Below are 230686 nucleotides of genomic sequence, written 5' to 3' on the forward strand. Positions count from 1 at the left end.
TGCAGGCAACTGAAGCGGTATCCAGTCTCCGCTTAGCAGGATGAGTCTGAGATGATGATTGAGCTCGTTGGCCGGGTATACATCGGCCGTCATTCCCATAATCGCCGGAACAGAATTCCAAATTGTAATCCGTTCTTTTTCGACTGTCTCTTTCAGACTGAATACATCCCTTTGGTCATCAATGATGACAAGTGACGCCCCGCTGCTTAAAGCGCCAAACACGTCATATACAGATAAATCAAAGCACAATGAGGAAATGCCCATTATGTTATCTTGTTCTGTGACGTTGAATTTTTCATTGATATCGAGAATGGTATTCGCTGCGGCACCATGCGTAATCTGAACGCCTTTTGGCTTGCCTGTGCTTCCTGACGTAAAGATGACATATGCCATGTCATCCAAATCGACTTTTCGGTCAACCGGCGCTTTTGAGAAGCGCTCGATATGTTCTTTGTCATACACGTCATGGCTGATGAAGAATTTGCAGTTGCTTTTTGATTGGATATACGCCTTTCTTTCTTCTGGATAATCCGGATCGAGAGGGATATAAGCTGCTCCAGTCTTCAATACAGCCAATAAATTGACAATCGTCCCCAGGCTTCTTTTGCCGATGACACCGATATAGTCGCCCCTTTCAACCCCTTTTCCAATGAGAAATCTTGCGACCTGGTTGGATTTTTCGTCAAGCTCCTGATAGGTCATCACCTCATCATGATGCTTGAGTGCCACTCTGTCAGGTCCATGTTTAACCTGGCCGGTAAACAATTCGTGCAAGGGCTCGGTATCGAAAGATTGATCTGTGTCATTATAGGCGCTGATCATCTGGCGGCTTTTTTCATTTATTTGGATGGTTGAAACGTCCTCGCCGGATACGGCTTTCTGGATGACTGCGATATACTGGTCAAACATCGATTCAATTACTTCATGTTCAAAAATTTGCTCCACATAGTCCCATGTAATATAAAGGCCGCCGTTTATTTCATATACTTGGTTGTCAATGTATACTTGCGACGTTCTTGTGCTAAAGAAATGAATGTTGTCAAAATCGACAAGACTGTCAAATGAGTCGTCGGGATTTTCACTCAGCACGCTTGTGAATACGATCGGCATGACCGCTTTTTTATTCATGCCATTCTTTTTGGCGATGTTTCTGATCACATCAACTCCGTCATAATGTCTGTGTTCCAGTGCTTCTAAAAGCGTGTCCTGAACATTTAAAGCAAATCTCCAGAAAGAGCTCGTGTTTTCTTCGGCATGGATGTCCAGCAGCATTAAAGAGGTAAAATCTCCGATCATGTTTTTGACATCCGGATGAAACGGGATTCTGTTAAATACGGTTAAATTGATAGCAAAGTGGTTTTGCCGGCTCCAATAAGCTAAAATATAGGCATATGCAGCACAAAGGACTGAGGTCGGCGTGAGATGATAATGCCGGGCTTTCTTTTTTAATTCATTCCATGTATGTCTATCCAAAAACGTTGAAAACTTCTTGAACGAAGGTTTCGCTACATGGGCTGGATCTGATTTAAGAGGCAGCTCAGGCGCACTTGGAAAATGATCCAGTTTATCCAGCCAATATTTTTGGTCTTTTTGATATCTGCTTGTTTGCTTAAAATCGATCGAGGCCAAAACATAATCTCTGAAGCTGTATGCTAGTGAAGGCAGTTTGAGGCCGGGGTTTTCATATAGTTGTTTAAACTCCCTGATTAATCGTTTCATACTGCTGTCATCGCAAATGAGCGGGTCCACATTGAGGAAAAAATATTTTTTCTCTCCCGGCAGCATAAACGTTTTGAGTTCAAACAAAGGCCATACACTTGGATCAATGATCTTTGATGTCATCTTCTCCCGCTGTTCTAAAATTCTGGCGTTGATTTCTTCTTCTGTGAAACCTCTTAAATCCTGAGTTTCGATTGTATAACGTTGTGTTGCTTCGAGAATTTTTTGCGTTCCGTTTTCAAATACGATCGTGCGGAGAATCGGATGCCTGTCAATCAATTTTTGCAGTGTCAGCTGAAATCGATTCAAATCGACATCAGCTTCAAATTCGACAGTTAAATTCGTAGCGACTCCGCCGATTTCGAACGACTCATCTCTTCCAACTAAATAAGCCAGCTGAATGCCTGTAAGCGGGAATGTTTCATGGATATTTTCCGGATCGGCAGCCCTTGTCACGAAGCCGTCTCCCTTGTCTTCTTGTTGATTAGCTTCGATAAAAGCGCTCAATTCCTTTATGGTCGCAAGCTTAAATAGCTGATGCAGCGGAATTTCAACATTCATTTTTTCCTTTATTTTGGCGATGAGCTCCATCGCATGCAATGAATGTCCGCCCATTTGTGCAAAATGATCATGAATGCCCGCTTTTTCAACGTGCAAAACATCCTGCCAAACAGCTGCCAGCTTTTCTTCCGTTTCATTTCGCGGCGCTTCATATTCGTTTTCCGCCCCCGCCGTTCTGTCCGGCTCAGGCAGGGCTTTTCTGTCCACTTTTCCGTTTTTGGTGAGGGGCAGCTTGTCCAATTTGACAAAATATGCGGGGATCATGTAGTCTGGAAGCTTTTCACCTAAAAATCCTTTCAGCTCATCAAGGGAAATCTCATGATTTGCCGTGATATAGGCGCAAATGTACGGGCGGCTTTCTTCGTCTTCCCGGACGATGACGATCGTCTCATTGATGTCTTCATGCATCTCCAGCCGGCTTTCGATTTCGCCGAGTTCGATCCTGAAACCGCGGATTTTCACCTGGTGGTCGATTCGGCCGATGAATTCGATGTTGCCGTCAGGCAGCCATTTCGCTAAATCACCTGTTTTGTACAGCCTTTCTCCCGGAATGAACGGATGCGGGATGAATTTTTCCGCCGTCAGTTCCTCGCGGTTTAAATATCCTTTGCTTAAACCATCGCCTGCGATGCACAGCTCTCCGGGAACCCCGATCGGCAAGAGCTTGCCGGCTTCATCCATGATCAAGACTGACGTATTCGCCAGCGGGCTGCCGATCGGGATTGTATCGGCTTTTTCATCTATTTCATTGATGAAATAATATGTCGCATATACCGTGCTTTCCGTCGGGCCGTAAACATGAATCAATTTATCCCGGCCGACATGATTCAGCACTTTTCTCACATGCGGAATCGACGCTCTCTCCCCGCCGAAGAGGATTTTTCGTAAATTCGACAGACAGTCGACATGAATATCTGCAATCATGTTGAACAGTGCCGTCGTAATGAACATCACGCTGACCTTCTCCTCATTGATAGCGCTTCCAAGTCTATTGATGTTCAATAACGCTTCCTTCTCAATCATGACCAGCGACGCTCCGTTTAATAAAGCGCCGAAGATGTCGAACACTGATCCGTCAAACGAATAATTGGACAGCTGGAGGATCACGTCGTCTTCTGTGATATCGATATAATTGGTATTTTGAACGACCCTTATGACACTGTAGTGCGGGGTGACGACGCCTTTTGGCGTTCCCGTGGAACCTGATGTGTAGATAATATAGGCAGTATCGCCGGAATCATTGACAGAACTGAGCGGTTCTTTACTGAATCCGTCTGAAGCCTCTTTGTCCAGCTGAACGATGTCAGCCTCACAATCGATTCCGTCTGCCGCTTTTCCTTGCGTTAGCAGCACCGCGGCTTTCGTGTCGCTGAGCATGAAGGCCATTCTGTCTTTCGGCGTTTCAGGGTCGATCGGCAGATACGCACCTCCCGCTTTTAAAATGCCAATGATGCCGATGATCATTTCAAAGGAGCGCTCCGCGATAATCGCGGCAATCGAGCCTCTGCCGATCCCTTTTTCCCTGAGAAGTCTCGCGGTTTGGTTTGCTTTTTCATTCAGCTCTCTGTAGGTCATGCGCTGAGCACCGAACACAAGAGCCGTATGGTCAGGCGTCTTCATGGCCTGTTCCTCAAAAAGCTCATGAAGCGTCTTGTTTTTTGGATAATCGGTCTTTGTGTTGTTAAAATGTAGGATCAGTTCTTTTTCATTCTCTGTCATTTTGTGAAATACCCCATTTTCTAATGAATGTTTAGCAACCATATAAAAATTCTCCTTTTTGATAAAATATTCACCATAATATTGGTCTGTAGTTGCTCTTTTACCGATTTTTTATTGAACCTCCGTCTTGTGAAAACAGATTATCAAAAATAATCATTATTTTCCATGGGAATATTGTTTAATAATGGTTAATTTTTTATGAATTGGATATTTTATATTTTACATTGTCGAAACACGTATTTATGAGACAAGATAAACAGCAACCAGATCAAAAGACCTAAAAAACACTGTTCCGATTATAATAAAAGTAATTTTCGAAGCGGCGGAGGAAGGAAAAATAGATTAGACCCGGGCTTGAATCTCGCCGAAATCGTAGGTTAAAACGTCCGGCTGGCTGTCAGTGAATAATTGATGATGCCGGTGATCTTTTCAACGTGATGGTGCAAAAAGAAATGATTCCCCTCAAAGTAGTAGGCTGTAAAGTGTCCTGAAGTATGATGTTTCCAATCGGATACATCTTCCTTGCTCATAGCGTCTTCTTTTCCGTTGAGAACGGTAATGTCGCAATCTATTTTGCTGTTTCTTTCTTGATAGATATAGTTTTCTACCATTTTAAAGTCGCTTTTGAGAATGGGGATAAACAATTCAAATAGCTCTTCATGATTGATGAGCTCCTCAGGTGTTCCCCCGAGCTCGACAATTTTTTTCTTAAAAATAGGATTGGGCAAGGTATGCAGTTTTTCTTTCTTTCTGATCCTCTTTGGCGCTTTATAGCCCGAGAAAAAAATGTGAACCGGTTTTTCAGCCCCCGCCCCGCTCATTTGATAGTAAAGTTCATATGCCAAAAGGCTTCCCATGCTGTGCCCAAAAAGAGCGTAGTCGTCACCTTTTCGTTCAGCTTGAACCTGCTCAAAAATGTCTTGAACTGCTTCTTCAAGGCTTTCGTAACAAGGCTCGTTGAAACGCCGGCCCCTTCCCTTCAGCTGAATCGGACAAATCTCAATGTCGGGCTGCATATGGCCTTTCCAGGAATAAAATGCAGATTCGGATCCGCCGGCGTAAGGCAGGCAAAATAATTTCATTTCTATCATTCCCTTTCGTTGTAGATATTTTTTGGTGAATAAGCCGTTAATCGACAGATACGTCAGCCGTCCGATTCAGCGCTAAAAACTTCGGAAGGATAATCATGTAGAAAACGCCAACAGCAATCAGGCTTCCCCCGACTAGCCAATACAGGCTTTCAAGCGCGATCCATGCCGGGTAAAGCCACGCAATAAACAGAAGGGTCAGCGACTGTGAGAGCATCATAAGCGGATGAATCCATCCCTGCACCCTACCCATCATTTTCGGATTGACGATGTTTGGTATCCACCCTCCGATGGCAACGTTGATGCTTGGAAGCGAAACCGCGATAAAGCAGGAGCAGACCATATACAGCCACAAACTTTTAACCAGGGAGCCGGAAATCGTGGCACATCCGCAAACAATCAGCGCTAGGATCAAAAGTTGATAAAGCTTCAATTTTTGAGAAAGCAAGGATGCGGCGATGCTCCCCGCCAAAAACCCCGCACCGAAAACAATGCCGAGTACAATCGACATCTCTTCATAGTTTACAGGTGCAAGCTTGTATTTTAATATAAACACCTGCATGACCGAGAGCCCCCCATTGACAACTCCGAAAAGGACGAATCCGGACACGAGGGCAAGCAGCAATTTATGGTTGAGAATATAAGTAAAACCAAGTGTGAAATCTTTCCATATACCAGCGATATTCAGCTGTCTAATGGAATGTTTTCCATTTGGCATGCGGACGGCATCGGAAATCCGGCAGGCTTGAATTAAAAGCCCGCTCAGTGCGAAGCTGGCTGCATCAACCATAACGGCTCCTTCAACTCCAAGCGTCCAATAACAAAATACGCCAAGCCCGTTTCCGAACAGCATAAATAAACTGGCTACCATTTGATTCAATCCGACGGCCAGCGAATATTCGTTTTCAGATAATATTCCTTGAATAAGAGAAGTTTGGGCAGGGGTGAAAAAACTTTTAACGGCATTTCTTAAAAAAAGAACGGCAAATGTAAACGGCATCCATTCAAGATAGAGAGACAGCAGTAATACAATCGATAGTCCCATACAGATCCAATCGCAGTTTTTGGCGATTTTCTGCCGGTCAAACTTATCCGCGAAAACACCGACGAGGAAAAATACAGCCAATGTAGGCAATGACAGCATCAGCTCGGTCATTGTGGCATATGCAGGCTGATTGGAAAAACGGTCTAGCAGGTAAAACAAGAGGGCAGTGAGTCCGATGATCCCTCCCATTTGTGAGGTAAAGGATGCGAAGAACAGCAGCGCATAATTTTTATTTTGAAAAATAGAAAACATTTTTTTCATAGGCGCCTCCTAATTTGTATTGAGACAGACGGCTCCATTTGTTATTCTAAAAAAAGAACATCATTCTAATTTTCCGCCTCTTATCACGCTGATTTTCATTTTCAAAACTACACTTCTATCATTTAAAGTGTCACAGATTGAATTTCCCAATATAAAATCGCTGCTTCTCATAACGATTGCAGCCGTCTTTTTAACCCCCCGTTTCTTCTTTCAGATAGTATTCTCTAGCAAAGTGGAAGGGAAATCCTTGATCTCTACCCTTCAAATTTACAAAGAAGTAAATTTATGAAAAGTAATTCTAAGGTTATAGATTCGTCCTATTTCAACAATATCCTCTATCTTATATTCAATTTTTTAGAAAATGTCCTTTTTAAAAAACAATTACTATATTTAAAAAATAAAAAAACGCTTCCAATATGGAAGCCGAAAGACTCATCATACTGGAAGCTGTTTAGATGTTCATTTTTTTATGAAATTGTTATCCAGCACTTCGATCACCGAAGAAGTCGTTTTTGAACGGTCTTTTGTTTGCTGCACCAGTTTGATGATGTCTTTGTATGCCTGCTGCGCTCCGAGCACCAGCAAAGGAACCCCGATCGGATCGATTTTCAGCCTTCTTGAAAATAAACCGCCGAATGTCATCGCAATGGGCACAGTCGGAGACGTGTTTGAAAAAACGACTTTTTCCTGCAGTTTTCCGTTTTTTTCAAACAGCTCAAAAACGCCCAGCATGGCTGGAATGACCGCTTTTGATGATCCTCTGCCGATCGTGTACACCTGGTGGCCTTCTTCATCAAGACCGTGAAAGATTAATTTCCCCATTTCCTTCGGACTTAATTGATTAAAACAGTCGGTACTTAAAATTTCGTTTTTCGACGGTTTTCTGCTGAATGGGAGCTTTTTCAGATGATAAGCGGCGGCAAGTGCAGAAGAATGAGTGCCGCCGTAACAGTTGTATATATAGATCAACATACTCACCCTCTTAAATGTCTTTAGTTTTAATGTGACCCAAATATACAATCTTATTTATACCGCGTTTCCAAAACTTCTTTAACAGCTGAGACATACGTTTGGAACGTCTCATTTTTAGAACTTGCCCGCGTCCACAGGCCGAACTCCGAAAAAAAAGCCTCTCGTTGAGGCGTGCTGATTTCCAATTGAATGCTTTGACCTGTTTTGCATTGATTATTGATATTTTCGGGATTTCCCCCTGCAAGCCGGTGGCTTGGGCTGACCAGCTCCGCTGAAAAACCTTGGTTGTGCAGCGCTCTGACAATCGCTTTCGCCCCTCCGGTATCCGTTCCTCCCACAAGCGTATGTTCAACGATGTCATGATATCCATGAAAAGCCAGCGTATAGTTGTGCTCTTTGACCGCTTTGACGGCCTGCGGTTCATCAAAATGATTGCTTGTGATGTGAAGATCCCAGTTTTGCGAGGGTTTGATTCCTTCGAATAAGTAAGTGGAATAATCGGCGCTGAAGGCGCGGACAAGTTCACTGACACCTCCTTCGATTCCTCCGCCGTGCGGCGAAAGAATCAGCAGTTCGGTGCCCATGTCTGTATATTCGATTTGATAATCTTCTCCTTCTGTTTCATGTTCGGCAAGCTCGGCAAAATTGGCGTATTTGTCTGCAGATGAAGCGACGCTCTGCAGCGGAAATTGAAAGATGACCGTTAAGCAAATCCCCGTGACTAACCAGATGATGCAACGATTTTTCATCAATGGGTTCCATTCTTCCTGCACCGTTAAGAAACTCCTTTTATCGTGTATTTTGTTGCGAGTATCACGTGATATCATGTTTCGGCCGGGATGAGAGAATTTCAATAAATGGTAAAATATTACTCCTTTTCGTCACCCAGTTGCCATTTTATATAAGAAGAACAGCATAACGAAAGCGACCTTTACCTTATTTTTCATCAGCGGCCGGCACGTGTTCCCGGAAGCACGGAATCTTTCGGCATACAGTATTTTTATATCGATTGCCTCAGACGGGACAGGTGCCTTCAGATCAAGCAAAGCCTATAGAAGGAAGCACAGGTTCGGTGCAGCGGTTTGAAGAGGGACAAAGTCTCCCTGTCTTTATATGATATTTTGAGCCTCTCTGACAGGAGATCATCTAAAAAAATGCAAATAAAAAAGAAACGGACGATTCCGTTCCGAAGGAATTAAAAAAATAGAGGGCTATTCAAGAGACTAAACTGTTTGGGATCTTTATACATACCCCTTTACAAGATCTGGAGTCACGAAAATTCAACAAGATAGGAATAAAGAGGAGATCCGTGCACTCTTGATCGGGCCAACATAGACTATGCTGCAAGCAGCAAATGCGACTATGTTGTTTCTAATAAAAATGCTGTATGTGAAATCCTAAGAATTATATTAGCTGACATTATGTTAAAAGAAAGAGATCAGATCTTAACAATTGATCTCTTTCTTTGTAAACTTAACCTAAATCTATGCAAACTTTCCTGAAAGAACTTTTGATCTATAAGATCTAACAATGGGCTATTGTTTAGATGGCTAATCCCAGAGTTTAAATACTCATGATATATTGAAGGAGTATATTGGTTTTAATTCCTAATTGTGTTAAAACGCCTTGAGTTTTAATGGAAAGGGAAGTAAAATAAAAAATGGAAAAAGAGGAAGGAAAAAGGGAGGGGAATATGGAGAGATTCAAAGGGCTTATTGGGATTGGGTTAATAATTCTCGGTTTAATATTTGGAGTCAACACCTACCAATACCAAGCTGTGTTACCGCGGCCAATCTTACAACTTGGCCAGATGACTGAATTGTTGCATTGGCTTTTTGGATAATATCCTCTTTCACAATTTTCGGAATTAAGGATACAGAAGCTGGATCATATAAAGCTCCTGTTGCAGAATGTATAAGCATTAGAAATATAATAAACCACAAAGGAGAAAAGCCATTAAAATAACATATTGGAATGATTAGCATTATTGATGCTCTGGTCAAATCTGAGAAGAACATCCAGAACTTTAATGTAGCTGTTTTCATCAGTGGCGTGATGATCGGCCCCAAAATCGCTTGAGGAAGAAAGCTTACAGATATCAAAAAAGCAGTACCGATAGCCCCCTTGCCATCTAAAATTAAAAACCACAGAATAGTGCTAAACGCAAAACTGTCTGCGGTTATCTTCACCATTTTGGAGCCGAATAAAAAGGTGAAGTTTTTTTGCCACAAGCTGTTGCTTTTCTGCATATTTTTGTCCCCCTTACATCAATACCTCAATTTTACAGTTATTCATTTTAATACAATATCCATATATTTGTCATTAGTCAATCATGGTTTTGATTTGAAATAATTTCATATATGTCAAGATTGCTAGACATTTACCACATTCACTGAAATCGGATCAAGACTTTAATACTGACATATTTTCAAAATATTGATATTTAATTACCTATTTTAATCAAAAACTGTTTATTTTTGGAGTATTGTTTGTTAACCTTTAGGTAAAGGGGGTGGATATAGGGGCAAATTAATCAGAAGTATAGGTGATACGGTGTAGGTCATAATCCTTGGAAAAAAGCTTGAGAGGGAGAGGAAAAATGAGGAAATTGATCCTGTTTTTTGTTGCTGTTTTTGCTACAATTGGATTGACGATGCCAAGTCAAATATCGGCCGCAGAGGTCCACGCCAACGATACAGCGTTTAAATACACTATAGAGGACTATATCAATTACCTGGCCAACTATAGTGAAGAAGATGCCATAAATGGTGGAGTTTCACCAGAATATGTTTCTTCCGCAGTGTTTGATGCACAAAATGTATTAAACCAATTTAAGGCGATGCCGAAAGAAGGTCAACAGAAGTTTGTTGACAATCTTACCAAGTTTGACACAAATGCTTTAACTGTAAATACAGAAGTAAATGAAGAAGAGGATATTATTGCGAAACCTCAAGCAAATAAGTCAGTTTCTTACACAGATTCAGTTAAATTTTTTGGAGCACCTGTAACTACATATAGGGTCTCAGTAAACTATAGTGTTACTAAAGGTAAAGTGAAAAAAATTAACTCTAGTAGCGCTTATGTCGTTCGAAACTGGAATCCTGTCGTCAGAACAGAATTAAACCCAGGTGGCAAAAATGCTTGGGTAACAGGTGACAATAAGGCAGCTGTCACAGGAAGCTTCTTTTATCGGATTGGGCCACTTAAAGATTTTGCGGTGCAATTAGGGAATGTGCATCTTAAAGCTGTTGGCGACAAAAATGGAAAGAGGACTTACAAAAAAACCAGGCTTGATTAATCGGCGACTGTGAGGTGAAACCAATGTCCAAAAAAGCAAAAACCATCTTGTGGTCTATTCTGGCAGTAATGATTGTATTATTAGCGGTAGGGATAATCGCTTATTATCAAACTGCTGCTGCATAAAATGAATGGCAGAGGTGTTTCCACATCTCTGCTTTTTTGGCTACCTAAAACATGAGATACTCGCATCTCAAAGATGATTTAGTTTCCTTATCATCTGCAATTTTAAGGCAGCTTTCCAATACATCGCCTCCCCTTCTTTTATGCCCCCTTCCTTGCTCCTAATATAATATGGATATTTTACAAACATGCCATCACATAACAACCTCTTGTATTTTGACATTTTCTTTTCTCAAATAATCGTTTATTTTCTTTGGGAAAACAGTTCTTTTAATTTGAGCTGATAATGTTCCTCTATTTTCTTGTTGCCACTTGCTTCAGCTTTATAAATTCTTGTTCTATCGCATGGACACAGAGGCAATTATAATTTTTTCATGAATGGCATTTTCAAGTTCGAAATTACAGGCTCTCAAAATTATTCACCTCATTCCGAATGTAAGTTCTATTATGACTATCCAAAATGTAATCAAAAAAATTACACATAAAAAAAGCCCTTTTAAAAGGACTTCTCTTCGACCTTATGAGTCTTCAAAACATATCGACCACAATATGGATTTTTAACTTCTGGGTGATGCTTCATCAATCCCTGAAAAAAGTAGTCATGTTGTTAATGACAAGGCTAGTTGGTGGACAGCAATTTGGACAAGTAGATTTTTAATATCTTTAAAATTTCTTACAAATTTATCCTTCTTCAATACCCCTATTGATGTGCCCCATGATTCCACTTTGTTTTTGTTTTTTCTATTTATAGTGTATAAATAATAATTCTGCTGCTATTCTGTCAGATTCTCAATTCCAATCTCTTTTGCAATTTCAACAAATTCATCAGGACCACTGACACTTTCTAGCTTTCTCTTTAGTCTAGAAACCGTTCCTTTCAGAGACGATCATTTTTTATAGAAAGCGCTCCGGCCTGCTCGTTCAACCAGGGCTGGGAAGAGCTGATAGAGTTTGCTGACGCCGTTCATCCAGCCTGGAAGATTAATTTCTCGCTTGTTCGTCATCATTGCCGAGACGACTTTCTTAGCAACCTGATCCGGATCAAGCATCCATCTCTCGACGCTTTTGACATAATCCCCTCTTTTATCGGCCGTCTTAAAAAAGTCGGTTTGAATCGGTCCAGGATTGACCGTTGTCACGTTGACCCTCGTTTCGGCAAGCTCCATTCTCAAGCTGTTTGAATACCCGAGCACAGCATGCTTTGTTGCCGCATAAAGGCTTGACTTGGGCGTCGCTAATTTGCCCGCTTGCGAGGCGATGTTGATAATATGGCCTTTGTCTTGCCTGATCATATGCGGGAGTGCCATTTTCGTGCAGGCGATCAGACCGAATACGTTGACCTCAAACATCGCTTTCATATCTTCAAGGGAAGCGTCAAGCGCGTTTTCGAAAATACCGAATCCCGCGTTGTTCACAAGAATATCAACCGGACCGGCCTCTTGGAACGCCGCTTTTATGTCATCCGTCCGGCTGACGTCCAATGCGATTATGCGGCATTTTGCACCGGTTTCATCGGCGATGTTTTGCTTCAAAGCCATGAGGCGGTCTTTTCTGCGCGCAGCCAGAATGACCTCGGCTCCTTCCTTGGCGGCATGGTATGCGATCCGTTCCCCAAGTCCTCCTGAAGCCCCTGTAATCATCACGTTTTGCTCTTTCAACTTTTGCTGCATGTTCGTCACCTACTTTGCGTAATAGTACTCGATTCCATCGGCCGTTTCTGCACCGATCCTCCCTTGGGATTCCAAATCGTCAAGCTGCCCAATCGTTTCTGACATCGTTAAGAACAGCTCTTTTTCATAGACTGCAGGGAACAGTTTTTGACATATCTGATAAGGTGAATGCGGTTTTTCAGTAAGGATGCGGTACACCTCTTCGGCTCTGTTTCGCTGCTTTTCCAGCCTTTTGGCGACAAGCTCATTCACTTTTGTGATGTCCTCCCCGTGGCCGGGATAAATAATGTTGAGCGGAAGCTCCCGCAGCCTGCCGAGCGATTTCAAATAGTCCAGCAGCGGAGTCGGGCGCCTTTCTCCTTTTTGCGGCACTTCAAGAAGCGGATTTGAAGAAGACGGCTTTAACAGCAAGTCTCCTCCGAGCATGCTTCCAAGCTCCTCATGATAAAGGACAATATGTGAAGCGGCGTGTCCGGGCGTCTCAAGAACCCTCCACCCTTCAAGCCCGTCAATTTGCGCGCCTTCTGAAACGGTCTCTGTCAAAGTCCGATTACAGGAAAACCGGTACGACGCTTTTACCGTAAGCCCCGGCGGCTTCATATCGCCGGGAACGCCGAATCGCTGATACAGGTATGTAAAAAAGGCCTTTTGTTTTTCAATAAAATCGGGATTTTGGCTGATATACGGTTCATTGAACGGATGGCCGATGATGTTGACCCCTGCGGGGAATTCGTCCAGCAGTCCGGCGTGATCAGCGTGATGATGGGTCAGAACGACCTGGTCAATATCGTTTAATGACAGTCCCTGGCCGGCCAGCTCTTTCTTCAAAACGGCGGCCGCCTCCTTTGTGTTGGGCCCGGCATCGACCAGAGTCAGCGCCTCGCCTCTGACCAAATAAATGTTGACGTCTCCGACTGCAAACGGAGTCGGCAGTGAAATAGGAATGATTCTTGCGTCTTTCATCGTTTGATTCTCCTCATCCTGCGAATTGATGTTGATCATATTTTACCTTTTTCTCCCGCGCATGTCATTTTTGCTTCAAATGCCTGTTGACATTTCATCATTCCTCATAGCATAATGAACAACAAATATATGCAGGTAAATGATTGAAGACGCAATGAAGAGGAATAGTAAACAAGCAATGGTGAAAGAGAGTGAAATCCACGGCTGAAAGATTTCACAGCCCGCTTGCATGTTGAACCTGCCCTCAGAGCGCTTAGGCAAACCTAAACGTATCCCGCGTTACGGGGCAAGAGCTGAGCATTTATATGCTAATGAAGGTGGTACCGCGAAACCTTTTCGTCCTTTGTGAAGACGGAAAGGTTTTTTTGTTTTTTAGAAGGAGGAATTCATAATGAAACGAATGGGATTTATCGGAGCCGGTTCGATGGCTGAAGCGATGATTAAGGGGCTTGTCAAAAGCGGTGCGATGGAGCCGGAAGCGATATTCGTTACGAATCAGTCGAATACGGCCAGACTTCGTGAGTTAAGCGAGACATACGGGGTGTGCGGAGAAGCCGATACGGCAAAAGTCGCCGCCCGTTCGGATACACTCGTTTTGGCGATGAAGCCGAAGGACGCGGCGGCCGGAATGGCCGCACTCCGCCCCTATTTGCGAAAAGATCAGCTGCTGATTTCAGTCCTTGCAGGCATTCCGATTCGCACGATCCAGCACTACGCCGGGCTTGATCTGCCAGTTGTAAGGGCCATGCCGAATACATCGGCCTCCATTCAAAAATCAGCCACAGCCTTTGCGGCAAGCCCGCTCGTGACGAAAGAGCAGATGCGGGAAGCAGCTGACCTCTTTGCGACAATCGGAAGCGTTGCAATCGTTGAGGAATCTGCCCTTGATGCGGTGACAGCAGTAGCCGGAAGCGGCCCCGCTTTTGTTTATCGATTTGTCGAAGCCCTGCTGGCGTCAGCTGCGGAATTGGGACTTCCTGAAGAAACGGCGAAACAGCTGATTATCGATATGATGTCAGGTGCAGCTCAAATGCTTGAAACCGGCAGGAACCCTTCTGTCATGAGAAAAGAGATTACAAGCGCCGGAGGGACAACAGAAGCAGGCCTTCGGGTGCTTGACGACCAACAATTTGAACAGATCGTCATATCCTGCGTCAAAGAAGCGGCGAATCGTTCTGCGGAAATCAGGGATATGTTTGCGGCCAAAATTTAAAAAAATCGGGAGACAGCGTTTCGCTTGTTCCCGATTTTTCCCCAAGCGGCCCCGTCCGTATACTTAGAGAAGCTTGTGTATCGCCAGCCGAAGGATATCGGGCAGCTTTCCGAATGAAAACGGCACATGGAGGCGTTCCGTCCATTTATGAGGGTCTTTGCCGGCCGGCCCGATATTGATGACCGGCACAAACAGTGCGTTTTCTCGTCCTTTAGGCAATGAATAGCCGTGTTGAAACAGCGGCATATTGGATGTGAACGCATCGACAGACTGCTTTTGCAGCTGAAGGTAGCTTAAATCGGACAGGCCGGGAAAATATTGGACTTCTGTAAATTCAATACCGTACCTGTCGGCCGCATACTGTTTCACATCTTTCATCACCTTTCGGATCAAAGGATCGTCCTTTGAAGAAACAGCCGGATAAAACGGCGGACTGTAAAACAGAACGATCATCGGAGCATCTTCTTTGCAGAGCGAAGCCAATTCAGACACGATTTTCGTTGAAAAATCGCGGTCTCCAAGCTTCCCCCTGTTGGCAAATGCAAAGTTGAGTATGCGCTCCGCCTCGGACTTCCCGGCCTTTTCCTTTGCTTTGTTCCACAGCTCCTCAAACGTCAGCACGGAAACGGTCGGATTCATTGGCGTGAATGCTTCAAATCGCTGATATTCGGCCGTTTTACGCTCAATATTTGTTTGAATATTGGCGGCCGCTTCCTTGGCTGTGTCAAGCAGCATGTGATGGAGCTCGGCGGCGGAACGCTCCATCATCAGCACATTAAAGAGCGACACCGCTGCGTGAGGAGTCTGAACCGAGTACGCTTCCTTCAAATCTTTTTGCATCAGATTGGCCGGGGGAGGCGTCACTTCTCCATCCGCTTCTTCGCAATAGTCAACGTTTAATTCGAGCAGCCTGTTGATTTCGGACACCATTAAATTCGCATTCACCCCTGCAAACGGCTCGCCGACATGCGTCTCAATCCCTTTGCAGAAAAATCCGGCAAGCGCTTTGCCGATGCTGCCTGAATAGACGTATTGCTTCTGATCTCCCGGATGTTTTTCAAACATCGGCTCACAATTTAAGCATGATGTATAATGAAGGCCAAATTCCTCTTCTAAAGCTTTCAGTGCGGGTACGGCTTCAAGCATCCCCTGTGAGTTGACTTCTTCGTCCGGAACCGTAATTAATAGAAGGTTTCCGTCAAATTCTCCGTTCATCGCCCGTTCCAGCATCGAAAATTGAACAGCAAGACCCGCTTTCATGTCCATGCTTCCCCTTCCAAACAGCCACTCGCCGCTTTCCAAGTCTCTTCTGACCCGTTCAGGCAAAAGTTCTTTTTTATCATTTAATACATCCATGAGTTCTGGGACTTTGCATGCCGTATGTTTGAATTCGCCGTAGTCTGCCGTATCGACCACGTCAAAATGGCTCAAGAGGAGCACCGTATTTGATTTCTCTTCCTTTTTGACGAGGGCGGTTAGAAAATAACGCCCGTCTTCCATCGGGTGAAGCTTTAAATATTCAGGATTCTTTTGAAAGTACGAACGGTCTTTTAATAAATCATGCATATACTTCGCAAGCGCCACTTCTCCGGCCGTGCCTGAGATGCTTTCGTATTGAACTAGAGAAATGAGCAGCTGTTTCAGTTCTTCCACTGTCTGCCACTTCACAAAGCAAACCCCCTCTTTCGCTGTTTTCCGCAGGTGTATGCAAATATCGTATTTAGTAAAAAATAGAATGTGAACAACTTTATTGTACTGAACATTCTTACATATGGAAATGACTTGAGCAGTTTATATGACGTGAATGGGCAGAATTGGTATAATCGAGGCGAAAACTTACGGGAGGCGAAAAAATTTGAGTAATCGAAAACTGTTCACACCATGGAGTTTAAAAGGAGTTACACTAAAAAACCGGATTGTCATGTCGCCGATGTGCATGTATTCCTCCCATGAAAAGGATGGAAAAGTGCAGCCGTTCCACATGACCCACTACATCTCCCGCGCCGTCGGACAAGTCGGACTGATCATGGTAGAAGCTACCGCCGTCACCCCAGAGGGCAGAATCTCCGATCAGGATCTTGGTATATGGGATGACGCGCATATTGACGGACTTGCCGCATTAACGTCACAAATCAAGCCGTACGGCAGCAAAACGGCGATTCAGCTGGCACACGCCGGAAGAAAAGCCGAGGTCGAAGGTACAATCTACGGGCCTTCAGCTCTTCCTTTCGACGAAAATTCGCGAACACCTATTGAAATGACAAAAGAAGACATAAAAGAAACCGTTCAGGCTTTCAAAAAAGGAGCTGAACGCGCGAAAGCCGCCGGCTTTGACATCATTGAGATTCATGGGGCCCACGGATATTTGATCAACGAATTTTTATCACCGCTTTCCAACAAACGCGAGGATGAATATGGAGGATCACCGGAAAACCGCTACAGGCTGCTTCGCGAAGTCATCGACGCTGTAAAAGAAGTCTGGGACGGGCCATTGTTCGTACGCGTTTCAGCTTCAGACTACAAAACAAAAGGCCTTGATGTCGCCGATTATGTCGGTTTCGCCAAATGGATGAAAGAACAGGGCGTTGATTTGATCGATGTCAGCTCCGGTGCAGTAGTGCCTGCCGACATCAACGTCTTCCCGGGCTATCAAGTCGGCTTCGCCGATACAATTCGCGCCCAAGCCGAAATCCAGACAGGTGCAGTCGGGTTGATCACAAGCGGCCTTCAAGCTGAGGAAATCCTCCAAAATGGACGCGCAGATCTCATTTTCGTTGCGCGAGAGCTGCTGAGAGATCCATACTGGCCGAAAACCGCTGCCAAACAGCTGAACACAAAAATTGAAGGACCTGTTCAGTACGACAGAGCCTGGTAAGTTGCTGATATCCCGCCTCAAGGCGGGATATTTCTTTTTTTCAAACTCGTGAGAAACGAACATCCTTGTTCGTGCGTCTTTCCTAATAGAACACCATATACAGAGAGAGGATGACCTCTATGACCATAACGGAAAGAATATATACAGTTGAAGGATGCATGTTTTACACAAAGCAGAGAAAAGGAAAAAAGAACGCAACCATTATTTTTGAAGCGGGCTACGGTTCTTCTTCAAAGACTTGGCAGCCCATTTTACCCGATATAGACGAAGATCTCGGCTTGTTTGCATACGACCGTGCAGGCCTTGGCAACAGCGGGCCGAGCAGCAGCAAAAGAACAGCGGATCAGATGGTGAAGGAACTAAAAGCGCTGCTTGCAGCAGCAGGCGTCAAACCGCCATACCTGTTTGTTGCCCATTCGTTCGGCGCCGTCATTGCAAGGTTGTTTGCAAGCCGGTACAGCGATGAAGTCATCGGCATGGTGCTGCTTGATCCCGCTTGTGAAGATCAGGAGGAAACAGTGCTGCCTCTTCTTCCGGAAACATTAAAAGAAGACTACAGCAAACAGTTTTCGATCGAAGGGTCCCATAAGGACTTTCAACAAAGCCTGGACATTCTGAAGCAGGAAAAGAAACACCTCGGTTCGGTTCCTTTGCTCGTCCTTTCGGCTGGAAAAAGAACGGAGGCGGCGAAACAGGCTCATCACGAGTGGCTGAAGCTTCACAGCAGACTGCTGTCTCTTTCGCATCAAAGCGGCTGGATTCAAGCGAAAAACAGTTCGCATTTGATCCATCATGATGAGCCCCACATCGTCCAGCTTGCGATCTATGATGTGTGGTATGCCGCACAGCAGCAAACATACGCTTATCAAGCCGCCAATTAAACAAAAAAACCAGCAGACATTCTGCTGGTTTTTTGTTATTTTGTTTCTCGGTGTATCGTGTGCCTTTTCAGACGCGGAGAATATTTTTTCAATTCCAGGCGATCCGGATTTGTACGTTTGTTTTTTGTCGTAATATAATTGCGGTCCCCTGTTTCAGTACACGCCAATGTAATTTTGACTCTCATGTTGTCCTCCTTATCAAAACGTAATGATTACGCTTTATTATACACCATTTTAAAACCGTGTCAACAAAAAAAGCTTCCCGTCCCGCATTGCCGGAACAAAGAAGCTTCGAATGCCAATTAAGTTCTTTTGATCTCATGCTCATAAAAGTCAAAAGCTGCCACGGTATCAGGAAAGATCGCTTTCGCTTCATTGACCAGTTCAAGCACGTTTTCCCCCTGGTATCTTGCACTGATATGGGTTAAAATCAGTTCTTTTGCGCAGGACTCCCGCGCTGTTTCCGCCGCTTGTTCTGAAGTGCTGTGATAATAGTCTCCGGCAAGCTCCCTGTCGCCTTTCGCAAATGTTGCTTCATGGATGAGGACATCGGCTTTTTCGGCAAGCTTCTTCACATTCTCGCATGGCCTCGTATCTCCGGAAAAAGCGACAATCCGCCCTTTTTTCGGCGGTCCGATAAAGTCTGCACCGCGAATCTTCCGGCCATCTTCCAATGTGACCGTCTCCCCGTTTTTCAGCTTTTGATAAACAGGGCCAGGCGAGACTCCGGTCTGTTTCAGCGCTTCGGCGTCAAGTGCGCCTGGAACATCTTTTTCCTGCACGCGGTATCCAAAAGCGGGGATGCCGTGAGATACGCTTCTCGCCGTCACGATAAACTGGTCATCTTCAAAGACTGTCCCTTCTTCAATCTCCTTAATCACAAGCGGATATGTGACATGCGTCCCCGATACGTCAAGCGCCGTTTCAAGAAACGTTTTGATTCCTTGCGGTCCGTACACGGTCAGCGGACCTTCTCCTCCCTGGAAAGAGCGGCTGCTGACAAGACCCGGAAGCCCGTATACATGATCGCCGTGAAGATGGGTAATAAAAATCTTTTCAATTTTTCTGGGCTTGATCGATGTATGTAAAATTTGATGCTGTGTGGCCTCCCCGCAGTCAAACAGCCAAACAGACCGCCTTTCTTCTAAAAGCTTCAATGCAACGGATGTGACATTCCTCGTTTTTGCGGGGATGCCTGCTCCCGTTCCTAAAAATAATAACTCCAATATCCTTTCCTCCTGCTAAAAACTTCATCTATCACAAGCATACAGGAAGTCTGAGAAAAAAGAAACGCCGGCTTCACGCCATGCTATGCAACTAAATACCCTGCCCGTTTTCAGTAAACTTTTCATACGATTCGATCTCAAATGTTTGCTTTAAGGGATTATTAGCTTTAAAATGAAGAAAATAAACTTAGCTTCGAATAAAGTGAGGTACGTTTAATTGAAAAAAGATCAAATGGAACCAAAAGCAGTTATCGTAATATTTGGCGCAACAGGGGATTTGGCAAAACGAAAACTATATCCTTCTATCCACAGGCTCTACGAAAACGGACAAATCGGGAATGAATTCGCGGTTGTCGGAGTCGGCAGACGCCCTTGGACAAATGAAGACTTTCGCAGTACTGTACAGCAATCGGTTTCGAAGTTTCCGTTAAACGAAAAGGATGTAGACGAGTTTACATCTCACTTCTACTATCATCCTTTTGATGTTACAAATTCCGGCTCATACCGGGAATTGAACGAACTTTTAGAGAAGCTGGAAAGTACATATGATATTCCGAATAACCGGATGTTTTACTTAGCGATGGCTCCTGAATTTTTCGGAACGATTGCAAAGTTCCTAAAATCAGAGGGTGTCACTTCAACAACAGGCTGGTCAAGGCTCGTGATCGAGAAGCCTTTCGGACATGATCTGCCGAGCGCAAAATCCTTGAATCAGGAAATTCGTGAAGCCTTTACAGAAGATCAAATCTATCGGATTGACCATTATCTAGGAAAGCAAATGGTGCAGAACATCGAAGTCATCCGCTTTGCCAACGCGATTTTTGAGCCGCTTTGGACAAACAGATACATCTCGAATATTCAAATCACGTCAAGTGAAGATTTGGGTGTGGAAGACAGAGCGAGATATTATGAAAAATCCGGTGCGCTTCGAGACATGGTTCAAAACCACATTCTTCAAATGGTGGCGCTGCTTGCGATGGAACCGCCGATCAAGCTGAACACGGAAGAGATCCGCAGCGAAAAAGTGAAGGTGCTCAGAGCCCTTCGTCCGATTCGAAAAGACGAAGTCGATCAGTTTTTTGTGCGCGGCCAGTATGACGCGGGTGTCGTTGACGAAAAACAGGTTCCGGCTTATCGCGATGAGCAAAATGTAGCAAAAGAGTCGAATACGGAAACGTTCGTTGCCGGCAAACTGCTGATCGACAACTTCAGATGGGCCGGTGTGCCGTTCTACATCCGGACAGGGAAACGGATGCAGAAAAAATCAACGCAGATTGTCGTCCAATTTAAAGACATTCCGATGAATCTTTATTACGGAAACGGCAACACGATGCATCCTAACCTGCTGGTGATCCATATTCAACCTGATGAAGGCATCACCCTTCATTTAAACGCAAGGAAGCTTGGAGGCGGCACTTTTGCCCAGCCGATCAAGCTCGACTACTGCCATAACTGCGGGGACGGCATCAACACGCCTGAAGCTTATGAAAAGCTGATTTTGGACTGTTTGCACGGAGACGCGACAAACTTTGCCCACTGGGATGAAGTTGCGCTTTCCTGGAGTTTTGTTGATGCGATTTCTCAAAACTGGGAGGAAAACAAAACCCTTTCCCCTAACTATGAGGCGGGCTCTATGGGACCGAAAGCTTCTGATGACCTGCTCGCAAAAGACGGCTTTCATTGGTGGCCGCTTTAATAAAAAACAGCCTTCACATTGAAGGCTGTTTTTTTATTTATGCTTTTAAGGCCTGCATTTCTTCTGGATGGCTTTTGTCCCGCTTCCACATCAGCTGAAGAACGAACAACAGAAGGAATATGCCGAGACCGATTATGTCGGAATAGCCCTCCGGATAAATCAGCAGAAGACCGCTGGCAGCCGCCATTATTCTTTCAAACCAGAACACTTTTCTCATCCAGAATCCAATCATGCCCGCACCGATGGCGATCATTCCGGACAATGCGGTAAAGATCACCCAGAGAATTTCATACCAATGCGCGTCAATCATGAGAAGCTCCGGAGACAGGACGAATACATACGGGATGATAAAAGCGGCAATCGCAAGCTTTGCTGAATTGATCCCCGTTCTGATCGGCTCTCCTCCCGCAACACCGGCGGCGGCAAATGCAGCCAAAGCAACGGGCGGTGTAATGTCAGCTACGATGCCGAAATAAAACACGAACAAGTGGGCCGACAGATCAGGAACATTCAGCAAAATCAAGGCTGGTGCAGCAATCGTCGACGTAATCACATAGTTCGCCGTCGTCGGCGATCCCATTCCGAGAACAAGAGCGGCGATCATTGTCAAAAAGAGCGAAGGCAGCAATGCACCTCCTGCCAAATCGAGCAGACCGTTTGCAAGTTTAAGGCCGAGGCCCGTCTTTGTGACGACTCCGACGATGATGCCGGCGGCAGCCGTTGCCGCCGCAACGGAAAGTGCCATTCTCGCTCCTTCCGCGAGAGCCAGCACAATCCCTTTAAGGCCCATTCGCGTTTCCCTGTTGAACAAACCGACCAGGATCGCCAGAACGATCGAATACAAAGCGGCATGCATGACTGTAATGCCCGACATTAACAAAACGACGACCGAAACGATCGGAAGCAGCAAATAAATCTTTTTGAATACTTCCTTGCGGTTCGGCATTTCTTCTTTCGTTAAACCGCGCAAGCCGAGGCGCTTCGCTTCAAAGTGGGTCATAATCCAGATGCCCGTAAAGTACAAAACAGCCGGGATCATCGCGGCTTTCGCGATATCCCAGTACGTAATGCCTCCGCCGATGAACTCAACCATTAAAAAGGCGGCGGCTCCCATGATGGGAGGCATCAGCTGTCCGCCGGTAGATGCGGAAGCTTCGACTGCACCGGCAAATTCTTTTTTATAGCCCAGTTTTTTCATCATCGGAATCGTAAACGATCCGGAAGTGACGACATTGGCGACAGAGCTTCCGCTGATCGTTCCCTGAAGCGCGCTTGAAAAAATCGCGACTTTTGCCGGTCCGCCAGTGCTTCGTCCGGCGATCGCCACAGCAAGGTCATTAAAATACTGCCCCACACCGGTTCTGACAAGAAATGAACCGAACAGGATGAACAGGAAGATGAATGTCGAAGACACAGCGAGCGGCGTGCCCAAAATTCCTTCCGTCGTAAAATACATCGTCTGAACGAGCCTTTCCAGCGTCAGGCCGTTGTGAGACAAAAAGCCCGGCAGATACGAGCCGTAAAGGCCGTACAAAAGAAACAGGCCGGCGATGATCGTAATCGGCAGCCCGACAGCACGTCTTGTCGCTTCCAATACGAGCAGGACGGCCAACAGTCCGACATAAAAGTCCGTTTCCGTGATCAATCCGATCCCGCCTACAATCGTTTCATAATTGGCAACCCAATAAGCGCCGACGCCCGCTCCTAATACGGCTAAGATTGCGTCATACCAGGCGACTTTGAATTTGCCGGTCTTCCGTAAACCTTTTGTCGCCGGAAACAATAAAAAAATCAGACCGAGCGCAAATCCTAAATGAACCGACCTTTGAATTTGAGCCGGAAAAACGCCAAAAATGGCTGTGTATAATTGAAACAAAGAAAAAGCGAGCAGGCCGACAAATGCAATGACCCCCGTCAACCCTTTGAGCTTTCTCGTCCCCGCTTCAGGATCGTATTTCTCCAGCAGTTCCTGCTGATCTTTTTCCGAAAGCTGCTCAGTCATTGATCTTCACTCCCCTCAGTTGTTGCAAGACATTTAGTTTTCGGACACTCATCCTTGTCCATGTGCCGGGGCGGATGTACCGCTTTAACTCATGTTCAGCGCCTGAATACTTGATCCTGTGATTCGCCCTCACCCTTCCGATCCGCATGTCAATGTACGGAAAGGTCCTCTTCATATCCGAAATGGTATAGACACCGTTATTGATGACGAGCCTTTCACCTTGCTCCGCGTTTGCCGGCATCCCGACGGCCGGATCATGATAGGTCAGAGCGGTCTGCCGAATCATTCTTTTTTCCCACACATACGATTCGATCACTTCTGTCCGATGGATGGAATGCGTATAGATCACATCAAAGCTTTTCTCCTTTTGGAGGGGAAGAAAAGCAATGATCTCGCCGCTGTCCTCTTTCTCGAACACGACAGCGGTCTGATAAGGAATCAGGCATGCCGCTGCAAAAGCGGCAATGATCAGCGCCGGCACAAGCCGTTTTACAATTTTAAATTTCCCCATTTTTCCAAATCCCCTGCCGAATAGAAAAACGATAGACCGATGTTTCATTGCAACGGTCTATCGATTGTCCGGGCTTGTTCATCGCTTATCTGCCTGCGGCTTTACGATTTTTCTATCCCTTTTTCTTTGAAATATTTAGCCGCTCCAGGATGAATTTCAATATCGCCCAATCCTTCAAGCGCGGTTTCAGGCTTGATAAATTCGCCTTTGGCATGATTGATTTTATCGGCTTCAAACAGCGCTTTCGTCATTTTATAGACGGTGTCCTCATCCATCTTGTCGGATGCGACGAGCATCGCTTTGACAGCGACCGTGTTCACATCGCTCCCGATGCCGTAGGTGCCTTTTTTGATCGTATCCTCAGCATAGAACGGATACTTTTCAATCAGCTTTTCCTGCTTATCTTTTTCAATATTTAAAATTTTTATTTTATTTTGCGCAGAAAGCCCTTCGACAGCCCCGGTAGGCGTTCCAGCCGTGATGAAGGCGGCATCGATCGCGCCTGACTGAATGCCGTCGGTCGACTCTTCAAAAGACAGGTTTTGCGGTTTGATGTCGTCAAAAGACATCCCGTGAACCTCCAAAATCTGCTTGGCATTAATGTTGACCCCTGCACCCGCAGCACCCACGGAAACCGTTTTGCCTTTTAAATCTTCAATCGAATTGATTCCGCTTTTTTCCGTTGTTACAATCTGTACAGTTTCAGGATACAGGGCGGCAATCGCCTTGATTCCTTCAATTTTTTCTTTAAACATTTCTTTGCCTTCTATGGCATAAGTGGCAATGTCCGTCTGAGAAAAAGCGACCTCAGCTTCCCTTTTTTGCAGAGTTGCCATGTTTTCAGCAGAAGCACCTGTAGTCTGCGTCGTAAATTTGTCTCCTGTTGCATCCTCCCAAAGGTTTGCAAATTGACCGCCGAGCGGATAATATGTACCGCCGGTTCCCCCTGTCAGCAGACTGTAGCTTTCTGATCCTTTTGACGCAGATCCGCCGTCCTTATTTCCTGATGCATTGCCGCTTCCGCACGCTGCCAATCCCATGACAAGCGTCAGCAGCAATACAATCCATGATAAGCTTTTCCACTTTTTCATTCATTCTCCCCCTTTGCTTGTTGGACAAATAACAATCCTATCGTACCACGAAAAATGTATTAGTTGTCAATATATTGTTTTATTTCTAATTATTTAGTTAATTTTATGAGCAGCTGGTTCTGAATATGCGCACGGCCTCGGAAATTCCCGTCCGCTAAAGCGATGGTAGCCCACGATCCCCTCGGAGGACAAGCGTGCTGGAAGATTGCATGACAAAACAAAAAACCCGCGGTTATGCAGGTTTTTCATTTCCGAACATGGACGCTGGAAAACACAAACTTGTCGTAGCGATGCCTTGCAAAAGAATATTCAAACGGTTCTCCCGTATTTAAAAAAGCGACCTGTTCAACTTCAAGAACCGGATCGTCAGGGGCGCATTCCAAGTACTCTCGGTCGAGCGCATTCGACTTATCCGCCCTGATCTTCCGGTGCGAGCCGGCGATTGTCAGTTTCAGCGTCTCGGTGATGTGCCGGTAAACGGAGCCGTGAAGAACGTCTTCATTTAATTCAGAGATGACATTCGAAGGCATATACGTTTCTTCAATGACATACGGTTCGCCTTCAACCTTTCTGAGCCTGATGATATGATACACCGGAACGGTCTTTTCGATTGACAATTGCTTAGCCACTTCATCTGAAGGGAATTCGACATCAAATTGAATGATGCGGCTTTCGATTTGTTTATTGGCGAGAAGCTTGGTCAGCCCGAGGTTTTCGCGGTCTGTCACACTGACGGGAAGCTGCTGAATCGATGATTTTACTATGAAGGTGCCGTGTCCGCGCTTGCGGTACAGCATGCCTTCTGACACGAGAATATCGAGGGCTCTTTTCATCGTCATTCTGCTGCAGGAAAATTCTTTGGCGAGAGAAAGCTCATCAGGTATGGGCTGATCAATCGGATAGTATTCTTCCTGAATCCGCCTCCTCATTTCGTTTGAAATATATTCGTATTTTCTCATGTTTTAACCACCATTACTAAGGATTCTGTATGCTTGTAACACCTTCCTTATCATTATATCGGTTTTGAAGCGGAAATAAAAAGATGGCCCAACAGACCATCTTTTAGCCCGAGTCCTTTTTAAAAACCGTTGTTCTCGGCAAGTTTCTTAAACCAGTATCCGCTTTTTTTAATCGTTCGTTCGCCGTTTTTGTCAAGGTTGACAGATACAAATCCGTAGCGGTTTTTATAGGCGTTCGTCCATGACCAGTTGTCCATGAATGTCCAAAGGTGATAACCTTTGACATTCGCTCCTTCCTGAATCGCTCTGTGCACCCATTTTAAGTGTTCTTCGATAAACGCAATTCGGTAGTCATCGCGGATTATGCCGTCTTCGCCACGGAAACGCTCTTCTCCTTCAACACCCATTCCGTTCTCAGAAATAAAGCATTCAATATTTCCATAGTTTTCTTTGACATTCATTAAAATATCATAGATTCCTTTTTCGTATATTTCCCAGCCGCGGTGGCGGTTCATTTTTCGTCCGGGCATTTCATAATGGTCAAAAAAACGCTCCGGCATAAAAGGCGCGTCCGGATGAGGCATGTGCTCCTTCGCTTTCACCCGTCTCGGCTGATAATAATTGATGCCGAGCAGATCGACAGTGTGATTTTTGATCAGCTCCAAGTCTCCTTCTTCCATGACAGGCAAATAGCCTTTTTCTTTTAAAATATCTGTTAAAAGCTGCGGAAACTCACCCTTAACGGCAGGATCAAGAAACGACCGGTTAAAGAAAGCGTCAGCTATTTCAGAAGCTCTCACATCTGCCGGGTGCTGGCTTCGCGGATAGGATGGCGTTAAATTTAAAATGATGCCGATTTTGCCGTCGCCTCCGAGTCTGCGGTAGGCTTCGACCGCTTTGGCGTTTGAAAGAATTTCATGGTATGCGACCTGGACGGCCTTTTGAAAGTCGATGATGTTCGGATAATGAAAATCGTATAAATAGCCGCCTTCAGCAGGAACGATCGGTTCATTGTGGGTAAACCATTTTTTCACACGATCCCCGTACAGCCGGAAGCACGTTTCCGCGTATGAAACAAAGTGATCGACGACTTGCCTGTTTTCCCATCCGCCGATATACTGGAGCGCAAGCGGCATATCAAAATGATAAAGGTTGACAAAAGGCTCGATCCCAGCCGCCAGCAGCTCATCGATGACTTGGTTATAAAAGGCAGCTCCTTCCTCGTTCAACCGCCCTTTTCCTTCAGGAAACAGACGGGCCCACGAAATGGAGAAACGAAAAGAGTTGTGGCCGAGCTCCTTCATCAGCTGAATATCTTCTCTGTAAGTCTCGTAAAAACGCGAAGTCTTCTCAGGGCCTACTCCGTCAAAAAATCGGTTCGGCTCTTTTTCGTACCAGTGATCCCAAATGTTCTTTCCTTTGCCTCCTTCAGCCGCCGCTCCTTCAGTCTGAGTCGCGGATGCCGCAGACCCCCACCAGAAGCCTTTTGGAAAACGGTATTGAATTTGTTCTAGCTGCAGTTCTGTTTTTGACATGTCATCAATCTCCTTTTAAAGTCCTAGCGTTGTCTGATCTTGTTCCGCTGCATTGATTTCCTGCTCTTTTTTCATATTCATCCGGTCGATGAATTTCAAAAACGGGAACCAGATCATAAAGACAACGGCTAAATTCACAATCTGTAGAATGCCGCCGGCAAGCGAATTGGTCGCCATCATTCCGCTGATAAAAATCGGCACAGTCCAAGGAATCGTGACCCCGGTCGGCGGCGGCACAAGCCCGGACGCCATTGCGAAATACGTAATTAAAGTGACGATCATCGGCGAGATCACCCACGGAATAAAAATGAGCGGGTTCATGACGATCGGCAGGCCGAAAATGATCGGTTCATTTACGTTGAAAATCCCCGGCGCTGCTCCGAGTTTTGCGACCTGCTTCATTTGCTTGCTCTTCATAAACAGCAGGATGGCAATAATCACGGCCAGTGTCATCCCGGTTCCGCCCATTCCGACGGTGTACACTTCCATAAACTGCTTATTGATAATATGCGGAACTTCCCCTGTTGCGGTATAGCTATTCAAATTTTCGATCGAAAGCGTATTCCAGATCGGATCCATAACAGAGTTGATAATAATTTGCCCGTGGAGTCCGAAGAACCAGAGAAGCTGAGTAAAAAATATAGCAATCAAGGTCGGAATGATACCGCTTCCAAGGCCGACAAGCGGAGCCTGTACCAGATTGTAAATTAAATCGTGCATATTCGTATTAAACGCTTGGGTCACAAGGATATTGATGACCAAGTAGACGGACAAGGTCATCACCGCCGGAATCAGCGCGGCAAAAGATTTAGCTACAGCAGGCGGAACGCCGGCGGGCATTTTGATCGTATAGTTTTTCTGGACAAAAAATCTGAAAATCTCCGCGGATGTAAAGGCGGTAATCATTCCGAGGAACATCCCTTTCGCACCGAGCCTGTCAATCGGGATGACGTTCGGAATCATTTCCCCTCCTTCGCCGTTTAATACAAACGGAGTCAGCAGAAGGAACGATGCCAAAGCGACGACTCCTCCAAAAACCGCATCGACTTCATAAGTTTTGGATAAATAATACCCGATCCCGAACACGACGAAAACGGACATAATGCTGATCGTTGCGCTCGGCGCTATGCTTAAAGCCGACTGGAACGTTTCAAGCGCCGATTTGCTCATCATTTTATTGAGAAACGGCAAATTGGTTAAAACGACAATGATCGATCCGAAAATGGTGAGCGGAAAAGCCAGCATAAACGCATCCCTCAGCACGCCTAAATACCGGTTGTTATTCAGCTTCCCGGCAATCGGCACCAAGAGGTTGCTCAATTTTTCAAACATGGTCTCTTATCCCCCTTCGATTTTGCCATACAGTGCGAATCATAGATTTTTCTCTTTGAATAATTCCAATAATTCGGACACAAGTTCCTTCATCGTGAGCGTCGACATCAAATGGTCCTCCGCGTGCAAGAGCAGCAAAGAGAACTCACTTTTTTCCCCGCCCGCTTCTTTTTGAATCATTTGAAAGTGAATATCATGGGCCTGCTGCAAATCGGCTTCAGCCTGGTGCAGCAGCTCCTCTGCTTTCTGAACGCTGCCGGCGCGGTATGCCCTGATGGACTGAATGACTTTGCTGCGGGCGTTTCCGCTATGAAGAATGAGCTGAAAGCAAATTTGTTCGCCTGTTAATTCATCGAGTTTTAATTTTCCCATCATCATCAATCTCCGATCAAGCTGAGCGCCTGTTCATAAGCTTTCTTTCCGTCTGCCATTCCGTAAGCCATCATATCAATCACATCAACCTTAGTACCGTACTGTTCTGCTTCTTTCTGCAGCTCGCCTTTTAAAAAGCTCATTTGCGGGCCGATGAGAACGACGTTTGCCTCTGCCATCTCTTTTTTTGCCTGGTCCTGTCCGACCGCCCAAATTTTTGCCTCGTCACCGATTGAATGCGCGTATTCCTCCATCTTGGTGACAAGGAGACTTGTCGACATACCCGAACTGCATGCAAGTAAAATCTTTTTCATCGTCATATCCTCCTTTATTAAAAGCGCTTTCACACAACTATTATTATATCTTTTTATTTTTATATGTCTAGACATTTAAAAATAAATGTATGTATTTATTTTGAATAATAAAAACCCCTCTTCTTTCAAGAGAGGGGGGCCAAACAAATTATCGGGCGTATTTTTTGAACAGCTGAACTGCTTCCTTCGGCACGTAGAAGGATCCATTGCTTTCAACAATCACGCTGTCTAATTCATATTCCTTTCCGTTGATTCTGATGAGGTTTTTGTTCACCGGCATTTCGGCTTTCCCTTTTTTGCGCGATGCGACAAGAACTGGATTAGCCGGATCTTTCTGATCGATCGTTACGCTGGCTCCGGCTTTTTTAAATGCCTGTTTTGCTTCGATAAATAATTCGTTTGTTAATTTGTCTAAGTTGAAGCCCATTGCTTTTGCCATCGTTTTAGCGATGCCGGTGTTATCGACGAGCCCCTGCGGCTTTTCGGGACCGTACGAATACAGGAAGACATCTTCACCTGTATGACCGCCTGTTGTGAATCCGATGTTGGCTCGGTTGCTGAGCAGCTTGGTGAATAATGAAGCCGCTTCTTTTTTGTTTTTCACGCTTTTCAGCTGTTCCTTCTCTGCCGGCGTTAAATCATCAAGTCCGTAAAGCTTTGCCGCTTCTTCGATATTCGATAAATCGTCTTTTAATTTGCCGGTTGCGCCTTCCACCGTCATTTTAGCCTTTTTCAGCGGATCGATATAGGCTGATACCGGCGTTGTGTCATAGCCTTTCGTCGTGTTGCTGTTGCCGATGGAGATGCCGCTGTTGCCGTGGTCTGAGACGGCAATAACCATTGTATGTTTGTCTTTTTTAGCGAATTCAAGCGCTTCTTTCACCGCGTTATCAAATGCCAATACATCGCTGATCATGCCGATCGGATCGTTTTGATGCGCTGCCCAGTCAGGCTTGCTTCCTTCCACGAATAAAAAGAAACCGTCCTTGTCTTTAGAAAGCGTCTGAATCGATTTTTTCGTCATCTCCGCAATCGTCGGCTGCTCTGGATGCGTTGCACGGCGGTCCATGTCATACGCGAGATCGCGCTGTGAGAATGCGCCCCAAATTTTTTTCGATTTTGACTTGAGGAGCTGATCTTTCGTTTCAACAAAATCGTACTTTTTATCTTTGAGCACTTTGACAAGGTCTTCACCGTCTTTGCGGCTTTTATCCTTTGTCCCCGGCTGAAGCGATTCTTTTCCTCCGCCAAGGACAACGTCCATGTTTTGATAAACCTGCTGTTCACCGAGCACTTCAAAGTTATTGCGGTCCTTATGATGGCCGGAATAGCCGGCAGGCGTGGCATGCTGAATTTCAGAGGTTGCAATAATGCCAGTTGCTTTTCCCTTCTGTTTGGCGCCTTCCAGCACGTTTGCCACAGGCCGGTATTGATCTTTTTTACCGACCTTCTCGACACCTGGTGTATTCACCTTTGAAGGCAGCACTCCAATATAGGAAGAATTTGATTTTCGTCCCGTTGCCATCGCAGTTGCTGCAGGTGCAGAATCAGTGATCGCCGATTCTGCCGAATGCGTCCGGACACCACCGCTGACAATCTGGTCCATCGCGAGCGGTTCGCCTTTATACCAGCGTGCCAATGTTGTTGCAGAAGAGCTTGTTCCATCCATGACCATCATGATCACGTTTTTGACCTTTGGTTGTTCCTTCTTTTTCGCTGTTTCCATTGCTGCACTGCCTGTTCCCGCTGATCCTAAAGCGACTGCGCCTGCCAATGTAATGCCGACGATTCTGTTGCGTAAGAAACCCATTCTTATGTACTCCCTCCATAACCGCTTTTTGTTGACAAACCTACACTATCATTGCTATGTAAACAGCACTTTTGCTTTCTATTAATCTTATGTAAATTTTTTTGGGCTTATGATGAAAAGAAGGCACCCCGCCTTCTTTTCATCCTTTTCCAGCTTGGAATCCCGGGTATTTCGTCATTCCGCCGTCCACATACAGCGTCAGGCCCGTCACATAGCTCGCTTCTTCGGATGCAAGCCAGGCCGCGCAAGCCGCGACTTCCTCCGGCTTTCCGATATACCCGATCGGAATCAATTCAACAACGCCTTTTTTCAATTCGGGATCAGCGAATTTTTCGGCGTTAATCGGCGTATCGATCGCACCGGGTCCGATCGCATTTACCCGAATTCCTTTCGGGGCATATTCAAGGGCAAGGGTTTCCGTCAGCAGTTTTGCCCCGCCCTTGCTTGCCGCATAATGGACAAAATGCGGCCACGGGATTTGCTGATGGACGCTCGACATATTAATGACCGAGCCTTTAATATTATGATCGAGCATATAGCCGATCGCTTCCCGGCATCCTAAGAACATCCCTGTCAAATTAGTTGATATGACGCGGTTCCAGTCTTCCAGAGACAAATCCTCAGAAGGTACTTCATTTTCCACCCCAGCGTTGTTCACCATCACATCAACGGAACCGAATGAATCAACGGCCTGTCTGATCAGCGCTTTTACATCGTCTTCTTTTGAGACATCTCCTTGAACGGCAATCGCGCGCGCTCCACTGTTTTCTATTTTCTTCACCGTCTCTTCAGGATTTTCTTCTTCCTTGAAGTAATTGATCACTACATTGGCTTTTTCAGAACCGAAGCGAAGTGCCATCGCTTTTCCAAGACCTGTACCCGCCCCTGTAATAACCACCGTTTTTCCCTCTAAACTAGGATACATGGGTTGATTCCTCCTTATTGAAACTCTCTTTTGAGTAGGTTTCCACAGAAGCGCTTAAACATGCATCCTTCCGAAATCAAAAAACCGCAAGCTTTTCAGCTTGCGGTTTTACATCTTATTTCATCCACTCAGTGTGGAAAATGCCTTCTTTATCTGTACGCTCATACGTATGTGCGCCAAAGTAGTCGCGCTGCGCCTGAATCAGGTTGGCCGGCAATGTCGCAGTGCGATAGCTGTCAAAATAAGCGAGAGCGCTTGAGAAGCAAGGTACAGGAATTCCTTGTTCAACCGCAAGAGAAATCGTTTTGCGGAGAGCGCCCTGATAGCCTTCAACGATATTTTTGAAGTAAGGATCAAGAAGCAGGTTGTCAAGCCCCGGATCGCGGTCATACGCTTCTTTGATTTTTTGCAGGAACGCCGCGCGGATGATGCATCCTCCGCGGAAGATCATCGCGATATCGCCGTATTTCAAATCCCAGCCGTATTCTTCTGATGCGGCTTTCATTTGAGCGAAGCCCTGTGCGTAAGAACAGATTTTGCTCATGAAGAGTGCTTTTCTGACCGCTTCGATCAGCTCTTCTTTGTTCTCGGCGGCTGGTTTCGCTTCAGGACCTGTCAGAAGCTTGCTTGCTTTGACGCGCTCTTCTTTCATGGAAGAAATGAAGCGAGCGAAAACGGATTCCGTAATGATCGGAAGCGGCACGCCCAGGTCAAGAGCGCTTTGGCTCGTCCATTTTCCTGTGCCTTTTTGACCTGCTTTATCGAGGATGACATCAACGAGCGGCTTGCCAGTTTCCTCGTCTTTTTTCGTGAAAATATCAGCCGTGATTTCGATCAGATAGCTGTCAAGCTCTCCTTTATTCCACTCGGAGAAGACTTCGTGAAGCTCATCTGAAGACAGACCGACAATGTGTTTCAAAATAAAGTATGATTCTGAGATCAGCTGCATGTCTCCGTATTCGATGCCGTTATGAACCATTTTTACATAATGGCCGGCGCCGTCTGGACCGATGTATGTCGTACACGGTTCGCCGTCTACTTTTGCAGAAATCGCTTCAAGAATCGGCTTGACAAGCTCATGGGCTTCTTTTTGTCCGCCTGGCATGATAGAAGGACCTTTCAGAGCGCCTTCCTCACCGCCGGAAACACCGGTGCCGATGAAGTGAATGCCGCTTTCGGCCAGCTCTCTGTTTCTTCTCTGCGTATCTTTATAATATGTATTTCCGCCGTCAATCAAAATGTCGCCTTTTTCAAGATGAGGCAGGAGCGATTGAATCGTTGCGTCTGTCGGTGTTCCAGCTTTGACCATCAACAGAATTTTGCGCGGTTTTTCAAGAGATTGAACGAACTCTTCAATGCTGTATGTACCGACAACGTTTTTGCCTTCGGCTTCTTTCAGAAACTCTTCCGTTTTCTCGCTTGATCTGTTGTAAACAGAAACCGTAAACCCGCGGCTTTCAATGTTTAGAGCCAAGTTTTTTCCCATTACTGCTAAACCAACTACACCTATTTGTTGTTTTGCCATGTCTAACGTCCCTTCTAAAGCGTTTAGCATTTTAGTTTAATTTTTATTTAAATTGAAATTACCACACTTTGACCTACATTTTCAAGCTATTGATCTTGTCTCTCGTCCTGGAAAAAATCTTTGTTAAAGCTTGTTCCGCTCGTCTTGCTTTCTTTTTTCACGATCCTGATCCCTTTTTTGATGAGGTCTGTTCCATATTTTTCATTCAATTCGGCCATCACTTTTTGGATCGGCTCATCTTTGGCATCCTCATGAAACGAAAATAAATCAAGCTGTTTGACGGCTTCCTTCCGATTGACGAGGTCTGTTCCCGTCACGCCTAAAAGTCTGACAGGGCTTCCGTGCCAATGCTGCCTGAAAAGGGCTTTCGCTTCCTTCGCAATATCTTCTCTTGAATCGGTCGGATTCAGAAGGGTCTTGCTTCTGGTTATGTTTGTCCAATCCGCAAAGCGGATCATGATGAAAACTTTTGCTGCCATGACCTCTTTTCGCTTCAGCCTGTCGCTTACTGAGACGGAAAGCTTGTCAATCAGGCCGCACAATTCCTTCTCATCTGTGCTGTCATACGGGAGAGTCGAGGAATTGCCGACGCTTTTGAATTCGTATATCCTGTCGGGATTCACCTCTCCGGTGTCGATGCCGTTTGCCCTCCTTTTTAAACGGGGGCCGTTGATACCTAGGAGGCGCTTTAAAGCATACTCATCTGCGGCAGCCAAATCGCCGATCTTGCCGATATCAAGCGTCTTGAGCTTTTCAGCGGTTTTCCGGCCGACTCCGTACATCTCGCTGATGTCCATGGGCCAAAGAATCCGGGGCACTTCGCGCTTTCTCAATATCGTAATGCCGAGCGGTTTTTTCATATCCGAAGCCATTTTGGCCAGGAATTTATTCGGAGCGATCCCGATGCTTGACGGAAGAAGCAGTTCTTCTTGAAGGCGCTCTTGAATTTCCTTCGCCGTTTCATATGCCCGATTTCTGTATGGCGTGTCCGTTAAATCCATGTACCCTTCATCAATAGAAACAGGCTCGACAAGGTCCGTATACTCCCTGAGCACTTGAAACATTTCTCTTGAAGAGCTTCTGTAGCGGTCGAAATTCGGCGGCTTGACGATCAGCTCGGGGCAGAGCCGCTTCGCTTCCCAAAGCGGCATAGGCGGTTTTACGCCGCGTGCTCTCGCCTCGTAGCTGCACGTGACGACGATGCCTTTCCGCTCCTTTGCATTTCCCGCGATGGCGAGCGGCCTGCCTTTCAGCGAAGGGTCATACGCCATTTCAACAGACGCGTAAAAGCTGTTCATATCGATATGAAAGATGACTCTTCCCTTTTGTTTATCAGCAGACAAAACGGCTCCCTCCTGGTACTCAAATTAGACATCCCGGCATTCATATAGTAAGATGTTAAATGAAACGGAAGTGATAATAGATGATTCTTGAATCTTTCAACGATGCTTTTTTACTGTTTGAGTTTTTCACAATCGTCCTTCCCGCACTGACGGCGATCGGTATCGCCCTCATCCTAAAGGACTGCAGTACGGGCGACAGCTGGAAAACGAAACGGTTTGAAGAATATCATGCAATACAGTTTGTTTCTGCAATCGATTTTCTTATCATCCTATATCATCGCATTACGGTATGGATAAGTAAAGTCATTCGCATGAAAGCTTCATCGAACGACGATGAAGACCACCGTTCCCTTCTTCTTTCAATTTAAACGGGAAAAGGTGTCCGGCAGACGGGCCCTTTTATTCAGAAGGAGGAGAACGTGTTGAACACGAAATTAAAACAATTATTTGCGACTGCAATGTTTTTGATCATGACCATGTTTATAGGTGAACAAGCTTCGGCAGCCACCGGCAGTACCGGAGGAAGCGACAACTTCTTCCAACACTATGTCGTGGGGCCTTTTTCAGAGCTGATTAAAGGAATCGCCGGATTTTTCCACGGAAACTACGGACTGTCGATTATTTTTGTGACCATCATCGTCCGGGTTCTCGTCTTTCCGCTGTTTGCCAACCAGTATAAAAAACAGCGGGCCATGCAGGAAAAAATGGCGCTTGTCAAACCTGAGCTGGATGCGATTCAAAGCAAGCTAAAAAAGACGAAAGATCCTGTGAAGCAGAGGGAAATTCAGCAGGAGATGATGCAGCTTTACCAAAAGCATAACATCAATCCGCTGGCGATGGGCTGCCTGCCGATGCTGATTCAGTTTCCGATCCTGATCGGTTTTTATTATGCGATCCGCTCGACGCCCGAAATTGCTTCACACTCTTTTCTCTGGTTTAACCTCGGGCATTCGGATATTATCGTATCTTTATGCGCCGGGTTCATGTATTTTATCCAGTTCTATGTGTCTCAAAAGCTGAACGCACAGAACGCCCAAACAAATCCGGCGGCTCAGCAGTCCGCCAAAATCATGGGCTTCTTTTTCCCTGTGATGATGACGATCTTTTCGATCAACGTCCCTGCAGCCCTGCCGCTGTACTGGCTGACAAGCGGACTGCTTCTGACGATTCAATCCGTCGTTCTTCATCAAGTTTACCAAAAAAACAAAAAAGCCATTCAGCCTGCTGAATCGGCTACAAAATAAAAAAGCTTGCGCCTTTAAAGGCGCAAGCTTTTTTGCGTTTCCCTTCCATCTTCTCGATCGCGACTTCAGGTAGTGTGACCGTTTCCGCTGAAACCATCGGCTCGAGCTGAAACGGTCCCTGTAAAAACCCGCCTTTATGACGGGTTTGCTACTTCCTCAATAATGGCAACAACCATTTCTGCAGTTTTGACAAGTTCCTCAATCGGCATTTTTTCGTTTTTCGTATGGATTTGTTCATATCCGACTGCAAGGTTGACAGTCGGAATGCCGTGTCCTGCGATGACGTTCGCATCGCTTCCTCCGCCGCTCGTCAATAGCTCGTACGGACGGCCGATTTTCCCGGCGGCTTTTTTGGCGATTTCAACGACGAGATCCCCGTCTTTGTATTTAAAGCCCGGGTACATGACTTCGATTTCCACCTCGGCTCTGCCACCCATTTCAGCGGCGGCTGCTTCAAACGCCTGCTTCATTTTTTCGGTCTGCTTTTCCATTTTTTCCGGAACAAGCGAACGGGCTTCAGCGAGAATGTCGACCTGATCGCAGACGATATTGGTTTGCGTTCCGCCCTCAAAGCGGCCGATATTAGCCGTCGTCTCCTCGTCGATGCGGCCAAGCGGCATTTTGGCAATCGCTTTTGAAGCGATCGTGATCGCGGAGACTCCTTTTTCCGGCTCTACTCCGGCATGAGCCGTTTTTCCGTAGACAGTTGCTCTAATTTTCGCCTGTGTCGGCGCTGCTACGATAATATTGCCGACCTTCCCGTCGGAATCAAGCGCATATCCGTAATCGGCTTTGATCAGCGATCGGTCTAAAGCTTTCGCTCCGACAAGCCCCGATTCTTCGCCGACCGTAATGATAAACTGGATCGTTCCGTGCGGAATGTTTTTTTCTTTCAGCACTTTTACGGCTTCGAGCATCGCTGCAAGGCCTGTTTTGTCGTCAGCTCCCAAAATCGTTGTGCCGTCTGTTTTGACATATCCGTCTTCAATGACCGGCTTCACACCTTTTCCGGGCACGACGGTATCCATGTGGGATGTAAAGTAAATCGTGTCCGCCTCTTTCGTTCCAGGAAGCGTGCACACGAGGTTTCCCGCTCCGTGCCCCGTTTTTGGCGCGGTGTCATCCTCCACGACATCCATTCCAAGAGCAGCAAATTTTTCTTTCAGCACCTTGCAAATATCAGCTTCGTGTTTTGTCTCGGAATCAATTTGCACAAGTTCTAAAAACTCTTCTAACAGGCGTTTTTCATTCATGCTAGTTTCCCCTCCATTTTTAAAGCGGTATATTTCCATGCTTTTTGTCCGGCCGGATTTCTCTTTTGCTCTTCAGCATGTCAAACGTTTGGATCAGCTTCTTCCGCGTCTCTTTCGGATCGATGATATCGTCTACAATGCCGTATCTTGCAGCGGCAAAAGGGCTTGAAGCGTGCATGCATTTCCGGATTTTTTCCTCGCGGGCGGCCCGCGGGTCTTCCGACCGTTCGATTTCCTTCGCGAACAGCACATCCGCAGCTTCCGAGGCGCCCATCACTGCAATTTCTGCATTCGGCCAAGCAAACACGGCATCAGCTCCAAGCGCCTTGCTGTTTAAAGCGACATATGCTCCGCCGTATGCTTTTCTTAAAATGACCGTCACCTTGCAGACGGCGGCTTCCGCATACGCGTAAAGGATTTTAGCGCCGTGTCTGATCACCCCGCCGTGCTCTTCGCGTATTCCCGGAAGAAAGCCGGGACAATCCACCAAAGTCAAAATCGGGATCTGAAAGGAATCGCAAAAACGGATAAACCGGGCGATTTTGTCAGCCGCATCCATGCTGAGGCTTCCGGCTAAATACTTCGGCTGGTTGGCCACGATCGCCGCCGTTTCCCCCGCTATCCTTGCAAAACCGATCACCGCGTTTTTGGCAAAGTGGCGCTGCACTTCAAAAAATGTTCCGCTGTCTGCGATTTCCGCGATGATCTGTTTGATGTCATACGGCCGCTGACCGTCTTTAGGCAGAATCGTCATTAAATCAGGCCTTATCTCATCATCTTTCGCCTTTCTCGCCTTAGCCGGGGGCTTTTCTTCGTGATTCTGGGGGATGTAGGACAAGAGCTTGCGCACCTCACTGAGGACGGCCTCATCGGAATCCCCGGAAAAATGGGCATTCCCGCTGATTGAATTATGTATATAGGCGCCCCCCAATTCTCCGGAGCTGACAGCTTCGCCTGTCGCCGTTTTGATGACTTTCGGACCGGTAATGAACATCTGTCCGGTTTTTTCGTTCATGAAAACGAAGTCGGTCAAAGCTGGAGAATAAACCGCGCCGCCCGCACAAGGGCCGAGAATGACAGAGATTTGCGGAATGATGCCTGAGCAAAGGACATTTCGGTAAAAAATATGACCGTATCCATCTAATGATAGCACACCCTCTTGAATTCTCGCACCACCTGAGTCGTTCAGACCGATGAAAGGGGCCTTATTTTTGAGGGCAAGATCCATGACGGCCGCTATTTTTTTGGCGTGCATTTCTCCGAGCGCTCCGCCGGTGACGGTAAAATCCTGGGAAAACAGATAAACGGGCCGCCCGTCGATTTTTCCGAATCCCGTGACAACCCCGTCGCCTAACGGGCCGCCGGACTGCCGGCTTCTGGCAAAAGCATTCAGCTCAGTGAACGTTCCCTCATCAAGCAGAAGATCGATTCTCTCTCTGGCGGTGAGCTTGCCTTTTTGCTTCTGCCTGTCGATCCGTTCCTGCCCGCCCCCTAGCAAAGCTTGTTGACGGCTGTTGTTTAAATCGTCGACTCTTTCAAACATATTCATCGTGTTCTGCCCCTTCTCTATTTGATTCTTACACGAAACTTGTCCGATGAAAAAAAGCAGTATAAAATAATGGGAGATTAAAAAACAGAGGTGAAAAGCTTGTCTCGAAAATTCATCAAATTCATGGTTATTTTAATGATCAGCGTCATGGTGCTGACGACTCTGCTTACCGGACTCAGCATGATTTTTTAATACAAATCATGAAAGCAGGCGGCTCTTTTTGCGGAGAAACGCCTGCTTTTTTTCAAGCCCGGACTTCCGCAGGAATAGAAAAAACCGCACGGGTTTCCCCCTGTTTCATTAGATTGACCAATGAAGGAGAAACTCATGCGGTTATGCAGGAGATTTAATTCCTTTAAAGTAGCTCTTAATCACAAGATACTGTTCCATTTCGCCGAGAAAATTGAAAAGAGCAGCGCGCGCTTCAAATTCTTCGCGTGTCGTCGGTAGCTCCATCTCATCAATTTCCTCTCTCATTTTCACGAGCCGCTTCAAAAACTTATGAGCCGTATTGCCGGGATGGATGGCTCCTCTTAAATCATGAAGAAACGCTGCGATCATATGCCCCTGTTCAACCGTCATCGAAATCGACGTGATTTTCGGCAGGACCCTTTCGATAATTTCAAACTGCTTTTCTCTCATTTTAAAGTAGTGATAATAGAGATTTTCGTGCCTGAGAAAGTGATTTTCCACATCACGGTATGCCAGGGTCTTCGCTTCATTGATCAAACGGTGCGTCTCAGGAATCTCTTTTCCCGTCCAGTCCTGTTCCCCGGTCAGCAAATAGCGTTCGATTTCTTCAAAAATCTTGGCAAAGTTATCTTCGATTTTCTGCTGATACTGTTTGAGCTCTTTATCGAGGCTCGGCATGTACAAATTCATCAGCAGGGCAACGCCGATTCCCGTAATGATGATGAGGCATTCATTCCAAATGAGAGAAAGGGTGATCCCTTCTGACATATAAAGATGAAGAATGATGACCGAACTTGTGACGATTCCTTCTTTTATTTTCAGAAGAACGGTTGTCGGAATAAAGAACAGCAGCATCAGACCGATGACAGCCGGATGATAGCCGATCAGTTCAAAAAACGCGTATGAAAAAACGATCGCAAGAATGCATGCCGCAAACCGGGCCCATGATGCCTGAAGGGACCGCTTTTTCGTCACTTGAATACAGAGGATCGTGATGATCCCTGTCGACACAAAATTATGAAGGCCGAGCAGCTGTGCGATATAGATGGCCAATGCTGTGCCAAGCGCTGTTTTTAATGTGCGATAACCTATTTTAAACATCGTTAACCCCAATCTTTTCTGCTAGTCTTAGTGAATAAAAAAGAAGAAGATCAGCATCTTCTTCAGCTTATTTTATAGTATTTTCTCTAAAAAGTCTTGAGCTCTTTTCGATTTTGGAGAAGAAAAAAACGCTTTAGGATCATCGTCTTCGACAATGGTTCCTTCATCCATGAAAAGCACCCTGTCGGCGACTTCTTTGGCAAAGCCCATTTCGTGCGTCACGATCACCATCGTCATCCCGGTTTTCGCCAAATCCTGCATCACCTGAAGCACTTCTTTGACCATCTCAGGATCAAGGGCCGATGTCGGCTCGTCAAACAGCATGATGTCCGGATTCATCGCCAGCGCCCTCGCAATCGCAACGCGCTGCTTTTGCCCCCCTGATAAACGGTTCGGATAATCATCTTTTTTATCGATAAGCCCCACTTTCTCAAGCAGTTCTTCCGCTTTTTTCGCTGCCGCCTGTTTGCTTTCTTTTTTGACATGGACAGGTGCATACGTAATATTTTCAAGAACCGTTTTATGCGGAAACAAATGAAAATGCTGAAAGACCATGCCGATGTTCTCTCTGATTTTCAGCACATTTGTTTTCGGGCTTGTAATCTCTTGATCCTGAATGAAAATGCTGCCCTCCGTCGGCTTTTCGAGCATGTTTAAGCAACGCAGAAACGTGGACTTGCCTGAGCCTGACGGACCGATGACAGCGGCTACTTCGCCTTTTTCAAAGGAAACGGAAATATGTTTAAGCACCTCGTGCTTTCCGAAAGATTTTGAGAGATTGCGAACATTAATCATTGACATTCAGCTTCCTTTCAATCGCTTTGCCGACAAACGTCAGGATCAAAACGAGCACATAGTAGATGAGACCCGCAAACAGCATCGGCTCAAGCGGGCTGTAGATCGCCGCTCCCGCCTGATAGCTTCGTCTCATAATATCGCCGAGTCCGATGACGGTGACAACAGCCGATTCCTTTGTCAGTGTAATCGATTCGTTGATCAGCGCTGGCATGATATTTTTAAAGGCCTGCGGCAGCAAGAGATCCTTCATCATCTTTGCATACGGGACGCCCAGCGCCATCGCCGCTTCTTTTTGCCCTTTGTCGATCGCATTGATTCCGGCTCTGATGATTTCTGACACATAAGCGGCGGAATTTAAGCCGAATGCGATGACTGCCGCCCAGTAAGCATCAATATCGAAGCCCAGCACCTGAGGCAGCCCGTAATAGACGATCATCAGCTGCAGAACAAGCGGTGTCCCCCGGAATATGGAAGTGTAAAAATCGGCAATCCATGCGAGGGGCTTGATCGAACTGATTTTTAAAAGCGTAATCAAAACCCCCAGCAAAAATCCAAGCACGGCCGCAGCCGCGACCACTTTTAAGGTGACGCCCAAGCCTTCCAAAATGAAAGGCATCTCGGGTATTGTACTAGAAAAATCAAGAAAATTCATGTGACTCTCCCTCTCCCGCCTCATCATCAAAGAGGCGCACATCGCTTTAGAAAAAAAGTTCAACAAAAAGTTGAACTTTTCACGCTTACTTTTTCGTTTCTCCGCCGAACCATTTTTCTTTCAGCTTTTCAAGTTCTCCGCTTTTCTCCATTTCTTCAAGCGCTTTGTTGAACTTCTCGGTCAAATCGCTTCCCTTTTTGAAGGCGATCGCGGAGCCGGCTTTTTCATCCGGTTCTTTCGGCAGATTGTAGCCAACCAGTTCTTCATTTTTATTAATATATTTTTCGGCAACGATATCCTCTATGATTGCTGCGTCAAAGCGGCCCGCTTTGATTTCTTCGGTTAAATCCGAAATGCGGTTGCGGTTTTCAACTTTTAAATTATAATCCGGCGTAAGCTCCTTCGCTTTTTCTTCCTGAATGGAGCCAAGCTGCACGCCGACCGTTTTTCCTTTCAAATCGTCAAGCGATTTGATGCCGCTTGATTTTTTTGTAACGATCATGTTGTGAGCCGTATAATAGACGTTTGAAAAATCGACCTGCTTTTTGCGTTTAGGCGTCGGCGTCATTCCTGAAAGCACGATGTCGACTTTGTTTGTTTTAAGAGCGGTCACCAGGCCGTTGAAGTCCATGTCTTTCACTTCGATTTCATGGCCCGTTTTTTTAGCCAGTGCATTGGCCAGATCAACATCAAAACCGACAATCTTATCTCCGTCTTTCGATTCAAAAGGCGGGTAATCGGCTGAAGTTCCCATCACCAATGTTTTTTTATCAGCAGAACTGCTGCTCGTCCCGCATGCAGTCAATGCAAATGTGACACATGCTGCCACTACCAGTAACATCCATTTTTTCATGTTGTGTATCCCCCTGAACCTTTTTTGAATATTTATTCGTTGATATGTATTTTAAACATTTTCTAGGCCAGATGCAATACCATTTTGAAAAATAACTGAAAAACCTTCAAACAAGCATTTAAATACCAATTGAAAGCCTGTGTTTTTATCTTTCTGATTGCATATAAAAAGAATTTTTATACACAAAAAAAGCCTGCCACTGTTTTGGCAGGCGGTATTTCCTTTACCTTATACTTCTTCACAGTATTCTTCAAACAATCCTTGTAGCTTAGTGATGACAGCCATCGGCTCATAGCCTTCAATTTCATGGCGTTCGACCATTTTTAAAATCTTGCCGTCTTTTAAAAGAGCGAATGACGGAGAAGAGGGCGGATATCCTTCAAAATATTCCCTTGCTCGAGCCGTCGCTTCTTTGTCTTGTCCGGCAAAAACGGTGACGAGATGATCCGGGCGCTTATCGTAATGAACCGCATGATGTGCGGCTGGCCTTGCAATTCCCCCTGCACAGCCGCAGACGGAGTTGACCATCACAAGCGTAGTCCCTTTTTTCGTGAGCGCTTCATCGACCTCTTCAGGCGTTTTCAATTCGGTGTAGCCGGCAGCCGTTATTTCCTGTCTGGCTTGGCGCACGACATCATTCATAAACAGATTAAAATCCATGTTCACTTTAAGATCTCTCCTTTTTAGCCGCCTTTAGCATGATGCTAAAGGCGCTGTTTGCTCATCTGTTCTAATGATACTTTGAAACCGTCCGAACCGCAAATCAGGCGATTCGTGTTCCTTCAGGTTTATGGCACGGGCAGCCCGGGGAAAAATAAGTAAAGACTCTATCAAATAAAGGAGCACCTTTATGAACCGAAAGAAAGCAATGCTGATTTACAACGGAAATGCAGGACAAAAAAATGTTGAAAAAACACTGGGTGCTGCCGTGCCTGTTCTTTCACAGGCTATAGACGAACTCATCGTAAAACCGACGAGAAAGAAACGTGATGCATTCGAATTTTGCCGAAAGATCGGGGAGGATATCGGGCAATTGTTTATATTAGGCGGTGACGGAACGGTGCACGAATGCATTAACGGCATCAGCCAGCTTCAAACGAAGCCAGATATCGGCATTCTCCCGGGCGGCACATGCAACGACTTTTCGAGGGCGCTCCGCATTCCCCAGAACATTGAAAAAGCGGCGGAAGCGCTCGTCAATGGAAAACCTGTCCCGGTCGATGTGTTAAAAGCAAATGATCATTATTGTCTCAACTTCTGGGGCATCGGATTGATTACGGAAGCTTCCACCCATATCAATCAAACGGAAAAAGCGCTGCTCGGGAGAATCAGTTATTTTACAAGCGCACTGCGGACCATCTCCAATCTTGAGCCTTTCTCTTTCCGCCTGTCGATCGACGGAGAAGAGTTTACTGACGAAGCGGTCATGGTGGTCGTGCTGAACGGACCATTTATCGGAACAAACAAGATCCCCCTTCCGCAGCTGAGCATTAACGACGGAAAAGCGGACATCCTCGTCTGCCGGAATACGAATCTGGCTGCATTGAAAGAACTTTTTGCAATGGATGATCCCGAATGGGATTCCTTTGCAGGCGAGCTCTCCTATTATCAGGGGCAAACCGTTGAAGTTGAAACCGCCCTCCCAATGAAAGCCGATACAGACGGCGAAATCTGCACAAAAACGCCGGCTTCAATCGAGGTGCTAAACGGACATCTCCGCATGCTCGCCCCCTTAGAAAAAGAAAAGAGCTGACCCTTAACGGGCCAGCTCTTCTTTTTTAATAAATGGAAGTATGATCATCGATTTGTTCCAAAATCTCTTTCACACGGGCAAGGAATCTGCCGCAAACGAGGCCGTCAAGCACTCTGTGGTCGAGGGATAAGCACAGGTTCACCATATCTCTGACCGCGATCATGCCATGCTCCATGACGACGGGACGCTTGACGATCGATTCAACCTGCAGGATGGCCGCCTGTGGATGGTTGATGATCCCCATTGACTGAACTGACCCGAACGAACCGGTATTGTTGACCGTGAACGTACCTCCGCTCATATCCCCGCTCGTCAGCTTGCCGCTTCTGACCTTATGAGCCAGTTCGTAGATTTCTCTCGCGATGCCTTTAATTGTTTTTTCATCGGCATGCTTGATGACAGGAACGTACAGCGCATCGTCAGTCGCTACTGCAATTGAGATGTTGATGTCTTTTTTCTGAATGATTTTATCTCCGGCCCACATGCTGTTCATTTGCGGGAATTCCTTCAGCGCCTGTGCGACCGCTTTGACAAAGAACGCGAAAAAGGTCAGGCTGAAGCCCTCTTTCTTCTTAAATTCGTCCTTTATTTTGTTGCGGTAGCTCACAAGACTTGTGACATCCACTTCCATCATCGTCCAGGCATGAGGGATTTCATGCTTGCTTCTGACCATATTGGTCGCAATCGCATGACGGATTCCGGTCACAGGAATCTCGACGTCTCCAGCCGCACTTTGAGGCGGTGCAGCTTGAGGGGCGGCTTGCGCAGGCTTTTGGACGGGCTCACTCGCTCCCGCGGCATTTGTATCCGGCTGTTTTTCCGGCGCCGCATCAGCTTGAGGAGCAGCTCCGGAAGCAATGATGCGCTGGATGTCTTTTCTGGTGATCCGTCCGCCGGCACCGGTACCTTCCACCTGCTCCAAATCAATGTTGTGCTCTCCGGCAAGTCTCAGCACCGCCGGGGAATAACGTTTTTTCTGAGATGTATCTTTCGCCTCCGGTTTGGCCGGCTCCGCTTCCGCTTGATCCAGATTGGAAACAGCCTCAGCCTCCGGTTTCGCTTCTTCGTTTGTTTCGACTTTGCAGATGACGTCTCCGACTTGCAGAGTTTCGCCTTCTTTCCCGACAAGCTCGGTAATCGTTCCCGTGAACGATGAAGGGACTTCAGCATTGACCTTATCCGTCATCACTTCAGCAATCGGATCGTATTTGTTGACGTGATCTCCGACGCTGACAAGCCATTTGCTGATGGTTCCCTCCGTCACGCTCTCTCCGAGCTGCGGCATTGTCATTTGTTCCACTGCCATACGATATGTCCTCCTTCGCTATATTAAAACTCGGCCAATTCTCTCATCGCTGCTTCCGCTTTATCCGGATTGACCATAAAGAACTTTTCCATTGTAGGAGCATACGGCATTGCCGGGACGTCAGGGCCCGCCAACCGCTTAATCGGCGCATCCAAATCGAACAGGCAATGCTCTGAAATGATCGCGGCTACTTCACTCATAATGCTGCCTTCCTTCGTATCCTCGGTCATCAGAAGCACTTTGCCCGTTTTGGAAGCCGCTTCAATAATCGCTTCCTGATCGAGCGGATATACTGTTCTTAAATCAAGGATATGTGCGGAAATCCCGTCTTTGGCAAGCCGCTCGGCAGCCTGAAGGGCGAAATGGACGCACAATCCGTATGTGATGACGGTAATGTCTTCGCCTTCCCGCTTCACATCCGCCTTTCCGATCGGCAGCACATAGTCGTCACTCGGCACTTCGCCCTTGATCAGCCGGTACGCACGTTTATGCTCGAAGAACAGGACAGGGTCGTCATCGCGGATGGCCGCTTTCAAAAGCCCTTTGACATCATAAGGTGTCGAAGGCATGACGATTTTCAACCCGGGCTGGTTGGCAAATACGGCTTCAACTGACTGAGAATGGTACAGCGCGCCGTGCACGCCTCCGCCGTAAGGTGCGCGGATGACGATCGGACAATTCCAGTCATTGTTGGAGCGGTAGCGGATTTTTGCCGCTTCTGAAATAATCTGGTTGACAGCCGGCATGATAAAATCTGCAAACTGCATTTCGGCGACCGGTCTCATCCCGTACATGGCAGCCCCGATTCCGACGCCGGCAATTGCGGATTCCGCCAAAGGCGTGTCCATCACCCGCTCTTCACCGAACTGGTCGTAAAGACCGGCTGTTGCCTTGAACACACCGCCTTTTTTGCCGACATCCTCCCCTAAAACAAAGACGCGGGAATCCTTTTCCATTTCTTCTTTCAAAGCCAAAGTGACAGCATCTATATATGACATAACTGGCATTGTTCTTCCCCCTTACTCCGCATAAACATGCCGCAGCGCATCTTCCGGATCTGCATAAGGTGCATGTTCAGCATAATCTGTTGCTTCATTGACGATGGTTGTGATCTCATCCGACATTTGCTTCTCAGACTGGTCGTCCAGAAGCCCTGTTTCTTTTAAGTAATGCGCGAATTTGTTAAGCGGATCATTTTTCTTCGCCTCCGCCACCTCTTCGCGCTCTCTGTAGCTTCGATCATCATCATCGCTGGAGTGCGGGGTCAGCCGGTATGATATCGTTTCGATTAATGTCGGACCTTCGCCTCTTCCGGCACGTTCCCTTGCTTCTTTAACCGCTTTGTAGACTTCAAGCGGATCATTTCCGTCAACGGTCACGCCGGGCATGCCGTAACCGACGGCGCGGTCGGAAATGTTTTCACAAGCCACCTGCTTTTCGTAAGGAACCGAAATGGCGTATTTATTGTTTTCACACATGAAAATGACGGGAAGCTTATGAACGGCGGCAAAGTTCGCCCCTTCATGGAAGTCCCCCTGGTTTGAAGAGCCTTCGCCGAACGTCACAAAAGTCGCGATGTCTTTCTTTTCAAGCCTTCCGGCAAGCGCTACACCCACCGCGTGCGGAACTTGCGTTGTCACTGGCGAAGAGCCTGTGACGATCCGGTTTTTCTTTTGACCGAAGTGGCTCGGCATCTGCTTTCCTCCCGAATTCGGATCCTCGGCTTTTGCAAACGCCGACAGCATTAAATCTTTTGCCGTCATGCCAAAAGCAAGGACAACGCCCATATCTCTGTAATATGGAAGCACATAATCGTTCTCACGGTCTAATGCAAATGCCGCTCCGACCTGGGCGGCTTCCTGTCCTTGACAAGAGATGACAAAAGGAATTTTGCCTGAACGGTTTAAGAGCCACATCCGCTCATCAAGTTTTCTGGCTAAAAGCATGGTTTTGTACATGTCGATTGCTTGTTCATCTGTTAATCCAACTGCTTCATGACGGTTATTGCCCATTTTTTTCACTCCTTCATGCTTTCTAAAAATGAATCGCCTTTCCATCTACGGCAAGGGCGGCTTCTCCGATCGCCTCCGACAGCGTCGGATGCGGATGGATCGTTTGTCCGACTTCCCACGGGGTGGCGTCAAGCACCTTTGCCAGACCGGCTTCAGATATCATGTCTGTCACATGCGGGCCGATCATGTGAACGCCCAAAATATCATCTGATTCGCGATCGGCGACGATTTTGACAAAGCCGTCCGTCTCACCGTACACGAGCGCTTTGCCAATCGCCTGAAACGGAAATTTGCCTACTTTGACGCTTTTGCCCTGTGCCTTCGCCTCATCCTCTGTCAAGCCGACCGATGCGGCTTCAGGACTTGAATAGATGCATTTTGAGACAAGCGAATAGTCGATGGCGTGCGGATTCTCGCCAGCAATATGCTCAACAGCCGTAATCCCTTCATGGGAAGCAGCATGTGCAAGCTGAAGGCCGCCGATCACATCTCCGATCGCATAGATGTGGGATTCTTTTGTCTGGTACATGCTGTTTGTCGCGATAAAGCCGTTTTCCACTTGGATATCTGTGTTTTCCAGACCGATCCCTTCAACATTTGCCTGCCTTCCGACAGATACGAGCATTTTCTCAGCGGAATAGGTCTGTTTTTCACCGTCTTTTTCCGCTTGAATGCTGACCGTATCGCCTTTCGCCAATGTGTCGGGCAGCACTTTCGCTCCCGTGATGATGGTGATGCCTTTTTTCGCCAGCTGCGTCTGCATTTCTTTAGAAATATCGGCATCTTCAGTCGGCAAAATCCGGTCTGCATACTCAATGACGGTCACGTCAACACCGAAATCGCACAGCATGGAAGCCCACTCGATTCCGATGACACCTCCTCCGACAATCAGCATGGAAGCCGGAAGCTGCTCAAGTTCAAGCGCTTCGTCGGATGACAGCACGTTTTCCCCGTCAAGCTCAAGCCCTGGCAGCGACCTGGGCCTTGAGCCTGTGGCGATGATGACGTTTTTCGGTATGAGCATCTCATTCTCATCCCCGTTTGCCATCTCAACGGAAACCGTCCCCGGCATCGGGGAAAAAATCGACGGCCCGAGAATCCGTCCGATTCCTTCGTAAACATCAATCTTTCCTTTTTTCATCAAGTGTTTGACACCGTTGTGCAGCTGGTCAATTATTTTTTGTTTTCTGCTTTGAACTTGAGAAAACCGCAGGCCGACTTCAGAAATGACCACTCCGAATTCGTCCGCCTTTTTTGCTGTCCTGTAAACTTCCGCGCTTCTTAGGAGCGCTTTCGACGGGATGCAGCCTTTATGAAGGCACGTGCCGCCGAGTTTCCGCTTTTCAACGACGGCTGTTTTCAGCCCCAGCTGCGAAGCTCTGATGGCAGCCACATAGCCGCCTGTGCCCCCTCCAAGAATCACGAGATCGTATTCAGTTGCCATGACTTTCCCTCCTCTGGTTCGGATACTGTTTCGCCTCTTCTTCGCCGTTTAATACGCGAAATGCACCTTCAGCCAATGCTTGAAGCTCATTTTCTCCCGGAAAGACGACGACATCCGAAATCCAGTCTATGTATTGTCTGATCGAGGTAACAAACGATTTTCCGTACGCCAGTCCGCCTGTCAAAATAATGACATCGACTTCGCCTTTTAAGACGGCGCTGGCCGCCCCGATTTCTTTGGCGATTTGATAAGCCATCGCTTCATAGATGAGCGCAGCCTTTTGATCGCCTTCCTTGATCATTTTCTCAACTTTAACCGCATCCGTCGTGCCGAGATAGCCGGCGAGGCCTCCGCCGCCGACTAGCATTTTCATCAGCTCGCCTTTCGTATACTTGCCGGAGAAGGCCATTTCGATCAGATCACCCGCAGGAATGGTTCCGGCCCGCTCCGGACTGAGCGGACCTTCTCCGTGGAGGCCGTTGTTGACATCGATCACCCGACCGTGGCAATGAACGCCGGTCGTAATGCCGCCTCCCATGTGGGTGATGATCATTTTCATATCTTCATACCGCTTTCCAAACTGCCAGGCCGCTTTCCTCGCGACAGCTTTTTGGTTGAGCGCGTGAAAAATACTGCGCCTTTCAATGGCCGGCGTACCGGAAATTTTTGCGATAGGGGCCATTTCATCCACAACAACGGGGTCGACGATAAAAGCGGGAATATTTAATCCGTCGGCAATCTCCCTGGCGATGATACCCCCGAGATTTGATGCATGCTGCCCCGCATATCCGTTCTTCAAATCGGTGATCATCGCATCGTTGACTTCGTAAGTGCCGCCTTCAATCGGTCTGAGCAGCCCTCCCCGGGCGCAAACGGCATCCAATTTAGAAATATTGATTCCCTGTTCATGCAGGGTTTCGAGTATCGCCTGTTTTCTGAACGAATATTGATCAATAATGGTTTGGTATTGCTGTAACTCAGCCTCGTCATGACGGATTGATTTTTCGAAAATCGAACGGTCATCATGAAAAACGCCGATCTTTGTAGATGTTGATCCCGGATTGATGACGAGAATACGTTTTTCCTGTACCTGCATTGATATAAAACCTCCAATAGCGAATAGGGGTTATGATCTTAACGCCTGCTTAAAATGTGATGGCCGTTTTGCAAAAATTGACTTCTCGATTGGCGCATGCGCTCAATACGCTCTTCCGCCAGGCGGTCTGCGGCCAAGTATGTCGGAATGCGGTCGCGTTTTGAAATTTCAAGGACGCGTTCAATATTTCCGTAGATGCCTTCGACTTTTTTCAGCGCGCGCTCTGAATTATAGCCGTAAAGCTCGTCAGCGACATTGATGACGCCGCCGGCATTGATGACATAGTCAGGGGCATAAACGATATCCATGTCGTGGATTTGATCCCCGTGGCGCGTTTCTTTCAGCTGATTGTTGGCTGCCCCGGCAATCACTTTGGCTTTCAGCTGCGGAATCGTATCATCGTTGATTGTCGCTCCCAGAGCACACGGTGCATATATATCGCACTCCTGTGAATAAATATCATCCGGATCGACGGCACGGGCGCCGAATTCGGCGACTGCGCGTTCGACCGCTTCTTTATTGATGTCGGTCACGATCAGTTTCGCGCCTTCTTCGTGGAGATGACGGCACAGATTGTATGCCACGTTTCCGACCCCTTGGACAGCAACGGTTTTTCCTTCAAGCGAATCTGTCCCGAAGGCCTCTTTTGCCGCAGCCTTCATCCCTTTATATACCCCGTAAGCCGTTACCGGGGAAGGATTGCCAGATGAACCGAAAGCAGGCGAAATGCCTGTAACAAAATCAGTTTCGTCATGAATGATGTCCATATCTTCAACGGTTGTACCGACGTCTTCCGCGGTGATGTATCTGCCGTTCAGCCCTTGAATGTAACGGCCGAAAGCGCGGAACATTTCTTCGTTTTTATCTTTGCGCGGATCGCCGATAATAACGGTTTTGCCTCCTCCGAGGTTCAGTCCGGCCGCCGCGTTTTTATAGGTCATTCCCCGCGCAAGGCGCAGCGCATCTTCAATTGCGGCTTCTTCACTTTCATATGTCCACATTCTCGTGCCGCCGAGAGCCGGCCCGAGCGTCGTATCATGAATCGCGATGATCGCTTTTAATCCGGACTGTTTATCTTGGCAAAATACCAATTGCTCATAGTCATACTGTTCCATATATCGAAATAGTTCCATTTTTTATTCCTCCTCTTGTCGTGCTTCAGACGTACACAGCGCCAAAGCAATCGAATACAGCTTGTTTTCTGCGGAATCGGCCCTGCTTGTCAAGGCGATGGGCGCTTTTGCCCCTGCCAAAATGGCTCCCACTTTCGCACCCGCAAAATGAATCAATGATTTGTAAAGGACATTGCCTGTTTCAATTGAAGGAACAAGCAGGATGTCAGCCTCGCCCGCAACGATTCCAGAAATGTTTTTATGCCGGGCGGCAAGCGGTGAGATCGCGTTATCCAACGCAAGAGGCCCGTCAACGATGCAATTTTTGATTTGGCCCCGATGATTCATCTGCGTCAAGGCAGCTGCATTTAATGTCGCTTCCATTGCGGGATTCACCGTTTCCACCGCGGCGAGGCAAGCGGCTTTCGGCATTTGCACGCCGACCGCTCTCGCCACGCCGACTGCGTTTTCTAAAATTTGTTTCAGCTCATCAAGCTTGGGGCTGATATTCATTGCCGCATCTGTTACATAAATCAGCCTCTCAAACCCGCTGACTTCGAAAGCTGCTACATGTGACAGTACATGCGAGGAACGGAGCCCGTACTCTTTATTCAAAACGGCTTTTAATAGCACGGCTGTCGGGACATTCCCCTTCATGAGAACATCAGCATTTCCGCTTTTGACAGCTTGAACGGCAATTCTCGCCGAATCCGCCGGCGATTCCGAATGAATGATATCCACGTGCCGTTTTGAAATGTTCTGTTCTGTCATCATATGCCTGATCTTTTCTCTGTGCCCAATCAGCAAGAACCGGGCAAATTGTTTGTCGACCGCAAGTTTGACTGCTTGCAGCACTTCGTCATCTTCTGCATGTGCGACGGCGACCGTTTTATTGTCAAGCTCCGCCGCTTTTTGCAATAATTGTTTCAGCTTCATAGTACCCACCTTTCTTAGCAAACATCCGCCCACTATATCATGCAAGTTTCGTGCCAGTATAAAAAAGCGGTTCGGTACTGTGATCCTGTTTTACAGTTTGCATGATTTTGCACTCGTTTTGCAATTTATTGCATGCTATCTTTTGCAAGATTGTATTTATCCATTTTGTAATAGAGATTGCGGATACTGATTCCAAGCGCTTTCGCCGTTTTCGTTCTGTTGTATTGATGCTTTTCAAGCGTTTCTTTTATGACATGAGCTTCAAACCGTTCAACCGCATCAGACAGCTTTTCCTCTTCAATCTCAGGGAAAGCTGCTCCGGCTTCCACCTTTTTTTTCGGACGGTCTGCTTCAGGCAGGTGTTCGAGATCAATCCATTCCATTTGCGGTTTTAAAAAGATCATCGCCCGCTCAAGGACATTTTCAAGCTCTCTGACATTCCCCGGCCACTTCCGTGCTTTTAACGATTTGAGTGCGTTTTTCGTGAGCCCCTTTACATTGCGTCCGTATTCTTGATTGATCTTCCCAATCAAATGCCTGCTCAAGGCTTCGATATCCTCTTTCCGCTGCCTGAGCGGCGGAATTGATATCGGATAGCGATTGATCCGGTAGTACAAGTCTTCGCGAAACCTGCCCTCAGCGAGCGCTTTTTCAATATTGACGTTTGTCGCTGCGATGACCCGGACGTTCACAGAAATCGGTTTGGTCCCGCCGACTCTGACAATTTCTTTTTCCTGAAGAACGCGGAGGAGCTTCGCTTGTGTGTTTTGCGTGAGCTCTCCGATTTCATCCAAGAAAATGCTGCCGTTGTTCGCCTCTTCAAAAAATCCTTTTTTGCCGCCGCGGCGCGCGCCTGAAAAAGCGCCTTCTTCATAGCCGAACAGCTCTGATTCAAGCAGTGATTCCGAAATGGCCGCACAATTGACGCGAACAAACTTATTATACTTTCGGTCACTTTCGTTATGTATGGCATGGGCAAAAAGCTCTTTCCCCGTTCCCGATTCGCCTCTCAGCAAAATCGTCGCAGGCGTCTTCGCCCCCAATTTCGCCTGTTCCAGCGCGACGAGCATCTGCTCGCTTGAACCGATGATATCGGCAAATGTATATTTCGCCTCGAGTGTACGGATAATCTGGCGCGCTCTGTTCAGCTCGTTTGTGAGCGATTGAATTTCAGATACATCGTGAATAACACCGACGCTCCCTTTTAAAATACCGTCAACGATAATCGGCGCGACATTGACGATCACTTCTTTTTTATTGGGGCCGACTTTCATTCTGACCCCTCTGACAGGGCGCCTCGTTTCAAGCACTTTCAAATGCATGCTTTCACCTTCGGATATGTCGGTATTGGCCGGCTTCCCGATCACCTGGTCTTTTGTCAGGCCCGTCATCTTTGTATACGCCCTGTTGATCATCATCCCGTTTCCGTTTTCATCAACGACCGATATCGCTTCATCCGAAGATTGAATGATCGCTTCAAGCATCGTTCTGACTTCCTTCAGGTTGGTCACCTCTTCAGCCAGCTCGACCGCATCGGTAATGTCCTTAAATATGCTAAGCGCCCCGAGCAGCGTCCCTCCGTCATCGATAATCGGAATTCTGGTCGTAACGATCTGCCTGTTCGGATGGAGAAATTGTTTTTGATGATACTCAGGCTCTCTCGTATTGAGAATGCGCGGCAGCTTCGTCGTCGGGATCACGCTTTGAATATGCTGGCCGATCGCTTCAGTGCGCTTTGTCCCGGTCATCACTTCCGCCATTTTGTTAAACAAAATGATCTCTTCGTTAATGTCGATAAAAATCATGCCGTCATTCATAGAGTTGAAAATACGGTCGTGTTTATACGTCTGCTCTTTTAACATTTGGATGAGCTGCTGCTTTTCGTTCATCAGCTGAGAGATGATATAAGCGAGCGATCCCGGCACCACGATCGTACTGTCGTGCTTTTTTCGCATCAGTTGCTTTAATACGCCGGCGTCTCCGGTCGTTTCAATGATGATATCGATCTGTTCTGTGATGTACGGCGCCCAATCGAGCGCCGTTTCGATATCGTTTTTTTGCGCGATGAAAAGCCCGGGAGCTTCCGGATTTTTATCGATGACCGCCTCGATATGCATCGTCTTTGTTTTCAGCAGCACATCCAAGAGAGCGGTCCCCCCTTTTCCAGCACCAACGATCAGTACTTTTTGCATCATCCCTTTACCCCTTTGTATGAAAAATTTTGCACACTATCACGTTCACTTGCAACAATTTGCACAACATCTATGTTATCATGTTTTCCTTTCTTGACAAACTTTTTTTTCAAATAGACAATAAAGGTAAATCTTTGGTAAGGGGATTCGTGTATGGGGAGAATGATCGCACTGCTCGTTTTGCTGATACCGGGAGGCCTGGCTGCTCTCGGAATTAAATTGATGCGCGACACTGTTTTCGGCGTTTTGATCAGCCCGTTTCAGATCCTTTGGCTTCAGGGGCTGGCGGGGTTCATATGCTTCGCAGGCGGCCTTTATTTATTAGGCGGATTTATTCTATACAGAGACAGAAAACGCAACCAAGTAAGCCCCCGCTTCAGAAAAAAGCAGAGCGGCCGCGAGGTGTGATCTCTGCGAACGGAAAGCAAAAAGCCGCAGATATTGTCTGCGGCTTTCAGATTGTTGACAAAATCCCAAAACGACTTTTAGTTTTGGGATTTTGTAATCCTTTCAGTGTGTCACATCTCGGCTTTTATTTTTAACGCTTTTTCGGGAAAATCAGTGAAGAAACCGTCAATTCCTTCAGCAATCAGCTTTTTCATCTCCTCTTCACGGTTGATGGTGAACGGCCGGACCGCTTTTTGTTTCAAATGGGCGTTTTTGATCATGTCAACCGACATTGAACGGCGATACGGATGAAATCCTGTAGCCGGAATCATTTCAATGTACTCCTCCGGCTTGTAGATGACATCCATGTAAAGCGCGGCCAACTCGATACTTGGATTCAGTCTGCTGCATAACGCAAGGCTTTCATGATTAAATGATGAAAGAATGATCCGGTCTTGAAGGCCGTACGCTTCAATCATCGACATCACCTTTTCTTCCATTCCTTCATAACGGATAATGCTGTTTTTCAATTCCACATTGAGAAGAAATTCAGCATCTGCCGCCCACTCAAACACTTCTTCAAGGGTCGGTACCGGGACAGAGCCGGTTTTTTCTGAAAAACGGTGGCTTGCGTCTCCGCGCTTGATCTCCTTATATGTAAGATCCTTCACATATCCTTTCAGCGAAGTCGTCCTGTCAAGCTTTTCATCATGTATTACAACAAGACGTCCGTCTTTTGCCATTTGTACATCCAATTCGATGCCGTCTGCACCGATGGCCGCCGCCTGCTTAAACGCCGCCATTGTATTTTCGGGGAAAGTGCCTGAAGCTCCTCGGTGTGCAAATATTTTCGTCATTTCTGGTTCACCTCTACAAGAATTGCAAGTTTATATCCCATTATGAAGGTCTTACTGTTTTCTTTCCACACATAAGGCCTTTTTTAACATAAACATAACACAAGAACCCCGGTCTTATACCGGGGCCCCTATTGTTATTCGTAATAAGCTGTGACAGCGTCAGCAATCGCGTCTGCCGCTTTTTCCTGATATTCCGGACTTTCGAGTTTAGCTGCATCAGTTTTGTTCGTGATAAAGCCGAGTTCGACTAAAACACTCGGCATTTGAGAATTTTTGATGACATAAAACCCTGATTCTTTTACACCTCTGTCCCGAGTGCCAAGCGCATCCGGAAGGCGTTCTTGAATGTTAGACGCCAGGCGTTCGCTGTCAGCGGCTTGATAGGCAGAATCGAAGTATGTTTCTGTACCTGACGCTTCAGGGACGGCCGAGTTTGCATGAATGCTGATCAGCAAGTCCGAAGCGTGCTTGCTCGCTTTGGCCACCCGGTCTTCCAGCGTCAAAAACGTATCATCCGTTCTTGAGGCGACTGTGGCAGCTCCCTCTTCTTTCAGTTTTTCATCAACCAGCTTTGCCACTTCAAGATTGACATCTTTCTCAAGCAGCCCGCTTCCGACCGCGCCGCTGTCTTCGCCCCCGTGACCTGCGTCAACATATACCGTCTTACCGGAAAGCGGCTCAGCTGCAAAAGCAGCTGGAAAAACCGCAATAAACGAAAACAGCAGCAAAACTAAACTCCTCATTAACAGTTTCACGATTAGTTCCTCCTACAATCCCTTTTTTGCAAACGATCATTCTTTCTCTTTCATATCTTCAAGCTGTAATGTTCCGTCCTCTGTTTTCGTGTACTTCACTTCCACCTTTGTATCATCCTTGATCCCCTTATATTTATCCCGTTTTTCGGGAGGGACCTGAAACGTCGTTTCTTTACCGTCAATATTGACGGCGACGGTATGCTGATCCGCCAAACCGACAAAGGTGCCTTCTTTCACAAACGTTTCCCCGCCTGTTCCTTTTCGGCTCTCATTATGTTGCGTTGTCCCGCAGCCTGCCAATAGCAGCATAGCGAACAAAACAAGGATGACTCCTTTTTTCATGTCGACCACCTCGCCCGCTGAATTTTTTACACCCCGTACCTTATCTTTAATACCCGGCGGCTGTAAAGCAGGCCACTCCAGCAGATATTCGCCCGATTTACCCGTCCAACGCCCCAGGGATTTCCGAATTGTTAGAAGCCATCCGCTCAAAAACGTCTGTGAAAAACGGTCTACCCAAGGCGAAAAATGGTTGTCATCTGGAAGAAATCAGATCTATTTCATCATTTTTATTTTTTTGTATAAAAAAACGTCTTTTTTCATAAGAAAAAAGACGTTTCATGCGGCTTTCGCTTTATATGATTCATTCTATGACGCCAATGCACCGGGCGTGAGACAAACTTTGAAAAATAGACGGATACACCGAAAGCTGGCTGCGTGCTATGTGGCTTTTATCAGAACTTGCAGGAATGCATTTTTTAAAGCCCGGCTGCTTCATGACAACATTTAGTCCTTCATAGCGGATGATTTAGCAGCGCTGCTCCTTCCGCAGTTCTCATGCTTATATTTGCTGCTGCAGAGCCTGCTTCCGGTCCATTGTTGACGGCGCCTCTTTAATCTTTTTGGCAGGCACACCGGCTATTGTAATGTTTTCCTCAGTGAAAGATTTGTTGACTACGGCGTTTGCGCCAATCGAAATGCCGTCGGCAATGTGAATGCTGCCAAAGAGCTTTGCTCCAGGCCCGATCCAGACATTGTCTCCGATTGTTGGAACATCGTGGTGAGCGTGATTTTGCCCGATGTTAACTCCTTGATGAATGTCACAGTTTGCACCTATTTTTGCATTGCTGTTTACGATGAGCAATCCGTAATGGTTGATCCTCAACCCCGGACCGAAAACATTCACCGGGATGTCAAATCCGAGCTTCAATCCTCTCTTTTTATGCAGATACCGGTAAACATGCTTGAACACCTTGGAGTTGGCATTTGAGTAATATTCATGTTTGCGCAAGGCTATCTGATACTTCCAAATATCATCGCCAAACCATTTAGGCCTTTTTCGACTTGAGATTCCTAACGCTTTCTTGTCTTGTTCGAGATAATAGCGAAGATCTGTTTTCGTAAAGATCATCATACCACCTGCTTATTTCATACTTTTAACTCGAGATTGGCTTTTTCGAAAGGTTTTACATTCTCCGCCATCTATTTCCATGAAATTACTAAAAGGAAAACAAAAAAAGGGGGAGCCCCCCTTTTTTGTTCATCCTTCGTAAAAACCAACCCAAGTGTTAAAAACATTACTGTAAAATTTCCCTTTGAAATACCATGTTCCATCGCTATCAGAAAATTTGTTACTGAAAACTCCTGAAGAAGATTTTACACATTTTGATGATTTGCTGCTTTTGAATGAGCTTGGCAAGTCACTTGGACAATTGATGTATTGAGCAGTCGGATGTGCAATCACCTCAGATGAATGCGGTGCAGCAAATACCGGCGCTGTAGAAATAAGTAAACCAACAGCCAGAGTCGTACCAGTTAATAATTTATTGACTTTCATTTTAAAACAACTCCTTTTCCATTTATTTCATTTCGATTTCATCATATAACAAACAGGCATGTCTAAAAAGTGCACAAATTACAATATTTTGGTATTTTTTGATAAGCTGTTAGGCTGACTTTACACAATACACACCGTGCTGAAACACAAACAGTACATTTAAGAGCAAAAAAACAGCCTCGTTTATAAAAACGAGACCTTCAAATACTGTATGAAACCCTTCGGATCGCAATTCATCGCAATAAGGACGAAAAATTCATCGGAATTACGATAAACTATTCGTTAGAAACAGGTCGGCAATTCAACGGTAAATCTTCGTCAAAACCGCGCCATGTCAACGTTTAAGAAGCCTTATGCTCCAGTCTCAGCTTGTCTGCGACCATCGCGATGAATTCTGAATTCGTCGGCTTGGCTTTTGACATGCTGACTGTGTAGCCGAAAAGTGACGAAATCGAGTCGATATTGCCTCTGCTCCATGCGACTTCGATGGCGTGGCGAATCGCCCGTTCGACTCGGCTTGCAGTCGTGTTGAATTTTTTGGCGATATCCGGATAAAGCACTTTTGTAATGCTTCCGAGCAGTTCGATGTCGTTATACACCATGGAGATGGCTTCCCTTAAGTATAAATAGCCTTTTATATGAGCGGGCACGCCGATTTCGTGGATGATGGTCGTAATGCTTGCGTCCAGGTTTTTCTTCGGCGATTCCGGCTGCGGCCGAAGCACACTGCTTTGAGAAGACGGGGCACGGTGTGTCAATTGAGATCCGTTTCCGCTGACCTGGCGGATATGGCCGACTAAGTTCTCCATGTCAAAAGGCTTCAAAATAAAATACGACGCGCCCAAATCTACAGCTTTTTTCGTCACGTCTTCCTGACCGAACGCCGTCAGCATGATGACATTCGGCTGCTTTTTAAGCTGCGATTCCCTCAGCCTTTCAAGAACGGCCAATCCGTCGAGGTGAGGCATGATAATATCCAGCACAAGCACATCGGGCTCCTTGTCTTTAAACAACGAAAGGCATTCCTGTCCGTTGTATGCGACACCAAGTACTTCCATGTCGCTTTGTCCCTCGATATATTCGCTTAATAGGCCGACAAGCTCCCTGTTATCATCAGCAACACATACTTTAATTTTCTCCACGTTTCTTCCTCCCCAATGTGTATGTTGATAAATTTCATCATTCTTTTCTAATATGTTTAATTCGACAGCACCACTTTATTCCCTTTTTTTAAAAAGGATTTTTCCAATAATAGTGGTATCTCTCGCTTTTTCTCTGTTTTTTTCTGATTTTCTCGATTTTTCGACTCGAAATGCGACTTGACAAACCGGGGAACGTGAATTTGTCGAAAAATCTTTTCTTCTTTCATTTTAACGCACAACGCGCAAGAAAAAAAGACGAAATCAAAAACTGCCGGAGGAATCCGGCAGTCAGCTTGCTTTTTCTTTTTTATAAATATCGATTCCCGCTTCAGACAGCATCCATTCAATATGCACGCCGTATCCGCTCGTCGGATCATTGACGAAAACGTGAGTTACGGCGCCAATGATCTTTCCGTTTTGGATGATCGGGCTTCCGCTCATCCCTTGAACGATGCCTCCTGTTTTGCTCAACAGCCTCGGGTCGGTAATTTTCAGCACCATCCCTTTTGTAGCCGGAAACTTCTGAGGTGTCGTACTGACGACCTGAATATCGAATTTCTCGACTTTGTCGTTTTCGATAACCGTTAAAATTTGGGCAGGGCCTTCTTTTACTTCATCTGAAAATGCAATCGGAATGGCTTTGTCAGCGATGCGGTTTTTGATTGACTCGTGAAGCGTCCCGAAGATCCCGAATGGACTGTTTCTGTTGATATCACCGATCACTTTTCGTTCTGATGCGAAACGGGCCAGTTTCTCTCCGGGATTTCCGCCTGTTCCTTTTTCAATCGAAGTGACGGTCGATTTCACGATTTGCCCTTTTTCAACAACGATCGGTTTTTTCGTATCCATGTCTGAAATGACGTGACCAAGCGCTCCGTATTTTTTCGATTTCGGCTCGAAAAAAGTCATTGTGCCGATTCCTGCGGCAGAGTCCCTGATATATAAGCCGATTCTGTATTTATCTTCAGCCTGGTCTTTTTTCGGAATGAGCTTCGTTTTGATTTCTTGTTTATCTCTTTTAATCGACAGATGTAAGGTTTCTCCTGTTTTCCCGGCCTTTTGAATAAAAGGGGTAATGTCATTCATTTTTTCGATTTTCGTGCCGTTGATTTCGGTGATAATGTCGCCTACCGCGATTCCGGCTGCTTCACCGGGCGATTTTTTGCCTTCAGAGGTATTGATTTGATGAAAACCTACGACCAATACGCCAACGGAGTGAAGCTTTACACCAATAGACTGCCCGCCGGGGACCACTTTCAAATCAGGCAGGACATTTACTTTCGTTTTTTTAACTGGGAATCCGGCAAAATCATAGACGAGTTCTGCCTTTCCATTCTTTTCACCTTTTATTTCCACTTCGCTTTGATTTTCTTTCAGTGTGAATGCTTCCGATGATCCATCTTTCGAAGCACTGACGGATAAGCTCGTTTCAACCGCACGGGTACCCGTCTCAAAAATGTTCAAGTTTTTTGGGATTACAATGTATTCTTTCACCGGTTTGTAAAACCCTACACTTATTAAAGAAACAAGGAGAATCATACCCACAACTTTTCTGATTTTTTCAACATCCACCTTTTCACTCTCCTCGCACCTAACCCACACCATATAAAATTTCTTTCGCTACATTCATTACTTTTGCCTTTCGGACAGCGATTTATAACTGCGGACGGAAGAAAATCATTGGATAAAATGATAAGAATGAGTTTGTATAAGAAAATGCCGACAAAAAAATAAGCTGTTCAGGATGAACAGCTTATCCGGTAGTTTTAACAAGCTTAGCTTGGTTCAAAAGTTCTTTCGCATGGCGCTTCGTCAGATCCGTTACTTCGACTCCGGCGATCATCCGGCCGATTTCCGCTATTTTTTCCTGTTTTGTCAACGGTGTGACGCTTGTCGTCGTTCTCCCGTCTTTCGACTGTTTCGTAATCAAAAGATGGGTGTCAGCCATCGCGGCCACCTGCGGCAAGTGGGTAATGCATAAAACTTGAGAGCCGATCGAGACGCGGTGTATTTTTTCGGCGATCGCCTGCGCGACTCTGCCGCTTACACCCGTATCCACTTCATCGAAAATGATCGATGTAACATCCTGCTGAGCAGAGAAAATGCTTTTCATGGCCAGCATGATTCTTGACAGCTCTCCTCCAGATGCAACCTTTGACAAAGATTTGAGCGGTTCACCCGTGTTTGTTGAGATTAGGAAATGGACGGTATCAATGCCGTGCTTTGTGAGCTGAACCGGCATACCGTTGACGACGGGTGCATCATCATCCCGTTCCGCTTTTTTCACCTGGAATTCCGTATCGAATGTCGATTTTTCCATATACAGATCTTTCAGTTCCTGCTGAATCTGTTTGGCCAGTTTTTTCGCCCATTTTTTTCTGATTTCGGACACATTGGCGGCTTCAATCGCCACATCCTTGCCGATTGATTCAAGGCGGGATTTTAAAGCCTGCAAGTGGCTGTCCCGGTTTTCGATCCGGTCGATCTCTTCCTCTATCTTAGCCGAATAAGCTTGGATATCTTCGACAGTAGCGCCGTATTTGCGTTTCAGCTGTTTGATTTCGTTTAATCGCGATTCGATATAATCGAGGCGCTCGGGGTCGTATTCGAGTTCATCCAGCATATTTCTGATCTGAAAAGTTGAATCTTCGAGAATGTAGTATGCGTTGGCTACGGATTCAGATACTTTATTGAGCCCTTCATTGATGCCTGAGACGTTTTCAAGCTCGCTTGAAGCCATGCCGACCCAGTCAAGCCCGGCCTGCTCGTTGCGAAGCGCATTATAGGCATTTTGCAGAGCTTCGTATATTTTTTCGAAATTAGCGATTTGACGGCGCTCTTCCTGAAGAAGTTCGTCCTCTTTCGGCTCAAGGTTTGCAGATTCGATTTCATCAAGCTGAAACTGTATTAAATCGAGTCTGTGAGCCATTTCCTGCTCGCTTTCAGAAAGCTCTTTCACCTTTCTCATGACGTCCATGTAGCGGCTGTAAACTTCCTGATACGCTTTTAAAGCATGCTCGATTTCTTCTCCTGCAAACCTGTCCAGAAGCTGAAGATGGTGCTCATCCTCCATCAGCAGCTGATTGTCGTGCTGCCCGTGTATGTCAAGCAGCAGTCTGCCGACTTCCCGCAAAGCGGCAATGGTGACAAGTTTTCCATTGACGCGGCAGATGCTCTTGCCGTTTGCGTTAATATCTCTCCTCATGACGATCATGTCATCCGAGGCTTCAATCCCGAGTTCTGTGCACAAATCAAAAACCGGATGGCCGCTGTCAAGGAGGAAAAGCCCTTCCAATTCGGCTCTTTTTTCGCCATACCTGACATATTCGGACGAGCCGCGGCCTCCGACAAGCAAAGAGACGGCGTCGATGATGATCGATTTTCCGGCCCCCGTTTCACCGGTCAGAACCGTCAGCCCTTTTTCAAAAGAAACGGTTAATTCTTCGATAATGGCAAAGTTTTTGATCGATAATTCAGCTAACAAGCTTTCATGACACCTCTTTTCAGGCCTTCGTTTATAAAAGCTCCAATATTTTCTTCTGTACGATTTTGGTATCATCATGCGTCCGGCAGATGATCAAAATGGTATCATCTCCGCAGATCGTTCCCATGATTTCTTCCCAATCCAAATTGTCCATCAGCGCCCCGATCGCCTGCGCGTTGCCCGGCATTGTTTTTAAAACGATCAGATGGCTGGCTGAGTCGATTTTGACAAATGCGTCCATCAATGATCTTTTTAATTTGGAAAGGGGATTAAAGCGCTGATCAGCAGGCAGGCTGTATTTGTAGGAACCGTTGTTTGTCGGCACCTTGACCAAATGAAGCTCTTTAATGTCCCGCGAGACGGTGGCCTGCGTCACATTATAGCCGTCTTTCTTTAAAATATCGACAAGCTCATCCTGCGTTTCAATTTCATTAGCGGTGATAATCTCCCTGATTTTAATATGCCTTTGACCTTTGTTCATTTCACACCTCGTTTTATACACAAATTGTGTATGTTTATACATTTATGTTAAATGATTTTGTCGGAAAAGTACATGTTTGCAGTAAAAAAGGAATAATAGCCCACTATTATTCCTTTTTGCGTGCCGGCCACCCTCTCATTCGCCGTACGGCTCTCAAGGGTTTTTAATCACGCGGATCCGTTTTTTTCGCTTTTAATGTCTTGTGAGCTTCTTCGACAATTTGATTGATCGTTTCTTCTGCTATCGGCGTGCCAGGTTGCTCTTCTCCGTCCCAATGCAAATGGAGAAGGAATTCGATGTTGCCGTCGCCGCCGGTAATCGGCGAAAACGAGACGTTTCTGCAGTCATATCCTTCCCGAGCCGCAAACCGGCTGATGTCATCAAGCACAGCTTGATGGACGAGGGGATCGCGGACGATCCCTTTTTTCCCAACGGATTCCCGCCCTGCTTCAAACTGCGGTTTGACGAGAGCGATGCAGTCGCTTCCCGGAACTAAAATGCTCTTAAGCACAGGCAGGATGATTTTCAGTGAGATAAAAGAGACATCGATCGTCGCGAACTCCGGCAGTCCTTCCGTAAAATCGGCAGGTGTACAATACCGGAAATTCGTGCGTTCCATCACTACAACCCGCTCATCCTGTCTCAGCTTCCAGGCGAGCTGATTATACCCGACATCAACGGCATATGAGCGGAGAGCGCCGTTTTGCAGCGCGCAGTCAGTGAAGCCGCCAGTGGAAGAGCCGATGTCAATCATCAGCTTGCCTTGAACGGAAAGCTGAAACTCTTTTAATGCTTTTTCAAGTTTTAATCCGCCTCTTGAGACGTATTTTAACGGGTTTCCTTTAACGGTCAGCGGAATCGTGCGGTCGACCTTTTCGCCCGGCTTGTCCAGTCTGTTTTCATTCGTATAGACGATGCCGGCCATGATGGCTCTTTTCGCTTTTTCCCGCGTTTCCATTAACCCTCTTTCTACTAATAAAACGTCGAGCCGTTCTTTTTTTCCTGTCATGATCCAATTCCTTTATGAGTCTTTACGGGCGTCAATAGTCTTATTCGTCTGATGACGTCTTCTTTTGTCATTCCGATCTCTTCCAGAAGCTTGGCGACACTGCCGTGTTCAATAAATTGATCAGGTATCCCCATTCTATCAATGATCGGGCTGTAAGACTGATGTTCATGGGCATACTCAAGGATCGAGCTGCCGAATCCGCCTTGGAGCACAGCCTCTTCGATCGTTAAAATCGGAAGCCCTTCGTTCAGGATTTCCATCAGCATGTTTTCGTCAAGCGGCTTGATAAAACGGGCGTTAACCACTCTGACCGAACGTCCTTCTTTCTGCAGCTCCTCCGCGGCAGCAAGCGCCATCGGAATGGTGGTGCCGAATGTTAAAATGACCGCGTCTGTCCCGGGTCTCAGCACTTCCCACGTTCCGATCGGGATCGTTTTCAATTCTTTATCCATTTTGACGCCGAGTCCGTTTCCGCGCGGAAAGCGCATGGCAATCGGGCCGTCATCGTATTTGACAGCCGTGTTGACCATGTGCTGGCCTTCGTTTTCGTCTTTCGGCATCATGAGAACCAAATTCGGAATATGCCGTAAAAAAGCAATGTCAAACACGCCCTGGTGTGTTTCCCCATCAGCGCCGACTAGGCCCGCTCTGTCAATGCCGATAAATACATTTAGGTTTTGCCGGCAAATATCATGGACAACCTGGTCATAAGCGCGCTGAAGAAATGTCGAATAGATCGCCAGAAACGGCTTCATATTCTGAGTCGCGAGACCAGCCGCCATCGTTGCCGCATGCTGTTCCGCAATGCCGACATCAAACATGCGCTCCGGAAACTCGCTCGCAAACCCTTCAAGTTTTGAACCGACAGGCATGGCCGGAGTAATGGCTACAATCCTTTCATCCTCGCGGGCAAGCTTCCTGACCGTTTCGCTTACGAGCGCGCTCCATGATGGCGCAGCGGCTTTCGGCTTAACAAAATCACCGGTATCGATTTTATATGGGCCGGTTCCGTGCCATGTGCCGGTTTTATCGGTTTCCGCAGGCTTATAGCCTTTTCCTTTTTTCGTAATAACGTGGAGGAGTACCGGGCCTTTCGTCTTTTTCGCATACTGCATGTTTTCAAACAGTTCATCATAGGAATGACCGTCTACAGGCCCTAAATACGTAAATCCGAGCTCTTCAAAGAACATCCCGGATACCAGCAGGTATTTCAGGCTGTCTTTGATCCGCTCGGCTGTAGCGGCAAGCTTCCCGCCAACAGCAGGAATCCGCTTGAACAAATACTCAAGCTCATCTTTGACCCATTGATATTTTCCGGCTGTGCGCAGCCTTCCGAGCATGGAATGAATCGCTCCGACGTTTGGAGCGATGCTCATTTCGTTGTCATTCAAAATGACAATCATATCTTTTTGCTCATGGCCGATATGGTTAAGCGCTTCAAGAGCCATGCCGCCGGTCAGTGCACCGTCTCCGATGATCGGGATAATATATTCGTTTGTCCCTTTCAAGTCTCTCGCAACTGCCATCCCCATCGCACCGGAGAGAGAAGTCGAACTGTGGCCCGTTTCCCAGACATCATGTTCGCTTTCATTCCGCTTTGGAAAACCGCACAGTCCTTTATGCTGACGCAGGGTGGCGAAGTCCTTTCCGCGGCCGGTCAGCAGTTTATGGACATACGATTGATGCCCCACATCCCACAAAAACTTATCTTTCGGGCTGTTAAATTCTTTATGCAATGCAATGGTAAGCTCGACAACGCCGAGATTCGGACCAATGTGCCCTCCGGATTCAGAAAGCGTTTCAATTAAAAAACGGCGAATTTCAGCGCTCAAGCTTTCCAGTTCTTGATTTGAAAGGTTCTTCAAAAATGCAGGGTCCTTTATCGATAACAGATCCAATCGGATCAACTCACTTTCAGCATGATTTCTGCAAGTATGCGCCTTGCTTCATTTTAAGTTTCAGCTTGAATTATTATATGACGAATTCATCCCCATGCGCAAACTTGCATATGCGGACGCTTCGTTTGAAAAAACAGCCGCTAACACAACGTGATAACGGCGCGGCGTTTTAGAGTTCAACTCTTTATATTTTAGCATAATAAGCCTTTGATGCTCAAATGGAAGCCCTGTATCAATGATCCCTTGCGGCAATCATATCGCAAAACTCGTACATAAGCTCTTTTTCAAGCGGAAGCTCTGAAATCAGCCGTTTTGCTTTTTCAATATGTTCATCAAGCTTTTGGCTGGCGCCCTCAAGCGAAAGGAGCGACGGATAGGTCGATTTTCCGTTTGTCTCGTCAGATCCGATCCGTTTGCCGATTTTATCCTCTGATCCTTCAAGGTCGAGAATGTCATCTCTGATCTGGAAGCCGATGCCGATATGATGGCTGAATTCGCGGAGCTTTTCGATCTCTTTTTCAGATGCATCTGCTAGAATCGCCCCCGCGATGACGCTGAAGCTGAGGAGTTTAGCCGTTTTTCCTTCGTGAATCCGCTGCAGTTCATCGAGAGAGACAGACTTTGATTCCGCTTCCATATCTAAAATTTGACCGCCGACCATGCCTTCAGCCCCCGCTGCCGATATCAGCTCATTCACCAGTCTGATGCGTTTTTCAGCAGATACATCAGAAGGCATATTGGAAGTGATCATTTTGAAACTTTCGGTTAATAAGGCATCTCCGGCGAGAATGGCCGTCGCTTCCCCGTATATTTTATGGTTTGTCGGCTTTCCCCTTCTGAGGTCATCGTCATCCATACAAGGGAGATCGTCATGGATTAATGAATACGTATGGATCATTTCAACCGCGCACCCTACCGGAATTCCGGCTTCTTCGTCTTTTCCGTACGCATGAAGAAGCGCAAGTACCAAAATCGGTCTCAGCCGTTTCCCTCCGGCTTCCAATGAGTACAGCATGGATTTCTTAAGGATGGACGGCGCTCGTAGGTCTTTAATATACATCGGAAGGCGTTCTTCAATTACTGTTTTTCTCGATTTTAAAAATCCGTCAAGTTTACCGGTCACCTTTTTCCTCCTCCCGAACACTGAAAGGAGCTAATTCCCCATTTTCCCGCAAAATGTAGTCCATCTGCTTTTCGACATTTTGCAGTTTTTCGTGGCACATTTTCGAAAGAGCCATCCCTTCCTGGAAGTAGTCGATCGCCTTTTCCAAAGGCACATCCCCTTCTTCAAGCTTTGATACGATCTGTTCCAGACCTTTCATCGCCTCTTCAAATGTCAGGTCTTCCCGGTTTGTTTTGTTTTCTTCAGCCATTTGTTTCGCCTCTCTTTTGCAGTACCTCACAGGTCAGCGTCCCATCGTTTAATGTGACGCGGATCTCGTCTTTTTCATGAACCTGTTCAATACTTTTAATCAATTCGTTTTCTTTATATGTCAAACTGTACCCTCTTTCCATCACTTGGAGAGGGCTTAATGCATTCAGTTTACCAAGAACCGTTTGAAACTGCGAGTGAATCTGCTTAAGCTGCACATCCATATTCCGCTTCAGCCGGACTGTCTGCTCTTCATGCCTCTTTCTCGCTTGTTTAAGCTGCTCCTCGGGATGAAGCATCTCCAGCTTGTATGTCTGTTCGTTCAGTTTTTGTTTTTTGCGTTCAACGGTCATCGCCAGCTGTTTTTGGAAACGGTCGAATATCAGGTCGAATTCCTGTTCCTTTTGGGCATACAGCCGTTTCGGGTAGCGGAAGGCATAAGAGGACTGGAGGGTTTTCACGCGCTCCTGCCGCTTTCTTAAATCCTGCTTCATCGATTTTGCAATTCTCGCTTCGAGCGTTTTCAGACGCTCCAGCAAATCAAGCATATTAGGTACGGCCTGTTCGGCCGCTCCCGTCGGGGTCGCCGCGCGCAAATCCGCAACAAAATCGCTGATTGTAAAATCCGTTTCATGCCCGACGGCGGAAATGATCGGAATGTCGGAAGAAAAAATGGCCCTGGCGACAGCCTCTTCATTAAATGCCCACAGCTCTTCGATCGATCCCCCTCCGCGTCCGACGATTAATACATCGCATAACTCTCTGCGGTTAACCTCTTTGATGCTGCTGACGATGGACTCGCCCGCGTTTACTCCTTGAACGAGCGTTGGAAAGACGATCACTTTTACAAGGGGGTATCTTCTTTTAATGGTGGTGATCACATCGCGTACAGCCGCTCCGGTTGGAGATGTGACAACACCGACGACGGATGGGAACGCGGGGATGGGTTTCTTATGTTTTTCATCAAACAAGCCTTCTTGCGACAGCTTTTTCTTAAGTTCTTCATACGCGAGATGAAGCGCACCTATGCCGTCAGGCTGTATTTCTTTCGCATAGAGCTGATAATTGCCGCTCGGTTCATATACCGAAATGCCGCCTCTCACCAATACCTTCATCCCGTTTTCAGGGGTAAAGGCGAGATTTCTGTTTTGTCTGGCGAACATGACGGATTGAATGCGGGCGTTATCATCTTTCAGTGTAAAATAAATATGGCCTCTGCTATGTATTTTAACATTTGACAGCTCGCCCTTGATCCAAATATCTTCAAGATGGGGGTCCACGTCAAATTTGCGCTTAATATATTTTGTCAAAGCCGTGACCGTGACAAATGAAATTTCACTCATGGCACAGTCTCCTTTCTAAGAAGGCACAAGCACGTTCATCCGCCGGCGCGAGACCAGGCGGATGAACGGCTGTACATTAAAGTTAAATTGTACGCTTCGCTGATTTAACCGTGTTATGGGCCAGCATTGTAATCGTCATCGGACCGACACCGCCCGGTACGGGTGTAATATAGGAAGCCTTTTCCTTCGCTTCTTCAAAATCGACATCACCGACGAGCTTTCCGTTGTCAAGGCGGTTAACGCCGACATCAATGACAACGGCTCCCTCTTTCATTTGATCCGCTTTGATGAAATTCGCCTTTCCGACAGCGACAATCAGAATGTCGGCTTTTTTTGTGTGAGCCGTAATGTCGGCCGTTCTTGAATGGCAGTACGTAACGGTTGCGTTTTCGTTCAAGAGCAGCTGCCCTACCGGCTTTCCGACGATATTGCTTCGCCCGACGACAACAACCTCTTTTCCCGACAGATCAATCTCGGTTTTCTTTAAAAGCTCCACGATGCCCGCAGGCGTGCAAGGCAGAAATGTATCTTCGCCAAGCAGCATCTTTCCTACGTTTAATGGATGAAAACCGTCAACATCTTTGTCAGGGGATATTCTTTCAATCACCGCTTGTTCGGAAATATGATCCGGAAGAGGCAGCTGGACAAGAATTCCGTGAAAGTCGTTATTTTGGTTGTACTGGTCAATTACTTCAAGAAGTTCCTGTTCAGAGAAACTTGCATCGAAATGATCCAGCTGAAAACGAATCCCCATGGCTTCAGCTGCTTTTTTCTTTCCCCGTACATATGAAAGAGACGCCGGATCATCACCAATTAAAATAACGGCCAGTCCCGGGGTCACTCCTTGTTTTTTCAGCTCTTCAACTTCCTTGGCCAGCTGCCCGCGCTTTTCCTTTGCTGTTTCTTTCCCGTCGATGATGGTTGCTGTCATTTGCTCTCCTCCTAGATTATTCAAGATCGGATTTAATGTTAGAAAGAACACCGTTTACAAACTTCGCCGACTTGTCATCTCCAAATTGCTTGGCCAGTTCAATCGCTTCATTCATAGAGACGTTGACAGGTATGTCTTCTAAAAAAATCATTTCGTAGGCGGACAAACGCAAAATCGCGCGGTCGACATTCGCTAGCCTGTCAAGCTTCCAATTGACGAGATGCCGTTTGATCATCTCATCGATTTTCTCTTTGTTCTCTAAGACCCCGTAAACAAGCTGCTCGAAAAAAGCGTCGCTTTCCTGCCCGTCCAAGGCGTGCTGCATCGCTTCATTCGGTTCTGTATCACTGACATCAATCTGGAATAGTGACTGCAAAGCCTTTTCTCTTGCTGTTCTTCTTTTCATTCTTTCTTTTTCTCCTTTAACCCTCTTTGCCGCTTGCCGTTTAAGCCACAAAGAGATCATATCATATTTTTAGTCTTTCCGCATGCAAAAATCGCGGTTTTATCGTCAATAACCGAATAATAAGAAACAAACATTTGTTATCATTCGTTTTTCGAACTTCTTTGCAAACTTTCCGGTTCCTCTTATTTTTGGTCGATAACAGCGGAAAGATGCTTTTAAACGTCATTTTTTAAAACGGAACATGAAAAAACCAAAGGGCCGTCATTCCCCTTGGTTCTTCCACTTCACCGCACTACATCTCTTGATCGACTTCCACCTCGTGCGTTTTTGAATCGAATTGAATGCCAACGATGTGAATATTGATTTCATTAATCGAAAGAGCTGTCATATTGAGAAGCGTCTGGCGGATATTATCCTGAACGGCATTTGCAACTTTAGGAATCGAAACGCCAAACATCATCACGCAATAAACATCAATGATAATTCCGTCATCTGACAAATCAACTTTGACGCCTTTGCCGTGATTCTTTTTTCCAAACCGTTCCACGACACCTGTCGCAAAATTGCCGCGCATTTCAGCTACGCCTTCAACTTCGGAAGCTGCGATTCCGGCAATGACTTCGATGACTTCCGGAGCGATTTCCACTTTTCCTAAATGATTGTCTTCATGGCTCATTTCCAATAAGCTGTTGTCGTCTTTCAATATGTTCACCTCCGTTAAAATTACGACCCCATTACATCATATATTTCTAAAAACTTCGTATTGAATTCTCCGCTTACGAATGTTTCGTGCTCGAGCAGTTTCAGATGGAACGGTATCGTCGTATGAACGCCTTCGATGACGAATTCGCTCAACGCTCTTTTCATTCTTGATACAGCTTCTTCCCTCGTCTTCCCGTATGTGATGACTTTTGCAATCATGCTGTCGTAATAAGGAGGAATCGAGTATCCCGGATAAGCCGCAGAATCCACTCTGACGCCGAGCCCGCCCGGAGGCAGATACATCTCGATTTTTCCCGGAGAAGGCATGAAGTTTTTCTCAGGGTTTTCCGCATTAATCCGGCATTCGATGGCCCAGCCGTTAAAAGTGACTTCATCTTGGGTGAGGGCTAATTTTTCACCTGACGCCACTCTGATCTGCTCTTTAATCAAATCAACGCCCGTCACCATCTCTGTTACCGGATGCTCAACCTGAATGCGCGTGTTCATTTCCATAAAGTAGAACTTCTGCTCGCGGTAATCGTAGATAAATTCAACTGTTCCCGCGCCCGTGTACTTAACGGCTTCAGCCGCTTTGACAGCCGCCTGCCCCATTTGCTCCCTGATTCCTTCATCAAGCGCAGGTGAAGGGGTTTCTTCAAGCAGCTTTTGGAGCCTTCTTTGGATTGAACAGTCGCGTTCACCCAAGTGAATCGTATTTCCGTGTGTGTCCGCAAGCACTTGGATCTCGACGTGTCTGAAGTCTTCAATGTACTTTTCAATGTACACACCCGGGTTGCCGAAAGCGGTGGCCGCTTCCTGCTGAGTGATTTTAATGCCGTTGATCAGTTCTTCTTCCGTACGGGCGACCCTGATTCCTTTTCCGCCGCCCCCGGCAGTTGCCTTTATAATGACAGGATACCCTATATCGCGCGCTAATGAAACCGCATCTTCAATATCTTCAATAATTCCTTTGGAACCCGGTACGATCGGAACGCCAGCCTGCTGCATCGTTTCCCTGGCAACATCCTTTGTCCCCATCTTAGAGATCGCGTCTGCTGTCGGACCGACGAAGGTTACGTTTACCTCTTCGCAAAGCTCGGCAAAATCGGCGTTTTCCGCCAGGAAGCCGTAGCCCGGGTGAATCGCATCAGCGCCGGTCATTTTGGCGACGCTGACGATGTTCGTTATATTCAAGTAGCTGTCTTTTGATAGCTTAGGTCCGATGCAAAATGCTTCATCAGCCATCTGAACATGGAGCGCCTCTCTGTCGGCCTCGGAAAAGACGGCTACTGTATCGATCCCCAGTTCTTTACAAGCTCTGATAATTCTGACAGCAATTTCTCCCCTGTTCGCAATTAATAGCTTTTTGATCATCTTATTGCTCCTTACTCTGCTTTTACTAAAAATAAAGGTTGTCCGTATTCAACCAGCTGGCCGTTTTCAACCAATACTTCAACGATCTCGCCTTTCACTTCGGCTTCGATCTCATTAAAGAGCTTCATTGCTTCCACAATGCAGACGACAGAGGATTCTGTTACCTTCGAACCGACTGTTACGTAAGGGTCGGCTTCAGGCGAAGAAGACGCATAAAACGTTCCGACCATCGGAGAGGTGATTTTGTGGAGGTTTCCGCCGTCTTTTGCGGCTTCTTCTGCTGCAGGCGCATCCTGAACTTGCGCTTGCATCGCGGGAGCTTCCGGAGCCGGTGTTTGAACAGGCGCCGCAGCCACTTGCTGGATGGTTTGCACGGTTCCGCTTTGTTTTTTCAGTTCAACCTTCGATCCTTCGTTTTCGTATGTAAATTCATTTATCGAAGATTCATCAATTAATTTTATCAACTGTCTGATTTCATCAATGTTTAACATGCTATCGCACTCCTAATGAAAAAGATTTTACGCATTTATCAGTTAGTACTAAAAGTACATACTATATTCATCTTACAGGAGAGGAATGCCGAATTCAACTACAATCATGAGCGCCCTGCATCAACAGGGGCCTCAAGCATAAAAAAATCCCGCTTTTTGCAAGCGGGACATGTTTACTCTGCTGGCTCGAACGTCACAGCCACATCGTTTAAGTTTTTCACTTCTTTTGCGACGATGTCGATGATATCGGTGGCAGCGGCCTTCGAGTGCTCCTTCGCCTTCACCGTAATATTGACTTTATCGCCGTCGGCATTGACCAAGGCGTCTTTATAGCCTTTTGTTTTGATCAGCGTTTCAAGCGTCTTTTCCGTTCCTTCAGCTTCACTTAGCTCTGTCATCTTGTCGTAAGCTTCGCTTTTTTCTTTTGCCGTCGCTTTATCGCTTCTGACGATTTCGGTTAATTCCTCCCTCTCCCTGCTGCGCTGATCGTCCATTTCCATGCGGTATGTTGTGAATAAATCTTCATCACCGGATGATTCTTTTGTTACAACTTCTCCGTTCTGCTCACTCGCAGACGTTTCTTTATCTTTTGTGTCTTTCCCTTCAGTTTTGTCTTTAGCAGGCGCGGTGTCTTCTTTGCCATCTTTGGCAGGCTCTTCTTTCATCGGTTTTTCTTTTTCAGCAGCGACTTGTTCTTTGTCATCCACCGTGACGACATTTTCTCCTTCAGGCGACATAATGTAGTAGACACTCAGCACAACGACGAGACTTAACATGGTTAAAAGCCAAACCGTTTGTTTTTTCAGCATCATTTATGAATCCTCCTTCATTTTTTTAGGGGCAACAGCGACGCGGTGGCTCGGAACATCAAGAACCCTTGTCACTGCTTCAATGATGGTCTTTTTTATTTGAACGTTGTCGACTCCTTGAGCGACAACGAGAACACCCCTGATATCGGGCTTTTTCGTCTGAACGACGACAGGCGTCTCTTTATCTCCGTTTTTGATGATGACAATTTCTTCGTCAGAAGACATTTCAGACACCGTTCGCTTGCCTCCCTGTTTATCTGTCTCATTCGTTGAAGTCTCCTGGGTTTTTCTATTTTTCTCGAATATTTTCAATGAGGTTGCATCAACATTGACGACGATTGATACGTCTTCCACGCCGATAATCGTTTCCAATATGTCTTTGAGCTGATTCTCATATTCCTGTTCGTAATCTTGGATCGAGTCCTTCGGTTTGTCATCTGAGGCGGGTTTGAACACTTCTTTTTCACCTTCACCGCTCTGTCCGGCGCTTTCAGACGAAGCTTTTTGTGAAGCCGACGGCTGATCTGCCGCTCGATCTTGAGAAGGTTCGGAAGAGAAGATTTGACTGATGAGCATGAAGGAAACGCCGAGAACAAAAAGCAGCAGAAAATAGTGATATTTCGTCAGCTTTTTTCCGTTTTTCTCGTCTTTGGGCAGCAGGTGGCCGATCAGCTTTTCGATCCAGGTTCTTTTATTCATTGCCGCTTCGTTCTCCCCCTTCAATATGAACTGTAATCTTGTCGGGGCTTATTTCCCATATGCCTGCAAGCTGTTCTCTGACTTCCCCCGTCTCTTTCTTTTCTCTTTCTCGCATTGGCTGGTAGCCTCGATCCGTATTGATTTCGACAGGAGCGACGGCTTGGACCGTTTTTTCGGATGCCGGTTCTATGAATACCGAGACTTCCGCATGCTTACTGAGATCTTTCTCTGTTTTCAGCTGGCCGTCAGAAGAGACCGCGACTCGGTCAATCTTGTATTTGTCGCTGGTAAACCTTCCCTCTGCGCTCTTTTTCAATTGAACAGCCATCTGTTCTAAGATATATGCTTGTTGTGAGGCTTGTATTTCTTTTTTTTCTGAATTCAACTGATTTTTTATTTCGTTTGACTGAACTTGTCCGTTTTTTGTAAGCCTCTCAAAGATTACATCCGGATCGGTCCTGAATAAAGAGAAGATCGGATTCAGTATCACAACGATCAAGAGCAGGCTGATCACCATTTTCGCGTATTTTTGCATGCTCGAATTCGGCAGAAGCATATCGATGACGATCGCCATCAGAATAAATAGAATAATGTTCGTGAGCCACTCTGTCAGAAATTCCATCTCATCCCTCCCTACTTCATCATCATCGTCAAATTCCCCGCTGTAATGATCACGGTTAAGCTTAAAAAAAACATCAGCGAAACGATGGCCATGGCCGCGAAAATGTAGATGACGCTTTTGCTGATGACATCCAGGCAGCTGATCACCGGACCGCCTCCGAGAGGCTGGAGAACGGCTGCGGCAATTTTGTATATGAGCGCGAGGGAGAGGATTTTGATTGCGGGAAAGGCTGCGATGCAAATCAAGATCGCCACCCCGAGTATCCCGACGGTGTTTTTCAACAGGAGAGACGCGCTGATCACCGTGTCCGTCGCTTCGGTAAACATGCGGCCCAATACGGGGATGAAGTTTCCGGTGATGAATTTGGCCGTCCGCAAAGTAATGCCGTCCGTCACTGCGGCTGAGGCGCCCTGAACCGAGATGACACCGAGGAACACGGTTAAAAATGCAGCCAGCGTGCCGATCGCCGCGTTTCTGAGGAGCTGAGCCAGCTGTGTGACTTTATACTGGTCCGTCATCGTGCTGACAATGCTTAAAATCGCTGATAAAAACAAAAGCGGCAGCACGATATATTGGATAAACAAGCCGCTCGTGTTCATGAGAAAGAGAATGACCGGATGAAAAAATGCGGCTGAGGCGGCTCCTCCCGAAGTCGCCATCAGCGCTAGAAGCAAAGGTACGAGCGACAGAATAAAGCTTGTCATCGTCTGGATCGCTTCATTCGCATATGTGACGGCAACCCGAAAGCTGTTGAGCGCAAGAATGATCAGCACCATGTAGACAATTGCATACGCCACTTTGCTGACGGTGCTTTGCTGAAACGCGTTTTGCAAAAGCTGAAGCAGCACGCAGAAGATGGTCAACAGGATCAGCGTCCCGAGCAGTTTCCCGTTAGCCAGCACTTCATGAAACAAGTAAGAAAACAGCGCTTTGCTCCATTCCTCAGGCGAAAAGTGCTTTTCACCTTTGACAAATTCAAGCAGGCTTCCTTTTTGACTTTCGGGAAGGTGTCCTCCATACTCAGTCAAAATGTTGTTCCAGAACTCCCCGACCCGGTCAAGCTCCAAACCTTCAGCCTGCTCTCTGGCCATCGCTTCAGCCGATTCTTCCGCGGCGGGTTCCCCAGCCGGCTCCGCTTCTTTTGGCGAAGCTTGTACATCATGCGCTCCAAAGCATACGATTCCTATGACCAAGAGCCAGAACAGAAAACGCTTCACTCAGGAAATCCTCCTTTCTGACTAAGACATGGAAGGGATGAGTCCGATGATCGTTTCGATAATGACGGTTAAAATAGGCACGGCCATGACTAAGATGAGGATTTTGCCTGCCAATTCGATTTTTGAAGCAATCGCACCCTGTCCGGCATCTTTCGTCAGCTGGGCGCCAAACTCCGCTATATAAGCAATCCCGATAATTTTCAAAATCGTTTCGACATACATCATGTTGATGTTGGCATTGGCAGCTATTTTTTCAATCATCCGAATGATTTCGTAGACTTGATCGACTAAGAATAAAAAAATCGTGCATCCGGCAAAAACGACAATCATAAAAGCAAACGTCGGTTTTTGCTCTTTCACAATCAAGCTGAGGAAGGTGGCGATCATTCCCAATCCTACGATTTGTACGATTTCAATGAGTGAGCCCCCCTATCCTTGAAATAGAAAGACAGCTTTTATCTTTTGGAATAGATCATCGACAACAGTAGCCACCATGAACAATATATAAATGAATCCTAAAAGCGTGACCCATTGGGCATATTCCTTCTTCCCCATTTGATCCAGTATGGTGTGAAGAAAAGCGACGACGATCCCGACGCCGGCAATTTGAAAAATAATATTTACGTCTACTCCCATTTCGTGTATGCTCCCCTCTTCATTACATCAATAGAAGAATCAGCAGCAGTCCCGACAAGAACCCAAGGCTCTTCACCATTTTTTCATTTTTCGCCTGGGCGAGATTTGCTTCAGCTTCCTCTGTCTCTAAATGGGTTAACGCCAGTTTGATATGTTTTTGCTGAGAAATCAGATCATGACGGCCAAGCGTTTCGCCGAATTGCCGTAAAATCTCGTATTCTTTCTTTTTGAGAGCCGTTTCGGGCCATACTTTCTCCAAGCTGTCTTCCCATGCCGTTCCCGCTGAAGCGCTGCCTTTTTCCAGCTGTTCTGCAAATGTCTGAAACAAAGAAGCTATCGGCCCGGAAAGCTGGTGTGCGATCTGCTTTGACGCCTGAAGGAGCGGTGTGTGCCCGTACATGATTTCAGCCTCTAAAGACTGCAAAGCGGCCAACAGCTGGCGGATTTGCTTCGGTCTATCCCTGAAAGGCTTCGCCATTTCAAATCCTGTCCATGTGGCTGCTGCCAAAATAAGCACGGCACCTAAAAGCTTCAGCATGATAACATCCTCTTCGCCGCACCGAGCGGCTCTCCATTCCCGTTCAAGATGCGGCTCAGGCTGCCGGGACCGTTCTTTCTGGATAGTTCCACGATTCTCTCAAAAACCCGGTGCTCCTGAAGCATTTTCAATGATGGACGCCTGGCGATATCGGCATATGAGGAGCCGTGAGCCGAAACGATGACAGACACCCCCGCATGGACCGCTTCCAAGAGCGCTTCTGCGTCTTCCATTCTTCCGATCTCATCGGCGATCATAACCTCCGGACTCATCGATCTGATCATCATCATCAGGCCTTCCGCTTTTGGACAGGCGTCAAGGATGTCTGCCCGGTCGCCGAGCCGATATTGCGGGATGCCGTTTACACAACCTGCGATTTCAGACCTTTCGTCGACGATTCCCACCTTTTTGGCAGACACGTTGCCGCTCCCTGAGCTGATCAGCCTGGCGAGATCTCTGAGCAGTGTTGTTTTTCCGGTTTGCGGCGGACCGATGATCAGCGTGTTCAGCCACGAGTTTTGAAATAAATGAGGGACATACGGTTCGGAAATGCCGATTTTTTCTTTGGCAATGCGGATATTAAATGATGATATTTCTCTGATTCCTTTGACTGCTCCGTTTTCGACGACAACCCGGCCGGCAAGCCCCACGCGGTGTCCGCCTCTGATCGTGACATATCCTTTTTTCAATTCCTCTTCCAGTGTATACATGCTGTAATTTCCCAGCCTGTTTAAAAGAAGCGCCGAGTCTTCAGGCGTCGCCGCATAAGGGAGAAAGCGTGGCTTTCCTTTGTTCACCAGTTCGAGCGGACGACTTGTCCGAATCCGAATTTCTTCTATCTGATTGATTTCATGGTCGCCAAGACCGTTGAGCGCGCGTTTGATCGTATCGGGGAGAATCTCTGTGATGTGATGCAAAAACACTCCCTCCTCTTTTTGCTTGTCTTCTATAAAAATGTATGATCAACGGAAGACATTATGACAAGTCGGTCTCTCTTATCATGTGTCACTATTTATAGATCCCCGCGATGATCAACACCACTCCCATAAAGATCAAAATCAGCTTTGCGTAAGAAAGCTGCCCTGCAATCTGATAGATGCCGATTGTCATTGTAATAATAAAGATGAGCGGTCCGACCATCGCAAGCACACTGTTGACCGCCACGGCTTTTCTGACGTCGTTTGTCAAAAGCATTACGACAGCCGCCGTCAGTTCGATCAAAGATGACACCACTCTTAACGCAGCCATTGTCAAAACCGTCGGATTGACTTGTCCAAAGAAAAGCTTCATGATCTTAAACCTCCAGTAACACATCCTCTTTTTTTACAATCTATGCTCCTCATTGAAAAAGTAGTCTTCCGATTTTTCTATTTGGCCTGTGAGAGGTAAAAGATTTCAGACAGCAAAAAAAGAGCCGGCTTCAATGAAGCCGACTCTTTCCCGCTGTTACTCTTATGCTCTTGATACGTAAGATCCGTCAGAAGTATTGACAACAAGCGTATCTCCTTCGTTTACGAAGAACGGCACGTTGACAACAAGGCCTGTTTCTGTTTTTGCCGGTTTTGTTCCGCCTGAGGCTGTGTCGCCTTTAATGCCCGGTTCTGTTTCCACAACTTTCAGTTCAACTGTATTCGGAAGTTCGATTCCGATCGTCTCTGTCTGATACATCATGATGTGGACAGACATATTTTCAAGCAGGAATTTGAGCTCGTGTTCGATTTGCTTCTCGTTCAGCTCAAGCTGCTCGTAAGATGTCGTATCCATAAAAACGTGCTGGTCGCCGTTGGCATACAAGTACTGCATCGTTTTTGTTTCAATTTGGGCGCGTGCCACTTTTTCACCTGCGCGGAATGTTTTTTCCTGAATCGCGCCTGTGCGAAGATTTCTCAGTTTGGAGCGGACAAATGCCGCACCTTTTCCCGGCTTAACGTGCTGGAAGTCAACAACGCGCCAGATGCCTCCATCTACTTCAATCGTTAATCCTGTACGAAAATCGTTTACTGAAATCATGATTATCCTCCTATTGCTCCAATCAAACGGATTATAAAATAATTAATTCTTTCGCGGAATGGGTAAGGGATTCGTTTCCTTCCTCTGTCAGGACAATATCATCTTCTATCCTGACCCCGCCTTTTCCCGGTATGTAAATTCCCGGTTCAACCGTTACAACCATGCCTTTTTCAAGCATCTGGTCCGAACGTGCTGAAAGCGCCGGACTTTCATGAACTTCCATGCCGAGGCCGTGGCCTGTTGAATGGCCGAAATACCCGCCGTAGCCTTGTGAAGATATGTAGTCCCTTGTATAAGCGTCAGCCTGTTTCCCGGTGATTCCCGGCTTGATGCTCCGCATGCCGATAGCCTGCGCCTCAAACACGGTTTGATAAATGCGTTTCAGCTCATCATCCGGCTCTCCTACCGCGACCGTACGCGTTATGTCCGAGCAGTAACCTTTATAGTAAGCCCCGAAGTCCAGTGTCACAAGGTCGCCTTTCTCAATCGCTTTGCCGCTTGCCACTCCGTGCGGCAGACTTGAGCGTACGCCTGATGCCACGATCATATCGAAGGACGAATGATCCGCTCCCTGGCTCCGCATGTAAAACTCGAGCTCATTGGCGACTTCAATTTCGGTGATGCCGGGCTTTATGACCGTCAGAATATGGCTGAATGCATCATCTGCAATCTTTGCAGCTTCCTTTAATATCTTAATCTCTTCACTAGACTTAATCAAGCGCAACTTTTCCACAGATTGAGAAACAGGAACGAGTTCAGCTGCGCCAAGCTGCTCTTTGTAGGCGGCATACGTTCCGTATGTCATTTTATCCTGTTCAAAACCGATTTTGTTTATCCCCATCTCTTTGATCACTTCGGCGGCCTTTTGAACGATTCCGCCGGCATGCTGAACAATGTCAAAGCCTTTGACTTGATCTTTCGCCTGTTCTGTATAGCGGAAATCTGTAATAAAGACCGCTTGGTCGCCGGAGATGACCGCCAGTCCTGAAGATCCGGTAAATCCGGTGATGTACCGCAGATTAACGCTGCTCGTCACCAAAATCCCGTCAATACCCAAACCGCCGAAAAGCTCTCTCAATTTGTTTAGTTTCATTGTCCACTAGTCCCCCTATTTGTTATTTGCGTTCATAAAATAACAGATGGCCAGCTTATAACCTTCAAAGCCGAGTCCCGTGATCTGGCCTCTTGCAACCGGAGCGATGACCGAGCGGTGCCGGAACTCTTCCCTCGCATGAGGGTTTGAAAGATGGACCTCAATCACCGGTATGCTGATTGCTGCCACCGCATCGCGGATGGCATAGCTGTAATGGGAGAAAGCCCCCGGATTCAGGACGATTCCATCGTATTGTTCCTCTGCCTCATGAAGAGCATCAATCAGGTCCCCTTCGTGGTTTGATTGAAAAAAAGTCAATTCAATCTGAATGCCTTCGGCAAATTGAAAAAGTTTTTGTTCCAAATCAGTTAATGTGTCTGTACCGTATACATCGGGTTCGCGTTTTCCAAGCCGGTTTAAATTCGGTCCGTTCAATATTAAAATATGCGGCAACTCTGCCTCCCCCTTCTCATCACGCAAAAAAATGTCCACTTACAGTGAACATTTTATCATATTGCTTCCTGATCAGGCACTATTCTCTTGTTTCTCCAAGGGCCCGCGTCAACTTTTCAGAATTGAGCTCATTGTATTCAAACGAAATGGAATAGCCGACGAATAAACCGTAAAGCAGGTAAATGCAAAGCGTCGTCACAACCGTTTCCCTCTTTAATTCAGCCACAGTCTGAACATCTGGGAACATCGGATTGAACAGGTAAAACACGACAGCCCACAAAACGGCTCCATATACAATGCCTGCCCACATGCCTTTGACCTGCTTCAAAGTGCCGTAGTAAAGCAGGGCAGCTCCGATGGAAATAACACCGATCAGCAGGATGCTGATAAACGTCCCGAGAAATCCGTTTTTCCAATCGCCGATGACAAAAGGCTGGAGAATCATGTTTGCATTGACTTCGGAGAACTTAAAAAGGTACGCAAGCTCACCGAGTGCACTCCAAAGCACTCCGCCGACAAAGCCAGTCGTGATCACCCTTCCGATGAAAGTCATCGGAGTTTCACGCTTATTTTGCTCAAGCTCTTCCGGCTGTTTTTGATTGTCTTCATTACCCATACAGTCCAGATCACCTCCATTTCCAGTATGTCCAAAAACAGCCTCTCCAACATCAGCTTTCCCGGATTTTTAAGATCCGAGTGTAAAAAGCATGAAAAAGGGTATACTTTAATTAGATTTGGCTTTGTAATAGGTTCGAATTTCTTAAATTTTTGAGCCCGTCAATCTAGAGGTTTCAGCGTTTTTCCTGTACAATAGGTGTAAGGAAATGGTTAATGTACTCATAGATTGATACAGATAGGTTGATGCAAATGTCAAATCAAACAAAACAGCCCGCATACGGAGGGCAGGCTGTCGTCGAAGGCGTTATGTTCGGCGGCAGGCGCCATTATGTAACCGCGATCCGCAGAAAAGACGGAAGCCTTGAATTTTTTAAGCTGCCTCGGAAAACCAATCCGGCGCTTGAAAAATTTAAAAAAATTCCTTTTCTCAGAGGGATTATCGCGATTATTGAAGCAAGCGCGAACGGCACCAAGCACTTGAATTTTTCGAGCGAACGCTATGACCTCGATCCTTCTTTAGACGATCAATTGAAAGAAGAGAAGCCGTCCAAGCTGACGATGATTTTTGGCCTCGCCGCAGTCGGCGTCCTGTCTTTTTTGTTCAGCAAGTTTATTTTTACGCTCGTGCCCGTTTTTTTAGCGGAGCTCACCCGTCCGGTCTTTCAGTCGGACGTCGCGCAGATTATGATCGAAAGCTTTTTTAAGCTGCTCCTTCTCTTAAGCTATATTTACGCCATATCATGCACTCCTTTTATTAAAAGAGTTTTTCAATATCACGGAGCAGAACACAAGGTCATAAACTGTTACGAGCAAAATCTGCCGGTCACGGTTGAAAACGTTCAGCGGCAGTCAAGACTGCACTACCGATGCGGAAGCAGCTTTATTTTATTCACCGTCATCGTGGGCATGTTTGTTTACTTGCTCGTTCCTACTGACCCTCTCTGGGTCCGTATTTTGAATAGACTCGCACTGATACCCGTCGTTCTCGGCATTTCATTTGAAGTTCTGCAGCTGACAAACAAACTGAGAGACATCCCCGTATTGAAGGTGCTCGGCTATCCGGGTTTGTGGCTGCAGCTTTTAACAACGAAAGAGCCGTCTGACGATCAGGTGGAAGTCGCCATCGCAAGCTTCAATGAGCTTCTTCATATGGAGACCAAAGCAGAGGACGAACAGAAGGAACCTTCTAATATCGTAATGTAATGCAACGAATTGGTTAATTTTTTGGGAGGTGGACAGTTATGAAGCAACGCGTACATCCTGTCTCAGCTTTAATTATTGCGTTTGGAATTTTTGGGTTTGTCTATTTCGCCGTCACAAGTCCGGGCCGCCTGCTCCAATACTTGGTTGTTTTTGCAGCGGTCGGCGCCATCATTTATTTCGTGATCAGGCGCATTTCCAATCGCGATATGAGCAGTGAAGGAGCCGCTTTTAAGAAAGCAGCCAAGCAATCCAACAAGCGTTTTCAAGATCACAAAAAACGCTCTATAAAAGGCAAGGTTAATCATCTGAGAAGCGTACCGTCTATTAATAAATCGAAGCCGGTATTGGTGAAGAAAAAAAGCCAGACTCAGCTGACAGTGATTGAAGGCAAAAAAAGCAAAAAGAAAAACAGGGCTTTCTTTTAAAACGTCCACTGTTTCAAAAATAATTCTGTTCGTTTTTTTCCTAGCTCGATTAGAGCTAGTTTTTTTTCTGCCGACATCGCGAATTCAGTCGACAGGACTTCCTCAACAGGTAAAAAAATGATGTTGCGCTCATGTTTTGTGGCAATGTGCCTGGCGTCATGCGCCTCTTTCATCGTCTCAAACAGCGCCCCGAACAGTTCGAACGCATTTTTAATCGTTTTCTTCGGCCTCTCTTTTTCATTGGGCATCAGCGTGATCCCCAATACCGGCCGTTTTTTTTCTGTTGTAAACAGCCACATCGGAAAATTGCTCAGAACTCCGCCGTCTACGACAACGCTGATGCCGCTGGAGGACTTGAGCTTCACCGGCTCAAAAAAATAAGGAATGCTGCAGCTCATCCGGACCGCCCTGGCGACGGAAAAACGCCTTGGGTTTAAGCCGTATCTGTTTAAATCGTCAGGCAGCACAAGCATCTTGCCATTCGATAAGTCGGAGGCGATCAACTTCAGTTTTCCCTGTTCAAGATCCCCGAAAACTGAAATGCCTTTCGCTTTCAGCTTTTCGGAAATCCAGTTTTCCAGTTTATCTCCTTTATATAAACCGAGCCGCCAATAAATCGATGCCCATTGCAGCATTTTCAAAGGCAAGAGTGAAAATCTCGGGTCAAGGAGCTCGCTTTCATTTAATTCTTCCATCATTTGACGGATCTCCGCGCTTGTATAACCTGCCGCGATAAACGAGGCAATAATCGAACCGGCGCTCGTTCCGGCCAGCCTTTTAAATCGGAAGCCCCGTTTCTCAAGCGCCTCGTATGCCCCCACAAGTGCAATCCCTTTCATACCGCCGCCTGAAAAAACCCCGTCGATGTACATCGCGATCTCCCTCCCTTAAAAGATGGCTTTACACCATTTTAAGAAACGGACAGAAAAAAAAGACCATGAGACAAAGCGGCAGCTGGAAAAACTGATACGGAAAGAGAAAAGCCGCCGTTACCCGGCGGCTTTTATTGATTTTCCTGTTCGTTTCTTTTTTGGACGCTTCTCAAATCGTCGATTCTTTTGCTGTCGTCTTCAAAATACTGCACAAGATCTCCGACACGGTCAATGCTGTTCCAGCTTAAATGATGCTCGATTCCTTCGACATCATCATAAATTTTCTCTTCGTCAACACCAATGATTCGTAAAAACTGCTCCAATAATTCATGTCTGTATACTAAACGTTTGCCTATTTTCTTCCCTTTAGGCGTCAGCACGAGGCCGCGATACTTTTCATAAATCAAATATTCGTCTTTATCGAGTTTTTGAACCATTTTTGTAACCGAGGAGGGATGGACGGCCAGAGCTTCGGCTATATCTGAGACCCTTGCATATCCTTTTTCTTCAATCAGCATATAAATTTGTTCTATGTAATCTTCCATACTCGGTGTTGTCATCAAATCCCTCCAAATCACACCTATTCAAATCATAACAAGTTTACACTATGTGCATGTAAAAAACAAGCAACGGGATAACGTTTTCACCCGATTACCTTCTATAATTCCATTCATCTGCCGCATACTTCGTTCTGGCGAGATCGGCGACAAATTCCGTTTCCTCTTCTGTCAGTTCATAAGGCTCCAAATGAATGTTAAGCCCCTTTTCGAACCCTTTTTTAAAAGCTTTGCTCGCTTCTTCAATCGTGATTTTTTCTTTTGCGAGCTCATTGATGGCGACCGCTTTTTGTTTGAAGTTTCTCTGCATGCGCTCTCTGAGGCGATCATTTTTGTAAATAAACAAATCAAAGAGCTTGTCCTCATCCAGATCAAGAAGGATCGAACCGTGCTGGAGAATGACTCCTTTCTGCCTCGTCTGGGCGCTTCCTGCGACCTTTCTGCCTTCGACAACGAGCTCATACCACGACGGCGCGTCAAAACAGACGGAAGATCTCGGGTTTTTCAGGCTCTGTTTCTCTTTTTCCGTTCTTGGTATGGCGAAATACGCATCAAGTCCCAGCTCTCTGAAGCCTTCAAGAATACCTTCTGAGATGACGCGGTACGCTTCCGTCACCGTCTTGGGCATTTCCGGGTGTTCTTCAGACACAATAACACTGTAGGTCAGCTCTTGATCATGGAGCACGCCTCTTCCGCCGGTCGGCCTTCTCACAAAGCCTAAACCGTGTTTTTTGACGGCATCCAGATTGATTTCCTTTTCAATATTTTGGAAATATCCGACTGAAAGCGTTGGCGGATTCCAGCCGTAAAAGCGGATGGTCGGCGGAATCTTATTTTCGCTGTGCCAATAAAGGAGCGCCTCGTCGAGCGCCATATTAAAAGCGGGATCCTGTCGTCCCGAATCGATAAAACGCCATATTTCTTTTTCCATAACCTACCCTCTTTTTCTTTGGTATAAAATAAGTCTACCATTCCCTCTTAAAATTGAAAATAAATTCGGCGAATCAGATGACAGATTTCTGAGGCTTTACTATAATAGTATTTGTCTTAACATATCGTTAAAAATCTCCCGATTATCAGACGGGATGAATTCAAAAAGGAGTCGGATCAGATTGTCTACCAGCAGCATTATCATTCTCTTGATTTGCGCCGCGCTCATCATCTACGCGGTCGTTTCATACATCTATCAGCAGCGCATTATGAAAACCTTGACAGAAGAAGAATTCCGGGCCGGCTATCGCAAAGCGCAACTCATCGATGTGCGCGAGCCGAACGAGTATGAAGGCGGCCACATTTTGGGTGCGAGAAACATTCCGCTTTCACAGCTTAAGCAAAGAAAAAGCGAAATCCGTCCTGACAAACCGGTTTACCTGTACTGCCAAAACAACGTCAGAAGCGGAAGAGCCGCCCAAACGCTCCGCAAACACGGCTGTAAGGAGATTTACAACCTGAAAGGCGGGTTCAAAAAATGGGGCGGAAAAATTAAAACGAAAAATTAATAACCGCAGCTGTCTCCAGTTGCGGCCAACATCCTAAAGCGTCTTTGCGTTTTAGGATTTTTTTTAGCATATCCTGCAGACAATCAAAACAGGCGGAGCAGATGATCCTTCAAATAAAAATAAGCCGGCGAAATGGGTTCGCCGGCTTTGTTCGTTATTTTTTCAAGTCTTCGATTGAATTGACATCTTTCATGTATGTCGGAACGACAAGGCCAATTTTTACGCCTGTCATGCTTGTACCGATATCTTCGTATTTGCCTTTGTATTTTTCAGCATATGTTTTATGCGTTTGCGGCAGCCATGCAGCAAGTGAAGCATCGACGCTTCCATTTGCAATTCCAGTCCACATCGGGCCTGCTTCTACTTGGCTGAGCGTCACGTTGTAGCCTAAGTCTTCAAGAACTTTTGCGATGACATTTGTGCTCGCAATTTCACTGTCCCATGCCACATAGCCGAGCTTAATTTTTTCGCCGTCCGCTTTATCGACGCCTTTTGTCCATTTCTTAACAAGGTCTTGATGTTTTTTTACGAAATCTGCTGCAGCTTCTTCCGCTTTTTTGCCTTCCTGAACGGCAAGCATGACTTCTCCCATATCATCCTCTGTCCAGCTGAATTGGCTGAGCAGCTTGTGTGCGCCCGGATGATCGTCCTTGAATCCTTTGCGCGTAACAGTATGGATTTCTTCGGCATCGCCGTAAGAACCTTTTGGATCTTTCAAATATTTGAGATCGTATTTTGCAAACATCCAATGCGGTGTCCAACCCGTAATGATGATCGGATCTTTTTTATCGTAAGCTTTTTTCAATGCGGCTGTCATCGCTGAGCTTGAGCCTGATGTTACAGCCCACTTGCTGAGATCGTAGTCCTTGAGCGCCTTGTCCGTTGCATTCATAATGCCCGCTCCAGGATCAATGCCGGTAATTTTATAACTGACTTGATCGCCTACAGACGCGTTTTCATTATTATTGCTGCTTCCGCAGGCAGCCAGACCCAATGTCAGTACTGCTGCAGTGCCGATTCCCGCTATCTTTTTCCACATTATGCATTCCCCCTGCTTTTTTTCAATTTTATATTTTGTGTAACCCGGTCAAGTACGATCGCAATAATAACAATCGCAAGCCCGGTTTCTACACCGGTACCCGTTTGCAGCTGGGTAACAGCCCGGTAAACTTCTTCTCCAAGTCCAGGCGCACCTACCATGGATGCAATAACGACCATTGACAACGCAAGCATGATGCTTTGATTGATACCGGCCAGAATGGTTTTCGTCGCAAGCGGCAGCTGCACTTTAAAGAGCCGCTGGCTTGTCGTTGAACCAAATGCTTCTGTAGCTTCAATCAGATCTTCCGGCACCTGCTGAATTCCTAAGATTGTCATCCGGATTGTCGGAGGCATCGCAAAGATAACGGAAGCGACAACACCCGGCACAACCCCGATATTGAAAAAGAAGATGGCCGGAAGCAAATAAACGAATGCCGGCATCGTCTGCATTAAGTCAAGAATGGGCGTAACGATTCTCCGAACCGTTTTCTTTTGGGAGCCCCAGATTCCGACCGGAATGCCGATAATGACAGAAATCAGAACGGATGTGACGACAAGCGCCAATGTCTGGAGCATGGCGTCCCAATATCCTAAATAATCAATGATAAAAAATCCGATTAAAGTAAACAGCGCAATGCCTCTTTTGCTGATCAGCCAGACGAGCGCGGCAAAGATAACGGTCAAAATAACCGGCGGAACAAAACCCAGGCCTTGGACAATCGCATCAACAAACGATTCCACTCCGCTGGCAATTCCGTTAAATACCCCGCCGAACGACACCGTCAGCCAGTCAACAAACTGATCGATCCAATCGGCTAAAGGAATGCGGGGAAGCGATGATAAAGTAAACATTATCTCACCTCCTGAACAACAGTTTCATGAGCTGGTTCATGATCTGAATGTGCATTAATATACCGGTCATTTCCGGCAAGCGCTCCGATTAACGCGCCTTTGACGATGATCCCTTTCATCCGCTGTTTTTCATCGACGACAGCAATCGGGATGCTGGCATCAGAGACCAATTCAAAAATATCCGTCAGGACCGCATTCTCTTCCACGGTTGTAATGTCTCTCGAGATGACGCTCTCCAGCGTCTGGCTTTTTTCGGCTGCTTTTTTAGCTGTTTCAGCATCAACAGAACCAAGAAGCCTATTGTGTTTGTCAACGGCATAAATCGAGGAAATCCCGAGGTTTTTCATCAGCGTCAGAGCGACGCGCGGCCCTTTGTCTGCGCGTACGGTTTCAGCGCGTTTCATAATATGACCGGCTGTCAGCACTTTAGACAAGTCGACATCTTCAACGAATTTTTCAACATATTCATTTGACGGGTTCATTAAGATCTCTTCCGGCGTACCGATTTGAACGATGTTTCCGTCTTTCATCAATGCGATTCGATCGCCGATTCTCAGTGCTTCATCAAGATCATGGGTAATGAAAATAATCGTTTTGCCTACTGATTCATGCAAATCGAGGAGTTCATCCTGCATATCCTTGCGAATCAGCGGGTCAAGCGCGCTGAACGCTTCGTCCATCAGCAGAATGTCCGGATCATTCGTCAATGCGCGGGCAAGCCCGACGCGCTGCTGCATCCCGCCGCTCAGCTGATCTGGATATTGCTGTTCATATCCTTCAAGACCGACAAGCTTTAATGATTCCATAGCTCTTAGCCGGCGTTTACTTTTATCGACTTTTTGCAGTTCCAATCCGTACTCTGTGTTTTCAAGAATCGTTTTGTGCGGAAATAGAGCGAACTTTTGAAAGACCATGCTGATTTTTTTCCGGCGGATTTCCCGAAGCTGGTCTTTGGACATATTTGTTATCATGTCACCATCTATATACACATGTCCTGCAGTCGGTTCAATCAGCCGGTTTAAAAGCCGCACCAAGGTTGATTTACCGCTCCCTGATAGACCCATGATGACAAATATCTCACCTTCATACACGCTAAAATCCGCTTGGTTCACCCCGACGGTCGCCCCGGTTTCTTTCAGAATTTCTTTTTTGGTTTTGCCATCGGCAAGCAGCTGCGTTGCTTTCTTTGCATTTTTCCCAAAAACTTTAGACACTTTTTCTACTTTTATCTTGATTGGCTTTTCGTCTGAATTCATATTTCTCCTCCCGTATGAAGCAATCTAATATACCGTAACATTTATGTAACATATGAGACAAACGGCATATTCGCTGTCATTTTGTATCAAACCTTCATATTCATCGTTATCACTCTCTAACCTTGCGAATCCTTCTAAATGCTCCATAATCCTCTTCTTTTAAGGTAAATTAAGCCATTATATTTCATGGAAACATTGAAACTATCACGTTTTTACAATGTAATTTTTATTTTCAACTATAAATTTGGTGAATTTACTATTTAATACGAGAGAAATCCTTATCATTCAGTACATAAACCGTTTACATAAAGATGTTTTTTTCACAAAAAAACCGGCGAAATCGATCCGCCGGCTTCTTATCATTTTTCATAACGCAGCACGGGCTTCCGCGCAGCTTTTGTTTCATCCATGCGTTTCACAACGGTTGAATGCGGTGCTTCCTGAACGACTTCAGGCGTTTCCTCCGCTTCTTTTGCAATCTGGATCATCGTATCGATAAACGCATCGAGCGTTTCTTTAGACTCTGTTTCTGTCGGTTCAATCATGATGCATTCCTCGACATTGAGCGGGAAATAGATAGTCGGCGGATGGAAGCCGAAGTCCAAAAGCCGCTTTGCGATGTCAAGCGTCCTGACTCCCAGCTTTTTCTGGCGCCTTCCCGACAGCACAAATTCGTGCTTACAGTGCCGGTCAAACGGCAGATCGTAGTATGGAGCAAGCTTTCTCATCATATAATTCGCATTTAAAACGGCGTTTTCCGTTACTTCTTTGAGCCCGTCCGGCCCCATTGAACGAATGTACGTATAAGCTCTCACATTGATGCCGAAGTTTCCGTAGTAAGGTTTCACCCTGCCGATCGAATGCGGACGGTCATGGTCAAAGGTATAACGGCCGTCTTTTTTCACCAGCACCGGCTTCGGCAAATACGGAATCAATTCCTTCTTGACGCCGACAGGGCCTGATCCAGGTCCTCCGCCTCCATGCGGTCCTGTAAAGGTTTTGTGAAGGTTCAAATGGACGACGTCAAATCCCATGTCACCCGGCCTTGCTTTGCTGAGAACGGCGTTCAGGTTCGCTCCGTCATAGTACAGCTTTCCTCCGGCTTTATGGACGATTTCAGCCATTTCTAAAATATTTTCTTCAAAAAGGCCGAGCGTATTTGGATTAGTCAGCATTAACGCGGCTGTTTCTTCATCTACGACACGCTTTAAATCTTCGAGATCAACAAGACCGTCGTCATTCGATTTGACGGTGACCGTTTCAAATCCGGCAACAGTCGCAGACGCCGGGTTTGTACCGTGGGCCGAATCAGGTACAATGACCTTCGTCCTTTTATGATCGCCGTTTGCCTCATGGAACGCGCGGATCATCATCAGCCCGGTCCACTCGCCGTGCGCACCCGCAGCCGGCTGAAGGGTGACCTCATCCATCCCCGTGATCTCTTCCAAATGCTCGCTCAAGTCGTACAAGAGTTCCAGCGCACCCTGCACGGTCCGTTCATCCTGGAGCGGATGGATCGCAGAAAGTCCTGGGATTCTCGCGATTTTTTCGTTAATCTTCGGATTGTACTTCATCGTGCATGAACCGAGCGGATAAAAGCCCGAATCCACTCCGTGGTTGCGCCTTGATAAAGCCGTATAATGGCGCATAATATCAAGCTCAGACACTTCGGGGAGATCTGCCGGTTCATCTCTGAGATACGCTTCGTCAAGGACGTCTGTCACATCTGTTTCAGGGACGTCAAGCTCAGGAAGGCTGTAGCCGACCCGCCCTTCTTTTGATACTTCAAAAATAAGCGATTGATCCTGATTATTCATGGCGATCCCCCAATTCATTCATGAATGTATCGATTTCCTCTCTTGTCCTGAGCTCTGTCACGGCGATCAGCATGTGCTGTTTTAAATCCCGATATGAAGCGCCGAGATCGTAGCCTCCGATAATATTTTTCTCAAGCAGGCGTTCATTCGCTTTTTCGACAGGTTCATTGAGCCTGACGACAAACTCATTGAACATCGGCCCGTCAAACACGACTTCAAGACCGGCCCGTTTAGCTGCTTCTTTTGCGTAAGCCGCTTTTTGCAGGTTCTGCCATGCGATTTCCTTGACGCCTTTTTTGCCGAGCGCCGTCATGGCGACTGATGCGGCAAGCGCATTGAGCGCCTGGTTGGAGCATATATTTGATGTTGCTTTATCCCGTCTGATATGCTGCTCGCGCGCCTGCAAGGTGAGAACGAATCCCCTTTTCCCGTTTTCATCTTCCGTCTGACCGACGAGACGGCCAGGCACTTTTCTCATCAATTTTTTCGTGACGGCAAAGAATCCGCAGTGCGGCCCGCCGAAAGCGGCCGGTATTCCGAACGGCTGGGCATCCCCGACAACGATGTCAGCTCCCAGTGCCCCGGGCGGTGTTAAAAGCCCGAGAGCCAGCGGATTGGCGGACACGATGAACATGCTTTTCCCTTTATGGGCGATCGGTTCAATGTCTTTCAGCGGCTCAATTCGCCCGAAAAAGTTAGGGTATTGGACGATCACTGCTGCTGTATCTTCGCAGACGGCTTCATCAAGAGCCGCAAGATCTGTTGTTCCGTTTTTGGCAGGGACTTCTACCACGTCGATGTACTGTCCTTTCGCATACGTTACTAAAACCTCGCGCGATTCGGGATGGACGGTTTCCGAAACGACGATTTTTTTCTTTTTTGTATGTCCTGAAGCAAGCATTGCCGCTTCGGCTAATGCCGTTCCCCCGTCATACATCGACGAGTTGCTGATATCCATGCCCGTCAGCTCGCAAATCATCGTTTGAAATTCAAAGATCGCCTGGAGCTCCCCTTGAGAAATTTCAGGCTGATACGGTGTATAAGCCGTGTAAAATTCCGACCGCGAAATCACGTGGTCCACGATGACGGGCTGGTAATGATCGTATACGCCCGCTCCCAAAAAAGAGGCGTGCATCACTGTATCTTTATTTTTAGCCGCGAGTTTCGTCAGCTCTTTTGTGAGCTCAGTCTCGGACTTTGCCTTTTTAATTTGGTATTCCCCTTTAAATTTGACGCTTTCGGGTATATCGGAGAATAGCTCGTCGATCTTCTCGACTCCAATTGCCTCAAGCATTTCTTTTTTATCCTGATCTGTAGCTGGCAGGTAACGGTGCTTCATCTTCAGTCTCCTTTCACGGCCATGGCAAACTTACGGCTGCCGTTTGTAAAATGGGGTTTTCACGATTTTGGCTTTCAAGCGCTTATTTCTGATTTCCACTTCAACGACGGTGTCGAGGGCACAGGCTTCTTTTTTCAGCAATGCGAGGCCGACGTTTTTCTTTAAGGTCGGCGACTGTGTGCCGGTTGTCACCTCGCCTGCTTGTTCGCCTTGATAATAGACGGCGTAGCCGTGCCTTGGAATGCCTTTATCGATCATTTCAAGGCCGACGAGCTTTCTGTCCGCTCCATGTTCCTTTTGGCTTGCCAGGACGGCTTTTCCGAAGAAGTCCGAGGCTTTGTTTGTTTTGACGGCGAATCCGATGCCGGCTTCGATCGGTGTAATATCTTTTGAGAGCTCTTGTCCGTACAGCGGCAGCTTCGCTTCAAACCTCAGCGTATCTCTGGCCCCGAGGCCGCACGGCACTAATCCCGAATCCTTGCCCGTTTCAAGAAGCAGCTTCCAAATGTAGGCTGCATCTTCACTCCGGCAGTAAATCTCAAAGCCGTCCTCTCCCGTGTATCCCGTTCTGGACACAAGCGCCTGCACGCTGCCAATCGCCGCATCATCCCTGAACGTAAATGGCTTTAACCCGGCAAGATCGCTATCTGCGACCTGTTTTAAAATCGATTCGGCCTTCGGTCCTTGAAGGGCAAGCAGCGCAACCTCGCCAGACACGTTTCGAACCGAAACGTCTCCTTCTTGGTGCTTGTTCATCCAATCGACGTCCTTGTCGATATTGGCTGCGTTAATGACGAGCATGTAGACATTGGCCGCTTTTTTATAGACGAGGAGATCGTCGATCGTTCCGCCGTCTTCATAGCACATGGCCGTATACTGGGCACCGCCTTCTTTCAGTGTCGAAACATCGTTTGTCAACAGTTTTTGCAAAAACGGAAGGCTGTCTGTTCCTGTGATTTCGACCTCCCCCATGTGTGAGACGTCAAAAAGCCCCGCTTTCGTCCTGACGGCTTCATGCTCCTCTTTAATTGAAGAAAATTGAACAGGCAGTTCCCAGCCGCCAAAATCAATCGTTTTTCCGCCATATTCCTTATAAAGGTCAAATAAAGGCGTTCGTTTAAGCATTCTGCTTCCCCCTTCGCTTTTCAAACTAAAAACAAGTTTGCCAATCATCAGAAAACAAGAAAGATTCCATCACCTGGATGGTTCCGCCGCTTTGGACGGCACAAAAAAGGACAGAGAAGCCCCTTTGTCAGTTCTGAGGCTCTCTGTCCTGGCACCTGAAAGTTTACTTTGCATCAAAAGCAAAGATGTCCCCTTTGGTGGTTTGTTAAAACATCATATGATACAAACTCTCTCCAGAGTTGCGTCAAGCAAGAGTTCTTTTGCCTGAGAGATTCACTGTTTCCCCAGCTTGCTCCTTCGGCGCCGCTTTAAGGTTTCCCGCTATCGGTCTCTCCCCTTGCTGTCATTCGCTCATATTCATTTCTTTTCATGGACATACTATATAAAGCTTATGATTTTTTCACTGATGATCTACAAATATCCTACCATCATCACAACAATTGGGCAACAGGAAAAATCATTAACAATTTATTATTTTAAAATAAGAATGTTCGTGTTTTGTTTATTTGTTAGTAAAATCCGTTTTTTTCACGCAATATTTTCTTTTAAAAAAAAACATTTGAATCTCAGAAGAGAAAGGCGGCATTAGTGATGAGACCAGACATTCATTTCGACAACGAGTGGCCGGAACAGTTCAAAAAGCACCTTGATGAAGACGGACCATGGGCGAATTGGGAGCTTTACAAGCTTTCCTGTGAAGTGCAGAAAAGGCTTGCGATTCCGACGTTTGAAGGCTTGCAGGCCCCTTATCACCTCCCAGGATTCACCCCGCTTCCCCATCAGCTCGAAGTCGCCCGGAAGGTAGTCGAGCAGATGAACGGAAAAGCCATCTTGGCGGATGAAGTGGGCCTCGGCAAAACGGTCGAGGCTGGGCTGATATTAAAAGAATACATGATTCGCGGGCTGGCCAAGAAAATCTTAATCCTCGTCCCCGCCTCGCTCGTCTCGCAATGGGTGAAGGAACTGCGGGAAAAGTTTTTAATTCCGGCCGTGGAACAGAAAAAAAGCTATGTCTGGGAGCAGTGCGATGTTGTCGTCTCCTCCCTTGACACGGCAAAGCGGTCGCCGCACAGGGAGACGGTTTTGTCGATCCAGTATGATGTGGTGATTATTGATGAAGCTCACAAACTGAAAAACAATAAAACAAAAAATTACGAGTTTGTCCGCAGCTTAAAGAAAAAATATTGCCTGATGCTGACGGCGACGCCCATCCAAAACAAGATCGACGAAATATTTAATCTCGTTTCCCTGCTAAAACCCGGACACTTGGGAAATGAAAGCAACTTCAACAAAGATTATACAAAACAGATCAATTCAGCTGAAGCGCATGAACGCTTAAAGTCCCTTATCAATAAAGTCATGATCAGAAACAGACGGCATGATACCGGCATCACCTGGACGAAGCGCCATGTCGAAACCGTGCCCATTTCCTTTTCTCCTACAGAACAGGCTTTGTATGACGAGATTAAAAAGCTGAAGACAAGTCATCAGCATTCATCAAGCATGTTCTCAATCATGACATTGGAGCGCGAATGCTGTTCAAGCAGAGAAGCTGTCTATATGACGCTGAAAAACATGCTTGACCGAAAGGATCGCGAAGCGCCGGTGATCTCCGAACCTGTCATCCACCATTTGATCGAAAAGGTCAACGAGGTCGCGCAAAATTCAAAAGCGCTGAAAGTTGTTGAGCTCATTCAAGAACTCGATGACAAAGTCATCATCTTTACTGAATACAGGGCGACGCAGATTTATCTGCAATGGTTCCTCCAGCAGAACGGTATCAGTTCTGTACCGTTCAGAGGCGGATTTAAAAGAGGAAAGAAAGACTGGATGAAAGATTTGTTCAGGGGCAAAGTTCAAGTTCTGATCGCGACTGAAGCAGGCGGTGAAGGGATCAACCTTCAATTTTGCAATAAAATCATCAACTATGACCTTCCGTGGAACCCGATGCGTCTCGAACAAAGGATCGGCCGGATTCACCGGCTCGGCCAGGAACGCGATGTTTACATTTACAACATGGCAACAAAGCATACCGTAGAAGAGCATATTTTAAAACTTCTCTATGAAAAGATCCATTTGTTCGAAAAAGTCGTCGGAGACTTGGATGATATTTTAACAAAAATCGAGGTCGGCAATTTTGAAGACCACCTTCATGACATTCTCTTTTACTCCGCGACAGACGAGGAAATGAAGATTAAAATGGAAAACTTAACCTCTTTCATTTCATACGGAAATGAAGCCGTTTCAAACCAAGAACAGATCGGAGGCTAAAATCAAATGCGTCAGGAAGAAATATACCTGTTTTTAGAACGCTTTTTCATCGCAAACGGCTGCACGATCACCGACAAAAGTTCAGGCCACATGACTGTGCAGCTGACGGTTGAAGTCGATAAACAGATTATGAACAGGCCGTTTTACTGGCACTGGCTCGAAAAGACGGGCGGAGAACCTAATCCGATGAAAATCACGCTGATCACGAATGAAGACGAGGCCCCTTCCGATATCGAAGGTGAGTTTATTCATTTTGGATCACCAAGACTTTTTCAAATTTTCCAGGCCGTGCAAAAAAACGGCAAATTTATTCGCCTTTATGAGAAAATCCGTTCCGATGGAGCCCATATTTCCCTGGAACCGTGGCTCGGCATGAATGTGACGATCTCGTACCAATCCGACATGAAAAAAGATAAGCTTTTGTCTCTCGGCCTTCATTTAATCAGCGGTCAGCTGGTCGAATCGTTTCAAGAACAAATGGAGGCCCGAGATCTCTCTTCACAGATCTCTGACTACTGCTACACGATGTCGCCGTTGATTAAGCCGGAAAGCGGCATTAAACGGCTTGAGCGCTATATCGAACAGGCGGCCAGAAGCGAGCCGCTTGATTGGGCTGAAGCTTCCCTGAAACGCTGGAATAACGACCTGTCACTTTTAAACCAATTTTACAAGGATACTGAAGAAAAACCGGAGGAATACGAAATTGAGAAAAAGGCTCTCCAAACGCTTTACGAGCCTAAAATCGATATTAAAGTTCAAAACGGGGGATTATTTTATTTGCACAAAAAAAATTCAGGATAATTTTTCCGATTCGACAACATTCTTGTTTTTATTCAGTGAGCTGGACTTATAATAGAACTAAAGAGATAGGAGGAACTTTCGTAACGCCATTTGGACAAGCTTGGTAAAGTGTTGAGTCTCGGGGTTTATCTTTGTTTATCACAACACGGTTGTCTGAAATACATAATGAAGTATTTTGGGGGGGGGAAATGTATGAATAAAGATAAAAATGAGAAAGAAGAATTGGATGAGGAGTGGACAGAACTGATTAAACACGCTCTTGAACAAGGCATTAGTCCAGAGGATATACGTATTTTTCTCAATTTGGGTGAGAAGTCTTCAAAACCTTCCGCATCAATTGAAAGAAGTCATTCAATAAATCCTTTCTGAATGTGCTATAATATCGAAAGGAAGGTGATGACATTGATTGGCCAGCGTATTAAACAATATCGAAAAGAAAAAGGCTACTCACTATCTGAACTAGCTGAAAAGGCTGGGGTAGCGAAGTCTTATTTAAGTTCAATAGAAAGAAACTTGCAAACAAACCCCTCCATTCAATTTCTAGAAAAAGTCTCCGCTGTTCTGGACGTCTCGGTTCATACCCTGCTCAATGAGAAAGATGAAACCGAATACGATGGTCAATTAGATAGTGAATGGGAAAATCTAGTTCGTGACGCTATGGCATCAGGGGTTTCTAAAAAACAATTTCGAGAATTTTTAGATTATCAAAAGTGGAAGAAAAGACAGGAAAAGGAGTAAGGGAAACATATCTTACTCCCTTTGGCATTTTTTACGCTGAATAAGCCGATTCCTCATGAACATAAAAAAACGGATCATACAGATCCGTTTTTTAAATTGCACCATTATTTATCTTCACTGTGCGCTCTTTCGTTCTCTTTTACATAACCTTTTTCATCGGCATGTTTTTTGCCGTCGATTGTCAAGCCGTTCCATTGAGTACCTTCGAATGAGAAGTCAAGCTGCACAGAATCTCCTTGATATTTGTTCTGTACCATTCTGCCGCTGGCGTCTGTTGTTTTGTCATTGACGAACTCAATCACCAATTGAACTTTGTCAAAGTCATATGGATCTTTCGGAATGCCGTCGTATTCAGGCGCCGTTTTTCCGTTGATTGTCGCTACATTGATTTTGCCATTGTCATGCAGGAACTCTGGCTCGATTGCTTTCTTCACTTTTTCGTACGCGGCCTTATCTTTTTTCGCGGACATATTGTACAGATCATAAAGGTTGGCTTCATCTAAAATGATGTTTTTAGGATAGCCGTTCCCGCCTTCAACTCCGACAGTCAGAACGCTGACTTTAAATTGTTTCAGGAAGTCTTCCGCTGTGCTTTTTCCGCCGTTTTTCGCGTTTCCGTCAACGAAATTGCTGTAGCCAACCTGCATCAGCACTTCTTTAATCGCAAGTGATCCGTCATTTTTGAATTCGAAATCTTTAGTGAATTTGTCGCCAGGTTTTAAGTTGGACAAGTTCACTCTTGCAGATGTATCTTTCGCATTCAGGTCAAGCGTACCTGCTGCATAAGTTGCTTGAGTTGTTTCGATGTCGTTAAACGCAGCCCAAGTTCCTCCTCCTACTAATGCCAGTCCAAGCGCAGCAGACGCAACGCCTAATCCGAGTTTTTTCTTTGTACCCATTGATAACTCCTCCTTTTATAATAAGAAAATCTGTATATATGGAGACCTGAATGTTCAGGTGACCAACGAAGATTACATGGAAACTGATTGATCTTTCCCGGCGGCTTCAATTGCTTTAGTTTTTTGGTCAATCTCTCTTAAAGCCGCGGATACAGTAATCACTGCATAAAGAATCAACAAGAGTCCCGGCACGATCAGCAATATGGCTGTGCCGATCGGTTTACTTGCAAAATCCAGCAAATACCCGGCATACGGAACCGTAATGCCCGAATACTTAGCGACAACATTTTCCGCCAGCACCGGATCGGAATCAGGGTTTTGGTTATTGTCACCCTTTGTTTTAAACATGAGGTTTGATTTATTTTTTGTTATACCGATAATTCGGTGGGTAACCATGGTGTTTTCGTCTTGCATGAATGTAATGATATCTCCCTTTTTCAAAGACCCGGGATTTTCAATCTTTTGAACGGCTATCACAGAACCTGTTTTAAACTCCGGCTCCATCGAACCGGATAAAACCGTTTTCAATTGATAGCCGAAGAGCTGCGGCTCTCCGCCGGACGACTTTGTCGAAATTACGACGATGACCGCGGCGATGATGAGTGTGAAAATAATCACATATAAGATATTGCTGACCCATTTGATCACATGTTTCATGACGCTTCCCCGCTTTCTAATGAATTTTCTTCTTTTCTATTTTCTTTATCTACGGATTCACTGCTCTTTGGTGTTTTCTCTATGTCCTGTTCAGACTTTTCCCGTGTTTCTGTCTGTTCTGTTTGCTTCGGCTTTTCTGATGCTTTTTTAGGCGGCTTCGGTGTTTCTTCTTTACAGTCTTGAAGCTTCATCACATTTGACCAAATAAAAGGTTTGCCCTTTTTCACATCGGGATGGCCTTCAGGCTTAATCAATTTAAATGCGTAGAGCCCTCCTTTTGCCGCCCGCTTTGACTCTATCCGGTAGATGTTCTTTTCGGCTTCTTTTTTGAACGCGCCTTTATCGATCACAGTCCCGTCCTCTAACGGTTTTTTGGCATTACCGAGTTTATGCAGCTCCCACTTCCATTCAGAGTCGGCGATTTGGCTGCCGCGGTTTTTATATTCTGCAAACAATGTCAGCGGTGCACAGACCGTTCCTTTCGTCTTTGTCTGTTTTTGAAGCTTCAAATTGCTCCCGTCCCACTGTTTCCCATCTTGAGGAAATGAAGAGGCCGCTTTCATTGTCATGCTGTATGTTTCCACATCGTGAAATGATGCGTTTGTATGCTGTGACAGCTGACTCCCCAATCCAATTAAAAGATAAATGATCAGCAGCGTTTGAAAAACGATGATGTTTTTTCCGGCTCTTTTTCGGGATCTCCTAGTTCGAGATAATCGGATCATGACTACCCTCCTAGCGAGTATGTAATGGCTTTTTTCGCTCGTTCGTTTTAAAGAACTTGATAGTTAGAGTATAAAGAACAAATGTGCCATTTGAAAACTATCAAAATAGTCGATTAAGTTCGTTTTATAGAACGTTTTCGTTTAATTCCTCAAAAAATCTCTCAAATTCTCATCTTTTTGAAAAGTTTGAAGTTCTTTATAAAGTACATAATTTCTTCTTCATTTTTGTATAAACACTGTTGACAAGGAAAAAATAGGATAGAAAGGATGATGCCCCGTGCTGAAAAATGCTATGTTATGCTCTTTTTTACTGCTTGCAAGCATTGGGCCGCTCAATGCCCATGCGGCAGCTTACGAAACAGCCCGCATGTCTAAGTGGGAAGAAAAAGCGGTTGAGGAAGCAAAAAAGAGGTATCCGGAAGCAGAAGTGCGTCTCACGAAAAAAGTATGGGATCGAAAGCGGGCGGATGAAGCGGTCAAACAATACCATGTCACATTGAGTGAAGGAAATAAAAATTTCGGAGTGTTTGTTACAATTTCATTTGAACCTGCGACACACAAAATCAACAAAGTCGTCGTTGTAGAAGAATATAAATAAGCCGCTTTGCAGTAGAAAGCGGCTTGTCTTTATTTATGCCTTTTAAAAAACATGATACAGCCAAGAGGAAGAATGCCGAACCATTGATATATCTTGGACGGCGGCTTTGATTCTTTACGTTTTTCTTTCATTTCTTTTCTTTCCTGCTTAGGCGTGTCCATATATTTTACGAGCTGTTCCGTCATATATTTAACATAATCGTTCGTTTTCATCACATCACCTCTTGGGGAGTTCTGTCAGTTGAAGTGTTGTCATACGAATCTTTTTTTATACATTCTTCATATTCCGACACACAATTTTTAATATTCTTTCCACTGTGTGATTTTCTTAGTGCTCAAATCATATTGAAATTCAGCGCTCGTTTCTGTGCCGGAAGCTGTCGTTACCTCTATCTTCACTCGCTTGAGCCGCTGATGAGCCGGATTGACAGTATACGATATCAAGCCATGCTGTTTTTGAATTTTCTCTTTTGTCTCTTCGTGAATATGAGACAAGGCATGGAGCATTCCATTTTGGAGTAGGTTTTGCTGAATATGAAATTCTTTTGTTTGCTGTGCAAACATTCGTTGATTCGTTAATAAAACGGCTGAATGACCCGCGCAGAGCATGCAAATCACAGCTGTGAAAACAGCAGCCGGATAAATGAATCCTTTTGAATTTTTCACGTGATCACCTTTTACATATGATAGAGCGGAATGGACTTACGGTATGACTTGCCGCTTAAACTTGTCGCTTCAAGGATCAGCAGATGATCTTCAATCACAAACCTCATGTGTTTGACATGTTGCAAAAGCGGCACATGACCTTTTCCATTGACTCTTTTTCGAATAACTGTCTGATATTTCTCATAGCGAACAGCGGCACCTTGGCGATTTGTCATTTCCAATGACTGATGATCGTCGCCCGCTCTTAGATCAACCGAGTTCCTGCATTCCTTCAATATTTGCTCGGCAGTAATCGTCCATTCGCGCGGGTGAATATCCGCACCGTTTCTTTCCGGGGATAAAAACAGATGAAATATCGAGACCATCGTTCCTGCAAAGAACATATACACCATTAAGGAAACAAGTACATTAAGAAGGGTAAATCCCTTTTGACCGCAAAATGGTGAAGCAACGCCGTTGACTGTCTCTTTTTTTAATGGAGATGCATACTTTATAATCATCTCCCTGCTCCTTCCATTCAATAAAGTAAGATGTGTTTCGGTAAAGCACAGTTTCTTTAGGCTGAAACCGTCCGGTCAGTGTGTAGCGGCTGATCTTTTCATCCAATATGCGATATGCCTCTTCTTCTTTTTCAGATGCCCCGCGCTGCAAAGACAGCTGATGAACCATAGGAATCAATAACATGGTGATCATGACCCAAATGCCGAATGCGGAAACAGCTTCAACTGTTGTAAAGCCTCTATTTTTTTTGCACATTAATCTTTCCGCTTCCTAAATAGATCGTCAGTGCAAAAGAGGCGTGCTGTGTATCGATCACGATTTTTCCCCCTTGATTCGGAACTCCGCTTGGGTTAAAAGTAAGAGTTCGTTTGAGCGTCGCTTTTTTGAACGCAATATGGCAACTGTATGTCCTGACCAGCTTAGGCGATGAGCCTTCGTCCGCGTGCTTAATAATATAGCGGCAGCCGGCAAAGTCAAACTGCACCTTAACCGTCGCATGGCGGACGAGAGCTGTCTGCTGTGCGTAAAGCAGATCCTCTTCAAGCTGTGAGACAAAGTGCTGAACAACTCTTTTTTCATAAACGGGAGGCAGTGCGGCAAAGAGAAGAGAGAGCATAATGGAACCGATCATCAATACAGTTAGGCTTTCCAAAAGCGTAAATCCTTTTTGATTCATAACCGTCAATCAGCCTGTGCTTTGCCGTTTGAAATTTTAATTGCTTTCCCATTCGGGCACTTTAAGTTCTTCTTCACGTAACCTTCAGATTCAAGGTCCGCCCTACTCGGCGTTTTCCCGTCATGATCCATTTGATAAGCCGTGATTTGCGCTTGAACCATATTAATTAACCCTTCGCATCCTTTCTTTTGAATACTTTGATTATGCTTGGTCACATTCGGTATGGTGATCAACAGCAGGATGGAGATGACGAGCATGACGACTAACATTTCTATCAGTGTAAATCCCTTTTCATTCACAGTTCCGTCCTCCTTATAACTGGTTCATCATTTGATACATTGGCAAAAGCATAGACAAATAAAGAATTAATATCATCGCCGCTGTTAGGCCGTAAATCAATGGCTGGATCAAACCTGTCCATTTTTCTGCTTTCCGTTCAAGCCGTTCAATCAAAAATTGACTGTATGAATACAGCTCTCTGTATAAGTGTCCGTTTAATTGGCCGTGAGCAACAGCCTTCGCCAGATCATTTTCATAAAACGGATGCCCGGCCAGCATCTGCTCCAGACTCTCCCCTTGTTTCAGCCGCTCGATCAGACGCTTCGCTTCATTTTTATGAAATGATAAAAACGGCTGGCTTTCAAATGCTTTTAAACTGTCATATACAGACAGACCAGCTTGCAAAAGATTGCTCAATTGGAGCGATAAAAAATAACTGTTGAATAGTTTGAAGGTTTGGCCCAGCAAGGGAATTCTAATGAGAAAGGTCATTTTGTCTTCTGGAGGTTTATGGCGAAATGAACACAGATAATAGAGGGATAAAGCGGCGGCAATCAACATCATTCCTGCGATAAAAAGATAAAAATGATCAAAAACCGAAAAGATGAGGGTCGTTGCAAAAGACGTTTCAACGTTCATTGATTCATAGATCGCGGAAAATTGCGGGATGATTGCCGATTTCATAATAGAGATAATGACGCAGACCGTTAAAACTAAAAACAAGGGATATCTGGCGGCTTTCTTTAGTTTTTCGGTTTGAGCGATCTTGCGGTGAAGCAGCTCTCCGCTCTGCCGAAAGGCATATGGCAAATTCCCGTGCTGTTCGGCAAAGTAAACAATGGTAACAGCATCCTTATGAAATGAAATCATTTCAAGCACTTGAAACACAGGTCGCCCTTCTGTCAGCTTCTCCATCGCAAATGTCAGATCTGCTCTTCGCCTTTCATTCAATTGCAGTTTCAGCATACTTAAAGCATCCAAAATCGTATATCCGCTCTTCATCATGTCTCCGAGTTTTTTCAGAATGTCCGCCTGTTCCCGGACGGGCCACTTCTTTTTAATCTTCATGGCCTGTCCAGCGTTCATAAGTATTCGACGGCAGATATCCGAGTGCTATTCCCTTCTGGATCAGCGTTTTCAATGTTTCTGTTTTTATGTCACCACACCTGCCTTTTGCTTCTTCGATGCAGAGATTGAGGCTTTTTCCGTACAAAAGCTCGAAGACGCTTGCTCTTCTCACAGGCCTCGACAATCTGCAATATAAAGAGCAGTTGTCGCCGCAAAACGGGCAGACGAGACCGACGAGGCGCTGGGCGCTGATTGCGACCAGTGTTTGTTCAATTTCTGTCATATCAACGCCGAACTCGAGCAGCCTGTATATTGCGCCTTTGGCATTTTTCGCATGCATGCTCGATAAAACAAGGTGTCCTGTCAAAGCTGCCCTGACTGCGATTTGGGCTGTTTCGGCATCGCGAATTTCCCCGAGGATGATCATGTCCGGATCGTGGCGAAGCACCGCCTTCAACCCCGCAGAATAAGTCATGCCAGCTTTTTCGTTTACTTGCACTTGCAAAATGTTTTCGCTTCTTGATTCAACAGGGTCTTCCAAGGTAATGATATTTCGCTTAAAATGCCGCTTAGCGTATTCGATTAAAGAATAGAGTGTTGTCGTTTTCCCCGAGCCTGTCGGACCGGTGAACAGAATTAATCCGTGGGAATGCTTCAGAAAAGACAGCAGCTTGAATGTTGCACTCGGAAACAATGAGAGCTTTGTGAGCGGCTTGCTGCTCATCTTGGGAAGAAGCCTGATGACCAAGCTTTCATCATGGATGGTGGGCAGAGTGGACATTCTTAAATGAACGGGCTGACGGTTGATATAAAGAGTCAAAGCTCCGCTTTGCGGCAGCCGTCTTTCCCCAATATCCATCGAAGAAAGGAATTTAAAGTGAGAAATGAGCCTTGAGCACTCATTTCTCGTTAATCTGTCTTTTTGAAAAAGTTCATCATCAATCCTGAAGCGAACCACCGCCTCTTTTTCACCGGGAACAATATGAATGTCTGACGCCTTCATTCTATATGCCTCGTCAATTAATCTTCCGCTTAATGATTCAATCGTGTACAAAAACCATTGCGCCTCCTTTCTAAGCGCAGTTTATACGAAAAACATCGGAAGCATCAAATCCTTAAAAATCGCAAATCAAGCTGAATACGAAGCAAAAACGGAATTTCCGAATACCGATTTGACTATTTTATTCAGCTTCCAACTGCTGAAATGAGAAATTTAAACCTTCTCTTCAGCCTTGCCGTTTTCACGGATGCAAAAGCCTTTATTGCAAAGCGCCTTAGCAAGGCTCTGTTCTGTCTTAATATGCGAAAAATCCATCCCAAGCTTCACAACTGTTTGGGCAATCTCCGGTCTCAAGCCCGAAAGAACCGTCTCAACGCCAAGTAGTTTTGTGCTGTCTACGACTTTGAACAACTGGTAGGCAACCATCGTATCGACGACAGGAACACCGGAAATATCAATAAACAGATGCGAGAGATGAAGCTCAGCACACTGCTTAAGCGCAGATTCAATGATCACCGTTGCCCTGTGAGTATCAATTTCGCCAATGAGCGGCAGCACACCGATGTGTTCTGATACCGGTATAACAGGTGCGCTCAGTTCGCGTATCATCTCGGTCTGCGCCTTCAATTGTCTCTTTGTCGTATGCTCATATTCAAGAATAAACTGTTCAATAACCTCATCCATCATTGAGTGAAGCTGTTTATTCCAGATAAAAAAGTCTTTTTTCGAACAGTCCGGTGCATGTTTATCCGAAAAATGCTCGATTTCATCTATTAAAAGTTCACGGCACACTTTAAACCCCTTTATGCTTTCAGTCACCGGAATTTGGCTGACAGCCCTGTCGTAGGCAATTTCCTTGGCGCATCCGGAGGCTTTATCCCAGCATAGCGCCTGTTCATCCTTGGCAAATACCCTTGAAACAGCCAGTAAAAAGTCCTTATATTGCTGTGCCGTTTTTTCTTTTTCAGACGCTGTTCGGGACAGCCATTCATCGGTGATTCTGTCCGCCTGTTTGACCAAATACTCATAAAGGGCTGCATGCTTGTTTTCCATGTCAATCCTCCTCATTGTTTTCCTTTAAAATCAATCGGCTATATGACCAACATTTTGATCACTATGTATAAAACGAAATCGATTGTCTACACTATACGTAAGCGCATTGGGCTATAGCCAAGCGGTAAGGCAACGGACTTTGACTCCGTGACGCGCTGGTTCGAATCCAGCTAGCCCAGTTACACAGGCGAAAAAACGAAGATATGCTGAACATGCAATGTGTCAGCAATCTTCGTTTTTTTCAGGAAACAGAACGGTGTAAGGTGTGTTTTTTTAATTTTAAGAGTTCGCCGGGATTATATCCGACAACCAGCTTATCGCCGTTTACGATAATCGGGCGTCTCAGCAGCTTTGGTTTTTGAATTAACAATTCCAGCACTTCGCTGACCGTTAATTCTTCGATATCAAGATTTAACTCTTTAAATGCCTGGCTTCTTGTCGCCAATATCTCATCAATTCCTTCGGTCGTGAGAGACAAAATATGTTTCAGCTCGTCCTGATTCGGCGTTTCCCTGAAAAGATGCCGCTCTGTAAAATCAACCTGGTTCGCTTTCAGCCAATGTTTCGTTTTCCGGCATGATGTGCAGCTCGGGTATGAATAAAAGGTCAGCTCTTCCATGAATGATTCCTCCTTAAAATGTACTGACTTTGTCTTTGTATGTTTTAGTACCCGTGATATTTTCCGTTTAAACACGTGACAGGTGATTTTTTAAAAATGCTTATCACAAAATTGTAAAAAATGAATTGATTTTCCCAAAATGAAAATGTTTACATTTCAAGATAAATTGGCTTATAATAAAATCAAAGGGGCTTTTTGGGAGGGATATAAATGAATCGCATGTTCCGTGTGTTAGGATTCTGGACAGGTATCTTTGCGGTCATGTTTTATTTAGGAAATATGAAAGATGCATCACTGCTGTTTTTCGGTCAAACTGTATTTTTTGTGTTCTTATCGTATCTCAACTTGACCGAGCGGATGTACATTTATATTTTCGGTGCTTACTTGACAGTCTTTTTTGCCGCATTTACATATTATTCTGTGTTTATTATGGTTCCCGGGCAGGGAGGCCATTAAAAAAGACGATCCATCAGGATCGTCTTTTTTATGTTTTACAAAGTAAATCCGTTGATGAACGGGTTTTGTTCCTGTTCTGTTGCAATGTCCGTCTCGGGGCCGTGACCGCTTAACACAAGCGTCTCTTCCGGAAGCGTCAGCAGTTTTTGATGAATACTGTCCATCAGCACCTTTTGATTTCCTCCCGGCAGGTCTGTACGCCCGACTCCCCCTTTAAATAAAACATCCCCGGAAACGATCAGGTTTTCTTCTTCCGCATAATACGAGACGCTGCCCGGAGAATGTCCAGGCGTAAAGAGCATGCGGAGCGTAAAAGAGCCGATTTTAAGATCCCCCTCTTCTTCGATCAGATGATCTGCTTTTTCTGCTGTGATCGTCTGTCCCGTAAGCAGCGCTGAACCATTTAATGAAGGATCAGTCAGCCATTCAGCTTCATTTTTATGTACGTATACAGGAATGTTCCATTCTTTTCTGACATTGTCCACGGCTCCGATATGATCAAAATGAGCGTGAGTGAGCAATACTGCAAGAGGCTTCAAACCGTTTTCTTTTATGTATGCATTCAGTTTCCCTGATTCGCTGCCGGGATCAATTATTAAACAGGTACCGTCATCATGGGATAAAATATAAGCGTTCGTCTGGATAGGCCCTAAAGGCATTCTTCTCCATTTCATTTTCTTCACCTCAGATTCATCTTTCTTTGTTCCATTATGAAGGTTTTGCGGGAAACTTTCAATGAATCATGTTGTCCTCGACAAATTTGATGAAAACGGTTAAAATAAAATTGGAAATATACTGCAGGGGATCCAAACGAAGGGGGTTTATATTGATGTTGCTCGTGATCATTTTCGGTCTAGTCACGATATTATCTGCTCTTGGAGTTCTTCGTTCTCTTAAACAAATCAACGTTCTTGGCATCTTATTTGGCGGGGCGGCTTTTTTAGTGTTTGGATGGTTTACCGTCATGACCATCATTAACAGCGGGTATCCGACAGTCCACTAAACCCGGTGCCTTTAGACAAAAACAGCCTTATTCCGGAATAACGGAATAAGGCTGTTTTTCTTATTGGCTGAAATGACGCTGGACGCTTGCAAGCTTGCCTTCCATCGTCGTTTTCTTGTCGCGGCGGTCGTCAATCCTGATATTCGTCGCCACTCTGTGGATGCCTTTTTGGAAAGGCGCTTCGTGAATCGTCTGAATCACCTCAAATAAATCGCTTAATTCCCCTTCAATCAAAGTATTCATCGGTGTCAGCTGATATTGGATTTTGCCTTCTTTTTTAAATCCTTCTAAAATGGTTTGAATCTCCGCTACATACGTGCTTACGCTCGGAGTTTCGGTACCGATCGGTATGATGGTAACGTCTGCTATGGCCACTGTCCATTCTCCTTTCTATTCTTTTGTCACAAGGGGTGCTGCAGTTTTTGAGTTGAATGAAATGATTTGATCCTGGGTATAACCGTACAATGCATAATCCCCGTCAGGAGATACGGTAATCGGAAGCATTTCCACTTTTTCACGAATGACTTCCCGTTTGCCGGTTTTGAGACTGACGGAAATCAGATCATACAAGGAGCCCGACTCATTCGGCTGATACGTATAAAACAGCTCATGCCGAGGGTCGTAGCTGTATTCCATCGGTGACAGGCTGCCATATTCCGAGAACAGCGGCAATTTGAAAGAAATTTTCTTTTCCGAAGAAGAAACGTCTGAAAATATGTAGGTGCCCTGGCGATGACTGGATGAAGGCGCTACAATCAGCCGCATATCCCCCAGAACATCGAGCAGTACGGCATCACCGGCGAGCTTCTTTTCCCGTCCGTCCGCTGTGTTGAAGGAATAAACAGGAGCCGGTTTTTCCCGGTTCCGTTCATTCCATTTGATATATTCAAAAGTGTCGGCGGAAGTCCAATGAACAAAGGCGGCCTGTGCGATGTCTTTTTCGGTTTGCTGTTCTTTCGCATCAATCAGGCGAGATTCATAATTCCAATCTTTCGTAAAAGTTGTGACGTATAAAAGATAAGGGTCAAACCGATTCCAGTCCACTTGCAGTTCATGCGTGCGAAATTTTTTTGTGTACAGCTGTTTTCCCTGTAAATTAAGCAAAGTTAACTTCATTTCAGAGCCGTTTCCGGCGGTTTGGATGAGAATCATGCCTTTTTCCCTGTTTACTTCCGCCGCTATCAGTCTGTCATCCGTCTTGTAGATCGTTTCGCCCGTCCCTTTAAATATATCATATGATTTGACTTCACTTCCTGCGACCGGATCGGTTGCGGTGTATATAACGGTTTCATTATCAAGCCATCCTGCCGCCTCATCAAAGTGCCGGTCCTTCAGCGCTATCACTTTTTTATCTTTTACTGCTGCACTGCTTTTCTTTTTCCCTTCCGGCTCCTCATGATGAACGCTTTTCGTTCCTTCCTGATGCTGCGGTGTGCAACCAGCCGCAGCCACGGTCATCACAGCGGCAATAAGCCATAACGAAACTCTCAAACCGGCCATTCTCCCTCCATAAATGATTGGCTGTCTAATTTACGATTTTCACCGTGAAAAGTTTCAGCTTTCAAAAAAGCAGGATGCCCAAAGTATGCCTCTGCTTTTACAATATATATCGTCAAATTGTTTCATTGGTAAAGGATTTTTTCCTTTGCCGAGTTCAACAGTATATCCTTCTCTTCCGAAAAAATGAATAAACCAATCTCTAAATCCTGCATAGCTGTCTATATATCTGACGCCCTTATAACCGCTCAGGCGCTCAAATGTTTGGATCACATCGGCTGATTCAGGAGGCTCCAGCCCCTTGTACCCCCAATAAATTTCCTCTCCCTGTGTATGAAGCGCCACAAGCCGATCAGGCGGCTCGTTTGCGATTAAATCCCTCATCGCTGCCGCTTCCGGTTCTGTCAGCGGTTCATCTCCGGGGTAGTCCCTGTAGGAAGGGGATTTGGGCGGTTTTCTCTGTTTTTCGATCTCCCAAAAAGACGGAAACTGATTATTTAAATCCACTCCGTTTATATTGGCTTTCCATTCCCGGAAATCCGGTTGATGCTCATTCATCTCATCCAGTGCTTCCCGCGCTATCCCAAGATGACCGGGACCGTTAAGCACAAGATCAACCCCGTCGGGATTAACGATCGGCACGACGGAAAGCTTTGTTGATGAAAAAATGTCAAGCGGTGAAAAACCTAAAGCGGACCGGCCTGTACATAAATGATAACAATATTCTTTGAGCCATTTCATCAAAACAGAAGTGGTGATCCATTCATTGGCATGAAAAGAAGCATTCATATGCGTTTTTTTTTCGGCATTTTCAGCTCCGAGAAGCAGTTCGTATATAGGCTGGCCCATGCTTGAGCGACCGATGATGCGGGAAGTAACAAACGGAAAGCACTCCGTCAATCTGTCAATTTCCTTTTTCAGTACTGCTGAATCGTAAGCGACTGTTTTTGTCAGCCACTGTTCATCTTCAAGTGTGTATTGATTCACCAATAATTGCAGCTGTTCATATGTTTCGGCTGCTGGAACGTTTTTTCCTGCTTGAAAAGACGCTCCCGGAAAATAAAATTCGTCCGCGGCTTCATTCGCGTTTGCGCTGATTAAAAGCAGTTCGGGTATGTTCAGGATATTAGACAATCTTTCCATATTCTGCTTTAACTCCGGTTTGATGTTGATGAATGCCATCAATGATCCCTCCCACAATAGCATATGATGAAGGCTCGTTTAAAAACTCTCCGGGTTCGCTTAAAAAACGCTTTTTCAATAAGGTTTCAGCCCGCAAAAAAACTTCCGCCCAAATAGGCGGAAGTTCATCTATTATTTCGCTAAGCTTTCTGTAATAAAGTCAAGCTGGCCCTCTAATGAAATCGGATCGGAAAAGTAGAAGCCGACAGGGTCGATTTTATAGACATGTTGATTTTTGACCGCGCCAAGGTTCTTCCAAATGGAGGTATTAAGCACGGCGCTGTCGTCTCCGCTTGATTCCCAGGGCCCTATAAATATATAGTCTCCGGCGAATTCAGGCAGCTTTTCTAATGAAATGCTCGTGTAGCCCGGCCCTTCGTCGATTGCTTTTTCCTTCGTCAGCTTTGTCGCCTTTAAGCCGAGATCTTGATAAACAATGCTTCCTCCCCTTCCGAATTGATCGCCGAATACAAAGATTTCTTTGCCATTCGTTTGCATAATGGAAACCGTTTTGTCCCCGACCGCTTTTTGAATTTTTGATTTTGCCGCGGCAACTTTTTTGTCCCATTCAGCCAGCCATTTCTCCGCTCGATCTTCAGTACCTGTCATTTTTGCGAAATCCTTCAGCCGTTCAGTGTTATTCAAGCTGTCATATTTCAAAGCGACCGTCGGAGCGATTTTTTCCAGCTTTTCGATATCAGCGCCTTGGGTCGTCCATACGACAATCAGGTCCGGTTTTAATTGAATAACCTTTTCAGCGGAATTTCCTTCACCAATGTTTGTCACACCCTCGGTTTTCCCCTTGAAATAAGGATTTTTGAATACCCTGTCAGGGGCACCCACTACATTGAGACCGAGTGTCTTGAAATAGCCGAAATAATCGTCAGCCATGACAACCACCCGTTTCGGATGCTTCGGAACTTTAACCGTTCCGTTTTCAGCCTTGTATGTAATCGTTTCTTCGCTTTTTGATTGAGAAGACGAATCTTTGCTCTCCGTTTGATTGCCGCATGCTGTCAATGCTGCGATCAATAATAGTACAAAGCATGCTCCAGCGAGCGTCTTTCCTTTCATATTCACCTTTCATACCTTCTTTCTGGTTTGAATATCGATAAAGAGAATCATTATCAATTATATCATAACCGGCATCGGCTTGGATCATGATTTTTATGACGGACTCTTGTCATTAAAAACAGGCCGGAACGATATCCGGCCTGCTGCATCAGCTTTCTCCGCCAAAAGAAAAGCTTACTCGTCTTTCGGCTTGGCGTCAGATTGCTTTTTTAAGCGCTCACTGTCATAAAACCTCAGCAAGTCGCCATAAATGATTTGATCTGAATATGAAAGCTCCTGTTTCGCTTTTTCAATGTACGGCTCACAGCCTTTTTTATCTTTAGACGGCTCTCCTGTCGATTTATCATAGCATATGCCGTCTGTGTATACTTTGTCTTTCGTAATAAAGCTGCCGTCGCGAAGCACTGTAAACTCCGTTTTGTCTTTGGCAAACAGGTCGTTTCCAAACTGGATCTGATCGCTCGAATCGATTCCGAGAAGGTTCAGTACAGTCGGCCGAATATCGATTTGGCCGCCGACGGTGTCAATGGCTTTCGGCTCTTTATCCGTCACTCCCGGAATGTGGATCACAAGCGGGACTCTTTGAAGCTGCACTTCCTCAAACGGGGTTACTTCTCTGCCGAGGAATTGGCTCATCGCTTCGTTATGGTTTTCGGAAATCCCGTAATGGTCACCGTATAACACGATAACAGAATTATCGTAGAGGCCGTCTTCTTTCAGCTTTTCAATAAATCGTTTAAGCGCTTCATCCTGATAGCGGACGGTCGGGAAATATCTGTTTAACGTACGGCTTTTTGAATCAAATTCATCGATCAGTTTATCTTCCTCATCCAGCTCAAACGGAAAATGGTTTGTCAGCGTGATCAGGCGGGTATAAAACGGCTGAGGCATTTCTTTCATCAGCTCTGATGTTTGTTCAAAGAATTCCTTATCTTTCAGTCCCCAGCCCACTGAGTTTTCTTCGTTTACATCATAGGAATTGATATCGTAAAACTTATCGTATTTAAACGTATCGTACATAATATCCCGATTCCAGAAGCTTTTGTTGTTCGCATGGAAAATCGAGGAATAATAGCCGTGGTTTTTCAATATTTCAGGCATTGCCGTATATTCGTTTCCTGCATTCGTAAAGAAGACCGCTCCTCTTCCAAGAGGATAGAGAGAGTTGTCAACGATGAATTCGGAATCTGCCGTTTTGCCTTGGCCTGTCTGATGATAGAAATTCTCGAAGCTGTAGCTTTTCTTTATCAGGTCGTTTAAATAAGGCGTAATCTCTTTGCCGTTTAACTTTTGGTTCACGACAAAGCTTTGGGTGGACTCCAGGGAAACGAGGATCACATTCCGACCCTTGGCGATCCCGGCCAGGTTCTGATTGGTGTCCGTGCGGTTTGCGTTGACATAGTTTTCAATCTCCGTGAGGCTGTTGCTGTCGGCCAGCGCACGCTGTGCAGATTGCTTTGACTGGATCAGCCCGTCATAGATATGGAAGTTGTAAAGACTGATATTCTTCACAAGAACTTCCCTGTCAAACGATCTTGTCAAAAGCTGCGGTCTTTCTGTTTCAGAAATCCCTAAATTGAAAAAGAAAACGGCAGCGACAAATAGATAGTAAGCCGCGCGTTCCTTTCTTGTCGCCTTTCCGCCTGTTTTGGCAGGCTGGCGCTTGTACAGCCAAATTAAAATGGCAATGTCGACGACGAGGAGCAAATCGGTCGGCATAAACAAAGAGTTGATACTGCTTCCCAAATCACCCATATTATTCGTCTGGAACAATACAGGAATCGTTAAAAAGTCGTTGTAAAAACGGTAGAAGATCATGTTCGCAAGCAAGACAAACGTCAGGACGATACTTGCCCCGATAATAAACCGGTTCCTGTTTTTTTCTTTGAAAAACAGGCCGATTCCGAATATAAACAGCAAAAAGCTTAAAGGATTGATGAACAATATAAACTCTTGCATGAAGTTTTCAATTTTAATGTTGAAGCTTGTTTTGTAGACGACATACGTTTTCAGCCACATCAGCAATGTCGCAATTAACAAAAACGAAATTTTTGAAAAAAATGACTTTCGCATTCGAAACCTCCCTATGCAGCAAGACGCATGTTTCCGCAAACTGAATTTCCACATATTGTTTTATTTTAGAAAAATCGCTAAAATTACTAAATCATATCTTAACCTGTCTGTACAAAAAAATCAATCATTTTTCACATTGGCTTAAAAGTGTTAACAAAGCTGCAAAGCGGTCCGAAAATGCTTATAAAACAGGCTCCGCCTGGCTTTTCTGCCATTGGTTTTTGGCGATCCATGCGCCGCCGATCACGCCTGCGTCGTTTCCAAGTGAAGCGATTACGATCTCAGCCGCCTCGCCGGCCCGCGGGAATACGAAGCGGTTGAAAGATTGTTCAACTTTGGAGCGCAGGATTTCTCCTGCTTTTGAGACGCCTCCGCCAATTACGATTTTCGAAGGATTGAGCGAGCTCGCCAAGTTGCCGAGGACCATTCCTAAATGACCCGCCACATAATCGACGACTTCGCAAGCAACCGGATCATTTTCCCGGGCCGCTTCAAAAATATCGCGCGCCGTGATATCCGGACATGCACGCAAGTCTGTATCTCGATGACCGGATTCTATTTTTTCTTTGGCAATCCTGACGATGCCCGTAGCCGAAGCGATCGTTTCGATACAGCCGCTTTTCCCGCAGTTGCACGGCGCTCCTCCTTCAGGAACTGAACAGATGTGGCCGATTTCTCCGCCTGCACCGTTTTGCCCGCGGACGATTTCTCCGTTTACAATAATGCCGCCTCCGACACCCGTTCCCAATGTGACAAGAATCAAATCCTTTGCGCCGTCTCCCGCTCCTTTCCACATTTCGCCGAGAGCCGCGATGTTCGCGTCATTTTCAATGACCGCCGCTAATCCTGTCTCTGCTTCAAGGTGGTCTTTTAACGGATAGTTTTCCCAGCCCATGTTCGTCGTTTTATAAACGATGCCGGTCTCCGTATTGACGGGGCCCGGAGCGCCCATGCCGATCCATTTTAAGATGTGCTTCGGTTTGCCGAGCTCTTTCAATTTTCCGTCGATGGCTTTTGCGATGCTTACCGTAACCGTTTCCCCCGATTTATCGGTCGGAATTTCCCACTTGTGCAGGATTTCACCATAAGCGCTTACAAAAGCGAGCTTTACCGTTGTTCCTCCAAGGTCGACTCCGACCAGCCAGCTGTCATTCATTTTGCTCCCCCTCTAATCCCTGTTTTATTTTCTCTTTACTTTTGTGAGTTCATTCTGCAAAATTGAAACGCCTTTAAGCCACTGTTCTTTTTCTATCAGATTCGAAAGAAACATTTCTTTCAGTTCGTCCATCATATATTCAAGTTCAAGTTCGCGATCTCCAAAATAAACATAACATCCAAACTGTTTCAGCAACAGCTGTACATCATAGGCTGTTTTCATTTTATTTCACCATTCTTTAAAGTCTAACATTAGAGTATTCATAAAGCTGTCCGGCGTCAAGCAAAAAAAAAGCCTGTTTTCCTGAAGGAAAACAGACATTCAGCGGTCTGGATCCTGGGGATCCAAAAATACGGGCCTTCTATTTTTCAGCGGCATTGGCGTTCGAATCGCGATATCTCGAAAGGCTCTGTAGTCAAAGGGGATAAACGGCCATAAATACGGCACATGAAACGACTTCATTCTGACCAGATAAATCACCCAGCAGAAGATCGCGATGACAAAGCCGATCGGTCCGAATGCGCCGGCCGCGATCAGGAGAACGATTCTTGCCAGCCTGTTCGCTATGCTCAGCTCATAGCTCGGCGTAGCAAACGTGCCGATAGCCGCAACAGCGAGATACAAGACGACTTCATGCGAGAAAAGTCCGACCTGCACCGCCACTTCTCCGATCATTAAAGCAGCTACAAGTCCGAGAGCCGTAGCCAGAGACGACGGGGTGTGGATTGCAGCCATCCGCATCATGTCGACGCCTATTTCAATTATGATGAATTGCGCAAGCAGCGGAAGGGCCCCTTTTTTTTCAGGCCCTATATATTGAAGGGCGTCCGGCAAAAGATCGGGATGGACGGAGAGCAAAAACCACAGCGGCAGCAAAAAGATCGATGCCAACACAGATATAAAACGGACCACTCGCAAATAGGCGCCTGCAAGCGGTTTGTTTCTGTACTCTTCGGCATGCTGCAGATGGTGCCAAAAAGTAACAGGGGTAATCAGCGCGCTTGGCGAACCGTCCACAAAGACGAGAATGTGGCCTTCGTACAAATGAACGGCCGCAGTATCAGGCCTTTCTGTATAGCGGACCGTCGGATAAGGATTCCAATGACGGCCGCCGATATATTCTTCCAGTGTCTTTTCCGCCATTGTCAAAGCGTCCGTATCGATCGCTTCAAGCGATTGCTTCAGCTTTTTTACACTTTCCAAATCAGCGATATCTTCCAAATAGCAGATGACAACATCTGTTTTGCTTCTTCTGCCGACCTGAAGGAACTCCATTCTGAGGGACCGGTCGCGGATTCTTCTTCTCGTCAGTGCGGTGTTGAACACGATCGTTTCGACGAAGCCGTCTCTTGAACCTCTGACGACACGTTCATTGTCGGGTTCCTCCGGGTTTCTTGCCGGGTATGTCCGCGCATCGATAATAATGGCATGGTCCACCCCGTCGACAAGGAGAACGGCCGGCCCGGACAGCACCTGGGCGGCTGCTTTGTCGAGGTCGTCTTCCGTATCAATTTCGATGTATGGGATGTACGTTTTGATCAGCTTCTCAAGCGGATCGTCTTCCAGAGTTTCGGGGGTGAGCCTTGAGAGATTCTTAAGCAAGTGGTGCATAATATCATCTTTTACAAAGCCGTCGACAAGATAAAGCGACATGTCTCTATCAGCATAAACAACATCAAGCCGGATCATATCGAAGCTTTTGTCGACCCCCAGCTTTTCATTTAAATATTCAACATTTTTCGCTAAATTTTTTTGGACCGCATGCTTTTTTTCCATTGTATATTAAAAGCTCCCGTCAAATGAGTCTATACTAAAGACCATTTTTAACATAACGGAAGCTTTTCATACTTGGTTACCGGGCGGTTTCTTTCTTAAGTTCGTCCCGAAACGCTTTATACAACTCTTCATCAGGCTTTTCTGCCAACGCTCTTTCAACAGACTGTTCGGCTTTGGCGAACTCGCCTTTTTGAGCATAGAGCCTGGCAAGATTATAGAGTGAGGCGTGATCTGATGGATCTTTTTCAACGACGGCCTCGAACCTTTTCTCAGCGTTTTCAAACTCGCCGAGCTGAAATTCGGAATAAGCGAGCAGCTTTAAAGTGTCGCTGGAAGCGTCCTGCTTTGAGCCCGCTTCCTGCAAGGCATCTTTTACCTTTTCATAGTCTCCCTCTTCATACCATTTCGCCGCCTGATGCAGCATGGCATTTTCCTGCATCGAAGCTGAATGTGTCCCAATGTACAGAGCGCCTCCTCCGATGACAAAGATGAGAACCCAGCCTGTCAGCCGCTGGAGTGGTCTTTTTTTCCCGGGGATTCCGACTGCCAAGGCCGTCAGAAGTCCGCCGATCAATCCGCCGATATGGCCGGCATTGTCAACATTTGAAATCGTGAAACCGAGGCCGAGGTTCAGAATGATAATCACAATGATATTTGTTCCAATCGTTTTTAAGAAAGCTTTCCGATTTGAAAAAGCCAGATACAAAAGTGCTCCCAAACAACCGAAGATGGCTCCCGAAGCCCCTGCGGACGGATACGGGCTGAACAGAAAGCTGCCGATCGATCCAAAAATTCCGGCTGATATGTATATGACAAGAAAGCGGAATGATCCAAACACCCTTTCTGCCGCGGCTCCGACAGACAGCAATGCAAATGTATTGAACATGAGGTGGACCAATCCGATATGAAGAACGATCGGCGTGACAAGCCGCCACCATTCCCCTGCTAACAGGAGGCTGTTTTCCTTCGCACCGAACCGGATGAGCGTGTCGGTATTCTGACTGCCGCCCGACATTTCCAGAAGCAGAAACATGAAGACTTGAAGCACTGCAAAAATCCAGGTAAACATCGGTTTGCCTTTCTCAAATACAGCCGCTTCCCGCCGCCTTTCTTCTTCTCTTGCTTTAGCCGCTGCTAATACTTCGGCTCTCTTCTCTTCCACATTCTCGTATCCGGCATCGTGCATGTGGCCTGTCAGCTCATCCGGCCCCATGTTTAAAGCAACGGCGAGTTTGCGGAAGCCTTCTTCAGCCGAAGCGTGCTCAATAAAAACCGGCACGATGCTGATCCGTTTATCTGCGACCGGATGACTGACAACATCTTCCCACTCATCTACAGGTGCTTCCTGTGACAAATAGACGTTTAATATCGAGAGCTTTCGCTGCCTTGATGCTGCTCTCAGGCGCTCCGCTCTTTCATAAAGAGATTCCAAGTCACCGACGAGATCCTGTCTGAAATCGATATCCTTCCGAAAAACGCGAACCAAATCATACGGCGCGCTCCCCCTTGCTTCAAGCCAGGCTTCTCCGAATGAAGCTGGTGCCTGCACAAGCTCAAAATCCCTGTCTAAGAGGTTCCCGATGAAATTCCAATACAAATAATCGATTGAATACATACCGACGCTCCACAATTGTTTTTGTCCATTATAACAGGAAACGCGTCATTCTGCGCCTTTTAAGCGCTTTAAAAAAATCCCGTTTTTAAACGGGATTCAGAAAGCCTGCTGTATAAACTTATTGCGAAAAAACGGAATTCTCATCATCAAATGGATAAAATAGTGGCGGATCTGGTTTTGACCAAGAATGAAATTGATGACACGATAACGGTTTTGAAAAAACACAAGGGCGGCAATGACGCCTACTGCAATGAATGTAACTTTTCTCATATGATCCCTCCTATAACCGTATCGTGTCTCATTTTTTAATAATTATTCAGCAGACCCGCTGCAGGTGTAAACGGCGTCTTCGGTAAAAATTTGCTCAACCGGAATGTCGTGCGGCTCCTTTGGGACATGATCGATCACTTGGCACTCGAAAGCCAGCGATGCGGTATCTTTTGTGAAACCGGCCAGGTATCTGTCATAATAGCCGCCTCCATAGCCGATTCTGTATCCTGTCCGGTCATAGCAAATTCCCGGCACAAGGATGAAATCGATGTCTTCAGGCTCCATCCGCCCGGTTTTGTGCACGATCGGTTCCTGCAGGCCAAAATACACAACTTCAAGATCGCTTTCATCCTGAAAGCTGCGAAAGTGCATCTCTTTTGTATCAGGCATACATTTCGGAATGCACACCGTTTTTCCTTCAAGCCGTGCCTGTTCGATAATCGGTTTTGTCGGAACTTCGCGATTTCTGGAAATCGTAAGGGCAATGCCAGACGCTTTTTTCCACTGTTTGGATTGAAAAAGCTTCCGGTGAATCGCTTCCGCCTTTAGAAGAAACTCCTGTTCCGGCATGTTTGCAAGCCTCTTTCTGACCTCATTTCGTAAAGAACGCTTCACATCTCTTTCCCCCTTAAAAACAGAAAAACAGCAGGAAAATCCCTGCTGCTTACTTTGTTTCGCGGTGTAATGTTGATTTTTTGTCACGTGGGCAATACTTTTTGAATTCAACGCGATCTGGATTGTTACGCTTGTTCTTTGTAGAAATATAGTTACGCTCGCCGCATTCAGTGCAAGCTAAAGTAATATTAACGCGCATTTATTTTTCCCTCCAAACTATATATCATTTCTGTTCAGACTTATCTATAATACCACTTATGATGCCGGAATGCCAGGCGTTTTTTTTAGTTTGTCACGGTTTGTTAAAAAGACGTGTGATACACATGTTGCAAAAACACATTTTTGATATATCCAGGATCATGCAAATCTAATATATAAGCCTCTGCCGTTTGTCCGACCTTGTGCAGCTGCTCCTTATCGCGGACAATTTCTGCAAGCGCATATGCAGCTTTATCAGGATGATTAAAATCAACCTGAAAACCGGTCACCCGATCGATGACGAAATCGTTCCATCCCCCGTTGTTTCCGACGGCGACGGCAGCGCCGGCTGCCATGCTTTCTTGAGCAGCAATGCCGAACGGCTCATAACAACTTGGAAAAACAGCCATTTCACAAAATGCCAGCCAGCTCTCTCTTTCTTCTTCACAAAGGAAAGGAAGAATTGTCACACTTTCCTTAATGCCCAATTCTCTTGCCTTGGTCTCGATCCCGCTTTGAAGCGGTCCTTCCCCGGCAATGACAAGTTCAAGATCAGGCTGCCGTTTGCGAAGCTGCTGAAAGGCGTGCAGCCATTCGATAAACCCTTTTTCCGGAACAAACCTTCCGCAGGAAAAAAAGTACGGTACGCTTTTCATTCGTTTTTTCACCGTGCGGCTTTTTATGCACGGATGGGGAATGACGCGGACTTGCTCGAAAGGAAGCGAAAACGCCTTTTGCATGTCTGTCTTCATCATGCTGCTCAGCACGAGAATTTGATCGCTTTTTTCAGCCAGAAGCCGTTCGAGGCTTGCTCTGTATGGGTGGACATTCTCGCCTGCTGCCGTTTTCCGGCCGCTTTCAAGGCCGTGTACCGTGGAAATCAGCGGAAGAGCCAGCACCTCGCTGAGATAAACGGCGGCAGGCGCGGTGATATCATCATTTGCATGGATAAAATTAAATTGTCCTTTATACGCCAGCACGGTTTTGATCATCTGAAAATTCATGGCGGCCACCGCCTCTTCAAAAGAAGCGAACGCTTTTAAATCAAGCGGAATCTCAAGCGTTTTCCATCCATTGCTGTTTTGCCCGGCAGCCGTCGTGCAGACGGTAAAGCTGACTTCGTTCCGCAATAGTTCAAGGTGACTTTTCACATAGCGCCCCGCTCCGCTTTTCAATAAAAGAGGATTTTCCAACGACAGCAGCAATACATTGATCAACGGAAACGCTCCTTTCCTTCTATTAAAGAATAACTCGTGTACGCGGAAAATTGAGTCGTCCAATCCTGCTGATTGTCGTGATACAGAAAACAGCTGCTGTTTGAATGGATTCCGTTTTCCCCAAGGTAGAAGCAGCCGGAGGTGAGAACGGCCAGCGACATGTTGAGCGAATTGTATATCCGGTATTCCGCTTTGTAGAACGCATTGCCTGCAGCGGGAAAAACCGAGGCTTCTCCTTTAAATGCATCGGTATGGATCGTCCGTACGCTGCGCTCTCCGTTTTTTACGCAAAAGAGAAGAATTTGCTTTTCGACGTCTTTTATACTTTCAAACAGAACCGCTTCAGCCGCTGAAAGCACAGCATCTGAGATTTCCCAGCTCAGCCGAACGGTTTCATGATCCGGCGAAGATATTTTTAAAATATCGTTACAAAACAAAGATTCGCTTCGAATACTATGTTGAAAAGGTTTTTTCGAGATGATCATCCTTTTCACCGTGCGCCCTCCCGTTAAGCCCTGTTATGTATTTATCCTATTGGAAATGGCCCCGCAGGCGCAACGAAAATAAAATTCTTCGACAAAATTTTTATTTTTTGCATTAACTCCTTTTGAAGCAAGCGTTTTTATGGTATAAAAAAGAAGGAGAAAATTAGAATTGAAGGTGATGAACGTGGAAATTGCTATCATTGCGCTACTCGTTGTCAGCATTGCGCTGATTGCATTCTCATATTTTCAAAGAGAACCGATCAAGGAAGTTGAACAGGAGTTGGAAACCCTTCAGCTGTCCGCCATGCAGGAAATCTATAAATTGAAAAAGAAGATGACCGTGCTTGAGGAAGAGCTCCTCGATTCAAATGTGGTCGTCCGCAGACCAAATGCCGGCATCAGCCAGCATATTGCGAAGCAGATTCTTTCAAAATACCAAAACGGCATGTCTGTAGACGCCATCGCTAAAGCTGAGCACGTATCTGTCGAAGATGTGAAAGCGATCATTAAAGACAATGAGAGGGTGCTTGTATGACCAGACAAAGTGTACAAGCATTTGCCGGAGGAATGATTTTGGCTACCGCTGTTCTTGCAGGCGCATTTTATTTGACGGGTAACGGAAAAGCTGAAGCTTCTAAAGACGCTCAAAACATCAGCGAAACCGATGTCAAAACCTATTTAAAGGACAACCAGCAGGTTTCGCTGAAACGCGAAGAATACCAGCAGCTGCTCCATTATAAAGAGACCGCTCTGAAGCAGGATGCTTCGTCTCAAAACAAAAAAGAGAAAGAAGCAGAAAAAAAAGATTCCAAGTATAAGCTTGAAATCAAAAGCGGCATGAGCACGGCTGAGATAGCAGACCTCCTTGCAAAAGGAAAAGTCATTTCATCTGCCGATGACTTCAAAGATTATGTGAAAAAGACCGGAAACGAATCTAAAATCCGCGCAGGTAAGTACGAACTGAAGCGCGGTGACAGCTTGAAAAACATCGTCAAAACACTGTCCAAATAAAAAAGCAAGCTGGAACGGGACTGACCCCCGTTTTGAGACAGGATTTAAAAACACCTTTAAACAACCAATTCCCGATAGTTTACCGGTGATTGGTTGTTTAGTTTTGTTTTAATACGAATATTGTTAAAATAATGAATGTATTTCTTTAACAGTGTGTTCTACGATGGCAGTCGTAGTTCGATCAATGCTGTTAAGATCAAACGTTTCAGACTTTAGTGAGGAATGAAACGGATCCGATGGAGGCATTATATTAATAGCTTTCTGATACTCATAAGATGTATACACTTAACCTTGATCGCACAGTAAGCAAGGACCCATATGTAATTTTTACAAGCTGAAGCAGTGCGGGTACAGTTCATAAAAAGGTTGTGGCTCCTGCACCATCTAAGTGTGAGATCATCCCACTTGCAGCTGTACCCATGGAAACAGTGACAACATTCCCCTTTGTCAGCTGTTTAATGCTTTGATTAGAGGTTCAAAGAATCCTGTGTCTTGTAGAATGCAAAAATTAAAGTGACGAAGATAAACATGGTCGCCACTGGCAGTACTTTGATAATCCCTTCTTTAAATATCATTGATGCCAAATCCAGAAATAAGCACCCCTACCAAAGGCACCATGGTCGGACTTGCTTTCCCCAAACCAGTAAACGTTAACATAAGCCCTCCCCCTACAGAAACCGTTTACATACCTATACAATAAAAAAAGATGGAGAACCCATTCGTAGTACGAAGTTGAACTTGTCAAAAAGCAATTCAAATTATTAATTTAAACGATATAAAAAAACATCCATTAAGGACGTTTTTTGATTGAGAATTAAGCAATCAATTTAACCAAAAGAAAGTAACTGTAATTAAAAGTATTAAATATATGGCCGAAAAAATTCTATAAATACCTTTTTTGGTTTGGAAAGGTGGGGATATAAAAGTTACTAAAATGGTCGGGCCAAACAAAGCAATCAAAAAGTACCTATAATCAAAAAAGACAGTACAGATTGATAGTAGTATTGAAAAATAAAATACTATTATAAATGAAGTATTAACTTTACTTTTCGTTTCTTTTTGTTCTTCTCCTGTATGATCATCCAGTAATTTATCTATCTGCTTTTTATTAAAAAACATAAGAGCCTCCTAATGTTAATTTGTTAAGTAAATAAGGCGTTATTAATGCTTCTGTAACAGCAGCAAGTAATGTCAATAAAAAAAGTATAATAACAAAGTACAAAAAATCTTGTAAAAACTGTTTTTTTGAAAAATAAATACCCCTTATCTTCATATACACGTAATCTAACAATTTGAAACCAAGTGCTCCCGACAAAATCATTGCCGGAATCTCAAAAATACCGTGAGGAACCAAAGCAGTTAATATAAATAAGACATCGTTTCCATGGTCAGTGATACTATGTAAAGAAGATAGACCGACTAAGAAGCCATTCAATAGTAATAAGATAGATGTCAAAATTCCAAATGTAAACATTGAAAAAATGAGAAATAAATTTGCTGCAAAATTATGTGTAAAGTAACCTGATACTGTGATATTTTGAACATTATCTTGACTAAGGCTAGGTAGAATATTGTTAAAAATCACACCAAGAACTAAACCCACTATGTAAAAGGAGCTTGCTATATAGAGTATACGCTTATTTCTTTTTATTAATTCCTTCATTTTAGTATCGTATCCATATCCCTTATAATCAAATCTTCAAAATCCTTTATGTCTGTCAGGTGATTATATTCTTTAACTAAAGTACCATTAATCAGTATACCAACCTTATCGCATAGTTGTTGCGCTATGTTTACAAGGTGTGTAGACATGATGACAGTATTTCCCTGTTCAGCATAACGTTTGAGAAAACTTTTCATCATCTTTGTAGTGGGGGGATCAAATGCCCCTAATGGTTCATCTAATATTAATATTTCTGGTTCATGAACTATGGCTCCTGCAACAGATAACTTATGTTTCATACCAAAAGAAAATGTAGATATCATGTCGTTTTCATTATCTTTCAATTTAAATTGACTTAACAAAAGATCTATTCTATCATTTTTAATCTCATAAGGGACTTCTTGTAAATCAGCAACAAACTCAAGGTACTCTCTAGGTGTTAAATAATGATAGATAAAAGGTGCGTCTGGAACGTATCCTATATATTTAAGGTAAGAGGATCTTTCAGATTCCAAGGTTTCTCCTTTGACAGTGATTTTACCTTCGTAAGGTTTCACTATACCAAGGATACATTTTAAAAGAGTTGATTTACCAGCTCCATTTGGTCCAAGTAAGCCGTAAACTTTGCCTTTCTCTATCTTTAAATTAATAGATTCAAGGATCAGTTTATCTTTATATTTGAAAGACACATTTTCAATGTTCATGTTTTCATCTCCCAATTTTTCGTTCCTATTCTTTTAATCCAAAAATAATAAAAGACTCCAATACCTATAACAAATAAAATGGTACCTGTCACAATGATTAAAAAGAATACTCCCCTATTAATAATATTAAAAGTAACGAGAACGCCTGTGATACCATACAACTGAAGGTAAAATGCCAGTAACACTCCGAGAATAGTATGTTCAAAAAATGATGCTTTAACAGATGAACCAATGTCTTCAAAGTTCTCCCAATCTAAACGAGGATAGAGAAATGTTCCAATAATTTGTCCAGCCCCTATGATAAGACTGATGGAGTTAATCATGATGAACAATATAAGCTGCGTCATAATATCTAAGTTGAATAACAATAAGATGAATAAAAATAACGTATTCATTAAAATAAGAATCACAGATAAGTGCAATAAAGATTTTCCTGCGATCAATTTAAAAATAGAAGCACCCGAGCTCTTATAAACGTAAAGGTTCTCACGCTCTGCATCTGCTGAAGTTACGCCAAGTAATCCCTCTCCTAATAAAGATGTATTATAAGTCACAGCAAATAAAATTGGGTAGATAACAAAAATGTCTGAGAAATCAAACCACTTTTGATTTAAACTAAGACCTATCAATACACCTAGTTCTACTGCAATCATATTAATGGAAAGTACCAGTCGTTTTTTTATTGTAAAATTAGCTCTTAATAATGCAGTAAGGTCTTTCTTTAGAATAGCAATATTTTGCCGTGGTAAGGTCTTTTGTAAGAAACTTAAAAAAGGCAACTTGATTGGTTTTAATTTTGGCAAAAGATTATTAGGTACTGCTTCTTTTATAATCAATACTTTCAAAATTAAATGAAAGGTAATAAAGGCGAAAAGGCAACCTAAAGCAATATAACCTATAGAACATAAAAAAAATAAATGTATATCGCTTGTTGAAAGTAAAAACCAATTTGTAGGCAGCCAATTGGTGGTTAATATCGTATCTAATTTGAATAGATATATGAAATTGCCAATAGCTTCGAGGAGATCATTTTGATAAAAATAATTAAGTCCGATCCAACCAAGAAAAGTAGTTGAAATGGCAGATATACAGGCAATTCCTATAAGGGATAACAAGCTTTTTAATCGTGAATTTAAAATGTTATGTAGAAATTTAGAATAAACGATGTATGTAAGCGATGAATAAAGACTTGTCAGTCCAACAATAAATATTAGCAGTGATGGAAATGATAACAAAAGATATATACGGTCATGTGTAGAAAAATTTATAAAAAAGAGTATAGGGAATAACACTACTGTTAATTTAAACAGGATGTTTAGAAAAATTGTTGTAAAGAACCTTGATAATAAAATTTTTTTGGGATCCGTTTTTAAAGTATGAAGAAGAAGAAAATCTTCAGGATATACATATCGATGTATGATATCAGTCGATGATTTTAATATATTCAAAACAAAAAAGAGAATGATAAAGTTAGTACCTAGAGTTAGAATATGCTCGGGAACTCCAGTTAAAAGAGTCTGTGAGGCTTTATATAGAATAAATATATACACCAAGAAAAAGGGCGCAAAGACAAATAGAATTTTATTTGATTTAAGTAAATTTTCGCTTGATGGGAAAAAATAAATCAAGCGATTTAAAGTTCGTCTATAGGTTAGTTTAAAGTTTGCAATGAGAACCCTTTTGTTGAGCATGTGTATATTCCTCCTAGAACGAAAATAAGGAGGAGTATAATTATACTCCTCAATCTCTTCCTTTTGAGCATCTTACCATTCAGCAGCATATTTCTTGCCGTATTTTTTAGCTAGCTTTTTCGCTGTAGCTACCATTGCAGCTGTAATTAGACCAGTTCCGCCCAAAACAACAGCCAATAGGCTGAGAATTGTTAATACATCGCCTGTTGTCATAATAACACCGATTGCTACATAGGCTGTTTTTTTACTAATTCCTAGGTTTGTTGCAAGGTCTAAAGCGAACTGATGACCTGAACTAAAGTCAATAGAAGCTAAACCTGCAATACCTTCTGAAGAGCCCATAAGGAAAGTAGCAATGGCAAAGAGAGAAACTACACCTGTAATACTTGCAATTTTAAAAAGATTGCTATTTTTCATCTTGAAATCTCACCTCCTTTCAGTTTATAAAAATAAACTTGTTGAAAAAAGAGAAAGAATACCTAAAGACATTGTAATGCTAATGATTATGATGGTTTTTTTATAAGAAATTTGATGTATTACTTTTAAGGCAATACACCCTAGAATAGTAGACCACCAAAAGAAAGGGTCGATAATAATATTCAAGATAATATCTAGCGGCTGTTGAGAATTTGGGTAAATAACTGAAAAGGCGAAATCACTACCTAAAAAGAAAGAAAAAATAATGAGTATTGTAAATTTGATGCCTATAGGTATGATTGAATAAATAAAACTAGGGAAAAATTCTTTGGCTGTAGCGATCCCGCCAATTAATATCCCAATAATATGTATAATAAAAAAGCTTACAAGAACCATCGAGGTAAATTGAATAATACCTAATACTAATGTAATGATCATAATGAGTGTATTCATATCAGTTGTATAATCAATTCCATTGTCTTGAAATGAATTATTAATCAAGGTAGAGAGTGTTGGGAAGATAGCTAAATAAAAGCCTAAGAACAGAAACAATACAGCTAGGAAGACAAACCAAGAATGACGATAATTCTTATCGCTAGAATACTTGATAGAAAGAAAGTCCTTTGGAGAAAATATGAAATGATGTACGAGAGTAATAAAGTTTTGTTTATTATCCATAAATGCTCCTTATATAAACAAAAGTATTTTTTGTTAATTCTATTAAAAACATATCACCTTTTACAATGTTTGGTCAATATGGGATTTTATTTATTAAGGTAAATTTAAGGTTGAATTGTTTCGTGAAAATCGAAAAGAATGCCTCTGGGACTACCCCCTTTTTTAAAACTTCATTTTGTTGTTTCAGCTAACGACTTTCTGCCTGCATTCAGAAGAATACTCGGGATCCTTTCGATAAGTATATTGTTTTCCAACAGAAGACGTGGAGGTGTTTTTTCTATGGGGACAAGAGTGAATTATCCGGTTGAAGTCAAACGGAAGGCTTTAGAAATGAGATTGGTAGGCGTACCTAAGAAAGAGATCATGCAGAAATCGAATATCAAGAAAAAGGCGCGGGTTCAGGCATGGGGCAGGTGGTATAAGGCTGCGGATAAACACTGATTCGAACAGTTGAAGGTGTTTTTTATTTGTCTCATCTTATGGGACCGGTCCCCTTCGTACCAGCCTGCTTTTTTATTGCCTCCGCTCCGGTGCAAAAAAGGCTGCCGCTTTAAAGCGGCAGCCTCTTTCTCATCCGAACCGGCCTGTAATATAATCTTTTGTCCGATAGTCGTCAGGACTTGAAAACATTTTGACCGTATCGTTGCACTCAATCAGCTCGCCCATGAGGAAAAATGCCGTTTGATCGGAAATTCTCGATGCCTGCTGCATATTGTGCGTGACGATTGCAATCGTGTATTTCTCTTTCAGCTTGAGCATCAGCTCTTCAATTTTCAAAGTCGAAACTGGATCAAGAGCTGATGTCGGTTCATCCATCAAGAGAACGTCCGGATTGGTGGCCAGCGCCCTTGCGATGCAGAGGCGCTGCTGCTGCCCCCCGGAAAGTCCGAGCGCCTGGGAATGAAGGCGGTCTTTCACTTCATCCCACAGCGCCACATCCACAAGCGCTTTTTCCACCCTCTCATTCAATTCCTTTTTGTTTTTCAGTCCATGGATCCTTGGTCCGTATGCGACATTATCAAAAATCGACTGGGGAAACGGATTTCCTTTTTGAAACACCATACCGACTTTCTTCCGCAGCTCAACAAGATCGACTTTGCTGTTGAGTACGTTCGTTCCGTTGTAGCTGATCTCTCCGGTCATTTTGACATTCGGAACCATATTGATCATGAGATTCAGCGTTTTAATGAAGGTCGACTTTCCGCAGCCTGACGGACCGATGATGGCGGTAATTTCGTACTCGGGTATTGTCAAGTTAATGTTCTTTAATGCGTGATGTTCGCCGTACCATAAATTCAAATCATTGATCTGGTACACATCTTTTGGCTTTACGGCTGTTACAGCGCTCATACCGGCCCCTCCTTATCCAAACCTGCCGTTGATGTAATCCTCTGTCTTTTTTTCTGAAGGATTCATAAAGATCTTTTCCGTACGATCGTATTCGATCAAATCTCCGTTAAGGAAAAATGCCGTTTGATCGGAAATTCTTGAAGCTTGCTGCATGTTATGCGTGACAATGATGATCGAGTATTCCTCTTTTAAACCGACGATTAATTCCTCTATTTTCGCATTTGAAATCGGATCGAGCGCTGAAGCAGGCTCATCCAAAAGCAGGACTTCAGGCTTCATCGCGAGCGTCCGGGCGATGCAGAGGCGCTGCTGCTGCCCGCCTGATAGCGAAAAAGCCGACTCATGCAGCCTGTCTTTCACTTCATCCCACAGCGCGGCTTTCCTCAAGCTTTCTTCCACGATCTCATCAAGCACAGATTTACGCCGTTCACCCGCATACTTTAAAGCATGGGTAATGTTGCTGTAAATCGATTTTGGAAAGGGATTCGGCTTCTGAAATACCATTCCGATTTCCCTTCTCAGATTGACGACATTGATATTGGAATCAAGGATGTTAAGTCCTTCATATCGTATTTCTCCGGATGTTCTGGCTGATGGAATCAGATCGTTCATCCGGTTGATGCTTCTTAAAAAAGTTGATTTTCCGCAGCCTGACGGGCCGATCAAAGCCGTAACGGCATGTTTGTCAACATGCATGGAAATGTCGTTGACGGCCCGCTTTTCTCCATAGTAAATATTTAAATTTTTCACTTCTAAAATATGTTCTTTCGCTTCAGGAAACGGAGCGATTCCGATAGTGTCGCGCACGGTTTCCAAAACCGGCATCTGAACCTGAACCATATGATTTCATCCTTCCTTCTTATTTGTTTGCCGTTAACTTTTTATGAATAAAAGAGCCGAGCCATCGGGCTGCCAAATTAAAGATCAAGACGGACAGTACAAGAACGGCGGATGCCCCGTTTGCGATCGCTTCAGCATCAGGGATGATCCCCTGGGTGTTTACATTCCAAATGTGAACGGCCAGCGTTTCAGCCGGTCTGAAAATATTGAGCGGCGAGGTCTCAGAAAACGGATTCCAATCGGCGAAATTCAGTCTCGGCGTGGTTAGTCCGGCTGTAAACAGCAAAGCGGCAGCTTCGCCAAATACGCGGCCCGACGCAAGAATCGCCCCTGTGATGATGGACGGCACCGCACCAGGGATCAAGACCGTTTTAATCGTATGCCACTTGGACACACCTAAAGCAAGGGAAGCTTCTTTTTGTTCCTTAGGTACAGAGCGGATCGCATCCTCTGTCACCCTGACCATGACGGGAAGGTTGAAAATCGTCAAAGCAAGCGCTCCGCCGATAATGCTGTACCCCCATCCGGTCAAATTAACAAACATCAGCATGCCGAACATCCCCATGACGATCGAAGGAAGGGATGACAAAACTTCAATACAGACACGGATAAAATCGGTCAATTTGTTGGCGGGCGCATATTCAGCCATATAAATTCCTCCGCCGACTCCAAGGGGAACTGTGATCAGCATCGTCAGTGCGAGAATATAAAACGAGTTGAACAGCTGATCGCGGATTCCGCCGCCGCTTGAAAGCGCACTGGAACGCGAAGTTAAAAAGCTGAGGCTGATATGTGAAACACCATTGATGATGATATAAGTGAACAAACCGACAAGAATGGCGGCGATTACCGCAGCAATCAATCCAAAAACACCGGTTGCTAAACGATCTGTTACTTTGCTGTTCATTACAGTTTCCTCCTGGATGACAGATAGCGGATGAGCAGGATGAACAAGAACGACATGATCAGAAGGACAAGGCCCATTGACCAGAGCGTATTGTTTTCCACGCTTCCGTATGTTGTATGGCCCATATTCAACGTTATAATCGTTGTTAATGTCCCCGCAGGGTCTAAAAGGCTCTCAAACAGGTTTCGGGAATTTCCGATGACCATCTGCACGGCCAGCGCTTCGCCGAACGCCCTCGCCATTCCTAAGACGACGGCTGTCAGAAGCGAAGGCAGCGCTGCCGGTATCAGCACTTTTCGGATCGTCTGCCAGCGGGTTGCGCCCAATGCGTATGATCCTTCGCGCAGATTTTTCGGCAGCGACATGAGCGCATCCGTTGAAATAGAAGTGACCGTCGGCAAAATCATGACAGCCAGGACGATCGTTCCCGCCAGAAGGCTGTGGCCCGATCCGCTTGACTTAAACTGTGAAATGAACGGCACTAACACTGTAAGGCCTATGAATCCATAAACGACGGAAGGAATACCAACAAGCAATTCGACAACCGGCTGCAGTACTTTTCTGCCCCATGATGGCGCGATTTCCGTCATGAAAATCGCACCTCCTATTCCAAGCGGTGCAGCAATCAAAGATGCAAGAAGGGTCACTGCAAAAGATCCGAGTATAAACGGAAGGGCTCCGTATTCAGGGTTTTCGTTCGTTGGATTCCAATCTAGACTGGTTAAGAACTCAATTGGACTTACACCATTGGCCAGAAAAGATTGCAACCCCTTATTTCCGAGAAAAATTGTGATCGAAATCGCCGCCGCCATCATGATAAACGCGCACGACGCAACCAAAATCCTCCCGCGGATTTCATCCATTTTGCGATTATGCTTGGAGCTGATCAGCCGCTCTTTTGCGGACAGTTTCTCTATTTTTTGAACCATTTTTTTACACTCCTATAAGAACAAGTCATAAGAGGGAAAGTGTCAGGAGCACACTTTCCCGCCTTCTATTGTCAATTATTTATCAGTTTGCTTTCCATTCGCATCGCGCTTGACTTCCATGTCTGTTACTGGAATGTAGCCCTGCTCCGTCACGATGGATTTTTGAATGTCATCGTTCATCAAATAGTCGAGGAATTCTTTCGCCAAGCCTTCAGGCTCGCCTTTCGTATAAGAATGCTGGTATGCCCAGATCGGGAATTTGCCTTTTTGTACATTTTCGGCTGTCGGCTTAACGCCGTCGATTGAAAGCGGAGTGACAGTGTCATCCTTGATATAAGAAAACGCAAGATATCCGATTGCTCCAGGCGTTTCAGCGATTAACTTTTTCACTGTGTTTGAAGAATCTTCCGTGATTCCTTCAGCCGGAGTTTCTCCGTCAAGTGCATATTTAACAAAAGTCGCGCGGGTTCCTGAAGAATCAGGACGGTTGACAAGCGTAATCTTTTGATCTTTCCCGCCTAGTTCCTTCCAGTTCTTGATTTTACCTGTGAATACCTTTTTGAGATCCTCTAACGAAATGTCATCGATGCCTACTTCAGGATTGACCGCAGCTGCCATTCCGACAACCGCAACTTGATGATCGGTAAGTTCTTTGGCAGGAATGCCTTCTTTTTCTTCGGCAAAGACATCGGAGTTGCCGATTTGGACTGTGCCTTCAGCCACTTGGGAAAGACCTGTGCCAGATCCTCCAGCCTGAACTTGAATATCGGCATCAGGATTTTCATCCATGAATTTTTCAGCCGCTGCTAAAACAAGAGGCTGCATCGCCGAAGAACCCGAAATCGTCAAAGAACCTGAAGCCTTATTCTCTGCTTTATCGCTTTGTTTGCCTTCGTCTGCATTGTTGTTTGTACTGCTGCTTCCGCAAGCTGCTGCGAAGACAACTAAAACGGACATGATGAACATCAGTGTGATTTTTTTAAATGGTTTCACTTCTTAATCCTCCCGCGTAAATGTGTAATTTGTCCTACGGGTATAGCGTAACTTTTCAGTGTTAATCTTGTTTAAATGAATTATTAAGGTTTTGTAAAATAAGCTTGAACTTTGTATAGAATGCGGGTGAAAGGAACGGGCGCACAAAAAAACACCTGCATGGTTCAATGCAGGTGTTTTAATGAAAAAGTCCTATTCTGTAGCTTCTTTTTCGATTTTGTCTTTATTTTTTTCGGCGGTATTTTCTTTCGATTGTTTTGATTTCAGTTCAAAATACTTATCAAGCACTTTCCGGCCGAGTTCGTTTGTAATTGAATATCTTTGGCCATAGTCATTATAAACCCAAGGAACGACGACGGAAATTGCGACTTCAGGATTATCGTAAGGAGCGTAGGCAACAAGCGTTGTATTGTATGTCGGTGTTCCCGTTTTCGATTTGTCCGGTCCGTCATAGAAAGACTGGGCCGTTCCTGTTTTTCCTGCTGGTTTATATGAAGCAGAAGCAAACTGACCCGCTGCCGTACCTTTTGTCATTACGCGCCTGAATCCGTTTTGGACTTCTTTAATATATTGATCGCTCATGTCTAATTTGTTCAATACTTCAGGCTGCACGGACTGTGTAACGGCCCCGATTCCTTTTTTCGAATCAGGCTCCCTGATCTCTTTCACGAGCTGCGGCTTCATGCGGTATCCGCCATTGGCAATCGTTGATACATACTGAGCCAGCTGCAGCGGTGTGTATGTGTCATACTGTCCGATGGAATAGTCAAGCAAGAAACCAGGCAGTCTTTGAGATCCTTTGTAGCCTGTTGCTTCATTTGGCAGATCGATTCCGGTTTTGACGCCGAGGCCGAACTGGCTGAAATAATACCTGAATGTATCAAATGCTTTTGTTTGAAGATTGAGAGGCTGGTGCGCCTTATATTGACCTTTACCAAGGGCGATCGCTGTTTTAAACATGAACACGTTTGAAGATTGTTCAAGCGCTCCCTGGATACCCAGTGTTCCCAAGCCCACTCTCCATGACTTTTTCGGATTCGGCGAGTCACCGATCCAAAGCGGTTCATCAAGAAAAGTCGTATTTAAATTAATGGCTCCCGTCTGCAAACCTGTTAAAACAGTGGCCCCTTTGACAGCCGAGCCCATCGCGTAAGAAGACGTCATCGCGCCGAGGGCATAGTCGTCAACCTTTAATTTGCCGCTTTCGTTTTTAAGCTGCTTGCCGGCAATCGATAACACTTCCCCGTTTCGCGGGTCCATCATGACGACGAATGCGCGGTCGAGAAGCGGAGCGCTATGCTGGGCTTTGGCGGACTTCAGTTCATCCTCGATAATTTTTTCAATCTCTTTTTGCATATCAACATCGATCGTCAAGACTAAATCTTTTCCGCTTTTCCCCTCTGAAATGACTTCCGTATCGACGATGTCCCCTGATTTGTCGGTAATATTTTTCACTTTCTCTTTCTGTCCCTGAAGCACATTTTCATATTCGGCTTCGAGGTAGCTTTTTCCGACCCGGTCATTCCGGTTGTAGCCGAGCGACAAATAATGATCAAGCAAACTTTTCGGAAGCCCTTCATTTGAATCGGATATGCTGCCGATCATCGTTCTGAGCAGACCGTTATAAGGATAATCCCGCTTCCAATCTGACGTCACATCGACCCCCGGAAGCTCGTCCAGGTGTTCGCTGACAACCGCCATTTCTTTTGCCGATACGTCTTTGTTTTTAATATACTGCGGAGTCAGCGCGTACCCTGAATCCATCTGGCGCTTGATTGCCAAGACTTTCAAATCTTGATCTGTCAGTTCTTTCAGTTTATCTTCCGTAATCCTGTCAAGCTGCAGCTGGTATAAATCGTCTTCTTTCAGCTTGCCGTCCTTAACTTTTTTCCGGTCCTGATCGGTGATGAGCTTCTCGGCTTTTTTCGGCCTCGTTAAAATCCAGTAGTCCTTTTTATCGCGCTCCGTTATTTTATCTGTATCGATTTCGATCATTTCTGCAAGTTTTTTTGCTATTTTGAGCCTGTCCTCTTGAGAGGTCGATGATGTCCTTGTGTATGTAATGGCATTCATCGGTTTATTTTTCACGATCGTGTTTAAGTTCCGATCATATATTTTCCCCCGCGGAACGCTTGTCGAGACATCGACTTCTTCCTGCTTCTGCACTTCGTTCGTATAGTCTTCGCCAAAGACGATCTGCACCATGCCGAGGCGCACGACGACGATGGTAAAAATAATAAAAGCGAGCAGGAACAATATGTTCAATCTAATGGGGAGCGATTTGCGTTTTTCAGTTTTCATTTTTTTGTTCATCATTAGCATCACCTTTTTGAAATAAAGAAAAGACACCTTATGAAAAGGTGCCAAATCTATTGTAAAGTTTTTTTCGGCATTTTTCTACTATTTTCCCTTGCGGCTTACCTTTTTCCTTCTAAATAATTGGGTTCAGCTGTTTGTTTATGCGCATCTTTTCCGACCGTTTCGCGGGCGGGCTCTGTCAGACGGATATCTTTGACGAAATAGTAGATCAGCGTGTGGCCTGCCCCCAGCAAAACGAGGGAAACCGGAATGCCCAGGTCTTCTTTCAGCAGCGACACGAGCAGCAAAAAGACCAAGATCGAGACAATCCGTCCGATGTTTAAAAAAACCTCTCTGACGACAATATATTCGATCCGCGCTTTCCGGGCATACCTTGCTTTACCGATCACATCATATGTGAGCGATGAATACGGTACGAGCAAAATCGGATAGCCGATCGCAATCGCTACAGCATACAGCAGCAGCGTCACATACGTCATATGAAACAAAATCAGAAAGAGAGCGCCGAACAGGATGAGACCGCCCATTAAAATCGCCTTTTTGCGCGCTCCTTTTTTAATAAGCCGCGTTGCGAAATAGTATGCAAAAAAAGAAACAGCTGAATTAATCAAGCCGAACTTCCCCAATGCCAACTCGCTCTTTGTCGTAATAAAGACAAAGACATTGATTAAAAAAACGAAAATCCCTTCTCTCAGCCCCTGAAAAAAATGAGCATTTGTAATGCTGCGCCAATTCGGGTCTGAATTTCGTTCCGCCCAGATTTTCTTCAAAATGTAGCGGCCGCGCGATTCACGCCTCTTTAAAAAAAAGCTCGTGATGACAGCCACTGAAAATAAAGCCAAGGACAGGCTGAAAATCACCGTGTACCCCGTGTTGTCAGCAAGCCGTGAAATAACATAGCCGGCGACAATCGGACCGATCATTCCCGCGCCGGAATTTAAAATGCCGAGAAACCCGTTAAAAAAATCTCTCGTGTCCGGCTCAGTGATTTCAAATGTCAGGACATTAAACGCAAGCCAATAAAATCCGTAGCCAATTCCGAGCACACTGCCGAGCAGCACAAGCCGTGATCCCGCATTCTCCCCCGCCAACAGCACGGTTAAATAAAATACAGCCAAAAACGAAACGCCAAACCTGAGTATAAACACCCTGTCGATTTTTTTAGCAAGGCGGCCTGCAAACATAAAGATGATAGGCTGCATCACGACGATCGACAAATTGTAAATGGCCAAATCGACAAACTGTCCGGACTGCTTCCACAGATATACATTCACAAACGTATTGGAAAGGGCAATGCTAAGAGAATAAAGGCCGCCGACTGCAAGCAGCAGCAGGAGGTCCCTGTTTACTTCAACATCGCCTATTATGTTTTTGATTCTGCTCATAACTGACTCCCCTTTACTGATCATCATTAGTCTGTCTCATCAAAAGTCAGTTATGTACTTCTGAGCAAAAGAAACGAAAAACAAACAGACCGGCTTTTTGCCGGTCCTTCAACAGCCGCTCCGCTTCGCGAACAACATAAAAAGGCCCGCTTTCCGCGGGCCTCTCAGCGTGTCGACAAACCCTCGCATTCGTTGTCAGGCCTGCGCGTCGGTACTCACGAATCCAACATTCGCTCCGCTCCGATGCTCGGCCTTCCTAGACTGCAAGGGTTTTCAATCACGCTGAAAAGGGATGATAAAATCCCAAAACAAAAAGTCGTTCTGGGATTTTATCAACAATCTGAAAGGCCCGCTTTTCGCGGGCCTCTTTTCTCAAACTGGATTATTTTGCTTCGCTGTAAAGGCGGGCAACTTCATCCCAGTTCACGACGTTCCAGAATGCTTTAATGTAATCTGGACGGCGGTTTTGGTAATTCAGGTAGTATGCGTGCTCCCATACGTCAAGACCTAAGATAGGGGTCTTGCCTTCTGAAAGAGGAGAATCTTGGTTTGGCGTGCTTGTGATTTCAAGCTCTCCGTTATTGACAACAAGCCATGCCCAGCCGGAGCCGAAACGGCCAGCTGCTGCAGCGGCAAAGTCTTCTTTGAATTGATCGAAGCTGCCGAATTTGCTGTTGATCGCTTCTGCCAATTCACCAGTCGGAGCGCCTCCTCCGTTTGGAGAAAGAAGTTTCCAGAACAATGAGTGGTTGGCATGTCCACCGCCATTGTTGCGGACAGCTGTGCGGATGTTTTCCGGTACAGCATCAAGGTTTGCAACAAGCTCTTCAACAGATTTGCTTTCAAGATCCTGTTTGCCTGCCACCGCTTCGTTCAATTTTGTAACATATGTGTTATGGTGCTTCGTATGGTGAATATTCATCGTCTCTTTGTCGATGTGAGGTTCTAACGCATCGTAAGCATAAGGTAATTCTGGAAGTTTGTAAGCCATATCAATTCCTCCTTAATTTGTATGTATTGAAATGCCGCCTTTAGCAAGCCTTTCCTCTTTCAATGTATCAAAAGAAAAGGCTTGTTTCAATGGAAATGCTCACAAAATGATCACAGTTGCATTTCAAGCGCTCACTAAACTTTATCCTTTTCCCCTTCTTTTTAAACATGGACGGGAAAATTTTAGAGCACGGTATATAAAAAGTAGCCGATCATTATCAGCTGAATCACACTTTTCGCAAAAACGCCTGAAATAAATCCGATCAATGAACCGATCCCGATTCTGGCTGCTGTTTTCAAATCCTTCTGATGGACAATCATCTCACCCGCCAAGGCCCCGACAAACGGCCCCAAAATAATGCCCGCCACAGGTATCACAAAAGGGCCGATCAAAAGGCCGATTGTGCTGCCCCATATCGCCGCCCTGCTGCCGCCGAAGCGCTTAATACCGAGGAGATTTGCAATATAGTCAGCAGCAAACAATACGGCTGTAAAAATGCCTTCAATGATCCAAAACAGGTAGGAGTAATGCCCGAATGTAAATAAAAAACCGTATAGCACAAAGCCGGCTACGATGAAAACGACGCTCGGAATGATGGGATAAACAAGGCCGATGAACGCAATGACGAACATCGCCGCAATGATGATCCAATATAAAACATCCATCCGAATCTCCTCCAATCGATTGTGATGCTTCATATTATACCCATTTTTCCAAAAGGAAACTTCCAGAGTCCCTGTTGATCGATAAGTTTTCTTGTATTCGTCCTTTTGTGACGATACAATAATGCAGATACATTATAGAAAATAGGAAGTGAAAAACGAATGAATTTATTTCAGCGATTTTTTAAAAGTACATATTCCCCTCACTCGATTGGCAAAATGCGTTTCCAAGGCATAGGGAAAACGATTTTATACGTATTTTTGCTCAGCATCATTGCCGCTCTCCCGAACCTTTACCATATCAGCAGCGGAGTGGTGAATACAATGAACAGCTTTCAGTCAGCTGTAAAAGAATTCCCCGCTTTCTCCATAAAAGACGGCTCACTGCAAACAGATGCAAAGAAAGCGATTGAATCACAGTCATTCGGATTTGTCATCGTTTTTGATCCGAGCGGCTCTTATAAAACAAAGCAGATCGAAGACAAACGGAATTCCGTCGGCATTCTGAAAGATAAGTTTGTCATCGCCATTGACGGCCAAGTTCAGGAAATGCCGTACACCATGCTTCCCGAAGACATGTCCAAGGACGATATCCTTTCTTTAGTTGATCAAAATAAATCGGTGATTGTTCCCGTCTTATGCGTTCTGCTGTTTTTGGCGACAGCAGCCGGAAAATTCATTGATGTCTCGGTTCTTGCCGTCATCGGGCTGATCATTCGCAATGGACAGAAGAAAATGCTCTCCTATAAGCACCTTTGGGTGATGTCTGCTTATTCGATCACGCTCGCGACCGTGTTTTTTGTAATTATGGACGCGCTGGAGGCGGTGGTTCCAAGTCAGTTCCTCCTGAACTGGTTTGTGAACTTTATCATCCTGTTTCTCGCCATTAAAGAGACTCCGTCTTCTAAAGCAGCAAGGTAAAACGGGCAGGAGCAAATTTATTGTCATGTTGAAAGAGGGACAAGCGTAACATAATAAAAAATGCACGAAATGGGGACAAATCAGATGAAACGTGTGATTGTGCTGTTTTCGATTTTGCTCGCCCTGTTCATTGTTTATTATGACTTGAAATCAGGCACCATCCCTCAAAACGCCTTGCCGGCTTCAACCATGGCAGCAGAAGCTCCGGCTGCAAGCCTGCAATATAAGACCGTTACCGTCAAACCCGGACAGACCGTATTTTCAATCATCGGGAACAGCGCCGTTCCGGCCGACAAAATAGCCGAAGATTTTGAAGCGCTGAATCCGAATGTGAAGGCGAGCCGCATTCAAGCAGGCATCACCTACAAGTTTCCCGTTTATCCTGAATAAGCGTTAATTTCTTGTCAGTTTCATGAACGGGCTGTTACAATAAGACTTGTAAACGATTTGGTATAAGAAAAGGAGCAACCGCCTCCGAATTATACTTAAGGAGCGAATTCAAGTGAGTGAAATCACACATCGTACAAAAACGCGTCCCGTTAAAGTGGGACCTTTAACAATAGGCGGCAATAACGAAGTCGTCATTCAAAGCATGACAACAACAAAAACACATGACGTTGAAGCAACCGTCGCCGAAATCAACAGACTCGCGGAAGCGGGATGTCAAATCGTCCGCGTCGCCTGTCCTGATGAACGTGCTGCAGACGCGATTCCTGAGATCAAAAAGCGGATATCCATCCCTCTTGTCGTGGATATTCATTTCAACTATAAATTGGCTTTAAAAGCGATCGAAGGCGGAGCCGATAAAATCCGCATCAATCCGGGAAACATCGGCCGCCGCGAAAAGGTTGAAGCGGTGGTCAATGCAGCGAAGGAAAAGGGCATTCCAATCCGGATCGGCGTCAATGCAGGCTCTCTGGAAAAACGAATCCTTGAGAAATACGGCTATCCGACAGCAGACGGCATGGTCGAAAGTGCACTGCACCACATTAAAATTCTTGAAGATCTCGATTTCCACGATATCATCGTCAGCATGAAGGCGTCTGATGTCAATCTGGCGATTGAAGCGTACGAAAAAGCGGCAAAAGCATTCGATTATCCGCTTCATTTAGGCATCACCGAATCGGGTACGCTGTTTGCCGGTACGGTGAAAAGCGCCGCCGGTCTCGGCGCGATCCTTTCAAAAGGAATCGGCAATACATTGCGGATTTCTTTAAGCGCGGACCCGGTCGAAGAAGTAAAAGTCGCCAGGGAGCTCCTGAAATCTTTCGGGCTCGCTTCCAATGCAGCGACATTGATTTCCTGCCCGACTTGCGGCCGGATCGAAATCGATTTGATCAGCATCGCCAATGAAGTCGAAGATTATATCGCTAAAATCAAGGCGCCGATCAAAGTTGCCGTTCTCGGCTGTGCCGTCAACGGTCCCGGAGAAGCGCGCGAAGCCGATATCGGGATTGCCGGCGCACGCGGCGAAGGCCTCCTGTTCCGCAAAGGCGAAATCGTCCGGAAAGTGCCTGAGGAAACGATGGTCGAGGAATTGAAAAAAGAAATCGACAAGCTCGCCGAAGAGCATTATGCCAAACAAGCGGCCGAAAAAGAAAAATTAAACACATAATCAAAAAGCTTGACGGATATCCGTCAAGCTTTTTCCGTTAGAAAAACGGGGTGATGAATATGCCAAGCACCAAGGAAACTGCACCGATACCCATTGCCCATGCTCCTAAGCCAGCTGCTCCTTGTCTTCTGGCTATATAACCGACAATGATCCCTGCAATTCCTAACAGCACTGGAAGCATAAACAAGGAAATAATCGAAAGCGCAAGCGCGATATACCCGGTTACGCGTCCGCCGGCAGCATCGGCATCGTTACGCGCGTCACCGTTGTCCCTGTTATCCGTACGATAAGTCGGGGCAACTTCTGCTGCTGTTTCTTCTAAAAAGTCATCATTATCTAAAGTCGCATCGACTAGGTCAGCATCATAACCGGCCCGGTTACGACCGCGAACATTTTGATCTCTTTCCATTCGATATCCCCCCTCTTTAATCCATAAAGGAGCATTTATAGTTTAAGCATTTTAGCCCGATTCATGTTTGCTAAACTTTACTGTAAATGTTAAAAGATTATGATACACTGGAGGAATGGATGATAAGGAGTGTGGACATGTTACATTTAGGAATCGATATTGATGGAACGATCACTGCCCAGGATACTTTTGTTCCCTATTTGAACGAGTCGTTCAGCCTCTCCATTACATTGGAAGATATTAAGGAATATGACTTAACAAAGCTGCTGAATATATCCCAGGAAGATTTTTGGAAATGGATGAACGAAAACGAGCCCCGCATCTATCAGGAAGCATTGCTGGCTCAATATGCCAAACAGACGCTGGATGAGCTGAAAAAGCAGCATAAGCTGATATACATTACGGCAAGAAGACACCATCTGGAGGATATCACCTTTGATTGGTTCGAGAAACGCGACATTCATTATGACCATATAGAACTTGTCGGCGGTCACGATAAACTGGAAGCCGTCTTCAGGCATAAGATCGATGTTTTCTTTGAGGACCACCACGGGAATGCAACCATGATTGCAAAAGAAGCAGGCATTCCGGTTCTGTTGTTTAATACGCCGTATAATCAGCTTCCGATCGATTCAAACATCGTCAGAGTCGACAGCTGGCTTGAAGCCGCCCAATGGCTGAAAAAGAACGAGAAAATGATTAAAGGCGCAAAAAGCATGTAAGATAAAGTCTCTTACATGCTTTTTGCGTTAAAAAGGCATATGGCTTTTTAACGCCATATGCCGCTTTTCTTTACTGCGCTTCTGCGCTTTTTTCTTCGCATCGCGGGCACGTTCCGTAAATTTCAAACTTGTGGCCGCTGATCTGGTAGCCGTCAAGATCGTCTGTCAGCTTTTCCATCGGGCATAGCTCGATTTCCTTCGTTTTGCCGCATATCATGCAAATAAAATGATGGTGGTGATGAGCAGAAGAACATTTAAAGCGAAACAGCTTTTCACCGGAAAGCTCAGTCGTTTCCAAAATGCCGAGTTCTTCAAACAGCGACAAATTCCTGTAGATCGTATCAAAGCTTAACCCTGGATAATCATCGTTTAAAGCGGAAAGGACATTTTTCGCCGTTAAATATTTATCAGAATCACTAAACAGCTGAAGCATATCCTCCCGTTTGCTTGTATATTTATATCCTTTTTCCTTCAGTAAATCAAGCGCTTCCTGTACGTTCACGGCGAATCCTCCTTTTGATTTTATTATAACTGATGCACAGTATCAGGATAAAGATCGACAGCATCACGATTGTTCCCCCCGGCGCAAGATCGAGATGATAAGCAAGCACCAGGCCGACGATGACGGAAAGTTCACCGAATAGAATCGATAAGAAGATCGCCTGCTTAAACCCCTTGGCAATGCGCATGCTCGCAGCGACAGGGAGCGTCATCAGCGCTGAAACGAGAAGCGTACCGACGATTCTCATAGAGGCGGCGATAACAAGCGCAACGATCAAAATAAATATAAAATGAATCCACTTTGCGGAAATCCCCGAAGCTTTAGCATGCTCTTCATCAAACGACAGAAGAAACAGCTCTTTAAAAAGGGAAAACACCACAATCAAAACGGCCGCGGAAATTCCGACGATCACCAGCATGTCTTCCCGCGAAACAGCGCTGACGCTGCCGAATAGATAGCTGAACAGATCCGTATTAAATCCGTCCGCAAGCGAAATAAAAATAACGGAAATCCCGATTCCCCCCGACATGATAATCGGGATCGCCAGCTCCTGATAATGTTTATAAACCGTTCTCAGCCTCTCGATAATCAAAGATCCGGCAACGGAAAACGCCATTCCGAAATAGATCGGGCTGACGCCGGCGAGCACTGCAAACTGTTTGCCTGCATACAGGCTCGCTGCTATGCCGGCTAAAGAGACGTGGCTGAGCGCATCTGCGATCAGCGACAGGCGCCTGACAACGATGAATACACCGAGCAAGGGCGCGATGAGGCCGATTAATATTCCTGAAATAAAAGCGTTTTGCAAAAACTCATAATGAAAAAAAGGTGTCAGCATTATTCGTGTCCTCCATGATGATGGTGATTGTGGCTGATGGCTTGAACATCATGCCCGTAAAATTGAGACAAGTCTTGATCTGTCATGGACTCAAACTCTTCTGTATTGCCGTGAAAATGAAGATGTTTATTCATGCAGGCAACGTGTGTGACTTTATCGGAAACCGTGCCGACATCATGGGTGACAAGAATGAGTGTAATGCCTTTTTCACGATTCAACTTCTCCAGCAGCTTGTAAAACCCTTCAACTGTTTTTTGATCGACTCCAACCGTCGGCTCGTCAAGAATGAGCAGCTTCGGTTCGCTCACAAGCGCTCTCGCGATGAAAGTTCTTTGCTGCTGTCCCCCCGAAAGCTCGCCGATGTTCCTGTCTTTCAGGGACGTGATGCCGACGGCTTCGATCGCTTCATCCACCTTTTGCTTATCGGCTTTGGACATGCGTCTGAATAAGCCGAGCTTCGCTGTTAAACCGCTTGCCACCACTTCATATACGGAAGCGGGAAAACCGGTGTTAAAGCTGTTTGCTTTTTGGGATACAAAGCCGATTTTGCTCCAGTCCTTAAATTTTCTGAGAGGGACGCCGAACAAATTAAGTTCGCCTGTCTGCGGCTTAATCAGCCCCAGAATGCATTTCAGCAATGTCGTCTTTCCCGATCCGTTTGGACCGACCAAGCCGAGAAAAGTCCCTTCTTCAATGTTTAAATTGATATCTTCTATCACATTTCGATGATCATAGGAATATGATACATGCTTCATTTCAATAATAGGTTGTTTCAATACGTTCACCTTCAACTTCTCCAGAATCATTACGATTTATCGCACAAAAAGAAAATGGCAGCCGAAAAGCAGCAAGCCATTTTCACGATTGACCAGTTCATCTTTAAATTATACATATAAACTAAAAAAAAGTAAATGAAAGCCTAATGGATGGCATTTTTGAACTTTCCTCCACGCGTTTCGTGCGTGTCCATAATCGTTATAAAAGCATTGTGATCAATATTGAAAACAATCGATTTCAGCTTTGTCACTTCAAGCCTGGTCACAACGGCATAAATCACCTCTGTATCCTCATCGGAATAGCCGCCTTTCCCTTTGAGCTTTGTCGTTCCCCTGCCGAGGCGATGCAGCAGCGCATCGGAAATCTCCTCGTATTGATCTGAAACGATGATGACCGCTTTCGTCTCATCAAGCCCTTGAATAACGGCGTCGATCGTCTTCATCGCAATATAGTACGTCATAACCGAAAACATAGCCTGCTCAAGGCCGAATACAAAGCTTGCCCACGTAAAAATAAAGACATTGACGAACATGACAAATTCGCCGACTGAAAATGGCAGCTTTTTCGTAAGCAAAATGCCGAGTATCTCAGTTCCATCCATAGAACCGCCGTTACGAATAACAAGCCCTACGCCGAATCCGAGCAGAAGACCGCCGAATACGGCTGCCAGAACGGGCTGAGTCGTAACCCCTTCTACATGATGCAACAAGGTTTCAATAATTGATAAGCTGATGATTCCGATCAGGGTTGAAATTAAGAACGTTTTTCCGATGTGCTTGTAGCCTGAAAACATAAACGGAATGTTAAGAACGACAACGAGCAGTGCGAAGTTGATATACGGAGTATCTATAAAAATGTAGTCCAATATTAGTGAAATGCCGATAATGCCCCCGTCAATGATGTTGTTCGGCACTAAAAATAATTCGATGCTGGCGGCTGCACAGGCAGCCCCGACGAGAATCATGACGATCCGAAACGCCACTTTGACCGCTGATTCTTTTTTATGCTGTTTTATGGTATTTGCCATTCTGTCTCTCCTTTTTCCAAACTGGCCAAACTGTCCCTTATCATCATATCATTTAACAGACTGAAATAAAAAAATGACACATTTTTAATTTTACGCCATACATTAGTTCAGAGGGGAGGAATGGACGTGATTTTATTTCAAAAAATCGTGCTGCAGCGTTTAAATCAGGTCACGGCTGACGAGGTGCTGAAGTACGCTAAACAATACGGAATTCATGTAACAAGAAAACAGGCGCTTGAAGTGGAAAAGCTTGTGAAAGGAAAAAACATCAATATTTTTAATGAGGAAGAACGCAATAAACTGCTCAAGCAGGTGGAAGCGGTCACTTCAAAAGAAGCGGTGCAGCTCTTGAACCAGCTATTTTCTCAATACGTATCATAAAAAAAGGGGAGCTGATACGCCCCCCTTTTTTATTGCTGCTTGATTTTTTCCAGCAGCCCTTCGTCAAACTGTTTATTTTTAAGCATTTCAATTTCAAACCGGTATGGCGGCTTTTTGTTCTTTTTATCTTCTCCTACATAAGGCGTTTCAAGGATTTTCGGAATATCTTTCAGCTGATCGTGGTGGACGATGTATTGAAGCGCATCAAAACCGATTTCTCCGAATCCGATGTTTTCGTGCCGGTCCTTTCTCGCGCCTCTGACATTCTTGCTGTCATTAATATGAAGCACTTTTAAACGGTCGATTCCGACGATCTTATCGAATTCGTTTAAGACACCGTCAAAGTCGGATACGACATCGTAACCCGCGTCATGGGTATGGCATGTATCGAAGCAGACGGATAAATGTTCATTGTGTGTAACGCCGTCGATGATCTGTGCCAACTCCTCAAACGTCCGTCCGCATTCTGAACCTTTGCCGGCCATCGTTTCCAAAGCGATCTGCACATTCTGATTCGGGTCGATGACCTCGTTCAATCCTTCGATGATTTTTTGAATGCCCGCTTCTGCGCCTGCACCTACATGAGCTCCCGGGTGAAGAACGATTTGTCTGGCGCCGATCGCCGACGTCCTTTCAATTTCAGAACGCAGGAACTCGACACCGAGCTCAAATGTGGCCGGATTTGTTGTATTGCCGATATTGATAATATACGGGGCATGAACGACGATATCAGAGATGCCGTTCTCCTCCATATGGGCTCTTCCTGCTTCAATATTTAAATCCTCGATTTTTTTCCTGCGCGTGTTTTGCGGCGCTCCCGTATAGATCATAAATGTATTGGCGCCGTAGGAGCTTGCCTCCTGACTGGCCGCAAGCAGCATATGTTTTCCGCTCATTGAGACGTGTGAACCGATTTTCAACAAAACTGTTTCCCCTACTTTCCTTTTCTAAATTGCTTTCTTTTTTGCTGTCTTTTTATTTTATTGATTTCCGTCTGCATTTTCTTCTTATATCCTGGCTTGACTTTTCTCGGTTTTTTCACAAGCCGCTTGGCGGCCTCATCCGTTTCATCAGGCGTTCTTTTTCGGTTCTGCCGGCGCTTGCGGTCATCGATCTTTTTCCACTCGCCTTTTTCAATCCTCATGTTTTCAAACACGATTCCCATCTGTTCAAGCTTCACAAGTGCATCTTCGTCAGATGTATCATAAAACGTCATCGCTGTTCCGGATGTTCCGGCGCGCGCTGTACGGCCGACGCGGTGAACGTAAAAATCAAGATCGTCTGGCAGTTCATAGTTAATGACATGGCTGATGCCTTTAATATCGATTCCCCTTGCAGCCAAATCAGTGGCTATGATATAGGTGAATTCCAGATCGCCGATTTGCTTCATCACTTTTTTTCGTTCCCGCGGCGTAAGCCCTCCGTGAAGAAGTCCGACTTTCATCCCTTTGTCCGTCAGGTATGCGGCGATTTCGTCAGCCGTTGTTTTTGTATTGGCAAAAACAATCGCCAAATACGGATTTAAATGGGTCATAACCTCGAGCAGCAGCTCATTTTTATCCCTGTGTCTGGAAGGTATCAGCACGTGTTCGATTTTTTCGGCCGTGATGTGCTTCGGCTCAACATGCGCATACCTCGGATTGGCCATATACTTTTTCAGGAAAGGCTTTAATTTTTCTGGAATCGTTGCGGAAAATACGAGCATCTGCAAGCCTTCAGGCATATGCGACCCGATAAAATCGACATCTTCCAAAAATCCCATATCAAGCATTAAGTCCGCCTCGTCGATAACGAGCGAACCGGCTTTATGAACATCGAGCGCCTGCTCCCTGATCAGATCTGCAATCCGCCCCGGCGTACCAACCACCAGATGGGGCTGTGTTCTTAATTTGTCAATCGATTTTTGTTTATCGGTACCGCCGATGAAACATTTCGAACGAACCGCTTCATCAGGCCCTAAAAACTTGGTGATTTTCAGGACTTCCTGATGAATCTGGTTGGCGAGCTCCCTTGTCGGAGCCGTAATCACGACTTGAACGAACTCTTTTTCAAAATCGATCCTGCTTAAGAGCGGGAGCAGATAGGCATGCGTTTTTCCCGTACCTGTCTGCGACTGTCCGATCGCGCTCTCCCCTTTCAGCGCCGCAGGAATTAACCGCTTCTGAATATCAGTCGGCTCATAAAATCCCAAGTCGTGAACAGCCTCTATAATAAACGGCTTTAAATCGTACATTTCAAATTTCGTTTGTTTCATTTTCCCAACTCCTTCTTGGAAAGCCTTTATTCCGGCGCTCCAAGCTTTATCCTATATGGCTGAATTGTGCGCTTATGTATCCTTTTTTATGCCGCACTGCTTAAAAAAAGGCTGATATCATGTCCATCATTAAATTATAACTGATCCTGCGGAAAAAAACCATCACCCCCGCCCTATTCGGGCCGGCGGCAAAGGCACTTTGCCACCGTTGGTGCATACCCTATCAAGAGAAGGATTTTGAAAGGAGGTACAAGTATGTTTCAGCAACAGCCGATGAGAAATCAGCCAGGACCGCAGATGCCGCAAAGGCCCGGCAGAGCCTTGATGCCGAGACATCCGGGGATGAGAATGCAGCCCCCTCAAGCGCAGCAGCGCGGCCTGCAGCAAATGTTTCAGCCGATGGGCGCCGCCCAGGAGCAAGCAGGGGCGCGAGGAGCCGGCGGGATTCAGGGTTTGCTCTCGAAAATCCTTCCTGGATCTGCCGCGTCCGGGGGAACAGGAGCAGGCCTCGGCGGAACCGGAAGCGGCCTTGGAGGCATTCAGGGTCTTGCCAATCCGGCTACCATTTCAAACATGCTCGGCAATGTTCAAAAAGCGCTCGGTGTAGCCCAGCAAGTAACGCCGATGATTCAGCAATACGGACCTCTCGTCCGCAATCTCCCCGGCATGGTGAAAATGTTCAGACAGCTGAATTCCGATGATACTGAAGTGGAGGACAGCGAACAACAAAAAGGCGAACCGGACAACAAGACCGAAACGAGCGGCGAAAAGAAAGAAGAAATAAAAGTGTCTTCCAAAACACCCGAAAAATCCAAAGCCGAAGAAATCAGAAAAAAACGGAGCCGTTCAGCCCCTCCGTCTGCAAAAAGAAAAACCGGAGGATCAAAACCTAAACTGTATGTATAACATTCTTTGATATCTCCTGCGGGATCAGATATAATGAGGTCTATAGAGACTGCAAAAATAAGCCGTTTTTTACGGCTTTTTATCATGCCCGGCTCTTACTTCTTTATAGGAGGACTAAGAATGAACGTAATTAAAATATCGCCGCGCGGCTATTGCTACGGTGTCGTCGACGCCATGGTCATCGCAAAAAACGCGGCTCTCGATAAAAGTCTGCCGAGACCTATATATATTTTAGGAATGATCGTTCACAATAAACATGTCACCGACGCATTTGAAAAAGAGGGCATTTATACGCTTGACGGTCCGAACCGGCTTGAGATTTTGAATCAGGTCGACAAAGGAACGGTGATCTTCACCGCTCACGGCGTTTCGCCCGAAGTCCGTAAAATAGCTGAGGATAAAGGTCTTGTCGCGATTGACGCCACCTGCCCTGATGTGACAAAAACACACGATTTAATCCGAAAAATGAAAGCGGAAGGCTATCACGTCATCTACATTGGAAAAAAAGGACACCCGGAGCCTGAAGGAGCGGTCGGTGTCGCCCCGGATATCGTTCATCTTGTCGAAACCGAAGAAGACGTGGAAAGGCTGGACATTGAAGCGGAGAAACTGATTGTCACGAACCAAACGACGATGTCCCAATGGGATGTCCATGATATTATGGAAAAAGTAAAAGAAAAATATCCGGATGTTGAATTCCACCAGGAGATTTGTCTGGCCACCCAGGTGCGTCAGGAAGCGGTGTCCGAACAGGCGAAAAAAGCCGACTTGACAATCGTTGTCGGCGATCCGAAAAGCAATAACTCGAATCGCCTCGCCCAGGTCTCCGAGGAAATCGCAGGCACGAAAGCATACCGGATCGGCGATTTAAGCGAATTAAAGCTGGAATGGCTCGACGGCGTGGAAACCGTCGCTGTAACGGCCGGCGCATCGACCCCGACTCCGATTACAAAAGAAGTCATCCGCTTTTTAGAACAATTCGATCGTGAAGATCCTTCCACATGGAAGATCAGTCACGAAGTACCTCTTCAAAAAATCTTGCCTAAAGTAAAAGCAAAAACCTGAAGCATCCATCGCTTCAGGTTTTGTTTTTATAAAAATGTAAACGGGTTCGTATTTGTATCTGATGGAAAGACGGCGACATTGTATTTTTTCTTTCGGCACATCGCCGTCAGCTTTTTCGCAACTCCGTTTTTCATGATTTGTTCGGCATAATGTCCAGGGTCGACCACATTCAGCCCGATCATCATGGCATCGTGCGCTGTATGGAAATAAAGATCTCCTGTTACATATACATCGGCGCCCATACGTTTTGCATGATGGATGTATTTATTGCCGTCGCCGCCTAATACAGCGACCTTCTTCACTTTCGCATCAGACTTGCCCACCATCCGCGCTCCGTTTGCCTCCAGCTTTTCTTTCACATAACGGGCAAATGCTTCGAGTGTCATCTCTTCATTCAATTCACCGATACGGCCCAGCCCTTTTCGAAGCGGACTCTGCTCGACGGGATAAATATCAAAGGCCACTTCTTCATACGGATGAGCCTCATTCATCGCTTTGATCACGGATTTTTCAATACCTGACGGATAAACGGTCTCGATTCTTACCTCTTCGACCCGTTCAAGCTCGCCCCGCTTGCCGATAAAAGGATCGGCTTCAGACAGCGGCTTGAAGCTGCCGACTCCTTCTGAAGAAAACGCACAGTGGCTGTAGGCGCCGATATGACCGGCTCCGGCGTCTCCAAGCGCTGCGCGCACCTGTTCTTCATAATCTTTCGGGACATAGACGGCGAGTTTTTTCAGCGGCTCTTCGTAGGTTGGAACGAGCACTTTTGTGTTCTTTAATTCCAGCGCTTCCGCAAGCATGTCGTTGACACCGCCGTCAGCAACATCGAGATTTGTATGAGCCGCATAAACGGCGATATCATGCTTGATGCACTTTTCGATCAGCCTTCCGCCGGGCTGGTCTGTGATGACATGTTTCAGCGGCCTGAAAACAGGCGGATGGTGCGCAATGATTAAGTCAACGTTCTTTGCAATCGCTTCATCAACCGTTTCTTCGAGAACATCTAGCGTGACCATGACATTGGACACCGTTTTGTTCAGCGTGCCGATTTGCAGGCCGATTTTATCGCCTTCAACGGCGTATGACTTTGGTGAAAATTGTTCAAACAATTGGATGATTTCATGCCCGTTTATCGTTTTTGTCATCTTCTAAGTACCTCCTTTAAGACCTCTATCCGTTTTGACAGTTCAAGCAATTTTTGTTGATTTTCTGCACTCGGAAGAGCCGCTTCAATTTGTTGATAGATGTTTTCCGTATGTTTCAGTTCTTGCGACCATTTTTTGATAAAAACAGCATTTTTTTGTTTGGCCAAAAATGGGCCGACAAGCATGCCTGCCGCAAAGGAAATCCCATCGTAAGCCGCATCCCGATCGCCCGCTTCCGCGACGAGAACCTCATAGTACTTGCCGTCTTCTTCAAGGATTTCTTCATTGATCAGTGCATAGCCTTCCTGATAGAGCCATTCTCTAATATGGTGAGCGTGGATATTCGGCTGTAAAACCAAACGTTCCTTACCTGAGAGCTTATCCTTGCCCGCTTTTAGAATGTGAGCAATGAGCGAGCCTCCCATTCCGGCAATCGTGATCACATCAGCTTCGCCCTTTTCAATCACTTCAAGCCCGTCGCCTTTCCTTACGGATATGAGCGGACTTAATTGCAATTTCTCAACCTGCTGCTTCGCAGAAAGAAAAGGACCATCTGTGATTTCTCCGGCGATCGCGGCACTTGCCAGTCGATTCAGCACACAAAAGCAAGGCAAATACGCATGATCAGACCCGATATCAGCCACAACCGCCCCTTTTGTTATGTATTTCGCCACAGTCTGCAGCCTTTTCGATAACTTCAATTCATTCACAATTATCACAACTTTTCTAGATTCATTTTTCCTTTACTATCATATAAAAAATCGCTTTAGTTTCCAAGCTGGAACAGCAAATCAACATTTTACTCGATCAATTTTTGATTTTCTCTGTAGTACGCACGTAAAGCATGAGTCTCAAGATCCGCGAGCCGAACCGGAATCGGCAGCCTGCTTTCTCGATTGACCAAGCTCATTGCGATGTCATAACTGCTGTCTAAATCAATCAAATGTCCGCATGATAGAAATATCGGTTTGACATCTTGCCTTGTCCGCACCGCACGTCCGTAGACTTCGCCATCAATTACAATATCAGTATAAGCACCGAAATTATTATCAGGCATCACAAAATCAGTTTGTTTTATTTTCAAGTAAGTTTTCGCAATGCCGATCGTTGGCTTTTCGAGAAAAAACGCCGCATGTGTCGCAATCCCCATATGGTTAAAATGGAGATAGCCATTCCCGTCAAATAAAAAAACATCCGGTTCAATCGTCAGCTTCTTAGCCGCCTTAATAATAAGCGGCAGCTCCCTAAAAGCAAGAAACCCCGCGATATAAGGCACAGCGATTTTTCCTGCACTATGTACTTTTTCAATGACACGCTTCGTATGAAAATCCAGCACGATGATACTGCAGACACCAAACGCTTCACCATCTTCCTCCCAATAAGCTAAATCAACCCCCGCACAGGTTTGCAGAGCGTCTTTACTGATGGAGTTTACTAGATTGATATGTTTTTTTAGTTTTGTTTGTATCGTTAAGAAGTCATTTTCTTGGTTTAAATTAAAATCGTGTATGTTGTTGATGTTCATCTTTAAAAACCAACTTTCTATCATCCCATTTTTCAAAGCGCCTTTAGCCAGATCATATCTAAATTGTTCAGTTCATTCAAAGTTATTGATTCATACCGGGATAAGCCGGGACAGCAAGATGTCTTATAGAATGATCAGCATATAAAAAAGAACCCCTCAACAAGCAAAAAATTGGGAGCTCTGTTTGTCTTTTTGTAAATCGAAGTATTTTCTAATTATTCATTATTATTCTTTATTTCTCAGCTTCATCGTCATACTGTTTACACCCTCAAAAACAGCGTCCCGTATGATTTCAGTGTAATTCTCATAACTGTCGCTTTTGGCTTTAATGATATCTAAAACTTGTTTAAATTGTCCATCTATGATAATCGTAATGCCTTCGACCTTTTCACCTGTCTGATCATTCACAAATTCCTCATTTAACATGGTTACCGTATCATTACTATTCATAAGACACTCTCCTATCTTTTTGAAAATAAATTTTTCCCTTTATGATTGATCCAATACTTTTGATTTGTAGGAACTAGATTTGTAAAGTCCTCATAAATTCCGATCCAGTGATTCGGTACATATTCTTCATAAGATGCCGGCTCTGGGTATATGGAATACAACTTTTTTTGACTAAAATCTAACAAATCATCGGCTGGCTATTTATATTTATGTTCGGCTGCTTTTTGAAGTGTGGCTTCGATGTGGTCCACTAATTTTTCCGGCCTTCTCGTTTCCATGTCTTCTAACGGGTTTTCCCAGTCTAGATTTTTTATTAACAGCATATAAAAGGTGCCTGAAGGATCAATATCTATGTACCAGCCGACATCTAAAGTCAAGCGGCTTTCTTTATGCTCCAACTGCAATAATGATGACGTAAAGTTGAACCAGTCATCACTGTCTTCCTCTAACTGATCTGGATCGATATCAATTAGTTTATTATAAGAGACAGTCCATCCTTGAGGAACTCTCAGACGTAAATAGTCAGGAGGGCCTTCAAAAATAAAAATGTTCCCTCCAAATGCCGCCGCTTCTATTTTCCAAATGATCCGTTCCAATTCGTCCACTAACTGCCGGCGATCTTCAACATTGATTGTGTCAATCGTTTCTCCATGATTGTCACAAATATGTATAAGATAATCATCATGGCCTTTAATGATTTTGACCGCAGCATGATATCTTTGTTTTTCTAATTCTATTAATTTGGTATTTGGTTCAACTGTTTCTTGTGTGACGGTTAAATCATGATATTTAACGAACCAGCCGCACGGTATATTTATAGGTTCTAATGATTTTATGGAATTAGACAAATCGTTCACTCCTGATTTTCTATTATAAACTGTTGATTTGTTTTCTGCTATATCTCTGTATTTTTGCTCAGGGATTTCCTGTAACTCTAAACTTTAAACATCCTTTTCTAATTTGATAAGTTCTAATTCACTAAGGTTAATAAAATAGGAGAGCTGTAGTTAATTTTGTATTTGTAATTCCTTTAATATCTTTTTCCTCAAATCACTCGCAATATCTCCATTTATGTAATCGTCCAGCAAAGAATTTATTTTCTGAATATAATTATCTGCATCTTCTATACATTTTTCAAAACAGTCAATAAAATGGTCCACTAATGTGTCATCAACTAAAGTAATTGGTTCTGGGTAATATTTAACCCCTTCTCGTTCAAATGCTTTTTTACTAGTGTATGCAACTGCATCAATCATACAGTTCCAAGCTGCGACATCTATTTCATTATCTGACATCTCTTGAATTATAGTTATACCATTTTTCTCATTATCCAATAAATCATAAAGAATATCCCCAATATCATTTTTATCGTTTATCCACTCCCAACATTTTTCTAGAATTTCCTGGGCAAACATTTGGTCTTCCTTTCGGGAAAATACCGACGAAACTTTTTCTGAAAGCCCAAGAAAAAATATTACTTTATCGTCTTCTGTGAAACGATCGAAGTTTGTATCAGTCATCATTTTAACCTCCAACTAATCAATATCCTTTTCATTTTTAATCTTTAGATTAAGTCACAGTTTACCTTAATGCTTTCATCAATTTCCTTCCGATGTTACAAAGACTTTCAACGTTTTTGAGGCTTTGTAGGGGTCAAGCGCGTATTCACGATGGTGTTTTGCCGTTTTTTGCGATTTGATATTTTATTAATATCATCGTCGAGTGTCCAATCCGTAGCTTGGATATTCAGCTTTCTTATTTCTATTCTAACTATTAAGTAAAAAATCTTGAAAAGCATACAGCTAATCAAGACTTGAAATTGATTATATTTATTTTTTCTTATTCGTTGCTACTAGATGGGACAAAGACAATAAATTCCCCTTTAGGATATGTTCCCTTCCAACCGCAAGGCCATCCGCCTTCTTTATATATCTCAAAAACCTTTTCATAAAAATTATTTGTTTTTCCATTGACCAACCGATTTAAAGCACACATTGTGAGGTCTCCTTCAATCTCCTCATGAATATCTACATAATCAAACGGAAGAAAATTTTCAGAGTAATTTTCATAGTCACCGAAATACTCGTATAATTCATCCTGCTGAGTAGCTAAGTCTAAATCGTATATCTTTTCTACAATATTTTCAGTTCCTAATGACTTAACATTCTCCCACACTGTATCAACTTCATTTAAATCTTGTGACCAAGCAAAATTTTGCGCATCACTAAAACTATTGATTACTTGCAAATTAGGTACATTAAAGTTCTTACTGAAAAACATCTTGTTATTACGAATAAAGCTTATTACTTCTTCGACTAATGGAGTGTTCTTACCAAAATTGATAACCACCTTTCCCATAATTCTTCAGTTGTTCCACCGCTTCTGTTCCAAATAGGGAGCTATGTGTCAGTACTTAACTATTTGCATTAGATGACTGACGGAGGTCCAGTTCAAACTGCCGACACTAAAATACAAAGGACAGTGTCCACAAGCTCTCCTGCTTGGAGCAATCATCATGCTCGTCTTCTTGTCTTTTATGTATGACAAATTGAAATATGAATAATTTTATTTCTTTTTTCAACCATTCACATTAAGAAACCTTGAAAGCTATTGCCAATCAAGGTTTCTATAAAACATATTTTACGTCCCGTCATAACCCGTACAATAAAGCCTTTCGAAAATAGGAATTACTGTTTTCTTAATCAAAATCCATGGTCAAAGTCTATTTCATACAAATCTACCCATTCTATAAAAGTCGGCATTGATTTAGTTCTAATAAACTCATTAATTATCCGGTAAGCTAAACACGATCCACATAACTGCAAGACGGAACCTTCATTGGCTCCCCACCTACTAAATGTTCCACCGTTTCTATTTCAACATTTTATTCATTGGAACTAAGTAGTCTGGATGTCTCATTATAAAGAAACCATATGGTTCATCATAGAAGAAAATTAACCATTCATCACAGCCCTCTACTTCAAGACATGAATCCCCGCTTCCTTGCTTCCAATAATCCTCGCCTTTTTCAAATACAATACTTCTTATAAAATCATCATTCGGATTTTCAATTGGTTCTTCAACCGGTCCATTATACGTGATCATATTAATACCACCTTATTTGGCAGCCTCAATATTAAGTAAAAAATCTTGAACGCTCTTCCTGGAAACTTTCCCCTTACTGTCTTTTTTCAAAAACTTCAAAAAGGCTTTTTCTTTTTGGCCTGGATTTTTAGATAATAAACTAAAGTGACTGTGAAATTCCTCAAATAACTCGTAAGAATCAATAGATTCGATGGTTTCAGGTAAATACTCATCTTTCTGATATTTATATGCTTTGTAAATTGTATAAGATATTGCATCAGCAATACATATCCAAGCATCTAGAGCATCTTCATTTGATTCAAGCTGCATTAAAGTTAAAATCCCTGTGTCATCTAAATTTTCCAGGTAAGTATAAAGATCGTCTGCTTCTATATTCTTGTGTTCAAGCCACTTCCAGCAGGCATCTAGTGCTTCTTTTATATAATTGAAATCATTTGATTGTTTTAATGTAGGAACTATCGCTTCACAAAGTCCTAAATAATATGCAGATTTTAAATCATCATTCAATTCTTCCCATTCTTGAAACATCTACTACACTCCTCAATTAAATATATTCACCATTTTTAATAACTAAATTCAATCTTCCGTTCGGCTTGATTCCTTGAATAGTCTCAGAAGTTACTTCTATCGTCAAATTAGGAAACATCTCACTAAACTGCTTAAATACTCCAGCTGGCACATTCGGATTATTTAGCCCTTGAATACAGGTTGGACAAACCCCTTTAGGATTAGATTGGTGAATTTTTAATGTTCCTGTTATTTCAGCAGGATTTTTTCCTAAAGCTTCTACTTTGCTTATAAAGTCATTTAACACGCCTTCTTCAGCATGTCTTGTTGCACTTGCGATTTTTCCTGGAGATTTGATAGGTCTATCTGGCATTACTGAGTCTAAATCAGGAAGCCCGGCTTCTTTTCTGACTTTAGGCGATCCACCCTCAAACACTAAATTTTCCAAACCTTCCACATCTGTCTTTCCAACCGCAACAGTGTCAGTTTTAGGAACATTCCATTTTTGGCGTAGAACATCTAAATCAGCTTTTCCAACATCTATTTTACTCCCAGTCCTATTGGCTCCCTTACTGACGTTCCCCCCACCACTCACCATCTTCACAATTCCAAGCTCTTTCACCGGCGTTTTCTCAACATTCACGCGGACAATCGGGGTGCCGATGCGGTGGCCTGTTGTGGAGGCCGGCTGTTCGACGTAGACGCGGACGTTTGTCGGAACTTGGAAGGATTTCACCTTTTCAAGGATGTTGTTTCCTTTTTGTACCAGCGCCGCTTTTGGCGATTTTGCGAGCGGAATATTTTTGCCAGGTATTTTGGCCAATGTTTGAGCGCCGTGGTTTGCCGTTTTTGCTACAGCACCAGCGCCGACGAGACTCAAGGCTGCTTCGATCAGGCCTTGTTTCCGCCTCTCTTCAGAAACTTTGTTTCCAAACATGTCCTTGCCCGTGACGGCTTCTGAGAACCCATTTGAAGCGACAAGGCCGTAGGCGCCCATTTCCGTCATTTTCAAGACGTTCAACGTTTTTGAGGCTTTGTAAGCGTCAAGCGCGTGTTCAGCGGCGATGAGTCCTTTTCCTGTTTTATAAATGGCTTTGCCGCCTTTGAAGGCTCGGCCTGCCCAGCCTACGATCGGAATAAATCCTGCTGCCGCCATTGCTCCGGCGGCGACACGCTGGCCGTCTGTCAGCTTTTCTCCTGTGACCGGGTCGACGCCGTCAGCGGCTCTCTTATAATCATAATACCCGCTGACTTCTCCGACAAATGTTCCGGCTGCGTCGAGCGCTTTTAAATACCAAGGCTTGTTCGCTTCTTCTTCTTGTTTTTCCTGAAGCCTGCGCGCTTCTGCCTGTTCATTTTTGAATTCAATATAATTGGCGGCTTGATTTTCGACGTCTATCGTATTTTTATAGATCTCGCTTGAGTGGAACGATTTCAAGCTAAAATACATCGGCGAGGCGGTTTTTCCGTGGCTTGTAGCTTCCATTAGCCCGGAATATTTGCCGAGCACGGCGCTGTCGAGTGCTTGTAAGTTTGTGTATTCGGTCTTGAGCGATTCATCCAGCTGATTAACGGCGTCGATGGTGTTTTGCCGAGTTGTTTGCGCTTTAGACATTTTATCAATATAGTCGTCGAGCGTCCAATTGTCCAAGTCAACGATATCGCTGATGCTCGCGATGATTTTATCCATTTCCAACTTGAGCCCCGAGACGATTTCTGTCGCTTTCAAATCAGCGTTTTTCAGTTCATGATCCAAAAAAGAGATTTCCACATAAGAATCGGACAGCTTTTTGTCCTTTATATCACCCGATATACCTTTAAAAAAAGCAATCTGCGCTTCAACAAGCTTTAACCAGCTGTCTACGATCTCTGCCTGTCCTTTGTAGAAGTCTTTAATGTTGTCGGCACCTTTCCCCTGAAAATCTTCACCTAAATCAGCGACCCCAAGAAACGCTTTTTTGAGCGTCTGCAGTTGATCCTCAAAGGTTTCGTATTGTTTCTTGCGGTTATTCGCTGCTTCAATTAAAGAATGCGCTTCAAATACTTTCATTGAATTGTCCTCTCTAACCTAAGGGCTATTTTCTGGCGATTGCTTTGTCCTGCTCTTTCAGCAAATCGACATTTTCCTTCGTATCCTTTATGTTTTTGTGTACGGCTTTTTTGTAATCGGCCACCATCTGATGTATGTTCTGCTCGCGTTCGTGGCACTTTGTCACATATGTCAATTTATTTTTCCCCGCAGCTTTCGGAGGATTTGGCAGGTCTAGGGCATCGAGCGCCTCTCTTACGGCCTCCAGCTTTTTGATGACCGCTTCATGTTTCAGCTTGATTGTCGTCATTAAAACCAGCTCCAACTGTTTTTGATTGAGCGGAGTTTATCGCTCAACTGATCAACCGCTTTTTCTCCGAGAGAAAGCAAATGATCCGCCTCTTTAGCTGCCGCTCCCGCCAATTCAAGGCTGTGTTTTTCAATTTCCAGCGCGAAAATTTTTCTCTCCAGCTGTGAAATATAGCCTTCGTACTTTCCGTTCACGATGTTGTACATTGATGTATGAGCTTCATCCCGTTCGTCATCAAAATCATTGGCGAAGTCCCCCGTCCAGTGGCTGTTCAGGTGAGGGTGCAAGATTTGTCTGATCTCGACAATCCCGGTTTCGTGTTCTTTCTCAATTTCCTTTTTTGCTGTTTTGACACGTTCAATCCGGCTTTCTACATCAGTCAGCTTTTGGTTAATCGTGCTGTGGATATGATTCAATGTGCTCTCATGACTCATATGATTCACCTCAAGAAATACTCAAATAGACGGATGAAAACAGTGCATCTGCTGCATTCTTTCCATTTATATAATAGTAAAATAGATGCAATCTTACTTAAATAGGGTGGATTGCTTATTTTTTCCCTTGCAAAGATGAGTGCAGTCTTCAGAAAAAGTAATAAAGACCTATTCCTGATAGACGCCGCACCGTCATAAAGGACGAAATCACGGATGCTGAAACAGTTCAAATCACCCTTTCGAGGTGACTCCTCGTCAAGCAAGATCACCCATTTACCGAAAACAGAAAAAGGATTCGCACAAAAGCTCTTATCAAAGCTTTCATTGCGAATCCTTTTGGTGATGAAACGGTTTTAACCTATTTAATCTCTGACACCCATTTTGCCATATCATCAAGCTTTTCCGCCGGAACCAGTCCTCCCGGCATTCCGTTACCGCCTTTTTCAATCTTTTCTTTAATCGCACCTGTATCCATCCGGTCCCCGACGCCCTTCAGTTTAGGCCCTGATACACCTTCATAATTCTCGCCGTGGCAGGTTACACAGTTCGCTTTGTAAATTTCTTCAGGCGAGGCATCCGCTTTGTCTTCTTGAGCTGTTTTATTCCCTTCGCCTGCAATTTCTTTTTCATCATAAAGGCCTTTTATGGATAAGATAAAAACCAGTCCTATGCCCATAATGGCGATTAATAAAAATGGTATCAATGGATTGCGGTTCATTTTACATCCCCCTTTTTAATTTACCCCTGCCCCTTATGTAAACAATTCTAATTCTACTTTAATTTTACAAAAAGTAAACCAATTATGAAACAAAAGCTGATGAAGTTCACATTTTAGACAAAATAACGGATGATGAAGCAATTGTTCATTTTCCATTTAAAGACCAGTTTTTGAATACGGTTACAACAATAATTATAAAGGGCTTTTCCTTCGATCTCAAGGTTATAATGACTCAAAATGCACTTTTGGATATTTGCAAATTCGAAAGAAATTAAGTAAAATATAATCGGGTTACCAATAATAGCGCTTTCATTCTGTCGTGAAAAAAAGAACGGATCTCCTGACCCGTTCAAGTTTATTCGAGAAAATCTTTCAAGCGTTTGCTTCTGCTTGGATGTCTTAATTTACGAAGTGCTTTAGCTTCTATTTGACGAATTCGTTCTCTTGTTACCCCAAATACCTTACCAACTTCTTCTAATGTTCTTGTACGACCATCATCAAGGCCGAAGCGAAGGCGGAGCACATTTTCTTCACGGTCTGTCAATGTATCCAGTACATCTTCAAGCTGTTCTTTCAGCAATTCATATGCTGCATGATCTGACGGAGAAGTCGCTTCCTGATCCTCAATGAAGTCTCCCAGATGTGAATCGTCCTCTTCACCGATCGGAGTCTCGAGTGAAACCGGTTCCTGGGCGATCTTTAGAATTTCACGGACTTTTTCAGGCGTCAGATCCATATCTTCCGCAATCTCTTCAGGCGTTGGCTCGCGGCCGAGATCCTGAAGGAGCTGCCTTTGAACACGAATCAGTTTGTTGATGGTTTCAACCATATGAACAGGAATCCTGATCGTTCTCGCCTGGTCGGCAATCGCTCTTGTAATCGCCTGTCTGATCCACCATGTCGCGTATGTGCTGAATTTGTATCCTTTGCGGTAGTCAAACTTTTCTACCGCCTTCATCAGGCCCATGTTTCCTTCCTGAATAAGGTCAAGGAAAAGCATTCCGCGGCCGACATACCGTTTTGCGATGCTGACGACAAGTCTCAAGTTGGCTTCAGCCAGACGGCGCTTCGACTCTTCGTCGCCTTCTTCGATTTTTTTCGCGTATTCGATTTCTTCTTTTGCAGACAAAAGGTTTACCCGTCCGATTTCTTTCAGATACATGCGGACAGGGTCGTTTATCTTAACGCCCGGAGGCACGCTTAAATCGTTAAGGTCAAATTCTTCTTCGGCCTTGGCCAGCTGTTGAATATTAGGATCCTCATTCTCTTCGTTCTCGCTAATTAATTCAACGCCTTGTTCTCCTAAAAATTCATAATACTCATCCATTTGGTCTGATTCGATCTCGAAGCTGGACATGCGCTCTGCAATTTCTTCATATGTGAGCACTCCGCGCTTTTTTCCGGCTTCTGTTAATTGATCCCTCACCTGTTCAAATGTGAATTCAGTTTCGGTCTCGTGTGCTTGTTTATCAGCCATTCATGGATCCCTCCTTCCAAAACTTACAGACGAATTCTAAAAGCATCCCGCTTTTTTTGTTCCTATTTCACGAATAAAGCCTTCTCTCTCATCTAGGGCTTCACGGGAAAGCAAATCATAAATTGACAATATATGATTAGGACAAGCAGCTTTTGCTCCTCCGTTAGGATTCATTGCCAAAAGCTTTTCCTATTATATATAACGGTTTATTTCAGCGAACGGTTCAGCTTAACAATTTCCTGTGCCAAAGTTGCCGCTTTGATGAAGTCTTTTTGCCTCTCGGCTTCCGCCCTTGCAGCTTCTTTTTCTTTTATCATTGACCAATTTCGATAATTCAACACTTTTTTTACATAATCAGATAATTCCGCTTCACTTAATTCTTCGTTCACCTGAAGCATTAAGATATCTGTCAGAAGCTGACCGAGTTCCTGATCCTCAACTCTCTTAAAGAGCTCCTGGATGGAAATGTCCGCTCCTTCTTCATACATGGCGTACAAATAAGCGGCAATCGCGCGGTGCTGATCAAGGTTGAATTCAAAGCCCACCCGGTCTAAAACCTTTCGAATGACGTCCCGGTCATGAATCATGTGAGCCAGGAGCATCCGCTCCGCGTTCTCATGAGCCGGCCGAAGACCTGTCTTTCTCCGCGGGGCGCGCGAAACGGCCGCCTGCCGCTCTTTTGAGTCCTGACGGCTGCTTTCCCTGCTGCGGCTTACAGCCTGCTTTTCAAATACGGAAAGCTGATCCTTCAAGGATTCAAATGAGATTGAAAATTCATTTGCCAGCTGTTTGACGTATATTTCCTGTTCCAAAGGTCCGCTGAGAAGGCTGACTTCCTTCAGTACATCGTTGATATAGGCTAAACGGTCTCCTTCATCAGACAGGTTTCTGCCCTTGCGGAAATAGTTCATTTTAAACGTCATCATCGTAACGCTGGCCCCTATTACATCATTCTTAAATTTCTCGCTTCCGAATTTTTTGATGTAGTCATCGGGATCCAGCCCGTCAGGTATCATGGCCACCTTGACGTCGCAGCCTTTTTTCTGAAGAATCTCCGCCGCTTTCAGCGTGGCTTCATAACCGGCATGATCCGAGTCATAGCACAGTATGACCTCTCCGACATTTCGCCTGATGATTTTCGCATGCTCTTCTGTCAGCGATGTGCCCATCGTGGCGATCGATTCTTTCACACCGGAACTGACGGCTGAGATGACGTCGGCAAATCCTTCAAAAAGGACGGCCCTCTCTTCTTTTCGAATGTGAAGGCGGGCCTGATGGAAATGATAGAGAAGCTTGCTTTTTCGAAAAAGCGGCGTTTCCGGGCTGTTCATATATTTTGGCTGCTCCCCGGTGAACGTCCTTCCGGAAAAAGCGACCGTTGCGCCGTGATGATCATGAATCGGAAACATAATCCTGTTTCTGAAACGGTCAAAATAGCCGTCACCGTTCTCGCGTCTGATGATGAGTCCAGCTCTTTCCATCAGCGCAAGATCAAAACCTCTCCGTTCCAAAAACTTTGTGATGAAATCCCATGAATCAAGGGCGCATCCGATTTCAAACTGCTCGATCTGCTCCATCTCAAAGCCTCTTTCGAGCAAATAATCGAGCGCTTCCTGGCCTTCCTTTGTATTGACCAGCAAATGATGATAAAATTTCTTTAACAGATCATGAGCTTCCGCCATTTTCTGTTCATCCGAACTGCCTGTGCTGTATGCTGATACAGCCGCTACCTGCTCCGGCAGATCTATTTGATATTTGTCCGCCAGGTGAGAGACGGCCTCCGTAAATGAATAACCTTCCATTTGTCTTAAAAATGAAAAAACATTCCCTCCCGCTCCGCAGCCAAAACAATGAAAAATCTGTTTTTCTCCGGAAACGGAAAAAGATGGCGTATTCTCACCATGAAAAGGACAAAGCCCAAAATAATTACGCCCCTGTTTTCTCAACTGGACGTACTCTCCGATAACTTCTACGATATCAGCTGATTTTTGCACCTGTTCTACAATTTCGTCTGGTATACGATTGCCCATGTTCCAACACTCCGTCGTACATAATTCGCTGCTTAGTACGTAAATCCTTCAATTTTCGACAAGATTTTTTGCAGCTCTTTGACAAATCGCTCTCGGTCTTCCTTGACCAGTTTTTTCGGGCCTTTCGTGTAACGTCCGCTTCTTCTCAATTTTTGTGCGACGTGACGGCGGAAAAGAGCATGATCGATGGAGTCCTCTTCGAAAAGAAAGCCTCTCTCCGACATCACATAGACCTTTTTGCCAAGCAAAAGTGATGCCAGCCCGATATCTTGTGTGACGACGACATCACCTGGTCGAACATGGTTGGCAATGTACAGATCGGCTGCTTCTTTATGCGGATCGACATATGTCCAATTCTCTTCTTCTTTCCTTGTGACTTGAAAATGCTCGAATGAAGCCACGAATATGACCTTTACGTCGAAATCCGCCGCTGTTTTGAGCACTTCATCTTTCACCGGGCATGCGTCTGCATCGACAAAAATCGTCCTTTCTTTTTCAAGAAGACTAATTCTCCATCCCTCCATCAATCTCCTGCTATAAATACAGGCAAAATCACACAGGTTTCAAAAATAATCGATCTATAAGAATTTGTCGAAAGTTTTTTTCGGGAAATTCTTGACACGATACCCATAATAGTTTATTCGTTCTGTACTAAGCTTAAACCTAAAAGTTAATTATTTTATCACAATTTTTTATTATAATACAAATGGGTTAAAGATGCTAACATTTTCACTTTTCCCAAAACCATCAAAGCAAAAACCCAGGATGGGGTGTCCTGAGTTTTATTCTTAGACCCTTTTTGTCATCATGTTGTGAATAATGTTGGCCGTTTCCTCAACGGCTTTATTTGATACGTCTACGACATTGCAGCCGATGCGGCCGACGATCTTTTCAAAGAACTCCAGCTCTTCTTTGATGCGGTTGATATTAGCGTAAATCGCTTTGTCGTTGAGGCCGAGCGATTTCAGGCGCTCCTTGCGAATATGGTTCAGCTTATCCGGGCTGATTTTTAACCCGATGCATTTAGCCGGATCAACGGTAAAGAGTTCTTCGGGAGGATCCACCTCAGGAACGATCGGTACGTTTGCCACTTTTAACCGTTTGTGCGCCAAGTATTGGGATAACGGAGTTTTGGACGTTCTCGACACGCCGATCAGCACGATATCCGCTTTTAAGATGCCCCTTGGGTCTCTGCCGTCGTCATATTTTACGGCAAATTCGATGGCCTCTACCTTCTTAAAATAATCTTCGTCCAGCTGCCGGACTCTGCCCGGCTCGTATTTCGCGCTGAAGCCGTAGACCGTCTCCATTTTCTCGATCAGCGGGCCGATGATATCGTAATACACGACATTCGCCTTTTCCGCTTCGGCGATTAAAAAATCACGAATCTCCGGGACAACAAGCGTAAAACAGATGATGCCTCCGTCCGCTTCTGCCAGCGAGATCACTTCTTTTATTGTTCCGCGGTCTTCGACATAAGGAATCCGCCTGATGTTTGTCTGCTCGGATGAACCGTTAAACTGGCTGATAGCCGCCTTGACTACGAGCTCAGCGGTCTCGCCGACAGAGTCTGATACAACATAAATCGTCCGATTACTCATGATATCCCTCCATTTGAAGTTCACTCTACATGATTTCATTTTCAGATAAGCCGACTAAAATTTTTGTCATGTTCGTTTTCGTAATTCTTCCCACAACTTCATAGCCTTTTTCTGTATCTTTTACAACAGGCAGTGCGTCAATTTGTTTTTCGATAAGCATCTTGGCAATGTCCAAAATGAAATCGTCGCGCCTGCAAAGCGTAATGTTCGGCATTCTCGTCATAATGATATGGACGGGTATTGAAGGGAGCTCCTGTTTGCCGATGCTGGCTCTGAGCAAGTCTTTTCGTGAAAGTACACCGACTAAGATGGCATTATCATCAACGACAAAAAGCGTTCCTACGTCCTCTAAAAACATCGTGCAAATCGCATCATAAACGGAGACATTTTCATGAATGACCACCGGAATGGACTGGAAGTCTTTCACCTGCAGCTTTTTCAGCTTATCAGCCAAGAGCTGCGTGCCCGTCTTTCCCGTGTAGAAATAACCGACCCGCGGCCTTGCTTCCAAAAATCCTGACATCGTCAATATCGCCAAGTCCGGACGAAGCGTAGCCCTTGTCAGATTCAGCTTTTCCGCGATATGTTCTCCGGTAATCGGTCCGTTCTCTTTGACAATCTGCAAAATATGCTCCTGACGTTTATTTAGTTCGATCGTACTCACCACCTTTAAGCCGAAGCTCACAATTCGTTCGTTATGTATAAAAGTCGATAACATATTATAACGCATATGAAGACTAAAATAACAGCAATTACAATTGAATTCTATGAAAAAGACAGGCACAATTTGACAAGGATGTGAAAAATCAATTTGAGCAAAAAGACGATTGCCAGCTTGTCAGCAACCGTCTTCTGCGGTGTTTATTTTACAATGATGGCATTGATGTTTGCAAAAGATCGGATCAGCTCCGCCAGGCTTGCCATTTGCGCCAGGCGGTTCGCTTTTAATCTTTCATCTTCGGCATGGACCATCGTGTGATCAAAATAAGCTTCGATCGGCTCTTTTAGCTTGGACAGCTCACTGAAGGCTCCCTCATAATCTTTTGCTTGGTAAAGGGTCTCTAATTGCTGTCTGCACGCCTCATAAGCTTTGAAAAGCTCCTCTTCTTGAGGGTTTTCAAACAGTGACGCGTCAATGGCGTTCGTTTCGCTCTTTTTGCTGATCGAAATAACCCTTGCCAGCGCTTCAGCCGTTTCTTTAAATTCCGGTTTTGCTGCAGCCGATTCAAGAACAGCGGCTTTTTTGACAGCCGAATACGGCTCAAGGTTCGAGCTTTCGAGCACGGCATCCACCACATCGTAGCGGATGTTTTCCGCTGTTAATACGTATTTGAGGCGCTGTTTAAAGAATTCGAGCAGTTCGCTGTTTGCTTCCTGTCCGGCAAACGCAGCCAGTTCTTTGAATGAAATGCCCCAGTTCCGGTCAAGCAGGATTTGGACGATGCCGCTCGCCTGTCTTCTTAGTCCATACGGATCCTGAGATCCTGTCGGAATAACGCCGATTTTAAAGAATGAAGCGACCGTATCGAGCTTATCCGCTAATGCGACGACGGCGCCGACGATTGATGAAGGTGTTTCCCCTCCGGCTTGTCTCGGCATATAGTGCTCATTGACAGCGAGCGCCACTTCTTCTTTCTCCCCGAGCATCCGCGCATATTTTTCTCCCATGATGCCCTGCAGCTCAGGAAATTCGTAAACCATGTGTGTCACAAGGTCGAATTTTGAAATGTGCGAAGCGCGCTTGATCAGCTGCACCGTCTCTTGATCCGCACCGATGATTTCAGCGATCCGTTCAGCAACCGCCTCAGTGCGTCTTACTTTGTCTCCAAGTGATCCCAGTTCTTCGTGGAAAACGATCTTTTCGAGTTTTTTCACATTCTCGTCAATATTTAATTTTTGATCTTCTTTATAGAAGAAGGCGGCGTCTGAAAGCCTTGCTCTCAGTACTTTTTCGTTCCCTCTCGCCACGTTTTCAAGGGCGCGGCTGTCTCCGTTGCGGACGGTCACAAAGTAAGGAAGCAAATCGCCGTTTTTATCTTTGACAGGGAAATAGCGCTGATGCTCTTTCATCGTTGTCACGAGCACCTCTTCAGGAATTGCGAGAAATTCCTTTTCGTAAGAACCGAACAGAACCGTTGGATATTCAACCAGATGGGTAACCTCATCCAGCAGATCCTCGTCTCTCGGAATGTCCCAGGACTTTTCAGCCGCCAGTTCGTCAAGCTGCTTAACGATCAGCTGCTTCCGTTTGTCCGGATCGGCAATCACAAACTGGCTTTCCAGTGCCGCTTCGTATTCAGAAGGTGCGCTCAAGCTGGCTGCTTTTCCGAGGAAGCGGTGTCCCTGTGTTGTGCGGCCGGTTTCGACATGAGCGACTGAAAACGGAACGACTTCACTGCCGAACAGCGCGACGATCCATTTAATCGGCCTGATGTATTTCAAATCTTCGCTGCCCCAGCGCATGTTTTTTGGAAAGTGGAGGCTTGTCACCAAGTCGCCGAGCTCAGGAAGTAATGAAAACGTATCCTGACCTTTTTGGAATTTTTGCACAAAAACATATTCCGTTCCTTTGATGTCTTTAAAATACAAATCTTCCGGACTTGCTCCTTGCCCCCGTGAAAAGCCGATGGCCGCCTTTGTCCATTCGCCGTTTTCGTCAAGGGCGATTTTCTTTGCCGGTCCTTTCGCTTCTTCTGTCACATCGTCCTGCTTCTCCGCCACGTTCTCGACAAGAACGGCCAGTCTTCTAGGGGAGTTATACAGCTTGACGGAACCGAAGGCAATATTTTTTTCCTTGAGCCAGCTTTCCAGTTTTTCACCAAGCTGAGTCATGCTGTCATGCATGAAGCGCGCCGGCATTTCTTCTAATCCGATTTCTAAAAGCAAATCTTGATTACTCATGTGAAGCCTCTTCCTCCTTCAGCATTGGGAAACCCAACTTTTCGCGTTCATCATAATACGTTTTCGCCACTTTTCTGGCCAGATTTCTCACCCTTGCAATATATCCTGTGCGCTCCGTGACGGAAATCGCTCCTTTTGCGTCAAGCAAGTTGAACGTATGCGAGCATTTCAGTACATAATCATAAGCAGGATGGACAAGTCCCTGATCCATCTGACGGTTCGCTTCTTTTTCGTACGTGGCAAACAATTCGAACAGCATGTCGACGTCAGATGTCTCGAACGTATAGACGGAATGCTCGTATTCAGCCATCTTGAACAGGTCTTTTATCGTATAGCCTTTCGTCCATTCGAGGTCAAAGACGTTTTCTTTGTCTTGAATATAAGAAGCAAGGCGTTCAATACCGTATGTGATTTCCACAGAAACCGGTTTGCACTCAAGCCCGCCGACCTGCTGAAAATAGGTAAACTGGGTGATTTCCATGCCGTCAAGCCACACTTCCCAGCCAAGCCCGGCGCAGCCGAGCGACGGATTTTCCCAGTTATCCTCGACAAAACGGATATCATGCTCCAGAGGGTCGATTCCAAGAGCTTTTAATGAATCTAAATAAAGCTCTTGAATATTGTCGGGAGACGGCTTAATGATCACCTGGAATTGATGGTGCTGATAAAGCCTGTTCGGGTTGTCCCCGTATCTTCCGTCCGCAGGGCGTCTTGACGGCTCCACATAAGCGACTTTCCAAGGTTCAGGTCCAAGGCTCCGCAAAAATGTATATGGACTCATCGTTCCTGCACCCTTCTCTACATCATACGACTGCAAAAGTACGCATCCTTCATTGGACCAGTGCTTTTGCAGGGTCAAAATCATTTCTTGAATATTCAAATGAAGCACCTCCATAAAACGTGTTTTCAAGTTTAATTTTTGGCATAGGGCTGGTTTGGGCAGAAAAAAACTCCCGTCCCTATGCTTGTTTGCCCACAAACATAGGGACGAGAGTTCTCCCGCGGTTCCACCCTAATTGCTGAGAGGAAATGTCTCAGCCTCTTTTTTAAAAGTTGCTCAGGGAATGCCTTTCATTACGCTCTCATCCCCGGCTTTCACCGCCCCGGAGTCGCTTCAATGAGGCCGTGCGCAATTACTTCTTTCCGTCAACGCAACGTCATTATTGAATCCAATCTTCATGACATGATCTTATAAAAAGATGAAGAGGTTGTCAACTTTTGTTTTCATCGCCCAGCATCTTTTTCATATTGTCCATTTGTTCCATGAAGCGCCGCGATTTCAGGTAGATCCCTGAGTACTCGTCATAGTACGTCTGTATGACCCTTTTCAGCTCATCCTTCGTCTCCTGTTTGACCGAGACATTGCCGAGCCTTGACAAGTCAAAATAAAAAAACAGCCTCAACAGCCTGGCGGATGCGGGAGACAGCGGTATCCTGTATGGATCTTTCGCAAAACAGCGGTGGCAGATAAAGCCGTTGTCGCGGATCGAAAAATGAAATGTGCCGTCTTTGCTTTTGCAATGTACACATTCATCCAGCTCCGGATACAGCCCCATCACACTGAGCATTTTAACTTCGATAAGGTTGGCGATAATGTCGGGATCTGTACCGTCATCGAGCCTCCTCATCGACTGAAGAAGCAGCTCAAATAAAAACGGATTCGGTTTCTTTTCCTCCGTTCCCTTGTCGATTAATTCAGTGATGTAGGCCGCGTATGCTGTTAAAAACAGATCCTCGCGTATATGCCTCATGCTTTCGATCATCTCGCCCTGCTCCAATGTGCCGAGACCGGATGATTTGCGGAATAAAAAAGAAGCATAAAGGAACGGCTGGGAAATCGCTGACAAGCGGCTGTTCGGCTTTTTGGCGCCCCTTGCCAGCACACCGATTTTCCCGTGTTCTCTCGTCAACAGCGTAATGATTTTATTTGTTTCACCATAGTCGTTTGTACGAAGGACGATACCTTCACATTTCGTCAGCATATGTGCACCATCCAAAAATTGGAGGGGTCAAGCATGATCACAAAATTGGAAAGTCAATTTGCGCTAGCTCTTCTTCAAGTACTTCGGGTCTTTCCAGGTTCTCCTTTTCCAATTCTTTAAAAAGGAGGTACGTGTCTACGCTTCCTGTTTGTGAAAATACATTCCAAGTAAAATTCAACATAAAAAGCCCCACCTTTCTGTTTATAACTAGCTTTTTAAACATCCAAATTCTTAAGATTATCTTGACCTTGTATCCTCCATTTCATGTTAAACAATTTTTTCTAATATATCTTTGATTTCGAGAGATTTTGTCACGACTAAACCGCGGTCAAGCTCTGTCCGTTAATACTCGTCTTCTCTAAATCCAAAATCACGAAGCTGAGACATCTTGTTGCGCCAGTCTTTCTGCACTTTAACCCACAGCTCTAAAAACACCGATGATCCGAGCAGCGCCTCGATATCAGTTCTTGCCCGCTTGCCGATTTCTTTAAGCAGGCTGCCTCTTTTTCCGATGACGATCCCTTTTTGTGAATCGCGTTCGACGACGATGGTCGCGCTCACATACACAGAACCGTTTTCCCGTTCTTGAATGGACTCGATCGAGACCGCAATGCTGTGAGGGATCTCTTCCCTTGTCAGATGCAGCACTTTTTCCCGAATCAGCTCAGAAATGATAAATCGCTCCGGATGATCGGTCACCTGGTCACTCGGGTAAAACTGCGGACCTTCCGGCAAATAATCTTCAATTTGCTTTAAAAGCGTATCGATATTATTTCCCTCAAGGGCGGAGATCGGAACGATTTCCTGAAACGGATACCTGGTTCTGTACTCATCGATCAGCACAAGAAGCTCATCCGGATGAATCCGGTCGATTTTGTTGACGATCAAAAATACCGGCGTCTTGACTCCTTTTAAGCGCTCGATGATAAATTCGTCGCCTTTTCCGTAGCCTTCCTCCGCATTGATCATAAACAAGATCAAGTCGACTTCCTTTAAAGTGTTCTGCGCCACCTTCATCATAAAATCGCCCAATTTATGCTTCGGTTTATGAATGCCCGGCGTATCGATAAAAATCGTCTGGGATGTATCGGTTGTCAGCACACCTTGCACTTTGTTTCTTGTTGTTTGCGGTTTGTCGCTCATGATGGCGATTTTTTGGCCGATCACGCGATTCAAAAATGTAGATTTTCCTACGTTTGGTCGTCCGATAATGGAGACAAATCCTGATTTAAAGCTTTCCTGTGTCATGTAAGTCCTCCGATGAAAATGCTCCTGGCAGTAATTCTTGAACCGTCATTTCTTTGATTTGGCCATTCAGATTGGTTAAGATGACAGGCATGTTTGGTGAACAAAGTTCAGAAATCACCTGTCTGCACGCTCCGCACGGCGACACCGGACCCGGCGTATCCGCTGCGACGGCAAGCATCTTAAACGATTTTTCCCCTTCCGAGTAAGCCTTGAACAACGCTGTCCGCTCGGCGCAGTTGCACAGGCTGTATGCAGCATTTTCAATGTTGCAGCCTTTGTACACCTTGCCGTCCTCAGTCAAAAGGGCAGCGCCGACTTTGAATTTCGAATACGGAACATATGCAAATTCCCTTGCTTTTAAAGCTTCTGCAATCAATTCTTGTTTAGTCAATGTGTGTATTCCTTCCTATAGCGGTTATGGTACCGCTAACACTTTTATTTTACATAAAAATGGCTTCTTTTTCACGCCCAAATCACAAATGTAAAATTTTTGTAAGAATTGCGCACAATGAAAGGCACGGCATCAAAACAATTTTGACAAAAAGATGAGTAACCCAATCATACACGAAACGGCCGCAAACACGCAAACCGCCCCGGCCGCCGCGTCCTTTGCCGCCTTTGCAAGCGGGTGGTTCTCTTTTGTGAAAAGATCGATCGTATGCTCCACAGCCGTATTCATCAGCTCCAAGGCAAGCATTCCGCCGATCAGGATCAAGATGATGGACCATTCGATCAGAGTCAGCCTGAAGAAAAAGCCGCAGACGATCACAAGGATGGCGGCCCCGGAATGAATTCTAAAATTGCGCTCCGACATGAACGTCTTGACTATTCCTGTTAAGGCGTTTGAAAAACTCCATTTCAGACGGCGCCATTCATTTTGTTTATGAGGATCTTGAGAGCCCATATCGATTCAAAATGTCCTTTTGCTTAGTGAACATCTCTTTTTCCTCTTCTTCTGTCATATGGTCATAGCCGAGGAGGTGCAAGAAACCGTGAACCGTCAGAAAACCCAGCTCCCTCATCAGTGAATGCCCGTATTCTTCGGCCTGTTCCCGTGCTTTATCAGCGCTGATGATGATATCTCCGAGAACAGGCGGCATGTCAGCGCCGATAATTTCAATCTCTCCTTCGCCGTCTTCTTCAAGGGCAAATGAAATGACATCAGTCGGATAATCTTTGCCTCTGTACTCTTTGTTGATTTTTTGGATCTCTTCATTGTTGACGATCGTAACCGAAACTTCGGCGCCGTCTGCGACGCCTTCCTCTGCCGCTGCGAATTGAAGAATTTTCTCAATTTCAGCAAGCTGGTCTTCAGGGACCCGTCCGGTCTCGTCTGTGATATCTAGAATTAAACTCATGTGTGTTTCACCTTCTGTTTAGGATTAGCTTCCGGATATTCGATCCGGGAATGAAAAATGCCTTTCAGCGTTTCGCAGAGCGTCTTCGCGATAATATTGAGCTCTTTTAAAGTCAAATCGCATTCGTCAAACTGCCCGTCCTGCAGCTTATCTGATATGATCCCGCGCACCAGCTTTTCAATCCTTTCGGGATTCGGGTTATGCATTGAGCGGACGGCTGCTTCGACACTGTCGGCCACCGAGATGATCGCCGCCTCTTTTGTCTGGGGCTTAGGGCCGGGATAGCGGAACTCTTCTTCAGTCGTCTGATCGCCTTTTTCTTTCGCCTTATAGTAAAAAAACTTGAGCAGCGATGTGCCGTGATGCTGTTCGGCGATGTCGACAAGCTCCTTCGGCATTTTATGATCCCTCAGCATATCGGCGCCGTCTGTCGCATGGGCAATGATGATGTTTTTGCTCAGCTGCGGAGAAAGCTTGTCATGCGGATTATCAATATTCATTTGGTTTTCTATAAAGTATTGGGGCCGCTTTGTCTTGCCGATATCATGGTAATAGGCTCCGACTCTTGCCAAAAGCCCGTTTGCTCCGACAGCTTCACATGCCGCCTCCGATAAGTTCGCGACCATAACGCTGTGATGGTATGTGCCGGGTGTTTCCGTCAGAATTTTGCGGAGCAGCGGATGATTCGGGTTTGAAAGCTCGAGAAGCTTCATCGTGGACAGAATCCCAAAGCCGCTTTCAAAAAACGGCATGAGCCCGAGAACAAGGACTGACGATCCGATGCCGGACACCGCTCCCATGACAAGGTATGTCCCCATCTCAAGTCCGGTTTGCGCCGTGTTTTGAATCAGCTGCAGGGTAAACAGGACGACGATGTTGATCAGGGAGACAAACAAGCCGGCCTGGAGGATTTTCGCCCTCGCATTATGCTTCCCTAAAAACAGTATACCCGCCATCGAGCTGATCAAGAAATACGTTCCGATTCCATAGTTAAACGTGCCTGTCACACCCTGATTAAACATCATGCTTCCGCAAATGGAAAGGATCATGCTTGACAGGATCGCCAGCCTTTCATTGATCAGCAGTTTAATGAGCATCACGCCCATCGCAATCGGTACGAGATAGCCGATATGGCCGATTTCAAGCTGCTGAAACAGGCTGATCACTTCCATGACGATTAAAACGATCGCTGTAATCAATGAAAACAGCATGAGCGACTTATTTTTCGGAATCCGGCTGCTGTACTGCCTTTCGAAATAGTAAACCAAAGCTGAGATGAAAAGCGCGATTAAAAGCAGCAGTCCGCCGACAGGCTTGAAGATGTTGGCTCCGCTTAAGAGTCCTGTCAGTTCAAGCTTTCGATAGACTTCCCTGTCGATCAGCTGATTTTCCTCAACAAGTATCTGCCCCTGCTTGATCTGCACCTGCTGCACGCTGTCAGCCGCTTCCTGACGCTTCTGCTCCGTCTTGTCAGGATCGTATACATAGTTGGGAATGATTGCAAAGCGTCCGATTTCATCGGCGGCGTTTTTTAATTTTGAAGGTATTGAATTACCCTTCAGCTCTTTCGTTACATGCTCTTTCGCTTCATCAAGCTTGCCGGCGCGGATTTCTTTGCTCATCACGTCATTGACGGCGGTGATGACCGAATCCTGTGTCATGGAAAGCTCTCCGTCGCTGGCCTTCAGCAGGTGTTTGATTGAATCCTGCGACAGCGAGTCCGTCACATCTGAAGTCAGCTTTTCTTCGACAGATTTGATCTGGTCTTTTTCAGATGGGGCCTGCTTGTCTTTTTTCTCTTGTTCTGCGCTTTCTTTTTTCACTTCTTTAATGATGTCGAAAATTGATGAGACAAGGTCGACCCTGTTGTCAGAGTACTCTTTTTTCAAGGTGTACTGGTCGGGAACTTCCTCTCTCGCTTCCTGCTTTTTATTAGCCGTTGCCTTTTGATCTTCGACTGTTGCCGGCGCATAGATCGTATTCTCGCTGATCGAAAATAAATCGAGGTCGAGGGACTCGGGCCTCACATGGAAAAACAGCAGGATGAACATTAGCGCGGATAAAGCCGCATAAAGAATGACGGGGAGGAAGCGGCCGTTTTCCAAGCGGATGGGCCGAAACTTTCCGTCTCTTTTTTTCTTTTTCAACAAAAGCACCTCTTTTCCCGCGGGAAACTAAAAAATGACCCGATAACGGGCGATCGGGCCATTCGGAATTATTTTGACTTTTCGTATGCTTCAATAATACGGGCGACAAGCGGGTGTCTGACCACGTCCGTCTGATCCAGTTCAACAATTGAAATGCCTTCGATATCAAGGAGCATCTTTTTTGCAACAGCAAGCCCCGATGTGACGCCCTTCGGCAAATCGATTTGCGTAATGTCGCCTGTAATGACCATTTTAGAACCAAAACCCAATCTCGTCAAAAACATTTTCATTTGTGCCGGTGTCGTATTCTGCGCTTCATCCAAAATCACAAATGCGTCGTCGAGCGTCCGCCCCCTCATGTAAGCAAGCGGCGCGATTTCGATCGTTCCTCTTTCAAGCAGCCGTGCCGTATGGTCCGTTCCGAGCACGTCATGGAGCGCGTCATATAGCGGTCTTAAATAAGGGTCGACTTTCTCCTTTAAATCCCCCGGCAAAAACCCGAGGCTTTCCCCTGCTTCAACAGCTGGTCTTGTCAAAATGATTTTTTTGATGCGTCCGTTTTTCAGTTCATGAACGGCCTTTACGACAGCCAAATAGGTTTTCCCCGTTCCTGCAGGGCCGATGCCGAAGATTAAGTCGTGCCTTTTCATGGCGGCGATATATTCTCTTTGACCGATAGTTTTGACTCTGATCGGTTTTCCTTTGGCGTTTTTCGTAATTTCCTCTTCATACATGCTTTCAAAAAACTCAAGCTTCTGCTTTTTCGCCATCTTGATCGCATACAAGACATCACGTTCTGATATCTCGATTCCTTTGCGGATGAGATTCAAGAGGGATGCAAGCAGGCTGTCCACGATTTCAAACGTTTCTTCGTCTCCGGTCACATAGACGGTTTCACCGCGCGTGACAATCGAAATGTTCAGCTCTTCCTCCATTAACTTCAAATGGGAATCCTGGTTCCCAAACAGCGCTTGAGCCTCGTTCGGACTTTCCAGTTGCTGATGAATCGCAAGTAAGTGTTCTGTCATTCTTTAGTCTCCTGAACAATTGGTGTTGTTTGAACAATGTCTTCAATAACCTGGTAAAGGATGATCAATTTAACTTTACCATTCTCACTCGTTTCGTGCAAAACTTTTTCACTAATAATGTTCCCGTCGCTCCCGATTTTTTTCCTGATGTCTCTTTTTCCCATTTCGATCCCTTCAAGGACCGCTTCTTTTTTCGAGTACACCCTTTTGATTTGTTCGCTCTCTCTCTTATGTTCCTTTTCATACGCGACAGGAAGCGTAAAATTCATAAAATGCAGCGAGTGTTTTTCGGTTTCTGTCTTCGGACGCGAGAACTCTTCTTTTTTAAAAGAAAAGCCCCAGACAGGCACAGAAAAAGAACCGAAGGATAGCTTGTGACTTGTCCTTACTTTACCCGTAAAAACGTCAAATGATGTCTCAAGAGGAACCGTTACCTTTGACTTGTACCAGGTTTCACCGTAGATTTTCCCTTTGGCTCCGACTTTTTGCTTTTCCTCTTCGCTCCCGATCAGTCCGGAAACAAGCATTTGCCCTTTTTCAACGTGCTGATTCACGGTGACGAGCGGCTCGCCTTTTTCCACGAACATTTTCGAGATGGTCGCCCCTTTTTTGGCGACGATGTGCCTCGGACCAATATATTTTTCTTTGTCAGGTTCATTTTTTTCAACCACTTTCATGTGAAGGGCAGTGCCGTTTAATTCAATGCCCACCCAGGTGATGTTTTCGACGCGCTTTGTAAGCGCCTGCTGAATTTTTTCCGGGGTCAGCATCGTAAACTGAAGGCGCCCTTTTTTGACGCCGATTTGATTCAAGTGCTGTCTGATTTGATGTTCTGTCTCCGGATTGGCTCCTGTTATGTCAATTTTCCAAAGCATGTTGGACAATAAAAACATGATGATAAAAAAAGCAGCAATTCCAATAGTGAAGCCGCTATTCCGTTTAGACTTCTGCACAAGGAAAGGGAAACCTTTTCGTCTGACGAAGCGGCACTTGCAGTCAAAATCCCTTATGACCCTCCGGAAGGCATGTACATCAGAAAGCGGAATATAAAGAAAGACAGCGTCTTTCTTTTTCTTAACATTAAACATCGGGATGCTGCGCCTGGTGCATTCATTTAATAATCGCTCGATCCCCTTTCCCGTTATCTCAAGCTGGATCTTTCCTGAAAAAAAAGAAAGCCATTTATTCTTCACGATTCTTTCCCCCCGACTTATGAATCGATATAGCGTACGAGCTCAATCGTGCCTTCAAGCAGAATTTCCTCAGGCAAAATCGTTTTGATGACAAAGTTTTTGCCTTGAATGATGCACTGCCCCTGTTTGAGCATCAGCCTTACTTCCGTATCGCTGAAAAGCAAAAGCCCTCTGTGGTTTTCAATATATATGTGAAGTCTTCCTATCATCGTGATCCTCGGAAGATCCATCATGACATCAGGGGGAATTTCCAATGTTCTTGTCAGCCACGCTTTGATGCGGTTTTTTCTTTGCGCCATAAAAAAAGAACCCCCTTTCATCTCATATGTATGAGTGATATGGGGGTTCTAATACTTAAATTTTAGGCCGGCGCCTCATTGTGTAATGCGGCTTTCTCGACCGCGGAGGGCCGAATACTTCGCTGAGTACAACGCCTTGGACAATCGTGTTTTTATTCATATCGAGCAGCTCTTGTTTCCGGTTGACCACCCGGCTGCTCTGCTTTTTAATGGCCCGTTCAACGGCCGGCATGGACCGCTCGGCATCCGCTTGTATTCTGCGGAGTTCTGCGGCCATATCTTCGCTTTTTGCAGCAGCCGCTGCTGCTGCAGGCCGTTGTTGTTTGTTTTCTGCCGGCTGGCGCTGTGCCGTCTGCTTCGGCGTCGTCTGCGTTTTCGGCCGTTCAGGCACCGGTTTTCGCTTGGTTTCTTCATTTTCATCATTTTTTCCGAGCTTGTTGAATATGAAGGAGATGGCTGCGATGATGGCCGCCATGATAATCGGATTGTCGAACAGGATATCAAGCAATGAGCTCCCTCCTTTTTACAGGGGCTTGTTTATTTATGATCCTCTTCATTTTGGTCTTTCGTCATCTTTCCGAAAGAATCGCGCATGTCTGTGTCGGCGTCGATGTTTTTCATATTGAGGTAGTCCATGACTCCGATCTTTCCGCTGCGGAGAGCTTCAGACATCGCAAGCGGCACTTCGGCTTCTGCCTCGACGACTTTAGCACGCATTTCTTCGACGCGGGCGCGCATTTCCTGTTCTTGCGCAACCGCCATGGCGCGGCGTTCTTCTGCTTTCGCCTGGGCGATGTTTTTATCGGCTTCAGCCTGGTCGGTCTGCAGAATCGCTCCGATGTTTTTGCCGATGTCAACGTCAGCAATATCGATCGATAGAATTTCAAACGCTGTGCCTGAATCCAATCCTTTGCTCAAGACGGTTTGTGAAATCATATCCGGGTTCTCAAGCACTTTTTTATGATTATCGGAGGAACCGATTGTCGAAACGATCCCTTCGCCGACACGGGCAATGATTGTTTCTTCTCCCGCTCCCCCGACAAGGCGGTCGATGTTTGCGCGAACCGTGATTCTCGCTTTTGCTTTCACTTCGATACCATCCATTGCTACACCGGCAATAAACGGCGTTTCGATGACTTTCGGATTAACGCTCATTTGAACGGCTTCAAGCACGTCACGGCCCGCTAAATCGATGGCCGCACATCTGGCGAATGTGAGTTCAATGTTTGCACGCTGGGCAGCGATAAGCGCGTTGACAACCCGGTCAACATTACCCCCTGCAAGATAGTGGCTTTCAAGCTGATTGATAGTAACATCAAGTCCCGCTTTATGCGCTTTGATCAGCGGGTTCACCACGCGGTTTGGAATGACGCGGCGGAGCCTCATTCCGATCAGTGTGAAAATGCTGATTTTAACACCAGCGGCCAAAGCCGAGATCCACAGCATGACCGGGACGAATGTAAAGAAGACAGCTAGTAAGATGATTCCGGCTGCTATAATAAGCAAAAGAAACAGTGTTGACGGATCCATAATATTCCTCCTAATAATATAATTTATAATTCTCTCACAACAATGCGTGAGCCTTCCACTTTAACCACTTTCACTTTCTTGTCCTTCGCGGTGAACGAGCCTTCAGATACGACATCAAGCCGTTCATCGCCGATGATGACCGTTCCGGACGGTCTGAGCGGTGTAAACGTGACGCCGGTTTTACCAATTAAATCGCGCCGGTTTTCATTTGACACATATCCGCTTTCCGTGCTTGTCGAGTCAGTTAAGATCAATTTTTTAAAAAATTTCATACGCTTCCCCAACACCCTTGTTAATAGAATGGATGCCGCTATAGAAACAGCAGTTGCAATCAAAATGGAGACGGCCATGACCTTAAAGCTTCCCGATGCTAAAAAGAGGCTCGCAACAATCGCGATCAGGCCGGCAATCCCTGCTATTCCGCCCGGCAAAAAAATCTCTAAAATGATTAAAATAATGCCTGCTGCAAACAGAAGGATCGTTTCCATTCCGGCAAGCCCGGCGACGAGATGACCGTAGAAAAAGAGCAGCAGCGCGGAGAGTCCCATAAAGCCGGGGATCCCAAAACCAGGCGAATAAAGCTCGACAATCAGCCCGAGACTTCCGATTGAAAGGAGAATCGGAATCACGACCGGATGCGTGATGAACCGGGCCACCTTTTCGGCGAAGCTCACCTCGGAACGCTCGATTTTGGCATCCTTCAAGTTCAGCTTTTTCAAAAGATCATCAAGGCTCGAAACTGTGCCTTCGGAATAGCCGACTTCCAGCGCTTTGTCAGGGCTTAATGTGAGCAGCTCGCCCTTCGGCGCCCCAACTTCTTTAGCATCGACATCCGCATCGGCCATCGCGAGAGCGTATTTCGGATCACGTCCGTTTTTTTTGGCTGCGTCTTCCATTTCAGCGAGCCACAGAGATTCCGACTTTTTATCAGCGGCATTTCCCTGCGTGTCAATGATCGCGGCAGCTCCCATTTTCCCGCCGGGCGCCATATAAATATCGTCTGCATTCAAGGCGAGGTAAGCGCCTGCGGACAGAGCCCTTCTATTCACATAAGCGGTCACCGGAATGTCGGAGTTATGTATCGTATCAGCCATGTCAAGGACTGCATCGACCGCTCCGCCGGGGGTATTGATATCGAGTATGATATGTTTGGCATTCATATCTTCCGCTTCTTGAAAAGAACGCTCAAGAAATTTTGAAAGCCCTTTTTCAACCGTTTCTTCGATCGGAATGACATACACTGTATCTCCATCAGCTTTCACGGTCAAATGAACGCCTAGTAATAAGAATAAAACAAAACCGCTGGCCAGAGCAACAAAAATTCTAAATTTTTTCAGCAGCAACGATGTCTGAGACCTCCTTCCCCTATTATCATTAACATTACATACGTTATAAATGTAGCAAAGGTTTCATCTTTCTACTACTTTTCTATTGTATGAACACGCACAAAAAAAGACGCCTTTAATTGCTTAAAGGCGTCTTTTTCTTAAGACAGTTGTTTGCTGACAAGCTTATTGACGAGACCGCCGTCCGCCTTGCCTTTGACTTTCGGCATGATAGCGCTCATCACTTTGCCCATATCCGCTTTTGAAGAGGCGCCGACTTCGGCGATCGTCTCATTGACGATGCCGAGCAGCTCTTCTTCCGTCAGCTGTTCAGGCATATAAGCTTCCAGAATGTCTAACTCTTTTTGAACTTTATCTACTAAATCTGAACGATTAGCGTTTGAAAATTCATGGAGGGAGTCTTTACGCTGTTTTAATTCACGAGAAAGAACAGTCAGTTCTTCATCATCGGTCAGCCTGTCTTTCTTAAGCTTGATTGCTTCGTTTTGAAGCGAAGCTTTGACCATGCGAATGACAGTCAGTTTGTCTTTCTCACGGTTTTTCATATAGAGCTTCATATCTTGATTCAGCCGCTCAAGAAGACTCATAAATCCACCCTCTTTTAGTATTTGCGCTTTCTTGCAGCTTCAGACTTTTTCTTGCGTCTTACGCTAGGTTTTTCATAAAATTCACGCTTTCTTGCTTCCTGCAAAGTACCTGTCTTTGATACACTGCGTTTGAAGCGACGAAGAGCATCTTCAAGCGATTCGTTTTTTCTAACGACCGTTTTTGACATTCTCTTTCCCTCCCTCCGAATACACCAATCGACTGCTTTAAAAAAAGACATACATATAAACATGTACTTTGACATTATAATATAAGCCTCCGGTAAGGTCAACCAAGGAGAATCGTTTTATTGTTCAGTCATGATTTCGGCAGCTTGTCTGTATATATTTATAAAGGAGGCTGTTCGAAAAACTGATGATAATCTTGATCTTATTCATATTATTGATCGTTCTTTTTCTCAAAGGCATGAGCATGCTGAGAAAAGGTTTGATTTCACTGACATTTGAAAAAATCGAAAAGCGGCTGCTGTTTTTCACGGATCATCCGGTGAAAGCCTTTTTGGTCAGCATTGTATTTACGGGGGTTTTGCAAAGCAGCTCGGCATTTATGGTGATCGTCATTGGCTTTGTCTCGGTAGGCGCCCTTTCATTTAAACGTTCGATTCCGCTCATTTTGGGAACAAACATCGGGTCCACCTTCACAACGGAATTTTTGGCGGTCAAGCTGGAATTTTTGATTTTTGCCCTCTTTGCCGCAGGTGCGGTTCTTTTCATGGCCGGAAAATCCCCTTTTCGGCAAGTGGGCGTAAGCATGATCGGCTTGGGTGTTATTTTTTTCTGTATCAGCGGCTTTAGCCGGCTTGCCGTGCCGTTGTCACAGCTAGACTCGGGCGCTTATATTGTGCAGCTTGCTGAAAATTCACCGCTTTACGCCTTAATCATCGGCACGGTGTTGACCGCGATGATTCATTCCAGTTCGGCGTGTGTCGGCATCCTGATGAGCTTTATGGATCAAGGTGTCGTCGGTTTGACCGAAGCGATGAGCGTTGTTCTCGGCTCCAATATCGGGACATGCATCACAGCCGTGATGGCGTCCTTCAAAGGCGGAGCTGCGGCCAGGCAAACGGCTTATGCCCATGTGCTGTTTAATGTCATCGGTGTAGCAGCTTTATACCCCCTGCTCTCATCAATAACAGGCTTTATCTCCGGACTGTCTGAAAGCCCCGCTCAGCAGATTGCCCATTTCAGCCTGCTCTTCAACGTCGTCACATCCCTATTGTTTCTGCCGCTCTCAAATCTGTTTCATTCGCTGATCATGTTTCTCATTCCAAACAAAAACCAGGCCCGGTAAACGCCTGGTTTTTGTTGATTAGTAGTCTTCATCCGCTGTTAAGCCTTTGACAATCGACACGCCTGCGCTTGCTCCGATTCTCGTCGCTCCGGCTTCAACCATGGCAAGGGCGCTTTCCTTATCGCGGACGCCCCCTGATGCTTTAACGCCGATAACAGGTCCGACAGCTTCCCGCATCAGTTTTATATCCTGAACTGTCGCACCGCCGCCGGAAAAACCGCTCGATGTTTTGACAAAGTCGGCGCCGGCTTTTACGGCCAGTTCACAAGCGTGCCTTTTTTCTTCATCCGTCAACAGTGAGGTCTCTATGATGACTTTTACGAGAGCTTTGCCGTCTGCCGCGTCTGTCACCGCTCTGATGTCATGCTCCACGGTTCGGGTATCGCGGTCTTTTAATGCACCGATGTTGATCACCATATCAACTTCACCGGCCCCGTCTGCAATCGCCTGCCTGGTTTCAAAGGCTTTTGTTTCCGGAGACGCCGCACCTAAAGGAAAGCCGATAACCGTGCACACTTTCACTTCTGAATCTTTAAGAAGCTCGGCGCACAGCTTTACCCAGCAAGGGTTGACGCAAACGGAAGCAAAATCGTATACACGTGCTTCTTTGCAAAGCGCTTCGATTTCGGATGTGACAGCATCAGGCTTCAATAGCGTGTGATCGATCATTCGCGCAATTTGTTTTGTCATCGTCACGACTCCTTTTCAAGTGGTTGTCTTTTATGATATTCGCAAAAAAAGCCGGAACACCTTTTTCGTGAACCGGCTAAATTGATCATTTATGACGATAAGCGGATGTTTTCATGGACGTCGTCTTCGGCGACGCGGACGAACTGGCCTTTATTGTACGGATAGCCGGCTTTTAAGATCTTCACTTTAACAAGCTGGCCGATCAGGTCTTCGGAACCTTCGAAAACGACCTTCATATAGTTGTCCGTGTAGCCGACAAGCAGATTGTCTTCGCCCGTTTCCGTGAACGGCTCTTCCGGAATGATTTCCAGAACATCGCCTTCATAATCTGATGCGTATTCTTTCGCAAGCTGATCTGAAAGAGCGATCAGTTTGTGAACTCTTTCGTTTTTCACGTTCTCGTCAACCTGGCCGTCCATGCGTGCTGCTGGAGTTCCGGTCCGTTTGCTGTACGGGAAGACGTGGAGCTCGGAAAACTTGTGTTCTTTAATAAAGTTGTACGTCTCCATGAATTCTTCTTCCGTTTCCCCCGGGAAGCCGACGATCACATCAGAAGTGACTGCGAGCCCCGGAAGAGCTTTTTTGAGTTTCGTCAGCCTGTCAGCGAAAAACTCCATCGTATACTTTCTTCTCATCCGTTTTAAAACGCTGTTTGAGCCGGATTGAAGCGGAATGTGAAGGTGTCTGACGATCTTGTCTGAGCGGTCAAGCACTTCAATCACTTCGTCTGTAATTTGGCTCGCTTCGATTGAAGAGATACGGATTCGTTTCAGACCTTTCACACGGCTGTCCAGTTCTTTCAACAGCTGTGCAAAGTTGTAGTCTTTCATATCTTCTCCATAACCGCCGGTGTGAATACCGGTTAAAACGATTTCTTTATAGCCGGCATCAACGAGCTGCTGCGCCTGGCGGATGACTTCCTCAGGGTCGCGGGAACGAAGCAGGCCGCGCGCCCACGGAATGATGCAGAATGTGCAGAAATTGTTGCAGCCTTCTTGAATTTTCAATGAAGCACGCGTTCTGTCGGTAAATGCAGGAACATCAAGCTCCTCAAACACTCTTGCTTTCATAATATTGCTGACGCCGTTAATCGGCTGTCTTTCTTCCTGGTACTGCTGAATATAGCCAAGCATTTTTTCGCGGTCCTGCGTACCGACGACGATATCAACGCCCGGGATCGCCATGATTTCCGCCGGGGAAGTCTGGGCGTAGCACCCTGTCACACAAATGACGGCGTCAGGATTTTGGCGGATCGCCCGTCTGATCACCTGGCGGCTTTTTTTATCACCTGTATTTGTGACGGTGCATGTATTAATGACGTATACGTCCGCCGAACTTTCGAATTCTTTTCTTTCGTAGCCGGCTTCTTTGAAAAGCTGCCAAATTGCTTCTGTTTCATAATGGTTGACCTTGCAGCCAAGTGTATGAAATGCAACGGTTGCCATTGTTATTCACCTCTTAGTAACTCTGTATGATAAGAAACTGCCGCCAACGCGTACAGCGGAGCTGTTTCCGCCCTTAAGATCCGCGGACCGAGCCCGCAGGCGAGGGCTCCTTTTTCTTTAAGCGCCTCAATTTCATCTTCTGAAAATCCGCCTTCAGGACCAAACACCATGAGCACGGATGATCCTTCCGGCAGGCTTTTGAGCACGGATTGAAACCGGCTTGTCTCGCCTTGCTTTGATGACTCTTCGTATGCAACGACACATTTATCGAAGTCCTCAAGGCTCTCAAGCAAACGTTGAAACGTGTGAACCGGCGCCACATCGGGAATCGTGTTTCTGTGGGACTGTTCTGCGGCTTCCTTGGCGATTTTCGCCCACCTTTCCCGCTTTTTCTTTGCCTTTTTTTCATCAAGTTTAACAACGGAGCGTGATGCCTGAAAAGGAATAAACGAGCTTGCACCGAGCTCTGTCCCTTTTTGAATGATCCATTCCAGCTTATCTCCTTTTGGAAGGCCGTTTGCAATATGGATCTGGACGGGCAGTTCGCGTGTTTTCCCCGTCCATTCGATTACGCTCAATAAAACCTCTTCTTTTGTGACGGACTCGATCCGGCATTTCGCTTCATGGCCGTCTTTTGCACAGCAAATGACCTCGTCTCCGGGAGACATCCTCATCACGGTCGCAATGTGATGAACGTCTTCGCCTTTGATCGAGAACACAGGTGCGGCCGTGACCTCTTGTTTTGATTGTTCGATAAAATATCGTTGCATACGCTTGTCACACCTACTAACGATTATTTTTTAGCGATGATGCTGACCCAGTCCTCCATTGAAAGAACCTCGACGATCGTAAAGCCATCTTTCACCAGTGCATCTTTGACTTCCTGTTTTTTCTGCTGAATGATTCCCGAAGTAATGAAATAACCGCCGTCTTTCAACAGGCTGTATGCCTGATCCGTAAAGCGCAAGATGACCTCGGCCAGGATGTTGGCGACGATGACGTCTTTTTCCCCTTCGACGCCGTCAAGCAGATTATTTTGCTTGATCTCGATATGATCGCTGACTTTATTGAGCTTGGAGTTCAAGCGGGCGCTTTCCACGGCTACAGGATCGAGATCATATCCTTCAACCTGTTTGGCGCGAAGCATGGCTGATGCAATGCTCAAAATGCCTGTTCCCGTTCCGACATCCACGACCGAATCCCCTTCTTTCACATACCTTTCGAGCGCCTGTATGCAAAGTACGGTTGTCGGGTGTGTGCCTGTTCCGAACGCCATTCCCGGGTCCATCTCGATGATGAGCTCATCCGTATGAACCGGTGTGTACTCTTCCCATGTCGGAACAATCGTAAACTTCTCGGAAATTTTTACGGGATGATAATATTTTTTCCATGCTGTCGCCCATTCTTCTTCGTTAACCTCGCTGATGGTGATTTTGTTCCGTCCGAGGTCAATATCATACAGCAGCAGATTATTGATGGTTTCCTTGATTCCTTCTACGGTCTCTCCCAAAAAGCTGTTGATCGGGAGATACGCTTTAATGATGACTCCTTCATCAGGGTAATCATTGGGGTCGAGCTGGTAGATTTCTCCGTATACATTCTCACGCTCTTTAATTAAATCAAGCGGATCTTCAATTACGACTCCACTCGCACCAGCTTCATGCAAAATATTCGAGATGGGCTCAACCGCTTCATGTGTCGTGTGAATGCAGATTTCGGACCATTTCATACTACCAACTCCTCATCCAATCATTAATCGCCTTTAAAGGCGCGCTTTACTTTATCGAAAAAACTCATTTCCTGTTCATCCGGCATATTTCCGCTCACTTCTGCAAATTCGCGGAGAATATTTTTCTGGTTTTCTGTTAAATTCGTCGGTGTCACGACGCGGACGACGATGTGCTGATCGCCTTGACCGTACCCGCGTACGTTGGCAACGCCTTTTCCTTTTAAACGGAACTTGGTGCCTGTCTGCGTGCCCGCCGGCACTTTTAATTTTACTTTACCGTGAAGAGTAGGCACTTCGATTTCGTCCCCGAGCGCAGCCTGTGCAAATGTCAGCGGCATTTCGCAGTAAATATCGTCGCCATCGCGCTCGAAAAATTCGTGTTCTTGGACGCGGAAAACGACGAATAAGTCACCTGACGGACCGCCGTTGATCCCCGGTTCACCCTGTCCGGATACTCGAAGCTGCTGGCCGTCATCCACACCCGCCGGGATGGTGACATTGATTTTCTTGCGTTTTTTCACTTTTCCTGTACCGCCGCAAGTTGAACATTTGTGCTTAATTTGCTTACCCGTTCCATTACAGTAATGACATACTCTTCTGTTGACAACTTTTCCGAACGGAGTCGACTGCTCCATGTTCAGCTGGCCAGAGCCGCCGCAGTGTGAACAGGTTTCCGGCTTTGTTCCCGGTTTCGCGCCTGAGCCGCTGCATGTTTCACATGTTTCTTCACGCGGAATTTCGATCGTCGTCTCTTTTCCGAAGGCCGCTTCTTCAAATGACAGTGTCATCGTATACTGCAGATCGGCGCCCTGCCTCGGGGCATTCGGGTCTCTCCGCCTTGCGCCGCCTCCGAAAATGCTTGAGAAAATATCGTCAAACCCAAAGCCGCCGAAGTCGCCGCCGCCGAAACCTCCGCCGCCGAATCCCTGATTTGGATCGGTGTGGCCAAACTGGTCGTAATGGGCCCGTTTTTGGTCATCAGAAAGTGTTTCATAGGCTTCTTTGACTTCTTTGAATTTTTCATCCGCTCCGGCTTCTTTGTTGATGTCCGGGTGATATTTTTTAGAAAGCTTGCGGTAAGCTTTTTTAATCTCATCTTTAGAAGCGCTCTTACCTACCCCAAGCACCTCATAGTAATCACGCTTACTCATCTCTTCACACTCCCGATTTTCTCACATAAATTAGATTGTATCATTTCAAATTATGTTTTTTCAATTCCTTTTGTCCTTTAGGAAGAAAAAAGTCAAAGTCAAGAGATCCTGACTTTGACTTTCATCGCCTGTAAGGTCATGTGCTGTGCAAACCGGGGTAAGCACAGCACATTTTATTTCAATTATTTTTGTTCTTTGTCGTCGTTTACTTCTTCATATTCAGCGTCAACGACATTGTCGTCGGCTTTTTTAGCGCCGGCGCCGCCGTCTTGCTGAGCCTGAGCCTGTTTTGCAGCTTCTTCGTAAAGCTTCATTGAAAGCTCTTGGACGATCGCTTGCAGCTCATCTTTTTTCGCCTTGATTTCATCAAGATCATTTTTCTCGATCGCAGCTTTTAACGCGTCTTTTGCATCATTCGCTTTTTTCACTTGCGCTTCATCGGCTTTGCCTTCAAGATCTTTCAGCGTTTTTTCAGTTGTGAAGACAAGCTGATCCGCTTCGTTGCGAAGCTCGATTTCTTCTTTTTTCTTCTCATCCGCTTCGGCGTTTTCTTCAGCTTCTTTCACCATGCGTTCGATCTCCTCGTCAGAAAGACCTGAAGAAGATTTGATCGTGATGTTTTGCTCTTTGCCGGTACCCAGATCTTTCGCGCTGACGTTGACGATACCGTTCTTATCGATGTCAAATGACACTTCGATTTGCGGTACGCCGCGAGGAGCCGGCGGAATATCTGTAAGCTGGAAGCGTCCGAGCGTTTTGTTGTCGGCAGCCATCGGGCGCTCACCTTGGAGCACGTGGATGTCAACCGCTGTTTGGTTGTCAGCCGCTGTTGAGAACACTTGGGACTTGCTTGTCGGGATTGTCGTGTTGCGGTCAATCAGCTTCGTGAACACGCCGCCCATTGTTTCGATACCAAGTGACAGCGGAGTTACGTCCAGAAGGACAACATCTTTGACATCGCCTGTGATGACGCCGCCTTGAATGGCTGCACCAAGGGCTACGACTTCGTCAGGGTTGACGCCTTTATGCGCTTCTTTTCCAGTTTCTTTTTTGATCGCTTCCTGAACGGCAGGAATACGTGTTGATCCGCCGACAAGAATTACTTTGTCGATTTCGCTTGCAGAAAGCCCCGCATCTTGAAGAGCCTGGCGGACTGGACCCATTGTGCGCTCTACCAAGTGTGAAGACAGCTCTTCAAACTTCGCGCGGGTCAGTGTCAATTCAAGGTGCAGCGGACCTGCGTCACCGGCTGTGATAAACGGCAGCGAAATTTGCGTAGAAGATACGCCGGAAAGGTCTTTTTTCGCTTTCTCAGCCGCATCTTTTAAGCGCTGAAGCGCCATTTTATCTTTAGAAAGATCAATGCCGTTTTCTTTCTTGAATTCTGAGACGAGATGATCGATGATCACTTGGTCAAAGTCGTCTCCTCCAAGGCGGTTGTCACCCGCTGTAGAACGAACTTCGAATACGCCGTCTCCCAATTCAAGGATGGAAACGTCGAATGTACCGCCGCCAAGGTCGTAGACGAGGATCGTCTGATCTTCTTCCGTCTTATCCAGACCGTATGCAAGCGCAGCTGCAGTCGGCTCGTTGATGATCCGCTCAACTTCAAGTCCGGCAATTTTACCGGCATCCTTTGTCGCTTGACGTTCTGCATCGTTGAAGTATGCAGGAACTGTGATTACGGCTTTAGATACAGTTTCGCCTAAATAGCTTTCAGCATATGATTTCAAATGCTGAAGGATGATGGCAGACACTTCTTGCGGCGTGTACTTTTTGCCTTCGATTTCAACTGTATAGTCCGTGCCCATGTGGCGCTTGACCGACATGATCGTGTTCGGATTCGTGATGGACTGGCGTTTCGCCACTTCACCCACCTGGCGCTCTCCGTTTTTAAATGCAACAACCGAAGGAGTCGTGCGGGCTCCTTCTGGATTTGGGATGACTTTCGGCTCTCCGCCTTCAAGCACTGCAACGCATGAGTTCGTTGTTCCCAAGTCGATTCCGATTACTTTGCTCATGATTTTTACCTCCTGCTATGTAGTTATTGGTTGACTTTTACCATAGAAGGACGGATCACCCGGTCCTTAAGTTTATAGCCTTTTTGCAGTTCCTCAACGACTGCGTTTGATTCGTACGCTTCATCCTCGACCTGCATAACAGCCTGGTGCATGTTCGGGTCAAATTGCTCTCCGACTGAAGGAATCTGTTCAACTCCTTCATTTTTAAGAGCCTCCAAAATTTGACGGTGCACCATTTCCATCCCTTGAAGCAGGCTTTTCGTCTGCTCGTTGTCAGGATCGATCTGTAGCGCACGTTCAAAGTTGTCAAGCGCCGGCAGCAAATCGCTGATGATGCGCTGGGAACGGTACTTTTCAGCAGCCTCAAGGTCAAGGCGTGCGCGTCGTTTGTAGTTTTCAAAGTCCGCCTGAACACGTAAAAGTTTATTTTCTTTTTCTTCAAGACGTTCTTGAAGTTCTTTTAGTTGTTTTTCAAGCATTTCTGTTTGCGTGTCTTCTGCCGGGGCATCAGCTTCAGCAGCCGTTTGTTCGGCTTCGGCTGTCTCCGCTTCTGTCTCGTTCAGTTCCTCTTGTTCGTTTAGCTCTTCAGTTTGTTTTTCTTCTGCCATCTGTGTTCACCTCCCTTAAAGGATGAGTTTCATGATAAAGAAGGGATTTCTCCCTTCTGTTTTGTTTTCAGGTACTGCCTTACCCATCATACAAACTTGTCAACGCTTTTGACAAGTCAGATGATACGTGCTGAAGCAAACCGACGACGCGGGAGTAGTCCATGCGCGTCGGCCCGATGACCGCGATGGAGCCGATCTGTTTTGAACCGACCGTGTATGTCGCGGTAATCAGGCTGCAGTTTTCCATTTCTTCATAGTCGTTTTCCTTGCCGATTTTAATGGTAATTCCGGACTCAGTCGACTGAAAGAGCCGGAGAAGCTCCTGTTCTTTCTCAATGAGCGACAATAGCGATTTCACTCTGTCAATATCGTGAAATTCGGGCTGATTCAGCATATTAATCTTGCCGCCGAAAAACAGCCGGTCGGTTTGAACAGATGAATCCAGCGTTGCGCCGAGCCCGTGTAAAATCGTATCGTAATTTTGGATATGCGACTTTAAGAAGATGACGACCTCTTTGAAAATCCTGTCTTTCAGCTCTGAGATCGGCACGCCTCTAAGGCGTTCATTTAATATATTCACCAGCTTTTCGAGATCGGAAAGATTGACCTCCGCCGGAAAGTTGATCGTTTTATTCTCGACATGGCCGGTATTCGTTACTAGAATGGCAACGGCCTTCTTAGGCTGAATCGGCACAATCTGGATCTGTTTGAGATGATTTTCGCTCAGTCTCGGACCGAGGACAATCGATGTATAATTTGTCAGATCAGACAGCACTTGAGCCGACTTCTGCACCGCTTTTTCGAGTTCAAAGATTTTTTCTTTGAAAACCGAATGAATAATGTTCAAGTCCGTTTTTGACAGCTTTCCGGGTGAAAGCAGATGATCGACATAATAGCGATAGCCTTTTTCAGAAGGAATCCGGCCTGAAGATGAGTGGGTTTTTTCAATAAAACCGAGCTCTTCCAAGTCAGCCATTTCGTTTCTGATCGTTGCTGAGCTGAATGTGATATCTTCCTTTTTGGAAAGCGTTCTTGATCCTACCGGCTGAGCTGAACGAATGAAATCGTTGACGATAACCTGCAAGATTAACAGCTGACGATTTGTTAACATCCATATCACCCCTGTTAGCACTCGACACAACTGAGTGCTAATTGTATATCAAAATTACCAAACCAAAATCAAAATGTCAATTATAACTCACCCAGGAATGCTTGAAACACTTCATTCCCTAACAGTTTTCCATTATGTGTTAAAAATACGTTGTTGCTCGTGTTCACAATCAGCCCTGTTTCTTCCAGCGAACGGAGCACTTTCGGGAAGAGATCGTCAACAGTTCTTCCGTATTTTTGGAAAAAGTGTTCTTTGTCTACTCCCGCGGTTTTTCGAAGACCGAGAAACATTTCTTCTTCAATCTGTTCATTTTTTGTAACCCTGTGTTTTTCTTTATAAGGAAAACCTGACTGCTCAATCAGGTCGATATAATGTTTAACAGGGCCGGCATTTACCGTTCTTTCACCATTGATATAGCCGTGCGCGCCCGCGCCCAAACCGAAATACTCCTCATTGTTCCAATATGTGAGGTTATGTTTGCTCTCATATCCTTTTTTGGCGTAGTTGCTGATTTCGTATTGGCCGATGCCCGCTTCTTCCATTTTCCGCATCACAAGTTCGTACATTTCTGCTTCCTGATCCTGCGGAGGCAGGTGAAGCCGGCCCTTTTTCATCAAGTTATAAAAAACGGTTTTCGGCTCGACGATCAGCGAGTAGACCGAATAATGTTCAGCCCCTAGGGCAAGCGCCGTATCGAGCGATGAAGCGAAGTGGCCGATGGTTTGTCCTGGCAGACCGAACATCAGGTCAAGGCTGATATTATCGAACCCCGCGTTTCGCGCTCTTTCAAAGGAAACGAGTACGTCTTTTTGCTCGTGGACTCTGCCGATTTTTTTTAGCAGCTCGTCTTCAAACGTCTGTACGCCAAAGCTCAGCCTGTCTACACCGGCGGCTTTTAAAACCTCCAGCTTTTCAGCCGATAAATCGTCGGGATTGGCTTCCACTGCAAATTCGGCAAGGCTTTCGGACGGTTTCAAAACGCGATGAATGGAATCAAGAAGCCGCTCAAGCTGCGCTTCCGACAGCGATGTCGGCGTTCCTCCCCCGATAAAGATCGTTTTCAGCTCCGGATGTCCGGCCGCTTCCATTGAATTGGCCATTTCCTTCTCTAAAGAACGCAAATATTCATCAACAGGCTGAGATTGAATAAAAAACTTGTTGAAGTCGCAATAATGGCAAATGTGCTCGCAAAACGGAATATGGATATATGCTGCTTTCATTGTTTTCACCTTCTTTTACAGGAAGAAGCCGCAGTGTGTTACGCTGCGGCAGCTCATGATTATGATTTCGGGCTGCTGTCGTCCATTTTCAGGACTGCCATAAAGGCTTCCTGCGGAACTTCGACAGAGCCGACCTGTTTCATTCTTCGCTTTCCTTCCTTTTGCTTTTCGAGCAGTTTGCGTTTTCTGGAAATATCCCCGCCGTAGCACTTCGCCAAAACGTTTTTGCGCATGGCTTTGATGGTTGAACGGGCGACAATTTTTGTGCCGATGGCTGCCTGGACAGGCACTTCAAACTGCTGGCGCGGAATGAGTTCCTTCAGCTTTTCGACAATAACTTTTCCCCGTTCATACGCATAATCGCGGTGAACGATAAAGGAAAGGGCATCGATTTTTTCGCCGTTCAGCATAATATCCATTTTCACGAGCTTGGACGGTTTATATCCGATGAGTTCGTAATCAAATGACGCATAGCCTTTCGTATTTGATTTAAGCTGATCGAAAAACTCGTAGACGATTTCCGCAAGCGGAATTTCGTAGACAATGCTGACGCGGTTCGCATCAAGGTACTGCATATCGATAAACTGGCCGCGCTTGCCCTGGCACAGTTCCATGACCGCTCCGACAAAGTCGTTCGGCACCATCATCGTCGCTTTGACGAACGGTTCTTCCACCCGGTCGATCTTCTGCGGATCAGGCATATTTGACGGGTTATCGACAACGATTTTTTCTCCGTCTGTCATGTACACGTCATAGATAACACTCGGAGCCGTCGTAATCAAATCGATGTTGAATTCGCGTTCAATCCGCTCCTGAATAATTTCCATGTGGAGCATCCCCAGGAAACCGCAGCGGAAGCCGAATCCGAGAGCCTGGGACGTTTCCGCCTCATACTGAAGGGCTGAATCGTTCAGCTCAAGTTTTTCAAGCGCTTCCCGCAAGTCGTTGTATTTCGCTGTATCAATCGGATACAAACCGCAATAGACCATCGGATTCAGTTTTCTGTAGCCTGGCAGGGCTTCGGGCGCTGGGTTTTCCGCACTTGTAATCGTATCCCCTACACGAGTGTCTCCGACGTTTTTGATTGCGGCCGTCAGGAATCCGACGTCACCGACAGTCAGTTCGTCAACCGGAACGGCCTTCGGTGTGAAAACGCCGACTTCAGTGACTTCAAATTCTTTTCCGGTCGCCATCATCTTGATTTTTTGACCGGCTTTTACGGTACCTTGGACGACTCTGATATAGGCGACGACCCCGCGGTATGCATCATACAGAGAGTCAAAGATCAACGCTTGAAGCGGCGCTTCCGGATCTCCGCTTGGTGCGGGAACCTTTTCAACGATCTGCTCCAATATTTCTTCAATTCCGATGCCTGCTTTTGCTGAAGCAAGGACGGCTTCTGAAGCGTCAAGACCGATGACATCCTCGACTTCCTGGCGGACGCGTTCGGGTTCTGCGCTCGGAAGGTCGATTTTATTAATGACCGGCAGGATTTCAAGGTCGTTATCAAGCGCAAGGTAAACGTTTGCCAGCGTTTGCGCCTCGATTCCCTGTGCGGCGTCGACGACGAGAATCGCGCCTTCGCATGCGGCAAGGCTTCTCGAAACCTCATACGTAAAATCGACGTGTCCCGGGGTATCGATCAGATGAAAAATATATTCCTCTCCGTCCTTTGCCTGATATTTCAGCTGTACGGAGTTCAGTTTAATGGTGATTCCTCTTTCACGTTCCAAATCCATCGAGTCGAGGAGCTGTTCTTTCATTTCCCTTTGAGTGATTGCCGCCGTCTTTTCAAGGATTCGATCCGCAAGCGTTGACTTGCCGTGATCGATATGGGCGATAATAGAGAAATTTCGGATTCTCGACTGCCTTTGTAATCGTTTTTCTTTATCTGTCACACTAATCACTCCTACTATGAAACGCAATATGCGCTAGCTTAGATTATATCAATAGGGTTGTGAAGATTCAATGCTAAGTCACATATGCTTTCTAAACCCGAAAAAGAAAAAACGAGTCCTGCATCCGACTCGTTTTTTCTTTTACTTATTCCGTTTTTTCCTTTATCCAGTCATACAATGAACGGGCTGTGTTTGTGACCGAATCGGCCAGGGCGCGGCCGGCCGAGGAAAAGAGGTTGAAAGCTTCCAGCTGTTCCAGCTCTTTTTGTTTTTCCTCCAAATCGATTTGATGGCCGAGGACTGACGCCTCCTTCGCATCCCCTTCAGATATGCTGAGCGCCGCTTTTAAATCAGGGTCCTGATACCCTTTCATTTCAATCATTCCGTTGTTCGCCTGCTGCATGCCGAGAAGGACGCCGAAAAACATGACACAGCAAGCCAATATGCATTTCCCCATAAAAGAAGCCACTTCCATCACCTGTCCTATTGTTTTTTCTTATCGTCTTCACCGGTGTCTGCATCAACTTTTTCAGCATTCCAGTACATCTCGCTGAATACATCCGCCATCGCTTCTGCAGCCCGTTCCAGCTCTTCGCGGTTATTATCTACGCCGCCAAATTCGATTAAGACGGATCTTTCGTTTAAATCTTGATTATATATGCCATTATCCCCGGCAGCTCCCTTAGATATAACACCGCGGCTCAAACCGGGATATTTTTTTTCCAGCCGTTCATGCAGTTCTTTTGCGAGTTTTAAGTTCGATTCGAAATTAGAGCTCTTCTTGCCGAGCACAAATGCAACACGTGCATAGCTTTTTCCTTTGACAGCTGCGGTTGTCGCTTTCTTCCGCTGCGAATCCCTGTGAATATCGATAAAATACTGCAAATCTTTGTTTTGAGCCATCGCCTCTTTAACGACCGGCCTTGATTCATCATAGGAACGGGCATAAGCCCAGCCTTTTTTCCGCAAGTTCGCCTGAAAGTCAGTTTTATCCACCATTGCCCCGACCCCCTGCGACTTCATCGCATTTGCGAGCATATCGCTGACAAGCGTCACATTTGCTTTCGAATGAAGCGCCCGATCAGGTACCGTCTCCCCTTTTAAAAAGGGAAGATACGACTCCGTATTGTGCGTATTGTAGATAAATACGACTTTTCGGCCGCCCGTCGATTGCTCAGGAGGTTTTTCCTCCCCTGTTTGCTTTTTCTGTTTCCCTTCAAGCTCTGCAAGATTCGCTTCTCTCTCCTCTTTTAAAACCTCAGTCGGCGGCGGAGATTCTGACGGCATATTTGTGTAATCCGTCCCTTGCCCTGCAATAAGGATTTCCGAGTCAAAATGAGAGAAGCCCGGAAGCTCCCGACCGAGAAAACTTCGCGGATCTTTTAAATTAATGCTGGTCGCCAGTTTCAAGACGATCGGAGAAAGTTCAAAGCGTTTATTCGGTTCCGGCAATTCTGATGCGAAGTAGTGGTTTTCCATTCCCAAAATGAGCCCAAAGGTCTCGCCCGCCAATTCATCGGTCACCCGGTACAACGATGAAGACGGCCTTAACTCAGGACGCAGCGATGTCAGCACGCCTGATAAAATAAAAACGAGCAGCAGGCTGACGATAAATAAGAATACTGTCTTAATCGCACTTCTTCCATTTACAGCCAGCACAAACTGACGATTCCTGCCTCTTTTTCTCATCGCAAATCCCTCCAGAGCTTGTCTAGTAAATAGACTATGTACAAGATAGAGGAAGTAGAACAAGTTCCGGTAATGCTATAAGCACGAAAAAAAGCGGCCTGGTCAGCCGCCTTAATCTTAGTGGTTATACATTCCTTTATTGTCTTGCGAGACATTTTCATGAAGCGCTGTGTTCAGACCGTTCGCAATCAAATTTGCCATATCATCGATAAAGGTATCGACCTCTTTTGGGGTTACCATTAAGTTATGGCCGAGCGGAGCGAGGACTTCATGGATCAGCTGCCTTTTTTCATCCTCTGCGAGGCCTCCGACTATACCGAGAAACGATTTGCGGTGCTCCTCATCGGGAAGATCTTCTTCGGTGAGGACCTTTCTTTTCCCAAAGCTCATCCCCGCGGGAACGAGCGACCTGGACGGACTGTCATCTCTCATCTCTCTTCCAAAATGCTTCAGCATATAATCAATCGTATCACTCGTGATCGTGACGGCATCGACCACCGTCGGAACACCGATGGCGATGACCGGAATGCCAAGCGTTTCCTCGCTTAATTCTTTTCTTTTATTCCCTACCCCAGATCCGGGGTGTATCCCGCTGTCTGAAATTTGAATGGTAGAATTCACACGCTCGATCCCTCTTGAGGCCAGCGCATCGATGGCAATGACAAAGTCGGGCTTTGAGCGATCGATTACCCCTTGGATAATATCGCTCGTTTCAATGCCGGTCAAGCCCATGACTCCAGGGGAAAGCGCGCTCACCGGACGGTAGCCATCCTCTACATTTTCGGGCTGCAGCTGAAAAAGGTGCCTCGTCACGAGAAGGTTTTCTGTCACTAGGGGGCCGAGTGAGTCGGGCGTGACATTCCAGTTGCCAAGCCCTACAATTAAGCAGCTGGCATCCCGCGGAATGTTCAAATAATCGAGAAATGCGGAAAACTCCTTCGCAAACACATTGACGACTTTTTCCTGCAAGACGGAATCCTGCTGTCTGATCCCTTGTGTTTCAAAGGTTAAATAGCGGCCGGCTTTTTTCCCCGACAGCTTCGCTCCTTCTTCATCAATGTCCATCGTCTGAATTTTGATCCCGTCTTTTTCGTATTCTTTGACTGTAAACCCTTTCAGCTCTTTCTTTGGAGAAGCTTCCTTTTCCTCTGCCAGATCCCTCGCTTCCACGGCTAAGTCTGTCCGGACTGCATATTGACTTAAATCAAGCTTCTTTTTCTCCATATTTGCATTCCCTCCAAAAACATAACTGGTGTTAGTGTGCCCACAAGGTCTGTGAACATTCCCCCGAAGCGGAGCTTTCAAACAAAAATACTTTACATTTATATTGCAATCTAAGGGTGTGTTTGATAGAATACAATTTGTTCTATTGTTGAGATCTAACCTATAGAAAAGGAACAGAGGTTATGTCTTAGGAGGTGAAACACATTGCCAAACATTAAATCAGCGATCAAACGCACAAAAACAAACAACGAGCGCCGCGCGCACAACGCAACTATCAAATCTTCAATGCGCACTGCTATGAAACAAGTTGAAACTTTCGTAAGCAACAACGAAGCAGACAAAGCGAAAGCAGCTCTTTCTGCAGCAGCAAAGAAAATCGATAAAGCAGCTAAAAAAGGTCTTGTCCACAAAAACACCGCAGCTCGTTACAAATCAAACCTAGCGAAAAAAGTGAACGGACTTTCTGCATAATAGAAAGCTTGGCCATGCCAAGCTTTTTTGCTTGCCTTCATAAAAAACGGCTCTCTTAAATGAGAAGCCGTCAGACCACCGATAAATCGTAAAAAACGCGCGGTCAGCTGGCGGAAGAAAATCAACATGACAATGTGCGCGATGCGCTGCATTGCAAAAATATACGGTCAATCCAGCCATAAGGTAGGCTCTGCAGAAAAGGGAATGCTTGCTGATCTCATCCTCTGGGGTCCGGCCTTTTTTTGTCGTCAAGCCTGAACCCCGTCCGTGCCGAAGCGAAATATTCGCGGATTGAGTAAACTGGACATGAAATGAAATAGCGTATAAGACTTATCAGGGGGAGAGCTTCCCTTCCACCTGTCAGCTATGTTCACTCGCACGACGCTATTTTTCGTGCTAAATATTGTTGATTTTTATACAAAATGAGGGAACTTCCAAAAAGGAAATTCCCTTGCTATGTACAAGTTTAATTATTCCGGTGTTTAACTTTTAAATGATAATCCAATTTCCTTCAAAGCAACCCGCAATTTAGGTAAAGACGCTGGTCCCATACCGTGAAATTTCAAAATCTCTTTTTCGCTGTATTTTGACAGAGCCTGCAAAGAAGTTATTCCATTGTGTTCCAAAGCTCGTCTGGCTGGCGCAGAGAGCAATGAAAGAAATCCGTTGTCAGGTTTGCGCTGTTGCTCACAAATCGGGCAAACAGGACAATCACTGCTTTTATCATACTGGTGTCCTTTGCTGCAAGTCCTTAAATTCTTTGTCATTTCATTTCTCCTTTTCCGCACATTTTCAATGTTTCCGATTTTATCTTTTCTTTTTTTGCAATCGTGCCCCTTTGCTATGTTTGGCATCTGATGTTCATATTCAGGATACACCGAAACTCGTTAAACTATCTTCTGGAAAAAGAAAGGCTGCGAAATCGTCGGTTTCAGAAATCGAAGCTCCAACTAGTTCCTGGATCGTCATAGCGGTTTAGTAAGGATGGTTTTACTTATAACCTGTGAGTAACTGGAGCAGGCCAAAGCGAAAAATAGACACAAATCATGAAAGTCCCAAAGACTTTTAGGTCAAACTCATTTCTCTTCTTCACTCAATTGCTTGACAAAGTCGAGATGTTTATATCCCCAGCTGCACATATCGGTCAACACCGGCGCCAACGTTTTTCCGTGCCCGGTTAAACTATATTCGACCTTCGGAGGGATTTCCTGATAAACTTGCCGTTTGACGAGACCATCATGTTCGAGCTCCCGAAGCTGGTTGGTCAGCATCCCCTGTGTAACTCCAGGGAGCATCCGTCTTAGTTCTCCGAAGCGTTTGGTGCCTTCATGAAGTAATACGAACAGGATCAGCGGCTTCCATTTTCCTCCTATGGCCGCCAAAGTTATGATGATACCTTCCGTCGTCTTCATTTCCCGTACTTTTGACTTCATCTTTGTCAACTCCCGATTCGGTATTCGTGATATCAGTTACGTTACCATATCATTCTGATTCGCGGTAGTACTCTTATTTTACATACATAGTACGGTTTACCGGACTACCATAAACAAGTTCTTTCACCGCAATAGTACGGTTTAAAGGTCTATGTACGAAAAAAAGCGTACTTTGCAATGCCAAAAATATTCGTAATAATTGGGACGAAGAAAGGTTCAAGAAAAACAACAAACGGTAGAGGAAGATGTTTATGAAAATAATGGTAATTGCAGCACATCCAAATTTGAGGGAGTCCAAATGGAACAAGGCACTAATGAACGAATTGAAAAATCATCCTGATATCTTTATTCGTGATCTGTATCAGGAGTATCAAAATTGGAGTATCGATGTTGAAAAAGAACAGCAATTATTACTTGAATATGACCGGATCGTTCTTCAGTTCCCATTTTATTGGTTCAGCTGTCCGCCTCTTTTGAAAAAATGGTTTGATGATGTGCTGACATACGGCTGGGCGCACGGCCCCGGAGGCGAAAACTTGAAAGGCAAAGAATTCATGATTGCTACGACAACAGGCGGAGCGGAAGAAGAATATCGCGTTGGGGGCCGCAATATGTTCACTGTAGAAGAGTATTTACGGCCGATTGAGGGTACTATTATCCGATGTCATGGCACGTTTCTTCCGGCTTTTACATCCCACAATCCTCATGACAATATCCTCAAAAACGAAGCGAAGCGATATGCAAAGCATGTTTTATCACCTAAGGAAGGATGAAGCTTGCCGATTATGAGGGTAAACGGAAAAAGAAATAAGAACAACTGAAAAGGCTGTCGAGATTTTCTCGACAGCCTAACGGCTCTCTTAAAATTAGAGAGCCGTTTTTTCAATCGGACTGCAAAAGCTTGAGCAAAAACAGCTCAAGCAGGAGCTGCTTGTCTTTTTTGCCTGTCTTCATTTCATAATCCATAACGGCGAGATGCTCGATGATGCTTTTCAGCTCTTCTTCAGAAAACAGCCTCGCCTGGTCGATCGCGAGCTTCACCCTGAACGGGTGAACTTTGAGGTTTGAGGCGATTTGCTTTTGCCCGTACCCCTGCTGCGAAAAGTATTTCGTCTGCATCAAAAGCCTGAACTGGTTTGCGATCAGCGCCATCATTTTGATCGGTTCTTCATTTTGCTTTAACAGATCATAGAAAATCTGCAGCGCTTCTGTACGTTTCCGGTTCACAACCTTGTTGATCAATTCAAAAATATTCTGCTCGAGACCTCTGGCAACGAGCTTTTTGACGTCCTCAAGCGTGATCGAATCCCGATCACCAATATATGTACTAAGCTTTTTCACCTCTTGGGCAATGGCCGACAGGCTGGCATTACACAGGATGACAAGCTCCTCCGCCGCTTCTCGTTCTATGAGCTTCCCCTCTGATTTTGCAAGCCCAGTGATAAAATCAGCCGTTTCCCGGCCGTTCAGTTCTTTTGCTTCAACCATATGGGCGTGTTTTTTCAAGAGCTTGGTCAGCTTTTTCCTCTCATCAAGCTTTTCATAAGGAGCGAGCAGCACAAAAACGGAATAAGGCGCCGGCTGCGCAATATAATCCTCCAGGCTCCCGAGGTTATGCTCCATTTTATCTTTCTTTTTTTCAGCTGTTAAAAAAGACGGGTTTTTCGCAACAACAAGACGCTTCTCCCCCATAAACGGAAAAGTTTCAGCATCTTCAACAGCAAGGTCCAATGCCTCTTCTTCCAGATCAAATACGGAAAGGTTGAAATCCTTCGTCTCTTCGTCAACAACGGCTTGTCTAATCCTTTGAACCGTCTCCTGCAGAAGATACGTCTCTTTCCCGTATAAACAATAAACAGGATGAATATCGCCTTTTTTTAAGCTTTTCCAAATATCAAATACCGTCATCTGCACTTTCCCCTCTTTCATCCTTCCTTTCTATCCTAAAGCGTGTTTTGCAATTAGTAAAGAGAGAAGCGGAGTCACCCGCTCTCTCATTTATAATAAACGCCTTCCATAAACCCCCGGGTCAGTTTATAGAAGACGATGTTCATAAATTTTAGAAAACGGTTGCATGAAGCTCCTAGATTTTTGCAAAGAATTGAATTATACTGGATATCAATAGGAGGGGTAAATTGTGAATGAATTTGAAAAAGACGTGCAAAGCAAACGTAACGATCTTGTAGATTCAGGTGTCGGTTTTATCGTGTCTTTTGGCTTTTTCGCTACAATGTTTATTATCGCTACTGTTATACATCTGGCCGCTTAATCAAGCCAAGTCATGGACACCGCTTTACTCTCCGTCAGGCAAGCGGCTTTTTGACGGCTGCTGTTTTTCAGCAGTCTTTTTTTCTTGCGAGGAATGTACTTTATCATATGGGGGATGAAGTAAAAACGTTCCGTTTCCGCCTCGAAATAGGTACTGAATCGAACCGTGCTGATCCGTTCTGAATACTTTCACATGGTGGCGGTTTAAGATATCCAGCACTTCCCCGTGGGGATGGCCGTAGCGGTTGTGCTCTCCCGCCGAAATGATGGCTGCTTTCGGCTCAATTTGCTTAATCAGATCTTCCCCCGTAGAACCTTTGCTTCCATGGTGACCGACTTTCAGAATATCCGCTTTAAGATTCGGATACACTTTCATCATCTCATTTTCACCTTCCTTCTCCAAATCGCCCGTTAACAGCCACGAAAATTCGCCAGCTTTCAGCCACAACACGAGGGAACCGTTGTTTTTGCTGTTTTTGTCCGCCTCTTTCGGTGAAAGAACATAAAATTCAAGATTGCCAATATGAAGGATGTCACCTCTTTTGGCTACATGCACCTTGACGCCTTCTTTCAAGGCAAGGCGAAGCAGCTTTTCATCAGACGGTTCGGCTGCGAAGCCTTTCGGCACGATCAATTGCTTGACTTTATGTTTTTGGATCAGCACTTGAGCTTCACCAATATGATCCTGATCAGCATGAGTCAAAATTAAAGCATCGAGCTTCTTGACTCCTTTGGATGCCAGAAATGGCATTAATACGCTCTCTCCCAGGGAAAAATCCTTTTTCCGCTTTCTCCACTGCTCTTTCCGGAAGGATACGGTTCCTCCCGTATCAATGAAGACGGTACCATTCTGACCGGGAGCGCTGACATACATGCTGTCACCTTGGCCGATATCAAGTATTGTGACCTCTCCTTCTCCTGCAAACTGAGGAAGACATACGTGAATAGCAAACACAGCGGCAAGGAAGCCGGACGAAATCATGACCGCACGAAACGACATCTCTTTTTCAAGAAACAGCAAAAACAGAAAAATAGCTGCGAAGTAGAAAAACAACAAAATATCCGGCGGTTTAACCGCAGAAAAAACGAAAATATCCGCGGCAGACACCGATTTAACAGCCTGATGGCTCCACACAAGCAGATGGTCCAGCACACAGGCTGCCGCCTCCCCGAGAGGACGAAAACATATGAAAGCCAACAGACTTCCGAAAGACAGCGGCATGATGATAAAAATATAGAGAGGTATGAAAAGCAGATTCATCACTGTGCTGAGAAATGAAAACTCTTGAAAATGGATGAGCAGGATCGGAAGGGAGGCGAGCTGAGCCAAAAATGACCCCAATAGCAGTTGAGAGATTCGGCTTTTCGGCTTGATCAATATTTCTTTTGAAAGAATGAAAACGAAGGATACGGCAAAAGAAAGCTGAAATCCGGCTTGAAATAGCAGATAAGGATGATACAACAGCAGTCCGAGGCAGGCGATGCTGATCACATCGGCGCTTTTGAAGTTCTCATTGGACAGTGATGCCAGCAGATAGATTTCAGACATGAGAATCGCCCTCACTACCGACGGGGCGCCTCCGGTCAAAACTGCCGCAACGGGTAGCCCGAAAACGAGCAGCCATTTGGCGCATTCTCTCGTCAAACCGAAGCGAATAAATACGTGGAACAGAGCGGCCGACAACAGACCGACATGAAGCCCGGAAATCGCTAAAAGGTGAATGATCCCGAGACGCTGATAGCCGTCCAGCACATCTTGTTCAATGAGAAACCGGTCCCCGAAAGTAAGCGCTCTTACAATACCGGCAGCCGGATTAGCCATATTTTCTTCTGTAAAATCAAGGCCCGCTTTTCGGATGTTCAATAGAAATGGCATAAGACCGCCGCCCGGCTTGCAGTTTTCAATGGACTGAACCGCAAATATCCAGTGAATCCCTTTTTGATACAAGGATTCTTTTTGATCAAAAGTTCCAGGAACCGTCTCTTTTTTCGGCGCTCTTAATTCACCTTGCATGACACAGAGGCTTCCCGGCTGAAGAGCGGAGAGCGCCCGTTTTTCTTGCGGAGACCGGATCGTATAGCCCGCTTTCAAAGCTTCCCCCTTATCTGTTTCGGCTGTGAATGAAAGCCGGTTTCCGTCTATTATGGGGATATCCCGAACAGAAGCAAACGTGTGAAATTTGCCTTCATGATAAATCGTTGTATTGAAATGGTCAATCATGTAAAAAGAGGTGAAATATAAAATACAAATCGCTGCACATATGATGAAAAGGAGTATTTGTTTCTTGAAGAAACAGAGGATAAAGAACAGAAAAAAACCGACGGCGAGGAAGAGATAAAGAGAAGAGTGAGCGGAGGCGATTCCGGCTGCCGCTGAAATCGCTCCGCACGGGAAGATGCGATGTCTGTCCATTGGATTACACGTAGCTTGTAAACAGTTTGTTAGCCTCTGCGTGTATTTTCCTGATTTCCTCTTCCTCAAGGCCTTTATCAGCCAGCTGTTTGATCAGATCGGCCACAAACGATAACTTTTCCTGGTTTTTTAAGTCGATAATCATCTCATCGAGCTCTACCTGCTCCACTTTAACAGAAGCCTGATCGAAAAGTTCAACCGCGTAAGGATGGTTTTTGTAATCCTTCGCATAGTATATCGTTTTAATACCTGCCTGAATGATCGATTTACAGCATTGAATGCACGGAAAATGCGTGACATATATTTCAGCGCCTTCGGTCGGAACGCCGAATTTTGCACACTGAAGAATCGCGTTCATCTCGGCGTGAATCGTTCTGATGCAATGCCCGTCCACCATATAGCAGCCTTCATCCGCACAGTGAACACCTCCGGCGATCGATCCGTTGTAGCCTCCTGCGATAATCCGTTTATCCCTGACAATCGTCGCCCCTACAGCAAGCCTTGTACACGTGCTGCGAAGCGCCAGCAAATGGCTTTGCGCCATAAAATATTGATCCCAAGAAATCCGTTCCACTTGTTTTCCCTCCAAAAATACGATGTCGACTTCCCTAAGTTTACATATGTTTATCCGCAAACGTCAATTTACTTTACCGTGATGGAAGATTTTATTCTTTCAAAAGACTTTTCTCCAATTCCCGAAACGTTTGTTATGTCTTCAATCGTCTGAAACATTCCGTTCTCCTCGCGGTATTCGACTACCGCTTCCGCTTTTGAAGGACCGATCCCGGGAATCGTCTGAAGCTCCGCAGAGGAAGCCGTATTGATATTGACGATATCACTTGAGCTGCCGTCTGCTCTTGAGTCCGCTTCCGAAAGAGAGCCAGCGGCCTCTTCCCCTTCAAATGGAATGTAAAGAACCATACCGTCCCGCAAAACGGCTGCCAGATTAATCTGCTTTTGGTCCGCTTTTTTCTCGGTGCCGCCTGCTTTTTTCAATGCATCGTGCACCCTGTCTCCCTCCTTCATTTGATAGACGCCCGGATTTTTCACAGCGCCTTTCAAATCGATGATAACCTCCTCTTCCCCCGCGTTTTTTTCCCGCTTCACCTCCTCTTTCTTGTCAAAAGTCTGTGCAGAAGCCTCTTCAGGAATGGAGAAGCCGGATGAAGTTTCACGCTTTCCGCTTAACAGCATGAAGGCAGCGCTGATGATCAAGACGAGTGCCACACCTCCCGCCGCATGCCATTTATATTGTTTTAGCCAATCTGTCAAACTGCTCACCTGCTTTCATACATATTTTGACTGAAGCCTTCATATCGTTTAAAAGATACAGGTTCAAAGGAGGGGAGAACGATTGAAAATCGGCTTTATCGGGACAGGAAATATGGGGACCATTTTAATTGAGGCGTTGATTGAATCCAGAGCGGTCATTCCCTCATCTTTAACAATTACTAACCGAACGATCGACAAAGCGTTAAACATAAAAAAACGATTCCCAGACATTCAGGTTGCAGAACGGCCGGAAGAAGTGATCACGGAAAGTGATGCCGTGTTTATCTGTGTAAAGCCGCTGGATATTTATCCTTTGCTAAAGCGGCTCTCACCCGTCTTCACCCGCGATCAGATTGTGGTCACCATTACGAGTCCGGTGCAGGTCGAACAGCTGGAAGCCATCGTCTCCTGCCAGGCGGCAAGGGTGATCCCGAGCATTACGAACAGAGCGTTGTCTGGCGTGTCATTATTGACTTTCGGAGAAAGCTGCACAGCTGAGGCAAAAGAAAAATTGACGGCTTTAGTGAGCAAGATCTCAATCCCTCTTGAAATCGAAAGCGGGATTACGAGGGTCGCCTCAGACATTGTCAGCTGCGGCCCCGCCTTTGTCAGTTATTTGGTTCAGGAGTTTATTCAGGCCGCTGTAGAAGAAACCTCCGTCTCAAAAGAAGACGCGATTTTAATGACGACAGAAATGCTGGTTGGTTTGGGAAGGCTGCTCGAAACAGGGCATTACACATTGCCCGCCCTGCAGGAAAAGGTGTGCGTTAAAGGCGGTGTAACCGGTGAGGGAATTAAGGCGCTGGAAAGCGGCGTTCAGGATATGTTCCGCCAGATGTTCCGGAACACCCATTTGAAGTATGAAGAAGATATCGCTCTAGTCAAGAAGCAATTTTCCGTTTGATTCATTGTTTCACGAACGCGCTGAGATTTTCAACAAAGGAAAAATACATTATGAAAAACCATCGTTACGATTAAACGATGGTTTTTGTTTTTTTCGCTGTATAAAAATGACGTTCCGACTCTGCGCCAGGCTCCAATTTTGAAAAATCGGCAGTCACGCACTGCACCTCAAATCCGGCTTGCCGCAATAAGCTGATATACTTTTCCGTCTGGAAAGTCCGCTGTTCATGCGATTCATCAAACCTTTCGTATACGCCTCCGCTTTCTACGAAGAAGGTCAAATCGTGAACAGCTGAATGAGGCTCATCCCCCGCATAGCTTTGCCAAATGACGCTGACTTCTTCATCCTGATCGGCATACGTACTTCCCGGAAAAATGACATCCATTTTGTAAATGGAATGAACATCAAACAGAAGAAGCCCGCCTTCTTTTAATAGAGAAAAAACGTTTTTAAAAGTATTGAAAACGTCTTTTTCGCTCTTTAGATAATTCAGCGAGTCACAGCAGATCACAACCGCGTCAAACTCTTGCCCATGCCCGGCAAGCTCGCGCATATCCTGCTGAAAGAACTGAATATCGAGCTGCCGAACGGCTGCTTTGTACTGAGCCTGTGCAAGCATATCTTCGCTAATATCGATTCCTGTGACATCGTAGCCTTTTTCAGCCAAGCGGACCGATATTTCACCCGTTCCGCACGCCAGATCAAGTATCCGTATACGTTCTTTCTGCTGTGCACCGATCGTTTTTTCAATCCAGCTGACCCACTCATCGTAAGGAGCGTGAGACATCAGCTTGTCATAAATACCGGAAAATCCTTTATAAATCATTCATTAACTCCGAATGAAAGGTCTTCAGTCGGCGCGTCTCCCCACAGCTTTTCAAGGTTGTAATAGCCTCGTTCCTCTTTGTGGAAAACGTGGACAACGACATCGCCCAAATCGATCAAAACCCATCTGGCTTCGTCAAAGCCCTCCATTTTCTTCACATTGATTCCATTTTCTTCAGCTTGATCCTTAATTTCCCGGGCAATGGCCTGAACCTGTTTGTCAGAATTCCCGTGGCAAATCAGAAAATAATCAGCCACAAGGGAAATCCCCTGCATATTCAAGGCGATCATATCTTCCGCCCGTTTATCATCGCAGGCCTCTGCGGCAATTTTTAAAATTGAAGCTTGATCCATTCAGTAATTCCTCCTAGTGTCTATCGTTTACTAAAGCATTATATGTGGCGACCGTTTCCGGATAAACGGCCTGATTTTTTGAAATTAAAAATGTCATCGTATTTTTCAACGCCTGGATAAGCGCCAAATCCAAATCTTCTTCAGCGAGAGTCCGAACCTCTTCAACCCCTGGAAAACGGCGGCCCGGCTCGATATAATCCGCTACATAAATCACTTTCTCAAGAAGCGTCATATTCGGCCTCCCAGATGTATGGAATCGAATGGCTGACAGGATGTCTTCATCCGTAATTCCAACCTCTGTTTTGACAAGCGCGGCTCCTGCCGGCGCATGCCAAAGTTCATGATGAAAATCGAGCACTTCAAGCGGCCCGCCCCCGTTGAGGATGATTTGTTTCATTTCCTCTTTCGGGCGAAATTTGGCATAGTCATGAAATATCGCGGCGATTTCGGCTTTTTTCACATCTGCGCCAAACCGTTCGGCAAGTTGGACAGCCGTCTCCATTACGCCGACCGTATGGATGTAGCGCTGTTCTGTCAGCTGTTCTTGCACGCAGGCTAAGGCTTCCTCACGTTTCATATAGATGATTCTCCTTCACATAGACCTTCACTTCGTCAGGGATTAAATAATCTGTCGGCTGCTGATTTTTAATGCGGTCCCTAAGTAAAGATGATGATACTTCAAAAATAGGCACATCGACAAAAACGAGCGGATACGGCGTCTCAATTTGAAAGCCGGGCCGTTTCACCCCGACAAATTGAATCATGTTGACAAGCTTGTCAATGTTTGACCATTTCGGCAGGTATTCCACCATATCCGCGCCGATAATAAAGTAAAACTTATCGTTTGGATATCGGTCTTTCAGCAGGCGAACGGTATCAAATGTATAAGAAGGGCCTTCCCTTTCGAGTTCGATCGTCTCCAATTTAAATTGCTCTTTCCCCGATATGGCAAGCTTCAGCATTTCCGCCCTGTGCATACTTAGCGAAAACGAGTTTTTTTGTTTATGCGGCGGAATTTGGTTGGGCATGAACCAAATTTCATCAAGATCCAGTTTATACAGGACTTCATTTGCCATTAATAAATGCCCGTTGTGCGGAGGATCAAATGTCCCTCCAAAAATCCCGATTTTCCTCATGATTACCACCTTTAAGCGTTAAGGAAGCTCAATTTTTTTATTTTCTTTCGACTCCTTATACAGCACGATAATGTTTCCGATCGTCTGCACCAGTTCGGCGCGTGCTCCGCCCGCCAGCGCTTCGGCTACTTCCTCTTTAGGCTGCTCGCAGTTTTGCAGCACGCTCACCTTGATTAATTCCCTGGCTTCAAGCGCTTCACTGATTTGTTTGACCATGTTTTCGTTGACTCCGCCTTTACCGACTTGAAAAATCGGTGACAGATGATGCGCTTCCCGGCGCAAATAGCGTTTTTGTTTTCCTGTTAGCATGATTTTCCTCCTAGTTGCTGCAACACAATTGATTTCATTTTTTCCATATTAGGCTCATGTCCGGTCCACAGCTCAAAAGCAAGGGCTGCCTGGCCGATGAACATGCCGACTCCGTCCAATGTTTTCAAGCCTTTTGCTTCAGCCTCCTGCAGCAGGGCCGTTTTCAGCGGATTGTAGATAATATCGCATACAAGGCACGTTTCTTTCGCATTCGCCAATGAAAGCGGGGCAGCTTCGATGTTCGGGTGCATCCCGACCGACGTCGTTTGAATCACGATATCATATGCTGACAAGTCTGCTTCTGCTTCCTGCAACGACAAAGCACGTGCCTCTCCTTCAAAACGCTTAGTGAATGCTAGTGCCTTTTCAGGTGTACGATTCGCCACGTCCAGCTGCTTCGGCATCTCAGCTGCCAGAGTGGTAAATATCGCCCTCGCCGCACCGCCTGCCCCAATCAACAGTATCGAGAGCTCAGAAAGCGGACGATCAAGGGATGGCTTCAGCGATTTAAGAAATCCTGCTCCATCTGTATTATATCCGACCAGCCCTTCTTTTTCTCTTCTGACAGTGTTGACCGCCCCGAGAGCTTCGGCGCTTTCATCAATACGGTCGAGATGCTTCATGATCGATACTTTATGGGGGACCGTCACATTAAACCCTTGAATGCCAAGGGCCCGCATACCTTTCACAGCATCTTCAAGATCTTCGTTTTCCACGCGAAAAGCGTGATAATGTCCTTCTAAAGAAAGATCCTCCAAAGCCGCATTATGGATGTCCGGAGACATGGAATGAGCCACCGGATTGCCAATCAGTCCGTACATCGGTTTCATAACTCTCTCCCCTTAGCACTTATATTAGAGATCTGCGTAAAAACACGTGAACGCCTTTAGGCGCGTGGGCGACAATTTTTTGGTTCGCCTCTTGGACAGTTACCCAGCCGAGGCCCGAGAACACAACGTCCGTTTTCGGCTCTTTAATCGTAAACGTATGTTTAACAAGCTCTGGAAACGAGTCAAGATCTTCTTTTGCAGGGGGAGCAAGCATTTCCCCAGCGTGCTTTTCATACAGCTGATCCGCGTTTTCAAGCTTTGTTCTGTGGATATTGAGTTCATTCGGCATATAGCATACAAACGAAGATCTGCCTCCGCTTGCATAATCAAACCGCGACAATCCGCCGAAAAACAGCGTCTGTTCTTCGTTCAGCTGAAAGGTGCGGGGCTTTAGCTCCTTCTTCGGCGTTAATATTTTCAGATCGCGTTTCGCGACATAGTGCGCCATTTGATGATGGTTGATGATTCCCGGCGTATCATACATCGCCGATCCGTCATCCAGAGGAATTTCAATCGCGTCAAGCGTTGTCCCCGGATATTGAGATGTCGTAATGATGTCGCCCTCTCCGGAAACCTCTTTAATAATCCGATTGATAAACGTTGATTTTCCTACGTTCGTACACCCGACGACATATACGTCTTTGCCCTGTCTGTAATGTTCGATCGCGTCGATCGCATCTTTCATCCCCTGCCCGCGCCCGGCGCTGACGAGCAGCACATCAACAGGCCTTAAGCCGAGCTCTTTCGCTTCGCGCTTCATCCAGTTTACAAGGCGCTCGCGCTTGACTGATTTAGGGAGAATGTCTGCTTTGTTTCCTATTAATAAGATCGGATTGCCTCCGACAAAGCGGTTTAAGCCGTTGATCCAGCTTCCGTTGAAATCAAAGATGTCGACGATTTTCACGATAAGCGAATCCGTTTCCCCGATGCCGTGCAGGATTTTCAAAAAGTCATCGTCCGTCAGTGAAACATCCTGAATTTCGTTATAATTTTTCAATCTGAAGCAGCGCTGGCAGATGACATTATCTTTTAACAGCGATGCTTCAGGCGCGTAGCCCAGTTTATTTTTATCTTCGGTTTGAATGGCGACTCCGCATCCGATACAAACTACCTTTTCCATTCTTTAATCCTCCCACTGAATATGGCCTTTCCGTTTTAAAGCGCTGAGAATTCTGCGTTCCACCTGGCGGTTGAAACGCGTAAAAAAGCCGTCGGAAGCAGCCACAGGCACGACAAGAATGGTATGGAACCCATTGCGGTTCCCTCCCAGCACATCTGTCATGAGCTGATCTCCTATGACAACGACGTCTTCTTTTTTAAGACCCATATTTTTGACGGCTTTTCTGAAAGCTCTGCCCATCGGCTTTTTCGCTTTGTAAATAAACGGGATATTAAGCGGTTCAGAAAATATTTTAACGCGTTTTTCATTATTATTTGAGACAATTGTCACTTTAATGCCGTGCTCTTTCATCTCTTCAAACCACTCGATGAGACGCGGTGTCGCACTAGGCCTGTCCCATTCTACAAGCGTGTTGTCCAAATCCGTAATAATCCCTTTTACATTGCGCTCTTTTAGTTTTTCAGGGGTAATATGAAAAATATTTTTTACAAATTCATCCGGCAAAAAGAACTTTTTTAACACAAAGCCGCACCCTTTCCTTTCAATTACTGCTTCTTTTTTCAATGTGTCGAAACAAATCTAAAAGTGTCTTAAAAAATCGGCTGTCCGAAAAGTTTTCGACATATAATAGGATTCTTCAACAGGTGTGGATAAAATTACACACAGTATCCACTCATATTTCATCGACCTTTTATTAAATTATAAACATGATACCCACAAGTTATCCACTTTTTGGTGTGGATAACAGAACGATTGTTCTCGCCCAATATTCATGATAGATTATAGGTACTTCAAACAAAGATCATATAACTTAACATTTTATGCTTATTCCAAACAGGTTATTCCAATTTTTATGAGGAGGTGTCTTCCCCATTAAATGGGTACCGAGTATGAAAAAGCTGTCTGATGAACTTTTAATAGAATCATACATTAAAGCAAATGAGATGAATTTGAACCGCGAATTCATCGAGCTGATTGAAACCGAAATCAAAAGAAGGTCGCTCGGTCATCTGCTTTCCGTCTCTTCATAGCTCAAGCACTCCCGAGCGCTCTTGCCGCTTTTTTTCACTTAGGTTGATATTATATCACTTGAATAATACGCTTACTACTGTTTTTCATGAAAAAACACCTCTCTAAAAGAGGTGCTATTTGAAGAATCCGTGAGGACTAAGCCAGTAGAACCCGCCGATGACGAGCAGGACGACTAAAAGGACGACAACGAACGCATATCCGTATGCGGCGCCTGCATATCCGGGATAAGCCGGGTACGAACACGGACCAGCGGGAAAAGGATATCCCATCGCATCATTCCTCCTTTAGACTGTTATAGTAACAGCCTATGAAGAAAAAGGAGAAATGGCTAGGCCTTTTACTTAAATCAAGAAGTTTTTATAACTTTACTTTCATTAATTCCTTCAAAAATAATTCGCGCGCCTTTTGGGGTTAAGTGATTTCCCGATGGGTCGATAAACCCCGAATGGATCAGCTTCTCATCTGTAGCTCCGCCTGCTTTTTTCACGATGTTTTTCCAGTTGTCGATCAGCGGAACATCAAGTTCACGCGCCGTTTCCCTTGTGACATCATTATAGGAATCGTGCCATTTGCGCGCTCCTCCATATTTTTCAAACGAAGCAGCCCGGTATCTTGCATAATAAAAGATGTTGTCCCCGCTTCCTTCGACGATCGGCAGGCACGTCATTAATATCGGCTCTATTCCGCGGCGGCGGCTTTCTTTAACAAAATAATAGAGGTTTTCTTTAAACCTTTTTTTGGATACGCGCGGCAGCCCTTTCGCAAGAATTGCTGCATCATTTGTTCCGAACATGATAAAAAGATATGCCGGCTGCTCATCCAGCACATCCTTCCTGAACCGAAGCCTGGCGTCTTCTGTCGTTTCTCCGCCTATTCCCGCATTATTTATTTTGTACTGCCCTTGAAGGGAAGTCTGAAGTAAATTGACCCATTTTTCCGCTTTTGGATAATCGCGAAATTGCCAATTTGAGCCGCGTGTATTGCTGTCTCCAAATGCTACGACTTTTCTGGGATCGTCCTCTCCGCAGCCTGCAAGCAGAAGCAGAAAGATGAGGACCATCACCAAGCTTTTTTTCATTCGTTCCACCTCCAAAAGCCAATACTACGATCATATAGGAGAGAAGCTGCACTTTCAATGGGAGAAATCTCTGCCATCCTGCAAGCGTTTAGTCCTTACTATGCATTTAACCTGTCCCCCCTGTTTAAAAACATTCGTATTGGTTCACGGTTTTCCGACAAACAATGAATATGTTTTGACAGGTCGAAAGCCTAATTTTTCAGCGAGGCGAATCGATGCAACGTTTTGCCGGTCGCAATCCCAGCGCGGTTTCAAGCGGTTCTCTATTGCATACGCGATAAAGGCGCCGGCACAGCGGGCTGCAAACCCACGTCCCCTGTAATCCGGGTGTGTTACGATATCAACTTCGGCAAAGCGTTCCGAACAAAAAATGGTGACACATTCACTGGCGATCACACCTTCATGCGACACTTTAAATCCGAAACCGTTCTTCAAAAAACGGCCTGGCCCTCCCCAATACTCAATCGCGTATTTTTCCGTGAAATTCGCGCTTTTTCGAAAGTCATCTTCAGAAAATCTTTCAACACCGGCAAATGCGGCACTGCGAACATATTCCTCTTTTCCAAGGAAAAATGACACGCGCTCCATTTGCTGCAGAGGATCGCCAAGCCCCCCGATTAAAAAGGCGTCCCACTCCTCAGAAGCCGAAAACACGGTAAAGCGCGCTCCGTTCCTCTGTTCATTCAAATAATGAAGCCATTCGCTCCTTCCGCTGTCGGGGATATCTCCAGCGACATAATAAATCCCGGCAGCTGTTCGAAAAAGAACAGTGGCCGGTGTGAAGAAATCATCGACATAAACGTTTCCTTCGATAAGTCCTTCGGCTATCGCATGCGCGAATGTCGGACTTTCGTCTGTTAACAAAACCTTTGCTTTTCGTTTTTCACTCGATTTCAGTTCAATCATCATGACTCCCCCTCGAACTTGAGACCGATCGTCAAGCCCCGCTGGCTGATTCGGTGCCGTATTCAATATTGCGGTCAAAGATAAAAACAGACACCGCAATATCCTCCTGAATTTTGATGTCTGTAAAAAGGTGCTCGAGCTTCGCTCCGATGAGCTGCTCCATTCCTTCCGGCACGTGATTGGAGTAGTGTTTCTGAATCAGGGTCGTCCTTGCGGCATGGACCATTTCCCTTCCCTCCGACGTGCTTGCGATAAATTGCTCGCTCGCCGTCAAATTGCCGTAAAGCGTCGAAACTGCCATATTGTCGACAAAGACCGTGTGAATCCGTTCAGGCCCCTTGCCAAACAGCTCTTTTCGAAGCTTGCGGATCATATCGTTGAATTCGTGGATTTTTTTAGACATCATGCATACCCCTTCCGTTTAAACCTTCCATCTGTCTCGATGTCCCCTTAGACATTTCACTTGGTTAAAATTTTCCTATTCTATTGAATTATAATCAATATCACTTTATAATAAAAGCCGGGCTGATGGATTTGTAATACCGTCGTGTTATGAATCTATCGAATTCTGACAATATAGGATTGGTCTGTTAGTAAGCTTTGCTAGTAAACTATTCCGCCATGTATGTTTATACCGCTTTCCACGCCAGGATTCGGTATATATGTACATGGCTTTTTTGATTTTGAAAAGATGATGGAGGGGAATAAAGATGGACGGAAAGCCAATCAGTGTCCGGATAGACGGCAAAGAAATTAAAGCAGCGGCCGGGGCAACCGTTTTAGACATATTGAACAAAAACGGGTTTGAACACCCGCAAATATGCCATGTTCCAGAGACGGATCCTATTCAAACGTGTGATACCTGCATTGTGGAAGCAGACGGAAAATTAAAGCGGGCATGCTCCCTGCGGGCAGAAGACGGAATGACGGTCAGCCTGTCTGGAGAACGGGTCAAAGCGGCACAAAAAGAAGCAATGGACCGCCTGCTCGAAAACCATTTGCTTTATTGTACGGTATGCGACAACAACAACGGCAACTGTACGCTACATAATACGGCAGAAATGATGGGAATCGAAGAGCAGAAATACCCTTACACGCCAAAAGAAGACCCGTCTTGCGCAGTCGATATGTCGCATCCCTTTTACCGCTATGATCCGAATCAGTGCATCGCATGCGGACAATGTGTTGAAGTGTGCCAAAACCTGCAGGTCAATGAGACGCTCTCAATTGACTGGGAGCGTGACCGTCCGCGGGTGATCTGGGATGAAGGCGTTTCAATCAACGAGTCATCATGTGTCAGCTGCGGGCAGTGTGTCACGGTTTGTCCGTGCAATGCGTTAATGGAAAAATCGATGCTTGGAAAAGCCGGGTTCATGACAGGCATCAAACCGGATGTCATGGAGCCGATGATCGACCTTGTCAAAGATGTAGAGCCGGGATACAGCAGCATCTTTGCCGTTTCAGAAGTCGAGGCGGCGATGCGTTCACAGCGGATCAAAAAGACAAAGACCGTCTGTACATTTTGCGGTGTCGGCTGTTCATATGAAGTATGGACAAAAGGCCGTGACATCTTAAAAATTCAGCCGGTGTCAGAAGCTCCCGTCAACGCCATTTCGACGTGTGTGAAAGGGAAATTCGGATGGGATTTCGTAAATGCGGAAGAGCGTTTGACCAAACCGCTGATCCGCAAAAATGACGAATTTGTCGAATCAACTTGGGAAGAAGCGCTTGACTACGTCGCCCGCAGATTAGGCTCAATTCGGGAGCAGAGCGGAAAAGACGCCGTCGGGTTTATTTCGTCTTCAAAAATTACGAATGAAGAAAACTACTTGATGCAAAAGCTGGCGCGGCAAGTATTTGGCACGAACAATGTCGACAACTGCTCGCGGTACTGCCAGTCTCCGGCAACGGACGGATTGTTCCGCACAGTCGGCATGGGCGGCGATGCTGGCACCATTCAAGACATCGCGAAAGCAGGCCTCGTCATCATCGTCGGCGCCAACCCGGCCGAAGGCCACCCGGTACTGGCAACCCGTGTGAAGCGCGCCCATAAGCTTCACGGACAAAAGCTGATCGTCGCTGACCTTCGCAAAAACGAAATGGCCGAACGCTCGGATCTGTTTATCAGACCGCGGCAAGGAACTGATCAAGTATGGCTGATGGCCGTGACCAAGTATATGATTGACCAAGGCTGGCACGATCAAGCGTTTATCAATGAAAACGTCAATTTCTTTGAAGAATATAAGCAATCGCTTGAGACATACACCCTTGAATATGCAGAAAAAATCACAGGCATCAATCAACAGACGCTGATCCAAATCGCTGAGATGATCCGCGACGCCGACGGTACGTGCGTCCTCTGGGGAATGGGAGTCACCCAAAACACAGGCGGTTCCGACACGTCCGCCGCGATTTCAAACCTGCTTTTAGCTACCGGTAATTACCGCCGCCCGGGCGCTGGGGCGTACCCGCTCCGCGGCCATAACAATGTCCAGGGCGCATGCGACATGGGGACGCTCCCCGGCTGGCTTCCGGGATATCAGCACATTACAGATGACAAAGCGCGGAAAAAGTTCGAAAAAGCTTACGGCACAACAATCAACGAGAAACCCGGACTTGACAACATCGAAATGCTTCACGCCGTTGAAGAAGGCAAAATGAAAGCTATGTATATCGTCGGAGAAGATATGGCATTAGTCGATTCAAACGCAAACCGGGTCCATGACATTTTATCAAGCCTTGATTTCCTTGTGGTTCAGGATATGTTCCTTTCGAAAACAGCCCAATACGCCGACGTTGTTCTCCCTGCGTCAGCTTCGCTTGAAAAAGAAGGAACTTTTACAAACACGGAAAGACGCGTCCAGCGATTGTATCAGGCCCTTTCGCCGCTCGGAGACGCAAAGCCGGACTGGGTCATCATTCAAGACATCGCAAACCGGCTTGGAGCTGACTGGCATTACAGCCACCCGGGAGATATTTTTTCAGAAATGGCAAGCCTGTCACCGCTGTTCGCAAAGGCCGATTATGATGCAATTGAAGGATGGAACAGCTTCCTGTGGGGCAGCCTGACCGGAGAAAGCACACCTCTTTTATATGAAGACGGCTTTAACTTCCCTGACCGGAAAGCGCGCTTTGCCCTCGCAGACTGGACAGAGCCGGCCGAATTCCCTGAAGAATACGACCTTCACATTAACAACGGCCGAATGCTGGAGCATTTTCACGAAGGAAATATGACGAACAAATCGGCAGGCATCCAGGCGAAAGTGCCGGACGTCTTTGTTGAAGTCTCGCCTGAGCTTGCCAAAGACAGGGGCATCTGCGACGGATCGCAGGTCAGACTGATCTCGCCGTTTGGCGCCGTAAAATTAACCGCGCTTGTGACAGACCGGGTTAGAGCGAACGAGTTGTATTTGCCGATGAACTCGACAGATAAAGAATCCGCGATCAATTTCTTGACCGGCCCCGCAGTAGATGCGCGTACCAATACACCTGCTTACAAGCAGACAAAGGTGCGTATGGAAGTGCTCGGCGGATGCGCAGAACCGCCGCTTCCGAAAACAAATCCGCGCAATAAGAAACGCCATCCGCAAAACGGAGCTGAAGTCGAGCGGAAATGGAAGCGACCGGGATACGTTCATTTAACAGACTAAATCAAAAGGAGGTCATCACACATGGCAGCTCCCATCACCGCCATCCGCAAAGAAGACAAATCTGAGGAGCAAATGAAGCTTGAAAAATTAGAAGAACTCAAAACCCTTTTGGCTGAACAGGAAGCCGCCGTTTCAAAAACGATGAAGCTTCTCGGCGAACTGAACGGCCTCGGGGTTCTTGATGCCGCAGACAGCATGATCGGCGCAAAGGAAGATATCGCCAAAATCGTCCTCGGCCAGCTGTCTAAAGAGCCGGCCAAAAACCTGATGAATACAGCCATTGCGGCAGGCGGCGCTCTCTCCAAAGCCGAACCGGAAGTCATGGGGAAACTGGTAGAAAGCATCGTCGCCGGCACAAAACAAGGAGAAGACTTTTTAAAAAGCGATAAAAAAACCGGGGTCCTCGATCTGCTGAAAGCCATGAACGACCCTGACATCAACCGAGCCGTCGGCTTCGGTCTGCAATTTTTAAAAGGCATGGGAAAAGCATTGAAAGACTGACAAATAAGAAAACCGGCTCACCACTTTGAGCCGGTTTTTCCTATTGGCGATAGAAGCACCGTCGCTTTCTACCGCCTCATTTGCTGTGTGTTTCATCTTTTTTATTCAGCGATTCTTTTAAAATATTAAAAACTGCCACTGCAATAACGACAGTCATTAACCCTGTCGTCAGCAGATTTGGGAAGGTTTCCTGAACCCCGATCATGACCACGCTCAGCACAATCAACGAAAGTATGAACAGACGTTTGTTTTTCATCTGCCGCACCGGACTAACTGATTGATAGCGTTTACCCTATGGTGAACCGTCCGGCACCCTCACCTCCTTGCCTTTATTATCCCGCTATTGTTAACTTTTGTAAACGATTAAAAAATGGAAGCGGTTGCGAAAACAAGCGGCTGCATGCCGAACAGAACGCCGAAATATTTGGCAGTCCGGCAATTTTGCCGCGTACAGACACAGACATCCCCCCTCCCACATACATTTACATATAGGCTTCTGCCTACATACATTATGTGGAGGTGCCGATAATGACAGGTGTTTTTGCAGCGCTCGGTTATGTCATCAAGGAACTCGTTTTTTTAGTATCATATGTGAAAAACAATGCCTTTCCACAGCCGCTGTCAAGCAGTGACGAAAAAAAGTACTTGGAGCTGATGGCCCAGGGGGATGAACACGCGAGAAACATGCTGATCGAGCATAACCTCCGGCTGGTCGCCCACATCGTCAAAAAATTCGAAAACACAGGCGAAGATGCAGAAGACCTGATTTCCATTGGAACGATCGGGCTGATCAAAGCGATCGAAAGCTATTCAGCCGGAAAAGGAACAAAGCTCGCCACTTATGCGGCACGGTGTATAGAAAACGAGATTCTCATGCATTTGCGCGCATTGAAAAAAACGAAAAAAGACGTCTCCCTCCATGACCCGATCGGCCAGGACAAAGAAGGCAACGAAATCAGCCTCATCGATGTCCTCAAATCGGAAAACGAAGACGTCATCGACACCATCCAGCTCAACATGGAGCTTGAAAAAGTCAAAAAATACATCGACATTCTGGACGGACGGGAAAAGGAAGTCATCGTCGGCAGATTTGGCCTTGATTTGAAGAAAGAAAAAACGCAGCGCGAAATCGCGAAGGAGCTTGGGATTTCGCGGAGCTATGTGTCGCGGATTGAAAAGCGCGCGCTGATGAAGATGTTTCATGAGTTTTATCGGGCGGAGAAGGAGAAGCGGAAGCGTGCGAAGGGAAAATAAAATATAAGAAGGCCAGGAAGTAGATAACCCTGGTCTTTTTTTGCTTATTTAAATCGCAAACTACTTTGAAAGGGCAGAATCTGTACCAATTGCTAGTTACCTACAACACTAGAAGTATAAATCTATAGCTACAGCCTCCACTGTGTCGAATATAGGGGGAACTTAATAAGGTTCCTCCTCCTTTTTTAAGAGTAAAAGTATTATAGCACCTCTCTCCCAAAATAATAGGCTTTAACATTGCTAAAGGTCAATTGAGTTTGGTTTTAGAAAACTTATTTGGCCTTTATGAAATTAGTCATCACTAAGCCTTTAACCTGCACTGATTGAGTCCTGGTAAAGTTCATTAGAAAGTCTTATTTTGATTAAAAATAGATTATTAAACAAAAGGCGAAAGGGAAGGTAGAGATGGAAGGGGATAATATTTATTAGTACATTATTCTCCTCTTATAAAGAGTCTCATATGACAGATAAGCTATACACAATTATATTTTTTGAACTTTTTAATAATGTAAATAAATATTATTCCTTTTTCCTATTTACCCATATTTTTACTACTGATAGAATAATCACAAGGAGGTGGGAATTCATACCAAAGCAAACAATTACAGGTTGTAACCTAAATACATAGTCACTGGTTTGCTACTAATTATACGTAGAGGAGGAAATGATTATCAATAGACTAGCTAAAGGATTCATAGTAATAGCTTCTTTAGCCCTTGGCTCTACTTCCTTTGTCCAGTCATCTCAAGCTAAGGAAAATGATGAGATTGATACTAATGCCACTGGAACATCCGTACCCATTGTTTATACTGTAGATAGTCTGTTCACACCAAAGGTTGAATTACAAAATAAAAACTCTGCTACAAAGCCTGTTAAAGATGCTATCCGGGCAGTTCTAAAGAATAAAGCAAAGCTTTTTCAACTTGTAGAAAGGCTTGCAGGAAAGAAAGTAAGAAATGAACTTGAAGAAAGGTTTACAAAGTATATAGAACCCGTACTAAAAGACCTTTTAGATGAGTATTATGCCTTTGGGTGGTCTGATGTCCAAAATAAGCTATATAATTCGCTTAAAAAATCAGGACTTTCTAACATAAATGCCAAAGTTTTAGCATATTGGACAACCATTGCAATTAAATCGTTTTAAAATTATTCATAATATAATAGGAGATAAATATATAGGAAAAATAAAAAGAGAATAGCTTCAGTGGTTCTAAGCGCCACGCTTCTTACATCTTTCTTAGGCACATCAGGTGCATTAGCATCTGAAAAAACAGCGTCAGCTACTCCTGTTGCTATGAAAGTGACTGTTCATAAAGGGGTACAAAACGCTATCAAGTCACAGAATGTACCTGTTAAAACAGTAGCTACTGCTAATGGGAATTTTCAAACTCAAGGCGTAGTGTCATGGTCTTAAAAAGCCTTTAAATTAGCTCTCCGCTTAGGAGGTTGGGTTTTATCGCAAATGCTTAGACCTTTGTCTCCAAAGACCGCCGCATGGGTTAGAAAAAACTCTGCTAAAGTAGCTAAGTTGATGGATAAAGGCGAAAAATGGACAGAGAATCAGTTTTATAATGGACTGAGAGGTATTGGCTGTCCGCCTGATGTGGCAAGAGCATTGGCAAAATTCATTATTACGCTGATTTAACGAATAAAAAATTTAAGAAAGTGCTGTTAGTTCCCCACTAATGGCACTTTTCTAATGGAGGTCAAAGATGACAATCTTTACAGCAATAACTCTAGCTATACTTTCATGTTTGGTTATTTCCTGTGTTTTGTTTTTACTTTTGATTAGAAAGGGGGTTATAGATAATCCCCCAAACACCTTGGCGTTCCTATCTTTTATCCTCCTCATAGGCTTTTGTTTATTCTTTGCCATGGCAGTTCCTAGCCTAATTATTTATTTTGTTTCTTTAGGTGTTAATCATTTCTTAGGCGACTATGTAAATTATAGCTCTAGGTCTGATTTATACATATTTTCTTTATTAGTAAGCTCATTAGCACTTGTTTACATGCTTATACTTATGGCAGTTATAAAAGGACTCTCAATATTTGTTAGAATTCCTAAGTGGGTAACTTATATATTTGAGTTTGCTGTTGCGTGGATAGCCGTTTATTTCTCCATAGAGTATGTTACAAATAGCCATCTAAGTAATGTATCCATATTTCAAGGTGGAGAGTTACTTTTATCCTTTTTTATTACATTTCTGTTCTTAGGGTGTGACATTCTTTTTTCTAACCTAGATGAGATATCAAGGGAAAAGTTAGGATAGGCACAGTAAAAAATACTGTGTCTATATAAATATTTAGAGAAGGAGAGATCAGAATTTTTCAGTGGGGAGAAGAAAATGGGATAAGTAGTGCATTCATGTGGGGCTACGTGTAGACACTTCCCCTCTTGCACAAGGAAAGGCTGCAGGTGTGTAGAAAAAGCTCTTTGGTGCATCATCTACAACATCAAAAGAGCTGGGAGCAATTTAGATAGAGTAATGGACATTATCATTCAGCAGAAGAATGTAAGTGGATATAGACGAAGGAGTATCAGTGACCGTATAAACTACACGACTCCATTTTAGAAAGGTCATTAAAAATGATATGACAACCAACCAGCTTTTTCACTTTATCAAGACTTTCATGATATTCTTTGAGCAATTCAACGTGTTCCGGTAACATCATTGACACCCATTTGATACTTCCTCTGTCCCGCAGCATACACAATTTTCCTTTCTAACTTTAATCTCAATCTTGCGGTTCCGGCGTTTGTATAAAAAACTTCGTGTAGAAGTGCTGACGAGCCGTACCGTTCTCTGAAACCGTCCATAACGTACCCAAGTATTCGCTTTTTTCTTGATCAGGGCGAAATAGATTGAGCTTGATTAAATTGTCTCCTGAATATTGGAAAGAGAAACTGAAATTTCTTTGTTTTCACATCTCGGCATGCCCAAAAACTCGTGTCAAGACAGAGTTTTGCCAGCAGCGTATTCGGTTCAATTCCAACAGTTCATGGCAAACCAAATTATCTTTTCATGTCATCTTTAATTTTCATTGCAATTGTTTGTGCGTCTCCCCACATATTTTCAAGACCGTTACTTTCATACGTGTGAATAGCATCATGGGGGACATACCAAATACGTATGTATGTTTCTTTTTTAAATAACGTTAAACTTAAAAATTCTTTATTACTTTAATACAACAAAAACGGATAACCTCTAGGAGTCAACGAAATCAGCCTCATCAATGTCCTCAAATCGGAAAACGAAGACGTCAACGACACCATCCAGCTCAGGCACAGAGTTTGAAAAAGTCAAAAAATACATCGACATTCTGGACGGACAGGAAAAGGAAGTCATCGTCGGCCGCTTCGGTCTTGATTTGAAGAAGGAAAAAACGCAGCGCGAGATCGCGAAGGAGCTTGGGATCTCGCGGAGCTATGTGTCGCGGATTGAGAAGCGCGCGCTGATGAAGATGTTTCATGAGTTTTACCGGGCTGAGAAGGAAAAGCGGAAGAAGGCGAAGGGGACATAATTTAGCAAAGGCCGGATTGGACATTCCGGCTTTTCTCTATTTTCACTAAAGTTTCTTTTAAAAGAAATAGATGAAAGAGTTATGAAAATCGTTTTTGCACACTAATAAGCTCTATGAGAAAGACAATCTGGATCATAGCAGACAACTTGATTATGAGTTCTTTAATCGCATCGTCCCTGCTTTCTTTATACAGGCCTCGATCTGGGTGTGGTTGCTCGATCCATACCCTTATATACATTGCCATCACTTTGGATCTACTTCCTGTTAAGTTTTATTAAATAATGAGAGGAATCGTTCATGCATTTGTCAGCTTGCGGCCCCTCGATGAGCATCACCTTCATAAATGCATCACACCTTGGGTAATGCTATGTAATAACTGTTTGTCCTAATGGGTGATTTTCAGTATGAAAACAAATAAAAAACCGATGGCTTGAACCATCGATCTGTATTCTATATTACTGGGCCCTCAATATAGTAAATCTATCTCATTGGTTATGAAAGTTTATTTTCATTACATTTCTATACGTTTATATCAATTATGGTTAAAAAATGGCGAGAAAAAACAATAAACGTCCATCCTAACTTTTTCATCTTATTTATTAAGAATTTTAACCTCTTCCTTTTAAAATAAAGAAGCGATTTTCAGTTCTTAATGCTATGTCATCGGGACATGTCTGTTAAAGTAGCCAAAAAATACATTCAGATATCCACTCACAACCACAATCCACTTTGATCCACTACAGATTTCTGAACTGACATTAAACAGCTAGACTTATAAATACCGATTATCAATTTTTTTATTCTGTTCCAGTTCCCATTCACAATTAGGACATTTCGGCGGCGTATCGGCATAAAGTGAACTAATTTATTAATGTTCAACAACAGAATTTCGTCTATTGGCAATAAAGAATCCACAGATCATTGCAAGAATGGCCATCGCCCACCAGAACGTTGAGATCGCCTGATCATGATCGATGATAATCAAACGAATGACAGCTGTGATGCCAATATAAATGAAGTAGCGAAGCGGGAAATGAAAGTCTGATTTGAAGTATTTGATAATCAAAGCAATGAACTCAAAGTACATGAAGAATATAAGCAGTTCTCCAAGCATCTCATAATAGCTGTCCACTTTGTTGAACAGTGACTTGTATACGAATTGCACAATGTACCATGTCTCACTGATCAGAAGTGCGCTTAAGGCTATCGCCAGGAAGAACAGACAGACATTGAGAAGCGCTTGTAACAGGTAAGGCACCTTTTTGAATTTGTTGGAAAATCTCATCATGTTGTCTCCTATTTCAATATATTCGTGGTTTTTATTCTCAGCCTACATCTTGGTGTTCCAAAATCGTAGCACAATGTAGTACTTAGAATTCTTTTGTATACTGTGAAACTGTCCCTGCATGCGGGACATCATTCGCGCAATGCTCCTTTCACCGAGTCCGTTGCTTTCCGGTGTTATATCCGCAAGTTTAATCGTATTGCTAACATGGATCTCAAATATCTCTTGATCCGATACAAACGTGATGCTGATTTCTTCTTCCGGATCTGCGTATTTAAATAAGTTTGACATCACATTATCAAATACACGACCAAGCTCCTCCAAATTCACGTTAATATAGGTTTCCGGCAGCTCGCCTGAAATATGGACCCGGAAATGCTTCTGATGAAGGATAGCAATCTGATCTGATATTAGATCGTAGATCACTTCTTTTACTGCAACGGTCTCCAGATCGGCCTCATATTCCTTGTCCAGCAGGAAATACGCAAACAGATTGTCAGACAAGCTTTTTAATTGCAGTGCTTTACCATAAGCATTGGCTACATACCGATCTTTGCTGGTACCCGCTTCGCCTCCCGCTTTTTTGGCAAACTCCAGATTCATGATCAGCGACGTCAGCGGTGTGCGCATATCGTGCGACATTTCGGTAACCAGGCTGCGGCTCTCAGCTTGCAATTCCTCGATCGCTTTAAGTTTGTCCAGGAAAGCTTTCCGCAGATCCTCAATGCTCTTTGCAATCATCGCTAATTCATCATGCCCTTTTATCGTCATCTCGTAGTCCAGTTCGCCCCCTTCAAGAATATGAATCTCTTGGTGAATCGTTTTAAGGTAGCGAAGACTTTGGCGAATGCCAAAGAGAACAATGATTAAAAAGATGAGGGTTGCCCCGAGCAAATCCAATGTAAAGGCCAGACTATAATATCGGGAAGAGTAGAAACCGTCGATAATGACTCTTCCTTCACCATCGCTAAACTTGACAGGATGTGAATGATTTTGAGCGTACTGAGTCAGCTTCTCCTTTCCATAATCCGATTCGGAATAAATGGAATCATATTGCAGCTCCTGATCCTTGAATATGGTGAGGTTAATGTAATTTTCTTTTTTGACCCACTCACCAAACGCTTTTCTATCTGATGTAGACAACTCATTTTCTGAAACGTACTTGCTGAATTTTTGAATGTATCTTGCTGACTCCTCGTGATAATACTCATCCGAACTCAGATATCCCTCGATCAGATCATCTGTGATTTTTTGCAACGTCAGAAAGATCACACCACTCACAAACGCAGCAACCATGATCAGCAAAGCCAGTTTTTTGGTTAGCGTAAATTTACGATGCGCCAAATCGATATCCTCTTCCCCATTCAGTTCTTATATAAACCGGACGTGCCGGATCATCCTCAATTTTGGAGCGCAGCTTCCGAATATGCACCATCACCGTATTGTTGGAACAGTAAAAGTAAGGCTGTCCCCACACACTCTCATATATATTTTGGGCAGAAAATATTTTGTTGCGTTTGCTCATCAGAAGTTTCAGGATACGATATTCCAGATCTGACAACTTGATTTGCTGCTCCTCTTTCCAGACCTCATTAAATTCTTCGCTCACTCTTAGTTTGCCCCCGATAAGAAATGTTTCTTCCTGTTCCTTCTTTTCCTGATAGATAGTATATCTGCGTAATTGAGCAATCACTCTAGCATGAAGTTCCTCTTCCGAGAATGGTTTAGTCATATAATCATCGCCGCCGGCGAGTAACCCCTCAGTTTTATCGAGTGTACTCGATCTGGCCGTCAGAAACAGAATCGGGACGTTAGAGGATTTCCTGATGTGCTGACATGTTTCAATTCCCGAAATGCCTGGCATCATAATATCCAAAATAACCAAATCAAGCGAGTCATCCACAAGTTGCAATGCTCGCTTTCCATCCTTGGCTCTTAGCACCTCGTAGCCTGCACGCGTAAGGGATTCCTCCAAAAGATCACCAATATCCTGATCATCCTCTACGACTAATATTCGATGGGTCATGTCTCTCTCACCTCATGATTCTTGATGTTATTTCTCGTGTGTCCTTACTATATATCGTTCATAGTTAAGTACGTTATAAGATACTACGTAAATCTTAACAATTTATGAAAGCTGATGCCCGCCACAAATTTGTCACATTTTCTAAAAAAACGATGACTCTTCATAAATTGTTAAGATTCGGTCTTTATATTTATCCATTGTAAGGCTCAGGTTTTTCAGATCCGAACCACACATTGCGATGATAAATGGAAAAGGAGCATTGATATGACTGTACAAAAAGAAGGACACGGGCAACCGGTGAGTCTGCGGGAACGGGTTCATTTTCTGGACATCGTACGCGGATTTGCCTTGCTGGGCATTATTATTGTCAATTATTTTCTGATCGTAGATTCAGTAAAGGGATTCGAAATGACCTCCGATGACGTACTGCACAATCTGGTTTCCTGGTTTGCCGAAGGGAAATTCGTTACGTTATTCTCCTTCCTGTTCGGGGTTGGGTTTATGATCTTTATGGATCGAGCCGCGCAGAAGGTAGATAGTCCCAACAAGCTGTTTGCCCGTAGGTTATCTATCCTGTTGGGATTTGGCATTTTGCACATCACATTTGTTTGGGTCGGTGACATATTAGCCTTTTACGCCGTAAGCGGCTTCCTGTTACTCGCCTTCTATAAACGCACGGCCAAAACGGTGCTTAGATGGATTATCGCACTTATCGTGTTTCAATTCCTGACTCCTGTTTTCACAATGTTGTACAATGTCATCAATACTGCAGGGTCAAAAAACCCAAATTTTTCAGAGTTTACTTTGTTTAGCCACAGCAGCCTTACCTACGTGGAATCCATCAGCACTCGGTGGACAGATATGGTCACGATGGCTGCTGGCTCTTTCTCTATGATCTATTCCATGTTTCTCATGTTTCTGCTGGGCGTGTACTTTGTTAAGATGGAATTTTTCAAAGACATGGAAGCGAAAAAGCCTATATGGAAGCGTATCTGGATCATTAGCACAATCGCTTTTCTAATAACACAAAGCAGTATATTACTAGACATGTTTAATCTTTCTGAGAATATGCTGTGGAAGGACATTTCCTCTGTCTTGAGTCAAAATGGCGGCTTAACCGGAAGTATGTTTTATATGAGCACTTTTGCAATGCTGTTTCTATACGTTCCTCAGCTGCGAGGCCCTATGATGATATTCACCAAAGTCGGACGGATGTCATTGACCTGTTATCTGCTTCACTCTATCATTGGAACAGTTCTGTTCCTCAGGTACGGATTCGGGCTTGCGGATCATATTCAATCCGCCGGCACGTTCATGTTCAGTCTGGCCGTGTATTTCGTGCTTATGATCTTTAGTACATTGTGGTTGAGACGATTTAAGTACGGTCCGATGGAATTAATATGGCGCAAGCTGACGTATGGCAAATTAAACGGGAGTCCCAAAGCAACTCCGCTGCATTCGGAAAAATCTATTCAGAAATAACCCCCTTGCACAGATTGCATGACTTCAAATTAGTGTTGTTGAATGAAGCGGGCATTAAACGGACAGATTTGATATATGGACTATATCATTTAGGCTTCTTTGGGCTAATAAATCCACCAGAGTTTACTCAATGTGCATTGCTCATGATCGAATCTAAATTGAATCTTTTACGCATGTTCATAGTCAAAGGCGCCTCATTCGACTATTTTTGTAACTTTTCGCAGGAAAAATTCGAGAATGATGACAAATCCCGCATAAACACTTAATACGGTAGTGAACGATAGTAAATAAGGGTTACATGCAGCTTGTTTTCCAATAAAACAAAGAAAAAGAAATCATACAAAAAGACAGGAGAAAGCTTTTGAAGTATTTTAACGCCAAATTTACCGCGGAAGAAAAAGTGACGGAATCACTTTTTGTGATAAGGGCTCGTAGAACAGCTGGAATGTTTCTACTGAACGACTGAACTCGATATTTCAGCAACTGAGGGAGTGAACAATCATGAAAACAAAAAAGGAACCAAAAGTTATTCTGGAACTAGCAAAGGAATCTGATCTGCCAGAATTCCAAAAAAAATTACAAGAAGCCTTTGCGATCGCCGTGATTGAAACGTTCGGTGATTGCGAAGATGGACCGATTCCATCGGACAATGATGTTCAGGAGTCTTTCAATGCTCCCGGAGCAGTGGTATATCATATTCTTCAGGATGGTAAGAAGGTCGGTGGTGCAGTAGTACGTATCAACAGCCAAACACATCATAATTCGCTAGATTTATTCTATGTATCTCCAGAATATCACAGCCAAGGGATTGGTCTTTCTGCTTGGAAAGCCATTGAAGCACAGTATCCGGATACTGTGCTTTGGGAAACCGTGACACCTTATTTCGAAAAACGAAATATCAACTTCTATGTGAATAAGTGTGGATTCCATATCGTAGAGTTCTACAATGAACATCACTCTGATCCGCATATACATCGCAATGGACGCGAAGATGACAAGCCCCTGCCGGATGATGATGACTTTTTCAGATTTGTAAAGATTATGAAAAAAAAGGACTAAACAATTGAACACGGCGAGATGCCGCAGAGAGTTGCTGGTAACTTTTTTAAAGATGTTTGTTTAGATTGAAAAAATCCTAAAAATATATTAGTGTCAATAATTATTTTCACAGACATAAATACGCTCCTAACAATGCTCATTTTAAACAATTAATACAGATTACCCATTTTTATACAATCTATTTTTCATTATGAGAGAAATGTATTAATGCTGTCTAACAATAAAAAAAGCTTTATCCTAGAAATAGGATAGAGCTTTTTCACCTTTTGACTCAATTGTCAATTTTAAACCAATCCAATACATAAATAAAAAACTTCTATTAAGAGGGTTTAATCAGTTTTCATGTTTGATTTCGGTCAGAAAGTTGATGATATGCTTCACTTTGCTCTACAGCCTGTTTGTTGCATAAGGCATTTACTATTTTTTACATAAACCCCCAAATACCTTTGCTTTTCTAGAGAAATCCAGATGTGTGTTTAAAGCATAATACCTAGATATCAGGCTTTCGTTTAAACCTGTTACAAGCTTCGCACTTAAATACAGCGGAATTTATAATATATGCTTGGACAGCCGAAAAAGCCGAACTGTACATGGTATGCACTTTTGCATTCGAACTTTCATGTTACGTAATATTAACCTTTCGTACATATAATCACACGCAATTGAAAATGCAGCTTGGCTATTTAAAGTATCTCCTTCATTCGAAAGTATTACAGGAGGCTGACTCAACATTGATTTAATCAATCAGTGATAGGAAATCTGTGCACCCCCCCTTTTGTAATGAATAATGAAATCCTCATGCATTTGCACGCCTTGAAAAGAACGAAAAAAGACGTCTCTCTCCATGACCCGATCGGCCAGGACAAAGAAGGCAACGAAATCAGCCTCATCGATGTCCTCAGGATCGGAAAACGAAGACGTCATCGACACCATCCAGCTCAGGCACAGAGTTTGAAAAAGTCAAAAAATACATCGACATTATGGACGGACGGGAAAAGGAAGTCATCGTCGGCCGCTTTGGCCTTGATTGGAATAAAGAACAAACGTATCGCGAAGGAGCTCGGGATTTCGCGGAGCCCCGAATCTGAAAAGCGCGCGTTAATGAAGATATTTCATGGTTTTTTCCGGGCGGAGAAGGAAAAAAGCCTAGAGAAAGTGATCCCGCAGAAGCCGGCCTAACAATCCGGCGTCTATTTCATTAAGCTTTCAATTAAAGCGAAACTTATGCAGCTAAGGTATTGAAACATCTATTTTTCAACAAAAAAAGCCTATGAAGCGATAAGACATTTCATAAGCTTTTTCCATTTTAGAATTATGATATAAACGGTTCTTCATTTTTAAGAATGGCGTCTATGGCATTTAAGACGCCTTCCTCGTTATTGGATTGTGTTATATATCGGGAAGCATCTTTAATCATTTTCTGGGCATTCTCCATTGCGATTCCATACTGAACAGAGGAAATCATCTCCAGGTCGTTTCCGCTGTCTCCAAATGCAGCTGACTCAGCATTACGAATCCCCCACTTCTTTTGAAGGACTTTAATCCCGCTTGCTTTATGAAGGCCGGGTATAATCAAATCGATGTCGCCGTGTCCGCTTGATACGGGAGTAACGAGAGAACCGATTGACTTTTTCAAGCCGCGTAAAAGTCCTGAAACATCCTTCGTGGAAAAGCTTGTGGCGAACTTGAATATTTTATCATTCAGATTTTCGAAATGAGGCACTTTTTGCAGTTTATGATAATATTTACGAGCATGCCTATACGCATCGTCGCGAACATCTTCATGTATATAAGCACTTTTTTTTCCGCAAACAATTAGATTTGTGTATTCATACTTTTCTATAACATCAATAACTTTTTTTATCGTTTCTTTAGACATTTCGCCTGAGAATATTTCTTTTCCCGAATCTATTACGTAAGCACCGTTCTCAGCAACGAAAGCTATTTCATTTTTAATTGATGGAAAAAAGGATTTAAGCTGATCATACTGATTGCCGCTTGCAACCACAAATTTTATTCCCCGTGCTTTTAATTCATGATATTGTTTCATAAAACGATCATTGTTATATTTCATGTCATCGTCCAAAAATGTTCCATCCATATCAACCGCTATTAGTTTTATGCTCACTTTTTCCTCCTTATCAGCTGAACATAAAGTGAACGCCCAATTTAACCAACTGCTCCCCCCTTATGCTTCTATTTTTTTAAAAAACCTTGGCAAATGCTCTTTATGCGCTTCAAGCATTTCATCTAAAATCGCTTTGCCGATTTTATCAGAAGGGACAAGCGGATTGATCGTCATCGCCAGCAAAGCTGTATCATAGCTTCCTGTTACAGCGGCTTCGGCGCCTACTCGTTCAAATGACTTGATTTGCTGAACGAGTCCCCGGACTGCAACTGGAAGATCACCATGAACGATTGGCCTTGGACCTTCCTTTGTAATCACACAGCTTACTTCAACCGCAGAGTCATCCGGAATACTTGCAATCGCTCCATTGTTGATTGTGTTAACCGGCTGAATATCACGTTTATCGTTATAGATAGACGAAATGAGACGAACGGCTGCGTCGCTGTAATACGCACCGCCGCGCTCCTCTAATTGAGGCGGTTTAACGGCCAGGTCGGGATCTTTGTACAGCTCGAATAATTCCTCTTCAAGCTTCTGAACGACTTCAGCTCTCGTTGTTCCCTTTTTAAAGTTCTCCAATTCTTTTTGCAGCATTTCATCTGTCTTATAATAGTACATATGATATGGACAGGTTAATACATTTAAGGCCCGAATAAATTCCGGCTCCCAGCCTTGCCCTTCGATGTTTTTTACAAAACTGCTGTTCTCCGGATCTGATAACAGCTCCATCACTTTCTCTTTTACACTGACTCCGTCGACGTATACATCCAATCCATATACCATATGATTGAGACCGGCGAAATCAATGCGAACCCGTGAATGATCAACATCCAAAAGCTTGGCGATTCCCATCTCAATTCCGATTGGAACATTGCATAAGCCGACGATTTTCTTATGGTCAGTGTAGCGAAGGACAGCTTCGGTCACCATTCCGGCAGGATTTGTAAAGTTGATTAACCAGGCATCCGGACAAAGCTCTTTCATATCTTTTACAATATCCAATATAACCGGAATGGTACGCAGTCCCTTAAACAATCCGCCCGGTCCATTTGTTTCTTGGCCTAAAACCCCATGACTTAAAGGTATTCTTTCATCCTTTGCACGGGCATCAAGCAGACCTACGCGAAACTGAGTCGTAACAAAATCGGCATTGTGTAAAGCTGATCTCCTGTCAAGCGTTAAATGAATTTCAATTGGAAGACCGGCTTTTTCAATCATTCTTTTCGCAAGGTTTCCGACGATTTCTAATTTTTCTTTTCCCGCTTCAATATCTACCAGCCATAATTCTCGAACCGGCAATTCATCGTACCGTTTGATAAACCCTTCTACTAATTCAGGAGTATAACTCGATCCCCCGCCTATCGTGACAATTTTAATTCCTTGTGTCATCCTCTTTACACCTCCGGGTAATTTAGCAAAAGTACTTATGGATCAATTGTATCTGCAGATGAGCAAGCCGGTAAATAAGCCGGTAACATGTTGTTTTTAATCACACAAGAAGTCATTTGTTGCACATATGTAACACTATGTTTCTTAGGAAGCAGGTATGCTAAGATGGAGTTAGCAGAAAGGGTCAAGGGAAGGA

At 45.2% G+C, this 230686-nt stretch carries 241 protein-coding genes, 1 tRNA gene, 10 pseudogenes, 1 riboswitch and 1 other annotated feature (1 of these 254 running past the window's edge); of the genes and pseudogenes, 49 read left to right on the forward strand and 203 right to left on the reverse strand.

The window, feature by feature from the left end; translation table 11 throughout:
• The 6 genes and pseudogenes from bacA to MKZ04_RS08070 all read right to left on the reverse strand — a co-directional run.
• Positions 1–4041 carry the start of a bacitracin non-ribosomal peptide synthetase BacA gene (bacA, locus tag MKZ04_RS08045; protein ID WP_341045662.1) on the reverse strand. The gene continues 11724 nt to the left of window position 1, outside the view, so only the first 4041 of its 15765 coding nucleotides appear in the window; the start codon lies at positions 4039–4041; its stop codon lies off the left edge, out of view.
• A gap of 335 nt (positions 4042–4376) precedes the next feature.
• Positions 4377–5081 carry a thioesterase II family protein gene (locus MKZ04_RS08050; protein WP_095291179.1) on the reverse strand — a complete coding sequence of 235 codons (705 nt, stop codon included), beginning with the start codon at positions 5079–5081 and terminating at the stop codon, positions 4377–4379.
• A 46-nt stretch (positions 5082–5127) separates the two neighbouring features.
• The gene (locus tag MKZ04_RS08055) at positions 5128–6393 is read right to left on the reverse strand and encodes an MFS transporter (RefSeq protein ID WP_095291177.1); all 1266 of its coding nucleotides are present in this window, start codon (positions 6391–6393) and stop codon (positions 5128–5130) included.
• Between the two features lie 459 nt (positions 6394–6852).
• Positions 6853–7362: a DUF3189 family protein gene (locus MKZ04_RS08060; RefSeq protein WP_023855132.1), complete on the reverse strand. Its 510-nt coding sequence runs from the start codon at positions 7360–7362 to the stop codon at positions 6853–6855.
• A 53-nt stretch (positions 7363–7415) separates the two neighbouring features.
• Positions 7416–8138, reverse strand: coding sequence for a poly-gamma-glutamate hydrolase family protein (locus MKZ04_RS08065; protein ID WP_026579336.1), 723 nt, complete (start codon positions 8136–8138; stop codon positions 7416–7418).
• A gap of 993 nt (positions 8139–9131) precedes the next feature.
• Positions 9132–9614 (reverse strand): annotated as a pseudogene (locus tag MKZ04_RS08070) (MFS transporter); the annotation flags it as partial.
• A 350-nt stretch (positions 9615–9964) separates the two neighbouring features.
• On the opposite strand from MKZ04_RS08070, the gene MKZ04_RS08075 reads away from it, so the two are divergent.
• Positions 9965–10663, forward strand: coding sequence for a hypothetical protein (locus tag MKZ04_RS08075; RefSeq protein ID WP_095291176.1), 699 nt, complete (start codon positions 9965–9967; stop codon positions 10661–10663).
• Positions 10664–11672: 1009 nt separating this feature from the next.
• On the opposite strand, the gene MKZ04_RS08080 is transcribed toward MKZ04_RS08075, so the two are convergent.
• A complete protein-coding gene (locus MKZ04_RS08080; protein WP_025811193.1) occupies positions 11673–12455 on the reverse strand; it encodes an SDR family NAD(P)-dependent oxidoreductase in 783 nt (260 codons plus the stop codon).
• Positions 12456–12464: 9 nt separating this feature from the next.
• Positions 12465–13418 carry an MBL fold metallo-hydrolase gene (locus MKZ04_RS08085; protein ID WP_023855135.1) on the reverse strand — a complete coding sequence of 318 codons (954 nt, stop codon included), beginning with the start codon at positions 13416–13418 and terminating at the stop codon, positions 12465–12467.
• A 145-nt stretch (positions 13419–13563) separates the two neighbouring features.
• Positions 13564–13765, forward strand: a binding site (T-box leader).
• Positions 13766–13809: 44 nt separating this feature from the next.
• On the opposite strand from MKZ04_RS08085, the gene proC reads away from it, so the two are divergent.
• Positions 13810–14631, forward strand: a complete 822-nt coding sequence (gene proC, locus MKZ04_RS08090; RefSeq protein WP_023855136.1) for a pyrroline-5-carboxylate reductase — start codon at positions 13810–13812, stop codon at positions 14629–14631.
• 63 nt (positions 14632–14694) lie between these two features.
• On the opposite strand, the gene MKZ04_RS08095 is transcribed toward proC, so the two are convergent.
• On the reverse strand, positions 14695–16299 hold the full coding sequence (locus tag MKZ04_RS08095; protein ID WP_023855137.1) for a M20/M25/M40 family metallo-hydrolase: 1605 nt from the start codon (positions 16297–16299) through the stop codon (positions 14695–14697).
• 136 nt (positions 16300–16435) lie between these two features.
• On the opposite strand from MKZ04_RS08095, the gene namA reads away from it, so the two are divergent.
• Both namA and MKZ04_RS08105 read left to right on the forward strand, forming a co-directional pair.
• Positions 16436–17506: an NADPH dehydrogenase NamA gene (gene namA / locus MKZ04_RS08100; protein WP_095291163.1), complete on the forward strand. Its 1071-nt coding sequence runs from the start codon at positions 16436–16438 to the stop codon at positions 17504–17506.
• Positions 17507–17625: 119 nt separating this feature from the next.
• Positions 17626–18387 carry an alpha/beta fold hydrolase gene (locus MKZ04_RS08105; protein WP_003183269.1) on the forward strand — a complete coding sequence of 254 codons (762 nt, stop codon included), beginning with the start codon at positions 17626–17628 and terminating at the stop codon, positions 18385–18387.
• Between the two features lie 35 nt (positions 18388–18422).
• Here MKZ04_RS08105 and rpmG (MKZ04_RS08110) read toward each other — a convergent pair whose 3' ends face one another.
• Positions 18423–18572 carry a 50S ribosomal protein L33 gene (rpmG, locus tag MKZ04_RS08110; protein ID WP_003183271.1) on the reverse strand — a complete coding sequence of 50 codons (150 nt, stop codon included), beginning with the start codon at positions 18570–18572 and terminating at the stop codon, positions 18423–18425.
• Positions 18573–18689: 117 nt separating this feature from the next.
• Positions 18690–19613 (reverse strand): ribonuclease Z, encoded by a 924-nt coding sequence (rnz, locus tag MKZ04_RS08115; RefSeq protein WP_023855140.1) that lies wholly within the window; start codon positions 19611–19613, stop codon positions 18690–18692.
• A gap of 232 nt (positions 19614–19845) precedes the next feature.
• Between rnz and zwf the strand changes: the two genes are divergently transcribed.
• Complete coding sequence (zwf, locus tag MKZ04_RS08120) at positions 19846–21309, forward strand: glucose-6-phosphate dehydrogenase (RefSeq protein WP_031304722.1); 1464 nt, start codon at positions 19846–19848, stop codon at positions 21307–21309.
• 37 nt (positions 21310–21346) lie between these two features.
• Here zwf and MKZ04_RS08125 read toward each other — a convergent pair whose 3' ends face one another.
• The 12 genes from MKZ04_RS08125 to MKZ04_RS08180 form a co-directional block, all read right to left on the reverse strand.
• The gene (locus tag MKZ04_RS08125; protein WP_023855141.1) at positions 21347–23311 is read right to left on the reverse strand and encodes a TRAP transporter permease; all 1965 of its coding nucleotides are present in this window, start codon (positions 23309–23311) and stop codon (positions 21347–21349) included.
• Positions 23304–23822, reverse strand: coding sequence for a DUF1850 domain-containing protein (locus MKZ04_RS08130; protein ID WP_020452093.1), 519 nt, complete (start codon positions 23820–23822; stop codon positions 23304–23306). Before MKZ04_RS08130 ends, MKZ04_RS08125 begins: the two co-directional genes overlap by 8 nt.
• A gap of 101 nt (positions 23823–23923) precedes the next feature.
• Positions 23924–24913 (reverse strand): TAXI family TRAP transporter solute-binding subunit, encoded by a 990-nt coding sequence (locus tag MKZ04_RS08135; RefSeq protein ID WP_341045671.1) that lies wholly within the window; start codon positions 24911–24913, stop codon positions 23924–23926.
• 245 nt (positions 24914–25158) lie between these two features.
• Positions 25159–25872 carry a GntR family transcriptional regulator gene (locus MKZ04_RS08140; RefSeq protein WP_020452095.1) on the reverse strand — a complete coding sequence of 238 codons (714 nt, stop codon included), beginning with the start codon at positions 25870–25872 and terminating at the stop codon, positions 25159–25161.
• Positions 25873–25991: 119 nt separating this feature from the next.
• Positions 25992–27407 (reverse strand): glycoside hydrolase family 1 protein, encoded by a 1416-nt coding sequence (locus MKZ04_RS08145; RefSeq protein ID WP_020452096.1) that lies wholly within the window; start codon positions 27405–27407, stop codon positions 25992–25994.
• A gap of 15 nt (positions 27408–27422) precedes the next feature.
• Positions 27423–28739 carry a PTS cellobiose transporter subunit IIC gene (gene celB / locus MKZ04_RS08150; RefSeq protein WP_341045674.1) on the reverse strand — a complete coding sequence of 439 codons (1317 nt, stop codon included), beginning with the start codon at positions 28737–28739 and terminating at the stop codon, positions 27423–27425.
• Between the two features lie 39 nt (positions 28740–28778).
• A complete protein-coding gene (locus MKZ04_RS08155) occupies positions 28779–29111 on the reverse strand; it encodes a PTS lactose/cellobiose transporter subunit IIA (RefSeq protein ID WP_025811183.1) in 333 nt (110 codons plus the stop codon).
• 5 nt (positions 29112–29116) lie between these two features.
• Entirely contained in the window at positions 29117–29425 is a 309-nt protein-coding gene (locus tag MKZ04_RS08160) for a PTS sugar transporter subunit IIB (RefSeq protein ID WP_020452099.1), read from the reverse strand.
• A gap of 148 nt (positions 29426–29573) precedes the next feature.
• Positions 29574–31235 (reverse strand): alkaline phosphatase, encoded by a 1662-nt coding sequence (locus MKZ04_RS08165; protein WP_020452100.1) that lies wholly within the window; start codon positions 31233–31235, stop codon positions 29574–29576.
• A 139-nt stretch (positions 31236–31374) separates the two neighbouring features.
• Positions 31375–32160: an SDR family oxidoreductase gene (locus MKZ04_RS08170; RefSeq protein WP_043054390.1), complete on the reverse strand. Its 786-nt coding sequence runs from the start codon at positions 32158–32160 to the stop codon at positions 31375–31377.
• A 115-nt stretch (positions 32161–32275) separates the two neighbouring features.
• Entirely contained in the window at positions 32276–33685 is a 1410-nt protein-coding gene (gene gndA / locus MKZ04_RS08175; protein WP_020452102.1) for an NADP-dependent phosphogluconate dehydrogenase, read from the reverse strand.
• Positions 33686–33771: 86 nt separating this feature from the next.
• A complete protein-coding gene (locus tag MKZ04_RS08180; RefSeq protein ID WP_020452103.1) occupies positions 33772–35028 on the reverse strand; it encodes a DNA polymerase IV in 1257 nt (418 codons plus the stop codon).
• Between the two features lie 80 nt (positions 35029–35108).
• On the opposite strand from MKZ04_RS08180, the gene MKZ04_RS08185 reads away from it, so the two are divergent.
• Complete coding sequence (locus MKZ04_RS08185; protein ID WP_020452104.1) at positions 35109–35396, forward strand: hypothetical protein; 288 nt, start codon at positions 35109–35111, stop codon at positions 35394–35396.
• A 90-nt stretch (positions 35397–35486) separates the two neighbouring features.
• Complete coding sequence (locus tag MKZ04_RS08190) at positions 35487–36272, forward strand: membrane protein insertase YidC (protein WP_229078641.1); 786 nt, start codon at positions 35487–35489, stop codon at positions 36270–36272.
• A 134-nt stretch (positions 36273–36406) separates the two neighbouring features.
• Here MKZ04_RS08190 and MKZ04_RS08195 read toward each other — a convergent pair whose 3' ends face one another.
• Both MKZ04_RS08195 and MKZ04_RS08200 read right to left on the reverse strand, forming a co-directional pair.
• A complete protein-coding gene (locus tag MKZ04_RS08195; RefSeq protein ID WP_023855148.1) occupies positions 36407–37525 on the reverse strand; it encodes a tripeptidase T in 1119 nt (372 codons plus the stop codon).
• A gap of 19 nt (positions 37526–37544) precedes the next feature.
• A complete protein-coding gene (locus MKZ04_RS08200; protein WP_043054391.1) occupies positions 37545–39074 on the reverse strand; it encodes an acyl-CoA carboxylase subunit beta in 1530 nt (509 codons plus the stop codon).
• Positions 39075–39164: 90 nt separating this feature from the next.
• Between MKZ04_RS08200 and prli42 the strand changes: the two genes are divergently transcribed.
• On the forward strand, positions 39165–39266 hold the full coding sequence (gene prli42 / locus MKZ04_RS08205; protein ID WP_224067273.1) for a stressosome-associated protein Prli42: 102 nt from the start codon (positions 39165–39167) through the stop codon (positions 39264–39266).
• A 141-nt stretch (positions 39267–39407) separates the two neighbouring features.
• Here the strand turns inward: prli42 and MKZ04_RS08210 are convergent, their stop codons facing one another.
• From MKZ04_RS08210 to MKZ04_RS08230, 5 genes are all read right to left on the reverse strand, one after another.
• The gene (locus MKZ04_RS08210) at positions 39408–40367 is read right to left on the reverse strand and encodes an aromatic acid exporter family protein (RefSeq protein WP_020452108.1); all 960 of its coding nucleotides are present in this window, start codon (positions 40365–40367) and stop codon (positions 39408–39410) included.
• A 72-nt stretch (positions 40368–40439) separates the two neighbouring features.
• Positions 40440–41162 (reverse strand): amino acid ABC transporter ATP-binding protein, encoded by a 723-nt coding sequence (locus MKZ04_RS08215; RefSeq protein WP_026579330.1) that lies wholly within the window; start codon positions 41160–41162, stop codon positions 40440–40442.
• On the reverse strand, positions 41155–41817 hold the full coding sequence (locus tag MKZ04_RS08220) for an amino acid ABC transporter permease (protein ID WP_020452110.1): 663 nt from the start codon (positions 41815–41817) through the stop codon (positions 41155–41157). Before MKZ04_RS08220 ends, MKZ04_RS08215 begins: the two co-directional genes overlap by 8 nt.
• A gap of 85 nt (positions 41818–41902) precedes the next feature.
• Complete coding sequence (locus tag MKZ04_RS08225) at positions 41903–42670, reverse strand: transporter substrate-binding domain-containing protein (protein WP_023855152.1); 768 nt, start codon at positions 42668–42670, stop codon at positions 41903–41905.
• A gap of 228 nt (positions 42671–42898) precedes the next feature.
• Positions 42899–43336, reverse strand: a complete 438-nt coding sequence (locus tag MKZ04_RS08230) for a BrxA/BrxB family bacilliredoxin (RefSeq protein WP_003183325.1) — start codon at positions 43334–43336, stop codon at positions 42899–42901.
• A gap of 184 nt (positions 43337–43520) precedes the next feature.
• Here MKZ04_RS08230 and MKZ04_RS08235 point away from each other — a divergent pair, with 184 nt between their 5' ends.
• Positions 43521–44423, forward strand: a complete 903-nt coding sequence (locus MKZ04_RS08235; RefSeq protein ID WP_075213456.1) for a YegS/Rv2252/BmrU family lipid kinase — start codon at positions 43521–43523, stop codon at positions 44421–44423.
• Between the two features lie 25 nt (positions 44424–44448).
• Here MKZ04_RS08235 and MKZ04_RS08240 read toward each other — a convergent pair whose 3' ends face one another.
• From MKZ04_RS08240 to MKZ04_RS08275, 8 genes are all read right to left on the reverse strand, one after another.
• Positions 44449–45729: a dihydrolipoamide acetyltransferase family protein gene (locus tag MKZ04_RS08240; protein ID WP_328066739.1), complete on the reverse strand. Its 1281-nt coding sequence runs from the start codon at positions 45727–45729 to the stop codon at positions 44449–44451.
• Positions 45730–45752: 23 nt separating this feature from the next.
• Positions 45753–46736 carry an alpha-ketoacid dehydrogenase subunit beta gene (locus MKZ04_RS08245; protein WP_026579328.1) on the reverse strand — a complete coding sequence of 328 codons (984 nt, stop codon included), beginning with the start codon at positions 46734–46736 and terminating at the stop codon, positions 45753–45755.
• Positions 46737–46748: 12 nt separating this feature from the next.
• Entirely contained in the window at positions 46749–47741 is a 993-nt protein-coding gene (locus MKZ04_RS08250) for a thiamine pyrophosphate-dependent dehydrogenase E1 component subunit alpha (RefSeq protein WP_020452115.1), read from the reverse strand.
• Between the two features lie 22 nt (positions 47742–47763).
• Positions 47764–49185: a dihydrolipoyl dehydrogenase gene (gene lpdA, locus MKZ04_RS08255; RefSeq protein WP_145624024.1), complete on the reverse strand. Its 1422-nt coding sequence runs from the start codon at positions 49183–49185 to the stop codon at positions 47764–47766.
• Entirely contained in the window at positions 49175–50281 is a 1107-nt protein-coding gene (buk, locus tag MKZ04_RS08260) for a butyrate kinase (RefSeq protein WP_023855156.1), read from the reverse strand. Before buk ends, lpdA begins: the two co-directional genes overlap by 11 nt.
• Before the next feature lie 38 nt (positions 50282–50319).
• Entirely contained in the window at positions 50320–51414 is a 1095-nt protein-coding gene (gene bcd, locus MKZ04_RS08265) for a branched-chain amino acid dehydrogenase (RefSeq protein WP_026579327.1), read from the reverse strand.
• Between the two features lie 3 nt (positions 51415–51417).
• Entirely contained in the window at positions 51418–52329 is a 912-nt protein-coding gene (yqiS, locus tag MKZ04_RS08270) for a phosphate butyryltransferase (RefSeq protein ID WP_023855157.1), read from the reverse strand.
• A gap of 125 nt (positions 52330–52454) precedes the next feature.
• Complete coding sequence (locus MKZ04_RS08275) at positions 52455–54521, reverse strand: sigma-54 interaction domain-containing protein (RefSeq protein WP_023855158.1); 2067 nt, start codon at positions 54519–54521, stop codon at positions 52455–52457.
• Positions 54522–54674: 153 nt separating this feature from the next.
• Between MKZ04_RS08275 and MKZ04_RS08280 the strand changes: the two genes are divergently transcribed.
• Entirely contained in the window at positions 54675–54929 is a 255-nt protein-coding gene (locus tag MKZ04_RS08280) for a DUF2627 domain-containing protein (RefSeq protein WP_020452121.1), read from the forward strand.
• Between the two features lie 110 nt (positions 54930–55039).
• Here MKZ04_RS08280 and MKZ04_RS08285 read toward each other — a convergent pair whose 3' ends face one another.
• The 32 genes from MKZ04_RS08285 to MKZ04_RS08440 all read right to left on the reverse strand — a co-directional run bounded on the left by MKZ04_RS08285 (position 55040) and on the right by MKZ04_RS08440 (position 81683).
• Positions 55040–55765, reverse strand: a complete 726-nt coding sequence (locus tag MKZ04_RS08285; RefSeq protein WP_216920092.1) for a glycerophosphodiester phosphodiesterase — start codon at positions 55763–55765, stop codon at positions 55040–55042.
• A 134-nt stretch (positions 55766–55899) separates the two neighbouring features.
• On the reverse strand, positions 55900–56520 hold the full coding sequence (locus MKZ04_RS08290; RefSeq protein WP_328066741.1) for an N-acetylmuramoyl-L-alanine amidase family protein: 621 nt from the start codon (positions 56518–56520) through the stop codon (positions 55900–55902).
• Between the two features lie 36 nt (positions 56521–56556).
• On the reverse strand, positions 56557–56862 hold the full coding sequence (locus MKZ04_RS08295; RefSeq protein WP_020452124.1) for a membrane lipoprotein lipid attachment site-containing protein: 306 nt from the start codon (positions 56860–56862) through the stop codon (positions 56557–56559).
• 499 nt (positions 56863–57361) lie between these two features.
• Positions 57362–57931: a serine O-acetyltransferase gene (locus tag MKZ04_RS08300; RefSeq protein ID WP_020452125.1), complete on the reverse strand. Its 570-nt coding sequence runs from the start codon at positions 57929–57931 to the stop codon at positions 57362–57364.
• Positions 57932–58060: 129 nt separating this feature from the next.
• On the reverse strand, positions 58061–58357 hold the full coding sequence (locus tag MKZ04_RS08305) for an antimicrobial peptide LCI (protein WP_020452126.1): 297 nt from the start codon (positions 58355–58357) through the stop codon (positions 58061–58063).
• 341 nt (positions 58358–58698) lie between these two features.
• Positions 58699–59499 carry a sporulation transcription factor Spo0A gene (spo0A, locus tag MKZ04_RS08310; protein ID WP_003183361.1) on the reverse strand — a complete coding sequence of 267 codons (801 nt, stop codon included), beginning with the start codon at positions 59497–59499 and terminating at the stop codon, positions 58699–58701.
• Positions 59500–59787: 288 nt separating this feature from the next.
• Complete coding sequence (spoIVB, locus tag MKZ04_RS08315) at positions 59788–61038, reverse strand: SpoIVB peptidase (RefSeq protein ID WP_031304732.1); 1251 nt, start codon at positions 61036–61038, stop codon at positions 59788–59790.
• Between the two features lie 214 nt (positions 61039–61252).
• Positions 61253–62983: a DNA repair protein RecN gene (gene recN, locus MKZ04_RS08320; RefSeq protein ID WP_020452128.1), complete on the reverse strand. Its 1731-nt coding sequence runs from the start codon at positions 62981–62983 to the stop codon at positions 61253–61255.
• A gap of 31 nt (positions 62984–63014) precedes the next feature.
• Complete coding sequence (ahrC, locus tag MKZ04_RS08325) at positions 63015–63464, reverse strand: transcriptional regulator AhrC/ArgR (RefSeq protein WP_020452129.1); 450 nt, start codon at positions 63462–63464, stop codon at positions 63015–63017.
• Between the two features lie 163 nt (positions 63465–63627).
• Positions 63628–64473 (reverse strand): TlyA family RNA methyltransferase, encoded by an 846-nt coding sequence (locus MKZ04_RS08330; RefSeq protein WP_020452130.1) that lies wholly within the window; start codon positions 64471–64473, stop codon positions 63628–63630.
• Positions 64470–66371 (reverse strand): 1-deoxy-D-xylulose-5-phosphate synthase, encoded by a 1902-nt coding sequence (gene dxs, locus MKZ04_RS08335; protein WP_341045687.1) that lies wholly within the window; start codon positions 66369–66371, stop codon positions 64470–64472. Before dxs ends, MKZ04_RS08330 begins: the two co-directional genes overlap by 4 nt.
• Before the next feature lie 232 nt (positions 66372–66603).
• On the reverse strand, positions 66604–67494 hold the full coding sequence (locus tag MKZ04_RS08340) for a polyprenyl synthetase family protein (RefSeq protein ID WP_048349985.1): 891 nt from the start codon (positions 67492–67494) through the stop codon (positions 66604–66606).
• Positions 67484–67744 (reverse strand): exodeoxyribonuclease VII small subunit, encoded by a 261-nt coding sequence (locus MKZ04_RS08345; RefSeq protein ID WP_020452133.1) that lies wholly within the window; start codon positions 67742–67744, stop codon positions 67484–67486. Before MKZ04_RS08345 ends, MKZ04_RS08340 begins: the two co-directional genes overlap by 11 nt.
• On the reverse strand, positions 67737–69086 hold the full coding sequence (gene xseA, locus MKZ04_RS08350; RefSeq protein ID WP_341045688.1) for an exodeoxyribonuclease VII large subunit: 1350 nt from the start codon (positions 69084–69086) through the stop codon (positions 67737–67739). The genes MKZ04_RS08345 and xseA overlap by 8 nt, the downstream gene beginning before the upstream one ends.
• 82 nt (positions 69087–69168) lie before the next feature.
• A complete protein-coding gene (gene folD / locus MKZ04_RS08355; protein WP_020452135.1) occupies positions 69169–70017 on the reverse strand; it encodes a bifunctional methylenetetrahydrofolate dehydrogenase/methenyltetrahydrofolate cyclohydrolase FolD in 849 nt (282 codons plus the stop codon).
• A gap of 16 nt (positions 70018–70033) precedes the next feature.
• Positions 70034–70423: a transcription antitermination factor NusB gene (gene nusB, locus MKZ04_RS08360; protein WP_020452136.1), complete on the reverse strand. Its 390-nt coding sequence runs from the start codon at positions 70421–70423 to the stop codon at positions 70034–70036.
• A gap of 292 nt (positions 70424–70715) precedes the next feature.
• Positions 70716–71099 carry an Asp23/Gls24 family envelope stress response protein gene (locus MKZ04_RS08365; RefSeq protein WP_031304734.1) on the reverse strand — a complete coding sequence of 128 codons (384 nt, stop codon included), beginning with the start codon at positions 71097–71099 and terminating at the stop codon, positions 70716–70718.
• Positions 71100–71146: 47 nt separating this feature from the next.
• A complete protein-coding gene (gene accC, locus MKZ04_RS08370; RefSeq protein ID WP_020452138.1) occupies positions 71147–72499 on the reverse strand; it encodes an acetyl-CoA carboxylase biotin carboxylase subunit in 1353 nt (450 codons plus the stop codon).
• Between the two features lie 11 nt (positions 72500–72510).
• Positions 72511–72990: an acetyl-CoA carboxylase biotin carboxyl carrier protein gene (gene accB, locus MKZ04_RS08375; protein WP_035338362.1), complete on the reverse strand. Its 480-nt coding sequence runs from the start codon at positions 72988–72990 to the stop codon at positions 72511–72513.
• A 173-nt stretch (positions 72991–73163) separates the two neighbouring features.
• Positions 73164–73802 carry a SpoIIIAH-like family protein gene (locus MKZ04_RS08380; protein ID WP_035338363.1) on the reverse strand — a complete coding sequence of 213 codons (639 nt, stop codon included), beginning with the start codon at positions 73800–73802 and terminating at the stop codon, positions 73164–73166.
• Positions 73803–74498 (reverse strand): stage III sporulation protein AG, encoded by a 696-nt coding sequence (gene spoIIIAG, locus MKZ04_RS08385; protein ID WP_079289193.1) that lies wholly within the window; start codon positions 74496–74498, stop codon positions 73803–73805.
• Positions 74491–75120 (reverse strand): stage III sporulation protein AF, encoded by a 630-nt coding sequence (gene spoIIIAF, locus MKZ04_RS08390; RefSeq protein ID WP_020452142.1) that lies wholly within the window; start codon positions 75118–75120, stop codon positions 74491–74493. Before spoIIIAF ends, spoIIIAG begins: the two co-directional genes overlap by 8 nt.
• A gap of 11 nt (positions 75121–75131) precedes the next feature.
• Positions 75132–76337: a stage III sporulation protein AE gene (gene spoIIIAE / locus MKZ04_RS08395; protein ID WP_026579320.1), complete on the reverse strand. Its 1206-nt coding sequence runs from the start codon at positions 76335–76337 to the stop codon at positions 75132–75134.
• A gap of 21 nt (positions 76338–76358) precedes the next feature.
• Positions 76359–76754, reverse strand: coding sequence for a stage III sporulation protein AD (gene spoIIIAD / locus MKZ04_RS08400; protein WP_256164082.1), 396 nt, complete (start codon positions 76752–76754; stop codon positions 76359–76361).
• Between the two features lie 12 nt (positions 76755–76766).
• On the reverse strand, positions 76767–76973 hold the full coding sequence (spoIIIAC, locus tag MKZ04_RS08405; protein ID WP_003183409.1) for a stage III sporulation protein AC: 207 nt from the start codon (positions 76971–76973) through the stop codon (positions 76767–76769).
• A gap of 22 nt (positions 76974–76995) precedes the next feature.
• A complete protein-coding gene (gene spoIIIAB, locus MKZ04_RS08410) occupies positions 76996–77511 on the reverse strand; it encodes a stage III sporulation protein SpoIIIAB (RefSeq protein ID WP_020452145.1) in 516 nt (171 codons plus the stop codon).
• Positions 77505–78428, reverse strand: coding sequence for a stage III sporulation protein AA (gene spoIIIAA / locus MKZ04_RS08415; RefSeq protein WP_020452146.1), 924 nt, complete (start codon positions 78426–78428; stop codon positions 77505–77507). Before spoIIIAA ends, spoIIIAB begins: the two co-directional genes overlap by 7 nt.
• Positions 78429–78519: 91 nt before the next feature.
• Complete coding sequence (locus tag MKZ04_RS08420; RefSeq protein WP_003183412.1) at positions 78520–78801, reverse strand: YqhV family protein; 282 nt, start codon at positions 78799–78801, stop codon at positions 78520–78522.
• Between the two features lie 162 nt (positions 78802–78963).
• Positions 78964–79521, reverse strand: coding sequence for an elongation factor P (gene efp, locus MKZ04_RS08425; RefSeq protein ID WP_020452147.1), 558 nt, complete (start codon positions 79519–79521; stop codon positions 78964–78966).
• Between the two features lie 31 nt (positions 79522–79552).
• Positions 79553–80614: a M24 family metallopeptidase gene (locus MKZ04_RS08430; RefSeq protein WP_026579316.1), complete on the reverse strand. Its 1062-nt coding sequence runs from the start codon at positions 80612–80614 to the stop codon at positions 79553–79555.
• 15 nt (positions 80615–80629) lie between these two features.
• Positions 80630–81067, reverse strand: a complete 438-nt coding sequence (aroQ, locus tag MKZ04_RS08435; RefSeq protein ID WP_020452149.1) for a type II 3-dehydroquinate dehydratase — start codon at positions 81065–81067, stop codon at positions 80630–80632.
• 79 nt (positions 81068–81146) lie between these two features.
• Complete coding sequence (locus MKZ04_RS08440) at positions 81147–81683, reverse strand: YqhR family membrane protein (protein WP_020452150.1); 537 nt, start codon at positions 81681–81683, stop codon at positions 81147–81149.
• Between the two features lie 251 nt (positions 81684–81934).
• On the opposite strand from MKZ04_RS08440, the gene MKZ04_RS08445 reads away from it, so the two are divergent.
• On the forward strand, positions 81935–82888 hold the full coding sequence (locus MKZ04_RS08445) for a DUF1385 domain-containing protein (protein WP_020452151.1): 954 nt from the start codon (positions 81935–81937) through the stop codon (positions 82886–82888).
• A 38-nt stretch (positions 82889–82926) separates the two neighbouring features.
• Complete coding sequence (locus MKZ04_RS08450; RefSeq protein WP_341045691.1) at positions 82927–83313, forward strand: SA1362 family protein; 387 nt, start codon at positions 82927–82929, stop codon at positions 83311–83313.
• Here the strand turns inward: MKZ04_RS08450 and MKZ04_RS08455 are convergent.
• The 3 genes from MKZ04_RS08455 to MKZ04_RS08465 form a co-directional block, all read right to left on the reverse strand.
• Complete coding sequence (locus MKZ04_RS08455; protein ID WP_020452153.1) at positions 83310–84185, reverse strand: patatin-like phospholipase family protein; 876 nt, start codon at positions 84183–84185, stop codon at positions 83310–83312. The genes MKZ04_RS08450 and MKZ04_RS08455 overlap by 4 nt on opposite strands.
• Before the next feature lie 131 nt (positions 84186–84316).
• On the reverse strand, positions 84317–84745 hold the full coding sequence (mntR, locus tag MKZ04_RS08460; RefSeq protein WP_020452154.1) for a transcriptional regulator MntR: 429 nt from the start codon (positions 84743–84745) through the stop codon (positions 84317–84319).
• A gap of 91 nt (positions 84746–84836) precedes the next feature.
• Positions 84837–85673, reverse strand: a complete 837-nt coding sequence (locus MKZ04_RS08465; RefSeq protein ID WP_023855177.1) for a lipoate--protein ligase family protein — start codon at positions 85671–85673, stop codon at positions 84837–84839.
• 154 nt (positions 85674–85827) lie between these two features.
• On the opposite strand from MKZ04_RS08465, the gene MKZ04_RS08470 reads away from it, so the two are divergent.
• Positions 85828–86241 (forward strand): rhodanese-like domain-containing protein, encoded by a 414-nt coding sequence (locus MKZ04_RS08470; protein ID WP_043054396.1) that lies wholly within the window; start codon positions 85828–85830, stop codon positions 86239–86241.
• A gap of 154 nt (positions 86242–86395) precedes the next feature.
• On the opposite strand, the gene MKZ04_RS08475 is transcribed toward MKZ04_RS08470, so the two are convergent.
• The 6 genes from MKZ04_RS08475 to gcvT form a co-directional block, all read right to left on the reverse strand.
• Positions 86396–87280 carry a glycine betaine ABC transporter substrate-binding protein gene (locus MKZ04_RS08475; protein ID WP_023855178.1) on the reverse strand — a complete coding sequence of 295 codons (885 nt, stop codon included), beginning with the start codon at positions 87278–87280 and terminating at the stop codon, positions 86396–86398.
• Positions 87280–88134 (reverse strand): glycine/proline betaine ABC transporter permease subunit OpuAB, encoded by an 855-nt coding sequence (opuAB, locus tag MKZ04_RS08480; protein WP_023855179.1) that lies wholly within the window; start codon positions 88132–88134, stop codon positions 87280–87282. Before opuAB ends, MKZ04_RS08475 begins: the two co-directional genes overlap by 1 nt.
• Positions 88134–89390: a glycine/proline betaine ABC transporter ATP-binding protein OpuAA gene (gene opuAA, locus MKZ04_RS08485; RefSeq protein WP_149169668.1), complete on the reverse strand. Its 1257-nt coding sequence runs from the start codon at positions 89388–89390 to the stop codon at positions 88134–88136. The genes opuAB and opuAA overlap by 1 nt, the downstream gene beginning before the upstream one ends.
• Positions 89391–89749: 359 nt before the next feature.
• A complete protein-coding gene (gene gcvPB / locus MKZ04_RS08490) occupies positions 89750–91207 on the reverse strand; it encodes an aminomethyl-transferring glycine dehydrogenase subunit GcvPB (RefSeq protein WP_020452160.1) in 1458 nt (485 codons plus the stop codon).
• A complete protein-coding gene (gene gcvPA, locus MKZ04_RS08495; RefSeq protein WP_195202038.1) occupies positions 91200–92546 on the reverse strand; it encodes an aminomethyl-transferring glycine dehydrogenase subunit GcvPA in 1347 nt (448 codons plus the stop codon). The genes gcvPB and gcvPA overlap by 8 nt, the downstream gene beginning before the upstream one ends.
• Positions 92547–92576: 30 nt before the next feature.
• On the reverse strand, positions 92577–93671 hold the full coding sequence (gene gcvT / locus MKZ04_RS08500) for a glycine cleavage system aminomethyltransferase GcvT (RefSeq protein ID WP_020452162.1): 1095 nt from the start codon (positions 93669–93671) through the stop codon (positions 92577–92579).
• Between the two features lie 242 nt (positions 93672–93913).
• A riboswitch (glycine riboswitch) is annotated at positions 93914–94018 on the reverse strand.
• Positions 94019–94262: 244 nt separating this feature from the next.
• Between gcvT and MKZ04_RS08505 the strand changes: the two genes are divergently transcribed.
• The 4 genes from MKZ04_RS08505 to sinR all read left to right on the forward strand — a co-directional run bounded on the left by MKZ04_RS08505 (position 94263) and on the right by sinR (position 97481).
• Positions 94263–95942: a DEAD/DEAH box helicase gene (locus MKZ04_RS08505; RefSeq protein ID WP_020452163.1), complete on the forward strand. Its 1680-nt coding sequence runs from the start codon at positions 94263–94265 to the stop codon at positions 95940–95942.
• Between the two features lie 6 nt (positions 95943–95948).
• Positions 95949–96743, forward strand: coding sequence for a YqhG family protein (locus MKZ04_RS08510; protein WP_149169670.1), 795 nt, complete (start codon positions 95949–95951; stop codon positions 96741–96743).
• A 192-nt stretch (positions 96744–96935) separates the two neighbouring features.
• The gene (gene sinI, locus MKZ04_RS08515) at positions 96936–97112 is read left to right on the forward strand and encodes an anti-repressor SinI (RefSeq protein ID WP_023855184.1); all 177 of its coding nucleotides are present in this window, start codon (positions 96936–96938) and stop codon (positions 97110–97112) included.
• Positions 97113–97145: 33 nt separating this feature from the next.
• Positions 97146–97481 carry a transcriptional regulator SinR gene (gene sinR, locus MKZ04_RS08520; protein ID WP_023855185.1) on the forward strand — a complete coding sequence of 112 codons (336 nt, stop codon included), beginning with the start codon at positions 97146–97148 and terminating at the stop codon, positions 97479–97481.
• Positions 97482–97585: 104 nt separating this feature from the next.
• On the opposite strand, the gene tasA is transcribed toward sinR, so the two are convergent.
• The 3 genes from tasA to tapA form a co-directional block, all read right to left on the reverse strand.
• The gene (gene tasA / locus MKZ04_RS08525) at positions 97586–98380 is read right to left on the reverse strand and encodes a biofilm matrix protein TasA (RefSeq protein WP_020452167.1); all 795 of its coding nucleotides are present in this window, start codon (positions 98378–98380) and stop codon (positions 97586–97588) included.
• A 72-nt stretch (positions 98381–98452) separates the two neighbouring features.
• A complete protein-coding gene (sipW, locus tag MKZ04_RS08530) occupies positions 98453–99037 on the reverse strand; it encodes a signal peptidase I SipW (RefSeq protein WP_065644169.1) in 585 nt (194 codons plus the stop codon).
• The gene (gene tapA, locus MKZ04_RS08535) at positions 99034–99762 is read right to left on the reverse strand and encodes an amyloid fiber anchoring/assembly protein TapA (RefSeq protein ID WP_020452169.1); all 729 of its coding nucleotides are present in this window, start codon (positions 99760–99762) and stop codon (positions 99034–99036) included. Before tapA ends, sipW begins: the two co-directional genes overlap by 4 nt.
• 277 nt (positions 99763–100039) lie before the next feature.
• On the opposite strand from tapA, the gene MKZ04_RS08540 reads away from it, so the two are divergent.
• Entirely contained in the window at positions 100040–100360 is a 321-nt protein-coding gene (locus MKZ04_RS08540; RefSeq protein WP_023855188.1) for a YqzG/YhdC family protein, read from the forward strand.
• 29 nt (positions 100361–100389) lie between these two features.
• Here MKZ04_RS08540 and MKZ04_RS08545 read toward each other — a convergent pair whose 3' ends face one another.
• From MKZ04_RS08545 to MKZ04_RS08585, 9 genes are all read right to left on the reverse strand, one after another.
• A complete protein-coding gene (locus MKZ04_RS08545; protein ID WP_025811164.1) occupies positions 100390–100572 on the reverse strand; it encodes a YqzE family protein in 183 nt (60 codons plus the stop codon).
• A gap of 87 nt (positions 100573–100659) precedes the next feature.
• The gene (gene comGG, locus MKZ04_RS08550) at positions 100660–101025 is read right to left on the reverse strand and encodes a competence type IV pilus minor pilin ComGG (protein WP_026579313.1); all 366 of its coding nucleotides are present in this window, start codon (positions 101023–101025) and stop codon (positions 100660–100662) included.
• A gap of 11 nt (positions 101026–101036) precedes the next feature.
• Entirely contained in the window at positions 101037–101525 is a 489-nt protein-coding gene (comGF, locus tag MKZ04_RS08555) for a competence type IV pilus minor pilin ComGF (protein ID WP_341045694.1), read from the reverse strand.
• Positions 101434–101781 carry a competence type IV pilus minor pilin ComGE gene (comGE, locus tag MKZ04_RS08560; protein WP_023855191.1) on the reverse strand — a complete coding sequence of 116 codons (348 nt, stop codon included), beginning with the start codon at positions 101779–101781 and terminating at the stop codon, positions 101434–101436. Before comGE ends, comGF begins: the two co-directional genes overlap by 92 nt.
• Entirely contained in the window at positions 101765–102202 is a 438-nt protein-coding gene (gene comGD, locus MKZ04_RS08565; protein ID WP_020452175.1) for a competence type IV pilus minor pilin ComGD, read from the reverse strand. Before comGD ends, comGE begins: the two co-directional genes overlap by 17 nt.
• A 5-nt stretch (positions 102203–102207) precedes the next feature.
• A complete protein-coding gene (comGC, locus tag MKZ04_RS08570) occupies positions 102208–102501 on the reverse strand; it encodes a competence type IV pilus major pilin ComGC (protein WP_020452176.1) in 294 nt (97 codons plus the stop codon).
• Positions 102502–102514: 13 nt separating this feature from the next.
• Positions 102515–103549 (reverse strand): competence type IV pilus assembly protein ComGB, encoded by a 1035-nt coding sequence (gene comGB, locus MKZ04_RS08575; protein WP_149169671.1) that lies wholly within the window; start codon positions 103547–103549, stop codon positions 102515–102517.
• Entirely contained in the window at positions 103539–104603 is a 1065-nt protein-coding gene (comGA, locus tag MKZ04_RS08580; protein WP_149169672.1) for a competence type IV pilus ATPase ComGA, read from the reverse strand. The genes comGB and comGA overlap by 11 nt, the downstream gene beginning before the upstream one ends.
• Positions 104604–104762: 159 nt before the next feature.
• On the reverse strand, positions 104763–105602 hold the full coding sequence (locus MKZ04_RS08585; protein WP_145930183.1) for an STAS domain-containing protein: 840 nt from the start codon (positions 105600–105602) through the stop codon (positions 104763–104765).
• A 107-nt stretch (positions 105603–105709) separates the two neighbouring features.
• On the opposite strand from MKZ04_RS08585, the gene MKZ04_RS08590 reads away from it, so the two are divergent.
• A tRNA-Gln gene (locus MKZ04_RS08590) sits at positions 105710–105781 on the forward strand.
• Positions 105782–105843: 62 nt separating this feature from the next.
• Here MKZ04_RS08590 and MKZ04_RS08595 read toward each other — a convergent pair.
• Positions 105844–106221 (reverse strand): Spx/MgsR family RNA polymerase-binding regulatory protein, encoded by a 378-nt coding sequence (locus tag MKZ04_RS08595; protein ID WP_003183482.1) that lies wholly within the window; start codon positions 106219–106221, stop codon positions 105844–105846.
• A 210-nt stretch (positions 106222–106431) separates the two neighbouring features.
• Here MKZ04_RS08595 and MKZ04_RS08600 point away from each other — a divergent pair, with 210 nt between their 5' ends.
• A complete protein-coding gene (locus tag MKZ04_RS08600; protein ID WP_020452180.1) occupies positions 106432–106677 on the forward strand; it encodes a DUF2626 domain-containing protein in 246 nt (81 codons plus the stop codon).
• A 35-nt stretch (positions 106678–106712) separates the two neighbouring features.
• On the opposite strand, the gene MKZ04_RS08605 is transcribed toward MKZ04_RS08600, so the two are convergent.
• The gene (locus tag MKZ04_RS08605; protein ID WP_020452181.1) at positions 106713–107351 is read right to left on the reverse strand and encodes an MBL fold metallo-hydrolase; all 639 of its coding nucleotides are present in this window, start codon (positions 107349–107351) and stop codon (positions 106713–106715) included.
• Positions 107352–107506: 155 nt separating this feature from the next.
• Here MKZ04_RS08605 and MKZ04_RS08610 point away from each other — a divergent pair, with 155 nt between their 5' ends.
• Positions 107507–107680 carry a DUF2759 domain-containing protein gene (locus tag MKZ04_RS08610; protein WP_003183486.1) on the forward strand — a complete coding sequence of 58 codons (174 nt, stop codon included), beginning with the start codon at positions 107507–107509 and terminating at the stop codon, positions 107678–107680.
• A 60-nt stretch (positions 107681–107740) separates the two neighbouring features.
• On the opposite strand, the gene MKZ04_RS08615 is transcribed toward MKZ04_RS08610, so the two are convergent.
• The 14 genes from MKZ04_RS08615 to MKZ04_RS08680 form a co-directional block, all read right to left on the reverse strand.
• Positions 107741–108055, reverse strand: coding sequence for an MTH1187 family thiamine-binding protein (locus MKZ04_RS08615; protein ID WP_095291085.1), 315 nt, complete (start codon positions 108053–108055; stop codon positions 107741–107743).
• Positions 108056–108070: 15 nt separating this feature from the next.
• The gene (locus MKZ04_RS08620; protein ID WP_445213942.1) at positions 108071–109171 is read right to left on the reverse strand and encodes a YqgU-like beta propeller domain-containing protein; all 1101 of its coding nucleotides are present in this window, start codon (positions 109169–109171) and stop codon (positions 108071–108073) included.
• A 63-nt stretch (positions 109172–109234) separates the two neighbouring features.
• Entirely contained in the window at positions 109235–110359 is a 1125-nt protein-coding gene (locus tag MKZ04_RS08625; protein WP_341045697.1) for a M14 family metallopeptidase, read from the reverse strand.
• Between the two features lie 132 nt (positions 110360–110491).
• Positions 110492–111433, reverse strand: coding sequence for an iron-hydroxamate ABC transporter substrate-binding protein (locus tag MKZ04_RS08630; protein ID WP_033155114.1), 942 nt, complete (start codon positions 111431–111433; stop codon positions 110492–110494).
• Positions 111434–111607: 174 nt separating this feature from the next.
• Positions 111608–113506: an LTA synthase family protein gene (locus tag MKZ04_RS08635; protein WP_035338376.1), complete on the reverse strand. Its 1899-nt coding sequence runs from the start codon at positions 113504–113506 to the stop codon at positions 111608–111610.
• A gap of 181 nt (positions 113507–113687) precedes the next feature.
• Positions 113688–114662 carry an ROK family glucokinase gene (locus MKZ04_RS08640; protein WP_341045698.1) on the reverse strand — a complete coding sequence of 325 codons (975 nt, stop codon included), beginning with the start codon at positions 114660–114662 and terminating at the stop codon, positions 113688–113690.
• A gap of 24 nt (positions 114663–114686) precedes the next feature.
• A complete protein-coding gene (locus MKZ04_RS08645; RefSeq protein WP_020452188.1) occupies positions 114687–114884 on the reverse strand; it encodes a YqgQ family protein in 198 nt (65 codons plus the stop codon).
• A gap of 99 nt (positions 114885–114983) precedes the next feature.
• Positions 114984–116438, reverse strand: coding sequence for a spore germination protein (locus MKZ04_RS08650; RefSeq protein WP_023855199.1), 1455 nt, complete (start codon positions 116436–116438; stop codon positions 114984–114986).
• 76 nt (positions 116439–116514) lie between these two features.
• Positions 116515–118053 (reverse strand): rhomboid family intramembrane serine protease, encoded by a 1539-nt coding sequence (locus MKZ04_RS08655; RefSeq protein WP_026579304.1) that lies wholly within the window; start codon positions 118051–118053, stop codon positions 116515–116517.
• Between the two features lie 96 nt (positions 118054–118149).
• A complete protein-coding gene (locus MKZ04_RS08660; RefSeq protein WP_020452191.1) occupies positions 118150–118323 on the reverse strand; it encodes a hypothetical protein in 174 nt (57 codons plus the stop codon).
• 42 nt (positions 118324–118365) lie between these two features.
• Positions 118366–118938: a 5-formyltetrahydrofolate cyclo-ligase gene (locus tag MKZ04_RS08665; RefSeq protein WP_026579303.1), complete on the reverse strand. Its 573-nt coding sequence runs from the start codon at positions 118936–118938 to the stop codon at positions 118366–118368.
• A 49-nt stretch (positions 118939–118987) separates the two neighbouring features.
• Positions 118988–119137, reverse strand: a complete 150-nt coding sequence (gene rpmG / locus MKZ04_RS08670) for a 50S ribosomal protein L33 (RefSeq protein WP_003183500.1) — start codon at positions 119135–119137, stop codon at positions 118988–118990.
• A gap of 103 nt (positions 119138–119240) precedes the next feature.
• Positions 119241–120353: a glycosyltransferase family 4 protein gene (locus MKZ04_RS08675; RefSeq protein ID WP_035399773.1), complete on the reverse strand. Its 1113-nt coding sequence runs from the start codon at positions 120351–120353 to the stop codon at positions 119241–119243.
• Positions 120350–120838, reverse strand: a complete 489-nt coding sequence (locus MKZ04_RS08680; protein ID WP_020452194.1) for a hypothetical protein — start codon at positions 120836–120838, stop codon at positions 120350–120352. Before MKZ04_RS08680 ends, MKZ04_RS08675 begins: the two co-directional genes overlap by 4 nt.
• Positions 120839–121022: 184 nt before the next feature.
• Between MKZ04_RS08680 and MKZ04_RS08685 the strand changes: the two genes are divergently transcribed.
• Both MKZ04_RS08685 and MKZ04_RS08690 read left to right on the forward strand, forming a co-directional pair.
• Positions 121023–121373: a hypothetical protein gene (locus MKZ04_RS08685; protein WP_011198121.1), complete on the forward strand. Its 351-nt coding sequence runs from the start codon at positions 121023–121025 to the stop codon at positions 121371–121373.
• On the forward strand, positions 121370–121849 hold the full coding sequence (locus MKZ04_RS08690) for an endolytic transglycosylase MltG (protein WP_020452195.1): 480 nt from the start codon (positions 121370–121372) through the stop codon (positions 121847–121849). Before MKZ04_RS08685 ends, MKZ04_RS08690 begins: the two co-directional genes overlap by 4 nt.
• A 56-nt stretch (positions 121850–121905) precedes the next feature.
• On the opposite strand, the pseudogene MKZ04_RS08695 reads toward MKZ04_RS08690, so the two are convergent.
• The 7 genes and pseudogenes from MKZ04_RS08695 to MKZ04_RS08725 all read right to left on the reverse strand — a co-directional run.
• Positions 121906–122134 (reverse strand): annotated as a pseudogene (locus MKZ04_RS08695) (IS3 family transposase); the annotation flags it as partial.
• Positions 122135–122671: 537 nt separating this feature from the next.
• Complete coding sequence (locus MKZ04_RS08700; protein ID WP_096748227.1) at positions 122672–122968, reverse strand: methyltransferase; 297 nt, start codon at positions 122966–122968, stop codon at positions 122672–122674.
• A complete protein-coding gene (locus tag MKZ04_RS08705) occupies positions 122958–123512 on the reverse strand; it encodes a stage II sporulation protein M (RefSeq protein ID WP_020452197.1) in 555 nt (184 codons plus the stop codon). The genes MKZ04_RS08700 and MKZ04_RS08705 overlap by 11 nt, the downstream gene beginning before the upstream one ends.
• Positions 123509–124216, reverse strand: a complete 708-nt coding sequence (locus MKZ04_RS08710; RefSeq protein WP_020452198.1) for an ABC transporter ATP-binding protein — start codon at positions 124214–124216, stop codon at positions 123509–123511. The genes MKZ04_RS08705 and MKZ04_RS08710 overlap by 4 nt, the downstream gene beginning before the upstream one ends.
• Positions 124213–125907 carry a hypothetical protein gene (locus MKZ04_RS08715; protein WP_020452199.1) on the reverse strand — a complete coding sequence of 565 codons (1695 nt, stop codon included), beginning with the start codon at positions 125905–125907 and terminating at the stop codon, positions 124213–124215. The genes MKZ04_RS08710 and MKZ04_RS08715 overlap by 4 nt, the downstream gene beginning before the upstream one ends.
• Positions 125908–125979: 72 nt before the next feature.
• Entirely contained in the window at positions 125980–126324 is a 345-nt protein-coding gene (locus MKZ04_RS08720; protein WP_020452200.1) for an uberolysin/carnocyclin family circular bacteriocin, read from the reverse strand.
• A 24-nt stretch (positions 126325–126348) separates the two neighbouring features.
• Complete coding sequence (locus MKZ04_RS08725) at positions 126349–127002, reverse strand: YIP1 family protein (protein ID WP_149169675.1); 654 nt, start codon at positions 127000–127002, stop codon at positions 126349–126351.
• A 279-nt stretch (positions 127003–127281) separates the two neighbouring features.
• On the opposite strand from MKZ04_RS08725, the pseudogene MKZ04_RS08730 reads away from it, so the two are divergent.
• Positions 127282–127440, forward strand: a pseudogene (locus tag MKZ04_RS08730) (IS3 family transposase); the annotation flags it as partial.
• Positions 127441–127572: 132 nt separating this feature from the next.
• Here the strand turns inward: MKZ04_RS08730 and pstB (MKZ04_RS08735) are convergent.
• The 9 genes from pstB (MKZ04_RS08735) to MKZ04_RS08775 form a co-directional block, all read right to left on the reverse strand.
• Positions 127573–128352 (reverse strand): phosphate ABC transporter ATP-binding protein PstB, encoded by a 780-nt coding sequence (pstB, locus tag MKZ04_RS08735; RefSeq protein ID WP_023855209.1) that lies wholly within the window; start codon positions 128350–128352, stop codon positions 127573–127575.
• Positions 128353–128364: 12 nt separating this feature from the next.
• Entirely contained in the window at positions 128365–129177 is an 813-nt protein-coding gene (gene pstB, locus MKZ04_RS08740; protein ID WP_043054596.1) for a phosphate ABC transporter ATP-binding protein PstB, read from the reverse strand.
• A 34-nt stretch (positions 129178–129211) separates the two neighbouring features.
• Entirely contained in the window at positions 129212–130099 is an 888-nt protein-coding gene (gene pstA / locus MKZ04_RS08745) for a phosphate ABC transporter permease PstA (RefSeq protein WP_023855211.1), read from the reverse strand.
• Entirely contained in the window at positions 130099–131028 is a 930-nt protein-coding gene (pstC, locus tag MKZ04_RS08750) for a phosphate ABC transporter permease subunit PstC (protein WP_003183532.1), read from the reverse strand. The genes pstA and pstC overlap by 1 nt, the downstream gene beginning before the upstream one ends.
• 75 nt (positions 131029–131103) lie before the next feature.
• Positions 131104–132021 (reverse strand): phosphate ABC transporter substrate-binding protein, encoded by a 918-nt coding sequence (locus tag MKZ04_RS08755; RefSeq protein WP_023855212.1) that lies wholly within the window; start codon positions 132019–132021, stop codon positions 131104–131106.
• Positions 132022–132213: 192 nt separating this feature from the next.
• A complete protein-coding gene (locus MKZ04_RS08760; protein WP_149169676.1) occupies positions 132214–134337 on the reverse strand; it encodes a peptidoglycan D,D-transpeptidase FtsI family protein in 2124 nt (707 codons plus the stop codon).
• A gap of 101 nt (positions 134338–134438) precedes the next feature.
• A complete protein-coding gene (locus MKZ04_RS08765) occupies positions 134439–135725 on the reverse strand; it encodes an MFS transporter (protein WP_023855214.1) in 1287 nt (428 codons plus the stop codon).
• 382 nt (positions 135726–136107) lie between these two features.
• The gene (sodA, locus tag MKZ04_RS08770; RefSeq protein WP_003183541.1) at positions 136108–136716 is read right to left on the reverse strand and encodes a superoxide dismutase SodA; all 609 of its coding nucleotides are present in this window, start codon (positions 136714–136716) and stop codon (positions 136108–136110) included.
• Positions 136717–136898: 182 nt separating this feature from the next.
• Entirely contained in the window at positions 136899–137381 is a 483-nt protein-coding gene (locus MKZ04_RS08775; protein ID WP_026579296.1) for a DUF456 domain-containing protein, read from the reverse strand.
• A 159-nt stretch (positions 137382–137540) separates the two neighbouring features.
• Between MKZ04_RS08775 and MKZ04_RS08780 the strand changes: the two genes are divergently transcribed.
• From MKZ04_RS08780 to ispG, 3 genes are all read left to right on the forward strand, one after another.
• Entirely contained in the window at positions 137541–138299 is a 759-nt protein-coding gene (locus MKZ04_RS08780) for a DUF1189 domain-containing protein (protein WP_149169677.1), read from the forward strand.
• A gap of 84 nt (positions 138300–138383) precedes the next feature.
• On the forward strand, positions 138384–138689 hold the full coding sequence (locus tag MKZ04_RS08785) for a LysM peptidoglycan-binding domain-containing protein (RefSeq protein WP_026579294.1): 306 nt from the start codon (positions 138384–138386) through the stop codon (positions 138687–138689).
• Between the two features lie 106 nt (positions 138690–138795).
• The gene (ispG, locus tag MKZ04_RS08790) at positions 138796–139914 is read left to right on the forward strand and encodes a flavodoxin-dependent (E)-4-hydroxy-3-methylbut-2-enyl-diphosphate synthase (protein ID WP_085959519.1); all 1119 of its coding nucleotides are present in this window, start codon (positions 138796–138798) and stop codon (positions 139912–139914) included.
• Positions 139915–139951: 37 nt separating this feature from the next.
• On the opposite strand, the gene MKZ04_RS08795 is transcribed toward ispG, so the two are convergent.
• Complete coding sequence (locus MKZ04_RS08795) at positions 139952–140323, reverse strand: hypothetical protein (RefSeq protein ID WP_023855219.1); 372 nt, start codon at positions 140321–140323, stop codon at positions 139952–139954.
• Between the two features lie 137 nt (positions 140324–140460).
• Here MKZ04_RS08795 and MKZ04_RS08800 point away from each other — a divergent pair, with 137 nt between their 5' ends.
• A complete protein-coding gene (locus MKZ04_RS08800) occupies positions 140461–141045 on the forward strand; it encodes a nucleotidase (protein WP_023855220.1) in 585 nt (194 codons plus the stop codon).
• Positions 141046–141115: 70 nt separating this feature from the next.
• Here MKZ04_RS08800 and MKZ04_RS08805 read toward each other — a convergent pair whose 3' ends face one another.
• From MKZ04_RS08805 to MKZ04_RS08820, 4 genes are all read right to left on the reverse strand, one after another.
• Positions 141116–141547: a Fur family transcriptional regulator gene (locus MKZ04_RS08805; RefSeq protein ID WP_035338384.1), complete on the reverse strand. Its 432-nt coding sequence runs from the start codon at positions 141545–141547 to the stop codon at positions 141116–141118.
• Positions 141525–142385 carry a metal ABC transporter permease gene (locus MKZ04_RS08810; protein WP_023855222.1) on the reverse strand — a complete coding sequence of 287 codons (861 nt, stop codon included), beginning with the start codon at positions 142383–142385 and terminating at the stop codon, positions 141525–141527. Before MKZ04_RS08810 ends, MKZ04_RS08805 begins: the two co-directional genes overlap by 23 nt.
• Positions 142385–143161, reverse strand: a complete 777-nt coding sequence (locus MKZ04_RS08815; protein ID WP_023855223.1) for a metal ABC transporter ATP-binding protein — start codon at positions 143159–143161, stop codon at positions 142385–142387. The genes MKZ04_RS08810 and MKZ04_RS08815 overlap by 1 nt, the downstream gene beginning before the upstream one ends.
• Positions 143162–143304: 143 nt before the next feature.
• Complete coding sequence (locus MKZ04_RS08820) at positions 143305–144189, reverse strand: YitT family protein (RefSeq protein ID WP_023855225.1); 885 nt, start codon at positions 144187–144189, stop codon at positions 143305–143307.
• Positions 144190–144315: 126 nt separating this feature from the next.
• On the opposite strand from MKZ04_RS08820, the gene MKZ04_RS08825 reads away from it, so the two are divergent.
• The gene (locus MKZ04_RS08825) at positions 144316–144570 is read left to right on the forward strand and encodes a DUF2624 domain-containing protein (RefSeq protein ID WP_023855226.1); all 255 of its coding nucleotides are present in this window, start codon (positions 144316–144318) and stop codon (positions 144568–144570) included.
• A gap of 29 nt (positions 144571–144599) precedes the next feature.
• Here MKZ04_RS08825 and MKZ04_RS08830 read toward each other — a convergent pair whose 3' ends face one another.
• Entirely contained in the window at positions 144600–145493 is an 894-nt protein-coding gene (locus tag MKZ04_RS08830; RefSeq protein ID WP_020452220.1) for a deoxyribonuclease IV, read from the reverse strand.
• Positions 145494–145504: 11 nt separating this feature from the next.
• Positions 145505–146824 (reverse strand): DEAD/DEAH box helicase, encoded by a 1320-nt coding sequence (locus MKZ04_RS08835; protein ID WP_149169679.1) that lies wholly within the window; start codon positions 146822–146824, stop codon positions 145505–145507.
• A gap of 255 nt (positions 146825–147079) precedes the next feature.
• Here MKZ04_RS08835 and vrrA point away from each other — a divergent pair, with 255 nt between their 5' ends.
• Positions 147080–147730: a VrrA/YqfQ family protein gene (vrrA, locus tag MKZ04_RS08840; RefSeq protein ID WP_023855227.1), complete on the forward strand. Its 651-nt coding sequence runs from the start codon at positions 147080–147082 to the stop codon at positions 147728–147730.
• 120 nt (positions 147731–147850) lie between these two features.
• A complete protein-coding gene (locus tag MKZ04_RS08845) occupies positions 147851–148795 on the forward strand; it encodes a 4-hydroxy-3-methylbut-2-enyl diphosphate reductase (protein WP_023855228.1) in 945 nt (314 codons plus the stop codon).
• Positions 148796–148821: 26 nt separating this feature from the next.
• Here the strand turns inward: MKZ04_RS08845 and MKZ04_RS08850 are convergent, their stop codons facing one another.
• The 35 genes and pseudogenes from MKZ04_RS08850 to rpsU all read right to left on the reverse strand — a co-directional run bounded on the left by MKZ04_RS08850 (position 148822) and on the right by rpsU (position 179936).
• Complete coding sequence (locus MKZ04_RS08850; RefSeq protein WP_020452224.1) at positions 148822–149943, reverse strand: Nif3-like dinuclear metal center hexameric protein; 1122 nt, start codon at positions 149941–149943, stop codon at positions 148822–148824.
• Positions 149940–150587, reverse strand: a complete 648-nt coding sequence (locus tag MKZ04_RS08855) for a tRNA (adenine(22)-N(1))-methyltransferase (protein ID WP_031304752.1) — start codon at positions 150585–150587, stop codon at positions 149940–149942. Before MKZ04_RS08855 ends, MKZ04_RS08850 begins: the two co-directional genes overlap by 4 nt.
• Positions 150588–150742: 155 nt before the next feature.
• Positions 150743–151468 carry an endonuclease V gene (locus MKZ04_RS08860; RefSeq protein WP_023855230.1) on the reverse strand — a complete coding sequence of 242 codons (726 nt, stop codon included), beginning with the start codon at positions 151466–151468 and terminating at the stop codon, positions 150743–150745.
• A gap of 225 nt (positions 151469–151693) precedes the next feature.
• Complete coding sequence (locus MKZ04_RS08865; protein ID WP_020452227.1) at positions 151694–151918, reverse strand: hypothetical protein; 225 nt, start codon at positions 151916–151918, stop codon at positions 151694–151696.
• A 197-nt stretch (positions 151919–152115) separates the two neighbouring features.
• The gene (locus MKZ04_RS08870) at positions 152116–152775 is read right to left on the reverse strand and encodes a hypothetical protein (RefSeq protein WP_230631855.1); all 660 of its coding nucleotides are present in this window, start codon (positions 152773–152775) and stop codon (positions 152116–152118) included.
• Between the two features lie 150 nt (positions 152776–152925).
• The gene (locus tag MKZ04_RS08875; RefSeq protein WP_023855232.1) at positions 152926–153438 is read right to left on the reverse strand and encodes an Imm6 family immunity protein; all 513 of its coding nucleotides are present in this window, start codon (positions 153436–153438) and stop codon (positions 152926–152928) included.
• 319 nt (positions 153439–153757) lie between these two features.
• Entirely contained in the window at positions 153758–154261 is a 504-nt protein-coding gene (locus MKZ04_RS08880) for a cytoplasmic protein (RefSeq protein WP_341047107.1), read from the reverse strand.
• 359 nt (positions 154262–154620) lie between these two features.
• Positions 154621–155023, reverse strand: a pseudogene (locus tag MKZ04_RS08885) (hypothetical protein).
• Between the two features lie 12 nt (positions 155024–155035).
• A complete protein-coding gene (locus MKZ04_RS08890) occupies positions 155036–155551 on the reverse strand; it encodes an Imm6 family immunity protein (RefSeq protein ID WP_026579285.1) in 516 nt (171 codons plus the stop codon).
• A 16-nt stretch (positions 155552–155567) separates the two neighbouring features.
• The gene (locus MKZ04_RS08895; protein WP_341045711.1) at positions 155568–157580 is read right to left on the reverse strand and encodes a ribonuclease YeeF family protein; all 2013 of its coding nucleotides are present in this window, start codon (positions 157578–157580) and stop codon (positions 155568–155570) included.
• A gap of 25 nt (positions 157581–157605) precedes the next feature.
• Positions 157606–157869, reverse strand: coding sequence for a YwqI/YxiC family protein (locus MKZ04_RS08900; RefSeq protein ID WP_025811144.1), 264 nt, complete (start codon positions 157867–157869; stop codon positions 157606–157608).
• Entirely contained in the window at positions 157869–158303 is a 435-nt protein-coding gene (locus tag MKZ04_RS08905; protein WP_023855236.1) for a YwqH-like family protein, read from the reverse strand. The genes MKZ04_RS08900 and MKZ04_RS08905 overlap by 1 nt, the downstream gene beginning before the upstream one ends.
• 358 nt (positions 158304–158661) lie before the next feature.
• Positions 158662–159021, reverse strand: a complete 360-nt coding sequence (gene cccA, locus MKZ04_RS08910; protein WP_020452233.1) for a cytochrome c550 — start codon at positions 159019–159021, stop codon at positions 158662–158664.
• 355 nt (positions 159022–159376) lie between these two features.
• Positions 159377–160498, reverse strand: a complete 1122-nt coding sequence (gene rpoD, locus MKZ04_RS08915; protein WP_020452234.1) for an RNA polymerase sigma factor RpoD — start codon at positions 160496–160498, stop codon at positions 159377–159379.
• Between the two features lie 206 nt (positions 160499–160704).
• Positions 160705–162528, reverse strand: coding sequence for a DNA primase (dnaG, locus tag MKZ04_RS08920; RefSeq protein ID WP_023855237.1), 1824 nt, complete (start codon positions 162526–162528; stop codon positions 160705–160707).
• Between the two features lie 32 nt (positions 162529–162560).
• Positions 162561–163052, reverse strand: a complete 492-nt coding sequence (locus MKZ04_RS08925; protein WP_145654284.1) for a YaiI/YqxD family protein — start codon at positions 163050–163052, stop codon at positions 162561–162563.
• A gap of 264 nt (positions 163053–163316) precedes the next feature.
• Positions 163317–164129, reverse strand: a complete 813-nt coding sequence (locus MKZ04_RS08930) for a pyruvate, water dikinase regulatory protein (protein ID WP_023855239.1) — start codon at positions 164127–164129, stop codon at positions 163317–163319.
• Between the two features lie 25 nt (positions 164130–164154).
• On the reverse strand, positions 164155–164793 hold the full coding sequence (locus MKZ04_RS08935; RefSeq protein WP_025804968.1) for a helix-turn-helix transcriptional regulator: 639 nt from the start codon (positions 164791–164793) through the stop codon (positions 164155–164157).
• 197 nt (positions 164794–164990) lie between these two features.
• Positions 164991–167030 carry a glycine--tRNA ligase subunit beta gene (glyS, locus tag MKZ04_RS08940; protein WP_214485432.1) on the reverse strand — a complete coding sequence of 680 codons (2040 nt, stop codon included), beginning with the start codon at positions 167028–167030 and terminating at the stop codon, positions 164991–164993.
• Positions 167023–167910: a glycine--tRNA ligase subunit alpha gene (gene glyQ / locus MKZ04_RS08945; protein WP_020452239.1), complete on the reverse strand. Its 888-nt coding sequence runs from the start codon at positions 167908–167910 to the stop codon at positions 167023–167025. Before glyQ ends, glyS begins: the two co-directional genes overlap by 8 nt.
• Positions 167911–168241: 331 nt before the next feature.
• Complete coding sequence (gene recO / locus MKZ04_RS08950; protein ID WP_020452240.1) at positions 168242–169012, reverse strand: DNA repair protein RecO; 771 nt, start codon at positions 169010–169012, stop codon at positions 168242–168244.
• A 37-nt stretch (positions 169013–169049) separates the two neighbouring features.
• Positions 169050–169193 (reverse strand): YqzL family protein, encoded by a 144-nt coding sequence (locus MKZ04_RS08955; RefSeq protein WP_003183626.1) that lies wholly within the window; start codon positions 169191–169193, stop codon positions 169050–169052.
• A gap of 161 nt (positions 169194–169354) precedes the next feature.
• Positions 169355–170260 (reverse strand): GTPase Era, encoded by a 906-nt coding sequence (era, locus tag MKZ04_RS08960; protein WP_023855242.1) that lies wholly within the window; start codon positions 170258–170260, stop codon positions 169355–169357.
• Positions 170241–170651 (reverse strand): cytidine deaminase, encoded by a 411-nt coding sequence (locus tag MKZ04_RS08965; RefSeq protein ID WP_020452242.1) that lies wholly within the window; start codon positions 170649–170651, stop codon positions 170241–170243. The genes era and MKZ04_RS08965 overlap by 20 nt, the downstream gene beginning before the upstream one ends.
• Positions 170652–170783: 132 nt before the next feature.
• A complete protein-coding gene (locus MKZ04_RS08970; protein WP_020452243.1) occupies positions 170784–171164 on the reverse strand; it encodes a diacylglycerol kinase family protein in 381 nt (126 codons plus the stop codon).
• Positions 171142–171618: an rRNA maturation RNase YbeY gene (gene ybeY, locus MKZ04_RS08975; RefSeq protein ID WP_020452244.1), complete on the reverse strand. Its 477-nt coding sequence runs from the start codon at positions 171616–171618 to the stop codon at positions 171142–171144. The genes MKZ04_RS08970 and ybeY overlap by 23 nt, the downstream gene beginning before the upstream one ends.
• Complete coding sequence (locus tag MKZ04_RS08980; RefSeq protein ID WP_228119640.1) at positions 171615–173669, reverse strand: HD family phosphohydrolase; 2055 nt, start codon at positions 173667–173669, stop codon at positions 171615–171617. Before MKZ04_RS08980 ends, ybeY begins: the two co-directional genes overlap by 4 nt.
• 164 nt (positions 173670–173833) lie before the next feature.
• Positions 173834–174793, reverse strand: coding sequence for a PhoH family protein (locus tag MKZ04_RS08985; protein WP_017474322.1), 960 nt, complete (start codon positions 174791–174793; stop codon positions 173834–173836).
• Positions 174790–175986: a sporulation protein YqfD gene (gene yqfD / locus MKZ04_RS08990; protein ID WP_145624083.1), complete on the reverse strand. Its 1197-nt coding sequence runs from the start codon at positions 175984–175986 to the stop codon at positions 174790–174792. Before yqfD ends, MKZ04_RS08985 begins: the two co-directional genes overlap by 4 nt.
• A 17-nt stretch (positions 175987–176003) precedes the next feature.
• Positions 176004–176285, reverse strand: coding sequence for a sporulation protein YqfC (gene yqfC, locus MKZ04_RS08995; protein WP_020452247.1), 282 nt, complete (start codon positions 176283–176285; stop codon positions 176004–176006).
• 55 nt (positions 176286–176340) lie between these two features.
• Positions 176341–176793 carry a hypothetical protein gene (locus tag MKZ04_RS09000; protein WP_020452248.1) on the reverse strand — a complete coding sequence of 151 codons (453 nt, stop codon included), beginning with the start codon at positions 176791–176793 and terminating at the stop codon, positions 176341–176343.
• Positions 176794–176822: 29 nt separating this feature from the next.
• Positions 176823–177815 carry a flotillin-like protein FloA gene (gene floA, locus MKZ04_RS09005; RefSeq protein ID WP_020452249.1) on the reverse strand — a complete coding sequence of 331 codons (993 nt, stop codon included), beginning with the start codon at positions 177813–177815 and terminating at the stop codon, positions 176823–176825.
• Between the two features lie 23 nt (positions 177816–177838).
• The gene (locus tag MKZ04_RS09010; protein ID WP_341045719.1) at positions 177839–179158 is read right to left on the reverse strand and encodes an NfeD family protein; all 1320 of its coding nucleotides are present in this window, start codon (positions 179156–179158) and stop codon (positions 177839–177841) included.
• 143 nt (positions 179159–179301) lie between these two features.
• Positions 179302–179748 carry a GatB/YqeY domain-containing protein gene (locus MKZ04_RS09015; protein ID WP_023855244.1) on the reverse strand — a complete coding sequence of 149 codons (447 nt, stop codon included), beginning with the start codon at positions 179746–179748 and terminating at the stop codon, positions 179302–179304.
• A gap of 14 nt (positions 179749–179762) precedes the next feature.
• Positions 179763–179936 (reverse strand): 30S ribosomal protein S21, encoded by a 174-nt coding sequence (rpsU, locus tag MKZ04_RS09020; RefSeq protein ID WP_003183654.1) that lies wholly within the window; start codon positions 179934–179936, stop codon positions 179763–179765.
• 185 nt (positions 179937–180121) lie between these two features.
• Between rpsU and MKZ04_RS09025 the strand changes: the two genes are divergently transcribed.
• The gene (locus tag MKZ04_RS09025) at positions 180122–181057 is read left to right on the forward strand and encodes a Na/Pi symporter (protein ID WP_341045720.1); all 936 of its coding nucleotides are present in this window, start codon (positions 180122–180124) and stop codon (positions 181055–181057) included.
• 18 nt (positions 181058–181075) lie between these two features.
• Here the strand turns inward: MKZ04_RS09025 and deoC are convergent, their stop codons facing one another.
• From deoC to gpr, 13 genes are all read right to left on the reverse strand, one after another.
• Positions 181076–181747 (reverse strand): deoxyribose-phosphate aldolase, encoded by a 672-nt coding sequence (gene deoC / locus MKZ04_RS09030; protein WP_025811137.1) that lies wholly within the window; start codon positions 181745–181747, stop codon positions 181076–181078.
• A gap of 89 nt (positions 181748–181836) precedes the next feature.
• Complete coding sequence (gene mtaB, locus MKZ04_RS09035; protein ID WP_026579280.1) at positions 181837–183192, reverse strand: tRNA (N(6)-L-threonylcarbamoyladenosine(37)-C(2))-methylthiotransferase MtaB; 1356 nt, start codon at positions 183190–183192, stop codon at positions 181837–181839.
• Between the two features lie 2 nt (positions 183193–183194).
• Positions 183195–183962: a 16S rRNA (uracil(1498)-N(3))-methyltransferase gene (locus tag MKZ04_RS09040; protein ID WP_026579279.1), complete on the reverse strand. Its 768-nt coding sequence runs from the start codon at positions 183960–183962 to the stop codon at positions 183195–183197.
• A gap of 23 nt (positions 183963–183985) precedes the next feature.
• Complete coding sequence (gene prmA, locus MKZ04_RS09045; protein ID WP_026579278.1) at positions 183986–184921, reverse strand: 50S ribosomal protein L11 methyltransferase; 936 nt, start codon at positions 184919–184921, stop codon at positions 183986–183988.
• Between the two features lie 23 nt (positions 184922–184944).
• Complete coding sequence (gene dnaJ, locus MKZ04_RS09050) at positions 184945–186072, reverse strand: molecular chaperone DnaJ (protein WP_020452258.1); 1128 nt, start codon at positions 186070–186072, stop codon at positions 184945–184947.
• A 182-nt stretch (positions 186073–186254) separates the two neighbouring features.
• Entirely contained in the window at positions 186255–188093 is a 1839-nt protein-coding gene (gene dnaK, locus MKZ04_RS09055; protein WP_020452259.1) for a molecular chaperone DnaK, read from the reverse strand.
• Positions 188094–188116: 23 nt separating this feature from the next.
• Complete coding sequence (grpE, locus tag MKZ04_RS09060; protein WP_020452260.1) at positions 188117–188701, reverse strand: nucleotide exchange factor GrpE; 585 nt, start codon at positions 188699–188701, stop codon at positions 188117–188119.
• A gap of 79 nt (positions 188702–188780) precedes the next feature.
• Positions 188781–189812: a heat-inducible transcriptional repressor HrcA gene (hrcA, locus tag MKZ04_RS09065; protein WP_020452261.1), complete on the reverse strand. Its 1032-nt coding sequence runs from the start codon at positions 189810–189812 to the stop codon at positions 188781–188783.
• A gap of 80 nt (positions 189813–189892) precedes the next feature.
• Complete coding sequence (gene hemW / locus MKZ04_RS09070; RefSeq protein WP_025811134.1) at positions 189893–191032, reverse strand: radical SAM family heme chaperone HemW; 1140 nt, start codon at positions 191030–191032, stop codon at positions 189893–189895.
• A 59-nt stretch (positions 191033–191091) separates the two neighbouring features.
• Positions 191092–192930, reverse strand: coding sequence for a translation elongation factor 4 (lepA, locus tag MKZ04_RS09075; RefSeq protein ID WP_020452263.1), 1839 nt, complete (start codon positions 192928–192930; stop codon positions 191092–191094).
• Between the two features lie 145 nt (positions 192931–193075).
• On the reverse strand, positions 193076–193399 hold the full coding sequence (locus tag MKZ04_RS09080) for a YqxA family protein (protein WP_023855247.1): 324 nt from the start codon (positions 193397–193399) through the stop codon (positions 193076–193078).
• Between the two features lie 14 nt (positions 193400–193413).
• A complete protein-coding gene (spoIIP, locus tag MKZ04_RS09085; RefSeq protein WP_256164132.1) occupies positions 193414–194619 on the reverse strand; it encodes a stage II sporulation protein P in 1206 nt (401 codons plus the stop codon).
• Positions 194620–194736: 117 nt separating this feature from the next.
• The gene (gene gpr, locus MKZ04_RS09090; RefSeq protein ID WP_341045723.1) at positions 194737–195843 is read right to left on the reverse strand and encodes a GPR endopeptidase; all 1107 of its coding nucleotides are present in this window, start codon (positions 195841–195843) and stop codon (positions 194737–194739) included.
• A gap of 204 nt (positions 195844–196047) precedes the next feature.
• Here gpr and rpsT point away from each other — a divergent pair, with 204 nt between their 5' ends.
• Together rpsT and MKZ04_RS21805 are read left to right on the forward strand one after the other, a co-directional pair.
• Complete coding sequence (gene rpsT / locus MKZ04_RS09095; protein ID WP_020452267.1) at positions 196048–196314, forward strand: 30S ribosomal protein S20; 267 nt, start codon at positions 196048–196050, stop codon at positions 196312–196314.
• 92 nt (positions 196315–196406) lie between these two features.
• Positions 196407–196626 (forward strand): annotated as a pseudogene (locus MKZ04_RS21805) (hypothetical protein); the annotation flags it as partial.
• A gap of 170 nt (positions 196627–196796) precedes the next feature.
• On the opposite strand, the gene MKZ04_RS09100 reads toward MKZ04_RS21805, so the two are convergent.
• Entirely contained in the window at positions 196797–197081 is a 285-nt protein-coding gene (locus MKZ04_RS09100) for an RNA polymerase alpha subunit C-terminal domain-containing protein (RefSeq protein ID WP_023855249.1), read from the reverse strand.
• A gap of 309 nt (positions 197082–197390) precedes the next feature.
• Positions 197391–197747 carry a winged helix-turn-helix transcriptional regulator gene (locus MKZ04_RS09105; RefSeq protein WP_023855250.1) on the reverse strand — a complete coding sequence of 119 codons (357 nt, stop codon included), beginning with the start codon at positions 197745–197747 and terminating at the stop codon, positions 197391–197393.
• A gap of 251 nt (positions 197748–197998) precedes the next feature.
• On the opposite strand from MKZ04_RS09105, the gene MKZ04_RS09110 reads away from it, so the two are divergent.
• Positions 197999–198520: an NAD(P)H-dependent oxidoreductase gene (locus tag MKZ04_RS09110; protein ID WP_025811130.1), complete on the forward strand. Its 522-nt coding sequence runs from the start codon at positions 197999–198001 to the stop codon at positions 198518–198520.
• Between the two features lie 109 nt (positions 198521–198629).
• Here MKZ04_RS09110 and holA read toward each other — a convergent pair whose 3' ends face one another.
• A complete protein-coding gene (holA, locus tag MKZ04_RS09115) occupies positions 198630–199655 on the reverse strand; it encodes a DNA polymerase III subunit delta (protein WP_095291015.1) in 1026 nt (341 codons plus the stop codon).
• 229 nt (positions 199656–199884) lie between these two features.
• On the opposite strand from holA, the gene MKZ04_RS09120 reads away from it, so the two are divergent.
• Positions 199885–200016, forward strand: a complete 132-nt coding sequence (locus MKZ04_RS09120; protein WP_003183686.1) for a YqzM family protein — start codon at positions 199885–199887, stop codon at positions 200014–200016.
• Between the two features lie 24 nt (positions 200017–200040).
• Here the strand turns inward: MKZ04_RS09120 and MKZ04_RS09125 are convergent, their stop codons facing one another.
• The 3 genes from MKZ04_RS09125 to MKZ04_RS09135 form a co-directional block, all read right to left on the reverse strand.
• On the reverse strand, positions 200041–202428 hold the full coding sequence (locus MKZ04_RS09125) for a DNA internalization-related competence protein ComEC/Rec2 (protein WP_341045725.1): 2388 nt from the start codon (positions 202426–202428) through the stop codon (positions 200041–200043).
• Positions 202429–202432: 4 nt separating this feature from the next.
• On the reverse strand, positions 202433–203002 hold the full coding sequence (locus MKZ04_RS09130; protein ID WP_020452273.1) for a ComE operon protein 2: 570 nt from the start codon (positions 203000–203002) through the stop codon (positions 202433–202435).
• 68 nt (positions 203003–203070) lie between these two features.
• On the reverse strand, positions 203071–203700 hold the full coding sequence (locus MKZ04_RS09135) for a helix-hairpin-helix domain-containing protein (protein ID WP_149169689.1): 630 nt from the start codon (positions 203698–203700) through the stop codon (positions 203071–203073).
• Between the two features lie 82 nt (positions 203701–203782).
• On the opposite strand from MKZ04_RS09135, the gene comER reads away from it, so the two are divergent.
• Complete coding sequence (comER, locus tag MKZ04_RS09140) at positions 203783–204604, forward strand: late competence protein ComER (RefSeq protein WP_262481445.1); 822 nt, start codon at positions 203783–203785, stop codon at positions 204602–204604.
• Positions 204605–204674: 70 nt separating this feature from the next.
• Here comER and MKZ04_RS09145 read toward each other — a convergent pair whose 3' ends face one another.
• From MKZ04_RS09145 to MKZ04_RS09180, 8 genes are read right to left on the reverse strand one after another with little or no spacing between them, the layout of a single operon-like run.
• Complete coding sequence (locus MKZ04_RS09145; protein ID WP_023855255.1) at positions 204675–205430, reverse strand: class I SAM-dependent DNA methyltransferase; 756 nt, start codon at positions 205428–205430, stop codon at positions 204675–204677.
• Positions 205427–205783, reverse strand: a complete 357-nt coding sequence (gene rsfS / locus MKZ04_RS09150; RefSeq protein ID WP_023855256.1) for a ribosome silencing factor — start codon at positions 205781–205783, stop codon at positions 205427–205429. The genes MKZ04_RS09145 and rsfS overlap by 4 nt, the downstream gene beginning before the upstream one ends.
• 13 nt (positions 205784–205796) lie before the next feature.
• Complete coding sequence (yqeK, locus tag MKZ04_RS09155) at positions 205797–206360, reverse strand: bis(5'-nucleosyl)-tetraphosphatase (symmetrical) YqeK (RefSeq protein WP_023855257.1); 564 nt, start codon at positions 206358–206360, stop codon at positions 205797–205799.
• Positions 206350–206919: a nicotinate-nucleotide adenylyltransferase gene (locus MKZ04_RS09160; RefSeq protein WP_025811125.1), complete on the reverse strand. Its 570-nt coding sequence runs from the start codon at positions 206917–206919 to the stop codon at positions 206350–206352. The genes yqeK and MKZ04_RS09160 overlap by 11 nt, the downstream gene beginning before the upstream one ends.
• A gap of 18 nt (positions 206920–206937) precedes the next feature.
• Positions 206938–207228, reverse strand: coding sequence for a ribosome assembly RNA-binding protein YhbY (gene yhbY, locus MKZ04_RS09165; RefSeq protein ID WP_003183704.1), 291 nt, complete (start codon positions 207226–207228; stop codon positions 206938–206940).
• The gene (aroE, locus tag MKZ04_RS09170) at positions 207222–208058 is read right to left on the reverse strand and encodes a shikimate dehydrogenase (RefSeq protein WP_020452280.1); all 837 of its coding nucleotides are present in this window, start codon (positions 208056–208058) and stop codon (positions 207222–207224) included. Before aroE ends, yhbY begins: the two co-directional genes overlap by 7 nt.
• Positions 208059–208077: 19 nt before the next feature.
• The gene (gene yqeH / locus MKZ04_RS09175; protein ID WP_023855259.1) at positions 208078–209178 is read right to left on the reverse strand and encodes a ribosome biogenesis GTPase YqeH; all 1101 of its coding nucleotides are present in this window, start codon (positions 209176–209178) and stop codon (positions 208078–208080) included.
• Between the two features lie 3 nt (positions 209179–209181).
• The gene (locus tag MKZ04_RS09180; RefSeq protein WP_020452282.1) at positions 209182–209700 is read right to left on the reverse strand and encodes a YqeG family HAD IIIA-type phosphatase; all 519 of its coding nucleotides are present in this window, start codon (positions 209698–209700) and stop codon (positions 209182–209184) included.
• A gap of 368 nt (positions 209701–210068) precedes the next feature.
• Here MKZ04_RS09180 and MKZ04_RS09185 point away from each other — a divergent pair, with 368 nt between their 5' ends.
• Positions 210069–210209, forward strand: a complete 141-nt coding sequence (locus MKZ04_RS09185; RefSeq protein WP_003183713.1) for a sporulation histidine kinase inhibitor Sda — start codon at positions 210069–210071, stop codon at positions 210207–210209.
• Between the two features lie 114 nt (positions 210210–210323).
• Here the strand turns inward: MKZ04_RS09185 and MKZ04_RS09190 are convergent, their stop codons facing one another.
• The 4 genes from MKZ04_RS09190 to MKZ04_RS09205 all read right to left on the reverse strand — a co-directional run bounded on the left by MKZ04_RS09190 (position 210324) and on the right by MKZ04_RS09205 (position 212597).
• A complete protein-coding gene (locus MKZ04_RS09190; RefSeq protein ID WP_023855260.1) occupies positions 210324–210479 on the reverse strand; it encodes a hypothetical protein in 156 nt (51 codons plus the stop codon).
• Between the two features lie 77 nt (positions 210480–210556).
• On the reverse strand, positions 210557–211288 hold the full coding sequence (locus MKZ04_RS09195; RefSeq protein ID WP_020452283.1) for an SGNH/GDSL hydrolase family protein: 732 nt from the start codon (positions 211286–211288) through the stop codon (positions 210557–210559).
• Between the two features lie 144 nt (positions 211289–211432).
• Positions 211433–212194: a GNAT family N-acetyltransferase gene (locus tag MKZ04_RS09200; RefSeq protein ID WP_026579267.1), complete on the reverse strand. Its 762-nt coding sequence runs from the start codon at positions 212192–212194 to the stop codon at positions 211433–211435.
• Positions 212195–212225: 31 nt separating this feature from the next.
• Positions 212226–212597 (reverse strand): DUF2294 domain-containing protein, encoded by a 372-nt coding sequence (locus tag MKZ04_RS09205; RefSeq protein ID WP_025811122.1) that lies wholly within the window; start codon positions 212595–212597, stop codon positions 212226–212228.
• A 307-nt stretch (positions 212598–212904) separates the two neighbouring features.
• Between MKZ04_RS09205 and fdhF the strand changes: the two genes are divergently transcribed.
• Together fdhF and MKZ04_RS09215 are read left to right on the forward strand one after the other, a co-directional pair.
• On the forward strand, positions 212905–215844 hold the full coding sequence (gene fdhF / locus MKZ04_RS09210; RefSeq protein ID WP_035338391.1) for a formate dehydrogenase subunit alpha: 2940 nt from the start codon (positions 212905–212907) through the stop codon (positions 215842–215844).
• A 21-nt stretch (positions 215845–215865) separates the two neighbouring features.
• Complete coding sequence (locus MKZ04_RS09215; protein ID WP_025811120.1) at positions 215866–216345, forward strand: DUF1641 domain-containing protein; 480 nt, start codon at positions 215866–215868, stop codon at positions 216343–216345.
• Between the two features lie 76 nt (positions 216346–216421).
• On the opposite strand, the gene MKZ04_RS09220 is transcribed toward MKZ04_RS09215, so the two are convergent.
• A complete protein-coding gene (locus tag MKZ04_RS09220) occupies positions 216422–216601 on the reverse strand; it encodes a hypothetical protein (protein ID WP_023855265.1) in 180 nt (59 codons plus the stop codon).
• 272 nt (positions 216602–216873) lie between these two features.
• Between MKZ04_RS09220 and sigK the strand changes: the two genes are divergently transcribed.
• From sigK to MKZ04_RS09235, 3 genes are all read left to right on the forward strand, one after another.
• Entirely contained in the window at positions 216874–217599 is a 726-nt protein-coding gene (gene sigK, locus MKZ04_RS09225) for an RNA polymerase sporulation sigma factor SigK (RefSeq protein ID WP_023855266.1), read from the forward strand.
• Between the two features lie 664 nt (positions 217600–218263).
• Entirely contained in the window at positions 218264–218743 is a 480-nt protein-coding gene (locus tag MKZ04_RS09230; protein ID WP_023855267.1) for a hypothetical protein, read from the forward strand.
• A gap of 568 nt (positions 218744–219311) precedes the next feature.
• Positions 219312–219869, forward strand: a complete 558-nt coding sequence (locus tag MKZ04_RS09235; RefSeq protein ID WP_025811118.1) for a hypothetical protein — start codon at positions 219312–219314, stop codon at positions 219867–219869.
• A gap of 337 nt (positions 219870–220206) precedes the next feature.
• Here MKZ04_RS09235 and MKZ04_RS09240 read toward each other — a convergent pair.
• A pseudogene (locus tag MKZ04_RS09240) lies at positions 220207–220308 on the reverse strand (YolD-like family protein); the annotation flags it as partial.
• A 506-nt stretch (positions 220309–220814) separates the two neighbouring features.
• Here MKZ04_RS09240 and MKZ04_RS09245 point away from each other — a divergent pair.
• Positions 220815–221121 (forward strand): annotated as a pseudogene (locus MKZ04_RS09245) (sigma-70 family RNA polymerase sigma factor); the annotation flags it as partial.
• Between the two features lie 868 nt (positions 221122–221989).
• On the opposite strand, the gene psiE reads toward MKZ04_RS09245, so the two are convergent.
• Genes psiE through yrkP form a run of 3 tightly spaced genes read right to left on the reverse strand, consistent with a single transcriptional unit; the run spans position 221990 to position 224432 of the window.
• Positions 221990–222406 (reverse strand): phosphate-starvation-inducible protein PsiE, encoded by a 417-nt coding sequence (psiE, locus tag MKZ04_RS09250; RefSeq protein WP_023855272.1) that lies wholly within the window; start codon positions 222404–222406, stop codon positions 221990–221992.
• Between the two features lie 45 nt (positions 222407–222451).
• Positions 222452–223750, reverse strand: a complete 1299-nt coding sequence (gene yrkQ, locus MKZ04_RS09255; RefSeq protein WP_023855273.1) for a two-component system sensor histidine kinase YrkQ — start codon at positions 223748–223750, stop codon at positions 222452–222454.
• Complete coding sequence (gene yrkP, locus MKZ04_RS09260; protein ID WP_026579256.1) at positions 223737–224432, reverse strand: two-component response regulator YrkP; 696 nt, start codon at positions 224430–224432, stop codon at positions 223737–223739. Before yrkP ends, yrkQ begins: the two co-directional genes overlap by 14 nt.
• A 264-nt stretch (positions 224433–224696) precedes the next feature.
• Between yrkP and MKZ04_RS09265 the strand changes: the two genes are divergently transcribed.
• The 5 genes and pseudogenes from MKZ04_RS09265 to MKZ04_RS09285 all read left to right on the forward strand — a co-directional run.
• Entirely contained in the window at positions 224697–225914 is a 1218-nt protein-coding gene (locus tag MKZ04_RS09265; protein WP_039072861.1) for a DUF418 domain-containing protein, read from the forward strand.
• Positions 225833–226071: pseudogene (locus tag MKZ04_RS09270) on the forward strand (hypothetical protein). Before MKZ04_RS09265 ends, MKZ04_RS09270 begins: the two are co-directional and overlap by 82 nt.
• Before the next feature lie 344 nt (positions 226072–226415).
• A complete protein-coding gene (locus tag MKZ04_RS09275) occupies positions 226416–226973 on the forward strand; it encodes a GNAT family N-acetyltransferase (protein WP_341045731.1) in 558 nt (185 codons plus the stop codon).
• Between the two features lie 490 nt (positions 226974–227463).
• Positions 227464–227708 (forward strand): annotated as a pseudogene (locus MKZ04_RS09280) (ImmA/IrrE family metallo-endopeptidase); the annotation flags it as partial.
• Positions 227709–227753: 45 nt separating this feature from the next.
• Positions 227754–228152: pseudogene (locus tag MKZ04_RS09285) on the forward strand (hypothetical protein); the annotation flags it as partial.
• 133 nt (positions 228153–228285) lie between these two features.
• Here the strand turns inward: MKZ04_RS09285 and MKZ04_RS09290 are convergent.
• Positions 228286–229101: a Cof-type HAD-IIB family hydrolase gene (locus tag MKZ04_RS09290; RefSeq protein ID WP_149169193.1), complete on the reverse strand. Its 816-nt coding sequence runs from the start codon at positions 229099–229101 to the stop codon at positions 228286–228288.
• A 60-nt stretch (positions 229102–229161) separates the two neighbouring features.
• Complete coding sequence (locus MKZ04_RS09295) at positions 229162–230490, reverse strand: 6-phospho-beta-glucosidase (protein WP_020452298.1); 1329 nt, start codon at positions 230488–230490, stop codon at positions 229162–229164.
• Positions 230491–230686: the final 196 nt, after the last annotated feature.

It is taken from the genome of Bacillus sp. FSL W7-1354 (assembly GCF_038002405.1).
Classification (GTDB): domain Bacteria; phylum Bacillota; class Bacilli; order Bacillales; family Bacillaceae; genus Bacillus; species Bacillus paralicheniformis.

Excerpts from the sequence above, each read along its gene's own strand:
- MKZ04_RS08050 (WP_095291179.1), bottom strand. The coding sequence starts at position 5,081 with ATGAAATTATTTTGCCTGCCTTACGCCGGCGGATCCGAATCTGCATTT.
- MKZ04_RS08055 (WP_095291177.1), bottom strand. The coding sequence starts at position 6,393 with ATGAAAAAAATGTTTTCTATTTTTCAAAATAAAAATTATGCGCTGCTG.
- MKZ04_RS08075 (WP_095291176.1), top strand. The coding sequence starts at position 9,965 with ATGAGGAAATTGATCCTGTTTTTTGTTGCTGTTTTTGCTACAATTGGA.
- MKZ04_RS08080 (WP_025811193.1), bottom strand. The coding sequence starts at position 12,455 with ATGCAGCAAAAGTTGAAAGAGCAAAACGTGATGATTACAGGGGCTTCA.
- MKZ04_RS08085 (WP_023855135.1), bottom strand. The coding sequence starts at position 13,418 with ATGAAAGACGCAAGAATCATTCCTATTTCACTGCCGACTCCGTTTGCA.
- proC (WP_023855136.1), top strand. The coding sequence starts at position 13,810 with ATGAAACGAATGGGATTTATCGGAGCCGGTTCGATGGCTGAAGCGATG.
- namA (WP_095291163.1), top strand. The coding sequence starts at position 16,436 with ATGGGCAGAATTGGTATAATCGAGGCGAAAACTTACGGGAGGCGAAAA.
- MKZ04_RS08105 (WP_003183269.1), top strand. The coding sequence starts at position 17,626 with ATGACCATAACGGAAAGAATATATACAGTTGAAGGATGCATGTTTTAC.
- rpmG (WP_003183271.1), bottom strand. The coding sequence starts at position 18,572 with ATGAGAGTCAAAATTACATTGGCGTGTACTGAAACAGGGGACCGCAAT.
- zwf (WP_031304722.1), top strand. The coding sequence starts at position 19,846 with ATGGAACCAAAAGCAGTTATCGTAATATTTGGCGCAACAGGGGATTTG.
- MKZ04_RS08125 (WP_023855141.1), bottom strand. The coding sequence starts at position 23,311 with ATGACTGAGCAGCTTTCGGAAAAAGATCAGCAGGAACTGCTGGAGAAA.
- MKZ04_RS08130 (WP_020452093.1), bottom strand. The coding sequence starts at position 23,822 with ATGGGGAAATTTAAAATTGTAAAACGGCTTGTGCCGGCGCTGATCATT.
- MKZ04_RS08135 (WP_341045671.1), bottom strand. The coding sequence starts at position 24,913 with ATGAAAAAGTGGAAAAGCTTATCATGGATTGTATTGCTGCTGACGCTT.
- MKZ04_RS08140 (WP_020452095.1), bottom strand. The coding sequence starts at position 25,872 with ATGAGAAAATACGAATATATTTCAAACGAAATGAGGAGGCGGATTCAG.
- MKZ04_RS08145 (WP_020452096.1), bottom strand. The coding sequence starts at position 27,407 with ATGTCAAAAACAGAACTGCAGCTAGAACAAATTCAATACCGTTTTCCA.
- celB (WP_341045674.1), bottom strand. The coding sequence starts at position 28,739 with ATGTTTGAAAAATTGAGCAACCTCTTGGTGCCGATTGCCGGGAAGCTG.
- MKZ04_RS08155 (WP_025811183.1), bottom strand. The coding sequence starts at position 29,111 with ATGGGAAAATTAAAACTCGATGAATTAACAGGCGAACAAATTTGCTTT.
- MKZ04_RS08160 (WP_020452099.1), bottom strand. The coding sequence starts at position 29,425 with ATGAAAAAGATTTTACTTGCATGCAGTTCGGGTATGTCGACAAGTCTC.
- MKZ04_RS08165 (WP_020452100.1), bottom strand. The coding sequence starts at position 31,235 with ATGGGTTTCTTACGCAACAGAATCGTCGGCATTACATTGGCAGGCGCA.
- MKZ04_RS08170 (WP_043054390.1), bottom strand. The coding sequence starts at position 32,160 with ATGTATCCTAGTTTAGAGGGAAAAACGGTGGTTATTACAGGGGCGGGT.
- gndA (WP_020452102.1), bottom strand. The coding sequence starts at position 33,685 with ATGGCAAAACAACAAATAGGTGTAGTTGGTTTAGCAGTAATGGGAAAA.
- MKZ04_RS08185 (WP_020452104.1), top strand. The coding sequence starts at position 35,109 with ATGATTCTTGAATCTTTCAACGATGCTTTTTTACTGTTTGAGTTTTTC.
- MKZ04_RS08190 (WP_229078641.1), top strand. The coding sequence starts at position 35,487 with ATGTTTTTGATCATGACCATGTTTATAGGTGAACAAGCTTCGGCAGCC.
- MKZ04_RS08195 (WP_023855148.1), bottom strand. The coding sequence starts at position 37,525 with ATGAATGAAAAACGCCTGTTAGAAGAGTTTTTAGAACTTGTGCAAATT.
- MKZ04_RS08200 (WP_043054391.1), bottom strand. The coding sequence starts at position 39,074 with ATGAATATGTTTGAAAGAGTCGACGATTTAAACAACAGCCGTCAACAA.
- MKZ04_RS08210 (WP_020452108.1), bottom strand. The coding sequence starts at position 40,367 with ATGTTTAAAATAGGTTATCGCACATTAAAAACAGCGCTTGGCACAGCA.
- MKZ04_RS08215 (WP_026579330.1), bottom strand. The coding sequence starts at position 41,162 with ATGATTAATGTTCGCAATCTCTCAAAATCTTTCGGAAAGCACGAGGTG.
- MKZ04_RS08220 (WP_020452110.1), bottom strand. The coding sequence starts at position 41,817 with ATGAATTTTCTTGATTTTTCTAGTACAATACCCGAGATGCCTTTCATT.
- MKZ04_RS08225 (WP_023855152.1), bottom strand. The coding sequence starts at position 42,670 with ATGAAAAAATGGATGTTACTGGTAGTGGCAGCATGTGTCACATTTGCA.
- MKZ04_RS08235 (WP_075213456.1), top strand. The coding sequence starts at position 43,521 with ATGAACCGAAAGAAAGCAATGCTGATTTACAACGGAAATGCAGGACAA.
- MKZ04_RS08240 (WP_328066739.1), bottom strand. The coding sequence starts at position 45,729 with ATGGCAGTGGAACAAATGACAATGCCGCAGCTCGGAGAGAGCGTGACG.
- MKZ04_RS08245 (WP_026579328.1), bottom strand. The coding sequence starts at position 46,736 with ATGCCAGTTATGTCATATATAGATGCTGTCACTTTGGCTTTGAAAGAA.
- MKZ04_RS08250 (WP_020452115.1), bottom strand. The coding sequence starts at position 47,741 with ATGGGCAATAACCGTCATGAAGCAGTTGGATTAACAGATGAACAAGCA.
- lpdA (WP_145624024.1), bottom strand. The coding sequence starts at position 49,185 with ATGGCAACTGAATACGATCTCGTGATTCTTGGAGGGGGCACAGGCGGC.
- buk (WP_023855156.1), bottom strand. The coding sequence starts at position 50,281 with ATGCAGGTACAGGAAAAACGTATTCTCGTCATCAATCCGGGATCAACA.
- bcd (WP_026579327.1), bottom strand. The coding sequence starts at position 51,414 with ATGGAACTATTTCGATATATGGAACAGTATGACTATGAGCAATTGGTA.
- yqiS (WP_023855157.1), bottom strand. The coding sequence starts at position 52,329 with ATGAAGCTGAAACAATTATTGCAAAAAGCGGCGGAGCTTGACAATAAA.
- MKZ04_RS08275 (WP_023855158.1), bottom strand. The coding sequence starts at position 54,521 with ATGCAAAAAGTACTGATCGTTGGTGCTGGAAAAGGGGGGACCGCTCTC.
- MKZ04_RS08280 (WP_020452121.1), top strand. The coding sequence starts at position 54,675 with ATGGGGAGAATGATCGCACTGCTCGTTTTGCTGATACCGGGAGGCCTG.
- MKZ04_RS08285 (WP_216920092.1), bottom strand. The coding sequence starts at position 55,765 with ATGACGAAAATATTTGCACACCGAGGAGCTTCAGGCACTTTCCCCGAA.
- MKZ04_RS08295 (WP_020452124.1), bottom strand. The coding sequence starts at position 56,862 with ATGAAAAAAGGAGTCATCCTTGTTTTGTTCGCTATGCTGCTATTGGCA.
- MKZ04_RS08300 (WP_020452125.1), bottom strand. The coding sequence starts at position 57,931 with ATGATCTTTACGAAAACAGATCTTCGCTATTATCTCGAACAAGACAAG.
- MKZ04_RS08305 (WP_020452126.1), bottom strand. The coding sequence starts at position 58,357 with ATGAAAGTCAATAAATTATTAACTGGTACGACTCTGGCTGTTGGTTTA.
- spoIVB (WP_031304732.1), bottom strand. The coding sequence starts at position 61,038 with ATGATTCTCCTTGTTTCTTTAATAAGTGTAGGGTTTTACAAACCGGTG.
- ahrC (WP_020452129.1), bottom strand. The coding sequence starts at position 63,464 with ATGAACAAAGGTCAAAGGCATATTAAAATCAGGGAGATTATCACCGCT.
- MKZ04_RS08330 (WP_020452130.1), bottom strand. The coding sequence starts at position 64,473 with ATGACAGGAAAAAAAGAACGGCTCGACGTTTTATTAGTAGAAAGAGGG.
- MKZ04_RS08345 (WP_020452133.1), bottom strand. The coding sequence starts at position 67,744 with ATGGCTGAAGAAAACAAAACAAACCGGGAAGACCTGACATTTGAAGAG.
- xseA (WP_341045688.1), bottom strand. The coding sequence starts at position 69,086 with ATGAGTGAAATTTCATTTGTCACGGTCACGGCTTTGACAAAATATATT.
- folD (WP_020452135.1), bottom strand. The coding sequence starts at position 70,017 with ATGACAGCAACCATCATCGACGGGAAAGAAACAGCAAAGGAAAAGCGC.
- nusB (WP_020452136.1), bottom strand. The coding sequence starts at position 70,423 with ATGAAAAGAAGAACAGCAAGAGAAAAGGCTTTGCAGTCACTATTCCAG.
- MKZ04_RS08365 (WP_031304734.1), bottom strand. The coding sequence starts at position 71,099 with ATGAGCCATGAAGACAATCATTTAGGAAAAGTGGAAATCGCTCCGGAA.
- accC (WP_020452138.1), bottom strand. The coding sequence starts at position 72,499 with ATGATCAAAAAGCTATTAATTGCGAACAGGGGAGAAATTGCTGTCAGA.
- accB (WP_035338362.1), bottom strand. The coding sequence starts at position 72,990 with ATGTTAAACATTGATGAAATCAGACAGTTGATAAAATTAATTGATGAA.
- MKZ04_RS08380 (WP_035338363.1), bottom strand. The coding sequence starts at position 73,802 with ATGATGCTGAAAAAACAAACGGTTTGGCTTTTAACCATGTTAAGTCTC.
- spoIIIAG (WP_079289193.1), bottom strand. The coding sequence starts at position 74,498 with ATGAATAAAAGAACCTGGATCGAAAAGCTGATCGGCCACCTGCTGCCC.
- spoIIIAF (WP_020452142.1), bottom strand. The coding sequence starts at position 75,120 with ATGGAATTTCTGACAGAGTGGCTCACGAACATTATTCTATTTATTCTG.
- spoIIIAC (WP_003183409.1), bottom strand. The coding sequence starts at position 76,973 with ATGGGAGTAGACGTAAATATTATTTTTCAAATTGCCGGCGTCGGGATC.
- spoIIIAB (WP_020452145.1), bottom strand. The coding sequence starts at position 77,511 with ATGCTGAAGCTTTTAGGTGCCGTGCTTATTTTGGCAGCAGCCACATGG.
- MKZ04_RS08420 (WP_003183412.1), bottom strand. The coding sequence starts at position 78,801 with ATGAAGCTTTTCTTTGGACAAGTCAATCCGACGGTTTTGACAATGGCT.
- efp (WP_020452147.1), bottom strand. The coding sequence starts at position 79,521 with ATGATTTCAGTAAACGATTTTCGTACAGGATTAACGATTGAAGTAGAT.
- MKZ04_RS08430 (WP_026579316.1), bottom strand. The coding sequence starts at position 80,614 with ATGAAACTAAACAAATTGAGAGAGCTTTTCGGCGGTTTGGGTATTGAC.
- MKZ04_RS08440 (WP_020452150.1), bottom strand. The coding sequence starts at position 81,683 with ATGGGTAATGAAGACAATCAAAAACAGCCGGAAGAGCTTGAGCAAAAT.
- MKZ04_RS08445 (WP_020452151.1), top strand. The coding sequence starts at position 81,935 with ATGTCAAATCAAACAAAACAGCCCGCATACGGAGGGCAGGCTGTCGTC.
- MKZ04_RS08450 (WP_341045691.1), top strand. The coding sequence starts at position 82,927 with ATGAAGCAACGCGTACATCCTGTCTCAGCTTTAATTATTGCGTTTGGA.
- MKZ04_RS08455 (WP_020452153.1), bottom strand. The coding sequence starts at position 84,185 with ATGTACATCGACGGGGTTTTTTCAGGCGGCGGTATGAAAGGGATTGCA.
- mntR (WP_020452154.1), bottom strand. The coding sequence starts at position 84,745 with ATGACAACACCGAGTATGGAAGATTACATAGAACAAATTTATATGCTG.
- MKZ04_RS08465 (WP_023855177.1), bottom strand. The coding sequence starts at position 85,673 with ATGGAAAAAGAAATATGGCGTTTTATCGATTCGGGACGACAGGATCCC.
- MKZ04_RS08470 (WP_043054396.1), top strand. The coding sequence starts at position 85,828 with ATGAATTCAAAAAGGAGTCGGATCAGATTGTCTACCAGCAGCATTATC.
- MKZ04_RS08475 (WP_023855178.1), bottom strand. The coding sequence starts at position 87,280 with ATGTGGAAAAAGATAGCGGGAATCGGCACTGCAGCAGTACTGACATTG.
- opuAB (WP_023855179.1), bottom strand. The coding sequence starts at position 88,134 with ATGTTTACTTTATCATCGCTTCCCCGCATTCCTTTAGCCGATTGGATC.
- opuAA (WP_149169668.1), bottom strand. The coding sequence starts at position 89,390 with ATGAATTCAGACGAAAAGCCAATCAAGATAAAAGTAGAAAAAGTGTCT.
- gcvPB (WP_020452160.1), bottom strand. The coding sequence starts at position 91,207 with ATGAATAATCAGGATCAATCGCTTATTTTTGAAGTATCAAAAGAAGGG.
- gcvPA (WP_195202038.1), bottom strand. The coding sequence starts at position 92,546 with ATGAAGCACCGTTACCTGCCAGCTACAGATCAGGATAAAAAAGAAATG.
- gcvT (WP_020452162.1), bottom strand. The coding sequence starts at position 93,671 with ATGCTTAAACGAACGCCTTTATTTGACCTTTATAAGGAATATGGCGGA.
- MKZ04_RS08505 (WP_020452163.1), top strand. The coding sequence starts at position 94,263 with ATGAGACCAGACATTCATTTCGACAACGAGTGGCCGGAACAGTTCAAA.
- MKZ04_RS08510 (WP_149169670.1), top strand. The coding sequence starts at position 95,949 with ATGCGTCAGGAAGAAATATACCTGTTTTTAGAACGCTTTTTCATCGCA.
- sinI (WP_023855184.1), top strand. The coding sequence starts at position 96,936 with ATGAATAAAGATAAAAATGAGAAAGAAGAATTGGATGAGGAGTGGACA.
- tasA (WP_020452167.1), bottom strand. The coding sequence starts at position 98,380 with ATGGGTACAAAGAAAAAACTCGGATTAGGCGTTGCGTCTGCTGCGCTT.
- sipW (WP_065644169.1), bottom strand. The coding sequence starts at position 99,037 with ATGAAACATGTGATCAAATGGGTCAGCAATATCTTATATGTGATTATT.
- tapA (WP_020452169.1), bottom strand. The coding sequence starts at position 99,762 with ATGATCCGATTATCTCGAACTAGGAGATCCCGAAAAAGAGCCGGAAAA.
- MKZ04_RS08545 (WP_025811164.1), bottom strand. The coding sequence starts at position 100,572 with ATGAAAACGAACGATTATGTTAAATATATGACGGAACAGCTCGTAAAA.
- comGF (WP_341045694.1), bottom strand. The coding sequence starts at position 101,525 with ATGATTATAAAGTATGCATCTCCATTAAAAAAAGAGACAGTCAACGGC.
- comGE (WP_023855191.1), bottom strand. The coding sequence starts at position 101,781 with ATGTGCAAAAAAAATAGAGGCTTTACAACAGTTGAAGCTGTTTCCGCA.
- comGD (WP_020452175.1), bottom strand. The coding sequence starts at position 102,202 with ATGAATCAAAAAGGATTTACGCTTTTGGAAAGCCTAACTGTATTGATG.
- comGB (WP_149169671.1), bottom strand. The coding sequence starts at position 103,549 with ATGAAGATTAAAAAGAAGTGGCCCGTCCGGGAACAGGCGGACATTCTG.
- MKZ04_RS08585 (WP_145930183.1), bottom strand. The coding sequence starts at position 105,602 with ATGGAAAACAAGCATGCAGCCCTTTATGAGTATTTGGTCAAACAGGCG.
- MKZ04_RS08595 (WP_003183482.1), bottom strand. The coding sequence starts at position 106,221 with ATGGAAGAGCTGACCTTTTATTCATACCCGAGCTGCACATCATGCCGG.
- MKZ04_RS08600 (WP_020452180.1), top strand. The coding sequence starts at position 106,432 with ATGAATCGCATGTTCCGTGTGTTAGGATTCTGGACAGGTATCTTTGCG.
- MKZ04_RS08605 (WP_020452181.1), bottom strand. The coding sequence starts at position 107,351 with ATGAAATGGAGAAGAATGCCTTTAGGGCCTATCCAGACGAACGCTTAT.
- MKZ04_RS08610 (WP_003183486.1), top strand. The coding sequence starts at position 107,507 with ATGTTGCTCGTGATCATTTTCGGTCTAGTCACGATATTATCTGCTCTT.
- MKZ04_RS08625 (WP_341045697.1), bottom strand. The coding sequence starts at position 110,359 with ATGGCATTCATCAACATCAAACCGGAGTTAAAGCAGAATATGGAAAGA.
- MKZ04_RS08630 (WP_033155114.1), bottom strand. The coding sequence starts at position 111,433 with ATGAAAGGAAAGACGCTCGCTGGAGCATGCTTTGTACTATTATTGATC.
- MKZ04_RS08635 (WP_035338376.1), bottom strand. The coding sequence starts at position 113,506 with ATGCGAAAGTCATTTTTTTCAAAAATTTCGTTTTTGTTAATTGCGACA.
- MKZ04_RS08640 (WP_341045698.1), bottom strand. The coding sequence starts at position 114,662 with ATGAATGACAGCTGGCTGGTCGGAGTCGACCTTGGAGGAACAACGGTA.
- MKZ04_RS08645 (WP_020452188.1), bottom strand. The coding sequence starts at position 114,884 with ATGAAAACAGCCTATGATGTACAGCTGTTGCTGAAACAGTTTGGATGT.
- MKZ04_RS08650 (WP_023855199.1), bottom strand. The coding sequence starts at position 116,438 with ATGGAAAAAAAGCATGCGGTCCAAAAAAATTTAGCGAAAAATGTTGAA.
- MKZ04_RS08655 (WP_026579304.1), bottom strand. The coding sequence starts at position 118,053 with ATGTATTCAATCGATTATTTGTATTGGAATTTCATCGGGAACCTCTTA.
- MKZ04_RS08660 (WP_020452191.1), bottom strand. The coding sequence starts at position 118,323 with ATGAGAAAAGTTACATTCATTGCAGTAGGCGTCATTGCCGCCCTTGTG.
- rpmG (WP_003183500.1), bottom strand. The coding sequence starts at position 119,137 with ATGCGCGTTAATATTACTTTAGCTTGCACTGAATGCGGCGAGCGTAAC.
- MKZ04_RS08680 (WP_020452194.1), bottom strand. The coding sequence starts at position 120,838 with ATGATCATCTCGAAAAAACCTTTTCAACATAGTATTCGAAGCGAATCT.
- MKZ04_RS08690 (WP_020452195.1), top strand. The coding sequence starts at position 121,370 with ATGACCAGACAAAGTGTACAAGCATTTGCCGGAGGAATGATTTTGGCT.
- MKZ04_RS08700 (WP_096748227.1), bottom strand. The coding sequence starts at position 122,968 with ATGTTTTTTAATAAAAAGCAGATAGATAAATTACTGGATGATCATACA.
- MKZ04_RS08705 (WP_020452197.1), bottom strand. The coding sequence starts at position 123,512 with ATGAAGGAATTAATAAAAAGAAATAAGCGTATACTCTATATAGCAAGC.
- MKZ04_RS08710 (WP_020452198.1), bottom strand. The coding sequence starts at position 124,216 with ATGAACATTGAAAATGTGTCTTTCAAATATAAAGATAAACTGATCCTT.
- MKZ04_RS08715 (WP_020452199.1), bottom strand. The coding sequence starts at position 125,907 with ATGCTCAACAAAAGGGTTCTCATTGCAAACTTTAAACTAACCTATAGA.
- MKZ04_RS08720 (WP_020452200.1), bottom strand. The coding sequence starts at position 126,324 with ATGAAAAATAGCAATCTTTTTAAAATTGCAAGTATTACAGGTGTAGTT.
- MKZ04_RS08725 (WP_149169675.1), bottom strand. The coding sequence starts at position 127,002 with ATGGATAATAAACAAAACTTTATTACTCTCGTACATCATTTCATATTT.
- pstB (WP_023855209.1), bottom strand. The coding sequence starts at position 128,352 with ATGAGCGCTGTAACAGCCGTAAAGCCAAAAGATGTGTACCAGATCAAT.
- pstB (WP_043054596.1), bottom strand. The coding sequence starts at position 129,177 with ATGCCGGTTTTGGAAACCGTGCGCGACACTATCGGAATCGCTCCGTTT.
- pstA (WP_023855211.1), bottom strand. The coding sequence starts at position 130,099 with ATGAACAGCAAAGTAACAGATCGTTTAGCAACCGGTGTTTTTGGATTG.
- pstC (WP_003183532.1), bottom strand. The coding sequence starts at position 131,028 with ATGGTTCAAAAAATAGAGAAACTGTCCGCAAAAGAGCGGCTGATCAGC.
- MKZ04_RS08760 (WP_149169676.1), bottom strand. The coding sequence starts at position 134,337 with ATGATGAACAAAAAAATGAAAACTGAAAAACGCAAATCGCTCCCCATT.
- MKZ04_RS08765 (WP_023855214.1), bottom strand. The coding sequence starts at position 135,725 with ATGAGCAGAATCAAAAACATAATAGGCGATGTTGAAGTAAACAGGGAC.
- sodA (WP_003183541.1), bottom strand. The coding sequence starts at position 136,716 with ATGGCTTACAAACTTCCAGAATTACCTTATGCTTACGATGCGTTAGAA.
- MKZ04_RS08775 (WP_026579296.1), bottom strand. The coding sequence starts at position 137,381 with ATGGATGTTTTATATTGGATCATCATTGCGGCGATGTTCGTCATTGCG.
- MKZ04_RS08780 (WP_149169677.1), top strand. The coding sequence starts at position 137,541 with ATGAATTTATTTCAGCGATTTTTTAAAAGTACATATTCCCCTCACTCG.
- MKZ04_RS08785 (WP_026579294.1), top strand. The coding sequence starts at position 138,384 with ATGAAACGTGTGATTGTGCTGTTTTCGATTTTGCTCGCCCTGTTCATT.
- MKZ04_RS08795 (WP_023855219.1), bottom strand. The coding sequence starts at position 140,323 with ATGGAAAGAGATCAAAATGTTCGCGGTCGTAACCGGGCCGGTTATGAT.
- MKZ04_RS08800 (WP_023855220.1), top strand. The coding sequence starts at position 140,461 with ATGTTACATTTAGGAATCGATATTGATGGAACGATCACTGCCCAGGAT.
- MKZ04_RS08810 (WP_023855222.1), bottom strand. The coding sequence starts at position 142,385 with ATGCTGACACCTTTTTTTCATTATGAGTTTTTGCAAAACGCTTTTATT.
- MKZ04_RS08820 (WP_023855225.1), bottom strand. The coding sequence starts at position 144,189 with ATGGCAAATACCATAAAACAGCATAAAAAAGAATCAGCGGTCAAAGTG.
- MKZ04_RS08835 (WP_149169679.1), bottom strand. The coding sequence starts at position 146,824 with ATGAAACAAACGAAATTTGAAATGTACGATTTAAAGCCGTTTATTATA.
- vrrA (WP_023855227.1), top strand. The coding sequence starts at position 147,080 with ATGTTTCAGCAACAGCCGATGAGAAATCAGCCAGGACCGCAGATGCCG.
- MKZ04_RS08845 (WP_023855228.1), top strand. The coding sequence starts at position 147,851 with ATGAACGTAATTAAAATATCGCCGCGCGGCTATTGCTACGGTGTCGTC.
- MKZ04_RS08850 (WP_020452224.1), bottom strand. The coding sequence starts at position 149,943 with ATGACAAAAACGATAAACGGGCATGAAATCATCCAATTGTTTGAACAA.
- MKZ04_RS08860 (WP_023855230.1), bottom strand. The coding sequence starts at position 151,468 with ATGAACATCAACAACATACACGATTTTAATTTAAACCAAGAAAATGAC.
- MKZ04_RS08865 (WP_020452227.1), bottom strand. The coding sequence starts at position 151,918 with ATGAATAGTAATGATACGGTAACCATGTTAAATGAGGAATTTGTGAAT.
- MKZ04_RS08875 (WP_023855232.1), bottom strand. The coding sequence starts at position 153,438 with ATGACTGATACAAACTTCGATCGTTTCACAGAAGACGATAAAGTAATA.
- MKZ04_RS08890 (WP_026579285.1), bottom strand. The coding sequence starts at position 155,551 with ATGTTTCAAGAATGGGAAGAATTGAATGATGATTTAAAATCTGCATAT.
- MKZ04_RS08895 (WP_341045711.1), bottom strand. The coding sequence starts at position 157,580 with ATGAAAGTATTTGAAGCGCATTCTTTAATTGAAGCAGCGAATAACCGC.
- MKZ04_RS08900 (WP_025811144.1), bottom strand. The coding sequence starts at position 157,869 with ATGACGACAATCAAGCTGAAACATGAAGCGGTCATCAAAAAGCTGGAG.
- MKZ04_RS08905 (WP_023855236.1), bottom strand. The coding sequence starts at position 158,303 with ATGAGTCATGAGAGCACATTGAATCATATCCACAGCACGATTAACCAA.
- cccA (WP_020452233.1), bottom strand. The coding sequence starts at position 159,021 with ATGAACCGCAATCCATTGATACCATTTTTATTAATCGCCATTATGGGC.
- rpoD (WP_020452234.1), bottom strand. The coding sequence starts at position 160,498 with ATGGCTGATAAACAAGCACACGAGACCGAAACTGAATTCACATTTGAA.
- dnaG (WP_023855237.1), bottom strand. The coding sequence starts at position 162,528 with ATGGGCAATCGTATACCAGACGAAATTGTAGAACAGGTGCAAAAATCA.
- MKZ04_RS08925 (WP_145654284.1), bottom strand. The coding sequence starts at position 163,052 with ATGGAGGGATGGAGAATTAGTCTTCTTGAAAAAGAAAGGACGATTTTT.
- MKZ04_RS08930 (WP_023855239.1), bottom strand. The coding sequence starts at position 164,129 with ATGAGTAATCGGACGATTTATGTTGTATCAGACTCTGTCGGCGAGACC.
- glyS (WP_214485432.1), bottom strand. The coding sequence starts at position 167,030 with ATGAGTAATCAAGATTTGCTTTTAGAAATCGGATTAGAAGAAATGCCG.
- recO (WP_020452240.1), bottom strand. The coding sequence starts at position 169,012 with ATGCTGACGAAATGTGAAGGTATCGTCCTTCGTACAAACGACTATGGT.
- MKZ04_RS08955 (WP_003183626.1), bottom strand. The coding sequence starts at position 169,193 with ATGTTGAATTTTACTTGGAATGTATTTTCACAAACAGGAAGCGTAGAC.
- era (WP_023855242.1), bottom strand. The coding sequence starts at position 170,260 with ATGACACAGGAAAGCTTTAAATCAGGATTTGTCTCCATTATCGGACGA.
- MKZ04_RS08970 (WP_020452243.1), bottom strand. The coding sequence starts at position 171,164 with ATGGGCTCTCAAGATCCTCATAAACAAAATGAATGGCGCCGTCTGAAA.
- ybeY (WP_020452244.1), bottom strand. The coding sequence starts at position 171,618 with ATGAGTTTAATTCTAGATATCACAGACGAGACCGGACGGGTCCCTGAA.
- MKZ04_RS08980 (WP_228119640.1), bottom strand. The coding sequence starts at position 173,669 with ATGTTCATCCTGCTGTTTTTCCATGTGAGGCCCGAGTCCCTCGACCTC.
- MKZ04_RS08985 (WP_017474322.1), bottom strand. The coding sequence starts at position 174,793 with ATGACAGAACACTTACTTGCGATTCATCAGCAACTGGAAAGTCCGAAC.
- yqfC (WP_020452247.1), bottom strand. The coding sequence starts at position 176,285 with ATGGCGCAAAGAAAAAACCGCATCAAAGCGTGGCTGACAAGAACATTG.
- floA (WP_020452249.1), bottom strand. The coding sequence starts at position 177,815 with ATGGATCCGTCAACACTGTTTCTTTTGCTTATTATAGCAGCCGGAATC.
- MKZ04_RS09015 (WP_023855244.1), bottom strand. The coding sequence starts at position 179,748 with ATGAGTCTTCTTGAGCGGCTGAATCAAGATATGAAGCTCTATATGAAA.
- rpsU (WP_003183654.1), bottom strand. The coding sequence starts at position 179,936 with ATGTCAAAAACGGTCGTTAGAAAAAACGAATCGCTTGAAGATGCTCTT.
- MKZ04_RS09025 (WP_341045720.1), top strand. The coding sequence starts at position 180,122 with ATGATAATCTTGATCTTATTCATATTATTGATCGTTCTTTTTCTCAAA.
- deoC (WP_025811137.1), bottom strand. The coding sequence starts at position 181,747 with ATGACAAAACAAATTGCGCGAATGATCGATCACACGCTATTGAAGCCT.
- mtaB (WP_026579280.1), bottom strand. The coding sequence starts at position 183,192 with ATGGCAACCGTTGCATTTCATACACTTGGCTGCAAGGTCAACCATTAT.
- MKZ04_RS09040 (WP_026579279.1), bottom strand. The coding sequence starts at position 183,962 with ATGCAACGATATTTTATCGAACAATCAAAACAAGAGGTCACGGCCGCA.
- prmA (WP_026579278.1), bottom strand. The coding sequence starts at position 184,921 with ATGAAATGGTCCGAAATCTGCATTCACACGACACATGAAGCGGTTGAG.
- dnaJ (WP_020452258.1), bottom strand. The coding sequence starts at position 186,072 with ATGAGTAAGCGTGATTACTATGAGGTGCTTGGGGTAGGTAAGAGCGCT.
- dnaK (WP_020452259.1), bottom strand. The coding sequence starts at position 188,093 with ATGAGCAAAGTAATCGGAATCGACTTGGGAACAACGAACTCATGCGTT.
- grpE (WP_020452260.1), bottom strand. The coding sequence starts at position 188,701 with ATGGCAGAAGAAAAACAAACTGAAGAGCTAAACGAACAAGAGGAACTG.
- hrcA (WP_020452261.1), bottom strand. The coding sequence starts at position 189,812 with ATGTTAACAAATCGTCAGCTGTTAATCTTGCAGGTTATCGTCAACGAT.
- hemW (WP_025811134.1), bottom strand. The coding sequence starts at position 191,032 with ATGAAAGCAGCATATATCCATATTCCGTTTTGCGAGCACATTTGCCAT.
- spoIIP (WP_256164132.1), bottom strand. The coding sequence starts at position 194,619 with ATGAGAAAAAGAGGCAGGAATCGTCAGTTTGTGCTGGCTGTAAATGGA.
- gpr (WP_341045723.1), bottom strand. The coding sequence starts at position 195,843 with ATGGAGAAAAAGAAGCTTGATTTAAGTCAATATGCAGTCCGGACAGAC.
- MKZ04_RS09100 (WP_023855249.1), bottom strand. The coding sequence starts at position 197,081 with ATGACAAAGAATTTAAGGACTTGCAGCAAAGGACACCAGTATGATAAA.
- MKZ04_RS09105 (WP_023855250.1), bottom strand. The coding sequence starts at position 197,747 with ATGAAGTCAAAAGTACGGGAAATGAAGACGACGGAAGGTATCATCATA.
- MKZ04_RS09110 (WP_025811130.1), top strand. The coding sequence starts at position 197,999 with ATGAAAATAATGGTAATTGCAGCACATCCAAATTTGAGGGAGTCCAAA.
- holA (WP_095291015.1), bottom strand. The coding sequence starts at position 199,655 with ATGACGGTATTTGATATTTGGAAAAGCTTAAAAAAAGGCGATATTCAT.
- MKZ04_RS09125 (WP_341045725.1), bottom strand. The coding sequence starts at position 202,428 with ATGGACAGACATCGCATCTTCCCGTGCGGAGCGATTTCAGCGGCAGCC.
- MKZ04_RS09145 (WP_023855255.1), bottom strand. The coding sequence starts at position 205,430 with ATGATTTATAAAGGATTTTCCGGTATTTATGACAAGCTGATGTCTCAC.
- rsfS (WP_023855256.1), bottom strand. The coding sequence starts at position 205,783 with ATGGATCAAGCTTCAATTTTAAAAATTGCCGCAGAGGCCTGCGATGAT.
- yqeK (WP_023855257.1), bottom strand. The coding sequence starts at position 206,360 with ATGAAACGTGAGGAAGCCTTAGCCTGCGTGCAAGAACAGCTGACAGAA.
- MKZ04_RS09160 (WP_025811125.1), bottom strand. The coding sequence starts at position 206,919 with ATGAGGAAAATCGGGATTTTTGGAGGGACATTTGATCCTCCGCACAAC.
- yhbY (WP_003183704.1), bottom strand. The coding sequence starts at position 207,228 with ATGCTAACAGGAAAACAAAAACGCTATTTGCGCCGGGAAGCGCATCAT.
- aroE (WP_020452280.1), bottom strand. The coding sequence starts at position 208,058 with ATGAAACCGATGTACGGACTGATTGGCAATCCGGTGGCTCATTCCATG.
- yqeH (WP_023855259.1), bottom strand. The coding sequence starts at position 209,178 with ATGGAAAAGGTAGTTTGTATCGGATGCGGAGTCGCCATTCAAACCGAA.
- MKZ04_RS09185 (WP_003183713.1), top strand. The coding sequence starts at position 210,069 with ATGAAAAAGCTGTCTGATGAACTTTTAATAGAATCATACATTAAAGCA.
- MKZ04_RS09190 (WP_023855260.1), bottom strand. The coding sequence starts at position 210,479 with ATGGGATATCCTTTTCCCGCTGGTCCGTGTTCGTACCCGGCTTATCCC.
- MKZ04_RS09195 (WP_020452283.1), bottom strand. The coding sequence starts at position 211,288 with ATGAAAAAAAGCTTGGTGATGGTCCTCATCTTTCTGCTTCTGCTTGCA.
- MKZ04_RS09200 (WP_026579267.1), bottom strand. The coding sequence starts at position 212,194 with ATGATTGAACTGAAATCGAGTGAAAAACGAAAAGCAAAGGTTTTGTTA.
- MKZ04_RS09205 (WP_025811122.1), bottom strand. The coding sequence starts at position 212,597 with ATGTCTAAAAAAATCCACGAATTCAACGATATGATCCGCAAGCTTCGA.
- fdhF (WP_035338391.1), top strand. The coding sequence starts at position 212,905 with ATGGACGGAAAGCCAATCAGTGTCCGGATAGACGGCAAAGAAATTAAA.
- MKZ04_RS09215 (WP_025811120.1), top strand. The coding sequence starts at position 215,866 with ATGGCAGCTCCCATCACCGCCATCCGCAAAGAAGACAAATCTGAGGAG.
- MKZ04_RS09220 (WP_023855265.1), bottom strand. The coding sequence starts at position 216,601 with ATGAAAAACAAACGTCTGTTCATACTTTCGTTGATTGTGCTGAGCGTG.
- sigK (WP_023855266.1), top strand. The coding sequence starts at position 216,874 with ATGACAGGTGTTTTTGCAGCGCTCGGTTATGTCATCAAGGAACTCGTT.
- MKZ04_RS09230 (WP_023855267.1), top strand. The coding sequence starts at position 218,264 with ATGATTATCAATAGACTAGCTAAAGGATTCATAGTAATAGCTTCTTTA.
- MKZ04_RS09235 (WP_025811118.1), top strand. The coding sequence starts at position 219,312 with ATGACAATCTTTACAGCAATAACTCTAGCTATACTTTCATGTTTGGTT.
- psiE (WP_023855272.1), bottom strand. The coding sequence starts at position 222,406 with ATGAGATTTTCCAACAAATTCAAAAAGGTGCCTTACCTGTTACAAGCG.
- yrkP (WP_026579256.1), bottom strand. The coding sequence starts at position 224,432 with ATGACCCATCGAATATTAGTCGTAGAGGATGATCAGGATATTGGTGAT.
- MKZ04_RS09265 (WP_039072861.1), top strand. The coding sequence starts at position 224,697 with ATGACTGTACAAAAAGAAGGACACGGGCAACCGGTGAGTCTGCGGGAA.
- MKZ04_RS09275 (WP_341045731.1), top strand. The coding sequence starts at position 226,416 with ATGAAAACAAAAAAGGAACCAAAAGTTATTCTGGAACTAGCAAAGGAA.
- MKZ04_RS09295 (WP_020452298.1), bottom strand. The coding sequence starts at position 230,490 with ATGACACAAGGAATTAAAATTGTCACGATAGGCGGGGGATCGAGTTAT.